We start from the raw sequence: 230,686 nt of genomic DNA on the forward strand, positions 1-230,686 counted from the left end.
CAAATAGCGCTAAATATTTACAGTGTATACGTCATGTGTTTCTTACCTTTGCTTATTTTCATACATACGTTTATCTGCTAAATGAATTGTTGCTTCGACATTTGAGCCTTCAGAGCTGTCAGCAAAACCAATACTGGTAGGTATAGTTATATTGTGGCCATCCCATACTATGGGTTCGGCTTCGATAGCGTGTTCTATTTTATTCACTACATCAGGGATTTCACTTTTCAGTGTCACTCGAGTCAACAGAATTAAAAACTCGTCTCCTCCATAACGAATGGCAATATCGGACGAACGAATGCAATTTTTGATGCGCCAAGCGACCTCTTTTAAAATAGCGTCTCCGCACGCATGCCCATAGCTATCATTAGCTTCTTTAAATTTGTCTAAATCAATACAGACTACGGCATAACTAGGAGGTAATTGAGTTGAGTCAAGCTGGGCTGAATATTCATGAAGGAATCTACGGTTTGGAAGGTTGGTTAGTGGGTCGTGTAGCGCTGCGCTTCGTGCCTTCATATAGTTTATAAGTAGCAGAAGTAATATTACGAAAACCAAAGTGGATATAATGGCACCCGAAACGACTGCCACATAAAACATAGAATTAAAAGCACCAGCTGGTTTAGCATATACCTGTAATTGCCAACTATTATGTGGAATGGAAATTTCGAGTACGGAAGCGGGAGTTGATGCTTTTAAGTGAGCGTGACCAAATGAAAAAAGTTCCGATTGGTTGGGGCTTGAAACGAGTATGAATGTATCCTGTAAGTGAGCTATCTTACTATCCATTAACAGCCTTTGATGATCCAATACGATACTTAACACTCCCCAGTACCGATTGTTATCAGGATAGTCTAGGTAAATAGGGAAGTGCACTAATATGCCTTGGCCGCCTTGGACCAAATTCACAGGTTCAGTGATATGGATAAACCCGTCTTCTTTAGCGGCTAGGACACCAGCATACTGCTTTGGTTTTGTCCTGTAGTCTAAGCCAATTGCCTTATTGTTAGCCTCTAACGGAAACACTCGAGTAACCACATCGTTAGGCGCTAAAGCGAGATTTCGCACGTAAAATGTTTTTTTCAAAACGTTTGTGGCGACCGGACCCCAATTCTCTAATGCTTTATCAGGGTCAGAAGATACAATATTGGCTAGCCGGTCAATTGCATGGAGTTCTTTGTAGAGCTTCGACTCGATTGTGGCCTTAATGAGCATGACCTTATTTCTCAACTCATTTTGAGTCGCTTGTTCACCCTTATCGTAAAATACCATTGAAACGTGATACACAATGAAAGCTGCAGTGGCTATATAAGCGACTGCTGCGGTGACTAGCAAGAGTGTGCTTTTATTGGATATCATTTAATCGCGCTTGGACTTCAAACTAATTTAATTACAATAAGTGTAGTAGGGTACAATGACAATAAAAAGTGTCGCTCAAACATTGACTTACTTAAATGGTGAGTAATTGTGGCTTAGAGAAGTGATATTCTTTTTCGTTTGCACTAGCGCTTATATCAAGAGTACCTTTGGAGCTAGCGGAAACAAATTTAATTTAGCTAATAAGCTATCGAATAACGAGTACTTTTGGTTCATTCATAACAGTGAACGATAGCTTTTTTGATTAGGTTTTATTTTATATGTTTGTTTTTATTTAGGAATTTATTGATGTGTGAGTTGCTTGGCATGTCTGCCAACGTACCAACAGATATTTGTTTTAGTTTTACCGGCTTGTTAGAGCGTGGCGGAAATACGGGCCCGCACAAAGATGGTTGGGGGATCACGTTTTATGAGGGTAAAGGGTGTCGCTCATTTAAAGACCCATTGCCGAGTAGCGAGTCGGAAATAGCCAAACTGGTGCGCGCGTATCCCATAAAAAGTAAGTCGGTGATCAGTCATATTCGTCAAGCGAATCGTGGACGAACTTGCTTGGAGAACACCCATCCGTTTACTCGCGAGTTATGGGGTAAGGAGATAACCTACGCGCACAATGGTCAGCTCTCAGACTACAGTGATTTAAAGCCCTCTTACTATCGTCCTGTCGGTAATACCGACAGTGAGCTGGCGTTTTGCTGGTTGCTCGACAAAATTCGTGAAAAGTACCCCACAAAACCCAGCAATATGGCGAGTGTTTTTCGTTACGCAGCCAAACTGGCGCACCAACTAAGAGAAAAAGGCGTATTTAATATGCTGCTAACCGATGGTGTGTTTGTACTGGCGTATTGTACTAACAATTTGCACTGGATCACTCGCCGCGCACCTTTTGGTAAAGCCACGCTAATCGATGCTGATATGGTGGTTAACTTTCAACAGGAAACCACTCCTGATGACATAGTGACGGTCATCGCAACGCGGCCATTAACCAATGATGAGCGTTGGCAAAAAATGCAACCTGGCGAGTTCGTCTTGTTTAAGTTGGGCGAGAAAATTTAACAACGTACTTGTTTAAATAATGTGAACAAATAAAAAGCCATCTATACTCGGTGCACGCGTTGCCCTAACTTTTGGGCCTAAAAGATTAAAACCAGCGAGTAGAGTAGGATGGCTTTACCTTATATTCATTACCCTTCAAACCCCATCGCCAAACCGCCGTGTGGCATGAAAGATGCGCGCATGTTCGGCTTTTTCTTAGTAGGCTGTGAGCAAAAAATGCAGCACTTTGTTGATACCACGTTGAATTCAATCGACTCCTCACCTTACTTTTTTAAAGTACTGGGCTCATCGCCGTTACTAAGCTTTACTGATATCACCCGCATCGCTTCGTTGCAGGCGCCCTTTAGTGAATATGGCTGGATGCAAGAGACTGATATCATCATCTGGTTGCCTGTCGTCAAACAAGAAAAGGGTGATGACCGCGCTTTGCATCTATATTGGTTTCCTGCCTTTATTTGTGTAAATAACATAAATGCTTTAATTAATGGCCGCGAGATTTGGGGTTATAACAAATATTTATGTCGCTACAGCATGCCCGAGAATAAGCGGGCAAACAGTGACTTTTCGCTGCAACTAGAAACCTTTCAACCTTACCACCCAAACACGCAAATGGCCTGGCATGAGCTCTTACGGGTTCGTAGAGTGGATGATAATGATAATTGGCTAAGCGAAGCGTATGAGACGACTAAAGAAATAGCCGAGTTATTGTCGCAAGGAGCGCAAGGGGCGCACCTGAGCAAAGAGCTCATCAAACAGTTGTTAGGCGGGGTTACACACCCTTATTTAGACCAAATTTTGTTTAAACAATGCCCGGATGGAATGGCCCAAAACAGTCTTTACAGCGCCGTGCTGCACTCGCCCTCAACCATCAATGCTATTCATGAGGTGGGGTTATTAGAAGGGGAGTATGAGGTTGATATTCGCCATCTTGATGCGTTTCCACTGCAGCAACTCTTTGGTATCGCTACAGGTAAGCAATGGGCGCGGCTGCCTTATTACGTCAATATGGACTTTGAGCAGGCTGGGGCAAGGGTAATTGTGGAGCAAGGTTATGTCTGAGCAGCAAAAAATCGCGATTCTTGGTGGTGGCGTCAGTGCTATGACCGCTGCTGTGTATTTAACGGAAAAAGCCAATTGGCAACAACAGTTTGATATAACCGTGTATCAGCAAGGCTGGCGTTTGGGTGGCAAAGGCGCCAGTGGTCGCAACGCAAATATGGGCCAACGTATTGAGGAGCATGGCTTACATGTTTGGTTTGGCGCCTATGTAAATTCGTTCCGCACCATAGAGCGAGTTTATCAAGCACTGGATAGACCTGCGACTCACCCTATGGCAACGTGGCAACAGGCATTTAAACCTCATGATGTTATCGCCTTACAAGAGCATATTAACGGCCAATGGCAGCCTTGGGCCATTGAATTTCCACGAATCGAGGGGAACCCTAGTGCGGGCACTTTGGATTTACACTTTTGGCAAATTGCTCGGCTTTTGGTCGCCTGGCTAAAGAAGTTTGTCGACGATATAGAGCATGAGCTGGCACATAAACCTGTACTCACCACTCGGAAGCGGCGTGATCAGCATCTTTTAGCCAGCATTATGGAGCAAGTGCAAAGTACCTTCAGCAGTATCACTCTGGAGGTAAGTCAGTTTTACACCGAGCTACGTCAAGATGCGCAGCAGGTTATTTCTAACCCTAGGTTATTATTAGAGCAGCTTAGTGCTTTACTCAATTTGCGTGTTAACGACGAAAGTTTTAGTCACAAGTCGGATCGTTTGGGAACTTGGTATATTGTCCGTAAGCTTAAGCGCTGGCTGCGTGAAGAAGTTCGTGAGTTACTCGATGACAATGCGAAGCTGCGTCAAGCCTATATTTGTGCCGATTTAGCGATTGCCATGTTGGTTGGTTTAATACGCGACAAAATTCATGAGCGTGGCTTTGCCAGTATTAATGACCGTGATTTACGCCAGTGGCTTAGCGATAATGGTGCAGACCCGCACTTTAGCGTTGATAGCGCTCCAGTAAGAGGGTTTTACGACTTAGTGTTTGGCTACCAAGATGGCGATTTTAGCAAACCGAATGTGGAGGCGGGGGTCGCAGCCTTGGCTATCCTACGAATTCTGCTGTGTTACCGTGGCGGCGTAATGTGGAAGATGCAAGCGGGAATGGGCGATGTTATTTTTGCGCCCATCTACGAGCTATTAAAGCAGCGCGGCGTGAAATTTGCCTTTTTTCATCAGGTGCAGCAATTGTATCCCGACAGTAGCGGGCGCTTTGTGCAAAAGATTGAGCTGTGCAAGCAAGTTGATCTTAAGCACCCAGATTATCATCCTTTAGTGGATATCCACGGCTTACCTTGCTGGCCAAGTGAGCCGTTATATACACAAATTAACGCAGACCAAGCGCAACTATTAAAGACCCACAACATAAACCTTGAGTCACATTGGAGTGACTGGGAGGCGGTGTATGAGCATCATTTTTCTGCACCGCTTGAACGTATTACCCTAGAGCGCGCAGTGGACTTTGATCATGTGATATGTGGTGTATCAGTGGCAAGCATGGAGCATATAGCGCCAGCGCTTTTAGCAACAGACACTCAGCTAGCGACGAGTGTTAAGGAGCTTGGCACCGTGGCTACCCAAGCAATGCAGCTGTGGCTAAATAAAGACGATCGGCAGCTAGGTTGGCAAGCATCGACAAAACCGCCTATCCTCAGCGCGTTTTCCAAGCCCTTCGATACCTGGGCCGCGATGGCACACCTACTACCTTGGGAACAGTGGCCAGAGGATAATCAACCAGTTAATGTCGCGTATTTTTGCAGCGCCTATACGTGCGCTGATTTCCCTCCCGCGAGCGACACGGGCTTTGCGCAGCAGCAATTGCAAAACGTGAAAAACAATTGCCTCAACAAACTTAAGCACAGCATGCATTATTTGTGGCCAGAAGCTGGCGATAGTGAAGGCTTCCAATGGCATACTTTGTATGCTCCTGCGAGCGCACAGGGTGAGCAACGTTTTGATTATCAGTATTGGCGCGTAAACCTCGACCCCAGCGAGCGTTATGTGTTGTCATTAACTGGCACGAGTCAGTACCGTTTGCATACGCAAGAAACCGACTTTAGCAACCTCTACATTACTGGAGATTGGATTAGCACCGGCGTTAATGCCGGTTGTGTAGAGGCGGCGGTGATGGCTGGCATGCAAACAGCACGGGCGCTATCCGGCGTGCCAACCCATATTAGTGGTGAGCGCGGCTTTTTACCTTGGTAACACGCTACTGTTATGACGAGGTTTCTTCTATACTAAGATCAATAATTAAATTAATGCGTTATAAAAAAATGACTTGGCAACTTAAGCGGACTCTGCTGTGTATACCTTTTGCTTGTACGACGGTCGCACAGGCTCAACAAACTTCAGCTGATGAGCAGATGGAAGTGATCGAAGTGTACGCGCAAAAACGGGCTCAGCAAGCCAGTGAAGTCGGTGTATCGATTACCTATATCGGCGAGCAACAGCTCACGGATGCGGCTATCAAAGATACCACCGAGTTGGGACGGTTCTCGGCAAATGTGAAAATATCGCAAAATGCCGCCGAAGGTACACCGCCGGCCATTAATATTCGTGGTGTTGGGCTGATTGATTACAATACCGCTAATACTTCCCCGGTCGGTTTGTATGTTGATGGGGTAAACAGCGGCTCTGCCAGCCATCAAATTGCTAACCTATACGATATACAGCAAGTGGAGGTTCTGAAAGGGCCACAAGGTACGCTTTTTGGCCGTAACACCACCGGGGGCGCAATTTTAGTGCGCACTGCACGCCCTGAGTTCGATAACTACGGCTACGTCAAAGGCGCTATTGGCAGTGATGATTGGCGTCAAGCGCAGCTGGTGGGGAATATGCAGCTGTCCGAACAGCAAGCTTTGAGAGTAGCGTTAAATCACCAGAAATATGATTACACCAGTTACAACCTAGCCCAAGCCTACCCCGAAGCCGGCCTTGAGCAAAATGACGCCCGGGTTAGTTATTTAGGGCAGTGGCAACAGCTCAATTGGTTCACTAAAGTTGAGTACAGTCGCTGGCAGGGACTGATACAGCCTGTCGGAAACATTGGAATTATATCTCCCAGCGATGGCTCACCTTGTACATTGGCTCAAATTAACCAAGGTGAGTGTGTTGACGCATTTGGTTTTAATGATGGCAGCGATGACTTCTGGGCGGTGAAGGTAAACAACAACAATGCTCATGAAACTACCCGTTGGGGACTCACTAATGAGTTAGGTTGGCAAGTGAACACTCACTGGCAAGCGCTCTGGTTACTGGGAGTGAGCGACCTTGAGCGCGACCATGGTTTTAATTGCGATGGCTCGCTCGCACGGTTGTGCGAAGGAAACCTCGGGTTGCAGACACGCAGCTTGAGCAACGAACTAAGACTGCAAGGACACTATCAGCAGCATCATATTACCTTGGGTGCATATCAGTTATCCGAGCAAATAGAGCAGTTAAATAACAATGATTTGCTGCGTGACTTTCGCGGCATCTTAGACCCGAGCCTGACGGCTAATTTTTTATACGATAACGAGATAGACACTCGCTCTTGGGCACTGTTTGCTCATGCTCAATGGCAGTTATCGCCGCGTTGGGCATTGATAACTGGGGTACGCTACAGCGATGAAACTGTCGAGTATGATTCTCTCTCCACACTCAATGTGCCGATTGCCGCAGACCCTCAAGGCGGCATCACCATTGATTACTACCAAGTCAGTGGACAGCAAGATGATGACGGCGTTTCTACGGAGCTGGCGCTGCACTACACTGATAGCCGTGATAACCTTTATTATTATCGTTATTCAGACGGCCATAAGAGCGGTGGCTACAATGGCGGTTTCTTATCTACGCCAGAGCAGGCGCAACAGGCTAACTACGGACCAGAGCAGCTTAGCGCCCATGAGATAGGGTTTAAAACGCCATTAATGCGCTCAGGCTTTGGTTTTGATGGGGCTATTTTTTATTATCAGTACGACGACCAACAAGTCTTCATGAATCAAGCTTCAGCTAACCCACAGCAACCGCCTTTGCAATTGTTGGAAAATGTCGCTAGTTCGCGTATTAGCGGAGCGGAGTTGACAATGTATTATCGCCCTAAAGGGCCCTGGCGTGCACACTTAGCACTTGGTTATATCCCTAATGCAGAGTTTGAGCAATATACAGATCCCCTAGGCAACACCTTGACGGACCATAGGTTGCCATTTACCTCTAAGTGGAATATCAATGGCGCACTGGCTTACTCGTGGGCATGGACCAACGTCGATATGAGGGCGGGGGTGTCATTTGATTTCCAATCAGATTATTATTTTGATCAAAACGAAAACCCTATTGCGTCTCAAGGCGATTATACACTGTGGGATGCGCATATTGTGGCCGATTACCAGCAATGGCAAGCAAGGTTATGGGCAAAAAATGTGTTTGATACACACTACAGCCATTTAAAGTTCGATCTCAGCGAGTTTTTAGGAATGTATGAAGACTTCAAGGGCGAAGGCAGGCGTGTAGGTTTGGATGTAACCTTCCATTTTTAAGATAGATCCTTGAGGTTGTTGTGACGAGGCACTTAATACAGGTATTGATGGGGTTACTGTTGCTGATAAGTGCCCAGACACATTCGGCGAGTTTGCAGCACGTGGTGGTAACACAGAATTCCATGGATTTTGACGCGCCACCCCATTACTACCGCATCAGCGAAACAGCTCAATTACCGACATCAAAAAAACAGTTACTTAGCTGGCTGGAACAGCAGCCTAAAGTAGAGCGTCCGCAGTTATTTGGTGGGCGTTACGTCAGCGTCTACAAGGTCACGAATCAGTCTTCGCAGCAGCAGTGGGTGTATGCCCCCTACAATAGCGTGGTATCTGTCATTAATACGCAGGTATTTACGCAATCAGGAAGCACGCTTTATCAAAGCGGTGAGCGCGGTCAGTATGAGTTTGCTTTTCACTATGGGAAAACACTCACCCTGCCGTTAGATGAGTCGGTAATTATCGTGACCGAGTTTCATAGCGCGGCATTTTATACCCCGCCAAAAATAAAGCTATCTACGCCGGGTGATTATCAGCAGCAAGCGATTTGGGAAAACCTCATCATGATGCTGTGTTTCAGTGTGGGTATTGTGCTGGGGCTCTACAACTTATTGATTTACCTAGGCTCGAAAGACAAAACTCATCTTTACTATGCATTTTTTACTGCTGCCTGGGTGTTTGCATGGAGTCACTTCTTTCATATTCCGAGCCAGCTTTTTGCCATCGACTTGACCGCTCTGCACTGGTTTGGCTTTATTCTAACACCTTTGGCTAACACCCTATTTTACATCCACCTGCTCAAGCTTAATGAGACCCACCCACGATTTGCCCGAGGAGCGTTAATCTTCTCATGGGTGTCGTTAATTGGTTTGCCAATAAGTGTAATCTCCCCCGGAGCTGGGTTTATTTGGGCCACATTCGCGACCGCGATAGCGCTGTGTTTAGGGCTTTACATTGGTATTAGACGAATAATGCAAGGCTACAAACCAGCCCGTTATTTTGTGTTGGCTTACATGTGTATGGCGCTACCAAATATGGTGGGCAACTTAACTAACCTTGGGCTATTGCCTTCGGTCAATATTAATTTGTATCACCTTGGTTTAATCGGTACAGCGTTGGATGCGTTGTTACTCGCTTTTGCCGTGGCCGACAAGTTTAGACTGATTAATGATGCCAATGTTGAATTAACTAAAAATCTTGAAGCAAAAGTGCAAGAGCGTACGGGTGAGTTGCAGGCGTTAACGGTTGAGCTACGGGATGCCAGCGAAGCAAAAACTCGCTTTTTGGCGAACATGAGCCATGAGATCCGCACTCCTATGACATCTATCATTGGTTACGCTGAAGGGCTGTTATTAGGGGATGTAAAAGCGAATGAGCAAAGCCAAGCGACCCATGTGATTGCACAAAACGCCCGCCATGTGCTTGGGTTACTCAATGATATTCTCGACATGTCGAAAATAGAAGCCAACCGTCTTGAGGTCGAAAGCGCGAAAACGCACTTATTTAGCGCCATAGGCCAAGTGGAGTCTATTCTTGGTAAGCAAATTCGCGATAAAGGTTTGGGATTTTCGTTGCATTACCACTTTCCATTGCCGGACTATATCTACACTGACGCCACTCGGTTGCGACAAATATTGTTAAATTTAACCGCCAACGCCTTAAAATTTACCAGTGTTGGCAGCATTAATATTGATGTTGCAGCAAAGGATGAGCGCCTTATTATCACCGTAAAAGACACCGGTATTGGCATGAGCGAGCAAGAACAGTTTCAGCTATTTGAAGCCTTCTATCAGGCGGACTCTTCCACTTCACGTAAATACGGTGGCACTGGGTTGGGCCTAAATATATCAAAGAGCTTGGCGCGCAAACTCGGTGGCGACATTGACGTGCAGAGTATTCAGGGGCAGGGCACCGCTTTTACTGTCGATTTGGCGCTTAAAACAACCGAGCAAACGCAGTGGTTAGAGAGCTACAGCAAAGCGCTCAATGCGGATGAGCATAGTGAGGATTGTATCGCTCAAAGTGAGCTGCATGGTCATGTACTGTTGGCAGAGGACAACCGTGATAATGCCAAATTGCTGCAGCGTATATTGGAGCGCATGGGATTGCAGGTGACTTGGGTCGAAAACGGGCAGTTAGCTGTCACTCAGGCGTTGGAAAGAGACTTCGACCTAGTGTTGATGGATATCCAAATGCCCATTATGGATGGCGAGCAAGCACTGTCGTTTTTGCAAGCGACGGGGTGCACTACGCCGGTGATAGCACTCACGGCGAATACCATGAGCCATGAAATTGAGCGATATTTAAAGCTTGGATTTGCGGATCACCTTGGCAAACCCATCGACAGAGAGCAGTTTGCTAAAAAGATTGCCCACTATCTCGCACTGCCGGAGCAATTTGTTGATATTGATTTACCTGAGTCGGATATGCAGGCTCTTCGCGATGACTATGTATCAGGATTGGCTGAGCAGCGGGTGCAGCTAGAAAACCAATCCAGATATGGGGACTTGATCGGGCTTGGTAAGTCGGTTCATGCCCTTAAAGGAAGCGCTGCAATGTTTGGTTTCGAGCAGCTTCAAGCGTTAGCGGAGCAAGCGGATAAGATATTAAAAAGTGAGCACCCAGAACAGGCTATGGGATTAATTGATGGCCTCATCGCAGAGCTAGCTAAGCTTGAGCACGATGCGCTTAAGCGCGACCCGAACTTATGTTAATGGGTCGCTTTTTCAAGGTAAAGCATGCGAGGACAGGTGACGCGGTTTAGATTAGACGACTCAGTCTGATTGTAATCGCCTTTGCATATCTTGGCGCACAATTTCCAGTGCCGCGAGCGCGGTACTTGGTTCAATGTCGTTTTGTTCCAACAGCATGATTAGGTCTACGGCTAATTTTACTTCTTCTGGTGCGTTATCGAGATTGTTCTCGGGTTTGGGCATGACTTCCTCGCTTTGCGATTAGGCTTAAGGCTACTTTTATGGCGGCCTCAACCTTCTCCTGCATTTGCTCAGCTTCAGCTGTGGATAGGTAAAATGCCATGTCAACATCAAAGCGAATATAGCGGGGTGGAAGTTGATTGAGCACCGTACAACATAGGTCCGCTAGTGTATCGCTGTCATACATATGCTGCAATTGTTGGCGATCGATTTCCTCTAATACCAACTTTTCGTAATAATTGTGGACGTCGTCATGTAGTTTCATAACTCACTGTTTTCCCGTAACTATACCATCTTAATTAGCATAGCTCAGGTTACCTAACTGTCCAATATAAAGCACTGATGAAATTGCTTTAAAAGTTGCCAATGCACTTTGACAAGCTGCTCTACATTGCGTTGATATCCGCCGCCAAGCATAGTGCAAATTGGGATTTGATGGTGTTTTGCATGAGTAAGCACCTGAGCATCACGAGCGCCGACACCGTCCAAGCTTAGGCTCAGGGTTCCTAACTCGTCATCGCTGTGTACATCGGCCCCGGCATTATAGAAAATAATATCCGGGCGATGCAGACGCTGCGTTAACTTTAGCGCTTGTGTGAGTGTCTCCAAGTAAACACGGTCGTTGCAATGCAAAGGCAGAGCAAAGTCGTAGTCTGAGCTTTGCTTGATTCGTGGAAAGTTGCGCTCACCATGCAATGACAAGGTTGTAATGGCGTCGTCACTTCCAGCGATGGCGGCGCTGCCATCACCTTGGTGAACATCTAAATCAATAATAAGGGCGTTATCAATGAGCCCCACTTGATACAAATATCGAGCTGCGGTGATAGCATCATTAAAAATACAAAAGCCACTGCCATAGTTGCCAAAGGCATGGTGGTAACCGCCCGCTAAATTCATCGCGGCCCCGTCTTTAAGTGCCGCTTGGGCTGCGCCCAAAGTGTTGCCAACTGATTGTAGGGTGCGCTCTACCAATGCGTCGCTGTGGCAAAAGCCGATGCGTTTTTGCGCTTTATCCGCCAACGTGCCAGTGATGAACTGATGAACGTAGTCAGCATCATGAGCAAGCTCTAACGTGCTCACCGAGATAGGTTCGGCGCAACTAATAGTAAAACCTGATTTGAGTTCTGGGTGTGCGCACAGCATGTCGAAGAGTTGTTGATATTTACTGATTGGAAAACGATGGTGAGCAGGTAGGTCGAGCTGAGAGTAGATAGGGTGATAAAATAATTTCATCGTATCGCTTGTTTCTCTGCTAATTGTATTTTTTCTTCACAGGCGCTAATGGCCTTACGACAGCGTCCTAAGCGTGCGTGCAGCGCTAAGACTTCCTGATTTAACTTAGCAACGGTGGTGGCATCAGCGCCATGCATCTGTTGTTTGCGGTCGTCAATCATTTGCCCCAAGCGACGTTCAAATTCGTGATTTTTAGCCAGCTCTTGATAAAGCTCATTGGTTGGCTGAATAATTTTTTTCACCGCTTTTTGGTACTTTTTTGCCCTCGCCGTAGGTGTATTTTCTTTCGCCCACACAGAGGTTGCTTTAAGCACTTTGACGATGGCTTCTATTTGCTCGGTAATATGCGTGAGAGCGAAACCATATTGATGACGACCTTGATGCTCAAGGCTTCTCGTGAGTCTTTCAAGTTGCGTTTGCACTTCATCAACGTAATCAACGAGCAGCATACTTTTGCTATTAAACACACTGCGATCGAACAATGCATGTTTGGATTGCATAAAACGATTTTTAGCAAACCAATTGGCTTTATCAAATTGTTCAGCATCATTGCGCAGACGCTCCAGTTGTTGCTGTAATCGCGCTAATGCATGGCCAGAGCTCATTACAAATAAGCCTCATAGACGAGTTTCAGTGCTAACACAATAACAACGGTGTTAAATACCGGGCGGATCATTTTTGAGCCGAAGCGAATAGCTGAATGAGCCCCCAGCCAGGCCCCTAACATCAAGAATAACCCCATGGTGGCGCCGAGTAAGAAGTTAACATGACCGAGTGCTACAAAGGTGATCAGTGAAATAAAGTTACTGACAAAATTCATCGAGCGGGCTAAACCGCAATTGATCAACAGGCTCATTTTATAAAGGAGGCTATTTGACGCGGTCCAGAATGTGCCCGTGCCCGGGCCAGCCATGCCATCGAAAAAGCCTAAGGCTAAGCCTTGTAGCCACTGTTTTATGCGTATAGCGCCAGAGAGCAGCGGTAAATCGTTACTTTGCTGTGGACTGAGCTTGCCAAATAAGGAGTAGATAGCGACGGCGATGATCACCACAGGAATGAGTTTGTTGAGAAACTCGGTGCTCATACTATCGACCAATAAGGTGCCTAGGGTAGCGCCGATAGCGGTGGCCAGAATTGACGCAGCCCAGAACTTAGGGTCGAACAAACGTTTACGGTAATAGGTGACACTGGCTGTCAGTGAGCCAAAACTGGCCGCTAACTTGTTAGTCCCCAGAGTTAAATGCGGGGGTAATCCGGCAGTAAGTAGGGCAGGTACGGTTAACATACCGCCGCCGCCGGCGATAGCATCTATAAAGCCTGCAGCAAGGGCTACGGCGCATAAAATGGCCCAAGTCGATGGGTCGAGAGCTAGTTCAAACATCTAATAATCTATTTTTCGTTTAAAGGGCGGCAAGGTATCGAGCATGGCTTTACCATAACGCTTGGTGATTAAGCGGCGGTCGAAAATGGTAATCACACCACTGTCTCTTTCTTTGCGCAGCAGTCTACCACAGCTTTGTACTAATTTCTTGGCGGCGTCCGGTACGGTAATGGATAAAAACGGGTTGCCCCCTTTTTGCTCTACAAACTCTGCTTGCGCTTCTTCAATCGGTGAGGTGGGCACCGCAAACGGGATTTTTGTGATCACTAGATTAGTCAGGTAATCGCCCGGCAAATCGAGGCCTTCAGACAAACTTTGGGTGCCAAACAGCACACTGCCTTGGGCATCATCAATACGGCGCTTATGGCGTCGGATCAATGTATCCCGAGATAGCTCGCCTTGCATTAAAATGTCCCACCCTTGTTTACGCAAACGCTCGGCGACATGGTGCATTTGCCAATAAGAAGCAAACAACACCAGATTGGCTTTGGATTTATCTAGGGTATTGGGCAGTGCTTTGGCAAGGTAATCGCTAAACGCTTTGTCGGTTGGCTCACACTCGGTTTTGGGAATATGCAGCTGCGCTTGATTGGGGTAATCAAACGGTGAGGGCACCTTGATAAACTTAACTCCTTGCTCTGAGCGTAGCCCGCTTTCATGGGCAAAATGTTCAAAGGAGCCCAAGGCGCTGAGCGTGGCCGAACACAATACCGCTCCTGCACACTCGCGCCATAATTTATCTTTGAGGTAAAACCCCACTTCAATAGGGCAGTCACTCAGGAGGTAGTCATGATGGTTTTTATACTCCATGCGCTTTATCCACCTGGCATGGGGAACGCTTTCGCTTTCTTTAGCATAACTTTGCCACAGCTTTTGTAGCGTTTCTAAACGGGCTATATATTGCCCACTTTCAGCTAAAATAGGGTCAGCAATAAACGGCTTTACATCGCCATCATTTACGTCGCTACTGAGCGCTTCGTGCATCTTGTTGAGGGTGCGTAGCGCCGTTTTACTGGCTTCACTGATATCTTTGGCTTGCACTGTGAGCTGTTGCGGCAGCACTCCGTGAGAGAAACGATAGGTGTCGTCTTCGGTGTATTGAAAGTCTGCACTATCAAGCATACTCAGCACGGCTTTCATGCCTCTGGCCACATCATCAAGGGCATCATTGAGTTTAAATTGGCTGCCTGATGCGCTGGCGCTAAAAATGGTTTGCGCCATTTTGCCGCTGAATTTGAATAGTTTCTCGAGCCAATCCTGAGTCCCTTTTAAGGTTGCTGCGGCAGATGAAAAGTCGCGAGTGATATGCGGTAAGTGGTGTGCTTCATCAATCACATAAATACAGTTTTCTGGCTCCGGCAAAATCACGCCACCGCCGAGTTCCAAATCGGCCAATAATAGGCTGTGGTTGGCCACTAACACATCCATTTGCGCTATTTTTTGCCGCGCAAGATGGAAAGGGCAGGTTTGGTGTGCTTTCATCTGCCGTTGGCAGGCATGCTTATCACAGGCAATAAGGTGCCATACGCGATCTGGGATCACGTCGGCCCATGAGTCTCGGTCACCTTGCCACTGTTTGTTTTGGTAAGCATCATGCAGCTGATGCAGACATTTTTGCTCCATGTCACTCAAAGGAGAGCTTAAAGTGGGCGTCAACGCGAGTTGCTCTTGTTCGCCATTGACGGCGTTATGGAGCTTATGGGCGCAGATATAGCGCCCCCGGCCTTTGACCAAATCATAACTAAAAGTAAGACCGCTGTGCTGGGCAAAAAAGGGTAACTCTTTATAGAGCAGCTGCTCTTGCAAGGCTACTGTAGCGGTTGCAATCACCAGCTTTTTATTACGTTTGAGTGCCAGTGGTAAGGCACCTAAGCAATATGCCAAAGATTTGCCGGTTCCGGTTCCGGCTTCGACCACGCAAATGCGCTGCTTTTTGTCGTATTCACCAGCGAGTGTTTTTGCTATTTCTGCGACCAAGTAGTTTTGGCTAGCACGAGGGCGATAATCGTCCATGCTTGAAGCTATCCGCTGATGAGCGTTTCGGATTGTTTTTTTCAGCGGATCGGATAGCATGGTGTATCAACTTATGTATATATTTACAGTGCGACCATTTTAGAGTGTGGCTGCATATGACTCAAGTGACAATTCACTTATGTTGTGATGCTTGGGCAAGACATAGAAAACAACGCGCTGTATTTACTCACTTCTATAGGTATTCGGTTGGCTCCAATAGCAGGGTTTATCCTTTCCGCGCAAACACGGCAACTGAGCGATGGTATCAGTCATGTCTTTTGGCTGGCCACAGACAACGGCCCAGTTAAAGCACAATCTGTCGCTGAGTCTGCGGTATTTTTCGTTGCCCAATCGCAGCAGCAGCGAGTGATAAAATTACTCCAAGCCGCTAACTTACCTTGTGATATACGCACAGTAACGCTGCACTCTTTTGCCGGTAAACCCATGGCAGGGTGTTATTTCACGCACTTGAATCAGTTTTATGCGGCGCGAGAACAGCTTAAAGAGCAAGGAATTACGTTATACGAGGATGATATCCGCGCGCACGAGCGCTTCTTAATGGAGCGATTTATTCGCGGCGGCGTTTGGGTAGACGGCACCTCCAGTGCTAATGGCTCCTTAGTCCAAGCGCGGTTTAAAAGCCATCCCCACTACCGGCCCACTTTGCGGGTTTTATCGCTGGATATTGAATGCAGTGGCGATGGGGTGCTTTACAGTGTTGGCTTGGTAAGTGAACGGTTTAAAAAGGTGCTGATGGTTGGGCGTAGCACCGAAGAGCGCTCGTGGCTTGAGTATGTTGAGGATGAGGCCGCTTTGCTCGTGCGGTTACAAGAGCACATACACCATATAGACCCTGATGTGATCGTTGGTTGGAATGTGGTCGACTTTGACTTTCAGCTGCTGTGCTATCGCGCTCAACAATTGGGTATTCGTCTTAATTTAGGACGCAATAACGAGGCGGTTGTGTGGCGCGGAGGAAAAGTCGCTAAGCTTATAGTTCCCGGGCGCGCTGTACTTGATGGCATTGATATGCTTAAAAACGCCACATATTACTACCCCAGCTTTGCCCTTGATAATGTTGCCCACGAAATCCTTGGCGAGCGAAAGCTTATCGAAAACAAAGACAAAGTTTCCGAGATTTCCCGGCTTTTCAACGAAGATAAACTGCAACTTGCTGAATATAACTTAAAAGACTGTGAGCTTGTATTAGCCATCTTTGCTCGTCTTGAATTGGTCGACTTTGCTATTGTGCGGACCCAGCTTACAGGGCTGCCATTAGAACGGCTAGGAGGGTCGGTGGCGGCGTTCACCAACCTTTATTTGCCATTGTTACATCGCAGTGGTTATGTGGCTCCTAATTTAGGCGATCATGGATTAACCTTCGACAGCCCAGGCGGTTATGTGATGGACTCGGTGCCCGGTCTTTATCAAAATGTTGCAGTTCTTGACTTTAAAAGCCTTTATCCGAGTATTATTCGTACCTTTTGTATCGATCCCATGGGCTTAATAGAGGGGCTCAATGCTCCTGATGACGCAATTGTTGGGTATCATGAGGCATTTTTTTCTCGCAGCAAACATCATCTTCCTGATTTGGTTGCCAGCCTCGCACAGGCCCGTCAAGAGGCCAAAAAGCGCCGCGACCCTCATCTTCAGCAGGCTATCAAAATTATCATGAGCAGCCTATACGGCGTGCTTGGCTCAAAAGGCTGTCGCTTTTATGACCCAAGACTAGCCAGCTCGATTACCCTGCGCGGGCACGATATTATGCAAACAACGCGACAGTGGCTGATTGAATATGGCGTAGATGTGATCTACGGCGATACCGACTCTACCTTTATCGCACTACCCGAAGAGCTTAGTGACGAACAAAGCCATACGTTAGCCAAAGAGTTAGTGACAAAAATTAACAACCGTTGGCGACAAACACTTGAACAAAGCTATGGAATACCTAGTTATTTGGAGCTTGAATACGAAAGCCTATATCGACCTTTTTTTATGCCCAAGGCAAGGCATAAAGACGTGGGAACGAAGAAACGTTACACCGGTTTATTGGTCCAGAAGCGCCGCGAGCTCGTTTTTAAAGGCATGGAGTCGGTGCGTAGCGATTGGACGCCACTGGCGAGAAAGTTTCAAGGTGAACTGTTTCAAGGATTATTCACTGGTGCAAATCTGCAACATATCATTGATAATTATGTTAACACTTTACAGAAAGGGGATAACGCTCAGCTCTTAACTTATGCCAAACGCTTAGGCAAAAACCCTGATGAATACACCAAAGCAACTCCCCCTCATGTGAAAGCTGCACGAAATAGTACTCAAAGTTACGCTAAAGGTGATTGGGTTGAGTACGTTATAACAGTTGATGGTCCTCGCTGCACCCCTAGCTGTAGGCCACTGGACTTGGCACATTACCTCGAAAAACAGCTAAAACCCATCATCGATGACATTGCTGATGTGTGCGATGTATCGCTTCACTGCCCCCTAGATAGTCAATTCACATTAATTTAATCTAAAAACCCCTTTATTTACAAAGGAGTCTATATTGTCCTTCTTTTTTACCTAAGTGCTGAGCTTTTAAGTTTGTTTAGTGATCAATTGTTATAGATATAGTTGTTTTGTTAATTTGGTGTTGACCGGTAATTCCATAATTGTTTATTATCACAATCAAAGTGCATTAATTAGTGCATTTAATTACAAGCGGTTAACAGCCGCGATAAAAACAATCACGTCTACAAGTGATCCAGGGAGAATCTAATGTTAAATAGCAAAATCGCAAAATCAGTGCGTTTAGCACTTGCTTTTGGTGCTGCTTCAACAGCAGGCATTTCGGCAAATGCCATCGCTGCTGAAGAGGGTGCTGATGATGTTGAGCGTATCGAAGTAACCGGTTCGCGTATCAAGCGTACTGATCTTGAAACAGCTACTCCAGTACAAGTAACCTCTGCAGAAGATATCGCTATGTCGGGCTTTACCCGCGTCGAAGATATCATGAATAACCTACCGCAAATCGAGGCGTCACAAACTGCATTCCAATCAAATGGTGCAACCGGTACGGCAACACTTGACCTTCGCGGTATGGGTGCTCAGCGTACGCTAGTACTTATCAACGGTCGTCGTGCACAGGCTGGTGGTATTTACACGCAATCGGCTGATATTAACCAAATTCCAGCTGCGCTAATTAAACGCGTTGAAGTAATGACCGGTGGTGGTTCAACAACTTATGGTGCCGATGCGGTAGCGGGTGTTGTTAACTTCGTAATGAATGATGACTTCGAAGGCTTCCAAGTTGATATTGGTGGCTCTGCGTACCAACACGATAATGACAATGAGTACATCCAAGGCTTGATGGATGAGCGTGACTTCGAATATCCAAGCGGTAGCGACGGTTTTGATGGCGCGGCGTTTGACTTCAGTGCAACACTTGGCGGCACCTTTGATGGTGGTAAAGGTCATGCAGTTGGTTACGTAACCTACACCAAGCAAAACGAGTTACGTCAAGGTGCGCGTGACTACTCATCATGTGCATTGAACGCTGCAGGTACTGCATGTGGTGGTTCTGGTAACGCGGTTATTCCTAACTTCTACGTATCACTTCCAACCGAAACCGGTGGTGTAGACTTCGGCGAAGATATGTATGAGTACTGGACACTTACTCCAGACAGTGGCTTCACCGATTCAGTAGGCAATGTGTATAACTATGCACCAATTAACCACTTTATGCGTCCAGATGAGCGTCATACATTTGGTTTATTTGCTAACTATGAAATTAATGAACACTTCAACCCTTATGTTGAAACTATGTTCATGCGTGACCGCACTACAGCGCAAATCGCGGAATCAGGCACCTTCTTCGATACCAGTTATGTAATGGATTTCGATAGCCCACTTATCTCTGATGCACAACGTGAAGCGCTAGCAGAACGTTTCGGTATCGGCTCTGGTGATCAGTTTGCAACCTACATTGGTAAGCGTAACGTTGAAGGCGGTCCTCGTTCAGATAAGCTTGAGCACAACTCATTCCGTATGGTATTAGGTACGCGTGGTGAGCTGAGCGACCTTTGGACGTATGATGTGACTGCTCAATACGGCTCAACGTCGTCGTCGTCAGCATATATTAACGACTTCTTTGGTCCACGTATTACCACAGCGCTTTCAGCGAATGGTGAAAGCTGTGCCGACAGCGATGGTTGTATTCCGTACGAAGTATTCACCTACGAGGGTGTAACTTCAGAAGCGGCAGGAGCGCTTACGGGTACGGCTATCTTGAACGGTGTTACAGAGCAAATCATCCTAGGTGGTTTCGTCTCAGGTGAATTCGATTACACGCTACCGAGCTCTGATTACCCAATCGCAGCGGTATTTGGTGCAGAGTATCGTGAAGAAAACTTTGAACGTACAGCGGATGAAGTATACGCGCAAGGCCTTCTTTTAGGTCAAGGTGGTACAACTAAGAGCTTGGAAGGTAGTTACGATGTAACTGAATTCTACACAGAGGTAAGCCTACCGATTGTAGAGGGTAAAACAGGCTTCGAAAACTTCACCCTTGATTTAGCCTATCGTTGGTCAGATTACAGCACCTCAGGTTCAGAGCCTACTTATAAAGCAGCCATTAACTGGGATGTAACGTCTGATTGGAAAATCCGTGCAAGCTATAACCGTGCGGTACGTGCTGCAAACAACGGCGAGCTATTCGCACAGCAAAGCTCTGGCTTATGGCCAGGTGTAGATCCATGTGCCGGTGCAAACCCTGAGCTCACTGCAGCACAGTGTGCGAACACAGGCGTATCTGCTTCTCAATATGGTAGCGTAGGTAAGAGCCCTGCTGATCAGTATAATGGTTTCTTCGGTGGTAACCCTGACTTGAAACCTGAAATCGCTGATACCATTACCTTAGGTCTAGTGGCTGAGCCAATTGAAGGGCTTAACTTCTCACTCGACTACTGGGATATTGAACTTGAAGACGCGATCGGCAATATCGATCCTGAAATCATTGTTCGTCAGTGTGGTATCACTGGAGACCCAGTATTATGTGATGACGTTCAACGTACACCAGGAAGCGGTAGCCTGTGGATTGGTGACGGTCAAGTAGTAGCGACAGATATCAACTTGGGTCAATTGCATTGGGAAGGTATCGACCTTTCTGCAAACTATGACTTTGAGGTTGCAGGTGGTACGCTTTCAACTAACTTAATTGGCTCATATTTCATGACCAAAGAGTTCGATAACCTTCCGGGTATTACTGAGTCTTATGACTGTGTGGGCACGCTTAACAATGGTTGTTTCGCGCAGCCTGAGTGGCGTCATGTGTTCACTATGAACTATGACACTGGTAGCTTCTGGCGTGCCACATTGAAATGGCGTTACTACGGTGAAGTCAGTGACTACACCGGCGATGATACGCTTGTTCAAGATGGCATCAGCTCACAAAGTTACTTAGACCTTAAAGGTAGCTTCACTATCAATGATTACACCAACGTATTAGTGGGTGTTAACAACATCATGGATAAAGAACCACCATTGGTAGGCGGTTCGCTTTCTACCAACGGTAACGCGATTGCTGGTTTCTACGACACATTAGGTCGTTATTTCCACGCAAACGTAACATTCAAGTTCTAAACTTGTTTAATCCCTGAAAAAGCGAGCCTCGGCTCGCTTTTTTTGTTGCTAAATTTTAATATTAATAATCCTATCTTATGGTTTTTGGAGGCCGCTTGACTAGCTTGCAACATGCCGCAGCGCTATTAAAAGAAGACAATAAAGAGCAAGCCATTACTCTGCTCCAAGAGTTAGCTAAGAAAACCGATACAAAAGAGCCTGCGCTTCGCCAATTACTGCGCTTAGCCTTAGCAGAGCAGCGCTGGGAGGAAGCCAAAAACTATGTAGTGTGTTTACAGCAATTAAACCCGAGTAGTCGCGAGTATCGTCAAGTTATTACTGATATCGGTGAGCATTTAGAAGACTTTACTTTTATTTGCGCTGGATATGAGCGTTATTTGCAGTGTCATGACACCGACGACACAGCACATTTCAATTGCGGGTATTATGCCCGCAAAGCAACGCGCCCAGAAATAGCGATAACGCACTTTGAGCGAGCCTTAGAGCTCGGCATTGAAGACCCTCATGAGGTGCACCTCAATTTGGCATTGGTGTACTCTGAGCTGTTACTCGACCCAGAAACCGCGCAACAGTGGCTAGGTAAAGCTCTGGAGCTAAAACCAGATTATGTTGATGCTCTCTTTAACCTCGCTGCGATTAAAGAGTTTGCCGGAGACAAATGCGCTGCAAAGCAATTGTTTGAGCAGGTACTGACCATTGACGCGCAGCACCCATTGGCACTGTCGCGCCTTGCTGACCTTGAGCAGTTCAATACTGAGTCGGCGCACAATTATGTGACTCGATGCCAAGATGTGATGACTAAAATGCCCGCGCAACTAAGGTGTGATTTACATTATAGTTGTGGCAAAGCGCTCGATGATGCGAAGCTATATAAACAGGCGTGGAGGCATTACTCTCAAGCTAACTCTCTCAATAAGCAATCTCTTGCACCATTCAATGTTGCTTCACTAGAGCGCATTGAACAAAGTATTTTCGCCCGCGCCGAACATGTATCTCAGCTAGCCGCGCAAGACTCGCCATCAGTCCAGCCAATCATCATTTGTGGTATGTTCCGCTCGGGTTCGACCTTATTAGAACAAATATTAGGTGCTAGCAGCTATATTCAGGCTGGTGGTGAGTTGAAGTTTGTACATCGCCAGCTTTTTGAGCTCACCAACAAACCAATCCAATTGCTAAATAAAGCAGGGACGCCGGGTTTCGCTCATGCGTATGATGACTTGTTAGTGAGTGTGGCGAAAGGGCACGATTGGGTTACTGATAAGCGGCCCGAAAATTACCTCTATATAGACATATTAAAGCAGCTCTACCCCGGCTTAAAAGTGATATGGACGCAACGTGATATAAGAGATAACGCGCTTTCGGCTTATTTTCAGCGCTTGGGGCCGAGCCTTAACTATGCAACTGACCTTGATAACATTCGCCATATGTATGAACATCAACAGCGCCTCAAAGCGCACTGGCATCAGCAGTACGGCAATGACATTATGACTGTCGAGTATGAACAACTAGTAGCGCAGCCGGAGCAAGTGCTCACGACATTGTTTTCGCAGCTAGGTATCCAGTATGACGGTGAGGCAGAGCGCTTTCATAATCAGCGCTCACATGTCAGAACTGCAAGCGTATGGCAAGTTAGAAAGCCTTTGTATAGCTCATCCGTCGGCCGTTTTAAGCACTATAAAGAGGCGATTTTAGCGCAGCGCGCGTTCCCTTATTTCAGTGAACTGCTGTGAGCCGGTTCAAGCGGTTGGCATAATGTCCGTGGGCAAGGTGATACGCGGTTGTTCGCTGGTGATAGGGTAGGTGCCATGCCACAGATAGCTTGGGAAAATAATAATTTGCCCCGGCTGAGGGCAAATGAGTTTATCTATCTGCTCTCGCTCACCTAAATCCAAACAGGTTTCTCCAAGGCGCAGCCACCCACTTCGTGTGGGATCATCCTTATGCATTGACTGCGGTACTTGAATATAAGCAGGGGCTGAAATCCATCCAGAGGGATGGATATGGTTGCGATGATAACCGCCTTTTCCAAGCTGTACCGACCAACTGCCATTGACTTTAAACTGGCCATAGTTGCGTCTATAAAGGGGGTGTGAACGATCGGTTGGTAGAGATGCTAAATATTCGGTAATGGCTAGGTTCAATGCCCATTTGTATTCTTTTATGAGCACATGATTAGAAAACAGCAAGTTACCTGAAGTTTGTGTGCCTAATTCAACGCTTTGATCTAATGGTTGCTTGGTCACTTTACGGTGCTTGGCTGTTAACAGCGCTGAGAGTTCAGATAAGAAGTCCGACAATTGAGAAAAGCGAGCAGGCGTAGGTAAAGACTTAACCTTAACCGTGTGCTCGTAGTCGCACAGCCACTGCCATCGCTCATCGCCCTTCAAGCGCCATACTGTGCTTAAATAAGCCCATAGCTCTTGATTGTCTGGGGCGTAATCTAGCGCTTGTTTTATGAGTGTTTCGGCAGCGTGATAATGACTCAGCTCAAGTTCGCAGTTCGCCAAGTCAATTTGGTAACGTGTGACGCTGGGGCATAAATTGGCCGCTTCTCGGAACAAGGAGTAGGCCTGCTCAGCATTACCCTGTTTATCTAAAATTAGAGCTTGTGCATGCACAAACCGAGGGTCGCCATTGAATTTTACGAGGCCTTGGGCACATAGCTGCTGAGCTTCATCTATATGGCCTATGCGTATTAGTTGTTCGATGGCGGACAACACTAAATCTGGGTGCCAGTCATAATGATGCAGTGTCTGTTTATAACTGCTCATATAGTGTTGTGCTTGCTCGGTGTGCCAGTAAAGCTTATTTAAACTTTCGTGTGCGGGAATATAATTCGGAGCCAAGCTAAGGGTGTGAAGTAATGCTTGCTGCGCGCTACGATAATCACCGAGTTCGTAAGCGCAACATCCAACCACATAGCTCAACTCGGGCAATTTTGGCTGCTGTTTTTGTAAGTCGATAAACAGCGCTTTGGCTTTTTCAGTTTCACCTACATCACGGTATAGGCAAGCTAATTTATATTGCAAATGAAAGTTATTGTGGTGTTGGTTTAGTAGCTGATGAAGCAACTCACTGGCCTCCAGGTAATGCCCAGAGGCAAGCTCATAGTCCACATCCAGCAAGTGCCAATGTATCGCCTGCTCCGCAGAGCGTTTACTCTGTAGTAGTAAGGATTTGGCTTCGCGTAGCCGTAAGGTTCGTATTAGCGCGTCGATATAGAGTAAATTCGCGGCTTCATTGCGTTTTGAATTAGCCAATGTGGCAATACATTCACAAAAGCTTTGTCGTTTAAATTGCAACTTAGCGAGCTCAAATTGGGCCCCTAAATTTGCAGGTTCAATACGCAAAAGTTCTTGGAGGACGCGTTCAGCATCAGCACATTGATTCAAGCAAATCAAATTAGCTGCTTTGAGCAATAAATCCTGTGAGCTAAGTTCAGCGGCCTTCTCTAAGGCATTTAGTGAATGAGAAAACTGACCTTTTTGATAAAGTGCGAACGCGATTTGATAATGTTTCATTACAGCATTGAAAAGTTAGCTTTACTTTATAGTAACATTTCAATGCTGCATTTGAATGTTAGTTTTCCGACTTTTCCTTTTTCTCTTTATCGATGTCTTTGATTTCCACAGAGCCGGCTGCTATTTCCTGCTTTTCTCTTATCTTACGCAGAATTTCTGCCTGCTCAGGAGTAAAGCGACCAAAGTCTGCTGTGCGCGTTTGCATAGTTTGTGACACCACGCCTACGTTTTGCGCACCTAAACCACCATCCGCGCCCGCCATACCCGCAGCTTGTCCACCAGAACCATTGACAACAGCATCAAGCATACCAGCTTGATTGCTTGCGACGCCGCCGCCAATCTGGCGGCCCGAACCGGTTAAGTCGGCGAGTGTGTAATCTTCAATTTCAATCTCAACTTTTTCAACGTTACGTAGGTCATATTCGAATTGGCCTTTAGCATAAATAGCAATATGGCGTTTCAAGTCATCTTGAAGCTGAGGGAAATAAAATGTGGCTTGTCGGTAATACTGCGACACTTCAAGTATTTCATCATCAACTTGAGCGCCGCGATTTGAATTAATGAACTCTTCTGCGCGTTTTTCTAGTTGCTTATATACAGTGGCTCCTTTAAACGCTGCGGGATGAAGGCTGGGGCTGCCAATGTAACCTTGATAGAAGCCATAGATGACATTCGGCTTTTCTGAGAAATTGGGATACACAATACGTTGCTGGATGTCATTGAGTGAAAGTGGGTGGCCCGCAACGGTAATGAGTTTAGCGTCAAGGAGCCCTTCATCTTCAATTTCATCATCTAATGAGTGTAGCGGATAACGCTTAACCAGCTGCTCTAACAGAGTCATGTTATAAAGATTGAGCCAATAGGCGAGCTGCTCTTTCTTATTAAGCTCACTTAGGGGCATTTCTTGCGGTAAGTTTTCCAGGCTTTCTCTTATTTTAGTGAGTGCGAGCTTTAGATCAGACTTTTTGACTCCTTCGAAATAAAAGCGATTAGCTTCGAGCGCTGTTGCTTTATTACGACCCGATGTCATACGCGTGCCGATAGTTTGCTCGCTTTTCAAGCGCGAGCGATCCGACATTCCCGTGTTAACAACGGTCATCGCTAACAGTTGGTCAATATCATCGTATGCGACTTCAAATTGGGAATTCCATTTGAAACCACCGAAGGCCTGCGCCAATGTTTGCTCCTGATCTTGCTGTGCCAAGCTTGGAGCACTGCATACAAATATAAGCACGGTGGTGAGCACAGTGGTGAATCTAAACATAAAAGGTCCTTGTTGTTTCTTGTTATATAGTTGCCTTATGTTGATTGCGAGCAACACAGAGTAACTAACCTTAACCTACCAAGTAGGTGTGAGACTACTTATAAAAGGTACAAATGGCCGATATAGACTGACTTAGTAAGCAACTTACCGCTAATACCTCACTTACTGTAAAAAAAAGAAATTTAACTTTTCATTTCCAAATTATGTCAATGCCCAGTATAGCGGCTTATAAGTAGAATTGATTTGTTAAAAATATGTTTAAACCAAAAAAGTAAGACGAAATCAAGGAAAATTGCGATAAACATCAAGTTGACAGCACTGGAACCTTTTAGCATTATTGGCAAGTTGGTATCAGTAGAAAGATACCTAGGTTGGTTTGTCACAAGGCAAGCTAATTAAAATTCAAAAAGTAACATTACTTAATTGGTTGGGAACTATGTCTGTTAAAATCAGAAAGAGTCTTGTAGCTTCTGCGTTGGTTGGCGCAGCTGCACTTGCAAGCAACAATGTGATGGCAGATCCGTTGAATGACATCCACAAAGCGGGTGCAACTATCCAAACGGCTGCTAAAAAGTCTCAAACTAAAATCGATAACATCTATGGTCAAACGCAAGAGCTAATCGCTGATTACCGCGCGACTGTTGATGAAACTGAAATCATGAAGGTCTATAACGACCACGTTCAGCGTCTAGTTGATGATCAAAATTCACAAATTGAATCACTAGAGCGTCAGATTGCAGGTATCGACAAAACTAAACAAAACGTTGTGCCTTTGATGTATCGCATGATCGATACGCTTGAGCAATTCATCAAAGCGGACGTTCCGTTTAATACCGAAGATCGCCTAGCTCGCGTTGAAAAACTACGTGAAATCATGAGCAGTGCTTCTGTAACGACTTCAGAGAAGTTCCGTCAGGTACTTGAAGCATACATGGTTGAGAAAGACTACAGCACGACAATGGTTGCTGACCAAGGTAGCCTAAATATCGATGGTCGTGACATCTCTGTAGACTTCGCACGTCTAGGTCGTATTGCCTATGTTGCGCAATCATTCGACCAGAAGAATGCTTGGGTGTGGAACAACAGCACTAAGCAGTGGGAAGCTTTGGGTGAAGAATTCCTAAAGCCTGTTAAAGAGACAATCCGTATGGCCCGTAAACAGGCTGCACCGGATCTTGTTAAACTTCCAATCTTCGGCGCGGAGTAATAGAGAATGAAGAAACTATTTAAAGGTTTTGCTGTTGCAGCAGTACTATCAGTTTCTGCCGGTGCTGCGCTTAACGCTCATGCAAACACAGAAGTACTTGACCAGATCCTTGATCAAGTTAAAAAAGAGCGTATCTCTGAAGGCAAACTAAACAAACAGCGTGAACAAGAGTTCTTGTCTGCACGCGCTGACAAGCAAGCGTTGCTTAACCAAGCAAAACGTGAACTTGCAGCAGAAAAAGCACGTGGCGAGCGTCTACAAAAAGAGTATGCTCAAAACGAAGTAACCCTAGCGGAAAAAGAGCAAGCGCTTGAAAACGCAAAAGGTACACTAGGTGAGATGTTCGGTGTTGTACGTCGTGCAGCGCAAGAAACCATTGGTTCAATCGAAGCGTCACTAGTTAGTGCTGAAAAGCCTGGCCGTGCTGAAATTCTTCGTTCACTAGCGGCAGCGAAAGAGCTACCAACTACACGTGAACTAGAAGAGCTTTGGATTGCCCTACAAACTGAAATGACTGAGTCTGCGAAAGTTTCTTCTTTCGAAGCTGAAGTTTCAGAACTAGACGGTTCAACATCAACCAAGCAAGTAACTCGTATCGGTAACTTTAACCTTATTACTGATGACGGTTATTTAGTTTATTCTGCTGAAAACCAAGCGATTCAACCGCTAGGTCGTCAGCCAGACGGTTTCGTACTTGATTCAGCGAAAGACCTAATCGGTACTTCAGCAGACCAGTACACAGGCTTTTACATTGACCCAACTCGTGGCTCAATCCTGCGTCTGAACACGCAAAAAGCTACACCTGAAGAGCGCTTCCACCAAGGTGAAGAAGTAGGTTACATCATCGCTGTACTACTAGTGATTGGTCTACTTATCGCTGTTGTGCGCCTAATCGACCTAACTATCGTTTCAGGTAAAATCAAGAGTCAGCTTAAGAACACCAGCTCACCTTCAGAAGGTAACCCGCTGGGCCGTATTCTTAAAGTTTACCACGACAACAAAAACCAAGACGTTGAAAACCTTGAGCTTAAACTAGACGAAGCGATTCTACGTGAAACGCCACGTATCGAAGCGGGTATCAACATCATCAAGATCTTAGCTGCTATCGCGCCGCTACTAGGTCTACTTGGTACCGTTGTTGGTATGATCAACACCTTCCAACAAATTACCTTGTTCGGTACAGGTGATCCGAAGATCATGGCTGGTTCAATCTCAATGGCTCTAGTAACTACAGCTCTAGGTCTAATTGCGGCACTACCGCTAATCCTAGTTCACGCTATTGTTGCTGGTCGCAGTAAATCAATCATCCACGTTCTTGATGAGCAAAGCGCCGGTATTATCGCTGCTCACGCGGAGAAGGAGAAAGCCTAATGCTAGTCCTGATGGAGATTTGGGAATCTATCAGGGATTTTGTTGGCACAGGCGGCCAGGTATTATACGTGGTCGCGATAGCACTCTTCCTCATGTGGGTTTTAATGATTGAGCGCTATTGGTTCCTACTCTCTGAGTTCCCGAAAATGAAAAAGGGGATTGTAGCGAAGTGGGACGCCCGCCAGGACACTACGTCTTGGTACGCACACAGAATCCGCGATGCATGGATTTCTGAAGCGTCTGAAAAATTAGATGAGCGCATGTTGTTGATTAAGACATTGGTAGCTGTATGTCCACTTATTGGTCTATTAGGTACTGTAACTGGGATGATCGCGGTTTTCGAAACCATGGCAACTCAGGGCACAGGTAACCCTCGACTAATGGCATCAGGTATTTCAATGGCAACAATCCCAACAATGGCTGGAATGGTTGCGGCACTATCGGGTGTATTCTTTAGTACACGTCTTGAAGCACGTGCAAAAATGGCTAAAGAAAAGCTCGTCGATAGCTTGCCTCATCACTAGAGAGAGATTTGAATATGGCACGTAAACAACGTTTTCGTGAAGAAGAAGAAGCAGCCGTCGATATGACGCCGATGCTGGACATCGTATTCATCATGCTTATCTTCTTTATCGTAACTACTTCGTTCGTTAAAGAAGCGGGTATTGATGTAAATAAACCGGAAGCAGCGCAAGCGACTAAGAAGAAGAATGCAAATATCTTCATCGCTGTTCGCTCTAACGGTGAAATTTGGATGGATAAGCGTCAGGTCGATGTCGAGCGTGTTGCTGCAAACATTGAACGTCTATTGGCTGAGCAGCCTACCGAAATCGTAATTATCCAAGCGGATAAAGATGCGAAGCACGGTGTGGTTGTAAAGGTCATGGACCAGATTAAAGCTGCAGGTATCGATAAGATATCAATCGCTGGAGATAAGTAATGATTCGTTTTCTGTTTTCACTGATTGCAGGTGGGGCAGTTACTTTCGGCTTATTCTTTTTCATGGCTTACCTAATCTCCGGTGGAGATAACAGGGCAGCCAACGAGAAAGAGAAGATCGTTGTCGAAATTATGACGAATCCACCTGAATCCAAGGTGCAGGAGCGTAAGCGTGTACCGCCGCCGCCTCCACCACCGCCTAAGCAGCCGCCTAAACCGCAGCCGCCACAGCCTGAGAATAGTAACCCTAATCCAGGTTCACTCGGTTTCAATATGCCAAGTGTTAATGTAGGTAGCTCAGCGGGTGGTTTAAGTGGCCCAGGTGCATTTGGTCGAGATGGTGATGCAACACCTCTTGTTCGAATTGAACCTAAATACCCGGTGCAAGCCGCGCGTGATGGTAAAGAAGGCTGGGTACAGCTTTCATTCACCATTAACGAAGTGGGCGGTGTAGAAGATGTAGAGGTAATCGATGCAGAACCTCGTCGTATCTTCGACCGTGAAGCTAAGCGTGCCTTGCGTAAGTGGAAGTACAAGCCAAAAGTAGTTGATGGCAAGCCGGTTAAACAGCCTGGCATCACTGTTCAGCTTGACTTCAAACTTAACCAAGACCAGTAAGGAGAGTGTAGTATGAAAAATCTATCTAAAGTGACTGCACTCGCTCTGCTTATCTCGTTGTCTGGTAGTGTAGTGAGTACTTCGGTATTCGCTGCGCCTAACTACGAAGAGATAGAAAAGCGCAAAAATGCTAAGACCAAGGTCATGAGTGAGCGCACTGGTAAGAAGGTCATGAAAGCGTTTGAGTTTGTTGATGCAGAAGACTTCAACGGCGCAATCGCAGTTCTTAAAGAACTCGACCCGTCTGATGAGTTTGACCGTGCGACTATTGATCGCTACCTAGGTCAGCTGTATGCCCAAGTAGACAACTATCAGTTGGCTATTAAGTATACACAAGACGCAATCAAGCCAGATGAGCTTAACTTTAACGACCAAGAGCAGGCGATGAAGCTGCTTGGTGACTTGTTGGCTAACATCAAGAAGTACAAAGAAGCAAAGCAAGCGTATATCGACTGGATGGACTTCACTGGTGAAGAAGATCCCACTGTATACACGCGTATCGCTCAAGCGAGTTATGAGCTTGGTCAGTTTAAAGATGTGGTAGAGCCTGCTGAGCGTGCTATTGAGCTCAATGCTAAAAAAGAGCCAAAGAAAGCACCGTTTCAGTTATTGATGGCAGCTCACTATGAAGCAAAAGAATTTGATAAAGCAGTTAAAATTCTTGAGCGTATGGTGAAAACCTGGCCAACAGACGGCAAAGCCTGGGTTAACCTTGGTAAGTTCTATATGCAAGTAGAAGACTATGAAAAAGGTCTCACTACGATGGATATTGCTTACGACAGTGGTTTCTTTGAATCAGAAACTGACTATAAAGTGTTAGCACAGCTCTACTCATTTGTAGGCGTTCCTTACAAAGCCGGTTTCCACATGGAGAAGGCCATCACTGATGGTAAGGTTAAGCGCATTAAGCAAAATGTCACGGCAATGGCTAGCTACTTTCATAATGCTAAAAACATTAAGACAGCAGCGAAGTATTACGAGGAAGCTGCAGAGTTTGATAACGATGCAGAGCTATTCCGTAAAGCCGGTGCCTTGCGCTTACAAGAGGAACAATTCGATAAAGCAGTGGTTTTATTGAAGCGTGCTCTTGATGAAGGCTCTGATAAGAAAGGGACTATTTACTCTGACTTAGCAGAAGCTTACCTACAGCAAGAAAAGTATAAGCAAGCCTACGCTGCGATTACTAAAGCAGCAGAAGATCCAAGCACGCGTAAATTCGCGCGTAGTTGGAAAACCTTCATTAAAGATAAAGCACAACGTAATGGTGTGAGTCTTTAAGCTCCTTATGCAATAATAAAAGGCCCCTCATTGGGGCCTTTTTTATTTCCACGCAATGCTTATTTAAGGAGCCATACGCGGTGCGCATACACAGCTTAATCTTGCTTGCTTTATTAACAACAGGGTGCTCTGAGCCTCAATCTATTTCAGTAACTACTTCGCAGCAGGCCTTAGTACAATTGAACGCCAAACTTACAGGCGATTTAACCAGCCCCTTAACGCCTTGGCCTTATTCTGATGCGTATCTCAAGCAGCGCCATGACCTATATCAGCAGTTTGATAGAGCGGCGCTCAGCAAGGCACAGCGCGCAACCTTGGACTATTTAATTACCGAGCAAAGGTATGTACGTCGCTATCAACCCTGGCCGCTAAGCAGCGCTATTTTCCGCTCTGAGCAGGCATTGCGCGATAGTCAAACGCAAGAACAAGCAGCGCAGTGGCTTGAGTTAGTGAAAAGCCGCTTGCAACAAGGTGAACAAAGCCAAATTTTTGTTAATCGCTATGAATTAGCAATGATGCAAGGTGAAGTAGAGCGATTAATCGAGCTCGCTGATAACAGTAAACTCAAAAGTGCAGCGACCCAACTACAACAGTATTTAGCTAACTATCGCCCTCGCAACCAGCTGGGGCTAAGTCAGCTGCCAAATGGCACTCAGTGGTATCAAGCAAAACTAAATTACTACACTGACCAGGTGCAGGCGCCGATTAAATGGCTTATGCAAATTCAAAGCAAGCTGGCCACACTCTCTGAATATGGCATCGCGCCTTTGCGCCAACCAGACAATGACCAGCGCGATGTAGGGCTAGATTGGCGACAAGGCTATGTGAATAAGCGCCAGTGGGCTCAGCAACAGAGTTTGAGTGTGGAACAAACGCGGTTAGCGCTTTTGTATATGGAGCTTGATATAGGTATTCACAGCCAACTTTGGACTGAGCAAATGGCGCTAACGTCGCTAGCCAAACAGGGGATCAGCGAGCGACGAGCAAAGCAAATGGTGTATGAGGTGGTCGCTTATCCAGCAATGAGCTTTATTTATGGCCATTTAATTGCGCGCGACTGATACTGTCGCAGCGCGCGCAGCGCTGCGTCGTCACATCTTTTTCTAGACGGTGTGGCTCTATGGGCTCTTCACAGTCAGAGCAAAAGCCAAATAATCCTAAATCAAACTGGCACTGAGTCGCTTCTAAGCGCTCTAGCCGGATAATGAGGTCTTTGTATTCTGGGCCTAAATGTTCGCTCAGTAATGCCACCCAGTCGCTTTCCGGCTCGTTGGTAAGCTTAGCATGCAGTCTTCTTTCATGGACTTGTGAAGCTTGTTGTAGCTTTGCCAAGAGTTGTCTGCGCGCATCCGCAAGCGCCTGAGAAACCTGTTGCTCGAAGTCATGGGTGAGGATACTCATAAATCGCCCCGTGTTTGCCTTGAATTGACTTTTATTGTGGCCAATATTCAAACTTGGGAACATGACAAGGATCAACCTTGGCGAATTTAGCAGATATTTTTTATCATCGTTGAGCGTGGTGCTGTAATTGTGCGAGCACTTCGTCCTTATCATGTAGTCGACGAATATCATCAAATAGCTGATCTGCTTGATGGTAAGTTCGTCGTAGATACCCTAACCACTGTTTAGTTCTGTTGGCAAAATAACGCTTCGCTTTGGTGTCGTCATCGTGCATAGATGAGTGAATAATATGGTAAAGCACATCGTGCCAAGTCATTTTCTCATGTATTTTGTTTTGGTCTGCGGCTTTGATCCAAGCCGCTAAGTCTGGCATTGCAAGCGCGCCGCGACCGAGCATCAGGTGTTGGCATAAGCTTTGATTTCTCGCACTATGAGCATCGTCGAGGCTCCAAATCTCTCCGTTTGCAACAATTTCAATATCAGCGTTACGCTGCACCAGCGGTGCCAGCAAGTGCCAATAAGCGGGAGGGCGATAGCCGTCGCGTTTAGTGCGGGCATGGATAGCAATACTGTCTGCGCCTGCTTGCACAACAGCATCAAAAATTTCACTACTACGTGAGGTATCGTCAAAGCCCAAGCGTACCTTAGCGGTTACCTTGTGTTCCTGTGCTACTGCTTCACGTACTGTTTTAACGATTTGATAAAGCTGTTCGGGCTCTTTGAGTAGTACGGCGCCGCCTTTACTTTTATTGACCGTTTTTGCTGGGCAGCCAAAGTTAAGGTCAATGCCATGAGAGCCGAGCTCTATAGCCTTAATCGCATTTTCTGCCAGGCACTGTGGATGCTGTCCAAGTAGTTGAATCCTCACGGGCGTTCCTGCACGCGTATAACCGCCGTTGAGTAGCTCAGGGCAATAGCGTAAGAAAACACGGCGCGGTAATCGCTGATTGACTACCCGCACAAACTCGGTCACACAGAGGTCAAAGCCGCCAATATCGGTAAGTAGTTGGCGCATTTTAAAATCAACAACGCCTTCCATGGGGGCTAAAATTAGTTTCATATATGACCTTCACTGCTAGCTGGGCGCGTATTCTAACCCGTTCGTCGCTATTGATAAAATACCTATATCGCGCCATAGTTATTCTGGTAATCGATATACCACATAAAAATTTAAAAATAATTTGAAAGGATCCAGGATGCATTCGGGTCTGATCTGTTGAATGCTACCAACCGAGAGAGAGCTAAAGCATGAATAATTTAAAAAAGAACTCCATCGCCTTAACCTTAGGTGCTGTTGTTGCATCGGGTGCGGCTGTGACTGCAACTGATGCACAGGCCAACCCATTTGAAATGCAAGAGATGGTTGCAGGATACCAGCTTGACGCAGCAGAGGGTAAATGTGGTGAAGGTAAGTGCGGCGGCGAAGCCAAAGGCAAAGAAGGCAAGTGCGGCGAAGGTAAATGCGGCGGTGAAGCCAAAGGCCAAGAAGGCAAGTGCGGCGAAGGTAAATGCGGCGGTGAAGCCAAAGGCAAAGAAGGCAAGTGCGGTGAAGGCAAATGTGGCGGTCACGGTCATGCCAAAGGTAAAGAAGGCAAGTGCGGCGAAGGTAAATGCGGCGGTGAAGCCAAAAGCAAAGAAGGCAAGTGCGGTGAAGGCAAATGTGGCGGTCACGGTCATGCCAAAGGCAAAGAAGGCAAGTGCGGCGAAGGTAAATGCGGCGGTGAAGCCAAAGGCAAAGAGGGCAAGTGCGGCGAAGGTAAATGTGGCGGTGAAGCCAAAGGTAAAGAAGGTAAGTGTGGTGAAGGCAAATGCGGTGGTCACAGCTAATCAGCCTTGAACTATCGTTAATTACCCGTAGTACCTAACAAGCCGCCGTAGAGCGGCTTGTACACTTTAAGGAGTGCAATATGTTGCAGCAGTCAGCGCCATTAGCTAATGTGGGCCTGGGTCTACGTCGTGAAATGCTGAGCGATATGCTTAATCATATTCCTAAGCAAATTGGCTTTATGGAGGTCGCCCCTGAGAACTGGTTGCGTCTAGGTGGTAAGCTTGGCAAGCAGTTTCGTGCGCTCACAGAACGTCATCCGTTCATTTGCCATGGTTTATCTTTATCATTGGGCTCGCCCGATCCTTTGGATGTGGCGTTTTTAAAAGATCTGAAGCAGTTTTTTGATGTGCACGATATTCGCCTTTACAGCGAGCACCTCAGTTATTGCTCCGCCGATGGTCATATGTATGATTTGATGCCCATTCCTTTCACAGAGGAGTCGATAAGCTATGTCGCTGCGCGGATCCGCCAGGTGCAAGATGTATTAGAGCGTCCTTTAGTCATTGAAAATGTGTCTTACTATGGTGCGCCAGGGCAGCAGCTTACAGAACTTGAATTTACTCAGCGTATATTGGCAGAAGCCGATTGCCAGTTGCTGCTTGATGTTAATAATATTTATGTGAACTCAGTAAATCATGGCTATGATGCCGAGCAGTTCTTGGCCGGTCTCCCCAGCGAGCGGATCGCCTACATGCATGTGGCTGGGCACTACAACGAGGCTGAAGATTTAATTGTCGACACCCATGGCGCTGATGTGATCGACCCCGTCTGGCAGCTGCTCAGGCGAGCTTATGAGTTGCACGGTGTACAGCCAACGTTATTAGAGCGGGATTTTAATATTCCACCGCTTAGCCAACTACTTAAAGAAATCGATACCATCGCTGATATCCAACAGCCTTTTTTAGCCCAACAGCAAAGAGCCTGATCATGCAGTTTCAACAACTACAGAAGCAATTTAGCGCCCATATTCGCGACCCCGAAGCTAATCCGCGCCCCGCAGATGTTGAAGACCGGCGAATGAAAATTTATCGTGAGTTGTTTTTCAATAACGTCAACGGCTTTTTAGAAAGTGGCTTTCCTGTGCTGCGAAGCTTGTACGATGATCAGCGGTGGCAGCAGTTAGTACGTCGATTTTTTGCTAGCCATCACGCCACATCCCCCTATTTTTTGGATATTTCTAAAGAATTTGTACTGTTTTTGGCACAGCAGTATGAGTTACAACACAGCGATCCGCCTTTTTTACAAGAGTTAGCCCATTACGAGTGGGTGGAGTTGGCAGTGTCTAGTGCACAAGACAGTGGCCAGTTAAAGCCGCTTTTTAATGTGCAAGAGCAACCTTTGTATATGAGTGAAACCGCGCAAGTAGTGTGTTATCACTTCCCTGTACAAACCATCTCGGTGGATAATCAGCCGCAGCAAGCGGATGAACAGCCCAGCTATATTTGTGTTTATCGCGACCAACAAGATGAGGTGCAGTTTCTCGCCTTAAACATGATGACCGCGTTATTGCTTGATACCCTTTCACAGCAACCAGGTATGACCTTAACGCAAGTATGTGAAGCGTTACAGCGCCAGGCGCCGCAATTTAATTATCAGCAGCTTTATCAGGGAGCCCTACAAATTGCAGAGCAACTGGCGCAGCGTCAAGTACTGCAAACGCTGGATTGTTAACCTCGATTCGATTATTATATGCGCCGTTTTATCGTGCTTAAAGAGGTAATGAAGATGGCGCAAAAAGGTGATTTCAAAGACCCTTTCAACTTTAAATATTTCGTCGCGTTTATCGCTGTATTTGCTGGCATTGGTTGCTTAAATGCCATTCTAGGTTGGGCCACATCTTTGGCCGCCTAATCACAGTACATACATAGAAATTGAAGCCCCGTGTTATTCGGGGCTTTTTAGTTTAACTAAACACCTCTTCTAAAACACGGATACTGCCTTGGTCCGCGTCAAGCTTAACTTGGGCACCTACAGGTAAAATAAATTGGCGATCAATATGGCCGATCATGGCTCCGTGATAAGCTGGAATGTTCAGCGGTGCAATGTAATCAGCCCAGATTTGTTCCAGCGTTAACGACCCATACCCACTGCCAGGCTGGCATTGGTTGCAATCACCAAACACGAAGCCGTTAATCTTATCCAATGCGCCCATGAGCTTGAGTGTACTCATCATTCGGTCAATGCGATAAGGCGCTTCATCAATATCCTCTAAAAATAAAATCGCGCCCTCAAAATTGGGTAAATAGTCACTGCCCGCAAGCGCCGACAGTACGGATAAATTACCGCCGATAAGGTGTCCTTGCGATTGTCCTGAGGTAATGGTTTGGGTGAGGTAGTGACGATTAACAAGCTCATCATCAGCTTTGTCTAAATTTTGGTAGAGCACTCGCTCGCGATGAACAAATAACTGTTTAAATTGGTGTACATTAAAGGGATTCCACTGGCTTGTGGCGTTGGGACCGTGGAAGCTGATCAACCCAGTTTTAGCAAGCAGGGCGTTATGCAGTGCAGTGATATCAGAGTAGCCCAGTAAGGGCTTAGGGTTAGCCTTGATAATTTGGTAGTCGAGCAGTGGCAAAATGCGTGCAGCGCCAGAGCCGCCGCGCAAGCATACGATGGCATCAACATTGGGGTCGGCAAAAAAGCCGTTAAGGTCGTCAGCGCGCTGTTGATCTAGACCCGCTAAATGCCCACGCCGCGCCATGATATGGGGACTGAGCTTGACGCGATAACCCAGTGCTTTGATTAACTGCTGCGCTAATATGATGTCTTTATGTTCAGCTGTGGCTGCTGAGGGGCTAGCTATACCTATGGTTGCATCAGTAGGCAAGGCTTTAGGTTTCAGTGTCGCTAAGGTGCTTTGCTGTGGCACACCAATCGCTTGGACCGCAGGAGCGAGCAGCGCACCGGCACCGAGCACAGTACAGCTTTTCAGGAAGTGACGTTTATTCATGGTATTGCCTCATCGTTTACCCTATAGGTAACGTAATGAAGCAATTATTTCAAATAAAAAAGTTGGCAGGAATAAAATAGTTTTAAGGCAGCCCTCAAAGTGATCTGAAGGCCGCTTTACAGTTACTCTACACCACGAAGTAAGGCGTTGACGCCAACTTTCTCGCGTGTCTGTTGGTCCACCTTCTTGACAATAACGGCGGCATACAGGCTATGGCTGCCATCTTTGCTAGGAATGGACCCAGGCACTACAACGGCTCCGGCTGGAACGCGACCATAATGAATTTGCCCGGTTTCACGGTCAAAGATACGCGTGCTTTGCGAGATGTACACACCCATAGAAATGACCGCGCCTTGCTCGACAATAACGCCCTCAACAATTTCAGAACGCGCACCGATAAAGCAGTCATCTTCAATGATAGTCGGGTTAGCCTGCAGTGGTTCCAGCACGCCGCCGATACCGACGCCCCCCGAAAGGTGTACGTTTTTACCAATTTGCGCGCATGAGCCCACTGTGGCCCATGTATCGACCATGGTACCGTCATCGACATAAGCACCAATATTAGTGTAAGAAGGCATCAGAACGACGTTCTTACCAATATAGCTGCCTTTGCGTGCAACGGCGTTGGGCACTACACGCATGCCTTCACGTTGAAATTGCTCGCTGCTGTAGTCGCTAAATTTAAGTGGCACCTTATCGTAGAACTGATTAACGCCATCGCTAATAGGCTGGTTGTCACGGATCCGAAAAGACAACAGCACCGCTTTTTTAAGCCATTGGTGCACCACCCACTCACCCGAGAGCTTTTCAGCCACCCGAGCATCACCTTTATCCAAACGCTCCAATACCGTATCTATCGCGTTTTTTACATCAGCATCAACCGTACTTGGGCTAATCGCGTCACGGTTTTCCCACGCGTTTTCAATAAGGGTTTTTAAATCTGCCATGGTGTCCTCATTAGTGAGCCGATTAAGCGGTGGTCGCTTCATTATCGGCATTTAGTTTTTTCCGAAGTGCCTGATGGATTTTAACTTGTTCTTCATCCGTCAGAGCTTGGTAATCATTATTTGAGACGACAAAAAAGTCCTCTGCGCGCTCACCCACAGTGGTAATGCGGGCGGCGTGTATGTGTAAGCGATGGCGCTGAAAAACTTGCGCTATTTTTGTTAACAGGCCAGGAATATCCACCGCTTGTATTTCAATTAAACTACGGTCTTTGCGTGCGTGCGGCCGCAATACAATTTTTGGTTTAATATTAAAGTCTTTAAAACGCTGCGAGCGATTTTTCTTGATCCGGATCTTCTTCTTCGGATCCTGCATTATTTGCTCAAGGGCACGGCGCATGCCGTTGCCGCGACTTTTACTCAACGGCTCGCCATTCACCTCAAGAACAACAAAACTGAAAATGACATAGCCATCTTTGGTGGTCATTACTTGAGCGTGCTGAATCTGTGCTTTTTTAGAGCCAATGACGCTAACTAAACGTGCGAATAAGCCGCCGGTATAAGGGCTATAGGCAAAAACCTGCGTGCCGCCATGCATTGCACAATCGGAAACGGTGACACTTGGTGCGGATAAGTCCTGTGCATTGAGTAAGTGTTCACAGTGCCAAGAGATTTGCTGTTCACTAAAGGCGGTGAAATAATTGGCTTTAAAGCGGCTCCAAAGCAAGTCGATGTGACTCTCATCATACCCTAGATTGATTAACCGCTGCTTAGCTTGTTGCTTCTTATCACGAATTTGGTCGCGCATATCCATGGGGTTTTCTAGCCCTAAGCGCAATGCCCGCTGAGTATGCAAATACAGCTCGCGCAGCAGGGTGTTTTTCCAATCATTCCACAGGTTATCGTTGGTGGCACGAATATCGGCCACAGTTAGGCAATAAAGGTAGTCCAGCTGGCGCTCATTTTTTACTTTAGAAGCGAACTCATTGATCACATCTGGGTCGTTAATATCCTTGCGCTGCGCCGTGACCGACATTAATAAGTGGTTTTCCACCAACCAAGCAATCAATTTACCGTCTGATGTAGGTAGGCGGTGCAGCTTGGCGAATGCAAGCGCATCGACTGCTCCGAGTTCGGAGTGATCGCCGCCGCGACCTTTGGCTATATCGTGAAAAATAGCCGCAAGATATAACAGTTCCGGCTTATCCATGCGGGTGACAATCTCACTGCACAGGGGAAAGTCGCTGACCTTGGATTTATCACTGTACTGATAGATGTTGTTAATCAGCTTATGAGTATGTTCATCGACGGTGTAAGCGTGAAATAAGTCGAACTGCATTTGTCCAAAAATATTACGCCACTGGGGTAGATACGCAGCAATGATGCCGTGTTTGTGCATTAAGGTGAACGCGCGGCCCATGCCGTTGGGGTGTTTTATTAGGCGTAAAAATGCATCGCGACAGGCGGCATAATCTTGCAAGTCACCAAGTAGACGCCGACGGACTTGGCGCATAGTGCGAATGGTGCTGGGGTAAATATGAGTGATTTGCGGGTTACTGGCGATGTGCTCGAACAGCACTAACAGCTGATCGCGGCGGAAAAACACGGAAGGGTTTTTAACGCGAATTTGATGACCAATGCGCTCAAAGCTGCGGTCCAATTCAACCACTGGTAAATCCCGATGGTCCGGTAAAATGGATTGCTCAAAATACGACAGTAGCATTTGGTTGAGTTCACGGACCCGACTCATAATCCGAAATAAGCGCTTCATCATACGCTCGACCGAGGCCTTACCATCGCTACCAAAGCCAAGTATTTCTGCGGCATGGGGCTGGTAGTCGAACAACAAACGGTTCTCGCTGCGCTCGGCGGCCAAATGCAGAGCAAAACGAATATTCCACAAGTTTTCTAAGCACTCGAGCAGCTCTTGGTACTCCTCGTGGGTGAGGTAACCATGGTTGATGAGCTCTTCTAAGGTTTCGGCATGAAAGTGTTTTTTCGCCACCCAAATGATGGTTTGTAAATCACGCAGACCGCCCGGGTTCTCTTTGATGTTTGGCTCGAGATTGTAGGCGGTGCCATGGCACTTTCGGTGTCGCAGGTCTTGCTCTTGACGCTTTGCAATAAAAAACTCGTCAGAGCGCCACACCGGGGTTTGTAAAATATGCTGTTTGAGCTTTTCAAACTCGATGTGGTTGCCAAAAATAAGGCGGCTTTCCAGTAAGCTTGTGGAAAAACTGACATCTTCACGCTTTTGCTCAATCACTTGCTCTATGGTGCGCACACTGTGGCCAATTTCCAAGTTCAGATCCCACAGCAGGGTCACAAACTGGCCTATTTTTTCACGCAACTCGGCGTTGGGCTCTTCGCTAACCAGCAACAGAAAGTCGATATCGGAGTAGGGATGTAGTTCTCCTCGGCCGTAGCCGCCTACGGCAACCAAAGCCAGTTCAGGCTCATGGGCAAGGTTGCAGCAGTGAAACAGCTTGATCAATAAGCGGTCGATATACTCCGCACGCGCACGGATGAGTGACCCTACCGGTTGTTTATCAAATTGGTTGCCCAGCCACTTATAAAAGTATTGGCTACAGGCCTTATATTCTTCCAACTCGTCAGCCTGCTCAAGCAGGTCTTTTAATTTATTCGGTAAGGCCACAGGTTTGCCCCTTTTTAATTAGCTGTGTTCAATCACGCGAGGAAGCTCTTCATCGCTGCGTAGGGTTAATACTTCTACGCCATTGTCGGTCACCAACAAAGTGTGTTCCCATTGTGCTGATAGGCTACGGTCTTTAGTGATCACCGTCCACTCGTCTTTGAGCAGCTTACATTGGCGCTTGCCAGCATTGACCATGGGCTCAATGGTTAAACACATACCGGCTTTGAGAGTCTCTCCAGTGCCTGGGCGACCATAGTGCATGACTTGCGGCTCTTCGTGGAACTCTTTACCTATACCGTGGCCACAGTATTCGCGCACAATCGAGTAGCTAAAGCCTTCTGCGTATTTTTGAATGGCGGCACCGATATCGCCTAAACGCACGCCAGGCTTCACCATTTTTATGGCCAGATACAAGCTCTGTTGGGTAATCTCACACAGGCGCTTACCTTGAATAGTTGGCTGGCCTACATGAAACATTTTTGAGGTATCGCCGTGGTAACCATCTTTAATCACGGTGACATCGATATTAATGATATCGCCTTCTTTTAATGGTTTGTCATTGGGGATGCCATGACAAATAACATGGTTAACCGAAGTACAAATTGATTTTGGGAAACCATGATAATTTAACGGCGCCGGAATAGCCCCTTGCTCGTCAACAATGTAGTTATGGCATAGGGTGTTGAGCTCATCAGTGGTCACCCCAGGCTTGACATGTGGGCCTATCATTTCCAATACGTCTGCGGCCAAACGGCCGGCTACGCGCATTTTTTCGATTTCTTCCGGGGTTTTGATCACTGCAGTCATTGATGCTCCAATTGTGTTCTTTAAATAAGTTAAGTGCGCACAAATAGTGCACAAAAGATTGAGTCTTCACGGCCAATATGGTATAAAGCGCGCCGTCTTTTTACAAATTAAAATCACTTGCTTGTTGTTGGTGTTCACCTATAACAGTGAAGTGTTTTATCTGTAACGAAGACACATAACCATTTAATATTAACACACACACATATCGACACATACACTTGGGTGCATCGCGGAATAACTTCCAAGGTGTTGGTGCTATGGGATATGTGGAGGCCTAACCCTAAACATTAGAGGAAAAAATACCATGGCAAACGTTTCAATGCGCGATATGCTTAAGGCGGGTGTACACTTCGGTCACCAAGCTCGTTACTGGAATCCAAAGATGAAGCCGTTCATCTTCGGTGCTCGCAACAAAGTTCATATCATCAACCTTGAGCAAACTGTACCTATGTTTAACGACGCGTTGACTTACCTGTCAAACGTAGCGTCTAACAAAGGCAAAATCCTTTTCGTTGGTACTAAGCGCGCTGCAAGCGAAGCAGTAAAAGAAGCGGCAGTTAAATGTGACCAGTTCTACGTAAATCACCGTTGGTTAGGTGGTATGTTGACTAACTGGAAAACTGTTCGCCAGTCAATCAAGCGTCTTAAAGATCTTGAGACTCAAAGCCAAGACGGCACGTTTGAGAAGCTAACTAAGAAAGAAGCGTTAATGCTTACTCGTGAAATGGCTAAGCTTGAAAAAGGCCTTGGCGGTATCAAAAATATGGGCGGTCTTCCTGATGCGCTTTTCATTATTGATGCAGACCACGAACACATCGCGATTAAAGAAGCAAACAACCTGGGCATCCCAGTAGTATCTATCGTTGATACTAACTCTAACCCAGACGGTGTTGACTACGTTGTTCCTGGTAACGACGATGCAATCCGTGCGATCCAGCTTTACACTAATGCAGTTGCTGATGCAGTTGTTGAAGGTCGTGAAAGCAACATCGCAGTGCAAGCTGAAAAAGACGATTTCGTTGCAGCTGAGTAATTGCAACTCGCTTGTCATCAAGTCTTCATCCTAGTGCGATGAAGACTTGATATTCTTATTTCAAAGTGACCTTGGTCACTTGCTCTAACACATTGATTTGAGGAAATTCCCATGGCTGTAACTGCTGCCCTAGTAAAAGAATTACGCGAGCGCACTGGCGCTGGCATGATGGATTGTAAAAAAGCATTGACTGAAACCAACGGTGACATCGATGCAGCAATCGAAAACATGCGTAAAAACGGTCAAGCGAAAGCTGCTAAAAAAGCAGGTAACATCGCTGCCGAAGGTACTATCATCATCAAAGAAGCTGATGGTGTTGCTGCGCTTGTTGAAGTTAACTGTCAAACAGACTTCGTTGCTAAAGACGACAGCTTCCTAGGTTTCGCTAACACAGTAGCGGACGCTGCAATTGCTGAAAAGCTAAGCATTGAAGAGCTTCAAGCTAAGTTCGAAGAAGACCGCGTAGCGCTAGTTGCTAAAATCGGTGAAAACATGAACATCCGTCGTGTTGAGTACATCGAAGGTGCAAACCTGGCTTCTTACCGTCACGGTGAGCGCATCGGTGTTGTTGTTGCCGGTGACGCAGACGCAGAAACGCTTAAGCACGTTGCTATGCACGTTGCTGCTTCTAAGCCTGACTACGTTAACCCTGAAGATGTACCAGCAGACGTAGTTGAAAAAGAAAAAGCAGTACAAGTTGAGATCGCGATGAACGAAGGCAAGCCTGCTGAAATCGCTGAAAAAATGGTTACTGGCCGTATGAAGAAATTCACCGGTGAGATCTCACTAACTGGTCAAGCTTTCATCATGGAACCAAAGCAAACTGTTGGTGAAATGCTTAAAGAGCGTGGCGGTTCTGTTGCAACCTTCAAGCGCCTAGAAGTGGGTGAAGGTATCGAGAAGAAAGAAGAAGACTTCGCTGCAGAAGTTGCGGCTCAAGTAGCTGCTGCAAAAGGCGAGTAATCGCTTAGGTTGGAATTTAACCATGTTGTGTTGGCATTATAAGCAACTTGTTCAAGGCTTCGCGGGTAGCGGGTTTATCCCTCTATTTACGGGGTTGAAGCGATGATTTGCTTTTGCGTCAGACAGCAAAATTAATTAGAATAACCGCGCTCTTATGTACTCACATAGGCGCGGTTATTTTTTATCTCAATTCGTTATTGGCCAGGAAAATATGAATATTAATCGCAAACCTATTTTTAGACGTGTTCTTCTCAAGCTCAGTGGTGAAGCACTGATGGGAGATGAAGGCTTTGGTATAGACCCGAAAGTCTTAGATCGTATGGCTCAAGAAATTAAAGAGCTGGTAGAACTCGACGTAGAAGTGGGTTTGGTGATCGGTGGTGGTAACTTTTTACGCGGTGGCTCGTTAGCAGAGGCGGGTATGAACCGTGTTGTTGGTGACCACATGGGAATGCTGGCCACAGTGATGAATGGCTTAGCGATGCGTGATGCACTTCACCGTGCATTTGTAAATGCTCGCCTCATGTCGGCGATTCCTTTAAACGGTGTATGTGACGCGTATAACTGGGCAGAAGCTATCAGCCTGTTGAAGTCTGGCCGTGTCGTTATCTTCTCGGCGGGCACAGGTAATCCTTTCTTTACCACAGACTCAGCAGCCTGTTTACGTGGCATTGAAATTGAAGCAGATACCGTGATTAAAGCCACTAAAGTGGACGGGGTATTCAGTGATGATCCAGTGAAAAACCCAGATGCCACGCTTTATCGCCATCTTGCCTATAATGAAATTATTGAAAAAGAGTTGAAGGTGATGGACTTAGCGGCCTTTACTTTGGCCCGCGACCACAAAATGCCTATCAGCGTCTTTAATATGAATAAACCTGGCGCGCTTAAGCGCGTGATCATGGGTGAAGAAGAGGGAACTTTAATTTCCTCAGAAGCCTCAAGCGAGACAAAATAAGTAGGATACTAGCGTGATAAACGATATTAAAAAAAGTGCGCAAGAGCGCATGCAAAAAAGTGTCGCTGCTCTAGGCAGCCAACTATCTAAAATCCGTACCGGTCGTGCTCACCCAGCATTACTTGACGGCATTACTGTCTCTTATTACGGCGCCGATACTCCGCTTAACCAAGTGGCTAACGTAACAGTTGAAGATTCACGTACATTGGCTATCAGCGTATTTGACAAATCGTTAGCGCAGGCAGTAGAAAAGGCGATCATGACTTCTGATTTGGGTCTTAACCCAGCTGCAGCTGGCACGGTTATTCGGGTACCACTTCCTCCGCTTACGGAAGAGCGTCGTAAAGGCCTTATCAAGGTCGTGCGTGGTGAAGTAGAGAGCGGCCGCGTAGCTGTGCGTAATATCCGTCGTGACGCGAACAGTGAAATTAAAGCCTTGCTAAAAGACAAAGATATTTCTGAAGATGAAGCGCACCAAAGCGAAGATGAAATTCAGAAACTCACAGATAAGTACATCAAAGAAATGGACGCGCAACTAAGCGCTAAAGAAGAAGAATTGATGGAAATCTAACGCCCAATTTATGGGCATATTGCTCATAAATTGCCATTAGGCTTGTAACGCCGTCTAGGGTATACTAGGCGGCGTTTTTTTGTGGATAATGTGAGTTTTATGGCTTTAGACGCACAGCAAATAGCACAACAATCGCTACCTAAACATGTCGCGATTATCATGGATGGCAATGGCCGCTGGGCACAGGCGCAAGGGCGTCCTCGTGTGTACGGACATAAGAAGGGTGTTGATGCGGTTAAAGATGCAGTGAAATTTTGCTCTAAGCTAGGTATCGAGTCGTTGACTCTGTTTGCCTTTAGCAGCGAGAACTGGCGTCGTCCTGAGGAAGAGGTCAGCACGCTCATGGAGCTATTCATGATGGTACTGGGCCGCGAAGTTAAAAAACTCCATAAAAATAACGTTAAATTATCCATAATTGGCGACATGAGTCGCTTTTCTAACAAGTTACAAGAAAAAATAGCTGCAGCTGAGTCACTAACTGCTGAAAACACCGGGTTACGCTTAAATATCGCCGCCAATTACGGGGGCCGATGGGATATAGGGTACGCCGCACAACAGTTAGCGAAGCAAGTACAAGCAGGCGAATTATCAGCGGATGACATTGACGAGCATTCGTTGGCAAAGCATATTAGTCTTAATGAACAAAGTGAGCTGGATTTATTGATCCGCACTGGTGGTGATTTACGCATCAGCAATTTTTTACTTTGGCAGGCGGCCTATGCTGAGCTTTATTTTACGCCGACGTTGTGGCCAGACTTTAACGAGTCGGCTTTTGCTGACGCGATCGCTTGCTACGTATCGCGAGAGCGCCGGTTTGGATGTACTGGTGAACAAATAAAACAACTACTCTGTACAGCTCAGCCCTAAGTTGAAGGTATAACATTTGCTAAAACAACGAATTTTAACGTCTTTGGTGTTAGCGCCACTGGCCTTGGTGCTGGTATTTTTAACACCGTTAGACTGGTTTAGTTATTGTGCAGGCGCAATTGTCTTACTAGGCGCCTATGAATGGTCTGCACTAATGGGTATTTGTAAGCGTGTACAGCGCCTAGGCTATGTTGCCTTGGTCGGCGTAGTAGTCGCATTGATGCAGTGGCATTGGCCAGTCGATAGTTTATGGCAGCAAGGCCAATTGCTGGCAGATGCCAATTATGTGTTCACCTTATCCTTCGCCTGGTGGTTAGTGGCCACCATCTTGGTCATTCGTTATCCTAGATTCAGCGATGCCTGGTCACAAGGTCTGGTAATGCGCGGTGTGGCCGGGCTGTTGACTTTGGCCCCATTGTGGCTGGCATTAAACGTATTGCGCAGTGCCAATTACACCGACTCCAGCCAATTTGGCTCATTTCTTATTCTTGCCGTACTCGGCATCGTATGGAGCGCCGACATTGGCGCCTATTTTTGCGGTAAAAACTTTGGTAAACACAAGCTGATGCCTAAAGTGAGCCCAAACAAAACAATTGAAGGCTTCGTCGGTGGTCTCGCAAGTGCTGCTCTTTTTGTCGTGGGATTTTGCTATTTCAATGGCATCGACCCCAGCTTATGGCTTATCTACGGCGCTATGGCGGTGATTGTGGCGGCGTTTTCAGCCATTGGCGACTTACTTGAGAGTATGTTTAAACGCGAAGCAGGTATGAAAGACAGCGGTAAATGCCTCCCTGGCCATGGCGGCATTCTTGACCGTATAGACAGCCTAACGGCAGCCGCGCCTATTTTTGTGGTGTTCTACGCATGGACCATGACACTATGAGCAAAAAGTGGGTCACTGTATTAGGCTCCACCGGCTCAATTGGGCAAAGTACACTGGATGTTGTCAGCCGTAACAGCGAGCGTTATGGCGTCTTCGCCCTTGTCGCTGGCAGCAATGTGACGCAAATGGTTGCGGATTGCCAGCGCGTTAATCCAAAGTTTGCTTGCCTCAGTGACGATGTCGCCAATCAGGCGCTCGCAGCAGAGCTCAATCGCTTGAAGCTGCCCACTAAGGTGATTGATTACCGAACAGACCTCGCTATGGCCTGCCAAGACAGCGAGGTCGATATGGTGATGTCCGCTATTGTCGGAGCTGCTGGGCTATTACCAACACTGTATGCTGTGGAAGCTGGCAAAATTGTGTTGTTAGCGAATAAAGAGTCCTTGGTGATGTCGGGGCAGCTGTTTATCGACAAAGTAAAAGCGCATGGGGCGACGCTATTGCCGATTGATAGCGAGCACAATGCTATTTTCCAAAGCATGCCCTCTGGGATTCAAGGGCACAGCGATCAATGCTTGCACCACCATGGGGTGAGCAAAATTTTATTAACCGGCTCGGGTGGCCCTTTTCGTGAACGGCCATTATCGACCTTTGACGATATTACTGTTGCCGAAGCCGTTGCCCACCCAAATTGGTCTATGGGGCAAAAGATTTCTGTAGATTCCGCCACCATGATGAATAAAGGGCTTGAATTTATTGAGGCAAAATGGCTCTTCAACGCAGAGGTCGACGATATTGAGGTGGTTATCCACCCGCAAAGTATGATTCACTCCATGGTGCAGTATGTCGATGGCTCAGTGCTTGCGCAAATGGGACAACCCGATATGCGTACACCTATCGCTCATGCCATGGCTTATCCCGAGCGCATTGATGCCGGCGTAGCACCGCTAAACTTTAGCCAAATGAAAGACTTTAGCTTTCACGCTCCTGACTTTATCCGCTACCCCAACTTAAAACTGGCGATGGATGCATGTCGTGTGGGGCAAAATGCCACCACCACCATTAATGCTGCCAATGAAGAGGCCGTGGCGGCGTTTTTACGCGGTCAGATCCGTTTTCCTGATATCTACAGTATTAATGCTGACACTTTATCAGCGCTGACGCTTACGTATGATGCCAGTCTCGAGGGCGTGTTGGCTTGTGATGCGGATGCACGAACAACGGCGCAGCAATTAATTACAAAGAGGGCGGTTGATGTTTGAATTTGTATGGCACCTAGGCTCGTTTATTCTCGCTCTGGGCATTTTGGTTACCGTTCATGAATATGGCCACTTTTGGGTGGCGCGCAAAGCGGGCGTTAAAGTGCTCCGCTTTTCTATTGGCTTTGGCAAGCCACTGGTACGCTGGCATGATAAATATGGCACCGAATATGTGCTGGCAATGATCCCCCTGGGCGGTTACGTGAAAATGCTCGATGAACGAGTGGATGACGTACCGCAGGAACAAAAGCATTTATCCTTCAACAGCAAATCAGTGTATTGGCGTATTGCTATTGTCAGTGCCGGCCCATTGGCCAACTTCCTATTTGCAATCTTTGCGTTGTCGTTGATGTATGTCATCGGCGTGCAGTCAGTCAAGCCCATCGTCGGTGATGTGACAGAGCAAAGCCGTGCTGAAGCGGCGGGTCTGCAGGCGGGCGAACAATTGCTGACTATTGATGGTAAACAAACTCAAGATTGGCAAGAAGTCACATTGGCATTGATGCAGCACCTAGGGGACGACGAGGTGAATGTCAAAGTGCAAGCTGAGTCTGGTTCTCAGGCAGTGCGCACCTTAAATTTACAAGGCTGGACGCTGCAGCAGCGCGATGAGTCGCCACTGACGTCGATAGGTATTAAGCCTTACCGACCCGATGCAACGCTGACGCTTGCGATGGTTGCTCCGGACTCGCCAGCACACAGTGCAGGACTCAAAGAGGGCGATGTGTTGGTCAGTGTTGATGGTGAGCTTATCAAAAGTTGGCAGGCCCTCGTCAATCGTATTGAGCGCTCAGCAGGGCAAGCATTGAACTTTTATGTTATGCGCGGTGCCCAAGGCCTTGATGTGACCATTACCCCAGCTAACAAGCCTACTGAAGATGGCTTCTCTCGAGGTTACTTGGGAGTGGTGCCGGTAGTTGAGCCTTGGCCAGAAGAGGCCATTTCAACACGCAGCTACAACGTGATTGATGCAGCTGGCCTGGGCGTGGCAAAAACATGGCAAATGATTAGCCTGAGCTTTGAGATGATAGCTAATTTAGTCACCGGGCAAGTGTCAATCAAAAATATCAGTGGCCCGGTGGGCATTGCAGTCGGGGCTGGAACTAGCGTAAGCTACGGCTTCGTTGCTTTTTTGAGCTTTTTAGCGTTAATCAGCGTCAGCCTAGGGGTGTTTAATTTGCTCCCCTTGCCGGTGTTAGATGGCGGGCATTTAATGTATTACGTAATTGAACTAATTCGTAAAAAGCCAGTCTCTGAAAAGACACAAGAAATTGGCTTTCGCATCGGTGCCATGTTGTTGTTAGCGCTTACCGCGTTTGCATTACTGAACGACATAGCAAGATTGTAAACAGGTACACCATCCGCTTAACGCGTCAACTGCGTGTTTTTTGAGCGTGATGTATAAAGAAACAGCTGTGTAAGCCAAACAGCAATGATAAGATGGCAGCCAATGATGCAGCCAACGGCCTACTCACCCAGCCAGCCGTGCGCAAAACGGGAATGAGGGTGAGCTGGGTGAAGACACTGTAGTAAAGGACAAAGATAATAAAATGGCTATAAAAAAACATTTGGCAGTTACGAGTTTATTAGGGGCAAGCTTTGCAGCCCTAGGCCAAGAATCCTTTATCGTAGAAGATTTAAAAGTAGAAGGGTTGCAGCGTGTTGCACTCGGTGCAGCGCTGACACATATTCCAATTAACGTTGGCGATCAGGTAGACACCTACACTGTGTCAAAAACCATCAAGTCGCTTTACAAGTCTGGTCACTTCGATGATATCGAAGCGTATCGTGATGGTGAACGCATCGTGTTCAAAGTGACCGAGCGACCCACGATCAGCTCTATCGAATTCGATGGCAACAAAGATATTAAAGACGAGCAGCTCAGTGAGAGCTTGAATCAACAAAATATCCGCCAAGGCGAGCCACTCGACAGAACCGTGCTTGATAGTGTTGAGAAGGGGCTAATCGACTTCTTCCACAGTATTGGTAAGTACAATGCCAAAATCGACCTTGAAATCACTCGCCTTCCACGTAACCGGGTTCGCTTAAAGTTAAACTTCGATGAAGGTGATGCCGCTTCAATTCGCCAGATTAATATCGTCGGTAACGAGTTATTCCCTGATGAAGAACTACTGAACCTCGCAGAGTCTAAGCAAGATTTGCCTTGGTACATGTTCATGTCATCGGATCGCTACCAAAAGCAAACCATTGAAGGGGACTTAGAGAAAATCCGCAGTTATTACCTCGACCGTGGTTACCTGCGCTTTAATATTGACTCAACCCAAGTATCAGTGAGCCCCGAGCGTGAATCAGTCTATGTCACTGCGAACGTCACCGAGGGTGAGCAGTACATGGTCAAAGGCTTTGATTTCATCGGCGACTTGTTAGGCCGTGAAGAGTTAATTAAAAGCGTTATCCCGCTCAAAACAGGTGAGTTGTATAATGGCTCGGTGGTGACGTCTTCAGAAGAATTCATTAAGAGCTTTTTAGCCCGTTTTGGATATGCCAATGCTGAAGTGCGTACCATCCCTGAAATCGACGATGAAAATAAAGAGGTGCAATTAACCTTGTCAGTTGACCCTGGCAAACGTGTTTATGTGCGCCGTATCGATATTTCTGGTAACCAAAACACCGCTGACGAAGTATTGCGCCGGGAAATGACGCAGCTTGAAGGTGCGTGGTTATCAAACCAAAACCTAGAGCGCTCAAAGCTGCAAATTCAGCGTCTTCCTTACATGGAAAGTGTTGAATTTGATGTTACCCCGGTGCCCGGTATTGATGATGAAGTTGATGTTGATTTCACCGTAAAAGAGCAGTCAGCAGGTAGCTTCACCGCCGGTCTGGCTTATGGTTCTTATTACGGTCTGCAATTTAACATTGGTGTCAGTGAGTCAAATTTCCTAGGGTCAGGTAACCAGGTGTCGTTTAATATCAACACCTCGCGCGGCTCCGAAAGTGTGAGCTTGTCCTACACCGACCCATATTTCACACCAGATGGGGTATCTCAGGGTTCAAGCATTTTCTATCGTAACTACGATGCCAGTGAGTTCAGCTTGATTGACTATAAGTCAAAGAGTTATGGCCTTGGTACCAACATTGGCTTCCCAATTAATGCCAATAACCGAGTTAATTTCGGTATTCGTTGGATTGAAGAAGAGCTTTCAGACTTAGCCGAATACGAGCAAACTCGAGTATTGCGTGAGACCTTCTTAGATCCTGAAAATCCGGATGCGGGCTTTGAGTTCACTAAATTTGAGCTCTCAACCGGTTGGTCACGGGTGACCGTGAACCGAGGGTTGTTCCCAACGGCGGGTTCACGTCAGTCGCTTAACTTAACGGCAACCACGCCGAACTCTGACCTTAACTACTACAAAGTGAACTATAACTCGCGTTTTTACTGGCCTATCAGTAATGACCATCGCTGGGTATTCTCAACCCGTGCAGCGTTAGGCTATGGTAATGGTTATGGCTCTACCAACGGCTTTGACCAAGTATTACCAGTACAAGAATTCTTCCGAATCACGGAACAAGAGCTTCGTGGATTCGATAGAAACACCATCTTACCGCGCGCAGTGGTAAGAGCACCTCAGAACATTCCTGGCACCACCTTGCCAGATGGCACGCCAGCTGGCAGTATCGGTGGGGCAGAAGAGTTCGACACCTTGCGCCTTGCTGGGCGTATTGGTGGTAACGCCAAGGCCGTGGCTGGTATGGAAATGATTGTGCCAACGCCATTCTTGGACGAGGAAAATACCAGTTCCGTACGTACCAGCTTCTTTGTTGACGCAGCTAACGTATGGGATACTGAGTTTAACGTAGATCGTTATCAAAATTTACAACCTGATGAACGTGCTCGCTTAGATGACTATTCAGATCCGTCACGCTTTAGGGTGTCGACAGGTCTATCCATTCAGTGGATTTCACCTATGGGGCCGATGTTGATTAGTTTTGCGTATCCGTTGAAAGAACAAGAAGATGATGATACCAAGACCATTAGCTTTAACATCAGTAATACTTTCTAATTCTTAAGGAGTTTTTTGTGAAAAAATTATTTAAAAGTACGGCTATGGCGGTACTCGCTGCACTAACAATGGGTACTTCAATGAGCGCTTTGGCGCACAAAGTGGGCATTGTTGATATGCAAACAATCTATGCGCAAGTGCCGCAAACAGCAGCCATTGAGAAGACCTTGCAAAGCGAATTTGCTGAGCGCCGTCAGGAGCTAGAAAAGCTACAAGGTGACATCCGCTTTGAAACTGAGAAGTTCCAGCGTGAAGGCACGGTGATGAGCGATGAGCAGAAGCAAGAGCTGCGCGCGAAGATCCAAGGTATGCAAAAGCAACTAATGGAGAAAGGCCGTCCGCTTGAGCAAGAGATCAAGCGTCGCCAAAACCAAGAGCTAGGCAAATTGCAGCAAACTATCGTTGCAGCGATTCAAGAAGTAGCCAAAGAAGGCGACTTTGACGAAGTTAAAGTGAAAGATGGCACTATCTACTTCAACCCAAGTGAAGTGACCGACCTATCTGAAGACGTTATCGACGCTGTTAGTAAGAAGTAATAATGACAACAACACTAGCGAACATTGCTCAGCACTTAGGTGCTGAGCTAGTTGGTGACCAGGGCCTGCAGATTGACGGTATTCAAACACTGGAAAAAGCAGGCCCTAAACATATCAGTTTCCTCGCCAATAAAAAGTACCGTAGTGCGCTGAACACCACCCAAGCTGGTGCGGTGATCCTCAGTGCGGATGATGCCGAGCATTATGATGGCAACAAGGTTATCTGTGCCGATCCTTATGTCGCCTATGCCAAGTTAGCACAGCTATTAGACACTACGCCGGCAGCAGCACAGGGGGTGCACCCCAGTGCGGTGATAAGCAGTGAAGCAACAGTCAGTGAGAGCGCCAACATTGGCCCTTTCGTGGTTGTTGAAGCCGGTGCTCACATTGGCGAACATGCTCAAATAGGCAGTCATTGCTTTATAGGTGCGAATGCGCGTATTGGCGCAGGTACTAAGCTATGGAATAACGTCACTGTTTACCACGAGGTGAATATAGGCGCGCAGTGCTTGATTCAAGCAAATACCGTGGTGGGTGCCGATGGTTTTGGCTATGCCAACGAACAAGGGCAATGGGTTAAGATCCCGCAGCTTGGATCTGTTATAATCGGCGACCGTGTTGAGATTGGTGCCAGCACCACCATCGACCGAGGTGCCATTGACGACACCCTTATCCACGACAATGTGATTATCGACAACCAATGCCAGATAGCACATAACGTTGAGATTTGTGAAGGGACCGCTATCGCTGGTTGTACCGTCGTTGCAGGCAGTACTAAAATTGGCCGTTATTGCCAAATTGGTGGCCTAAGCGCCATTACCGGTCATGTGGAAATTTGCGACAAAGTGGTGCTAACCGGCATGAATATGGTTACCAGTGGCATTAATGAGCCTGGTATTTATTCATCTGGTGTTCCGCACAGCAAAAACAAAGAGTGGCGCCGCACCATCGCGCACTTACGAAATATTGGTGACATGCACAAGCGTATCAAGTCCATTGAAGCGCAGCTGAAGTCGCAAGAGTAAATTAGTTTTAAGGAAAATAAGTTGGCTAATCAGTTAAATAGCTTTGATATTCAAGAAATATTAAGCCTGCTACCCCATCGTTACCCTATGCTGCTCGTTGATCGTGTTATTGATTACACGCCCGGTGAGCGTTTGCATGCGATTAAGAATGTGACCGTGAATGAACCGATTTTTACCGGCCACTTTCCCGATCAGCCCATATTCCCCGGGGTGATGATTCTCGAGGCCCTAGCCCAAGCAACTGGTTTACTCGGCTTTAAAACCACGGAAAATCGCGGTGACAATGAGCTATACTTGTTTGCAGCTATTGATAATGCACGCTTTAAGCACCCAGTAGGGCCAGGTGATACCATGCATTTGCATGTTGAGTTTTTAAAAGAGCGTCGTAATTTATGGAAGTTTTATGGCGAAGCACGCGTCGACGATAAAGTCGTGTGCAGCGCCGAATTGATGTGTGCTAGAAGAGAGTTTTAATCGTGATTCATCCGACCGCAATTATCGAACCGGGCGCAAAGCTTGCCGACGATGTGCAAGTAGGTCCATACAGCTACATCGGCAATGATGTAGAAATCGGTGCAGGGACAATTATTGAGTCGCATGTGGTAGTTAAAGGGCCATCTACTTTAGGTCAAAACAACCACATCTATCAATTCGCATCGGTTGGCGAGACCTGCCAAGATAAAAAGTACAAGGATGAACCAACGCAGCTGATTATTGGTGACAACAATGTGATCCGCGAATGTGCCACTATCCACCGTGGTACCATTCAGGACCAGGGTATTACCAAAATTGGTAGCAACAACTTATTTATGGCTTATACCCATGTTGCTCACGATGCCGTGATTGGTGATAACGTTATTTTTGCCAACAATGCCAGTGTGGCGGGGCATGTACACATCGGCAATTGGGTTATTTTGGCTGGCAACTCGGGTGTACACCAGTTTTGTAAAGTAGGCGATCATGCCTTTATCGGTATGTACTCTGGGGTGAACCAAGATGTACCGCCGTATGTTACCACCATTGGCACGCCGGCACGCCCTGTGGCAATTAATACTGAAGGACTCAAGCGTCGTGGTTTTGAGTCTGATGAGATTATGGCCCTTCGCCGTGCGTACAAAACCTTGTTCCGTAAAGGTTTAAAAGCCGATGAAGCCGTGGCCCAATTAACTGAAGATGCGCAGCAATTTCCAGCCATTCAGCCAATGATTGACCTCGTTCAACAGTCTGAACGCGGTATCATTCGCTAGACTCGATATTTTGAGTGAATAATAAAAAGCGCCTTGAGGGCGCTTTTTTTGTGGCTTAGTTAATCACACTGGTTAGGCGGACATAATCACGGTGCTTTTGCAGTTGCTGATGTGTGCCCGTGGCCCTAACACGGCCCTGCTCGAGCCAAACCACCTGGTCCATACGGTTTAACAGCGTGCTTTCATGGGTCACGGTGATCACGGTACGAGTGTTAAACAGTGCCATTAAGGCGTCAATAACCAGCTCTTGGTTGCGGTTATCCAGTCCGCGTGTGGGCTCGTCGAGTAACAGCACGCGTGGGTCGCGTAATAATTGCTGGGCAATGTGCAAACGTCGTGCTTCGCCTCCAGATAGAGTCCGCCCGCCAGTGCCCACAAGTGTATCGAGCTGATGCTCGGTTGTCGCGACAAAATCCTTCAGCTGCGCTTGAGCAAGCGCCTGCCAAAGTTGCTGCTCGTTGGCATCGTCTTTCGCCAACAGCAAATTGTTCTTAATACTACTACTGAACACATGGCATTGTTGCGACAACATACCCAAGTGCTGGTAAAGCCAATGAGTGTTAAGACTCGAAAGCGGGCGAGAAAAACACTCTAGGCTGCCGGAGCTCGGCTGCAGCTGGGCACTGAGTAATGCCAGCAGGGTAGACTTGCCAGCACCGCTGGCACCAACAATAGCCACTTTTTCGCCTTGCTTAATGGTGAAGCTGATATCCGTTATGCCGTTACTGCTATCGGGGTAGGTGTAATTCAGTGCGTCCAGGGAGTACACCTCTTGGCTAGTGAGCTCGCCTATTTCCTTAGCTTGACTGTGCTTGGGCTGCGCCACCAATTGGCGCAGGCGCTCGCTGCTTGCCAATGTCAGTTCGAGTTTAAGCATAGCATCAGGGAGTGTTAGCACAATTTCAAATCCCCCGAGTACCAGTAACATCAACATCGCCAGATTGACGTTAACCATAGCGCCACTGGTGACCATGGGGATCATGACGATAAGCACGAAAATAATGGTCAGTTGACTAACAAATAATGACAACCCCTGATGACGCGCATACCAATTTTGTGAGCGTTGTTGCTCGTTAGCTAAAGCGTGTTGGGCACGATCGATGTGCTCCCAGTAGCGCTCACAGGCGCCAGCCAGTTGTAGCTCTTTTAACCCCCGGGTCGCTTCCACCAAGCGCTCATTAAGTTGTGTGTGAGCCGCTTGGGTGTGAGTGCCAATGCTCTTTAAGTTGCGGCTTAACCACCAGGGTAACAGTACGCCGCACAGCAGCAGTGCACTGACGCTGACCACCATCAACATTATGCTATACAGGCTTAATACCCAAGCGAACAAAGGCAGCGCAACAAGGGCAAGTAAAATCGGTAAAAGCACACCAATGTAAAACTCATCAAGGCGCTCAACATCGTCTTGCAATTGCGATAGCTGTTGGCCAATACTGGTGAATTGTTGCAAGGGCACTTTGGTGAGTGCTGCAAACACGCTCACTCGCAAGGTTTTGAGCACCAAAAACGTGGTGTTGTGATTGACCAAGCGTTGACCGTAACCACTGGCGGTGCGCACCACCGCCAAAAAACGAATAATGCCCGCTGGGGTAAAATAGTTCATGGTGATCCCTTGCAGCCCGGCACTGGCCATGGCTGCAAGAAACCAACCGGAGATCGCCAGCAAAGTAACATTCGCTATTAAGGCGCACAGCGCCAGTGCCAAGCCAATGACTGCCCACTTTAGGTGGGGGCGTAATAACGATAACAAAAACTGCCAATTAGCCATGATCGACCGCCGCTCCTTGGAGTAAGTGGTTGAGTGCTGAGTGGGGTTGCTGTATCAACTGTGAGTAATTACCTTGCGCAGCGATACGGCCATGCTCCATGACCACCACCTGTTGTGCATCGCTGATGGTATGCAAACGATGGGCAATAACGATAATTAAGCAGTGTTTGCTGAGCTGCTCTAAACACCGCTGCACATGCGCCTCACTGTGCTTATCAAGGGCCGCTGTGGGCTCATCTAAAAACAGCACTTCGGGTTTGCCTAACAGTGCACGGGCCAAAGCTAGGCGCTGTATTTGCCCTCCGGATAACCCTTTACCGAGCTCGCCTATGGGCGTGTCGTAGCCTTGCGCGAGGGTCATAATGTAATCATCCAGGGCTACGTCTTTACAGACCGCGCGAATGGCACCCAGTGGTGCGTCTGGTTGCGCCAAGGCGACATTTTCGGCGATGCTGCCACTAAAGAGTGTCGGCGATTGGGCAACCCAAGCGATGCGCTGTTGATATTGCTGGATGTCTAAAGTGCTTAAGGCGTGGTCGTTTATTTTAATGGCTCCGGCGACACTGGGTTTTAGGCCCATCAAGCAATCCAGTAATGTGGACTTGCCGCTGCCGCTTGCGCCGACAATGGCATGCATGCCGGGGCCGCAGAACTTAAGCGATAGCTGTTGTAAGGTGTCGTGCTGGGCGTCGTCAAAGCGCCAGCACAGATTCTCGGTGCTCACTGTATGAATAGGGGTATGGTTCGCTAATTGCTCACCTTTAATAGTGTCGGTGTCTGCTTTTTGTAGCAGCGACAGCATTGAGCTGGCACTGGCTAAGCCTTTGAGCTTGGCATGGTAGTGCTGACCTAACTGGCGCAGCGGCAGATAAAACTCCGGCGCCAACAACAGCACCACAAAACCCGTGGCAAAATCTAACGAGCCAAAGTAAAGGCGAAAGCCAATAATCACAGCTACTAAGGCGATACTGATGGTCGCCAAAAATTCCAGTGCTAAGGTGGATATAAAGGCAATACGCAGTACAGAGAGGGTGGTGATGCGAAATTTATCGGCCATCAGCGCGACATTTTCAATTTGCTGGCGCTCGTTATTGAATAGCTTCAGCTGCACTAAGCCTTGTAGGCGGTCCATAAAATAATGACCAAGACGCTGGAGCTGCTGCCAGTTTTGCTCATTGAGCGCCTCGGCCTTATAACCGATTAAAATCATGAAAAAAGGAATGAGTGGCGCCGTAACAAGAAAGATTAACCCAGATTGCCAGTCGATAGGAAAGACTACGGCGATAATAGCGAGAGGGATAAAGCCCGCGTAAGCGACAGCAGGAATGTATTTGGCGAAGTAATCGTGCAGTGATTCCACGCCTTGGTTAAGGATATTGACCAACTGCGCTGGGCTGTGTTCAAGCTGACCTTGGCGCTGTTTTGCGACCATGGCTTGCCAAAGTGCATGGCGCATTTGCTGTTTTAGAGCAATGGCGCAGCGCTCACTGACATAGCGACTAACGCCACTGCACAGCGCTCGCAGTACCACTATGCCAGCCAGTATGGCTAACTGGGTGTGCTGTTGCGCTAAGTGCTCATCTGCAAACATCACTGCATGGCAAATGTGTGCTAATAAATAACAGCTCACTATCATCAGTAAGGCATTGACGATACCTAAGGAAATGCTTATCAGCATCGCGCCATTTTGTGAACGTGAAAAGTTTTTTAAAAAAACGCGCAGCTGGTTTTGCTGCGCGCGGTTGGGGCGGGGGGTCATGTATTAATCATGCTCCTTGTGATCGTCGGCCACACAATCATTGTGCTGGCCCATTTCATACCACATGACGTTGATCACGCCGAAGGCAACAGCGAATAATACTCCTAAAATCCACGTAAAATACCACATAATGCCTCCTTAATAGCTGCCATGGGTGTTGTTTTCAATCTCTTCACTGCTTACTCGGCGCCACATCTTCACATAACACCAAGTGGTGTAAGACAGTACTATGGGGAGCAGTATAGCGACCACAATAAACATGATATTCAAAGTCATGTGGCTGGAAACGGCGTCCCAAATGGTTAAGCTCATATTGGCGTCATGGCTGGAAGGCATAATGAACGGGAACAGGGATGCGCCAAAGGTCATAATAATGCCTAACAACATGATGCTCGAACAGATGAAGCCAAAACCAGGTCTACTCTTAAGTGAGCACAACAAGGCCAACAGACCTCCGGCAAACGCCAAGATTGGGAACGCCAAGGTCCAACTACGTTCGCTGTAATTGTTCAACCATAGACCGGTCGCAGTGGTCACTGTTTTTGCTAATGGGTCGGCATGGGCATTGGTATCGGCCATAGTGACAATCTGCATGCCGTCGATTTGCGTCAGCCACGCCCCGGCCAAGGCAAAGCCAGCGAGGGCGACAACCAGCGCGATGCGACCGAAACGGGCGCTACGTGAAGCGACGGGCTCAGCGGTGCGCATTTGTAACCATACGCCACCGTGGCCAACCAGCATGGCCACACTGATCACACCGCATAGCAGTGCAAAAGGATTCAACAGCCCAAAGAAGGAGCCGTGATAGCTCACCCGCATGAGATTATCGATATGAATAGGTACCCCTTGCAACAAGTTACCAAAGGCCACCCCGAAAATCAGTGCTGGAATGAAACTGCCGCAGAAAAGCGCCCAATCCCAGCGGTTACGCCATGTTGGGTTATCCAGTTTAGAGCGATAGTCAAAGGCCAAGGGGCGGAAAAACAGCGCAAACAACACCAGCATCATGGCAAAGTAGAAGCCTGAAAAGGCAGCGGCATACACCATTGGCCAAGCGGCAAAGAGTGCACCGCCTGCGGTAATAAGCCAGACTTGGTTACCGTCCCAGTGTGCACCTACGGTGTTGATCACTACTCGGCGCTCGACATCCTGTTTGGCAACGAAAGGTAACAAGGTAGCAGCGCCCATATCCATGCCGTCAGTAATGGCAAAGCCAATGAGCAATGCGCCAATAAGCACCCACCAGATAAGTTTTAGCGTTTCATAATCAAATATCATGATTTGCTCTCCTGTAGTTGCTGTTGACGCTCGAAGTAATACTTACCTGTATGCAGTGAGCTTGGCCCCTGCTTAATAAAGTGCAACATTAACCAGATTTCGATAATGGCCAATATGGTGTAAAAGGTAATAAAGCCAATTAAGGAGATAAGCACATCATTAAAGGTCAGACTCGAGGTGGCCATAAAGGTCGGTAATACCTCGGAAATAGCCCAAGGCTGGCGGCCATACTCAGCCACAAACCACCCTGTTTCAATGGCAATCCAGGGCAGTGGTATCGCAAATAACGCCGCTTTGAGTAGCCAACGTTTTTGCTCGATTTGACGTTTAGCATTGTAATAAAACGCGGCGGCAAAGATCAGCAGCATCACCATGCCACAGGCAACCATAATACGAAATGCCCAAAACAGTGGCCCAACTTGTGGGATAGAGTCTTGCACCGCTTTTTGGATTTGCGCTTCATCGGCGTTATACACGTCATCCAAATAACGCTTTAATAGTAAGCCGTAGCCTAAATCGTCTTTGTACTGATTGAATTGACGAATATTTTCTGGTGTTTCCTCGCCATTACGCAGCTTTTCCAAGTAGCGATAAGCCACCATACCACTGCGGATACGTTGTTCATGGTTTTGTTGCAACTCTTTAATGCCGGTGACTTCCTCATCCAGCGAGCGGGTAGCAATAATGCCCATAACATAGGGGATTTTCACCGCCGCATGGGTTTGTTGTGTTTCAGAGTCTGGAAAACCAAATAACGTGAAAGCGGCTGGGGCAGGCTCAGTTTCCCACTCCGCTTCAATCGCCGCGAGTTTCACTTTTTGCACCTCGCCGACCTCGTAGCCGGACTCATCACCGAGCAGAATCACGCACAATACCGAGGCTAAGCCAAAACTACAGGCAACCGAAAACGAGCGTTTAGCAAAAGCAACATCACGGCCGCGAAGAATATAAAAGGCACTGATCCCAAGCACAAACATAGAGGCGGCAACATAGCCGGCAGAGACGGTATGAATAAACTTAACCTGTGCCACCGGGTTAAACACCAATTCGGCAAAGCTTTGCATTTCCATACGCATGGTCAGGTAGTTAAACTCTGAACCCACAGGGTTTTGCATCCAGCCATTGGCGACTAGAATCCACAGCGCGGAGAGGTTGGTGCCCACCGCCATAAAGAAGGTCACCCCCAAGTGCTGCACTTTACTGAGCCGATCCCAGCCTAGAAAGAACATGCCGACCAAGGTGGACTCTAAGAAAAATGCCATTAGCCCTTCAATGGCAAGGGGCGCACCGAAGATATCACCAACGTAATGAGAATAATAAGACCAGTTGGTACCAAACTCGAACTCCATAGTCAGTCCGGTGGCCACCCCTAAGGCGAAGTTAATACCAAATAACTTCCCCCAGAATTTCGTCATATCACGGTAAATTTCGCGCCCTGTCATTACATAGACAGACTCCATTATCACCAAAATCCATGTCATCCCTAACGTGAGCGGCACGAACAAAAAGTGATAGAAGGCAGTGATTGCAAATTGTAGACGGGAGATGTCTACAAAGGATTCATCTATCATGGAACACCCCTTAATGTAAGCTTGTTTAAAGTTTCAGTAATTACTGAAACTTTCGTTAGTATCCAGACTACTGCTTACGAAGTCAACACAATATTAGCAACATCTAATTTAAAAGAAAGGCACACTGGAAAAATATCAACCAGCTCATCAAGCTAGGCCGTAGAAGGATTGTGCATTTAATAGCAACGAGGTTTTAAGCGCATCGCAAACAGGGTAGACTAGGCGGTTAATAACAACAGCCCAAAGTGGAACCTGTCCCCAATATGAGCGCCACTCAACCTCTTCGCATCGGCATCGTTGCCGGTGAAATGTCCGGTGACATTCTTGGTGAAGGCCTAATAAAAGCCATTAAACAACGCCACCCTGATGCCCAGTTCGTCGGTATTGGCGGTCCCCGCATGAATGCCCTCGGGTGTGAAAGCTTGTTTGATATGGAAGAGCTCTCGGTAATGGGACTCGTTGAGGTGCTCTCGCGCTTGCCTAGGCTGTTAAATATTCGCAAAGGATTGGTGCAGCACTTTATCGACAATCCCCCTGATGTATTTATTGGTATTGATGCGCCCGATTTTAATTTGCGCGTTGAGCTGCCGTTGAAGCAAGCGGGGATCACCACTGTGCATTATGTCAGTCCTTCGGTGTGGGCGTGGCGACAAAAGCGTATTCATAACATCGCCAAAGCCACCAATTTAGTACTGTCGCTGTTGCCTTTTGAGAAGGCCTTTTATGACAAGCACCAAGTGCCATGCACCTTTGTCGGCCATACCTTGGCCGATGATATCGCTGTAGAGCAAAGCAACCAGCATGCGCGGGCGCAACTAGGGCTCAGTAGCGACGATAAAGTGCTGGCGCTGTTACCGGGTAGTCGTGGCTCGGAAGTGGGGCTACTGACACCCACCTATGCGCAAACGGCCGAGCGTCTGCAGCAAGCCAATCCAGACTTAAAAGTTGTGGTGCCTTTGGTGAACGAAGCGCGCAAAGCGCAGTTCTTAGCATTGCAACAACAACATGCACCAAAGTTAAACGCGCTATTACTTGATGGTCAATCGAGCTTAGCGATGCAAGCCAGTGACGCTATTCTACTGGCGTCGGGAACCGCCTCACTAGAGGGAATGTTATATAAAAAGCCTATGGTGGTGGGTTACAAGCTCAAAGCCATGACCTATTGGATGGTGCAGCATGTGTTTACTTTCACCATCAAATACTTCTCGTTGCCTAATTTATTGGCTGACGAGGAGCTGGTCCCTGAGTTTTTACAGCACCAGTGCAATGTTGATAACTTATGCGCCGCGCTTGAGCCAAAGTTATACGGGGATAATCAAGCCTTGATTGCGCGTTTTACGCAAATCCATAAAGACATTCGCTGCGATGCCAGTGCTCAAGCAGCCAAAGCCGTATTGGAGCTTATTGATGCAAATTAATCGTCCCGATGTTCAGTATATTGCCGGTGTAGATGAAGTGGGGCGTGGCCCGCTGGTGGGGGATGTGGTGACCGCAGCGGTGATCCTTGACCCCAATAAACCGATAGCCGGACTGAGTGATTCAAAAAAGCTGAGTGATAAAAAGCGCACCGCCTTAAGTGCTGAGATAAAAGAAAAGGCATTGAGTTACTGTATCGCCCGTGCCAGTGTCAGCGAGATAGATGAGCTCAATATCTTGCACGCCACTATGCTGGCCATGTCGCGAGCTGTGGCGGGGCTTGATATTACTCCTGACTTTGTCTTTGTTGATGGTAATCGCCTACCGCAACTCGATGTGGCTGCACAAGCCGTGGTCAAAGGCGACGCGCTGGTGGCTGAAATCAGCGCCGCTTCGATTTTAGCTAAGGTGGCGCGGGATGAGGAAATGATAGCCTTGGATGCGCAATTCCCCGAATATGGCTTTGCGGGCCATAAAGGCTACCCAACTAAAGCTCATTTTGCAGCATTGGCCGAACATGGAGCCACCGAGTTTCACCGCAAGAGCTTTAAACCGGTGCAGCGCGTACTCGCCGAGCGGGGGCAATAATGGCCGCACCTGAATTTGTCCATCTGCGCGTTCACAGCGACTTTTCCATGGTTGATGGCTTGGCTAAAACCAAGCCTATTGTCAGTGCGGCGCAAGCACAGCAGCTCAGCGCCTTAGCTATTACCGACCAAATGAACCTGTGTGGTCTGGTGCGTTTTTATGGTGCCGCCCATGGCGCTGGGATAAAACCCATTGTCGGCGCCGATATTTGGCTCAATAGCCCGGAGTTTCCCGATGAGCCTTGTCGTTTGGTGGTATTGGCTAAGAATAACGAAGGCTATAACAACCTCACCTTACTGATTTCTAAAGCCTATTTGCGTGGTCATGTGATGCACCGCGCTATGGTTGACCGTCAGTGGTTGGCGGAGCACAGTGAGGGGCTAATTTTACTCAGTGGCGGCAAAGACGGTGACTTGGGCAAGGCACTGCTTAAGGGCAATGCTGGAGTGATTGAAGAGATCAGCCAGTTCTACCGCCAACATTTTGCCGGCAATTTCTACCTTGAATTAATGCGCACCGGGCGTGCTGATGAAGAAAGCTACTTACATTTGGCCGTTGAGCACGCGACAGCGCATCAACTGCCTGTGGTGGCAACCAATGAAGTGGTGTTTCTTGAGCAGCAAGATTTCGAGCCCCATGAAATTCGTGTCGCCATCCACGACGGCTACACCTTAGAGGATAAGCGCCGACCGAAGCGCTTCTCCAGCGAACAGTATTTAAAAACCCCAGCGCAAATGGCCGAGCTATTCAGTGATATCCCTGAGGCGCTCGCCAATACCGTTGAAATCGCCAAGCGCTGTAACGTGACCGTTCAGCTAGGCACTTACTTTTTGCCAGATTATCCCACCGGTTCGCTGAAAATAGACGACTTCTTGGTTAAAGTCTCTCGTGAAGGTCTAGAAGAGCGGTTGCAATTCCTGTTTCCCGATGAGCAGGTACGCGCTGAGCGTCGTGGCGAATATGACGAGCGCCTGCAAATCGAGCTCGATGTTATTAACCAGATGGGCTTCCCCGGTTACTTCTTAATCGTTATGGAATTCATCCAATGGTCCAAGGATAACAATATCCCAGTGGGCCCAGGACGTGGTTCCGGTGCCGGTTCACTGGTGGCGTATGCCCTGAAAATTACCGACTTAGACCCACTGCAATTCGATTTGCTATTCGAGCGCTTTTTGAACCCCGAGCGGGTCTCAATGCCGGATTTCGATGTCGACTTTTGTATGGACCGACGGGATGAGGTGATTGATCACGTTTCCAAATTATATGGTCGTGATGCAGTATCACAGATCATTACCTTTGGTACTATGGCCGCAAAGGCGGTGATCCGCGATGTAGGGCGGGTATTGGGCCATCCCTACGGGTTTGTTGACCGTATTTCCAAGTTGGTGCCTGGCGACCCGGGTATGACCTTGGAAAAAGCCTTTGAGGTTGAGCCGCGACTGCCAGAGGCCTACGACGGCGATGAGGAAGTGCGCGATCTCATTGATATGTGCCGTATTCTTGAAGGCTGTACGCGAAACGCCGGTAAGCACGCCGGCGGCGTGGTGATATCGCCGACTACCATCACTGATTTTGCGGCGCTGTATTGTGATGAAGAAGGCAAGTTCCCGGTCACGCAATTCGATAAAAATGACGTGGAAACCGCCGGCTTAGTGAAGTTTGACTTCCTCGGTCTGCGTACCTTGACCATCTTGCAATGGGCACTGGATATGACCAACGAGCGCCTAGCCCGTGAAGGCAAGGAGCCGGTGGACATCAATGCCATTCCCCTTAACGACCGCGCCAGTATCGACCTGCTGTTACGGGCCGAAACCACAGCGGTCTTCCAGCTCGAATCGCGCGGGATGAAGGACCTTATCCGCCGCCTGAAACCGGACTGCTTTGAGGATATGATAGCCCTAGTGGCCTTATTCCGACCCGGTCCATTGCAATCGGGCATGGTTGATAACTTTATCGACCGTAAGCACGGACGTGAAGAAATCTCCTACCCAGATTCGCAGTATCAGCATGACAGCTTGAAACCGATTTTGGAGCCCACTTACGGGGTTATCCTTTATCAAGAGCAGGTCATGCAGATTGCTCAGGTACTCGCCGGTTACTCACTCGGTGGCGCAGATTTGCTACGTCGAGCCATGGGTAAGAAAAAGCCAGAAGAGATGGCAAAGCAGCGTTCAACCTTTGCTGAAGGGGCGCAAAGTCAGGGAATTGACAGCGAATTGGCGATGAAAATCTTTGACTTGGTGGAAAAATTCGCTGGGTACGGATTTAACAAATCGCACTCTGCGGCCTACGCCTTGGTGTCTTACCAAACACTGTGGATGAAAACTCATTACCCTGCCGAATTTATGGCGGCGGTAATGTCGGCGGATATGGATAACACCGATAAAATCGTGACCTTGGTTGATGAGTGCGAGAATATGAAGCTCGCCTTGTTGCCACCGGATGTTAATGCCGGTCTCTACAAGTTTACGGTGAATCGCCAAGGTGAGATTGTGTACGGCATCGGCGCCATCAAAGGCGTGGGTGAAGGACCGGTTGAAGCCATTCTCAGTGCTCGCGAGCAGGATGGTCCGTTTAAAGATCTCTTTGATTTTTGTGCACGGGTGGATTTAAAACGCCTAAATAAACGGGTGATTGAAAAGCTCATTATGTCGGGGGCCATGGATAAGCTTGGCCCAGACCAAGTACAAGGTGGACGTGCTATTTTAATGGCCTCCCTGCCTGAAGCGATTAAATCAGCCGAGCAGCACAACAAGGCCGAGCAATTAGGCCAAGGCGATATGTTTGGGCTCTTGGCTACCGAACCCGAGGAAGTCAAACAAGCCTTTAAGCGAGTGCCTTATTTTACCGATAACCAATGGTTGGATGGCGAGCGCGAAACGCTCGGGCTGTTTTTAACTGGCCATCCCATTAACCAATATCGCAGTGAGCTTAAACATTACACCAGCGGCAAGTTGGTGGATTTAGTGCCCACAGAGCGTGATGTGCAAACCACAGCGGCCGGGCTGGTGATAAATGCACGTACCTTGGTTAATAAAAAGAATAAACGTTGGGGATTGCTGACCTTAGATGACAAGAGTGCGCGAATTGATGTACGCTTATTCCCAGAACAGTTCGAAACTTTCCAAGAATTGCTACAAATCAACAATATCTTGGTTATAACCGGACAGGTCAGCTTTGATAACTTCTCTGGCGGCATTACAATGACCGCCAGAGACGTCTGTACACTCGCTGAGGCCCGTGAAAAGCGCATTAAAGCGATGAAAATGACGGTAGATATGGCGCAAATTGATGCTAACTTCTTCGAAAAGTTAGAGAAAGTGCTGGAACCATATAAGTTCGGTACGTGTCCGATAAAAGTCGTTTATCGCCGGCCGGACGCCTTAGCCGAGCTAGAACTAGGAACACAATGGTGTGTGACGCCAGCGGATGATTTGATTCATAAGTTATCCTTACTGACGGCGCAAGATATCGAATTAGAATTTAATTAAGTGGGTTAATTAGAGCATGAGTCTCAATTATTTGGATTTCGAACTGCCAATTGCCGAATTGGAAGCGAAGATTGAAGAGTTACGCACAGTGAGTCGTGCTGGCGAACTAGATTTAGGGCTGGAAGAAGAAGTCAGCCGTTTAAAAGAGAAAAATGTCGAACTAACTGAAAAGATTTTCTCTGAGTTAGGCGCATGGCAAGTTTCGCAGTTAGCGCGTCACCCTTTGCGTCCTTATACGCGCGACTACATTGAACGTATTTTTACCGAATTTGATGAACTAGCGGGCGATCGTGCCTTCGCTAACGATCCTGCTATTCTCGGTGGTGTAGCCCGTTTAGACGGCGAACCAGTGATGGTGATCGGTCAGCAGAAGGGCCGTGATACGGCAGAGAAGATCAAACGCAATTTTGGTATGCCTAAACCGGAAGGGTATCGCAAAGCGCTGCGCCTAATGGAAATGGCCGAACGTTTCAAAATGCCTATATTCACCTTTATCGACACCCCTGGAGCCTATCCTGGTGTGGGTGCCGAGGAGCGCGGCCAAAGTGAAGCAATTGCTCGTAATTTGAAGGTCATGGCGGCATTGAAAGTGCCAACGGTATGCACCGTGATAGGTGAAGGTGGCTCGGGTGGTGCATTAGCCATTGGTGTTGGCGACCGAGTGAACATGTTGCAATACAGCACCTACTCAGTGATCTCCCCTGAAGGCTGTGCATCGATTCTATGGAAAAGTGCAGAAAAAGCGCCCTTGGCAGCCGAGGCGATGGGTGTGACCGCGCAGCGAGTGAAAGAGCTTGATCTCATCAATACCGTAATTGAAGAGCCTTTAGGCGGCGCTCATCGTAACTACGATGCCATGGCGAAAAGCCTTAAAGCACAGCTTAAGCGCGATTTAGCCGAGCTGCGTGAACATAGCGTTGACGAGATGCTTGATGCTCGCTATCAGCGCTTAATGAGCTTTGGTTACTGTTAAGCCATCGCTAGTAAGGCCGATATTTGTCGGCCTTTTTATTGCCTACCTATGCAAGATACCTTTTCCTCAGAGCTTGATGCTTTACTAAAATGTGCGCCAGACACAAAAGGGTTGGCGGTGGCCTTAAGCGGTGGCCTCGATTCTATGGTGCTTTTAGAGTTGGCTTGGCGCTATGCTCAGCGTGAAAACCTAGCGCTGTGTGCTATTCACGTTCATCATAACTTGAGCGCTGATGCCGATCAGTGGTTAGACTTCTGTGCACAGCAGTGTGAGCAGCGTGAGATAGCGTTTTTCAGCGAGCGTGTCCGCATTGGCACACAAACACGTCGTGGTATTGAAGATAAAGCTCGGCAAGAGCGATATCAAGCACTTGATAGCTGTGCGCCAGCGGGTTATGTGTTGCTACTTGGTCAACACCGCGACGACCAAGTGGAAACCTTCTTTTTACGCCTTAAACGTGGTGCTGGGTTGAAAGGGCTTGGTGGCATGCAGGCGTTGAGCTATTGGCATCAACGGCCGCTACTACGGCCCCTGCTTGGTTTTTCTCGCGCCGAGCTTAACGAGTATGCAGAGCGTCAGGGCCTGCTTCATATTCATGATGAATCAAACGATGATAACGGCTTTGATCGTAATTTCTTACGCAATCAAGCATTACCGCTACTCAGTGCGCGTTTTAACGGTTTTTATAAAAAAGTCGCGCAGAGTATGGCAATCATACAACGCCAGCAGCGTTTGTTGGATGAAATTGCGCACGATGATATTGCCAACGCCCACGGCCAGAGCTCACTTAATCTAACATCACTACGTAAGCTCAGCGGCGCACGCTACCACAATGCGTTACGTTATTGGCTACACAGCCATGATGTGGTGATGCCCAGTGAAAAGCAACTACAGGACTTAGCTCAGCAGTTATCTTGCGCTCGCGCTGACAGCCAGATGCAAGTGGTATTGAAGCGTTTGCACGGCTCGCCAAGTGTATTACGCCGGTATCAAGACCATGCTTATTTGTGCACGGAGCAACCGAGCTTGGAAGCGCTGCGTTTAAGCACTGATTGTACGAGTGTGAAGTTGATTGATGGCACCGTACTGAGCGCTCAAGCAGGCGAAGGAGTGCGCCCTCTAGAGGGAGCAGAGCAATTGAGTGTGCGCTTTGGGCAGCTAAGTAGCGTGATTCGTCCTCATAATAAAGCGCACTCTAAGAAGTTGTCACAGTGGTTCAAAGCCCTGCAAGTGCCTCCGTGGCAGCGTCAACGCGTGCCGCTTATTTACTACGATGATGTCTTGGTGGCCGTGGTCGGCTATTTCTATAATTATGATTATTTCAGCAAAAACGGAGTGCAATGGCAGTGCAGCGAACGCCCCAAGTAGGTTTATCTTTAGTCAACAAAGCCCCTGCGGCACTAGCCGTTACCTTCACGTTATTAGTGATGGCACTGCTGCTGAGCACATTACATGTCAATGTATTGGCATATGCAGGGTTCAGTGGCGTTTTATGCGGTGCTTTGTTACTCGCTTACTGGCTAGGCAAGGGCGGTATGTTTTTCGTGCTCGGGATACTGGCACCGCTGGTGAGTGTTATTGCCATTGATATACCCAGCTTTACATCCTTGTTTCAGCTGATTTTGGCATTCTTCTCTGGGTTTTGGCTGCTATTGTGTGTGTTTAAGTTAGTGCGCTCTAAAGTGTGACTGTTAGCCTCACCATAATGGGTATCGCGGCCTAAGTTCTTCGCTTGATATAAGGCTTTGTCGGCGCGGGCAAATAAACTCATACTAGAGTCTTTGGCCTCAGCCAAGGCATAACCAATACTGCTTGTCACACCATGACGAGACATCAACGCATTGGCATGCACCGCCTTTTGCACTCGCTCGGCGACAACTTGGTTGGTATCAAAATCGTCGTCGTCAATCAGCACTGCGAACTCATCGCCGCCAAAACGAAAGACCGAGTCGGTACCACGTACTGAACTTTTTAGGATCATGGCAAACTCTTGTAGAGTTTCATCGCCTACTTGGTGGCCCTATTGGTCGTTAACCTGCTTAAAGTTATCTAAATCCAATAACATCAAGCTGAAAGGACGGTTCTGACGGCGGCAAACCTCGAGCTTCTTTTCCATGCCAATATTGAAGTCGCTGCGATTATTCAGCCCCGTTAATGGGTCGCGCGTGGCTAGGCGTAACACCCGATTGTAGGTGAGGGCGTTGCGCAGTGGATAGCTGAGTATTTGGTGCCATTGTTTAAGCTGCGTACAAAGCTGATCGCTAAACGGGCTGTGGCTGTAGTACACCAGTTGCCCGAGATGCTCTTGTTCAACGTCAATATCGAAGCGATTGGCGACACTGGTGTTGCGGCTGTTGCTCATTTCACTGACGCCCAAACTACTGTGTAATTGCAGGCCATCAAAACTGGCATAAGGCGCCACAAATTGCGCGAACGTATCAAGCAACACCACCACCTCCAGACTACGCTGAAGTTGCTGGGTTAACGCCACGACATTGACCGCAGATTGCGGGCGGCAAAACGATGCCGCTTGCTGCTGATCATGGCTTGATTGTGTATTGGCATAAGTCAAAATGTGGACATTATCCATCTATTGCACTCCCAGACTAAATTCGTAGTGTTTATAAGCGAAAAACATGCCAAATTTTTAAACTGGATATAAAACAAGCCCTTGCTATAGTTAATGGTAAAGTATTAGCCCAGAGTCAGGTCTTTGACGCCAAAGGAGTGCCATGCAACAGCTGTTTATTGAATTGATGGGTCTATTACTCAGTGCGGTGATCTTAGTGTGGATGTTTAAACGCCTTGGATTGCCGCCCATCTTAGCGTACTTAGCCACAGGATTGTTGGCCGGACCGCATGGATTTGCCTGGCTTGCCAATGGCCATGAAATGCATGGTATCGCTGAGCTTGGCATTGTCTTTTTACTATTCAGTTTGGGCCTCGAATTCTCCCTGCCACGCTTGATTGCCATGCGTAATATCGTGTTTGGTGTTGGCTTACTGCAAGTGGTGCTCACTTCTGCGGTGTTTTTCTTGTTGTTGTGGGGTTTTGCGTTTGACGCGTTGAGCGCGTTTGCCATCGCAACGCTAATGGCGCTGTCCTCTACGGCGGTAGTGGTTAAATGCTTGAAGGACACCGGGCAGCTGCAGAAACGGCGCGGTCAACTCGCTGTTGGGGTGTTGCTGTTCCAAGATTTAGCCGTGGTACCGCTGCTTATTACCATCCCGTTACTGGCCAGTGATACTGAGCAATCATTAACCTATAGTTTGGCAATGGCTTTGGCTAAAGGGGCCGTTGTGTGCACCTTGCTGTGGGCCATCGGTAAATGGTGTTTGCCACGGATCTTCAATGAAGTGGCGCGAATGCGTAATGAAGAGCTGTTTGTATTGACCACTTTATTGGTGACGTTATTTGCCGGTGGGCTAACTTACTGGTTCGGGTTATCCATGGCTTTAGGGGCTTTTTTAGCGGGAATGATGTTGGGTGAAAGCCAGTATCGGCACCAACTTGAAAGTGATATTCGGCCGTTCCGGGACATCCTTATGGGGCTCTTTTTTGTCACCGTGGGGATGCAGTTAGACCTGGCCTATGTATTAACGCATGCCCATATTATTTTTGCCGCGTTAGCGGTCTTGATGCTCAGTAAACTGGTGTTACTGGCTGGTATTGCGCAACTGATGGGAGAGCGCAAAAGCGATGCTTTAAGTGCAGGCTTGATGCTCTGTCAAATGGGGGAGTTTGGCTTTGTATTGGTGGCTTTAGCTGGGAACCAGGGAATTTTTGCCGGTGAGTTGGCGTCGTTTCTCATCGCCTTAGGGGTGTTTTCCATGGCCATTACTCCGTATTTAATAGAGCACTCGCCTAAGTGGGTACATCATCTTTTTCGCGCCAGTACAGAAGCCCCCGAACGCATTGAGTGTGTTGATGAAAGCCTCAGTGAGCATGTGATAATTTGTGGCTACGGGCGAGTTGGACAAAATATTGGGCGCTTTCTTTCCAGTGAGGCGTTGCCTTTTGTTGCCATTGAACTGGACCCTTACCTCGTGCAACAAGGAAGAAACTCCGGTTACCATGCCATGTTTGGCGATGTCACGCAAAAAAGCATTCTTGAGCGCGCAGGAACAGCACAGGCGCGTTTGGTGGTGATTACCTTCACTGATCTTAGCAAGGTACAAATGGTCGCCGAGGTAGTGAAACAAGTCGCGCCGCAGGTGAATATCCTCGCGCGCATGCCCGATGATGCCCATCTTGATGAGTTAAAAGAAAGTGGCGTGTCAGAGGTCGTGCCTGAGTCGTTAGAAGCGAGCCTGATGTTGTCGTCTCATGTACTATTTATGAGCGGGGTGCCGATGAAACGCATTATTCGCCGGGTTAGCCAAGAGCGAGAAAACCGTTACTCCTTATTGCACAGTTATTATATTAGTGATGAGGCGCCACATCGCGATGAAAACACCGAGCGTTTAGAGTACTTGCATGTGTTTGCTTTGGCAGATAACGCCTATGCCGTGGGTAAAACCATCGCCGAGCTCAACTTGCAAGCGCGGCGTGTAAGTATTGCCGCGTTGCGCCGTCAAGGACGTGAGATAGAAGCGCCCAGTATTGAAACCAGTCTACAGGGGCATGACGTGCTGGTATTAAAGGGTAAACCACGGCGAGTAGAGCGTTGCGAGCGCTTTTTACTCAATGGCGGCAGTTAATCGAGACACAAAAACGCGCGTAGTTGCCCCAATTGCGCCAGCCCGTCCTGATAACCTAGCTCCATCAAGTGTTGGGTATAACGGCGTTCAAACAACAAGTAGCTCGGTAAGCTCGACTCACTGTAGCGTTTTACGCCGATACCACGTAGTAGGGTGCGAATGGCCAGCGGCATATCATCGTAATACTCGCTACTAATGGCATTAAAGTTATGTGATGGGTTGATCACCATCGTATCGATATGCTTGAGCTCACGATGTTTATCTTTCGCGCTCAACAACCCCACCGTACGGTTAATGCGCTCAAGACGCTCTAAATCACCATGCAGTGTGTCAGCAAACACACTGTCCAACAGATGCCCCGCGATATGCGAAATGCCCGGGTAGTGCGGCGCATATTTACGATGTTCCTCTTTGGGCTGTTCAACACCGATAACAAAGATACGCTCGGCACCAAGGTGAATGGCGCTGGACAGGGGAGACATCTGGTGAATGGAACCATCACCATAGTATTGGTGTCGAATCTTTACGCTGGGAAAGACCACGGGAATAGCACTGGAGGCCATCAGGTGTTCTAAATGGATGCGAGCTTTGACACCCTGACGTTTGGCCCGCCGCCAGGGTTTGGCCTCATTGCTTTGGTAGAAAGTAACGGAGTCACCGGTACTGTAGTTAGACGCAGTGACTGCTAACGCATCGAGCACACCACGGTGAATGTTACGGTCGATACGCTCCATAGGCAGCACTTCGGCTAATAACTGCCGCAGAGGGGCATTGTTGAATAAGCTCGCTGGGGCATGGTTGGCGTGCCCAGAGCGAAAGCTCGATAAAATATTTTTTATAAGGTGGCCGAATACATGCGCAAAATCACTGCGATAAACATCGCTGGTGTGAAACTGTCCCCAGACTTGCTCAAGCTTGCGGCTCGCCAAATGAGCACACGAAGCCCAACATCCAAGCGCCACAGAGTTAATTGCTCCGGCAGAGGTGCCTGTGATCACTTTAAATGGCAGTGGCGCCGTTCTTGGAAGGCTTTGTGTTAGCGCTTTGAGGACACCTACTTGATAAGCGGCCCGCGCGCCGCCGCCGCTCAGTAGCAACGCTGTTCCAGCGCGACCGCAATTAGTTTGCTTTCGCATTGTATTTGCACTTAAATGGACACATAGTGTTAATGTAAAAGATTCTAAAATAAAAAGATATGCTCAACGGCGAGTATACTCGCAGCAATTAGGGCAGATTACTTTTTGAAGATTGGCGATTTTGACTTTTTCATAACGGAGCCTTTATGAGTGAACAACCTACCGAACATGAGAGTAAACGCGGACCCAGCCGTAACAACATCATCCTAGCATTGGTGGTATTAGTGGTGTTGGCTGTGGTGGTAATTTTTATCGTCAGCAAACAATCTCAACAGCCTTTGCCACTTGAGGCCCCCCCCTGAGCCTGCGCAGTTGCCAGTGGAAGATAAACCTCAGCCTGTTGCAGAGCCCGAACCTGAAAATAAACCCCAAGCCGCGCCGACAACCACAGACGTGAGCAACCCCGATGAGCAGCAACAGCGTCCACAGTCTCGTGAAGACGAACAGCCCGAGCCGCAACCCGAGTTGCCGGCCTTGGACGATAGCGATGAGATGGTCAGCGCCAGCTTGCAACAATCACTGGCTCAATCCAGCGCTAATTTGCTGGTCAATGATGACTTGATCCGCCGCACTGTGGTGTTTGTCGTTAATCTCGCCGAGGGGCGTGTGGCCACAAACCACTCACCAGTGGAAAAACTCGAGCAGCCTTTCACCGTGGAAGAGGGCGATGTGCTGACGATGGATCCGCAGAGCTTTGAGCGCTATGACCCGTATGTTGGTATTTTGACCTCAATGAATACCGATCAGTTGGTGGCACTGTATGAACAATATGAACCGCTGATTGAACAGGCTTATGGTGAAGTTGGCGATCCTAACAGTAGTTTTGAGGCGCGCTTAAAGCAGTCGATTGACTTGCTTTTAGAGACACCCGAAATGACTACTCAGGTCCCCTTATTACGGGATTCAGTCACCTACAAGTATGCTTATTCCGAATGGGAGAATTTACCACCCGCTCAGAAGCAGCTATTACGCATGGGGCCAGAGAATGTAGAGAAGGTAAAAGCGGTGTTGAAGAAACTGCGCACAGAATTGGATTAATTCAACGTTCGTGAAAAAAGGGGCCAACGGGCCCCTTTGTTATTACTAATTGGCGGTGATCGATAAATTTACACCCGTGGCGCTATTATAGCCGTACAAATCAATGTACCAAGTTCCACTTTGCGGGTTGCTAATGGTACAGGTTTCATTGTTACCATTTTTGTATGGACGGCATTGCCATTGCGACTGACTCGACGGTGAGCCAAGGTTTAAATACAGATCGGCATCGCCGCTACCGCCGGATATACTCACCTGTAATTGTGAATAGCCGCTAGTAAGAGGCTGCTCAAAGCGTTGCCATTGAGAAGACGCGACAGAAATAGGCCCTTCGCTACGATTAATGGGAGTTGGACCGGTTGAATCTGTTTGATACTCACCGACCAGATTGACACCGGAAATGGCATTCCAGGCCTCAACCATCACGTAGTAAGTCCCTGTTTGTGGCGCGCTAAAGCTACAGCTTTCGGTGCTTGATGCCGTGGTGCTTTTGCAATCATAGCTATTGAGTGTCGGTGGCGTGCCAAATTGCACGTATAAATCAGCATCACCGCTGCCGCCATAGGTATTAAAGTTAAGATCAGTGGCATCGCTGGGTACATCCATGGTGTAAAGTAGCTGTTCCTTAGCGCCAGCGCTAAGGCCAGACTCAACCACACTGTTAGTGAGCTCGTTATCACTCGGTGGTGGCGGCGCAGAGCCAGCACTTTTCGCAAGCTCAGCGAGATAAACACTGGCCAAGCGTGCAAAATTGATGGCATGACTGGCATCAAACAGGTCATCACCACTGGTGTGAATTCGGTAGTTGATATCACTCATTTTTGATTCAAACGGCATTGAGGCGGCAAAGCCTTGGTTATGCCAAGAGGCATGATCCGAGCATCCGTAACCACATTGATCATAGCCAATAACCAGGTCACTAAGATAAGTGCTGGCAAGGTTTGCCATAAATTGATTCTGGCCGCTATTGGTATAGTCGGTCATCAATACAATATCTTCAGCTGAGCCGTTATTACCGGTCATATCAAACTGCGCCATGCCCACCACATTGATGCCTTGGCTTTTGTAATCGCTAGCTATAGCGCCGGAGCCTCTGAGTCCCACTTCTTCAGCCGCAAAGCCCATAATTTTGATGGTGCGTTTAGGCTTAAAGTCACTGTCGACGACTGCTCGCAGCGTTTCGGTTAATACTGCAATGCCGCTGGCATTATCATCAGCTCCTGGTGCACGACCTTGGCTGGGTGATGATTGGTTAATCGAGTCTAAGTGACCACCAATGATCACCACTTCATCACTTAACTCTTGTCCGGCGATTGTCACCACCACCGAATCTTGAGCCCAACTATGGTTGTAACTTTGCACGGTGATGTCACTGCGACTACTGGCGATTTGTTGCCAGTGGGTGCGTAACCAATCTGCTGCATCAACACCGCTTTGTTGTGAATAATAACGGTTATGAAATGCTGCTAGGGTACTTACGGTGTTATCTAGACGAGTGGTGCTCAGCTCAGCCAGCAGCGCCTGGGCTGCAGCGGGGTTATCGATGCTGTAATTAACAGTGGTAACTGTTTGCGTGTTATTGACTTGAGCCTGTTGCAAGTAGGCTTTCGCCGCTTGCTCAGATTCATGATAAATAAAGCCGCCACAGCGTTTGTATTCATGGTGCATAAAATCGCTTAGCCGATGTATATGCTTAGGATCTATAGCGATAACATCAACTGCTGTGCCAGCGATTGATTGCGTTGCAGCGCTTTGCCACTGTGTTTTTTGCTGTTTTTGATAGTGCGCCATGGCATGGGCCTCGACCGTGATCCATGCCTTTTCCGGTGCCGCTAAGGCGCTGTTCGTAGCGCAAGTAAGCGCCGCACCGATGGCGAGGTAAGAATATTTCATAAGCTGGGTCCTTAAATGAAAAAGGGGCCAGTAGCTGGCCCCTACTCAGGGAGAATGATTTAGTCTGCTTGGATGGTTAGGGTGACACCACTTGCTGCGCGGTAGCCACGTAAATCCATATGCCATGTACCTGCTTGCGGATTGCTAAAGGTACAGGTTTCTGAGTTGCCATTGCGATATGGACGACAATCCCAGTCGCTGGTGGTTGATTGCGAACCAAAGTTGACATACAGATCCGCATCGCCGCTACCACCGCTAATGGTTACCGTGAGGTTACTGTAGCCACTGCCAATGTCTTGGCTAAAACGAGCCCAGCCGCCTTGGTTAACACTGATGTTGCTCTCGGTGCGATCGATCGGCGTTGGCCCTGTGCTACCATCGTCATAGTTACCTTCTAAGGTCACATTACTGATTTGGTTCCACGCTTCGACCATGACATAGTACTCACCGCCTTGAACGGGGCTAATTGCACATGACTCAGTACTGGTTGATGACGTGCTGTTACAATCGTAATCGTTAAGCGTTGGACGTGAACCATATTTCACGTATAAATCAGCATCACCCGAACCACCTGAGGTGTTAAAGGTAAGGTTCGTTGCACCTGCGGGTACATTCATAACGAAGAACATTTGTTCTTTCGCCGCACCGGAAATACCTGTACGTGGCACGCCGTTGGTGATTTCTTCATCAGGTGTTGGCGGAGTTGAACCACAGTCACTACCCGCGCTTAGGCTTGATGTTACCCCTACGGCTGCGAGGGCTGCTTTGACATCGTTAGGCTCATAACCAAGATCGCACGCGGCATCCATCACACCGTTACCTGCTAAGTCCCAGTTAGTGCTCGCTGTCCAATAAAGCTGGTTAGCACGTGCCATGGTCTTAAAGGCCTTTTGTGTATCCCAGCCGCTGGTGGTTGCCAACAAATAGAAGGCCTTGTTGTACACCCCAGAACTGTGATGCACATCCATGCCTGAGTAGTAATCTGATTGATTACCAATGGAGCTGCCGTCTTGTGGCGGGTTAGCCATGTAACGTAACGCACCATTACCTTTGAAGATTTGCTCACCGACGAGCCAATCATTACTACCCAGCATGTAAGCTTCCGCAGCTTCACCGGCCATATCGGAGAACGCTTCATTTAAGCCGCCTGATTTACCAGAATAAACCAATCCGGAGTTTTGTTCGGTAAAGCCGTGGCTGACTTCGTGTGCAGACACATCGAGGCTGACTAATGGGTAAAAGGTTGTGGCGCCGTCACCGAAGGTCATCGCTTGGCCATCCCAAAACGCATTTTCATAGTTATTGCCATAGTGCACGCGCATACGTAACTGGAATGACAATGGCGCAGTACCAACCCAGTCGTTGTACATATTAAACACTACGTTGCCAAAGTAATGGGCATCATTAAGAGGTGAATAAGCGCCATTCACTTGCTGGTAGGTATTTTCTGGGCAGGTAAAGCTGTACGCTGTTGAGCCGCTAGTACCATTATTGAGGTTAATGGTGCGCACATTGGCGTTTTCCATGGTACAAGTGCTGCCAGATTGGCTCACATCCAAATAGCCGTAGTCGGTTCCGTAATTGTATTGTCCGGTTTTCTGGTTGCCGCCTGGGCCGGTGGCATCAGCATGCTGTAAATTGTCGAACTGATGCAATACATTACCGCTTTTGGCGTCGATAATCATGTAGGGACGCGACGGGGTATCACCATAACTATTGTAGGTCACCTCATAAGCAAGGTGCGCTTTGTTCGCATCGTCTAACCAAATGACTAAGCGAGATTGCTCATTCTCGATGGCAGGCGCTGCTTTGCCTTGATGCATTTTACGATGCATGGCGCGCACTAGTTTGCCTACTTGCTTCTTACTTACCTTGGCGTTTACCGAGGGGACGTCGGCAGCGATGTTATTGACCACGGCGCCATGGGCACGAATAAGCTGATCATCTTTGTTGTATGTTAGAATGGCATGATCACCGATAACAGGAATGCCTTTGTGCATTTGCTGATAGCGAAACGTTTTATCGCCGTTTTGACTGTTGTACTGCTTTACAACACTGATACCATCCTGAGTATCAAGGCCGAGTACCGTTGCAGCGGGGGAGGCTGAAACGGCAGTCGACTTTGCCATCATAATATCTTTAATTTGATTTTGTTCACTTAGGTAGGTTTTTTGCGCCGCAATACTCGTTGCGGGCAAAATTGCTGCCAGTGAAACGGCTATTGATAAGGTTGATAGCATAAATCCTTGAGGTTTATTCATTGTTTGCTCCCGATTAGTTTTCCCGAATGGGTGGTGCTGAGCACCGCTAATGCTCGTTTGATCCTACAAACTTCTTCAAAGCGAGCGAGCCTAATTTAGTCAAAATGGGTACTAATGTAAAATAAAAGTAAAAATTATTAATTTAAAACTAAACAAATATTAAATTTATCTAGATTTCTCAATGCCTTGACGAGTAATTTAATGTGTTAAAACGTAATTAAGGTTAAAATGTGTACACTTTTGTTTCCAAAATGTGTAAGCGAAAGGTTATTGCTTCGCGTTGGGTTAGCGAGTTACAAAAGTGGAGCAGAGCTAAAGTGATGCGTATTACTGCGAAATGGTCAGTTACTAGGCAGTTAGTAGTAAATAGTAGGATTTTCCTTGAATCCCAGTAGTAAAGTCGCGATAATCCCTCCTGCGCCCAACGAAGGCCCTCGATGGTAGCCTTATTGGTCCTCTCGCAACACTAGCAGGTGAATCTGGTCAGGCCCGGAAGGGAGCAGCCACAGCGTGTGACGTGTGTGCCGAGATGTGGCTGGTAAGGCTGCCACCCAAATTTCCCCCTTGTTGTTTGAAGTTAAAGTTGACATAAATTTGAACAATAAGTTGTCATAGCCAAATTTTAGTCAGTGCGCTAGAAAGCAGCTATTATCGACGCAAAACCAAGTACTCTAGAGTTAAAACCCTTTTTAAATTCGCCAGTCAAAAGATCAAGGCGACCTGTCTCTTAGAGTCGGCATTAGAGTTCGGTGCTTGTTTCCACTTCGAATATTCCCCAGCGATTGTCGCATTCGAGGCTTAGCCTCTAGGCTTTAAATAAGACTATGTGAACTGCCGCGTAGGCAGCTGAAATTAGGCTAGGAAGTAATCAATCACAACATGTTATTTTTAACTGCTGAAAAGGCAGGGCTAGACATCTTACACCCCAGCAAATACTGGGGTCTTTTCTGTTATTCAAAACGGTAATCTGAGGTATATCTAACCGTATTGAGTTAGGTTAGGAGCTTTCCTATAAATAGTGTTCGAATATTTAGATTGGCAATGTTATCACTAACAGCCGTTACCTGCCCCAAAACAAGCTAGAAAATTTTGCTCAAAGGACTAACAACACCGTTTGCGCCTTGCTGTAAAACATGCGTATATATTTGCGTTGTCTTCACATCGGAATGACCCAGTTGAGCTTGCACGGTTCTAATATCTGCACCACTTTGTAGTAAATGAGTAGCAAATGAATGTCTAAAAGTGTGAGGCGTTATAGGTTTTATTATTTGTGCTTTTTCGGCGGCCTCTTTAACCGCTTTACGTACACCTGTTTGATGAAAATGATGTCGGCGAATCTCGCCAGTTTCAGGATCAGCATTTAACTTATATGAGGGAAATAGATACTGCCAAGCAATTGACTTATTGGCGCTAGGATATTTTCTTGCTAGTGCCTTTAGCATCCATACACCAGCATATTGTTCATTCTGGGAATCTAATTTTAAGTATTCATCAGCCTGAGCTATTTGATTTCTTAGCAAAGGTATAAGTTCTGTGGCGAGTGTAACCACCCGATGTTTATTCCCTTTACCATTCCAGATCCGAATGCACTTGTAGTCAAAGTCAATATCCTGAACTCGTAGTTGAACAGCTTCCATTACACGTAAGCCGCTACCATACATTAAACCTGAAATTAAATAATATCGTTTACTTAAAAACGACATGAGGAGTTTAACCTCCTCGGGGGTCATAACAATTGGTAACTTAGATTGGCGCTTGCTTCTAACAAACGTTAGATTCGGACACAATTCCTGTTTAATTATTTGCTTATACAAAAAAGATAACGCATTTAACGCTGTCGCTTGTGTTTTAGATGACACATTCCGTTTAAGTACAAGGTAGTCGAGATATTCGACAACCTCGTTATTGCCCATTGAAGCTGGGTGACGTTTATCATGATAATGAATATAGGAAGAAATCAACTTAAGATATGTATCAACGGTTCTGAGTGAATATTGCTTAGTCAACATTAACTCGGCGATGTGATTTAAAAATGGTGAACTAGTTCTCATTGAGCTAGCTCCAATAAGTACTTGTATATATGTACAGTATTGTTGTGTTTCTCCTATAGTCAAGAAAACGACCCATTGGGTCGTTTTTTTCTTATAGCAATGTAACGTAACTTCAATGCTGGCAAGTACTTCCTAAATTTGCTATCAATGGTCTAAGGACTAAAACGAGACAGGTTGCGGCAGAAAAACGACCCAATCGCTCGATATTAAATTGTTAGATTCCCTATAGAGATCTCATATGGAACCAAAAGATTTACACGGATTTGCTTCTGATAGGCCGATCACAAAAGTAGAAGAGGACCTGTTGGGACGGTCAGGCTTTTCCACGGACTTGGCTAATGCAATGGCAAGTTGGCATGGAAATGATAGCTTAGTAGTAGCTCTGCATGGTGACTGGGGATCAGGGAAGTCTTCTATTAAAAACATGGCCCTATCTCGACTAGCGGAAATAACAGAGAAAAAACCTGATGTAATTGAATTTTCCCCATGGGAATGGGCAGCTCAAGAAAAAATAACGGCCTCCTTTTTTCAAGAAGTATCAAAGTCAATAGGTCACACAGATAAAAGCAAGTCTGGGAAAAAGTTAGCGGCAACTCTTAAAAAATATGGTCGGTATCTTAATACGGGTGAAACAGTAGTATCAGGTTTTTCAGCGGCTCTCCCTACACTGTTTGTATTCGCAACCCTTATAGGGGTTGGCGGTAATTTTTCAAACGAGGCTTGGGTAAGCAACGTTAGCACTACTATTCTACTGGTTTTGGGTGGATGGGCTGCAATATTAAAGTGGGGCAAAGGCTTCCTTGACAATTTGAGTGGAAATGTTGAGGCGACTGCCAAGGAAAAAGAGCAGAGTTTGAGTGATATAAGACAGGAATTGACAGGATTATTACTCGAAAGGAAATCTCCATTGATCGTTGTAATGGATGATTTGGATAGGCTGACATCATCCCAATTAAGGATGGTTTTTCAGCTTATAAAAGCAAACTTGGAATTTCCGAATGTGGTCTTCCTTCTTCTATTTCAGCGGGATCTGGTAGAAGATAAAATGAATGACGGGGCGCAACAGGGTCGAGACTATTTAGAAAAAATAATTCAGGTGCCTTTTGACATACCTCAAATAGAAACTACACGACTGCATAACTTATTGTTCAATCAGTTAGATAAAATTATCGAGCAAGACAAATCAGCTGCAAATATGTTTGATTCGGGACGGTGGGGGAACCTATTTCACGGGGCTCTAAGCGCATATTTTGACAATCTGCGAAGCGTTTATAGATACACCTCCACTCTATCATTCCATTTTACACTACTTAAAGGCAAAAGTGCTTTTGAGGTCAACCCAGTGGATTTAATGGCAATTGAGTGCCTAAGAGTTTTTGAACCTGATGTTTACAAGGAAATCGCACGCGCGAAAGAGATATTCACTAAAAATGGTTCCGATAGATATGGAAGAAGCCAGGAATCTGCTGCTGCCCTAATTAATAGCATATTGGATAAGGCTTCTGAGAATAAGCGAGATGCTGTAAAGGAAATGGTAGAGCAACTATTTCCAACAATAGAATGGGCTTTGGGAGGCTCACACTATTCTGGAGATTATTCTAGTACATGGTTAAGAGAGATGCGTGTTTGTCACCCCTCTAACTTTGATAAATACTTTCAATTTTCAATTCCAAGTGGGGAACTCTCAAACTCAGACCTGCAGGAAATGCTTAGTCTAACTGCTGATTCTGACAGGCTTTCTTCATTTATCTTGTCCCTCAAAGAACGTGGCATTCTAAAAAATGCTCTTTCACAGTTTGAATCATTCACAGATGAAGTGCCTCTTGAAAATGGCAGTGCGTATATTAAGGGAGTTTTAGATATTGGTGACCAAATTGATCATGAATCAATTGGGTTTACGATGTTTAGCTCGAATACACATGCTGTAAGGCTTGTTGTTTGGTTTCTACGGCGCATTGACGATCTGGAGGAGCGAGGCAAGCTGCTTTTAGAATGCTTCAAAGCGTCAAAAGGTCTCTCTATTGTCGAACACATATTACAAGGCGATGAAAATCGCAGAGAGAAAGCTGATGCTGACCAGATACTACGAGATGAGGAGTTTGAGCTGCTTAAAGCCGAGTTTGTAAAAAAGCTGGATGAAATGTCTGAAAATGCGCCTAGCGAACTACTTTCTAATGAACACTTGGTTTCTTTTTTGTATAGATGGAAGCGCTGGGGAGATGAGAATAAAGTTATAAACTGGTTAAAGTTGCAGACTCAGACTGCCGAAGGGTGTTTGACCTTGTTAAAAAGGTTTGCAAGTAAATCTTCATCTCAGGCAATGGGAGATTACTTAGTTAAAATTACTACGTACATAAAGCTTGAGAGCATTGAAAACTTTCTAGAGATAGCACGAATTCAAGAAAAAGTAAGGGATATTGATGAAGACAAGGTCGATTCCCAAGCGAAAGTAGCATTGAAGGCTTTTCATGATGCACTTGAAAAGAGAGAAAAAGGAATCGAAGACGATTGGTAATGAATCTAACAAAGCGCTGCTGTCGGACAACTTTTCCGCTGCGCTCCAAAGTTGCCGCAGAGCTCGGCGTTAGTTGCAGGACTTACCCAAAAAAAGTAGACACCTTCTATAGTTAGAAAAGAGGTGTCTCATGACTAGAAAGAAAAGAACCCTGGCCTATACCGAAGATTTTCGTCGCGAAGCGGTTCGAAGGGCGGAGCAACCCGGAAATACCAACAAATCCGTCGCCGAAGAGCTGGGGATCAGCGCCCAGCAAATTTATAACTGGCGTAGGCAATTCAACCGTCTTTCCGACAAGCAATTTAATACCGTTCAAGGCGTTGATTACTCGAAACATGAAAGTGAGGAACTGCGCCGCCTCAAGCGCGAGCTACACGACCTGAAAGAGGAAAATGAATTCTTAAAAAAGGCAGCCGCGTACTTTGCGAAAAGCCAGGAGTAAAGTACGCGCTGATTGCGCAGTATGTAGGCCAGTTCCGGATCACCTTGATGTGCAGAGCATTGAAAGTCTCACGCTCGGGTTTTTATCGTTACCTGAGCCTGTCCACTTCCCATAAACTGAGACAGACATAATTAGAGTTTTCTGTAATGATTAATGCAGGAGACGACTATGAAAAAATCACGCTATACAGAATCTCAGATCATCGCAGTATTAAAAGAAGTCGATGCGGGTAGGAAGGTTGAGGAAGTGTGCCGTCAGCACGGTATCAGTAGTGCAACCTATTACAACTGGAAGTCCAAATACGGTGGGATGGAAGCCTCTGACGTCAAACGGTTGAAGGAGCTTGAAGAGGAAAATGCCAAGCTTAAAAAGATGTTTGCAGATGTTAGTTTGGAAAATCATGCGATTAAGGAGCTTTTCGCAAAAAAGGGTTGGTGACAGCGGATAAACGAGAATGCGTCAGCGTAATGGTTGGTGCGGGGCTAAGTATCGTAAGGGCTTGTCTGTTTGTTGGCATTGGCCGTTCGACCTTTTATCGCCCTGAACGAGACTGGCGTAAAGCAGATGCTGCTGTCATTGATGCTATCAATGCCGAGCTTGAGAAGTCGCCACGAGCAGGCTTCTGGAAGTGTTTTGGCCGAATGCGCTTCAAAGGCTTTCCCTTCAACCATAAGCGCGTTTATCGCGTGTATTGCCAGATGGGGCTGAACCTAAAACGAAGAACGAAACGTGTGCTACCCAAGCGAATTGTTCAGCCCTTAGAAGTGCAGGAGCAAGCCAATCACCAATGGGCGCTCGATTTTATGCATGACACATTGTATTGCGGTAAACGATTCAGAACGTTAAATGTGGTGGACGAAGGAACGCGAGAGTGCCTTGCAATTGAAGTGGATACCTCGTTGCCCGCTAGCCGTGTCGTACGCGTGTTAGAGCAGCTTAAGGCTGAGCGCGGATTACCGAATCAGCTGCGCGTAGATAATGGCCCAGAGTTAATATCGGCCACCCTGACTGATTGGTGCGAGGCCAATCACATTGAGCTGATGTATATCCAGCCTGGCAAGCCGCAGCAAAATGGCTTTGTTGAACGCTTTAACGGTTCATTCCGCAGAGAGTTTCTTGATGCCTACTTGTTTGAGAATCTCAGCCAAGTGCGAGATATGGCTTGGTTCTGGCGATTGGATTATAACGAAGAAAGAACCCATGAAAGTCTCGGAAACCTGCCACCGGCTGCTTACCGAGCAAAACTGGAAGATTCTAATTTAGAACTGTGTCATTAACGGGGAAGTGGACAAGCCGAAAGCCGAGCGATAAAGCACAGAAACATGCTGAGTTGGCCCATCATGTGAAAGAGGCTTATGAGGTCTTTAAGGCACGCTACGGCGCGCCCAGACTCACCTATGAACTCAATGCCAGCGGTGTTCGATGTAGCCTCAATACGGTCGCTAAAATTATGCAAGAGCTGGCTCTCAAGGCAAGAAATGGCAAGGCGTTTCGTTACAGTCGCAGCTGCTATTCAAACTCGAATGTAGAAGGGAATGTGCTTGCCCAGCAGTTCATCACAGAGCGTGCCAACAGGAAATGGGTATCAGATATCACTTATATCCGTGTTCGCGGCCAGTGGCTTTACCTGGCCGCTGTGATGGACCTGTTCTCAAGGGCGATTGTCGGTTGGGCATTAGACACGTCGATGACGGTCAAGCTGATTTCAGATGCTTTCAACATGGCACTGGCCCGCAGGGAGGTTAAACCAGGTTTGATGCTTCACTCAGATAGAGGCGTGCAGTACCGCGCGGTGGCCTATCAGGATTTAGTGCGTTCATCAGGTGCGATAATCAGCATGAGCCGAAAGAGCAATTGCTGGGATAATGCGGTGATGGAATCCTTCTTCAGTCGTCTCAAAGTTGAGCTGATTTATGCCGAGATATTCCACTCGATACAACATGTTAAATCCTGTATGTTTGAATACATTGAAATATTTTATAACCGCAAACGACGTCACTCAGCGTTAGGCTATCTCAGCCCGCTGGAGTATGAACAACGGTTTGCGTAATAACCTGTCTACTTTTGATGGGGAAGACCATTGCCTCAAGGATGGTTCATGTTTCAAACTCTGGTTATTTGCCTCTTTATTTTGTCTATCTTGGCATTCATAAAAAGTGTAAGTGTTTTCGTAGAAACATGGAAAGCTGAAGCACCAATGCATTGGCGAGAGTGGAACGAGCCAGAATTCATAGATCTTTACAGACAAATGTTCACATATCTGTGGCCTGTAATTTTCGGTAAAGCGTGTGAAGATGCAAATTCCGACTTACTTGTTAAAAAGCGAAATGATATTAGGTTCACTTTAATTCTCGTTGTTTTATTGTTTATCGCTGGTACTGCTTTTAATGGTTTTTCCTTTGAAGTGTCACCTCGTTGGGTAAACTAAACGGCAACTAACAAGTTACTCAAAAGGACGCAAAACGCTTGGCTTGCGCTCCTTCGTCGCTAATTTTAGCCAAGCATTAATGCGCCCATTAGTAAGGCGTTATGCGGTGTCAGAGTATTGCACATGGATTATGTGAATTATCATTTTGAAGAAACGTTGAAGCTTTTGGTGATTCTGTCATTACCTGCAGAAAAGCAGATTGAAGCTTTTGGCTTTGGTAATACAGAAGAAGAAATTGCTATAGATTATGAGCAGCATTATAAAGAAAATGAGCTTAAATTTATTGAGCATGGCCTCATAACAAATGAGCAGGCGTCACTTCTAAGTAAGATTGATTCATTCTTTGAGGTCAGGAGTAACACAGATAATGACGCGTTTTGGAGTGGTATTGAAAATCACTCGGACTGGGAAATTCTTCGAACAATGGCGTCTAATTCTTTGGGTGCTCTTGGCAAAAGTAATCTAGGTGTTTCAGTTAAAATCACCAATGAATACAGTAAAATTACAGGCGGTTTGGTAATTCAAAAAATAGTGGTTGATCTGGTTGAAAACAGCGCATAACAAACGGCTGCATTTGACCGTCAACATTCCGTTAGTTTTTTATTGACGCTACGCTAACAAAAAACCAACTCCATATTTCCGGCAAATGAGCCGGGCGTTAGGTAAAAGAGGTTTAAATGGAATTAAGTTTTCAAACAGAATCCGTGGCTTTATTTTTTTTAGTACTTTTCTTATTAACGGTTTTGCCGGTAAAAATAGGTGCTACACTCTTTGGTGCTGAAAATAATGAATTTAAATATTGCGCTATTTCGGTGTTTATAGGCACTCTACTAGCTGTTGTTTGTTCAAAGTTAATTGGTGGGCTATCAGGTTTGCTTGCAAGCTACATAGCCGTTTCTTTTGTTTATTCAAGAGTTCTCGGCTTATCTTTATTGTGGTCTTTTCTTTTTACTTTCGGTGTTTTCCTTATTCAAGTAGCTATAGCCCAAGCCCTTACAAGGTTTGGTATTTTTACCTAACAATGTTGTAAACGCGGACAAATAACAGTTGGCTTTGTTCGTGCGTCACAAATTTTAGCCAACTATTATCAGCCGGTTACAACGGCGTTGTTATACGTTTCTCAAAATTGGTACCGAGGAAGTTAAAATATGAATTTGAAGCAATTTTTAGCTCTACCAGAAGAGCACTTTATAGATGCTGAGTCTGCAACTAAGTTAAATTTAGATCTATCAACTAAAACTATAGGCGATATTCCAACTGAAAAACGCGCATTAGTTAGCGAATATCTCTTAAATGCTCTAAATATGAATTCTGTTGAAAGCAATATAAAACCAGCTCTTGATAATCTGTTAACTGAGTTACAAAATGTATAACAAAGCCATTATGGCAGGGACGCAAAACGCTTGGCTTGCGCTCATTCTTCGCTAATTTTAGCCAAGCATTTTTGCTCCCAATAGCGGCGTTATGTTTAAAGAGGCATGGATGAGAATACTGTTGATAATTTTGACTATGTTCTACACATGTTTGAGCTGGTCTCAGAATCTCCCAGAGAATGCATCAAAAAATCCATTTGGAGGCGGTTGGAAGTGTGATCGGGGGTATTACAAATCTGGGCAGAAATGCTTGAAGGTTCAAGTCCCTGAAAATGCGAGTATTGATGTATATGGCAGTGGCTGGAAGTGCAATAGAGGCTTCAAAAGAGCGGGTAGCTCATGCAAGGCCATGACTGAGCAAGAATTCCAGAGACAAATGGAGCTTGAAAAAGCGGCTATTGCCGAAATGCAACGCCGAAGAGCCCAAGGGGTGAGCGGTGATGACTGCGATACAGAGTACAAAACAAACGCTGAAGTTTGTGTTGAAATTACTGGGGGCGATATAGATTGTAACGAAAGCTATTCTGGTAATTATTATAATGATTGTGACGTTTCGCTTAACTATGAAGTAAGCACCGATTACAGCGGCGGTGCATATCTGGACGTTGAAGTCGAATGCACGGTTGAGATTGAATATAAGGGCAGAAACACTTATTCAACTCAATCAGACTCAAGTTATGAAGATGAGTCTCATGATTTATATGCTCACGATAGTGGTAGGGAAACTCTTACTTTCAACTTCTCATTTGGGTCTTATCAAGAGATCACGAGCGCAAAAATAAGTAGTGCGGTGTGTGAAATTGATAGCGTGGATATGTACTAAACATAACAAGGCGCTGCTGTCGGAAAAATTTTTCGCTGCGCTCCAAATTTGCCGCAGAGCGCAGCGTTACCGAATAAATACTCTAACGTGTTTCTGTCCAAAAATGGGGGGGGTTGAAAGTCAGATTATTTAATTGGTTGTATGATGCACTAGCCGAACGACTGAAAATGCACAAAAGGGGCACGCGAGGGTCAATATCTGGAAAATAAGGAACTTTTTGTCAGCTTTTACTTCAAACTTATGTCAACTTATAATTCCATAAAATCCAGATACAGCCCGGAACAAGGGCTCGTACTATGTCAACTTATACTTCAAACAAGCTCACTGAAAAAGCACAGCTGGCTCTGTCTTCTAGCCAGCTGTTTCAATTTCAATAGCCCATCATGTAACCAAATCAGTTAAAGCTCAGCGTGTGGGCCAAACACTTCGTAGTGTATACGATGATCACTCACCCCCAGGGCGATTAAGTGGGTTTTTACAAACTTCATAAAGGCCAGCGGTCCACATACGTAAAAATCACCATCGTCGATGGACAGAGTGATAGCTGAGAAGTTCATGAAGCCGTTAAATGTATTTACCATGTCGCCTGACTCGTGGTTATACCAGGTCGCATGTTGCCAGTGGTGGTGCGCGCATAGCTTTTCAGTGTGCTGAGCGAACGAGTGTTGAGCACGGGTTTCGCAAGCATGGAGATAGGTCACTGGGAAGGGGTAATTACGCTCGGCAAGGGTTTCTAACATGGCTTGCATGGGCGTTACGCCTACGCCTGCAGAAATTAATACCACAGGGGCTTGTCGGTCTTGCCAGAAAAAATCTCCCGTTGGTGCATGTAAGTCAACGATGTCGCCAAGTTTAAGATGATCATGTAGGAAGTTCGACATGACTCCTGTATGTTCCCCCACCTCACGCTTGACCGAAATGCGGTAACTTTTGCCGTTTGCTGTGCTCGATAGCGAGTATTGGCGGATTTCGGTGTGAGCCGAAGTAGAGGGCTTAAGCTCGATAGCAATGTATTGCCCGGGTTTGAAGTCCATAACTGCTTGCTGATCAACGGGCTCGAACGTAAAGCTGGTGACCAGCTGTGATTCCTTTACCTTGTGAGTCAAGCTAAAGGCGCGCTTGCCGCGCCAGCCACCGCTTGCTTGCTCGCGAGCTGTATACAGTGCCTGCTCACGCTGAGTAAACAGTTGTGCCAACACCGCATAGGCAGCGCGCCAAGCCTGCTCAACCTCACAACTAAAGCGGTCACCTAGCAGCTCGCGCATGGTTTCAATTAAGTGATGGCCAACGATGTGGTAATCATCAGGCTGTATGTTAAAGCTCACATGCTTGTTAGCAATACGCTCCACGGCGTGCTTGAGTACAGCGACATTATCAAGGTTGTTAGCATAGGCCATTATAGCTTCAAATAGTGCCACTTTCTGGCGCCCTGAATGTTGATTACTTAAGTTAAATACGTCTTTTAATTCAGGGTTATGGGTAAACATCCGTTGATAAAAATGATCGGTCACTGTCGGCCCTGCTGCACTTATTAAGGGCAGCGTTGATTTAACTGTATTGATGTGGTGTGAAGATAACATGCATACTCCGCAAGGTTATTGGCGCGGTGCACTGAGCACCGGCCAGTAGATGAAAAAGAAAATCGTGAATGAAGCAACCCAAAGCGCCGCGCTCAAGGCCCAGCCTACAAATGCATGGCCAGTCAACGTCAGAGTAAAGCGCAGCAATGTAGCCCCAACCAAGCATATAAAAGCGGCTGTGATCTGGGGTTTAACGTTGAGTTTGCGCCCTGTGTGCCCTAACGAGACGCGACTTATCATCGCGAGAATCATCAAACCAATGGCGCCGAGGGTGATTAGGTGCAGGGCGTTGCTAAAGAGTAATGTGTCGATGTAGTAACTCAGACCCAGCGCAATAAGCCCGAGCCCCATAAAGGCGTATGCGCTATGCAGCGACCACAGCAAAGGAATGGTGAAGGTACTTAAGCTAGACCACGGTTTCATACGAATAAGGTGCACGCATCCTGTGCCTATCAACAATATGGCTGGAGAAAAGGGCAATAATTCGAAGTGACTGGTGATAAACACAACCAGGCAAGTGACCGTGAGTGGCAGCTGTATTTTCTCTGCCCATATCATCGGTGTTTGGGCATCAATATTTGCACCGCGAGCCGTAAAAAATGGGATCACCCGGCCGCCAACGACCCCAATGAGAAGCGTAAACAGCAATACAGCTGAGCGGATAAGGTGCAACGCGATTAAATGCTCACCCATGAGCGCGAGCACCAAGGTGGCTGCGTTTAGTGTCGCCAGTGCCAAGAGCATGGGCACGAAAAGGTAGTTGCGTACATTGCGCGCGCTGAAAACGAGACGCGTAAAGGTGAACACTATGGCGGCCCACCATAAAAGCGACATAATTAACGCGGCGATAATAGTGGTGTGCGTGTTAGTAAATACCAGTATACGAATACACACCCAAAGTAACAGTAAAGCTGCCACGGGGAGGCCCGTTATACTGGGCAACCCTGTCCATGTTTGCACCGCCGTCATTATAAAACCAACGGCGATGAGCGCTGCAAAACCAAAGATCATTTCATGACTGTGCCACAGCACGGCTGGCAATATTGGTTGCGGTAAAGTGATGAACCCGGCCAGCATCGCTGCCCATAAGGCAATGGCTGTCGCCGCAAATAGCGCGCCAGTTAAGAAAAATGAGCGAAACGCTAATTGCCAAAACGGATGGTGAAAGCCAATTTGTTTATTGTCGGGTGTGTTGGGTTCTTGTATTTGCATTTAAAACACCCTGTAGCCCAAGCCATAAACGCCGACACAACGCACCACATACGCCAACTTAAAGATTGCCGCGAACACTATGGTGCCGATATGGGCAGTTATCTGCATGGAGATGGGTAAATATGAGTCGAAATAAAAGCTCATTAATAGGCTGCAAATAACGAGGCCAAGTGACAACACCATGCTCCAGTTAGCAGCAATAATGCATTTTTGAAAGCTTAACTGTGCCCCCTCAAGTGCATGATTAGTGGGAAGAACAAACTGCGAGTACATAGGCGCTCCTACAAATGAATCTATTGGAGCTATATCAAAACTAGTGCCATCTTTTTAAGTTGTTGATAAATATAAGGTATCTAATGAATCAGATTGTTTTTGTGTCATTAAGACATACTTGTTATGCGTGTCTTAATGACTACAATAAAGTTAAAATGATTTCGGGCCACGTATATGAACCGCCTTACCGACAACCAACTTTTGGAATTATCCATCACCCTCGCGCAGAGCGTCGCCAGTCAACAGCGCTTTGATGAATTGCTCAGTGCCATTCGTAAAGTGATCACCTGCGATGCCATCATGTTACTGGCTCACAAAGGCGACTATTTACAGCCTTTGGCTCATCAAGGGCTGAGCCATGAAATACTTGGGCGTCGCTTTGTTATTGCTGAGCACCCTCGGTTTGTTGCGATTTGTCAGTCATTAACAGCCACGCGTTTCCCCGCAGAGTGTGAACTGGCTGACCCATATGATGGCTTACTCACGGCTATGGAGGGCGACTTACCTGTGCATGCGTGTATGGGGATCCCGCTGTATTTCCAAAATCAGCTACTTGGTGTATTAACCTTGGATAGTCTATCTCCTGGGGTGTTTGATTCACTTTCAGAACGCTCATTGGCGCTAATTGCATCCATGGCTTCGGTGAGCTTACATACGGCACTGACTGTTGATTTGTTAGAGGCCAATGTCAGCCATTCACAAGAAGTATTGCGCGCTCTGAGCGAACCCAGTGCCTCAGGCTGTCCGGCGGAAATCATTGGTCAAAGTCCCTGTATTGATAAACTTAAAAATGAAATTTCCTTGGTGGCCCCATCCAATTACTCGGTACTTATTGAAGGCGAAAGCGGCACAGGTAAGGAGCTGGTGGCGCACAGAGTGCATCAGCAATCAAGTCGTGGTGATCAAGCGCTTATTTATGTCAATTGCGCGGCGCTGCCAGAGAACTTGGTAGAGAGCGAATTATTTGGTCATGTTAAAGGTGCGTTTACCGGGGCTGAGCGCAAGCGAGCGGGTAAGTTTGTCATTGCCAGCGGTGGCACCTTGTTTTTAGATGAGGTGGGGGAGTTACCCTTAGCTGCGCAAAGTAAGCTTTTACGGGCGTTACAAAGTAATGAGATTCAACCTGTTGGCCAAGATGAAGTGATAAAGGTGGATGTGCGTGTTATTGCCGCCACCAATCGTGATTTAAAAGCTGAGGTGGAAAGCGGGCGCTTTCGCAGCGACTTGTATCACCGTCTCAACGTATACCCATTAAAAGTGCCGCCTTTACGTGAGCGTATGGCAGACATCCCACTATTGGCTGGTTTCTTTATCGAGCGTGCAAGGCGAAAACTCGGTGTAAACCAGCTGAAAATTTCCCCAGCGCTTTTAGACAGACTCGCCCAGTATACTTGGCCGGGCAATGTTCGCGAGTTTGAGCACTTATTGAATCGCGCAGCATTAAAGGCCTGTGCCAAAGTACCAATACACAGCCGCCATGATAGCCTGGTGACTGTGACGCTCGGCGACTGCGATGAACTGCATAAGACAACGCAAAGAAAGTCAGACCCGCTAAACACCGAGGAGAACACGCAAACGCCACTTCTATCAGATATAACACCTAACTCCATGGCGACAGAGGAACCGATTAATTTGCGCCAGGCTGTGGATGATTACCAACGCCAGATAGTCAAACGTGCCTTACAGGCTCATCAAGGCAACTGGAGCCGAACAGCCAAGCATTTAGGTGTTGATCGCGCTAACTTAATTCGTCTGGCTAAGCGTTTGCAAATACACGTTGAGAAAGTCGTGTTTTGAAAAAGGCGATGATTGACTTCGGGGTTCCCAGCTAAAGGTCGGTCACCACTTAAATGCTCATTAAAGAAAACGCTGTTTCGAAGAGGTTTGCTTAGTGTGACAGTATAGTTAAGCAATAAAGTAGACGTTGCGCCCATGACTAAACTCGTTTTGTGGTGTCGCTTTTCAAAATGTTTAACGCTATCTTTATTGAGCGTCTTGTTTGTTGTGAGAGTGTAAATGACCGAACTAAGTAAAGTTCTCGTGATTGATGATGAGCCCATTAATACCCTTCAGCTGGAACATGCGTTGGCGGGGATAGGTGAGGTTCAATCATGTAATGAGAGCAGCGAAGCGATGGCGCTTATTGCCGATTTTAAGCCAGATATTTTGTTGCTTGATTTAGAAATGCCTACCATCAGCGGTTTTGACTTACTGGCTCAAATTCAATGCCAGCCCTCACTTAGTGCGCTGCGCATTATTGTTATCACTGCACACAACGACCCGGAAATCGAAGAGCGCGCACTCGCGCTGGGTGCCATCGACTTTATCTCCAAGCCTTTGAATCTTACGTTGTGCCGTATGCGAGTAGAGAACCATGCCAAAGTGCGTGCACAAGAGCGAGCATTGGAAAAGACACAAAGGCTACTGGCGGCAGAAAAAGAGCATCTGCGCATTACCCTAGACTCTATCGCGGATGGCGTAATTTCGACCGATGAGCATGCCTGTATCACCTACCTGAACCCGGTCGCACAACGTTTGACTGGTTGGTCGCAAACCGCTGCTAAGGGACGACATATTGAAGAGGTGATGAAGCTAAGGGATGCCTCAACGAAAGAAGCGTATATTAATCCTTTGACCGTGGCATTAAAAGAAAACAGGCCTGTGGCCATGGCAATAAATACTCAACTGGTCAGTAAACAAGGGCTGGAGTACCGCGTGGAGGACAGTGCTGCGCCAATCCTTGACGAGCAACGCCAACAGCGTGGTGCCGTGATGGTGTTTCAGGACGTGAGTGAAACCCTCGCTATGTCAGTGCAAATGACCTACCTCGCTCATCATGATCAGCTCACCGCACTGCCTAATCGAGTACTGTTGCATGACCGGCTTACACAAGGCATTGCCAGAGCTTCAGCTGGCAACCGTAAAGTAAGTTTAATGCTGCTAGATTTAGATAACTTTAAGTATATAAACGACGCCATGGGCCATCACATTGGCGATGAAATTATCGCGCATGTTGGCCACAGCCTTGACCGCTTTGCCTGTAGTGATATTACTGTTGCCCGTGTCGGCGGCGATGAGTTTGCATTGGTAGTGCCGCAAGAGCAAAACTCGTTCGGGTTGGAGGCGTTAATTAGCCAGTTGCTAGATGTCATCGCTAAGCCTTTTCGGCTGGGGGGCGAGCAACACAACTTGAGTGCCAGTGTGGGTATCAGCGTCTATCCAGACGATGCTTCCAGTGTTGAAGAAATGCTTCGTCATGCCGACTCAGCTATGTATAAGGCGAAACAAGCAGGGGCGAATAGTTATTGTTATTTCAGCGATGATTTACAACACGAAATGAATCAACGTTTAGCTGTCGGCTATACGCTTCGCGAAGCACTGGAGCAAAACGCGTTAGAAGTTCACTATCAGCCTAAATTTGACCTAAATACCAATGACATTATTGGAGCAGAGGGGTTAGTGCGATTAAGAGGCGCAGATGGCAAGTTAATATCACCAGCTCAGTTTATTGAATATGCTGAAGATTCAGGCTTGATTTATCGTCTTGGTGAACAGGTTCTAGAGCAATGCTGCCGTGACGCCAAAGCATGGCTCGATGCTGGGCATGCACAGAAGGTAGCGGTTAATATATCGGCAAAGCAGTTTTCTGACTCTGCGCTGGTCGATACCGTTGCCGCTATACTTGAGAAAACTCAGCTGCCGAGTCGATATTTAGAGCTCGAGGTTACTGAATCTGCCCTTATAGACAGTTACGAGCAAACGGTCACTCAACTACAATCTATTGCCGATATGGGCGTAAGCATTGCTCTTGATGACTTTGGTACCGGCTACTCAAGCCTTTCTTATCTCAGGCTTTTCCCCCTGAATGTATTGAAAATAGACCAATCTTTTGTACGAGATATGCTGGCAGAGCCCCAAGCGTTAGATATTGTGACGGCTATCATAGACCTAGCAAATTCGCTAGGCTTGGAAATTGTCGCAGAGGGCATTGAAACCGAACCGCAAGCCAAAAAGTTACGTTCTTTGGGGTGCGGCATTGGCCAAGGGTATTTACTGGCTAAACCCATGGTATCTGTGTCATTGTCACAGTTATTAGAGCAACAAGCAGCAGGAACGCTATGCACCTAGATATAAAACCGCTTTCCCAGTGTAAAGTACTGGTGGTCGACGATGATGATATTGCACGGCTAACCTTAGAGGCAATGTTAGAAGAGTACTTTGATGTCACCACATTGAGTGATAGCTCCCAAGTTTTAGCGTACTGCGCTGCTGAGGTACCCGATTTAATTCTACTCGACGTCAATATGCCCCATATTAGTGGCTTAGAGGTCTGCAAAGAACTAAAACAAAGCGCTTTGCTTGAACAAGTGCCCGTGGTCTTTGTGACTGGCACCTATGACACCCAATCGCAAAATGCATGCTGGGAGGCGGGAGCCAGTGATTTTATCGGAAAACCCGTTGCGGCCTCAACGCTAATTCACCGAACGCAAAATCACCTTGAAAATAAACTGAGACTGGAAGCTCTCATTAAGCTCACTTATAAAGACTCTTTGACAGGACTTTACAATCGCCACTACTTAGATGAGGAAGTCGTGAACTCATTGCGTCAATCTATACGTGAGTGTAAACCTTTTAGTGTACTGATGGTCGATATTGACCACTTTAAGCAATACAACGACCACTATGGTCACCCTCAAGGCGATGAATGCCTTAAGCAAGTTGCGCAGGTGTTGCAACAGAGCTTGCGTAGACCCCATGATGTGGCGGTACGCTTTGGCGGTGAGGAGTTCCTAGTGATCATGCCCTATACGGATGCAAGTGGTTGCGAATTTATTTGCAAGCAAATAATGAATAATTTAAGCGCAGCTAATCTTAAACATGACTATTCGCCGTTTGCGCAGGTGACCGTTAGTATTGGTGCTACAACCAGTAATCAGAGCGCTGAAGTAGCCCTTGAAACACTGATAGCAGATGCAGATCAAGCCCTTTACGAGGCTAAACGAGCGGGTCGAAATCGGTATCAGTGTCTCGATTAATTACTGCTAAGCAAGAAGAAAATTTTTTCTAATTTAAGGGCTTAGTCTACACTTTGTAGCAAACTTAACGACAGGAGTCTGGTTAATGAGCTACTCTCCCACACGTCGGCGATTTTTACGTACCCTAGGTCAGGGAGCAGCGGTATCAACGCTTGCTCTCAAAGCGCCCTATGTCTTCGCAAAGAAAAAAGTCACCCTCAGGGTCATGGGCACACATGTGACCTTACAAGAAGAGCTACGCCAACGGGCGATGCGCGAGTTGGGTATTCACTTAATGTTTGCCCCTATGGGCAGTGCGGCACTGTTACAAAAAGCAGCGGCAGACCCAAGCTCGTTTGATGTATACGAGCAATGGTCAGACTCTATTAATATTTTATGGCAAGCAGGCGCGATACAACCCATTGACGTTGATAGGTTAACTTACTGGGATGAAATTAATAACCTAACAAAAACGGGGCAACTGACTAAAAACGCGCGAGTGGGGGCGGGGGATGCGCCCAATAAAATCTTGTATGTGCAGGATGATGGCAAGTTAGGGCCGCAGGCCACAGACAAAGTTAGCTTTATGCCTTACGTGCACAATGTTGACTCCTTTGGCTATAACACTCAGCACATTGCTAAAGGCCGGGCTTATGAAACTGAGTCTTGGTCATGGCTTTTGGATGAGCAAAACAAAGGTAAAGTGGCGCTTGTGAATGCACCAACCATCGGTATTTTCGATGCTGCTTTGGCAGTACAGGGTCAGGGGCTCATGACATTTAAAGACATGGGTAATATGTCCATTGCTGAAATTGATAAGCTTTTCAGTATTTTGCTTGCTAAAAAGCGCCAAGGTCATTTCTCTGGCTTCTGGACCTCTGTACCCCAGTCGGTCGATTTTATGAAAACGAATCGAGTGCACATACAAAGCATGTTTTCACCGGGGGTGAGCGCCTGCCGAGGGCAAGGAATCCCTGTGGTCTATGCAGCGCCTAAGGAAGGCTACCGGGCCTGGCATGGGGTCATGTGTTTATCAGCACACACCACTGGAGCTGTCAAAGACGCAGCGTATGAGTATATGAATTGGTGGTTATCAGGTTACCCAGGGGCCTTTATTGCACGCCAAGGCTACTATATTTCTAACCCCCAACGTAGCCAGCCATTGATGTCTAAAGCAGAGTGGCAATATTGGTATGAGGGGAATGAAGCCAGTATGGATTTGCGTGGCACTGATGGCAAGGTATCGGTCCAGGCTGGGCAAATACGTAACGGTGGCAGTTACACAAAACGTTTTTCTAATGTTGCGGTGTGGAACACGGTGATGCCTAATTACGACTATAGCCTTGATAAATGGTATGAATTACTGAATGCGTAAGGATAGGTGGTGATTGAATTCATATCTCGCTCCGTTGCCGCGAAAATGACACTGGCACTGGCCCTAGTAGTTGCTACGCTCGTTGCCAGTTACTTTGTAATGGACCGCAGGCTACAGAGTATAGAGCGCTCTGTTGATGATATTACCGACATCAGCAATCATGCCATCGGTATTTTGCGAATTAACAAAGACATCGTTGAAATGCAACGTGATATTTCGGTATATGGGGCCTCGGGGAGTATTGCCGTATTTGAAAAAATAGAGCAAAACTACCGCAGTATTCGGCAGCGCCTTGATACACTCAACGACGTCAGTGTAGCGCCTAGCGAGCAAACCTATATTGATGCAATGAACGATTTGGTTGAACGCTATGGTAACAACCTCAAGGTGTTGACTAAACGCTATACCATCCGCAGTTCACTGATTGATGACGATTTACCAAGAATTTATCAAGGTGCCATTGACCGTCTAGAAGGTCTCAAAAAATTATCCACAAATACCGACGAGCGTTTACGCATCACGGAAACGATTAATTCATGGCACCGCTTGCACTATAACGCTCGACTGTTTTTAATAAAAAAGGACTATGCTAAGCGTCAAGAGGTCAGACAAATTATTACCTCCCTTTTAGTGTTCGAGCGCAATCTCAGTGCACCCTTAGTGAACAAGTATCCTGAATTGGTAGGGTCAGTTGTGCCGTTGGTAAAAGAGTACCAGAGCGTATTTAATAAAAGCGTGCAGGCCAACCGCAACTACTTTACTTTAGTTAATGTAGTGATGGCAGGGGATGCCATTGAATTTAGCGCCCTAGCAGATACGTTAAGAGAGCAATCACTAGAAAGGTTGCAGCAAATCAAGCATACGGCAGAGTCCATTGTTTCGAATACGACTCATATTCTTAACTTTTTAGGGGGAGCGGCAGCACTCTATGTCGTCGTTCTAGCGCTGTTTTTCCACTTTCATATTGCCAAAGCCGTACGCCGACTGACCAATAGCTTTCGTTGCTTTTTACAAGGAGATTTATCTGCACCGATTACTGACACTGAACGCAAGGATGAAATTGGCGTGTTGGCTGGCGCTGCCAACCGTTTTCGCGAACTCAGCAAGGAGTTTATTGTTGCTAAGCAGGCAGCCGAGCGCACGAGCAAGGTGAAATCAGAGTTTTTAGCCAATATGAGCCATGAAATTCGCACGCCTATGAATGGTATTCTCGGTATGGCAAGGCAGCTTACTAACACGGCATTAAGCCCAGAACAAAAACGTATGCTGGGTATGATTCGCTCTTCTGGCACTAGTTTGCTGGTGATCATTAACGACATCCTCGACTTGAGCAAAATTGAGGCCGGAAAAATTGAACTCGATTGCCAACCTGTCGCACTTACCTCCCTTCTTGAGGAGCTTCGCCATCTTTTTACTGAACAAACTGAGGCCAAAGGTGTTCAGTTATTTATTAGCGCAACACAGAGCGACAATGATCTTATTTTTGACGCAGATGAGACCCGCTTAAAGCAAGTACTCATGAATTTGTTGGGCAATGCCGTGAAATTCACCGAAAAAGGCAGTGTGGCTTTGAACGTGACCATGAGCCAGCAAAAAGGCGATGAGCTAACATTGCTGTTTAGTATCTCAGATACAGGGATTGGCATAGCACCAGAGCATATCTCCTCGCTTTTTGAAGCTTTTTCTCAAGCTGATACATCCATTACTCGGCGCTTTGGCGGCACGGGCTTGGGGCTGACTATTACCAGCAAACTATTGGCACTAATGGGAAGCGCTTTAAAGGTAGAAAGTGAGCTTGGTCAAGGGTCCCATTTTTACTTCGAGCTCAGCACTCAAGTGAGTGCGTACAAGCAACAGACCGACGTAAGCTTGCAAGAACAGAATACCCACACGCAAGACTTCTCAACACTGAGCGTGCTGGTTGTCGAGGATAATGAAGTTAATCAAGTGGTGGCAGAGGCGCTACTTAATGAATTCGGGATATCGGCTATTAGTATAGCAAGCGACGGGGAGCAAGCGATTGCCATGTGTGAGACTGGAGCCTATGACATTATCTTTATGGATATGCAAATGCCCGTGCTTGATGGCCCGCAGGCGACGCGAGTGATTAAATCGCTGCCCAATTACGGTTCGGTCCCCGTGATTGCGCTAACGGCCAATGTGCTATCGGCAGACCGACAACGCTGCTTTGATGCAGGGATGGATGCCTTTCTTACTAAACCTATTGAGTATGAACAATTGGCTGCGGTCTTGCGCAAGTGGTGCACTGACAGTGAACCGCTCTGTGGTATAAAAAATTAGCAGGGAAGTAAACATGAGCAAAGCAAAGCACAGCAGTTCAAGAAAACTAAAATCCAGTGCCTTTATATGGGCAGCGACCTTATTATTTGTACTTATTACCACTGCTACAGTGTTCATATTTGAAGGGAATGTAAAACAAAATACATTAAAGCAGATACGTGTAGACCTGAAGGAAACAGCGGAGCGACTCAAAGAAGTGGTGACTAAATCCGTTGCTAACTATAAGGCCGACCTGCGTTTTCTACATTCTACGCCGCCAATCTCTGGGCTGCCCCGAGCACATTTTAATAACGGCATCGATGCTTATGATGGCACCACGTACACACAATGGAAAGAACGGCTCGAAACCATTTTTATCGGTTTTATGGAGAACAACCTTGCTGTAGAGCAACTGCGGATCATCGCCATAAATGCCGAAGGCAATGAATTGGTGCGTGTGCAGCGTCGTGGCGCTGCAGTGGAAGCCGTGCCGGATTATTCCTTACAGAATAAAGCGGGTGAAGGATATTTTTTACCCAGCTCACAGCTGGGGTTAAACCAAATTTACATGTCGCCGTTATCGTTAAATCGTGAATTTGGTGATATATCCTTCCCTTATAAACCTATGTTGCGTTTTGCAATACCTATTTACAGTGAGCAAGGCAAGCGGTTCGCATTTTTGATTATGAATGTCAATGCCAACCAGCTTATCTCACAACTAGTAGACACCACATTTGATTATTCACATTTAGTGATCACCAGCTCTGAGGGGGATGTTATTTACCACCCCATCGAGCAGTATCAATTCACTCGTGACTTAGCCCCAGATATAACTTGGTCGTCGCTTTATAGCAGGCCTATCGAGTATGAAAATACTTACTTTGCAGAGCAGCGCTTTTCAGAGCAACAGGGCGTGTATATCTATTCTGAAAAAGTACAAACTCGGCCCAACAATAAGTATGGGTTTGTTAACTTTAATGTACTCACTCCTGAAACCTACATTAATGGGATTATAAATGAGAAGCGGCTTTTAACTTATTCATTTTTAACTGTGGTTGTGCTGCTCTCTTCAGTTTTAATTGTTACTTTTCATCGCAGTGCCATTCGCAGTCAACTGCTTGCGGACGCGCGTCGTGAGTCCTCAGCGATTGTGGAGGGCTCGATTGATGCCATAGTCGGTATTGATTTAAAGGGGCAAATAACGAGTATAAATCATGCTGCTGAGCAGTTGTTGGTTGTCACTAGCCAAGCTGGAATTGGTAAATATTACGAGCAACTATCGCTGTTACAAAAACTACCGGTGGAAAAGTACATTACTGATTTGCAAACATCGGAAACACAGATAAAAGATCAGTGTGAAGTGGCTATTGACGAGCGTGCTTTATATTTGGCCGTTTCTGTTAGCCCCGTCGTATCTGAATCTCAAGATTTAATAGGTATTGCGCTCATTATTCGCGATATCAGTAAAGAAAAAGCGGCAGAGCTGAAAGTTAAACGCCTAAATTCTGAATTAGAGGCTAAGGTTCGACAGCGTACCCAAGCTCTCGCGCAAGCTAAAGATGAAGCCCTAAAGAATAGTGATATCAAAAGCGCATTTGTTTCTAATATCAGTCACGAACTACGTACCCCTCTTAACGGTGTGATTGGCACGCTCAATATTTTAAAGCGCGAGCCATTATCTGAAAAAGCACGGCAACTTACCGATATGATGGAGCTAAGTGCGTCTAACTTAAGGCTGCTAATAAACGATATTTTAGATTTATCAAAAATAGAAGCAGGTAAACTTGATTTAAATGCCAAACCTTTTAACCCCGCTTCGTTACTGGAAAGCTTAGTCGGGTCTTGTGCCGTTCGCGCTTATGATAAAGGGCTGGAAGTGTTTATTGATACCCAGCAGCTTTGCTGCACGCAGGTAGCGGCTGATCCTCTTCGCTTTACGCAAATAGTGAATAACCTTATCAGTAACGCCATTAAATTCACGGAACAAGGGTATATTCGTATCATTGCTTCGGGTGATGTTGTCGATGGCCAATCATATCGCTTACAGGTAAGTGTGGAAGACAGTGGTATGGGTATTAATGAGCAGGCGCAACTACGGTTATTCAAGGCATTCAGCCAAGCCGATGGCAACATTGCCGCGCACTACGGGGGAACCGGCCTCGGATTATCTATTTGTAAGCAGTTATGCCAATTAATGGCCGGAGATATTAGTGTAAGCAGCCAAGAAGGTGAAGGCAGCACGTTTAGCTTTTATATCTCCATGCCCTTAGAAAGTGTCGCGATAGCGCAAAAAACAGCCTATTTCGCTGACAAATTCTGTGCGGTGATCTGTACCTATGAGTATGCACGCGCCCATGTACAACGCTTGATTGAAGGCGAAGGAGGGCGTGTTCACACTGATATAGAACAGGTATCCAATGGATCACTAGGGTGCGACTTTATCTTTATCGATGGTGTTTCTTACAGTGTAGAAGAGCTAAGTAAGCTGGTCACCAAGTGGCAGCAAGACTGCCCACAAGCCCAACTTGTATTGCTACAGCAACCGGGTACGGGAGCGCCAAAAAGCCTCAGTGTTGATGTTGTTACAATTAGTAAGCCATTGACTCACAGCGACTTGTTAAGGCTCATAGGCGCAAAAGAGGTCGTACCGTTAATATCGGGGCACAATGACGCTAATGAGCGCGCTGATGATATCTCTGAGGAGTTAATCCAGCGCATTAGTGGTTGTCGAGTGTTGATAGTTGATGATAATGAAATTAATGTTGAAGTGGCGTGTGGCGTATTAAATACTTTGCCAGTAGAGCTTGAAAAAGCGTATAACGGCAAACAAGCCATTGATATGTTGCAAAACAGTGCGCGCGAGGGCAAAGCCATTAACTGTGTGTTGATGGATTGTCAGATGCCTGTTCTCGACGGTTACCAAACTAGCGAGCAAATTCGTGCGGGTGTCGCCGGTTCTGAGTTTACCGATATTCCCATCATTGCGATGACGGCAAATGCCATGATGGGTGAGCGAGAGAAGTGCTTAACAGCGGGCATGAGCGATTATATTAGTAAGCCTATCAACCCTGATGAGGCACTGGAAAAAGTCCTGCACTGGGGGTTATCAAATTATGACAATCATTCTCAGCCCCAGGCAGGTGAGCAACTTAGTCATACGCAAGACTCTGAACAGCCTCTCTGGGATAGAAACGCGGCGCTCTCTCGGCTATTAAATAAAGAGGTGTTGCTAAATAAAATATGCCGACTGTTTATCAAAACCGCACCACAAAAACTGGCTCAACTGCACCAAAGCCTTAACGATGAAAATCATGAACAGGTGCGTCAAGTGGCGCATTCTCTAAAAGGCTTATGTGGCGAAATTAGTGCAACAAGATTACATCAACTACTTGCTGAGGTGGAGCACTTGGCTGGCAGTGGAACCTTAGAGGTGCAGGTCGAATTGCAAGAAATCGACACTAGCCTGCCTGAGCTTATTGCAGATATTGAGCATTATTTAGAAGGGTCTGACTAGATATTGCTGTGAAGGGCGCAAGCCCATGCATCGGCAAATGCACCTGCTATAAATAGAAGGCCGCAATGGCCTGCATATAGTTCGGTGTTAGTATCTCTTTTTTAGGTGTTTTGCGCTGTTTCTAGGGTCTGTTGACCTTTCAAGTTCGTTTTTGCAGCAGTTTGATTGGGTTTTATACAAGGCAGAGGCTGCGTGGCATAGTTATTCTATGTGAGCCAGCCGTTAACACAGTAGAAAAGCCAATCAAGCGCTGCCGAACGGTTCTTTTGAGCGCACTTTTCTCATTGTTGCTCGATATTCGCTTAGATTACTAGGCCACACATCGAGCGCCGCGATAAAAGCACGCTCAAACAGAACAAAAATAGAACAGCAAAGATCAACAGACCCTAGCTCTTTAATCTTTTTATAGATTTCATCGGCCTCGTAGGTTAGTTGTGAATAACCGCGAATGTTGCCGTTGCGCTGGGCATGCATAGCTTGTTCGAGTTTCTGCGCGTGTTGGCGTTCAAGTTTTTTGGTGGGATTCGATTTAAACCATGAGAACATCGGCTCACTCCTTTTTATTGTCCACACTTTTACGAGGTCTAAACCCAAAGAGTTTAAAAATCATCTATATTTTTCATCAGAGGCAATATTTTTCACACCATTAAGGAGAACGGATGCCCGGAAGTTATCCAGATAAAATACGTGAACTGGCGCTCTATGATGGCCGTTTTGATGCCTATCAATTAAAAGCGCAGGGCTGCGACGTGTTATTTGCTTCATACCCCGCAGGTACCAGCATTGCAGCGCACACCCACGATACAGACAACCATGGGGTGATCATAAAAGGAGAATTAATACTGACGATGAATGGTAAAACGCAGCGCGTTGGTGCAGGGCAGTGGTATTGCGTACCGGCTCATGTTGAGCATGAGGCGCACTTCGAAGTGCAGACCGATGAGATTGAGTTTTGGTTTAACGCAGAAAAAGAAAAATAAATTCACCCCTTTTTGTTTCCCCCGGCGTTTTGTTGCTAAGCCCGTTTAAATGGGTGTGTTTTCAAAAGGGGATTACTATGCAACAAACGCAAACTTTTCATAATCAGCTCTTCGCTCCCAGCGCAAAAATATTGGCGTGTGTATTTCTTGGTAGCGCGGTGACCTTCGCTATTTTCTTATTTATGGTGTCTTTACTCGATGGCCCTGCCAGGGTGCCTGATGCACCGAAGGAGTATCCCATCGTCGAGATCCTCCAGCCCAAAGAGCCAACCAAGGTCATTGAGAAAGCGAAACCGGTGCCGCCCAAAGTACCACCGCGACCGAAGCAGCGTCCACAAGTAGCGGCTGAGCCTGCCTTTGAGGGTCCGGGGACAATAGCGGTTACCCCTGATGTACCCGCACCTTCGACTCAACTTGATGCTTTTCCAAGTGCGGCACAAGGCGCGGCAAGACCTTTGGTAAGAGTACCACCTCAATATCCACCGCAGGCGGCGCGCGAGGGTATCGAAGGGTTTGTGGTATTAAGATATGATATCTCCGCAACGGGGGCGGTAATGAACGCCGAGGTTATAGACAGCGAACCCAAACGTATTTTCGACCGTTATGCCTTAAAAGCACTGCGCAAGTGGAAGTTTAACCCCATGCTTGATAACGGTGGTGCGCAAGTACAGCGCAATCAACAAGTAAGGTTAGACTTTAATTTGCAGCAATAAAGGGAGAGCGGCAACTGCGGTTGCCGCACCAAGGAGTCGTTATGATAAAAGCCGCAGCGGCTTGGCTTTTAAAGCCAAAGTTACAACAAAATGAGCCGTTGAGCGATGAGCAGTTAGTGCACCAAGCACTCAAGGGGGATGCTCAGAGTAAAGCGGCGAAGCACGCGTTAATATCGCGCTTGAGCGACGATTTACTTTACTTTGTGCAAGCGCAACTAGGCAGTGTGATTGACGATACGCACACCCGTCGGCAACTGGCATTAGATATGCTGCAGGAAATATGGTTAATGTGGCTCTCGCATCCGCAGCGTTATCAAGACCAAGGTCACGGCAGTTTTAAAGCGTGGTTGTTTCGTGTTGCTCGAAATCGCGTAATTGATTATGCCCGGCGGGTCAAAGTGACGTTAGATATCGATACTGATGAAATAGCTATCACCTTGAATATAGATCATCAGCAGGTTGATAGACTTATTGCTGATGCCGAACTAGCCCAGTTATCAGCGGCCATGCAGCAGCTGCCCTTTGGTCAAAAAGAGGCGCTGATGCTCCAACTCGAGGGATTCAGCTTGGGTGAGATCGCGACCATTACTCACACCGCCAAAGAGAGTGTCAAAACCCGTTTACGCTATGCCAGAGACAAGTTGGCGATAGTACTGCAAGCAGGAGCAAAGAATGACTAAGTTAAGTGACGAGCGTTTACACCAAGCGCATCAGCGGCAAAAGCGAGAGCTGCGATTAACTGATACTGAAAAGAAGCAGTTGCACCACACCTTGTTTAAATCAAGGCACATCAAGCAAGCATGGTGGATGCGAACACAGTGGCTCATGGCTTGTGCCGCTGTGTTTGTGCTCGGCGCGATAAGTTGGCAGCAGTATCATGGGCCGGCACCGAGTACTTACACCTTGGCGTCTTATCAGCGTATTGAAATCTATGACTTGCAAGGCAGTGAGCAGCGCGTGCGTGTGAGTGCGGTGGTGCCCAGAAAAATTCGCAACATTGAAGATGCTGAGCGTCAATTAAGCGCGCAGTTACAGCGCCAACAACTTGCTTATGGTGCGGCAATTGAGGGTGAGTACCAGCGTATAGCGCGTGTTGTGCACCTTGATGATGATTGGCTACTTGCTGATTGCCAAGAGCAAGTACTGCTTGCGTTGAGTGCCCCATTATTGGCGCGTTTAAAAACGCCGGCGAGGATGCCTGAAAAGGATATGCTTATGCAGTTAGAGTTTAATACTCAAGGCCAACTCGTTGCCGTGCGTGGCGCACCGAGTCAATCATGTGGGTAGAGAGCGAGGCAAGCAGCGATGCTACTTGCCGACATTTTTATAGTGGGGTGTAGGGAACATATTTGGCCAGTTCAACCTGGAATTGTTCGACACCATCTTTGCCTTTGTACATACGCACCATCATGTAATTCATTTTTGGTGCAAACCAAGCGATTGCTTGGCGCTTATCGTTATCGTAAAGGCGCTTTACCTTAACTGTTTCTACATTGCCAATAGGCAAGGTGATGGTTTCAGTGCCGACAACCTCAAAAGCATATTCGCGACTATTACCTTTTTTATCCACTATGGGGTAGGCAAATCGCTCTTGTCCTTCGGCTAATGCTTTGCGCAGGGCTATTTGGTAAGACAGTACATCTTGATAATCTGCTTTCCAAGGGCAATCGAGCGCGTATTTAGACTCGTTACTGAATACTTGTTGATTGCTGTGATCGAAACTGATCTTGTACTCTTTATCAGGGCCCGTACCGGTGCGCTCCATGGTGTAGTAAATAGGCGTTACTTCGCCATCGGTAAACTGAAAGCGATTGGTTTCTTCACGTTCGTCGGAAAAAATCATCCACTCTATATCGCTGCGGTAACTCAGTTGGTAGTGGCTATCGTCAATACGCGTGAGGGCGCGCCTGGCTTTACCGTGGCGTTCACCTTGGCGAGTGACATGGTACTCCGCGCTGTATTCAGTAAGGGCAGAGGTTGCGTCGCTGGCTTGAGATTGCGGCTGTGCATCAGCGGCGAAAGAGCCGCAGCTTAACGCTGCGACCAATAAAATATTAGCTGTCCAAGTACGCGTTAAGGTCGGCACCTTGGCTAGGAAGGGTGTTGTTATCGAGCACTGCATAGTTATCTTCCATCGTCAGTCGTTGTTCGCTGAACCACTTTACTACCAACGGATAGATTATATGTTCTTGTGCATGGACTTTTTGTGCCAGCGTTTGTGCTGTGTCACCATTTTCAATGGGCACTTGGGCTTGGACAATCACAGGTCCGCCATCGAGCTCCTCGGTAACAAAGTGAACGCTAACGCCATGCACTTTATCGTTTGCATCTAGTGCGCGCTGGTGGGTGTTCAGCCCTTGATACTTAGGCAACAATGAAGGATGAATGTTCAACATTTTTCCTTTAAATTTTTGCACTAAGCTAGGGGTTAGAATACGCATAAATCCAGCTAATACAACACAGTCTGGTGAAAAACTATCAATAAGCTCACCTAGAGCCACATCGTATTCATCGCGAGAGGCAAAAGCTTTATGGTCTAGTACTTCAGCGCGGATCCCGCTATTGCGAGCGCGCTCTAGGCCATAGGCGTCGGCTTTGTTGCTGATCACCGCGCATACTTCAGCGGGAACATTTCCCGCTGCACAGGCGTCAATAATCGCTTGCAAGTTTGAGCCGCTGCCCGAAATCAATACTACGAGTCGGGCATGGGCCATTACTTACTTCCACCTAGAATTTCTACTTGCTCTTCATCGGCGCCGGCATCTTGAATTTCACCGATGTGCCATGCGTCTTCACCTGCGTCTTTCAGGATGCTTAAGCTTTGCTCTAATTTATCGGCTGGCACGGCAATAACCATACCGACACCACAGTTAAAGGTGCGGTACATTTCGTGTGTTTCGATATTGCCGTTTTCTTGTAGCCAGTTAAATACCGCAGGCCACTGCCAGCTATCGCCTTTAATCACGGCTTTAGCTGATTGTGGTAATACACGTGGGATATTTTCCCAGAAGCCGCCACCTGTGATGTGTGAAAGCGCATGCACATCAACTTGTTTAAGTAGCTCCAGTACCGGCTTAACATAGATGCGGGTAGGTTCCAGTAGATGCTCGGCAAGAGGTTTGCCCGCAAATTCGCTGCTGGTATCTGCGCCCGACACTTCAAGTACCTTGCGGATCAGTGAATAGCCATTGGAATGAGGACCACTTGAGGCTAACGCAATGAGTTGATCGCCAGCTGCGACTTTGGTGCCATCGATAATGCCTTGTTTTTCCACCACACCAACGCAAAAGCCAGCCATGTCGTAGTCATCACCTTCGTACATCCCTGGCATTTCTGCAGTTTCACCACCTATAAGGGCACAACCTGAAAGCTCACAGCCTGCGCCAATACCGGTGACCACATCGGCGGCGGTATCAACATCTAACTTTCCAGTGGCGTAGTAATCTAGGAAAAATAATGGCTCCGCACCTTGGACAATCAAGTCGTTGACACACATTGCAACAAGGTCAATCCCTACCGTATCGTGCTTCTTTAGGTCGATAGCGAGGCGTAGCTTAGTGCCAACGCCATCAGTACCAGCAACAAGAACAGGCTCTTTGTAGCCAGTGGGAAGCTGGCAGAGCGCGCCAAAGCCACCAATTCCGCCCATCACTTCAGGGCGTTTGGTCTTTTTAACAACGCCTTTAATGCGCTCAACGAGGGCGTTACCAGCATCAATATCGACGCCAGCGTCTTTGTAGCTAAGAGACTGTTTTTGTTCGCTCACAGGTTTTCCTCAAATAAATTTAGGGGTTGCTTAGAAACGCCGGGCATTTTACAGCAAATGCCCCTTGGAGGCTAGAAAAAGGAGGACGAATGTCCTTGTTAGGCTGTGGCAACCAGCACGGCGCGAAGTGGCGCTGGATACCCTTCGATGGTTTTGTTTACATCATTCGGGTCAAGGAAGTCGGCCAGCGACTCATTTTCCATCCACGACGTGCGCCGTTGCTCTGCCAATGACGTCTGATCGGTGTCAACAACGCGGATATCTTTAAAGCCGACGCGTCGCAACCACAGCTGCAATGCGTCGGTGCTTGGGATGTACCACACGTTGCGCATCTTTGCGTAGCGATCTTCCGGCATCAGTACCGTGTGAATATCGCCTTCGACGACCAAGGTCTCTAACACCAGTTCACCTCCCGGGCGCAATTGCGCTCGTAGCTGTGCTAAGAAATCGATAGGGGAGCGCCGATGATAAAGCACCCCCATGGAAAATACCGTATCGAAGGCTTTTAAGGCTGGCAGTTGTTCAACGCCCAAAGGCAGCAAATGCACAGCAGGATCTGGGTGATACTGTTTAATGGCTTGGAATTGGCACAAAAACAAGTCACTGGGGTCGATGCCCACCACCAGTTCGGCGCCTTCACCACGCATACGCCACAGGTGGTAGCCTGAACCGCAGCCAATATCTAGGACCTTACGATGTGATAAATCGCTGATATGGGGTAACACGCGCTCCCATTTCCAGTCGCTGCGCCATTCGGTGTCAATGTCGATACCAAACAGTGAAAACGGGCCTTTACGCCACGGCATAAAGCGCTTTAGTAGATGCGTTAACTGTTTGCGCTCGCCGTCACTAATGTCTTCGGCTTGGCCTATTGCGACCTGAGTACGAACATCAATGTTTGATGGCGTTAACTCAGGCAGGTTGTTCAGCACTTTTTGCCATTTTGGCATATCACCATGGCGAGCTTGGTCCTGCCAGTGTTGCAACTGCCCAGGTAAGGTATTTAGCCAGTGGCTCAAATCGGTGCAGGCAATGTGTTGATAAAACTGATTAAACCATTGATTCATAACTGTTCCGTTTATTTAATTGCGACCATAGAGCAAAAGTTAAAGCACTGATACCACACTTGGGTTTGGCTAAAGCCGACGTCTTGCAAGCGTTCAATATGGGTGCTCAAGGTGTCGGTGCGCATGACATTTTCAATGGCGGTGCGCTTTTGGCTTATCTCTAACTCTGAGTAGCCATTGGCGCGCTTGAAATCATGATGGAGGTCAACCAATAACTCGTCGACATCGGCATTTTCGCCCTTGAGTTTTTCACTTAGCAGCAATACACCTCCGTGCTTTAGGGCGTTAAAAATGCGCGTTAGCAGGGCATGGCGTTGCTCAGGTGGAATAAATTGCATGGTGAAGTTCATCGCCACGACAGAGGCGTTTTCAAGTTTAGCGTCAAGAATGTCACCAAGCTGCACGTCAACGGGCACAGCAGAGCGAAAGCCTTGTAAATGCATGCGACAACGTTCAACCATGGCTTGAGAATTATCAATGGCGACTATTTCACAGCCACTTTGGGTGAGGTTACGGCGCATACTAAGGGTTACGGCGCCTAGCGAGCAGCCTAAATCATACAGCCGCGTATGTGGCTGTGCGTATTTGCCGGCCAATTTACCAAGGGTGCTAACGATGGTGGCATACCCTGGTACCGAGCGTTCAATCATATCTGGGAACACCTCGACGACGTTGGCATCGAAGGTGAAATCTTTTACTTGCTGTTCAGCAGCATAAATACTGTCTTTCACTGACACTTTGCTAAGCTCTAGATAGAAACAATGACAATATTTTATCAAATTTGTTGGCGCTGTGGTGAGCTTTAGCAGCACAAATCGGCCGCATTAGGCTGCATTCGCTTTCGCTGGGTCACAAAAGGTGCCAAAAAATGTAAACAGTACTGGCTAGTTTTTCGGTTATTCAGTAAGTTAACCGCTGTAGTATGGTTTTATGCCAGTAAATAAAGATGTGAGACAGTGCATGAAAAAAAGCAAAGTAATTAGTACCGAGGATATTCTTTCCACGTTATGTCATTCGGTGACCGAGGTGTTGTCTTCTGCCAGCGGCAATAATATTAGCTATTCGGCCATGGTGCAAAAAATAACCCGCACCTGTATGCGCCCAGATATTGGCTGCTTCGTGTTATTCGATGGTGGCTTTACAGGGTTGGTGGTGACGAATTTTACCGCGCAAGCGGCGATGGAAGTCTATTCGGACTACTTGCGTAACATGGGCATGCCCGAGGAAGAGTTAGCGAAGAGCCACCTTTCTGATGATGTTTCCAATGTGCTAGGGGAGCTCATGAACCAAATCGTCGGTGACTTTACTAATAAAGTCAGGGAGCAACTGCACACGTCGATCACCCAAAATCAGCCGAAAATGATGGCCATCAACAAGCAAGTGCAAATCTCTGTGGATACCACTATGGACAGGCCTCAGGCGCGCCGTGTGACGTTTACCACACAGAACCAAAATATTTTTTACCTTGAATTGGCGATGGATAAAACGGAGTTTATCAAGCTCCATGATTTTGACATCACCGATGCGGTAGACCCTGATGACATCATTGAGAGTGCCCATGCCGATAAGCAACAAGCTGAAGAAAAAGCAAAAAAGCAGCAGGCTGAGCAGGATATCGATGACGATTTTATGGAAAACCTAGGTCTTTAATAGCCCCATACACGGCGTGAGGCTAACAATATTTGCGACCCTCTGTGACTGGTGTGATGCCAGTACATAGGGCAGCGCAGCTGTGCTAAAAGAGCTGTTCCTGTTGGTGCTTTTCACCCGGGAATGGCTCAACGGCACGGTGATAATAGCCACAAAAGCGCTGCAAATCCTGCGCAAACTGGCGTGCCAGTAAAGGCGCTCCGTCGTTATCAGCGGTGTGTAAAAACACATAAGGTGACTTGCCTTCATCTAACCACTGTTTAATCTTTGCCAACCAAGGCTGGTAATAGTGCTGATACTCATCACTTAGCGCAGCAATCACAAAACGCACCACTGGGCGCTCGCCCAAGGCCACCGCATGCACTGGTAAATGAGGTTTCTTCTGCTGTGCGTCAATAATGGCGTCACTATAGGGAGAGACGGCAAACAGCGCCCGGGTGTCCATACAAACACGATCAATATTATGTTGATGTAAAAATCGGTTCAGTGCGCGCTCGCTGTCACCTTTGGTAAAAAAATCGCGGTGGCGCACTTCCACGCTGTAGTGCAAGTCTTTGGGTAGTTGGGCAATAAAGTGTTGCAGTCGGGGTAGGTGCGTTGGTGTAAAGCTTGCTGGCAATTGCAACATCAAGCTGCCTACTTTGCTGAATAAGGGCGCCATTAGTTTAAGCCAGTGCGTGAGTTCTTGCTTTGGAGCTTGCAAGGCACTGTCGTGGCTAAAACGCTTAGGAAATTTAAAGGTAAAGCGGAAGTGCTCATCACTGCTGTGCAGCCAGCGCTTTACCACATCGGGGCTGGGGTCGGCATAGAAAGTGGTATTTCCCTCCACAGCATTGAATACTTCGCTGTAACGGGCGAGCATCTGTGATTGTTGGCAGTGTTGGGCAAATAATTGTCCTTTCCACGCGGTATTAGACCACTGTGGACAACCTAGATAAAGCATGGTTAGGGCACGGTTCATAGTGATTGGCAGCTATGCTAGCACAGCTTTATGGCTTTGGATGTTCAATAAGTGTGCAACTCGGAGTTTGCTTCGTGACATTGACTGCCGTTTTTATATAATTGACGCAATTAATTTGGCCACTGCGTGCTTAAACCAATGCGCGCTTACAATTAAAACAGGAATATTATGCGCTCTATATATTGCGGACACTTAAATAAAAGTCATGTCGACCAAGAAGTTACTCTGTGTGGGTGGATCAACAAACGCCGCGATTTAGGTGGCTTGATCTTCGTCGATGTGCGTGACCGCGAAGGTTTGGTGCAGGTGGTGTTCGACCCGGAAGTCGAAGGGCTTATGGATGTGGCGAATAAACTTCGTCAAGAATTCTGTGTACAAGTCAAAGGGGTAGTCCGCGCTCGCCCTGACAGCCAAGTCAACAAAGACATGAGCACAGGTGAAGTGGAAATTCTAGGTACTGGCCTTGAGATCATTAACCGCAGCGACGCTCTACCACTGGATTTTAACCAGCAAAACTCCGAAGAGCGCCGTCTAAAATACCGTTATTTGGATCTTCGCCGCTTAGAGATGAGCGACCGTATTAAGTTGCGTGCCAAAGCCACAAGTTTTGTTCGCCGCTTCCTTGATAGCAATGACTTCCTCGATATTGAAACGCCGGTACTGACGAAAGCGACCCCTGAAGGAGCACGTGACTACCTTGTGCCAAGCCGTGTGCATCATGGCAGCTTCTATGCATTGCCGCAGTCGCCACAGTTGTTTAAACAATTGTTGATGATGTCTGGCTTTGACCGTTACTACCAAATCGTTAAATGTTTCCGTGATGAAGATTTACGTGCCGACCGCCAGCCAGAGTTCACGCAAATCGATATCGAAACCTCATTTATGAGTTCAGACCAAGTTCGCGGTGTCACTGAAAAACTGATCCGTGATATGTGGCAAGAGTTGCTGAATGTTGATTTGGGCGAGTTCCCGGTGATGGCCTACAGCGAAGCCATGCGCCGCTTTGGCTCTGACAAGCCTGACCTACGTAACCCGATGGAGCTTATTGACGTTGCTGATTTGGTTAAAGACGTTGAGTTCAAAGTGTTCTCTGGCCCTGCCAATGATGAGAAAGGCCGCGTAGCTGTGCTTAGCGTGCCAGGCGGAGCGTCGTTGTCACGCAAGCAAATTGACGAGTACACCAAGTTTATCGGCATCTATGGCGCTAAAGGTTTAGCCTGGATGAAGGTCAATGACCGCGACGCAGGTGTGGAAGGCGTGCAATCACCGATTGCTAAATTCTTGAACGAAGAGGTGATCACCGCCTTACTTGAACGCACCAATGCGCAAACTGGCGATATCATTTTATTCGGTGCCGACTCACGCAATGTGGTCAATGAAGCCATGGGTGCGCTGCGCTTGAAGATTGGTTTAGACCTTGAGCTAACTGATTTAACCAAATGGGCACCATTGTGGGTCGTAGACTTCCCGATGTTTGAAGAAGACGATGAAGGTAATCTACACGCGGTTCACCACCCATTTACTGCGCCAAAAGATGTCAGCCCAGAGGAGCTGGAAGCCAACCCTGCCGGCACGCTTTCTGATGCCTACGACATGGTTCTTAATGGTTACGAAGTGGGTGGTGGTTCGGTGCGTATCCACAACAATGCGATGCAACAAGCGGCGTTCCGAGTATTGGGGATCAATGAGCAAGAGCAACAAGATAAGTTCGGTTTCCTACTCGATGCGTTGAAGTATGGTACACCGCCGCACGCTGGCTTGGCGTTCGGCCTTGACCGTCTAGTGATGTTGCTTTGTGGTACAGACAATATTCGTGATGTCATTGCCTTCCCGAAAACGACGCAAGCATCTTGTTTGATGACCGATGCTCCGAGTGTGGCAAATCCCGACGCTCTGCAAGAGCTGGGTATCGGAGTGACTGCCTCTGAGAGTGAACAAAGCGAATAAGCGATAGCGATAAAAGAAGCGGCTCAGGCCGCTTTTTTTATGCTTCAGCTTTACACTGGTCATACATACAGTTACCATTTCCATAAGCGAGAATAATAATAAGGTCAGTGGGTGAGTATAATTTTGGGAATTGACCCCGGCTCGCGCTTTACCGGCTATGGTGTCGTGCAGCAGCAAGGGCATAAGTTCCATTACTTGGGCAGTGGCTGTATTAAGTTAGGTGATAACGCCTTCCCGTTGCGTTTAAAAATGATTTTCCAAGGCGTCAGCCAACTCATTGAGCAATTTAATCCTACCGCGTTTGCCATAGAACAAGTGTTTATGGCCCACAATCCTGATTCGGCATTAAAGCTAGGGCAAGCCCGGGGCGCAGCCATTGTCGCCGCCACCTTGGCCGATATTGACGTGTCAGAATACTCCGCGCGGCAAGTGAAACAAGCTGTGGTTGGGCGGGGCTCTGCGGAAAAGGCACAGGTACAACACATGGTGAAGCATATCTTGAAGCTGCCAGCGACGCCGCAAGCAGATGCCGCCGACGCCTTGGCTATTGCCATGTGCCATGGTCACTCACAACAAAACTTAATAAAACTGTCCGGTCAAGCACGTAAAACCGTGCGCGGACGCTTGAGGTAACAATGATAGGACGAATTAGAGGATTGTTGGTTGAGAAGCAGCCCCCTGAAGTGTTAGTGGAAGCAGCAGGCATTGGCTATGAAATCAACCTCCCCATGAGTTGCTTTTATGCACTTCCCGAGTGTGGTGAACAGGTCACCTTGTATACCCACTTTGTGGTGCGAGAGGATGCGCAGCTGTTATTTGGGTTTAACACCAAAAACGAACGTGCCCTGTTTCGTGAATTATTAAAAGCCAATGGGGTAGGGCCTAAACTAGGCCTAGGTATTTTATCGGGAATGTCGGCAGAGCAATTTATCCATTGCGTTCATCATGGCGATGCAAGCACCTTAGTAAAGCTTCCTGGCGTTGGCAAAAAAACCGCAGAGCGGTTAGTGTTAGAAATGAAAGACAGGCTTAAAGATTGGGGTCCTGACTTATTTACCCCTCACACTGACGCGGCACCAATAGATGCGCCCAATGGCGATACTTTGGTCGCGAGTCATGCCCAAGACGATGCGGTGGCCGCACTTGAAGCTCTGGGCTATAAAAATGCTCAGGCAGTGAAGTCGGTAAAAGCAGTCGCGAAGCCAGGCATGGCCTCCGAAGAAATGATTAAGCAAGCGCTCAAAGCGATGCTATAACAGAGATACCATCATGATAGAAGCGGATCGGCTGATTGAGCCAGAGGTACAGGGTAATGAGGATGTGGTCGATAGAGCCATTCGGCCTAAGTTATTGGCCGACTATCACGGCCAACCTCATGTTAAACAGCAGATGGATATTTTTATCGAGGCCGCACGCTCACGTAGCGAGGCCTTAGATCATCTCCTTATATTTGGTCCCCCTGGGTTAGGTAAAACCACGTTAGCCAATATTGTTGCTAATGAACTCGATGTGAGTATTAAAACGACTTCCGGTCCAGTGTTGGAGAAAGCCGGCGATCTCGCCGCCTTACTGACTAATTTAGAAGCTCATGATGTGCTGTTTATCGACGAAATTCATCGCATGAGTCCGCATGTTGAGGAAATACTCTATCCAGCCATGGAAGACTATCAACTCGATATCATGATTGGTGAAGGCCCCGCAGCGCGCTCGATTAAACTTGATTTACCGCCATTTACTTTAATTGGTGCAACGACCCGTGCAGGTTCATTGACCTCTCCACTGCGCGATCGTTTCGGTATTGTGCAACGTTTGGAGTTTTATTCCGTTGCCGACCTTGCCGCCATTGTCAAACGCTCCGCCGATCATTTAGGTTTAGCAGTTGACGAGCAGGGCGCTTTAGAAGTCGCCAAGCGCTCGCGAGGGACTCCCCGCATAGCTAATCGACTACTGCGTAGAGTGCGAGATTTTGCTGAAGTTAAAGGTGATGGTCGTGTATGCATTGATATTGCCGCACAAGCGCTCGATATGGTCGATGTAGACAAAAGCGGTTTTGATTATATGGACCGTAAATACTTGTTAGCGATTATAGAAAAGTTTATGGGCGGGCCGGTGGGGCTGGATAATCTCGCAGCAGCCATCGGCGAGGAAAAAGAAACCATAGAAGATGTGATTGAACCCTATCTAATACAGCAAGGCTTTATCCAGCGTACGCCGCGAGGACGGATTGTATCAGATCATGCCTATGCGCATTTTGGTCTCAGTAAAACAACAGACTAACCCTGGCACACCATGCCGAGCGTTTTGGCTCGGCCCAACCTGCCTCATTCTCTTCCCAATACACCCAAGTCTAGGTCGACGCTATCAAGCTGCTCGCCTCATAAAGCTTATTAAAAGCAGAGTAATTCACAACAGATTAAGCTGTGCTTGGTATCTTATTGCAGGCAAAAAAAAGCCCGCTAACAAAGCGGGCAAAACAACAAGTTGAAGGAAGTAAATCCAAATAAGCCAAGTGAATGAGCAACGCTAAAGTTAATCAATCAATGGCCGAGGTGGGGAATCAGAAACCACCTCTTGAACTGTGCATAAGAGCTCAATTGGTTGCGCTAGCTCAGTACAGGGTGAATATTACGGACTAAATGGGCCCTAATCAAACTAGAAAAATTATATTTTTCGGATAAGAAAATCTAATATTGAATAGTTTTTTAAGATGGTAATTTTCATCGTAAAGTATGGGGTTATGTTTTCTTAATATTGATATTAAAGGGAAATATTATTTTTGTGCTTTTTTTGTTCTATTAGATTTACTAGTTTCTAACGTGTAGATATTTTGGCAAATGAAAGCTTATGCGCACAAAGTGCATAAAACGCAATTAATTTGAACTTTTGTTAGGGTTTTAAAGCCCAATAATGGCGTGTACTTTTTTACATCGCATCATTATTTAGGTGTTTAACTTGGGTTTGTAGCAATTCGTGGCAAGGCCATTGTCAGCGCTACAACGACTGGTTACACTAGTGCCCATTGTGTCGTGCTCAAAGACACGTGGAAGTTGTAAACTGCGCCTCAGGAGAAAAGACGTGGATTCAGGATTAAATTTTATTGATCTTATTTTAAAAGCCAGCTTTTTAGTACAGCTGGTGATGCTTACCTTAGTAGCTCTGTCGGTAATATCGTGGGCCATCATCATTCAGCGTCGTAAAACCTTGGGCCATGCGCTTAGTAGCGCCAAGAAGTTCGAATCGCGTTTTTGGTCAGGTGTTGATTTGTCGAAGCTCTACAGTGAGATTTCGGCGCGTGGCAATAAAAGTGAAGGACTAGAAGCGTTATTTACCTCAGGCTTCAAAGAATTTGCACGACACAAAAAGAATAATGTTCATTCTGCGGGTATGGTCACCGAAGGCGCACATCGTGCGATGCGTGTGGCACTTTCTCGTGAGATTGAAAAACTTGAAACAAGCTTGTCCTTCCTTGCAACCATAGGTTCAATCAGCCCCTACATTGGCTTGTTTGGTACCGTGTGGGGGATCATGACTGCCTTTATCGCCCTCGGTGAAGTAAAGCAAGCAACACTGCAAATGGTCGCCCCGGGTATCGCCGAGGCCTTGATTGCTACTGCAATGGGCTTGTTTGCAGCCATCCCTGCGGTTATTGCGTACAACCGCTTTGCCAATAAAGTTGAGAAAATAGAGTCGCATTACGCCAACTTTATGGAAGAGTTTTCCAATATTCTTCATCGCCAAGCGATCACCCAAGAGGTAAAGTCGAATGTATCAGCGTAAGAAACGTCGTCCGGTCGCAGAGATCAACGTTGTTCCTTACATCGACGTGATGTTGGTGCTGCTGATAATTTTTATGGCCACAGCACCACTTATCACCCACGGAGTCAAAGTTGATTTGCCAAAGATGGAAAAATCCGAGCTGGTGGAAACTAAAGATGCACCGCCGATTATTGCCTCTATCGACGCCGATGGTAAGTACTATGTGAGTGTTGGTACTGACCCCGAAGCACCGATGGAAGCGGTGGATGTCGCCGCTGTCATCAAGCTCAAGTTAGAGCAAAACCCCGATACTCCAGTGATGATTAAAGGATCAGGCCGCGTCAGTTATCAAGAAGTACTGCTATTAATGGACTTTTTGAAAAACGCCGGGGTACCCGAGGTAGGCTTAATGACGGAGTCGTTTGAGGATTAGCATGCAGCAGTATAAAACGCCACTTCTCATTTCCCTCGCTTTACACCTTGCGCTTATTGGTGTTTTGGTGGGCGTGGGTTTATTTCGTGATTCAGCACCTGAAATCTTGAAAGTGACTCTTAATACACCGAGTAATGAAGATACGCCAGAGCAAGCAGTTAGCGCCGTGTCTGTTGATCAAAAACAAGTGGAGCAACGCCTCGCTGATCTTAGGCAGAAAGAGGAAGCCAAAAAGCGTGCCGAGCAACAGCGTATTAAAGAGTTGGAAGAACGCGCCGCCGCCGCCCGCAAACAGCGTGAGGCCGAAGCCGAGCAGATCAAAAAGTTAGAGCGGCAGCGTCAAGCCAAAGAGCGTGAACGTAAACAGGCTGAGGCCGAAGCTAAACGTGCTCGAGAGCAAGAGCGTAAAGAGCGCGAAAAAGCACGTAAAGCCCAGCAGGAAAAAGAAAAGGCAGAGCAAGCGGCTAAAGCGGCTGCTGAAAAACGTCGCAAGGAAGAAGAAGCAGCGCGCAAGGCCGAAGCTGAACGTAAACGCAAAGAGCAAGAAGCTGCCCGCAAGGCTGAAGAAGCAAGACAAAAAGCGCTGGCTGAGCAACTGCTGCAAGAGCAATTGGCTGCCGAGCAAGCGGCACGCTCGAAAGCGCGTCGACAGCAAGTGATGTCGGAAGTGGACAAATACCGCGCTCTTATCGCCCAACGCATTCAGCAAAACTTGCTGTTAGATCAGAGCTACCGTGGTAAAGAGTGTCGATTAAACATTAAATTGGCATTCAACGGCTTGGTCACCAGTGTCAGTTCACTCGGTGGCGACCAGCAAGTCTGTGAAGCTGCGGTTCGTGCAGTGCGCCGTGCCGATACCTTACCGGTCTCCAAAGATCGTGATGTATTTGAAAAATTAAAAGATATTAACTTAACGGTTAAACCAGAGTTTTAGGGGAACACCATGGTAAAGATGTGCCGATACCTGTTTATTTCCATGTTAGCTAGCGTCAGTCTATGGGCTAATGCAGCGTTGGAAATTGTTATTACTGAAGGGGTCGACAGTGCCCGACCTATCGCTGTGGTGCCGTTTGCCTACGAAGGCACCGGTGAAATGCCGATGCGCATTAGTGAAGTGGTCGCCGCTGACTTGCGTCGCAGTGGTAAGTTTAAGCCTATCGCCAGCATTAACATGCCACAGCGCCCAAGTACTGATGCTGATGTGGACTACAGTGCCTGGGTTCAAGAAGGGGTGGAAGCCATTGTTGTTGGTCGTGTACAGCAACAAAATGGCGGCCGATACCTGGTCAGTTACGAGCTAATCGACGTGCTCCGTGGGCAAATAACCGGTGGCGAGACACGCATTCTCAACAACGGTAAGTTAATCAAAAGCCAAGACCATGTACTTGACGCTCGGGAAACGGTCATCACGGCGCAAAACTTCCGCCGTTACGGTCACCGCATTAGCGATGTCGTATACGAGGCGTTAACGGGCGAGCGCGGCGCATTTTTAACTAAAATCGCTTACGTGATTGTACGTGACCAAGATGATAAGCCTTATCAGCTTGTTGTGGCGGATTACGATGGCTATAACGAGCAGGTACTACTGCGTTCTAAAGAGCCACTGATGTCACCCTCATGGTCACCTGATGGCAATAAACTGGCTTATGTCACCTTTGAAAATCGTCAAAGTCAGATTTATATCCAAGATATTTATACAGGCCAGCGACAGTTAGTCACCAGCCACCCAGGTATCAACGGTGCCCCGCAATTTTCGCCTGATGGCACGAAACTAGCTATGGTGCTATCAAAAGACCGCACCGGTGCTACTGAGCTTTATTTGTACGACTTACAAACAAAGCAAGAGCGTCGTTTAACTCGCCACCGTAGTATCGATACCGAACCAACTTGGCATCCAAACGGCAAAGAGCTCCTGTTTACCTCGGAAAGGGGTGGTAATGCCCAGATTTATAAGTTAAATTTAGATTCAGGCCGAGTGAAACGCATGACGTTCGACGGTGATATGAATTTAAATGGCTCAGTTACGCCCGATGGCAAGCACTTAGTGATGGTAAATCGGACGCTGGGCCGTTATCACATTGCTAAGAAGGATCTTGAATCAGGCAACTTCCAGGTACTTACACGTACACGTCTGGATGAGTCGCCGAGCGTGGCGCCCAACGGCTCCATGATTATTTACAGCACGATGCATAACAACAAAAATGTATTGGCTTTGGTTTCAATGGATGGTCGGTTTAAAGCGCGTTTACCCGTACTTGATGGACAAGTAAAAGCACCAGCTTGGTCACCGTTTTTATAATTCGCTCAGGGTATAGTCAGCTTTGGACGCATAAACTTGAATTTTATGTAAATTGCTTACTATATTAAGACAAATTGAAAATCAGGTGCTGGTTTCACTTTTTGATAATAGGAATCTACTCAATGCAACTTAAAAAAATAGTTAAAGGTCTGCTTATTGCAGTGCCAGTTATGACGCTAGCGGCATGTAGTTCTTCATCTAGCCAAGATGAAGGCCAAGCCAACGAGACAAATCAAGTTGAAACCCAAACAACTGATACAGTTGAAGTGGAAACAGTAAAACGCGAGAAAACAGCAGAAGAGAAGCTGCGCGAAAAGTATGAAGCGCTTCGTCAACAGCAAATCATTTACTTTGATTTTGACAAGGCAACCATTCAGAGCAAGTATGCTGAATTGCTACAAGCTCACGCTCAGTTCCTAACGCAGAACCCTTCTGTAAAAGTACTTATCGAAGGTCACGCAGATGAGCGTGGTACGCCAGAGTACAACATTGCACTAGGTGAAAGCCGTGGTCAGTCTGTAGAAAAATACCTACAGAGTTTAGGTGTTAACCCTAACCAAATGTCTGTTGTTAGCTACGGTGAAGAGAAGTCGATGGTTAAAGCGCGTAACGAAGAAGCGTTCGCCAAAAACCGCCGTGCAGTCTTGGTATACTAAAATTTAAAAGAGTAACAATGAAGCCGAAAATTATTTTGGCAGCCTTACTCATGAGCGGGAGCACCCAAGTTTGGGCTGCTCCCGCTCCTGTTTCAGAGGCCTCTGCCAGTGAATCAAGTGTCGAAAAACGTTTAAGCCGCTTAGAGCAAATGATGCAAACTCGCAATTTGCTTCAAGCCGACCTACAACAGCAACTGGATCTGTTGCAAGATGAAGTGAGTCAGTTGCGTGGCGTCACCGAAGAGCACAGCTACAAGCTAGAAAAGGTGCTGCAACGTCAACGCGAGCTATATCAAGAAATAGAAAACCGTGTTAGCGCCGCTTATTCGCAGCAGCAACAGCCAAGCTATGATGATGGTTACAGTACGTCCAGTGCCGCGACCACCAGTGATAGCGCTGCCAACAGTGCCGCGCCGATGAGTAGCAACCTGTCGGAAAATGAAGCGTATGACAAAGCGGTCAAGCTGATCATGCAGGACAAGCGCTACGATGCAGCTATTCCTGAGTTTCAAGCATTTCTGCAAACCTATCCAGAGTCAGTATATGTGCCGAACGCACATTATTGGTTAGGTCAACTTTTGACGATTAAAGGTGATACGAGCGGCGCCAAGGGCCACTTCGAAACCGTGGTGAATCAATATACTGATTCTAATAAGCGTGCCGATGCGATGCTTAAGTTGGGTACCTTGGAACAACAGCAAGGTCAACTCGCCAAAGCGAAGCAATTGTTTAATAAAGTGATTGCTGAGTACCCTAACACCACAGCCGCTAAATTAGCGACCGAGCGTGTTAGTAAGTTGTAGCAGATTTTGCTAAGTGTTTGCTTTTAGACCGCAGGCTGTTTAAAGCGGTCTAAAATTAGGCAACTAAGCGGAAAAACTAAAAAAAACCGAGCATTTGTATTGCACTTGGTTTTTAAATAAGTATTATAAGCGCCCGCAGCAGACGATAACCCCTCGGGGATAACGCTGCGCAAATAACGACAAAATGGGTCATTAGCTCAGTTGGTAGAGCAGTGGACTTTTAATCCATTGGTCGATGGTTCGAATCCATCATGACCCACCACTTTACATCATCAGCTACATGCGTAGCGCACTTTCAAATATTGAAAGACACCAGTTATGGGTCATTAGCTCAGTTGGTTGGACAGTCAACATCGAAATATTGTTTCGATGGTCCGTGAAAGCGAGTCAGGACGACGAGCCGGAACACCGCTTCAGGATGAATTAATGGCATTAAAACTCGGTATGGGTCATTAGCTCAGTTGGTAGAGCAGTGGACTTTTAATCCATTGGTCGATGGTTCGAATCCATCATGACCCACCATCCCCTTTTCTCATTATTACCCAACTTCTTATAATTAAGCGCACAAGAATCTAGTCGTAGCGCAGATCTTTGCTTCTTTTTAGCGTCATAGTTTCGTATAATTACGGCAATACTTTTGCAATGTAGATGTAGTTTGACCAGTATGGGTATCAGCGAGAATATCATGCCGGAGGATTATATTTTTCCTCCTAAGCCAGCTCCTCTTTCTGATGAGCAGAAACAGCAGCACAAGGCGCGCATTAAACAATTACTGCAAGAAAAAAATGCAGTGTTAGTGGCGCATTATTATACCGATCCAGAGATCCAGGCCCTAGCAGAGGAGACCGGCGGCTGCGTAGCAGACTCGTTGGAGATGGCTCGCTTCGGCGCGCGCCAAGAGAGCGCTGATATGATCATCGTAGCGGGTGTGCGTTTTATGGGTGAGACAGCGAAGATCTTAACTCCAGAAAAAACCGTGGTCATGCCCACCCTAGAGGCAACTTGCTCATTGGATGTGGGTTGCCCAATCGATGAATTTAGCCGCTTTTGCGATCAGCACCCTGACCGTAAAGTAGTCGTGTATGCGAATACTTTAACGGCTGTAAAAGCGCGCGCTGATTGGATCGTTACGTCATCTTGTGCGTTAGAAATCGTTGAGCATCTAGACAGCGAAGGCGAGAAGATTATTTGGGGCCCAGATAAGCACCTAGGTAGCTACATTCAAAATCAGACCGGCGCTGATATGATCATGTGGAATGGTGCATGTATTGTTCATGATGAGTTTAAGACTAAAGCGCTCAAAGATATGAAAGCGCTGCACCCTGATGCAGCGGTTTTGGTGCACCCTGAGTCACCTGCTGAGATAGTAGAACTTGCTGATGCTGTAGGTTCCACGAGTCAGCTTATCAAAGCGGCACAAACTATGGATAACAAGAAGTTTATTGTTGCCACCGATCGCGGTATTTTCTATAAAATGCAGCAGCTGTGTCCAGAGAAAGAGTTTTTTGAAGCACCGACTGCAGGTGAAGGCGCAACGTGTAAAAGTTGTGCCCACTGCCCGTGGATGGCCATGAACGGCCTCAAAGCCATTGAGGAAGCGCTTATCGATCCGCAAGGCAAAGAGGTGTTTGTGGACATGGAACTGCGCCAAGGCGCACTGCGCTCGCTTAATCGCATGCTAGACTTCACCGCTGCCATGGCACGCTAACGGTGTTTTACTAACCAGTTGATTTGGTTTTCTTAAAAACACCTTGCAACCCCGGCAGTGATTGCATAGTATATGCGGCGCTGCCAAGGCAGCGAAAAGTGCGGAGAGGTGGCTGAGTGGCTGAAGGCGCACGACTGGAACTCGTGTATACGTTAATAGCGTATCGAGGGTTCGAATCCCTCCCTCTCCGCCATTAATTTAATACAAAAAAGCCCAGCGTTATGCTGGGCGTTTTTGTTTCAGTGTCCGGTCGCAAGCTTCTTTCCATCTATCAATCTTCACTTTGTAGGCAAGGCATAGGCTTGCATTTGTCAGGCTAAAGCCCAAACCACAGGGGATTGTGTTGTAGGCAAGGCATTGGCCTTGCGGTTGTCAGGCTCAAGCCCGACCCACAGGGTGTGTGTTGCAGGCAAGGCAATGGCCTTGCGATTGTCAGGCTCAAGCCTGACCCACAACAGGGGATTGTTTGTAGGCAAGGCATAGGCTTGCATTTGTCAGACTCAAGCCCGACCTACAGGAGTTTGTTGTAGGCATGACATTAGCCTTGCGATTGTCAGGCTAAAGCCCGACCCACAGGGGGGATGTTTGTAGGCAAGGCATTGGCCTTGCGGTTGTCAGGCTCAAGCCAAACCTACAGGAATGTGTTGTAGGCAAGGCATTGGCCTTGCGGTTGTCAGGCTAAAGCCCGACCCACAGGGTGTGTGTTGCAGGCAAGGCAATGGCCTTGCGATTGTCCGACTCAAGCCCGACCCACAGGGGGAATGTGTTGTAGGCAAGGCATTGGCCTTGCGGTTGTCAGGCTAAAGCCCAAACCACAGGGGGATTGTGTTGTAGGCAAGGCATGGGTCTTGCGGTTGTCAGGCTAAAGCCCAAACCAAAGGGGATTGTGTTGTAGGCAAGGCGTTGGCCTTGCGGTTGTCAGGCTAAAGCCCCAACCGACAGAGATGCTTGCGCATTGCTGCTCACATTACTACTCCCTACTCACACTTTATCTGCTGCTCACCGAGGTGATATACGTTATTAACGGCGACATAGCCACCAGAGAAAATGGCGGTGGCGGGCAGAAGTATCGGCGTGAGTAATATCCCAGAGAGGGAATAATAAGTGTTCGTCTCTTCAGCTACGTTAACAATGCGCAAAGTCTTCTTGTCTGACGAGAGCTCACACTTACGCTCTACATAAGGGGTGTCGCTGGGCACCACTACGCAGGCGCTAGAGATGATACACAGCGTGGCTACAACGACTGATTTAAGGTATTGCATCGTAGTCTCTTCGATTAAGCTAGTTCATCAGCGACTTCAGCTATTTTTTGCCGTAACCATACGTGGCTAACGTCGCGATGTAATAGCGGCGACCAAATCATATCCAACTCAAAAGGCGCAATGGGGAAAGGCGGCTCTAAAATGGTGAGCCCGGGATCGTCTTTATAAATCTTTGCGGCTTTGGAGGGCAAGGTGGCAATGAGATTTTGCTCCTTGGCCAAATGAATAGCCACGTGGTAATTACGGGTAAAGGTGGCGATATTCCGATGCTTACCAAAATGTGCTAAGGCTTCGTCCACCCACCCGAGTTTTTGTACATCCTCTGGGTCCATACCCACGCCCACACCAAAACCGGTTTTGCTGACCCAAATATGGCGGGCATGAAGATAACTGTCGAGGTTAAAGTTATTTAAAATCGGGTTGTCTGATTTGACCAAACACGAGAAGCTGTCTTTCCAGATACGTTTATGATGAAACGACTGAGGCAGTTTTTCAAAACGGTTAAGCGCCATATCAACCTTGCCATTTTCAACATCATGAAAGGTCACATCACTGGGCGTAAGAATATCCAAAGTGGTATCCGGGGCTTCCTCATGTAGCTTACTCAGTAATCGTGGAGCCAAAGTACTGGCTGCATAGTCACTGGCCATCATGCGGAACACACGCTTACTGCTTTGCGGCTCAAAGTCGCGATTCGGCGCTAGCGTTTCCTCTAACGTCATGAGCACGCCACGGATCACGGGTTGCAGCTCCAGTGCGCGCTCAGTGGGGACCATGCCCTCACTGGTGCGCACCAGCAGCGGGTCATTAAGCAGATTTCGTAAGCGTTTTAAACCATTACTCATTGCCGGCTGAGTAATACTCAACTGGTTCGCGGCCTTTGTGACATTGCATTCGCGAAGCAAAGTATCAAGATAGACGAGTAGATTTAAATCAATCTTATTTATATTCATTACTTGCTGCCATTTTTATTATTTATGCCTAGTGTAGCTTAAAGGTGGCTAAGAAAACACACTACCAATGATGTATAAAGCGTTGGCACTGTGGGTAGGGATAAACCTGTTTATACTCACCTTGAGTGATTTTAGCTTGTGCTTGGCGCCAGTAAGCGGGGTCGAGAAGCTCAGGGTGAGTTGCCAGTAGTGCTTGTTTGTGCACCGGGTTGGGTAATACAAAGGTGCTTAGCTGCTCGGGGAACACATCGTTAGGTGCGACCGACAAAGTGCTTTCTTCGCCGCAGGCATCGTCATGGCCAAGCTCGCGAAACTGCATATCAGTGAGGTACTGCACTTCGTCATAGTCATAAAATACCACGCGGCGATGTTTCGTCACGCCAAAGTTTTTTAATAACATATCACCGGGAAAGATATTGGCGGCAATCATATCTTTGAGTGCTTGGCCGTATTCATCAATGGCTTGTGCGGCTTTAGTACTATCCACTTCCTGTAAGTATAAGTTCAACGGCGTCATACGGCGCTCAATATACAAATGCTTGATGATGAGCATGTCGCCTTCAATACGAATAGAGTTGGCAATACTCGCCTTAAACACCTCAAGTAGTGGCGCGCTAAAGCAGCTCAAAGGTAAAGCAACATCTGAATATTCCAAGGTGTCTGCCATGCGACCAACACGATCATGACGCTTAACCAACTGGTAGCGCTCGAGCACTGTTTTACGGCCAAAGGGCTTGCTTGAGCCAAAGCGATCACGGATCACTTTAAACACATAGGGAAACGAGGGCAGGGTAAATACCATCATCACCATGCCGGGGGTGCCGGCGGCCAATTCAAACTGCTCATGAGCGTGACCCATATGCTCGAGTAACTCGCGGTAGAATTCTGTCTTACCTTGCTTATGAAAGCCAATGGCATTGTAGAGCTCAGCTTTGGTTTTACCGGGCATCAACTGATTGAGAAAGTGCACCAGCGCCGAAGGAGCATGGGTTTGCACCATAAAATAAGCACGGGCAAAGCCAAAAATGACCCGCATTTGCGACGACCGAGTCAGCAAGGCATCAATATACAGGCCCTTGTTACCATCATGAAGCACGGCGATGACAAAGGGTTGCGTGCCTGTTTGCGAAACCACTCGACCGACAATATAGGCGGCCTGGCCGCGATAAAAGGGCGCTTGTAAAATATCAAAGCGCATTTGATAACTTTGCACATGGGTCTCGGGCGCTTGTTTGATAAAGGCTTTCACTAATAAACGAATGTCTCTATCGAGATTGGCAAACGCACAGCCAAATTCAAATTGCGTAATGATTTTGCGAATAGTCGGCTTAAGCCCCTCGGTGACCGGAAAATAACTACGATATTCGGCTTCCACTGGGAGCGCGGGAGCATCGGCAAGCGTGGCTTGCACAAAGATAAAGTTATTATGGTAATACTTGCGATGGAACAAGCGACAAAATACCGAGTTATAAAAGGTTTCGGCCAGCTCTGCTTGAGGGTGAAAAGTGAGAAAAGCGCGGTAACATTCTTTGGTTTGGGTCCACAAACTGGCCTGCTCAGCCGGGTCACCGACGCAATCGCGAAGCTGCGCTACAGTCTCATTCACGCGTTTATCGTAGTAACTAATACGCTTACTGGCGATGGCGCGCATTTGGCTCCAATCGCGCTCAGCAAAAGCCGCAGGAGCCTGAGCTGTTATTGATTGAAACAACTGATAGTGATGGTGAAAGCCATCAAGAATGCGTTGCGCTACGGCCTGTGCTTGCACTGGGATCCCTCTTAGAGTAGAAGCTCTAAACTAGACTATGCCAAGGGCAAGCTATGGTGCAAGCCTTATTGATATTTTTTTAACGACTTTTCTAATTGCGCCAAACGCTTTTCCGTTTGCTTAATGCGTTCATTGTAGCGCTGCTCAATCCCCTTGATGTTAGCATTAACTTCTTTTTTCAGGGCTTTGCGCTCATCATCAGACATTAAGCGCTCTAAACGCTGTTCTTCGGCGAGTGTTTTAGCGCTACGTTCACGTTTTAAAATAACCAGTCGGTGTTTAGTTGAACGTAACTGCAGTTCGATATTGTCTCGGCGCTGCTCTAACTGTAGCTCGGTAAGTTGCTTCGAAAAGTTGTTATCAAGCGGCTTAATTTCGACATTAGAGTGACGTACTTCATGCTCTTGTGCCTGCTCATCACAGGGAAACTGGCTAAACGTCGTGCCATTTTTTGTCTCGCATTTATAGTAAACGGTATTAGCCGTAGCCTGTGTAGCGGCGGCCGCACACATTGCCAAGGCAGTGGCAATAACTCTTTTCTTTGTCACTTTGATACCTCTGATCATACCTCATTCATTTTTTAATATAGATGAACTAAAAATGAATGTCACTAAAGCAATACTAAGGTATGAAAAAGGTTCAATCAGTCACGCTCAGCAGTACCTACTGAGCGTTGAATTTCTTCAGCTGTTTTAAGCCTTGAATAAGGAAGGGAATATCAAGCTGTTGATCAACGCCAAAGCCCTCGGTGGCAGAAATATGTTTATAACTACCGTCGCTGTTGAGCAGCGTAATGCGGTCTTTACGCATGGCAATAAATACGCCCTGTGAGTAATTGATATTCGCCATGGCGTCAGCGTGAGTCAGGCTGTTAGCGATAAGGGCGGCGCGAGCTAACTCATCGCAGCCCCAATATTCGCTCAGCACTGTGGCGATAATATCTTGTGGCTGGGCAATGAGCGTACTCTGTTGTAGCTGAGGGTCATTGCTCCATAGCTGTGAAATAGCGGTGATACGAGAAGGGTGCTCAGCCTCCAGAGCAAAGGCAAACACCTTACGTTGGCCATCAAGTGGTGCGGTATTATCCTGATCGATGCGCACTCGAGGCGACGGATCGCTGTGGATAAAACGGTAGGCATCGATATTGGTATCGAAGGTGATAGGCGTGCGACGCCACAGAGGGTCAATACTGTCTTTAGTGAGACTCTGACGGTAGTAGCTAGGCAGCCCATACACTAAATTGAACAATGCATCTTGCTTGGCAACCGGGTGTAGTAGCTTTGCTGCAGGTTGCAGTGCAGGGTTTGCAGCGACAAACTCGGCTAGTTGCTGGGTGGACGAGAACACCCGAATATCGACTTGCGGCGCATCGGCATCAAGTTCACAGCTCGGTAAGGTTGCGGGCATGACAAAACTAACAGTGGGGCCGTTAACATTAACCTGGCGTGCTTGCTCATATTGCTCAAGATCTAATAAATCGTTTTTTGCCAGTAGCGACTTGGCTGTTGTCGGATAAGACAGGGGTAACATATTGTCTTGTTTAGTAATATCAAACTCGAGTGCAGCGTCCGCCCAAATATGAATACTGTGGCTTAGTGCAAAACACAGCACCAACGAAGCGGAGATATATCGGCCAAAACGAAGTCGTTTTAACTGCGCTAGGTGATGCCAAGCATAATTACTTATCAGCAACTGATAGGCGAGTATCATCAAAATTAGGGCGCTCACCAGCAAGGTCGACAACGCGGGCGTGTTGGTTACGTTGCGCCAAAATAACGATAAGATCTCCCCCAGTGCACTGTAATTTAGATGATACCCGAGGTTGTAATACACAAACGCATCGACCGCCAGTAGCGTCATACCTGCCGTGGCAAGTACCGAGGCCATACCGCGAATATGTCTGGGATAGGGGAAGATAAGTGACAGTGGGAAAATAGTCAGCACAAAGGCTAAAAAGGTAATAAAGGCGGTGTGGCTGAGCCACGTAACCACCATATAAACACTGCCAATAGCTGTTGTTGGGGCGGCATCAGCAAAGAGATAGGCAAGGCTAATAACCAGCGCAAGACCAATATTCGCCAAGGTAAACCAATGGCCCCAAGCAAGAAGCTGACTCGCTTTTGAGGCGAATTGATTTTGCGCAGATAAGTTCATTACCTTACTTTACCGAGTCGGCAAGGGCGTTGGCAAAGTTTTGTGCAACTGAGGCCCTTTTTGCTTCGGGCACATGCTCTTTAATAATATGCGTGATAGTATTGCCCAAACACATCAGGCTTAAATCTACCGGCGCCTTCTTTTCGGCAAGGACAGCAACTAGCTGGTCGACAAGTTGTTCTACTTCTTCATTAGTATATTTAGATAACGCTGGCATCGGTGGATTTCATACTGATTATATATTCTTGTATTTTAACACCGCAGGAGTGAAAAACAAAGATGAGCACTGAGGTTAAAAAGCTGGTTGTGCACTACGTCGACAAACAAGACGACAGTACCCAAATTCATTTGCGCAACGACGAAATGCCAATTAATGATCGTGTAAACGTGTTTATTGAACAGCTCCACCATGCTTATAACGGTAAACCTGGAAAAGGCTTTTGCGCCTTCAGCGCTGAGAAAAGCAGTGTGGTTGCCAGCAGTATGCAAAGTTATCGAAACAACGAGTTGGGATTTTGGCAGGTTACCGAGCAAGCGGCGAGTGTGCTAAAAGAAGAGCTCGATAAATACGCTTTCAATGAAAGTGGTTATTTAGTTTTTTGCCATTATCAATATGTCGCCAGTGACTATATTTTAATCGCGCTTATTAATATTAAAGAGCATTATACTATTACCTCCGAGCTTGATTTGGCGGCGTCTCGCCATTTAGATATTACCCGTATGCAATTGGCAGCGCGTATTGACCTTGCCGCGTGGGATACACAGCCCGAGGATAATCGCTATATCTCCTTTATTAAAGGTCGCGCTGGGCGCAAAGTGGCCGACTTCTTTTTAGACTTTTTAGGTTGCGAAGAGGGCATTGATCCGAAGCAGCAAAGTCGCTCTATGCTTAGCGCCGTAGAAGATTACTTAAGCGAGCAAGAGCTAGATAAAGAAGAAAAAGATGAGCGTCGTCGCGAGGTGTTTGACTACTGTAGCGACAGAATCAGTAGTGGTGAAGATGCCAACATTGAAGATATAGGGCGCGCCATCAGCAAAGATGATGAGCAAAGCTTTAACAGCTTTTACGAGCAGCAAAGCTATGATTTGGCTGAATCTTTCCCGGTGGATAAAAAGACCGTGACCGGCATGGTTAAACTCTCGGGCATGGGTGGCGGCGTGAGCGTGGGGTTTGAGCGCAAGCACCTAGGTGAGCGAGTGATTTATGACCCAGTCAACGACACATTGACTATCAAGGGCGTGCCGCCGAATTTAAAAGACCAACTCGATCAGCTCGGTGATGAGTCTTAGTATTATGCAGTGGGGTTAACGTCCACTGGTAACTGAGCGTTATAGAGATACAAAAAAGCCGCTGTGAAAACAGCGGCTTTTTTTATGATGGTACAAGCGCCTTAGTCGTTGACCGTCTGTGCTTGATGCTCATCTTGGTGTGCAGCGTGTGCCACCTTGGTGTCAGTCGACACTGTCTTCGGCGTTGCTGCATCGGCATAAGCATGGCCTACCGGTGCAACCGAACCAGGCTTCAATGTGCTACTTTGAAGCGTCATACGTGCTTCGCTTGGCATGGCCTTCGGCACTTCAGAAGCAGCCACCAATGCGACCGCTTGTGGTTGTGTCGCAGGCGCACTGGCATGACCTAAAGCTTTGCTTACAGCGGGTGTTTCCGCTTGCTGTGGCTCAGCTGAAGGCTCAGCCGCTTCTTGCTTAACAACGGCTGCGGGTGCAGGTTCAACTGACGGCTTATCTTCTGGCTCTAATGACGCTTGCGGTTCGCTCTCAGGCTGTTTCGCTTCGCTAGATGCGGATGCTTCAGCGACTTCAGTCTCAGGCTGCTGCGCAGGTTCTCCAGATTCTACCTCAGCAACGCTTTGCTCAGGCTGTCCCTCGGCTGCTGGCTCATCAGTATCGATGATTTGCTCAGCGGCAGGAGCGGTCTCTTCTTGCACGGCCGCAACCGGAGCTGCTTCAGCTTCTATAGCCGGGGCCTGCTCAGCGGTCTCTTGCGTACTGTTAGTTGGCGCTGTCTCTGCTGCTGCGTTGTCAGTGGCTGCAGTCGTTTTTGTATCGTCTTTCACTTGCTTTGGCGTGTCATCACTTGGTTGTTGCGACTGCTCAGCCATGGCTTGATCTGCGACGGGTACAAATGCCGGTGAATCACTGTCACCTTCTTGCTTATCACGACGGCGGCGTTGACCCGCAGCGCGTAAGTGACGTGGTGAGCGGCGAGTACGGGTACGACCCTCTTTTTCACCTTCACCTTGCTCATTGCTCTGCGCTTGCTCGTCAATGGTTTGCGGTGCTTCGTCAAGCGATGCTTTCTTTGCAGCCACATCATTGTGCTTGTTCGCAGTCTCTTGCTGCTTTTGCTCTTTACCTTGCGTTGGCTTGGTTGGCTTATCCGCCTTCTCAAGTGCCTTTTCTGGCTGAGCCACAGCTGCTTGCTGCTCAGGGTTTTCAACAGCAGCTACTGGCTTCTCTTCGCTAGCAGTGTTGTTCTGAGTGTTTTCTACACGTACTTTCTTACGCAGGTTGCGGCGTTGGCGACGCTGCTTTGGCTTCGCTTGCTGTTGCTCGTCGCTTTGCGTGTCCTTGCCAGTGTTCGCAACATCTTTATTTTCTTGCTCATTGGTGGTGTTGTTGTCGTTACGGTTATCGCGACGACGATTTTGACCGCCACGACGACGCTTATTGCGATTACCACCGCGTTCGCCACCGCGCTCGTTTCGATTATTGCTTTCTTCAGACTTGTCTTTGTCTTGCTCAGTAACCTCGGCGTTTTGCGTGCGCGGACCTTTTGGCTTATTGCGCGATTGGTTATTACGACGACGCTGGTTATTGCGGCGACGATCACCACCGCCACGACGCTCGTTATTGCTCTGTTGTTTACGTTGCTTATCTTGCTCTGGCTGCTCTTGCTCATCACTAAACAAGCTCTTCAACCATTGCCCGATACGGCTTAGTAAACCTGGCTCTTCTGTGGCTTTGGGTTGCGCTTTAGGGGCGCTCACTGGCGCCGGATCCTTCGGCATAACCACACCCTTAAGCACCGGTTCTTCGCGCTTCGGTGCGACAGGTGCGCGTGAGTACTCGACTGCTTCCGCCTCAGGCTCAGCAATCTGCTCGTAGCTAGCCGCTTCTAAGGTTTCATCTTTACGTAAACGCACTACTTCATAGTGAGGTGTTTCCATGTGTTGGTTTGGAATGATCACTACATCACAGTTATGACGTTTTTCGATTCGTTGTACGCTGCGGCGTTTTTCATTTAACAGGTAAGCACCGACGGCAACAGGGACCTGGGCATTTACTTGCGAGGTGTTGTCTTTGATTGCTTCTTCTTCAATCAAGCGCAAAATTGAAAGCGCAATGGATTCGTTTGAGCGGATAGTGCCTTGGCCACTACAGCGTGGGCAGGTGCCTTGGCTCGCTTCACCAAGAGAAGGGCGCAAACGTTGACGCGACATTTCCAACAGACCAAAACGTGAAATTTTACCGATTTGCACGCGGGCACGGTCTTGGCGTGCAGCGTCTTTTAAGCGGTTTTCTACTTCACGTTGGTGACGTGGAGGAGTCATATCGATAAAGTCGATTACGATCAGACCACCAAGATCACGCAGGCGCAGTTGGCGGGCGATTTCATCGGCTGCTTCTAAGTTGGTGTTCAAGGCCGTTTCTTCGATATCACTGCCTTTGGTTGCCTTTGACGAGTTGATATCAATAGACGTCAGGGCTTCAGTTGGGTCAATAACGATTGAACCACCTGATGGTAAGCGTACTTCACGCTGGAACGCTGACTCAATTTGGCTTTCGATTTGGTAATGAGTGAACAAAGGCACATCGTTTTGATACAACTTTACACGGCTCATGAAGTCAGGGCGGAAGCGCTCAATATGTGCTTTGGCTTCTTCGAATACCTTTGGCTTATCAATTAGGATTTCACCAATATCACGGCGTAAGTAATCACGAATAGCGCGGAAAATCACGTTGCTTTCTTGGTGAATCAAGAAAGGGGCTTTATCGCTATCGGCTGCTTCTTTGATTGCTTGCCAGTGAACCAGCAGGGCCTTAAGGTCATAGTCAAGCTCTTCGAATGATTTACCAACACCAGCGGTGCGGACAATCAACCCCATGCCTTTAGGCAAATCTAAGCGGCTAAGTGCGTCTTTTAATTCGGCACGCTCTTCACCTTCAATGCGACGAGAAATACCGCCGGCGCGAGGGTTATTCGGCATCAGTACAAGGTAGCTACCAGCAACACTAATAAAGGTAGTCAGAGCCGCGCCTTTTTGACCACGTTCTTCCTTATCAACCTGAACAATGACTTCTTGACCTTCTTTGATCACGTCTTTGATGTTTGGGCGACCGTTGAAGGTATAACCGCTAGGGAAGTAAGTACGAGCGATTTCTTTTAGAGGTAAGAAACCGTGGCGTTCGGCGCCATAATCAACAAAAGCGGCTTCAAGTGAAGGTTCGATACGGGTAATTTTACCCTTGTAAATATTGGCTTTTTTTTGTTCGTGTCCAGGGCTTTCGATATCTAAATCATACAGGCGCTGGCCATCAACCAGTGCAACGCGCATTTCTTCTTGCTGCGTCGCATTGATTAGCATACGTTTCATATTGTTACTCTTAAATTCTGTGCATAGTGCCCGACCACTTAGGTCTTTCGGCGCTCTTATTTTTGTCTTCGGTGCAGTCTCACGACTGGGCTTTTAACGCAAAAGCTTAACGTTCTAGTTTCACCTTGTGTTGCAACTGGCGATAAAAATAGCGGCCAATAGGGCCTTATTTGCCACGCTCAATGCGTGGACTTTACGCAGTGCAGTTTATCTTCAACAAGATGACTGTGTCGTTTTTACCGATACACCTTCACGGTGGTCGATAGCATTATGTTCATTGTCTACATTAGTGGTATTTGCCCTAAGCATGTGCTTAATCAAAGCAAAAACCCATCGTTTTATTGTTCGTTTCCGCTTGCCCTTTTGGGCGCTTGCCACTTGCGGTCGCAGCCAGCGAAGCAATCTATTACGCGCATTGCTTGCTACTGCCGTCACGTGGGTTCTGGGTGATAAAAGCTGTGGAAATACGAGCTCGAATCTGTATGATCGCTTTCCCAGAATGTGTTTCACGCAAGTTTGGCCTAAGCCAATGGCAACGTAAACAACTACCGCTTAACGGTGGTTTTACGTGCTTGGATTATCCCATTAAAACCGCTGCGTTAGCAACTAAATTATGACTCAAATCAGTGATTAGGCAATGAAAGACTCCATAGGCACTCAGGTAAGCTTTGTAACAGTCGATGAAGACTACAGCGGACAGCGCATCGACAACTTTTTGATTACCAAACTAAAAGGGGTGCCCAAAAGCGCGGTATACCGTATTTTGCGCAAAGGCGAAGTGCGGGTGAACAAAAAGCGGGTGAAGCCGGTGTATAAGCTGCAAAGCGGCGACACGGTGCGCATTCCGCCGATAAAAATTGCCGAGCGTCCAGAGCAGCAGGTACCTACTAATCTTGATAAAGTGAGCAAGCTCGAAGACGCTATTTTATTCGAAGATAAGTATCTTATTGTCATCAATAAACCCGCAGGTATGGCGGTGCATGGTGGTAGTGGCTTAAGTTTTGGCTTGATTGAGGCGTTACGAGCGCTGCGACCGCAGGAGAAGAGCCTGGAATTGGTGCACCGCTTAGACCGTGACACCTCCGGGTGTTTATTGATTGCTAAAAAACGCGCGGTGTTAAAAGGCTTGCATGAGCAACTGCGAGAAAAAACCATGGAGAAAAACTATTGGGCGCTGGTTGCCGGACAATGGGATGCTAAGGTGCGCAATGTGACTGAGCCGCTCAATAAAAACACTCTGCAATCCGGTGAGCGAGTGGTGCGGGTTGACCATGAACGGGGTAAAGCGTCCCATACTCGTTTTCGCGTGCTCGAACGTTTTGAACAGTGCTCCTTGGTACAGGCATCGCCAGTGACCGGGCGGACCCACCAAATCCGCGTGCACACCCAGTGCAAAGGCCATCCGATTGCCTGTGATGATAAATATGGCGAGCAAGTATTTGATACCGCGATGCGCGAATCGGGCCTGAACCGCTTATTCTTGCACGCTCGCGAGCTGCGTTTTATTCATCCTAAAACGGAAACCACTTTGGCACTTGAAGCACCGTTAGACAAGGCATTAACGCATTGCTTGGAGAAGTTACGTCGTGCTTAACAGCAAAGAGCTTATTATTTTTGATTGGGACGGCACGGTGATGGACTCGGTAGGCAAAATTGTTGCCACCCTGCAAGGCGCTGCGCGTCATTTTAGCGTGCCAGAACCCACCGATGAGGTGGCCAAGAATATTATCGGGTTGAGCTTAGAAACCGCGATTGCCACATTATTTCCCGAGCACAGTCAACTCCACACCGACCTGGTGGCGCGCTACAAACATCATTATGTGTATGAAGATAATACGCCAACGCCGCTTTTTGCTGAGGTTGAAACGACCCTTGCAGCGCTTAAAAGCCAGGGTTATCGGCTGGCAGTGGCAACGGGTAAAAGCCGCAAGGGTTTAGACCGCTTACTCGCTGAGTCTCAGTTGACTGATTACTTTGAGTATACGCGCACCAGTTGTGAGGCTCATTCAAAACCACACCCCGATATGCTCGAGCAAATTTTAACAATGTGTGATGTCAGTGCCGATAAAGCACTGATGATTGGGGATACGCAAATTGATATGCAGCTGGCGGCTAATGCTAAGGTCGATGCCGTGGGAGTCACCTTCGGGGTGCATAATGCCGCGCAGTTGCAACAGTTTTCCCCCGTTGCAACCGTCGATCATTTCAGCGAGTTGCGTACGTTATTACAGCGCTAGCGGGTCAATTTGCCAATTCAGTAGCATGGTGTTGAGTTGCAACAGCGGCAGCCCTATTAGGCTATTAGCGTCATTCCCTTGCATGCGGGCAAATAAACAAACTCCTAAGCCTTCGCTTTTAAAGCTGCCTGCGCAATTAAGCGGTTGCTCTTTAGCAATGTAATTGGCAATTTGCTGCTCGCTTAGGGTGCGAAACTGCACCGTAAAAGGTTCGACAACCACCTGGGTCTTATCCGTTTCTAAATCAAGCAATGCCAGCGAAGTTAAAAAGGTGACTTCATCGCCACTAAAGCGCGCCAGTTGTTGCTGAGCTCGAGCAACCGTATGCGGTTTTCCTAAAATGTCACCTTGATGCACAGCGACCTGATCAGAGCCTATTACGATGCCTTTGTTATAGTGTTGTTGCGCGGCATTGGCTTTGGCGAGGGCGAGGCGACGTACTAATACTTCAGGGGCTTCATTGTGTTCAGGTGTTTCATCAATATCTGGGGAAAAATGAGTGAATTCAGGGATAATTTTTTTTAATAATTGCTGCCGAAATGGCGAACTAGAGGCTAAGATAAAAGCTAATTTCATGGCCCGATCATCGATTTGTTAAACATCGGCCTTAGAATACGGCGCAATCGGGCGAAAAACAAAAGGAAAGTCGAATTTTATTTTGACTCTACTAGTAACTATCTATATGATGCAGCCCCTATGCAAAAGGTGAAGATTCCCGTCACCCTTGACCCGGGCAGGGCCGCAACACGCAAGTTAGAATATGACGGCGTGATTCGGCTTGAAGAACTTTCTCGATTCGAGCAAGTTGTGCTGGACTCAAGTGGTGAGATAGCGGTACATGTTCATTGCAAACATGACGAGCAAGGTTTAACGGTGCTGTCGGGGTCGATTAAGACCACGGTGACACTAACCTGTCAGCGTTGCAATGAAGAGTTTAGGTTGGATTTGGATCAACACTTTGCTTATACGCCAGTTGGCATAGGTGCAGAGTCTGGTGATCTTCCGGATTACTATGATGTCGTGGAGCTAGATGAGAACGGCGAAGTCAACCTTCGGAAATTAGTGGAAGATGAGTTGATATTGGCTATTCCTATCGTGCCTATGCATGACGAAGCATCTTGTCGATACTCTGAAGAAGCGAAAAGCTTTGGAGAGATCGAGGCAGAAGATGAAAAACCAAATCCATTTGAAATTTTGAAACAACTTAAGAAAGATTCTTAGGAGAAGGCTAATGGCGGTACAAAAAAGCAAAAAGTCTCGTGCAAGACGTGGTATGCGTCGTTCACACGATGCGATCAGTGGTCCAGCTCTAACAGTTGATAAAGTGACTGGTGAAACTCACCGTCGTCACCACGTCACTGCAGACGGCTACTACAAAGGCGTTAAAGTAGTTTCTAAGTAAGAGATTGCTTTATGCAACGCAGTCTAACCATTGCGTTAGATATGATGGGGGGCGATTACGGCCCCCGTTCATCTATCCCCGCCGCAGTTGAAGCGGTTCATCTACATCCAACACTTACCCTGATCCTCTGCGGTAATGAGCAGTTATTACAAGAGCAACTTTCTCAGCTCGATGCTCTGCAACATCCACGATTAAAAATTCAGCACTGCACGCAAATTGTCACCAATGCTGACGAGCCAGCTTCTGCGCTGCGTAATAAAAAAGACGCATCGATGCGTATTGCCCTAGATTTAGTCAAGCAAGGCAAAGCACAGGCTTGTGTTAGTTCTGGGAATACCGGCGCATTATTTGCTATGGCCCATTATGTGCTGAAAATGCTGCCTGGTATTAAACGCCCAGCGCTGATCTCATCGGTGCCCACTGAGACCAAAAAACCGGTTTATTTACTTGATTTAGGCGCTAACGTTCACTGTGATGCCCATACTTTGTATCAATTTGGCATTATGGGATCGGTGGTTGCTCGCGAGTCACAAGATATCGAGCACCCCCGTGTGAGCTTGCTTAATATCGGTTCGGAAGACATTAAAGGTCATGAAGGCATTAAAGAAGCGGCGCAGATGATGCAAAAGAACCCCGCGCTTAATTACACTGGTTACAGCGAGGGCAGTGATATTTTTAGCGGCAAGTCAGATGTGATCGTGTGTGAGGGCTTTGTCGGTAACGTGGCGCTCAAAACCTGTGAAGGCATTGCTAAATTGATTATGCACAAGATGACACGTGCATTGAAAAAGCATTTGCTTTATCGCGGTTTGGCGCTAATTCTTATGCCTGTCATAAAAAAGATATATAAAAAGGTGAACCCCGACCAGTATAACGGTGCATCTTTGGTAGGATTGCGCGGTATAGTGGTTAAAAGTCACGGAAATGCCTCAGCGAGTGCATTTCTTGCGGCAATTAATGAGGCTGTAAGGGAAGTGCAACGACAGTTGCCAGAGAAGATACAAACGGCCTTTGCAGAGCATGAACCCATGCAAGACGCGAGTTAAGCGCTGCGCCAACCTCCCTCCTCATTAACTGCCTGCCAATATTCGCGAACATCGCTAAAACAAACGAAAAGAGCAGCATATGTCTGAAAAAATCGCAATTTTATTTCCAGGTCAAGGCTCCCAGAGCGTTGGTATGTTAACTGAGCTATTGGCTGAGTCGAGCACTGTGCAAGAGACCTTCCGTGAAGCGTCTGATGCCCTTGGCTATGATTTGGCTGACTTGGTACTTAATGGTCCACAAGACAAGCTAAACGAAACCCATCGTACGCAACCAGCACTACTGTGTGCATCAGTCGCTATTTTCCGCCATTGGCAACAGCAAACAGATCAAGGGCACGAGTTGGTGCTTGCTGGGCACAGTCTAGGCGAGTATTCAGCGCTGGTGTGTGCTGGGGTATTAAGCCTGGCCGATGGCGTGAAACTCGTAGAAAAACGCGGCCAATATATGCAGCAGGCGGTTCCTGCTGGCGTCGGCTCAATGGCTGCGATTATTGGTTTAGATGATGATGCAATTGCCAAAGCGTGTGCCCAGAGCGCACAAGGTCAAGTGGTTGCACCGGTGAATTATAACTCACCAGGCCAAGTGGTGATTGCCGGTAACAAAGAGGCGGTAGAGCGCGCCAGTGAAGCCTGTAAGGAGGCCGGAGCGAAACGTGCATTGCCACTTGCTGTGAGTGTGCCGTCGCATTGTGAGTTGATGAAGCCAGCGGCAGAGCAATTAAAGGCTGATTTAGATGCGTTGGCATTGCAAGCACCCAAATACAGTGTCATTAACAATGTTGATGTCAGTGCCGAGCAAGACATTGAAGCAATCAAAGATGCCTTGGTCCGCCAACTGTATTCGCCTGTACGTTGGACTGAAACCATGCAAGCTATTGCAAAGCAGGGTGTGACACAAGCGTATGAATTTGGCCCAGGTAAAGTACTTACAGGGCTGGTGAAACGAATTGATAAATCAGTTGCATGCAGTGCAGTGAATGACATCGCCAGCATTGATGCAGCGAAATAAAAGAGAACAATGATGGCAAATTTATTTTCCTTAGAAGGCAAAGTTGTATTAGTAACGGGCGCCAGCCGAGGTATCGGTAAAGCGGTCGCTGAACTACTAGTAGAGCAGGGCGCAACGGTTGCCGGCACCGCGACCAGCGACAACGGTGCAGAGAAAATTTCTGCATACTTAGGTGAAAACGGTAAAGGCTACAAGCTAAATGTCACGGACAGTGATTCTATTGCTGACACGTTAGCGGCCATTAAAGCTGATTTCGGCGATCTTGATGTGCTTGTTAATAATGCCGGTATCACCCGCGATAATCTCTTAATGCGCATGAAAGACGATGAGTGGCAGGACATTATCGACACCAACTTGTCGGCTATTTATCGTTTATCGAAAGCGGTGTTGCGGCCAATGATGAAGAAAAAGTCAGGGCGTATTATTAACATCGGCTCGGTTGTTGGCACCATGGGTAATGCTGGGCAAGCAAACTATGCCGCTGCCAAAGCGGGTGTTATCGGTTTTTCAAAGTCTTTAGCCCGCGAAGTGGCTTCGCGTGGTATCACCGTGAACGTCGTTGCCCCCGGTTTTATTCAAACAGATATGACTGATGAGCTGACTGATGAGCAAAAAGCGGCTACGCTTGCCAATGTACCGGCAGGACGTTTGGGACACCCGTCTGAGATTGCCGCTGCGGTTTGTTATTTAGCCTCTGATGCCGGAGCCTACGTTTCTGGTGAAACTTTGCATGTAAATGGCGCAATGTACATGGTGTAAAGGCTAAAACAGCCGTAAAAAGGTCGCAAAAACTCGGCTCAAAACGTTGAAGTTTTTGTGATCTTGCTTTAAACATACTTGAAATCGCTGTGAAAATGGGCGATAAAAGGGCAACTTTTGAATCTTAGAGGTTTGACCAGCCAAAAAACTCTGGGCAAATCCTTGAATCAGACAAATATGCTGCGTAAACTACGCCGCAATCTGAAAAATAACGCAATAGCGTTTAAATAAAGGAAAGAAGAATGAGCGACATCCAAGAACGCGTAAAGAAAATCATCGTTGAGCAGCTAGGTGTTAAAGAAGAAGAAGTAAAGCTTGAAGCGTCTTTCGTTGACGATCTAGGTGCGGACTCTCTTGATACTGTTGAGCTAGTAATGGCGCTAGAAGAAGAATTCGATACTGAGATCCCAGACGAAGAAGCTGAGAAGATCACTACAGTTCAAGCAGCTATCGATTACGTTACAGCTCACGCTGAGTAATCAACGCATTTCTATTTAAGGGCAGCATTCAGCTGCCCTTAGTCTATCTGAGACTCCCATCACATATTCCCTTTTGGAGGACACCGTGGCTAAACGTCGAGTCGTAGTGACTGGCTTAGGTATGCTAACGCCGCTGGGTAACGATGTAGCGTCTACCTGGCAAGGCTTATTAAATGGACAAAGTGGCATAGGCCCTATCACCCATTTTGATACAACAGATTTTGGCACCAAGTTCGCCGGTTTAATTAAAGATTTTGATGCCACTGATTACATGGCAAAAAAAGATACCAAGAAAATGGATTTATTTATCCAATATGGTATCGCTGCAGGCCTTCAGGCGTTGGACGATTCTGGCTTAGAAATCACCGAACAAAATGCTGAACGCGTTGGTGTAGCTGTAGGTTCTGGTATTGGTGGCTTGTCTCTGATTGAAGAAAACCACGAAAAGCTGCTAAATGTAGGCCCACGTAAACTGTCGCCTTTTTATGTGCCATCGACCATTATTAATATGATCTCTGGCCATCTTTCAATTATGAAAGGTCTGCGTGGACCGAATATCTCCATTGTTACTGCCTGTACGACCGGTTTGCACAATATTGGTCATGCAGCGCGTATGATTGCCTATGGCGATGCCGATGCCATGCTTGCCGGTGGTGCTGAAAAAGCATCTACGCCAATGGGTATGGGCGGCTTTAGCGCCGCACGAGCGCTCTCCACTCGCAACGACGACCCGCAAGCGGCGTCACGTCCGTGGGATAAAGACCGCGATGGTTTTGTACTCTCTGATGGTGCAGGTGTGATTGTGCTTGAAGAGTATGAGCATGCTAAAGCGCGAGGCGCTAATATTTATGCTGAGCTCGTCGGTTTTGGTATGAGCGGCGACGCTTTCCATATGACTTCGCCGCCAGCGGATGGTGCTGGCGCCGGTTTATCAATGGCCAATGCTATAAAAGATGCAGCCGTGAACCCAGAACAAGTGGGTTATATCAATGCGCACGGAACGTCGACTCCTGCAGGTGATAAGGCAGAGACCCAAGCCGTGAAAAATGTCTTTGGTGATGCCGCCAATAAAGTCATGGTCGGCTCTTCGAAATCGATGATGGGCCACCTTCTAGGTGCGGCGGGTTCTGTTGAATCAATCATTACTATCCTATCGCTGCGCGACCAGCAGGTGTCACCGACCATTAATTTGGATAACCCGGACGAGGGCTGTGATCTTGATTATATTGCCCATACTGCGCGAGATGCAAAACTTGATTATGCGCTGTGTAACTCGTTTGGCTTTGGTGGTACTAACGGTTCATTGTTATTCAAAAAAGTATAAAGTGAATCCCTAGTTACGGCATAGACCGCACTAGGGCGATACTGGTACTATAAGCTCGGTTATGACCGAGCTTTTTTATATGGATAAAACAATAATAAACGGCCAAGTGGCTACTTCTTTAAGTATCAATGATCGTGGGTTGAATTATGGTGATGGTTTTTTTACCACCGCTAAGGTCAGCCAGCGTGAGGTTGAACTGTGGCCTTTGCATATTGCTCGGTTGCAACAGTGTGCAACTCGCTTAGGTTTCCCTGAATTAGACATAGCTGCGCTCGAAGTAGACGTAGATGCTTTAATAGCAATGGCTCCAAGCGATGACTATGTTCTTAAAATAGTGTACACACGCGGCAGTGGCGGGCGTGGTTATGCTCCTCCAACAGATGCCCACATCCAGCGTATTGTGCGATTAATGCCGTACCCCACTCAGTATCAAACATTGGCAGAGACCGGCTTGAGCTTGTCGATTGCGCAGACCCGTTTAGCACAGCAACCGCTGTTAGCAGGGTTGAAAACGCTTAATCGTTTGGAGCAAGTATTGGTGAAGCAAGAAGCCGCAAAAGCACCCAGTGATGATATGCTAGTACTTGATACAACCGATAATGTTATTGAGACTTCCAGCGCTAATTTGTTGCTGTATCAACAAGGCCAGTGGTTTACCCCAAAACTTGACCAAGCGGGAGTAAAAGGGGTGTATTTAACGTATTTAAGCCAACATTTAGCTGTGCGCGAGCAACGTGTAAACTTGGCCACACTCTTCAGTGTGGATGCCTTGTATTGTTGTAACAGTTTGATGGGAGTGATCCCTATAAAGCGCTTGGCGCATCACGACTACAATGTAGATATTAGTAAAAGCGTGCTCACCAAAGCACTGAATAATAAGGGATTGGGTTAATGTTACGGGTAGTCATATCGGTGTTGTTGTTAGCCATTGTTGCGACGGCAACGGGTTACTATCAAATTAAACAAGCTATGGTGGCACCACTGCATTTACCTGAATCTCAGTTGGTGGAGGTACACAGTGGCACCGGGTTCAATCAACTGTGCCACCAGTGGCAGCAAAAGCAATGGCTTGATAGCTGCTGGCGATTCCAAGTATTAGCCAAGCTTGACCCCACGTTGACTGATCTTAAAGCCGGACTTTATCAGCTCAATCCGGGCACTGCACTTGCCGCATTTAGACAAATTAGCCAAGGCAAAGAGCACCAGTTTAGCTTCACCATTATCGAAGGCGATAACTTGCGCCAGGTGCTAAGTCGACTTCAGCGCGCTCCCTATATAGAAAAGCCGTTGCATTGGGGCGACGAATTTCTTGGAAAGCCGCTGGATGAGCAGCTGGAAGGGCGTTTTTTTCCCGATACGTATCATTATCATGGCGGAGACCATGCCGTGCAGGTGCTGACTCGCGCCTATCGTAAAATGGAAAGTGAATTAGACCAAGCGTGGCAGCAACGTAGTAGCAGTTCGCCACTCAATAGTGCTGATGAGGCATTAATTTTAGCCTCAATTATAGAGAAAGAAACCGGTGTTGCTGGGGAGCGGGCGTTAATTGCATCGGTGTTTGTTAACCGTCTTAACAAAGGCATGCGCTTGCAGACTGATCCTACGGTTATCTATGGTATTGGCCCTGAATTCGATGGCAATATTACCCGCGCCCATCTACGTGAAAAAACGCCATATAATACCTATCGTATTGATGGCTTGCCGCCTACGCCCATTGCTATGCCGTCAAAAGCGGCCTTAGTGGCTGCGGTGCAACCGCAACAATCAGACTATTATTATTTTGTCGCCAAGGGCGATGGCAGTCATCAGTTTTCAAAACGGCTTGAAGATCATAACCGAGCCGTACGTCAGTATCAGTTAAAGAGTCGAAATGACAGCTAAGTTTATTGTAATTGAAGGCCTTGAGGGGTCGGGAAAGTCGACGGCAATGAAAATTTGCGCCGACACGTTGGCGCGTGCCAACATTGACTATATTACTACCCGCGAGCCCGGTGGCACGCCCGTGGCTGAGCAGCTGCGCACTATTGTTAAACATACAGAGAAAGAATCCATTAGTACGCAAACCGAGTTACTATTGATGTACGCTGCACGCTCGCAGCTATTGGAAAATGTGATTCGCCCGGCGCTTGCCAGTGGCCAATGGGTGCTTGGCGATCGTCACGATTTATCATCACAGGCTTATCAAGGTGGCGGTCGACAAATTTCTTGTGAAGTAATGAACTTCCTTAGCCAGTATGTACTGGCCGGTACTCGCCCTGATCTTACTGTGTATTTAGATATCGAACCTGCTTTAGGTTTGGCTCGTGCTCGAGGCCGAGGTGAGTTAGATCGCATCGAGCGTGAAGACTTAAGTTTTTTTGAGCGCACACGCGCGCGCTATCTTGAACTTGCTGAACAGGATGAACGTATTGTTGTTATTGATGCCTCTCAAGCAATTGAAAAAGTGCATCAGGATATTGAGCAAACGCTCTGTGAGTTTATAGCGAGACGATAATGTACCCATGGTTAAGTGCTATTGGGCAACAGTATGCCCGCCAGTTTGCGCAAGGGCGTTTGCACCACGCACATTTACTCTACGGTCCACAGGGCGTTGGTAAAAGGGCACTTGCTGAGTATTTAAGTGAGGCGCTGTTATGCCACCATAATGAGGGTATGCACCCCTGTGGACAATGCAAAAGCTGTCAGCTCAACCAAGCAGGCACACACCCAGATAGCTTAGTGTTGAGCGATGAGGGGGCCTCTATCGGGGTCGACAGTGTCCGTGCCATTAGTGATTTCGTGCATCACAGTGCGCAGCAAGCTGGGGCTAAATGTATCATTGTCCCTGAGGCTCAACGCATGACGGTGGCGGCCAGTAATGCTTTGTTAAAAACCTTGGAAGAGCCTAACGCGCACTGTTACCTGTGGCTATTAAGTTCAGACAGTGCCACGTTGCCGGCAACGATTCTAAGCCGCTGTGCTAAGCAACACGTATATGTTGATGATGAGCATGCAGTGCAGCAGTGGCTAACTCACCATGCGGCGATGGCAATGGCAAGCGCCTTTGCAAAGCACTTTATCTCGCAACCTTTGTTACTAAAGCACTGGCAAGATAATGATGAGCTAGAGCAAATTCAAACCTTGTATCAGGCAGTTAGCCAGCTACAAAATGGCACAGATGGGCACAAGTTAGTTGATATTTTGACGCAAAACTCACAATATATTGCTATCTTTAGGCTGTTTGTCAGCCAATTTTTATTGCAACAGTCTCAAAAAGGGGCCAGTTTTGCATCGCTGCAACGTTGTGAACAGCAATTGCAACGCTTTAGTGAAACGTTAACACAGACCTCAGGACTAAATATTACTTTGGCGGTGTCGCAGTTGCTGCGCACCCTAAGACGAGAATTCCAATAATAAAGGAGCCAATGTGCAAGAGCTACTTGTAGAATTAGACGATTTGGATGAGTTGTATCGTTGTTATATGCCTTATATAAAAAGTGGCGGCTTGTTCGTGCGTACCAACATGAATTACGAAATGGGCCAATCGCTGGCGCTACGCGTTACCTTGCCAGACTCGCTCGAAGACGATGTGGTCACCGGGAAAGTCGTATGGGTGACGCCGATTGGCGCGCAGAGCTCTAACCCCCCGGGTATCGGCATCGGTTTTATCGACGACAAAACGCATGTGCGCGACAAGATCGAAAAAATGCTCGGCACTATGTTAAACTCCGGCAATCCAACGTACACCATGTAAGGCCCAAGGCCTTACATCAACCAAGCAGTATTCCATGATTGTAGATTCGCATTGCCACCTCGATAAACTTGACTTTGATAAGCTAGACACCGACTTAGACGGTGTTTTACAACAGGCGCGAGAGCGTGATGTTGAACACTTTTTGTGTGTTAACGTGACCTTGGATAAATTTCCACAAATGCTTGAGACGATTGCTCCTTACAGCGATGTATCGGCATCTTGTGGGGTGCATCCATTGGACCAAAAAGACGCGCTCAATATTGACCAGCTCCGACAATTGGCTGCCAGTGATAAGGTCGTTGCCGTTGGTGAAACCGGTCTTGATTACTACTACAGTGCTGAAACCAAGCCAGTACAACTAGAGAGTTTTGTCGGCCACATTGATGTCGCCAACGAGTTGGATAAACCGCTTATTATTCACACCCGAGATGCGCGCGAGGATACCATCAACCTCATGCGCGAACACCACGCTGAACGCTGTGGTGGCGTGTTGCATTGCTTTACTGAAGATTACGACATGGCAAAAAAAGCCATGGATTTGGGCTTTTATATCTCTATCTCCGGAATTGTGACATTTCGCAATGCTGAGCAGTTACGTGATGTCGTTAAGCAAATTCCGCTCGACAGGTTACTGATTGAGACCGACTCGCCTTATTTGGCACCGGTGCCGCATCGTGGGAAAACCAATCAGCCTGCGTATGTGCAGGATGTAGCTTACTTTATTGCTGAGCTTAAAGGCATCAGTTATAAAGAGCTGGCAACGGCCACTACCGACAACTTTTATCGCTTGTTCAACCGTATTCCTCGGCGTTAATTAGGGTAGGGCCGGCGCAATGACATCGTTACCTGTGTTGCTTTTAGGCCCTGTGGTGCGCCGCGCTGAGAAACAGCAAATCCGCATCCAGCTGGCGACTTCCCAGGCGTTAGAGCCAGTGTTTAAGCTTCATCAGCACCGCAGTGAGCAACACACCGAAACACTGCGCCTGGGAGAGCATTTATACCTCCATAACTGTACCCTTACGCCAGTGAATGGCGCATTTAGTACCGATATCCACCTCGCTTACAGCCTGTATTTTGGCTCCGAAGCCCATGACTTGGGTGACTATTGCTACGCTGATGCGACGCTGCCAAGCCTATTGATCCCGGAGCAACTGCGCTCTGTGCTTCATGGCTCGTGCCGCAACCCTCATCACTACAGTGAAGATGCCCTCGTGCAGGGCGATAAGTTAATGCAGCAAAGTCATAGTAATGCCGAGAAAAGACCCCAGCTGTTGCTCCTTAGCGGCGATCAAATTTATGCTGACGACGTGGCTGGGCCGATGCTGCTGGCTATCCACCAGCTGATTGAGCGTCTCGGCATTTATCGCGAGGGTGAGCAGCTGATAGCGCTCAGCCAACAAGTACAAGATGACTTGTATAACCGTGCTTGTAAATTGCCCCATACGCCATGGCAAAAGCGCTCGAAGTGGCAATTAGGCTATTGGTTGCGCCGCGACGAGCCGCACTTTAGTAGTGTCAAAAGTGCCAACCACTTAGTGCATTTTGAAGAATTCATAGCGCTTTACCTATTGAGTTTGGGAGCACCGTGTTGGCAACTAATCGACACCGAGCAACTCCAACTCAGTGACAGTCACCCCCATTACCAAACCTTCCAACAAGAGCGCACCCACGTGCTTGAATTCGCTGCCTCGCAGCCTTATGCGGCGCGGCTATTTGCTCATGTGTCGAGTTTGATGATTTTTGACGACCATGATGTGACTGATGATTGGAACCTTACCGCAAATTGGGAGCAAGCGGTGTATACCCACCCGGCTAGCCGAGCGATTATCGGCAACGCCATGCTCAGCTATGCGTTGTTTCAGGGTTGGGGGAACTGCGCCAGTGACACACCATGGCCGTTCTTTGAGGCATTGAAAAAAGCCCGAGGGGATGGCTTTTGGCATTTAGCACCACTGTATAAGCCATTATTAAACTACGACTATTGGCACTATGAACTGCCAACTAGCCCTAAGGTTGTGGTACTTGACACGCGTACCCATCGCTGGCGTAACGAACAAGATTTTAACGAACCTTCAGGGCTACTAGATTGGCAGCGACTACTGGAGTTGGAGAACAGTCTTCAGGGCTCAGAGCAAGTATTACTGGTATCGCCTGCGCCGGTATTTGGGGTTAAGTCCATTGAAGCTATTCAAGCTGTGTTTACTCTGTGTAATCAGCCGCTGGTGGTGGATTGTGAAAACTGGATGGCACATGAGGGATCAGCTAAAAAACTGCTGAATATTTTCCGCCGTTTGGATACGCCCCAGGAAACCATTATTCTTTCTGGCGACGTTCATTATTCGTTTTGTTTTTCAGTGCGGGCGCGTTTCTCTGAACGAGAAAACCGCATTTGGCAACTAACCGCCAGCGGCATTAAAAACGAATTTCCACGAAAGCTGATTAACGTGCTCGACAAGCTTGATTCGATTTTATACTCACCACGAAGCCCACTGAATTTATTCACTAAACGCTGGCAAATGAAAGTTGATAAACACGACACCACCTCGGGACCACAAAAGCATTTGGTCAGTCATGCAGCGATTAGTCTTGTGGAGCTAGAGCACGGCAAATTGTGTCGTTATCGACTGTTACACAGTGACAACAGTGTCACCGAATATGAGCTTGATTAGCCCTTAGCTACGCTGTAGGCACTGAATGATGCTTTGCGCCAAAACTAAGCTGGTTTGCGGTAAAGTGCTGAGAGAGTTTGCTAGCGGTTGATAGTTTTCGTCGCTGTTATTACAGGTATCTAGAAGAGTGAGCTTGGGCGCTGCAGCAGAATAGCTGCGCTGCTGTAAAAATGCGTAACTGTCTGAGTCTTTGCTGTATTTGGGCGCCACTTGCGCGTGCATCTGTGCATCAATACTGCGCTCAACCAAAATTGGAGGGATCACACCGATAAGACCAAATAGACCAAATGCGTACACTGTGTTTATTATTTTATCCTTCATCGCTGTTTTCCTCTGTGTTTGTAAAGTTTTCGCGGACATTGAAATTTTTATCAATAAATGTCGCTAAATAGCGACATTTTTCGCCTTTGCACGGTTAAGTATCAAAAACAGTGCCAACTTAGTTCAACGTGTTCTATTCGCGCTGATAATGGTGTGAAAGCTCCTGTGGGCGACCTGGATAAAGTGGCAAAAGCCCGGTCTTCGAATGTGCTGGTGAAAAGGCCAGCAAAGTGCAAACATAGATTGGTGATGTACGCATTCCATTCGCTGAAGATGATCAACCAGAGACTAAAGCACAAGTGATGCGCTTTTAAAATGGTGAAACAGTGATGGAGGGAGATATGACTATTGTGTTCAATAATGCCATGGCGTTAGCAGATAAAGTAACTAACATAGCGTCAAATAGTGGTTTGATTGCAAAAGCAGATAAAGTGGCGGTTAACTTTAAGTGATTGGCAACGCCTTGACTAAGGTGTACGCATGCTCGCAGCATTAGTGCGAGCGATAAAGCAATATAATTATCTGAACTAGCTGAGGATATGGTCATAACTGACTAAGTTCAGGTTGGACGCCTTGTTAACCTGAAGTCCAACCGAAGTTATGGAGCCGTACGATTACTGCGTACATAGTCGGCGACCTCGCTAACAGTGCCTACCCAAAAGCCATTGTCGGGGTCGTTAATATACGCGAGCAGTTGCTCCAACGCTTGTGTGTCGACGGTATAAGGGCCCCGTTTGCCAATATCGTGGCCTGCTAAGATAATCCAGCTGTTATTTTCGCGATAGCGCTCCAGTAACTTTTTGATTTGCGCAAAACGCAGACCATCAATACGTATACCAGTGAGCTGGGCGAAGTCGGTAAAGTTGGGATTGTTAGCCGTCTCATCATTCCAAGTGCGGCCGGTGTCAAACAGGGTCGCTACCAAGGGCACATAGCTTTGTGTGTCTTTACCCCGGCCAACAAAGGTATGACCACAGGGATAGGCAAACGCGCGAGGGGTCACACCTAAATGTTTCTTAAAATAGTGGTTAGCCTCTTTAATGTCGTTTTCTAACCAGGCTAGGGTGGTCTGCTCTAGAGACAGGCCTTTTTTACGCAGCCATTCAAAGTTACCAGAGCATAAATGGTGGCTTGTGTGATTGCCTAATTCATGGCCATTGTTAATCGCCGCTTGCCACTGCGCTAAGCGCTCAGCAATGGGCTCAGGCTGGGCATAGAAAGTCGCTTTTACTTGGTATTTGTCTAAAATGGCCATGCCTACATCAACTTGAGAGTGGCGACCATCATCAAAACTTAGACTGATGGCATTGGGCTTCCCATTGGGGTAGCTAAATCCGCTATAAAGACCGCTTTGTTGATCTTGGGCCTTTGCTTTTGCGTCACTCATTCCCAGTGCAGCACTCAGCATAGCAATTACCAACAAAGCTCCTCGCACAACCATAATAACTCACTCCCTATCAGAACGTTATGCCACTATATTAAGGGATTGTGGGCGCGGCTAGAGAAAAAGGGTAAAAGCAAAAAATTTCATGTTCGTAGTGCCTTATTTGGGGAGACGGGCGCACTGTGTTATTACTCACGTAAGGAGTAGACAGTCATGGGCGGCTAGACGTGCCCAAGCAACCGAAGGTTGAGTAAAGTTGCTTTAACTTTCAATACTTTAAAATATTAGAGTCGGCTTTTAAAGAAGCATGAGGCGAAAAAATGCCCAGGACGAATCCGCATTGTCCTGGGCCCAGGGGAATGGCTCATGATGAGCCGTGCGCTAACTAATAAACTTTACACATTCATACGGGAGAAGCGAAAGTTCTTATAATTGTAGTTAACGCCGGGCGAAAATGGAAATAAAAACCTAGTATTAAATTACTATAAAAAACAACTTATTAACTAAACTCTGTAAATAATTGTAAAAAACTGGCCAGTGTTTCTTAACCGTTTATTACCAAGTTATACCCAAGTTATTAACTGCCCATCCATCACTAAATCGCGGGCCAGCGCATTCTTAATTTTCTGCCCTTGCCATTTCCCTAAGCCTACGGGCGCGCCGTTAAGCGTGAGGATCACTTCACCTTTGTGCTTGCTCGGCTCATCTAAACGGATATCCTGACCGTGAAAGTACTGCTGAGCTTGCTGTGGGTTTAGCGCCATGGTATTGCGCGTTGCATACTGGCCTAAACAGGTTGCGAACTCATGCTCTAGCCGCACCCCATTTCTGTGAGTGGTGCCTATTTGAATACCAATGCGCGAGTATTTAATGGCTGTAAATAATTGCTCATCGTCGATGTCGGGGAACAACCATACTTCCTTATCGCGCTGCATCAGTCGGCCAGCTAATTTACCCATGGCAAACTGTTGCTGCACATGTTGCTGCAGTTGCTGTTGGGCTTTTTTCTCCATTGCCGTAAAAGGGAAGCGACCTTTTTTGGTTTTCGGCGTACTGCTACTTTGGCTACTCAACTTTTTAAAGCGGGCGATAAAGAAGCCTTCACTATCGAAAAGCTGTGGCCACACATGTAAATAGCCATGCTCAGTGCAGGCTTTGTCGGCATCAGGGAACAGCCCATGCAAGGGGTCAATCTCGATAAGCCCTGGAAATTGGGCGAGCAAATACGCGCATACCGCATGATTTTCTACCGGGGTCAGTGTACAGGTAGAATAAACTAGTGTACCGCCGGGTTTTAAAGCATGAAATGCGCTTTTGATCAGCGTTTTTTGCACGTCGCTGATATCAATATTGGATTGTAGTGACCAGTTCTTTAATGCGTCTGGGTCTTTGCGCACGGTGCCTTCACCGGAGCATGGTGCATCGAGCAAAATGGCATCAAAGCTTTCCTGCATATAATCGCCGAAAACGGCACCATCAAAGTGCGATAAGCCAACATTGCGAGCGCCCACTCGTTTGAGTGTGGCACTGAGTGCTTTTAGCCGTGATGATGACAGTTCGTTGGCCACCAGCAATCCTTGGTTATCTAATAGCGCCACTAGCTGCGAGGTTTTACTGCCTGGTGCCGCCGCCATATCGAGCACCGTTTCAGCGCCTTCAAGGGCATCGGCTAGGGCCATCGGCGGCAACATGGAGCTGGCCTCTTGCACATAAATACAGCCACTTAAGTGAATGTCGGTGCGGCCAATGGGCAACGCCTGTTCTTCCTCTTGCGGGCGAGTGAGCCAAAATCCCTCAGGGCACCATGGAATAGCAGTAATGTGCCACTGTTTGTCGGCGCAATAATCGCGAAATGCTGCCACCGACATTTTTAATGTATTCACCCGTACCGCACGTTTCAGCGGGCGCTGGCAGGCAGCAACGAAGTCTTGTAATTGCAAGTGTTCGGGGAGGTAGGACGCAACGTCGTCCAAAAAGGCATCGGGAATATAAGTATGCTTATCCATCGCGATTTTAACTACAGCGGCTGTGACGGTGAGCTATAGTTTATCGCACCCGCTTTGGCATTGCTTTGCTTTTTAAGCTGTCGACACTTTTATGTAATAAAGCGAGTTTACAGTGTGTATAACGCTATAAACTGTGTTTATGTCGACAATTAAAGGTAGAGGTTATTGACAATTACCGGCATCGATCCCATAGTACAGGCCTAGATTGTCGACAATTTCGAGAAAAGCCGTGAGCGAACAGCTGCATTCACATCAACCTATTACCACTGCTGCCGATCAAGTGTTTGTTGATCTGCGCCGCGCTATTGTCGAGGGCGATATTGAGCAGGGCTCAAAAATATCCGAGCCCGAGCTGGCCAAACGCTTTGGGGTGTCACGTGCCACCCTGCGCGATGCCCTTAATCGCCTAGAGGCCTGTAATCTGGTCGAGCGCAAAGCCAACGTCGGTTGTCGTGTGGTGGCGCTTACGCCGGAGCGGTTAATTGAAGTCTATCAGGTACGCGCCGCACTCGAGGGGCTAGCCTGTCGCCTCGCCGCCGAGAACATGGCTGATGAAGAAATTGCCTCGCTGAAAGGCTTATTGAATAAACACCTTAACGAGCAACGTGTTAAAGAAGGCGAATCCTATTACCAAGAAGCGGGTGACTTGGATTTCCATTATCGCATTATTAAAGGCTCTAAAAACGAGCATTTATTCAACTTGTTATACAACGACCTATATCAGTTGATCCGCATGTATCGGGTGCAAATGGGAATGACAGGGCCAAGGGTATCCAAAGCCTTCGACGAACACCTTGCCATTATTAATGCCATTGACAATCGCGATGGCGAGCTTGCGGAGTTGCTGATGAAACGTCATATCAGCTACTCCATGAATAATATTGAAAATAAGTTTAACGCGGCCCACTCAGGGTAACCGCGCATCTAACAGGAGAACCCCATGTCCGCAGGAAAGAAATTTAGACAAGCATTGGCGGCAAACAAGCCGTTGCAAGTAGTGGGCACCATCAATGCTTACTGCGCCATTATGGCCAAACAACTGGGTCATCAGGCAATTTACCTCTCAGGTGGTGGCGTAGCCAACGCTTCTTATGGGTTGCCCGATTTGGGCATGACCTCATTGAACGACGTAATTGCCGATGTGCAACGTATTACTTCGGCCTGTGACTTACCTCTGTTGGTTGATATCGATACCGGTTGGGGCGGCGCATTCAATATCGCTAAAACCATTCGCGATATGGAAAAAGCCGGGGCCGCAGCGGTGCATATGGAAGATCAGGTGGCGCAAAAGCGCTGTGGTCACCGCCCGAATAAAGAAATCGTCTCAGTTGACGAGATGGTTGATCGCATTAAAGCCGCCGTTGATGCGCGCACTGACCCTGACTTTTTCATTATGGCGCGCACCGACTCGTTTGCTCAAGAAGGTCTAGAGGCCGCCATTGAACGCGCAAAAGCCTACGTGGCCGCCGGTGCCGATGGCATATTCGCAGAAGCGGTGCAAACCGAGGAGCACTATCGCGCCTTTGCTGAGGCCCTTGATGTGCCGATTCTCGCCAATATTACCGAGTTTGGTAAAACCGAGCTTTGGAATCGCAAAGAGCTGGGCGAGTGGGGCGTGGATATGGTGCTTTACCCGCTGTCGGCGTTCCGTGCCATGAATAAAGCGGCGGAGAATGTGTATAAATCAATTCTTGAAAATGGCGACCAAAAAGCGGTACTAGATGAGATGCAAACACGCATGGATCTGTACGATTATTTGGGCTATCACGAATACGAGAAAAAGCTCGACGCCTTGTTTGCCGAAGGCAAAAACAAGTAACGCATTGACAGTTTCAACAGGAAAAAACTCAGGAGCAAGAAAATGGTAGATAAAGCATTAGGTGGCGCAGGCTTGCGCGGACAAGTGGCCGGCGAAACGGCGTTGTGTACAGTAGGCAAAAGTGGCTCAGGGCTGACCTATCGTGGTTACGATATCAGTGAGCTGGCTGATAAGGTGCAATTTGAAGAGGTGGCGTATTTATTATCGCGCGGCGAGTTGCCAAACCAAGGCCAGCTGGTTGAATACAAAGCCAAACTAAAGTCGCTACGGGGCCTACCGCAAGCGCTGAAAAGCGTGTTAGAGACCATCCCTAAAGATGCACACCCGATGGACGTGATGCGTACCGGCTGTTCTATGCTTGGTAACCTAGAAACCGAAACTGATTTTGCCAATGCCGATGATGCTATCGACCGCATGGTGGCTATTTTCCCAAGCATTATCTGTTATTGGTATCGCTTTACCCATGACGGTGTGCGTATTGACGTAGAAACCGATGATGACACTGTGGGGGCGCATTTCTTACATCTGTTACATGACAAAGCGCCATCACAACTGTTTGCTGACGTAATGAATGTGTCGTTGATCCTGTATGCTGAGCATGAATTTAACGCCTCAACCTTTACCGCTCGTGTGTGTGCCTCAACCTTGTCAGACATTCATTCATGCGTAACCGGTGCCATTGGCTCATTGCGTGGTCCACTGCATGGCGGTGCCAATGAAGCGGCGATGGATATGATTGAAGGCTTTAAAGACGCCGAACACGCCGAGCAAGAGTTGATGAGCATGCTGGCACGAAAAGACAAAATCATGGGCTTTGGCCACGCCATTTATCGTGAGAGTGACCCACGCAATGTGATCATTAAGAAATACTCAGAGCGCTTGGCGAAAGAGGTGGGCGATGATGTGCTTTACCCCGTGTCGGTGCGCTGTGAAGAAGTAATGTGGCGCGAGAAAAAGCTGTTCTGTAATGCCGATTTCTTCCATGCCTCGGCGTATCACTTTATGGGCATCCCCACGAAGCTATTCACGCCTATTTTCGTGATGAGTCGCGTTACTGGCTGGACTGCTCATGTTAAAGAGCAACGTGCCAATAACCGTATTATCCGTCCAAGCGCCGAATACACTGGCCCGGATTCTCGTCCCGTGCCCGCGATGAGCGAGCGCTAAACACCGTTTCTTTATGGCAGCCTTTGGGCTGCCTTTTTCTGCAATGTAGAGCGAATTATGAATTCTTTATACCGTAAGCCGCTGCCCAACTCGGATCTGATTTACTACGATACCCAAGAGGCGGTGGATGCCATTGAGCCGGGGGCTTATGCCAAGCTCCCTTACACCTCAAAAGTTCTGGCTGAGAACCTTGTGCGTCGCTGCGAACCAGCGCAGTTAACCGCGAGCTTAGAGCAACTTATTTACCGTAAACGCGATTTGGATTTTCCTTGGTACCCAGCTCGGGTGGTGTGTCACGATATTTTGGGGCAAACCGCGCTGGTGGATTTAGCCGGTTTGCGTGACGCTATCGCCGCGAAAGGCGGCGATCCGGCCAAGGTTAACCCTGTGGTGCCAACCCAGCTGATCGTTGACCATTCACTGGCGGTGGAACATGCAGGGTTTGAAGAGGATGCCTTTGAGAAAAACCGCGCCATTGAAGACCGCCGCAACGAAGATCGCTTCCACTTTATTAACTGGACCAAAACAGCGTTCAAGAATGTCGATGTGATCCCACCGGGCAACGGCATTATGCACCAGATTAACCTGGAGAAGATGTCGCCGGTGATCCAAGCCCGTGATGGGGTTGCCTTTCCAGATACCCTAGTGGGCACCGATAGCCATACCCCGCATGTGGACGCGTTAGGCGTTATTGCCGTGGGCGTTGGCGGCCTAGAAGCCGAAAGCGTGATGCTCGGGCGAGCTTCTTATATGCGCTTGCCTGATATTGTTGGTGTGGAGCTAACCGGTAAGCCCCAACCGGGCATTACCGCAACCGACATTGTCCTGGCGCTAACCGAGTTTTTACGTCAGCAGCGTGTTGTTTCAAGCTACTTAGAGTTTTTCGGCGAGGGCGCAAGCCACCTTACTTTGGGCGATCGCGCCACCATTTCCAATATGACACCTGAATATGGTGCCACAGCGGCAATGTTCTATATCGATGAACAAACCATTGATTATCTTAAACTCACCGGTCGTGATGACGAGCAGGTACAGTTAGTTGAGCAGTACGCGAAACACACAGGCCTGTGGGCAGATGCGATGACCCAAGCTCAGTATGAGCGGGTATTGCGTTTTGATTTAAGTGCCGTGGGTCGCAACTTAGCTGGGCCATCAAACCCTCATGCTCGCCTCGCGACCGCCGATTTGCAAGCACGAGGCATAGCCAAAGAAGTTGAGCAACAGCCTGGGTTAATGCCCGATGGAGCGGTGATCATTGCCGCCATCACCAGCTGTACCAATACCTCAAACCCACGTAATGTGATAGCTGCCGGGTTGTTAGCGCGTAACGCCAATAAACACGGTTTAATGCGTAAGCCTTGGGTGAAAACCTCACTGGCGTCGGGCTCAAAAGCGGTAAAACTCTATCTTGAAGAAGCCAATCTGCTGCCCGAGTTGGAGCAGTTAGGTTTTGGTGTGGTCGGTTTTGCCTGTACATCCTGTAACGGTATGAGTGGCGCACTCGACCCGCAAATTCAAAAAGAAGTGGTGGAGCGAGATCTTTACGCCACAGCGGTGCTCTCAGGGAATCGTAACTTTGATGGTCGTATCCATCCCTACGCTAAGCAAGCGTTTTTAGCATCACCGCCTTTGGTGGTTGCCTACGCCATTGCCGGTACCATTCGCTTTGATATTGAAAAGGATATTCTAGGTCATGATAGCGATGGCAATGCCATTACCTTAAAAGACCTATGGCCAAGCGATGAAGAAATCGATGCGGTGATTGCCAAGAGCGTTAAGCCGGAGCATTTCCGTCAGGTCTATGAGCCGATGTTCGATTTAAGTGTCGACTATGGCGAGAAAAACGACCCGCTCTATCAGTGGCGAGAAAAAAGCACCTACATTCGTCGTCCGCCTTACTGGGAAGGCGCGTTGGCAGCAGAGCGTACACTCACGGATCTGCGCCCTTTAGCGGTATTAGGGGATAATATCACCACCGATCACCTGTCGCCATCAAACGCCATCCTCGCCAGCAGTGCGGCGGGGGAATATTTAGCGTCGATGGGGGTGCCGGAGGAAGACTTTAACTCTTATGCCACGCACCGTGGTGACCATCTAACTGCTCAACGGGCGACCTTTGCTAACCCAAGACTACGCAACGAAATGGCCGTAGTTGACGGGGAAGTGCAAGAGGGCTCGTTGACGCGTTTAGAGCCGCAAGGCGAAGTCATGCGTATGTGGGAAGCAATAGAAACCTACATGCAGCGCAAACAGCCGCTGATTATCGTCGCTGGTGCTGATTATGGTCAGGGCTCATCACGGGACTGGGCCGCCAAAGGCGTACGCTTAGCGGGTGTGGAAGTGATCTTAGCCGAAGGCTTTGAGCGCATTCACCGTACCAACCTGATTGGTATGGGTGTGTTGCCGCTGGAGTTCAGCGCCGGTGAAAATCGCAAGACCTTGGCCCTCGATGGCAGTGAAACCTACAGTGTGGTGGGTGAGCCAGCACCGGGAGCCAGTCTTGAAGTGCGCATTACCCGTGCCAATGGCGACGAGCTCACAATTACTAGCAAATGCCGTCTCGATACCCAGGAAGAGCTGTCGATTTACAGCGCCGGCGGGGTATTGCAGCGTTTTGCGAAGGACTTCCTCGAGGCCACCACCTAGCAACAACAGGTGGGCTGCGGCCCACCTTGACTGAGGTAGATAAATGTTACAACAAATAAAAATACCGGCCACATACATGCGCGGCGGCACCAGCAAAGGGGTGTTTTTCGCACTCGATGACTTACCTGAGCCAGCGCAACAACCCGGACCTTATCGTGATGCCTTGTTGCTCCGTGTTATCGGCAGTCCCGACCCCTATGGTAAACACACCGATGGCATGGGTGGGGCGACATCCAGCACCAGTAAAACGGTGATCCTCTCAAAAAGTACGCAAGCCGAGCACGATGTTGACTATTTGTTTGGTCAAGTGGCCATAGATAAAGCATTCATCGATTGGAGCGGTAACTGTGGCAATTTAACCGCAGCGGTGGGCGCGTTTGCCATCAATAATGGCCTAGTCGATAACCACCGAATTCCTGAAAACGGCATCGCCGAGGTGCGTATTTGGCAGGCCAATATTGAGAAAACCATTATTGCCCATGTACCCATGCAAGATGGGTTAGTACAAGAGCTGGGTGATTTTGAGCTCGATGGTGTTACTTTTCCTGCCGCAGAGGTCAAAATTGATTTTATCTCGCCGGTGGGTGAGGGCGCAGTGCTGCCAACGGGTAACGCAGTGGATAGCCTAGCGGTGCCGGGCGAAGGGGAGCTTAAAGCCAGCTTTATCAATGCTGGGATCCCCACTATTTTCGTTAATGCCGAGGCATTGGGGTATCGTGGTAATGAATTGCAAGAACACATTAATGGCGACCCTGAGGCGCTGGCTCGTTTTGAGCGTATCCGTGCCTATGGCGCCTTAAAAATGGGGCTCATCAAGGATATCGACGAGGCGCAAGCGCGTCAGCATACACCGAAAATTGCTATGGTGGCACCGCCGAGCGATTATACTGCCTCCAGCGGTAAAGCAATCAATGGCGATGACATTGATGTGCAAGTACGCGCTTTATCAATGGGCAAATTACACCATGCGATGATGGGCACCGCCGCCGTAGCCATTGCTACTGCCGCTGCGATACCCGGCACCTTAGTGAATATTGCCGCCGGTGGGCAAACGCGCAACGGCGTGACCTTCGGACACCCCTCAGGGACTTTGCAGGTGGGAGCGAAGGTGACGATGCAATCCCAAGATTGTGACGTGCACAGCGTCAGCATGAGCCGCAGCGCGCGACGACTGATGGCAGGCTGGGTTTACGTTCCTGAACCGCAATCGTGACACTCAAAAAAACCGAGCACCTTGAGGGTTGCTCGGTTTTTTTGTACCCAGAGCTGATCTCTGCTACCGTAACTGCCGTACTGAAAAACAGTCAATAAAGCTTTGCTATCAAGCGATTATGGCTAATTCTGTTGCTTTTTTGGGTTTTATTTAATAATCTTAATGATAGCTATTAACATTACGGAGAAAGGTATGTTTAAATCTCTCACTGCCATTGCGGCTTTGTTCTTTTCGTCAATGACCTTTGCCAATTGCGAATTTACCATCGAAGGTAACGACGCAATGCAATTTAATAAAAAATCAATGGAAGTCCCTAAAAGCTGTGAAACAGTTAAAGTCACGCTTAAGCACACAGGTAAGATCCCTAAGAAATCAATGGGTCATAACTGGGTGCTAACCACTAAAGGTGACATGCAGGCTGTAGCCAGTGCCGGTATGGGCGCGGGCTTAGATAACAACTACCTGCCTGCAGGTGATGAGCGCATTATTGCTGCTACCGACATCATTGGCGGCGGTGAGCAAACCACGGTGGAATTTTCTACCAAAGATATGAGTGCTGACGGCGAGTATATGTTTTTCTGCTCGTTCCCTGGCCACTCAGCGTTAATGAAAGGCACTTTCAAGCTTATCTAACGCCAAACAAGCCGAGCGTCCGCTCGGCTTTGCTCTCTTTCCCGCCTTTACCTTTCGCTCTTGTTATTTTGTGCAATATAAGCGCTCGGCGCTTGCCCGTAGTACTGCTTAAAGCTGCGGCTAAAATGACTAATACTATTGAACCCACAGGCAAAGCAAGTTTCGGTGACGGCTTTAGAGCGCTCTAGCATTAAACCTGCATGTTCTAAACGGCGCTTAAGAATGTAAGCATGGGGAGTCATGCCCAAATGGCGGCGAAACTCACTAAAGAATTTGCTGCGGCTCATACAGGCGAGGCGAGCAAGGGTATCCACATCGAGTGGGGCGGCAATATGCTGCTCAATGTGGCTTAAGACTTGATGAAGAGCGGTTGCCTGCGGGTCGTGTAAAGCGCAGCGCAATAACGCGTGATGATCTTGTTCGCGTAGTAGCCGCACAATCAGCTCGGTGGTTGCCAGCTCAATCAGTAAGGCTCTGTCGCTTTTATTTTCCGTAAATGCCCCGGCCAAGCGCTGGTAGATGGCCTCGGTGGTGGTGCTATGGGTAAGCTGCAGAGTCGCAGGTTGCTGATCCTGATAGCTGCACTGGGCGCTTAATGACATTTGCTCGGCTACATTGGCGATGCGCTCGGCGTCGACTTCAAGGGTCAGGCAACGGGTTGGACGCTCTAGGGTCGCTAATGGAAAGTCGATGTGCACCTGCTCATCGGCGGCGATAACAAAGCTTTGCCCTGGGGTGAAATCCCGCGCCTGCTGTAAGCTTTGGTGATGCATTACCTTTTTACCCTCGACCATGGCACAAAACATCAGCTCATCGGTGCGAAAGGGGACTTGTTCACAGCGCTCAAAGGTTTCATACATGCACAATTGAATGCCAGGCGCATTCACGACACTGCGATGGTCAATAAGAGTGTGGACGCTGTCGAAAGCGCTGGGGTTGCCATATAACATGTTTAATTCCTTTGCTTTGTGCTTGCTCTAGCATGGCTAAAAAATGGACATTTAGTCAAGCGCTTTGGATGTAAAGACAACCGCTTCACGGGCAAAGTTGTGTAGTTTTGCAGTGATGCAACAACAAGGACAATAACGATGATATACGCAAATCCTAATACTCCCGGTGCGGTGGTTGATTTTAAGCCGCAATATGAGAATTACATTGGTGGTCAATGGGTAAGCCCGGTGCAAGGTCGGTATTTTGATAACACCACACCGGTGACTGGGGAGGTTATTTGTAAAATCCCGCAATCGTGTGCAAAAGACATTGAACTGGCCTTGGATGCGGCGCACCAAGCACAGCAATCATGGGGCAAAACATCGGTGACAGAGCGCAGCAACTTATTGCTGGCGATTGCTCAGCGGGTGCAAGAGCACAGCGAGCAGCTGGCCGTTGCTGAAACCTGGGATAACGGTAAAGCAGTGCGCGAGACGCTGAATGCCGATATTCCCCTGGTGGCCGATCACTTTCGTTATTTTGCCGGCTGTATTCGCGCTCAAGAGGGCAGTATTGGTGATTTAGATGAGCATACCGTGGCCTATCATTTTTACGAGCCTTTAGGGGTGGTTGGGCAAATTATTCCCTGGAATTTTCCGTTGTTGATGGCGGCGTGGAAACTAGCACCGGCACTGGCGGCAGGGAACAGTGTGGTGCTCAAACCGGCGGAGCAAACCCCAGTATCCATTTTGAAATTTATCGAACTCATTGGCGATATTTTGCCTGCGGGGGTGCTTAATGTGGTCAATGGCTATGGCGCCGAAGCGGGTCAGGCATTGGCCAGCAGCACGCGCATTGCAAAAATTGCCTTTACCGGCTCGACCCCGGTGGGAGCGCATATTCTTAAGTGTGCCGCCGAGAATATCATTCCCTCCACGGTGGAATTAGGCGGTAAATCTCCCAATGTCTATTTTGCCGATGTATTGAATCAAAGTGATGAATTTATTGATAAGTGCGTTGAAGGCGCCGTGCTGGCCTTTTTCAATCAAGGGGAAGTGTGTACTTGTCCATCGCGGTTATTAGTACAAGAGAGTATGTACGACGAATTTATCGCCCGGGTAATTGCCCGCACCAAGCAAATTAAACGCGGTAATCCGCTCGATACCGACACCATGGTTGGCGCTCAAGCCTCCCAGCAGCAATTCGATAAAATCATGAGTTACTTTAGCATCGGCAAGGAAGAAGGTGCCGAAGTGCTTATCGGCGGTGATGCCGAACGCTTCGACAATGAGCTTAATAATGGTTTTTATATTCAGCCGACCTTACTCAAAGGGCACAATCAAATGCGGGTGTTCCGCGAGGAAATCTTTGGTCCTGTGGTCAGTGTCACTACCTTTAAGGACGAACAAGAAGCGATTGCCATTGCCAACGATACCGAGTTTGGGTTGGGCGCAGGGCTTTGGACGCGGGATATGAATCGTGCCTATCGGGTTGGTCGAGCTATTGAGGCGGGTCGGGTGTGGACCAATTGTTATCATCATTATCCTGCCCATGCCGCGTTTGGCGGTTATAAAAAATCGGGTGTTGGCCGCGAAACGCATAAGATGATGCTTGAGCACTATCAGCAAACCAAAAACCTACTGGTTAGCTACAGTGATAACGCCTTAGGGTTTTTCTAACTCACCATCCCCCATAACGTCTTGATATATTTCCTTGGCAAGACAACAAAAAAGGGCAGGTAACCCCTGCCCATAACTGACTCATAGTGCGCTATCAGTGAACCTTATTTGGTTTTGAGTAACCATTCGCTTAGTAGCCTGACCCCGTAGCCGGTGCCGCCTATATTCACTTCACCGTCAGCCTTGCTCGCTAACGCATTACCGGCAATATCGAGGTGAACCCAGCGAGTGTCTCCAGCAAAGTGTTGTAAGAATGAAGCCGCCGTGGTTGCTCCCGGGCCTCCTGAGCCGATGTTTTGAATATCAGCAATGTCTGACTTTAACTTGTCTTTATAGCCTAAAGGTAAGCGCCATACTTGCTCATTCACCGCTTTGCCTGCTGCCGTTAATTCGCTGACTAATTGCTCGTCATCAGAGAAAATTGCGCTATAGCGATTGCCTACGGCGCGTACTTTTGAGCCAGTGAGTGTGGCTACATCCACCATAATCTGCGGCTTAAACTGGCTGCGCGCATACCACATGGCATCGCTGAGCACTAACCGGCCTTCGGCGTCGGTATTGAGTACCTCGACACTTAAGCCTTCAGCGGTGCGCAGGATGTCTCCCGGCGCTATGGCGGTTTCAGACACCATGTTGGCGGCCATGCCCATTACGGCAACGACATTAACGTCGGCTTTGCTCAGTGCCATGGCTTTTACGGTACCTAGCACCGCCGCAGCACCGGCCATGTCGGATTTCATCCGTGCGATTGAAGCGCCGGTTTTAATACTATAGCCGCCCGAATCAAAGGTAATGCCTTTACCAACCAAAGCAATGGGTGCGTCATCGCTGCCTTGATAATGTGCGACAACCAGTCGAGCACCGTCCTTGCTGCCTCGGCCAACGCCTTCCAACGCCCCCATGCCGAGGGCTTTAATCTGCTCAGGCCCCAATACCTCGACTTTAACACCAAGTTCGCCTAGTTGCTGCGCTGCTTGTGCAAACTCTACAGGGGTTAAGGCGCTCGGCACCTCGGAGGTGAGGTCGCGGGCTAAAAATACACCTTGCTCGATATGACTTAAGGCTTGATATGCCTGCTCGGCGCGCGCTTGATCAGCAACATCAAAGTGATAGCTTAGCGTCGTCTTTGCTGCATCGCTTTGTTTATAGGTGTCGAAGCTGTGGTCGCGCAGGTTAACGCCATGGGCAAATTGAGCCGCTAATTCGGTATTAGATAGCTGCCCATTGATAGTGGCAAAATCGATGTTTGCCGTCGTCACCTTCATGCCCTCAAGCAGGCCATGCACGTTGCCACCGAGTTTGGCGATACGCGCTGCATCAAGCTCATCCTGAGCGCCAAGGCCGACGACAACGACGCGTTCATAGTTTGAGTCTACAGGGGCTAGAAGCTGTACATGCTTATTATACTCGCCGTTAAACTGGGCGGTGTTAAGTGCTTTTTGTAATTGTTGTTGCGCTTGTGGTGATAACACTGAGGTATTGAGCGTTTGGTCTTGCTCTTGCAGCAACACCAAAGTGCCGTTACTTGCTAATTCGCTATGGAATTGGATATCGGCCCCATGGCTGCTGGCTGCAACCATGGCTAACGACAATGCACTGAGTTTAAGGTACGACATAGACTTTCCCTTTAATACGTTAAATCGCTGCCTTTTTACCTTATTTCAGTGCATTTGATAACAGTTTGTCGTTCAATCGCGGGTTTTTGCCGACTAACGCCCTGATTGTGAGCGACGCTCATGCTTCTTGCGCTGCAACCAGCGTCGGCGCGCGAAACGGCGCATGTTAGCAATTTGGTCGGTTTCATCCAAAATAGCTTGGCCAATAATGGTTTCTATGATGTCTTCTAAGGTGATTAAACCTTGCCATGAGCCGTATTCATCATACACCAAGCACATGTGTTGCTGCTCTTCAATTAACTGGCTTAACAAGTGTTCCACGCTGATGTTATTGGCAACCACTTTAGCCTTACGCGCCAGCTCAATAGCGTATTCTTTGTCGCCGGTGGCAATTAAATCACTTTTAAATAACACCCCATGTGGGGCTTCATCGTCATCAAGCAGTGGGAAGCGAGAAAATTGGCTCTCGATTACTTTTTCACGCACCTCACTAAGATGGGCATCGGGTTTGAGCGTTTCACATACAATGCGCGGCGTCATAATATCGCGCACCTTGATGGTATGAAGGTCAAGAATGTTGGCGATAGCGCGGTGCTCACTGTCATCAATACTGTTTATTTCTGCTCCCAGTGATGCCAAGGCTTTTAACTCGACGCGCAAATCTTCCTCAGTGGCGCTGCCGCCAAGCAGTCGAGTAATTCTGTCTGATATCCAAATAAATGGCTTGAGTACCCATATTAAAAAGTTGAGCAGTGGAGGCATGGCCACCGCAATTTGCGGCCAGAACCGCGCACCTAGGGTTTTCGGGATGATCTCCGAGAGCAATAAAATAAGAATGGTCATCACCGCTGAGGCAATGCCTAAGTAACCATTCCCAAACACCACGGTGACTTGCGCACCGACACCCGCAGCGCCGACGGTGTGGGCTACCGTGTTTAAGGTAAGAATGGCAGCCAAAGGTTGGTCGATGCGATCTTTTAAGCGCTTGAGTTGGGTGTAACGCTGTGGGTGTTCAAGCTTTTGCTTGGCGATAAAGCTGGGGGTAATGGATAGCAATGCTGCTTCAAGAACAGAACAAATAAACGACACGGCGATAGATAGCACCGCGAAAGCGATAAGTAATATCATGGTTGCTCTGGGCAATCCTTCTTAGTTAGTTGAAAAATGCTATACGCAAAGCATGTATATTGAGGTCAAAAACAATAGATCAAGCGCGACCTTATGACAATATGGCAATCAAAATAACGCGGGCTAAAACTTATGTTCAGCCCGCGTTTGGGACTAGCCTGCCAGCTTGGCTTGGGTGCTGTGAATAACCCAATATGCCCCGGTTATTACTGCAAGTGTGGGCAGCGCTAATTTGGCAAAATGAACCATCAGCGGCTGCTCAAGGTGTGTGAATACGCTTAGCAAACCATACAGTGTGATGAGCATTGCCAAGGCCAGGGCATTGCGTAAACCTTGGCTTTTAGTCATGTAGGTCACCAACATCCCCGTCAATATGCATGCGCTAGCGCCAATGGCTAAGATCAGTACAGTTAAGCTCATATCTTGGCTCGCTAAGCTTTGCGCCTGAGCTATATCCACTCCTTCGGGCAGCCAAACTTGGATTGCTACGGCACTGGCGATTGTGGCAACCAGCAGATAAGCTAAAAAAGCCAGTATTACAGATTTTATTACTAATTTATCGTTGAACATGGTGCTCTCCTTTTTGTTAATTGAATCAGTTAGCAAGGAGTGCAGGGCATGAACTTATAAGTCGAATTTAAAAACCTGTTTACGCCAACCGCGATAACAAATAACCGCGATAGACAATAACAGCGTGATGGCAACGGTATCTTTAAGTAGGGTCATGGTCTGTTGGTCAATGCTGCCACTTTGAAAAGCGGAGTATATCCCCCAAAAACCAAAACAGTTTGCGACAATCACCGCCAGCAGCCCAATGAAGTATTTTACTCGCAGGTGTTGCGATGCAGGTAAAGGTCGAGAAGGTATAGGCTGTGATGGTGGCACAGGTGCCTGGGTATTGTTCGTTGTCGATTGCGCAGCCAGTAATTGCTGGCAATCTAAATCAAGGGCGGCAGCAATGCTTTTAATGGACTCGCCGGAGGCCACGCCTTTGGCTTCTATTCTTTGCACCGTGCGTAAGCTCAATCCGGCTATCTCGGCAAGCTGCTCTTGTGATAGGCAACGTTTATCTCGTTGGTTTTTAATTTCTGTAGTATTGACGTTCATTTTCATTGTTGTGGTCTCCTTGCTAACTGAGCCTTTAAATTAGCAAGTGACCCGCTCCTACTGTACGTTAGCGATGTGTTATCTAGCCGACACTTTTACGACACTCAAGCGCCAGCGCCTGTTATTAGTGGCTTACACAAGCCTTGCATGCAATTTAAACAAATGCAACTTGGCGGTAAACATACGGGTTGCTCGATCGTTTTTTCGGCTTTTTTCGTACTAAGTCATAGTTTTAAGATCACAACCAACACGCAAATGAGTAAAGATAAAGCAGTGCCCACTTCCAAGTTCTCCCGGGCCTTACGATTTGGTTCATTGGCGGGGCGAGTAGCCAGCAATGTTGCCTATGGCGGCTTAAAATCCATGGTCACAGGGCAAAATAAAAGCACCAAAGAGTTAGTGTTAAACAGCAAAAATATTGAGCAATTGGCGCAGCAATTGGCGCATTTGCGTGGTGCGGCGATGAAACTCGGTCAGTTATTGTCGATGGACGCCGGCGAGCTATTAAGCCCAGAACTCAGTGCACTGTTGTCGCGGTTGCGTAATAAAGCCACACCCATGCCACATAAGCAGCTGACCCAAACCCTAAAGCAGCAATGGGGAGCTCATTGGCTAGACGGTTTGGCTAATTTTGAGCTGCGTCCTTTCGCTGCGGCATCCATCGGCCAGGTACACCGTGCATACACTGATAGCGGCACAAAGCTAGCCGTGAAAGTGCAATACCCTGGGGTCGCCAAAAGCATTGAAAGCGATGTGGATAATGTCGTGAGGCTGCTTAAGCTCACTGGTTTACTGCCAAAAGGATTGGACATTGACGAGCTAATTGCCGAGGCGAAAGCTCAGCTGCTTAATGAAGCGGACTACACCCTAGAGGCGCATTACATGAACCAGTACCAAGAAAAGCTGGGGCCAAGTTCACACTTTGTGGTGCCAAAAGCGCAGAGCGAGCTGTGCACTACGCAGATTTTAGCCATGGAATTCGTTGAGGGCGAGGCTATTGAGCAGGCGCTTAGCTGTACGCAAGAAGAGCGCAATCGTTTAGTGATACATCTACTCACCCTGTTTATGCATGAGCTCTTTGACTTTCGCTTAATGCAAACCGACCCCAATTTTGCTAATTACCTGTATCAGCGCGACACCGGTCGTATTGTACTGCTCGATTTTGGTGCGACCCGCGCCATTAGTGAGCCCATTAGTCGGGGGTATTGGCAGCTTATTCAGGGCGCCATAACAGGCGATCGCGGTGTCATGGCGCAAGCGGCCCGTGATATCGGTTATTTTAGTGATGATGTGGATAAAGCCTATGAGCATAACGTGCTCGATATTTTTGCTTTGGCCTGTGAACCGCTAACGGCAGACGGTGAGTACGACTTTGCCAGCAGTGATTTGGCTGCGAGAATCAAGCAAAAAGGCTTGGCAATGAGCAGTCGCGAACAGCAATGGCACAGCCCCCCTGTGGATGCACTGTTTATTCATCGCAAACTCGCTGGGCTATTCTTAATTGCAGCTAAGCTGCAGGCGAAGGTTAATGTTAGCGATATTTTTAATGAGCAAAGAAAAAGTAGTGGTGTGAGCTAACTCACACCTAATTAGGGACAAAAACGGGAGGGGTTAAGAGATTAGTAGTTTATTTCGATTTGACCTACAGAGACTGAACCTGTCTGCCATGTAGTACGGCACTGTAAGTTCAAGATTGCGTCTGGCTCAAAGTTATTATCAATTGTGGTGACATAATTCACGAATTGCTTAGACGAGATAGTATCATCTGATATATCTGTCCAATCAAACCCTTTACCAGTACCAAAACGAAGCCATTTGTCTTTGCCACCATCAGGCGTTTTACGAATTCGAGAGATTAGACAGCCTCCGGCTGATACATTAAGACCTTGAGTAATACCATGGACGGTAAGGGTCACATTCCCCATGTTTTCGTTCAGCGGCACACTACAGTGGAAGAAGCGCTCTGTGCGCGAAAATTTCGGATCAAAGATGAAATAACCATTGGCAGAAGCACCGACTTCTTCCAAGGCCACTTGGGTTAGCGCATTTAATTCACCTGATGAAGCAATAAGGTTGTTTATAGCCTCTGCTTTTAGCGCTGAGTCTTCAAAACAATGTGCTGCTCCGGGGAAAACAGCAGTTTGAGCGAATGCAGTACCTGAAGCTAGGGTAATAGCCGCTGCGATTAGTTTTGTTTTTAACATAGAAATTCCTTGTCAAATTGGTTGTCCCTAATACGTGTAACTTACCATGTATTTATGTTATAAGAATAAGAAATTATTATTATTTTTATTGCGTTTAGCTGTACGAGCTAAGAATTAACTAGCTCGAAGTACTGAGATGTAACTATATGACTAATATATAAATTAGGGATGATATGGGCTTTAAAGTAAATCATTACGCCGCAAGAACGATCAATCGTACCTTTAGTACCGATTGGGAAACACTCATCATTGAGTTGATCATTGGCGGCATCTGCGCCGTGTTGGCGGTCGTTGGCTATCAAGCAAATTTACTACTGGTGTTTGGCCCTGCAGGGCTCATTAGCGCCATTTGCTTTTTGGGCATTACCTATAACCTATACCAGTATTGGCAGGATAAGCGCCACTCGGCGACAGGTGATTAGAGAGGCTCTAGGCTCAAGGTAATTCGACGTTAGACTATCCAATGATGAGCGAGTAGGTTTTCCAGAGCATAAGTAACCATGAGCGATACGCCTAGCAAAAGAGCATTTGTCGTTGCTCGAACCAACCAAGGGGCGGCTGTATAGGAGAGCCTCTTGGGGGTTGATATTAATGCCAGTGCACCCATCAAGCCAAACCATGGAGTGAAAAACACAATTAGCTGCCATTTGATCAGGGAGACCGCTAAATCATGCAGCGCACCACTGAACAAAAACGTAATCCACACAGCTAACGCCTTAGGTAAGTAGATATTAAGAGGGCGCATAATATAACGCGACAAGTAATAGCCCCAGATGGGGTTCCAGTAATGCCAAAAGGTTGCGAACGAGCCTGCTCCAAAGGCGCGATAAAGCATATTCCTCAATGAGTGCGTTGCCCCCATGGGCACGCCATTTGTTCTTTTTACATATTGACCAAGTGACAGCATAAAGGCCTTTATCATAGAGATGATGAACATAGCCACGTACAAAGCGGGCTTGTGTGAACTAACTTCAGCTCACAACCGACTAGAGTAAACTTACCATCAGTGCTGCTATGTGCCAATTTTAACTATTGTTTTATAAAGTTTTACGAGTTCGGCTATACACCTGCTATCTCCAGCTCAACACACATACCCAACAAATAGTCTGTTAGTTCTCAGACTAAGTGAAAACTGGTGAACACGTACTGGTATCAAGCGCTTTATATTGTTTCTGGGCCCAGTATCCCATAAGGAATTTAGAATAACTGGCTGGTGGATGGTGTACTGTGAGGAAGCGAATTAGTGGCTAGATTGTGATAGCAAAGTGCGTTTAAAAAAAATCAAAGCAGTGTTTAACTACTGAATTAATAGAGAAATTTCGAGATGAGTTATGCAGGATATACTAACGAATTGATTCTAGGGGGAGAAGAATGGTCGGCATAGCAGGATTTGAACCTGCGACCCCTGACACCCCATGACAGTGCGCTACCAGGCTGCGCTATATGCCGACTTGGATTGCAATAGTACGGAAATATTTTGTAAATGCAAGTGTCGGCGGGTGCGTTTGCTTATAAAACATTCATATTCGCCGATTTAATTACAAAAAAGAAAAAAGCGCTAATTTTCAGCGCTTTTGTTGAGTTATTTTGGTGTATCAGAGGCTATTTTTTCAGCCAGTTACTGATTTGTGTTTTCATAATATCCCGTAGGACCGGCTGCGCTTCAGCATTAGGGTGAATGTTATCGTTTTGCATTAATTCACCGTTGGTCGCCACTTGCTCTACAAAGAAGGGCATCAAGGTCACTTGCTTTTCCTTGGCCACATCAACAAAGCTTTGCTCAAATAACTCGGTATAACGGCGGCCATAATTGGGTGGAATACGAATTTGCATTAACGCCACCTCAGCACCGGCCTCTCGGCTTTTATCTATTAGTGCATGCAGGTTGGCTTTCATTTTGGTGACGGGAAAACCACGCAAGCCGTCGTTCCCGCCAAGCTCAATGAGCACATGGGTAGGGGTGTGCTCTTTAAGAATCGCATCGAGGCGGCGCAGTGCTCCCCCTGTGGTTTCACCGCTTATACTGGCATTAATCAGGGTAGTGGGCGTATTTTGTTGTTCGTACGTATCTTGTAACAATTGCACCCAGCCTTGGTGTTGTTTTAACCCATAGGCTGCGCTTAAGCTGTCACCTAGGACAAGTATCTGATTGTCAGCCCAAGCGAATAATGGTTTAGTGACAAGCAGTAAGACGATAAAAACACGTAGGATTGAAGCACTCATATGTCAGCGTTATCTCAATTAAATATTATTCAAGTCAAAGAATTAACTAAGTCCGTTAATACGCTTGACGGCGATTTAACGATCCTCAGCGACATTACCTTTAATGTCAAGCCAGGCGAGTCGGTGGCCATTGTTGGCGCCTCGGGTTCGGGTAAATCCACATTGTTGAGCTTGTTAGCAGGGCTTGATGTAGCAAGCTCGGGAAGCATTACCTTAGATGGTGATGCCTTGGAGCAACTTGACGAAGAAGGGCGCGCGGCCTTGCGTGCGCAAAAAGTCGGATTTGTATTCCAATCCTTTATGTTGGTGCAAAGCCTCAGTGCACTTGAGAATGTGATGTTGCCAGCTGAGCTTGCCAACCAAAATGATGCCAAAGAGCAGGCGCTGGCGCTGTTGGAGAAGGTCGGTTTGAGTCATCGTGTTGAGCATTACCCTTCGCAGCTTTCGGGTGGTGAGCAGCAGCGAGTTGCTATCGCTCGTGCCTTTATTGGTACGCCGCAAATTCTGTTTGCTGATGAGCCTTCGGCAAACTTAGACAGTAAAAACGGTAAAATGATTGAAGAGCTGTTGTTTGAGCTTAACCAACAACAAGGCACCACGCTGGTACTGGTTACACACGATGAAGCACTGGCACAGCGATGCGACCGTATTTTGCACATCGAAGGCGGCAGTCTAACCGAGTTGAGTGAGCCGAAGGAGCAGGTCAATGTGGGCTAAACTGGCATTTAGACTGTTTTTGAGAGAGCTGCGCCGAGGCGAGCTCACGGTGATATGTGCAGCCATTGCGTTAGCAGTGATGACGGTGTTGACCTTGTCCTCGGTAACTGACCGTATTGGTCAGGCCATTTTGCAAAAATCCAACGCTTTTATCGCCGCCGATAGAGCGCTGGCCAGTAACCATGCGTTGCCAGATGAATACCGCCAGCAAGCACAGAAAATGGGCTTGAAAACGGCGCAGCTCACGTTTTTCGATACCATGCTCTTTGCCAATGACCGCATGCAACTGGCGGCAATAAAAGCAGCGTCATCGGCCTATCCTCTTAAAGGTGAGCTACTCATTAAAAGCGATTTTGATGCCCAAGAGCAAGTGGCCGAGGGCGGCCCTAAAGAGGGCAACGTTTGGCTCAATGAAACAGTGATGTATTCATTGGACCTGCAAGTGGGCGATGAGGTTGAGTTAGGTGCTGCCACCTTCACCGTTAGCCATATTTTGAGCGAAGAGCCGGATGCGCCGTTCAATATTTTCTCTGGCAGTCGCCGGGTGTTGCTTAATGAAGCTGATATCGCCAAAACTGAGGTGATCCAACCGGGGAGTCGGGTGTTTTACCGTCAACTCTATGCTGGCGATGGTGACGATGTCGAAGCATTTTATCAATGGCTAAAACCTCAACTGGCCGAAAACCAACGTTGGTATGGGGTGAAAGACAGGCAGTCGCCCATAGCTAATTCGCTAGAGCGATCGGAGCGCTTTTTACTGTTGGCAGGTTTGTTGGGCATTATTCTCGCGGCAGTGGCTATTGCGGTATCAGCAAAGCGTTATTGCGAGCGCCAATACGACCCAGTGGCAATGATGAAAACCCTAGGCGGGGCTCGTGCACAAATACGCGCCATTTATTTGCTGCACTTGTCACTGGTGTGTGGTTTTTCACTACTTATTGGCCTTGCTGTAGGGTATTCGCTACAGCACGTGGCCGCCGACTACATGGCTAAAAGTATGGATATTAGCCTTCCACCTGCGTCGCTGCGCCCATGGTTAAGTGCGGTATTCATCGGGGTTGTGTGCGCGGTGATGTTTTCTATTAAGCCGCTGCTCGATTTATTTGATATTCCGCCGTTACGGGTATTGCGTCGAAACCTCGGTGACAGGTTGGTGGTGAGCAAAATCCACCTCGCGCTCTCGGCGTTAACGGTTTTTGGGTTAATGTGGTTATTCAGCGGTAAAATCAAAATTACCCTAATCTTATTCGCCTCATCGGCCCTTGTTGTAGTGGTGCTGTTTGTCGCCTCAAAAGTGATTTTTGGCACAGGGCGAAAGCTCGGCCTCAGCCCCGGTAACAGTTGGTCTTTAGCGCTGGCTTCAATTCAAAAGCGGGCTAATGCCAATGCCGTGCAATTAATCAGCTTTGCGCTGGCGATTAAGCTGTTACTGTTTCTCATTGTGCTTAAAAATGACATGATCAATGACTGGCAATCGCAATTACCAGCGGATGCGCCTAACGCGTTTCTTGTTAATATTAGCGAGCAAGAAAAACAGCCCGTTGCCGATTATCTCGCGGCTAATAACATTGAGGTGTCGCGCTTTTACCCGACCATTCGTGGGCGCGTCAATGCCGTCAATGGCGAGAAAGTCGCGCGAGAAGTGTCATTAGAGGATAACGAGAAAAAAGATGAAGAAGCACGCTCTGGCGTGGGTCGTGAGCTGAACTTGACGTGGGTTCGCGATATGCCAAGCCATAACACCCTAACCAAAGGGCAGTGGTTTACAGAGCAAAGCCAAGGAGAAGTCTCTATTGAGCAGTCAATGGCTGAGCGGTTGGAGATTCAACTGGGCGATACCATTACCTTTTTAATCGGTTCGCAAAGCTTTGATGCCGAGGTTACCAGCTTTCGCGAGGTGAATTGGTCCACCCTAAAACCAAACTTCTTTATGATCCTAAGCCCAGACTTGCTCGCTGAATTTCCGGCAACCTATATTGCGGCAGCACGTATTGATGACGGTGAAAATAAAGCCTTTACTCAGCTATTGCGGCAGTATCCCACCATTACGGCTATCGATGTCGACAACTTTGTCGAACAAATTCGCTCAACCATCGAGCAGGTGTCGTTAGCCATAGGGTTTGTGCTGGCAATCGTGGTGGTCTGTGGTGCCTTGGTACTAATTTCGCAAGTCCAGGCGAGCTTGGGTGAGCGGATGCAAGAGGTCGTTATTCTACGCACCTTGGGAGCTCGCGGAAAGTTGATCCGAGGAGCCACCTTGTATGAATTCTTACTACTGGGGTTGATAGCTGGCGTAGTTGCCGCCTTAGTGAGCGATGTGGCGCTTTTCATTGTGCAGCGACAGTTATTTGAGCTACCTGGAAAGTTCCACCCTGATATATGGTTCATCGGGCCCGTAGCGGGGGCTTTGTTTGTGGCACTGTTGGGATACACTATGATAGCGCGAACACTCAACAAGAACACCAGTGGTTTGCTACGCAAACTGATGTAGACGAAAAGGCCGCTTTAACAAGCGGCTTTTTTAATTGCGGTTAAGGAGTTGAGCCAGGGCAGGTTTGAGTTCGGGATGGCGAAAGCGAAAGCCCTCGTCTATTAGCCGCTGGGGTTGAACATTTTGCCCATAGAGCAATAAATCGGCCATTTCTCCCATCATCAGCCGTAATGCAAAGGCCGGCATGCGCACGATGGCGGGGCGGCGCAGTACTTCAGCGAGCGTTTTAGAGAATTCCTCATTATTGACGGGCTTAGGCGCGGTGGCGTTGATGGCGCCGCTAATATGATCGTATTTTATTAGGTACATAATTAGCTGCACCATGTCATCAAGGTGGATCCAAGACATGTATTGTTGGCCATCTCCTATGGGCCCACCGAGGCCAAAGCGAAATGCGGGGAGCATTTTTCCTAAGGCACCGCCTTGGGCACTTAGCACAATACCGGTACGCAGCAAGCACACACGGGTTTGTGCTTTGTTTGCGGCTGCCTCCCAGTCGCGACAAAGCTGATGGCTAAATTCATCATAGCAGTGGCTGAAGTCTTCGGTGATCTCCACATCTCCTTGGCGGCCGTAATAGCCAATGGCGCTGCCCGATATTAACGCCTTCGGTTTGTTGTCTGCGGCATTTATCTTCGCCACGATAGCGTCGGTGGTATTGAGTCGGGAGTCGTAGATACGCTTTTTTTGTTGCTCGCTCCAACGCTTATTAACGATGGGCTCACCGGCGAGATTGATCACGATATCGACATTATTAAAATCAACCTCATCCAAGCTTTGGATGGCTTCAATACGATGACCCAACTTTATGTACGCCCGTGAGGGGGAGCGAGTGAGTACCGTAACCCTATGGTGGTTAAGTAAATGCTTGTAAAGTTCGCTACCTATGAGCCCTGTGGCTCCGGTGATCAATATATGCATGGGTGCCATCGTGTTGCTAATTCACTTTGTTTCTAGTTTAGTTCAAATACTACGAAACTGGCGAATTTAAGATCATTTCCTATGGCCAATCAATGGTTTATTTTCAATCGTATCTCACCTAAACTAGCATCACTTGTCTGCTTTAAGGAAACGAACTGTGCCCAGCTTCACTGGAGCGAGTAAAAGCCTCCTAGTTATGGCCGCCTTGGTGGTGGTTTTGGCAGGGGTGAAAACCGCAAGCGCCTTGGTGGTGCCTTTTATTCTATCGGTATTCATTGCCATCATCTGCAACCCTTTGATTGATACTTTAGGTCGCTACCGAATTCCCAAAGGCGTGGCAGTGAGCATTGTTATATTGCTGGTGGTCGCCGTCCTTTTGAGTATTGGCGGCTTAGTAGGGCAGTCGGTGAATGATTTCTCGCAAAACCTGCCGCAGTATAAAGAGCAATTAAAGAAAGAGTTTGTGTGGGCGGTAAACACGTTAGCGCAATACAATATTTTCCTAAATAAAGAGCAACTGATCTCAATGTTTGACCCTGGGAAAATGATTGATGTAGCCACCAACATGTTAACTGGGCTAGGCGGGGTGATGGCTAACCTGTTTTTAATCATCATTACCGTGGTGTTTATGTTATTTGAAGGCCCCAGTATTAGTCGCAAAATTCACTTAGCGTTAGATGACCCAGATATGAAAATGGCGCAAATAGACCGTTTTCTTGAGTCCATTAACTCGTATTTGGCGATTAAAACCTTAGTTAGCTTAGCGACAGGCTTTTTAGCGACCATGTTATTGTGGGCGCTGGACGTCGACTACTTTATTTTGTGGGGCGTGGTTGCCTTTATGTTTAACTACATTCCCAATATCGGCTCTATTATCGCCGCTGTGCCGCCGGTATTATTGGCTTTGATCACGCAAAACCCATTGACTGCGGCTTTTGTGGGCATGGGATACTTAGTCATCAATGCGGTGATGGGCAACGTGGTCGAGCCTAAATTTATGGGTCGGGGATTAGGCTTATCGACCTTAGTCGTGTTTTTATCGTTAATCTTTTGGGGTTGGTTATTGGGCACGGTGGGTATGCTGCTGTCTGTGCCTTTGACTATGGTGGTGAAAATAGCCCTAGAAGAGAGCGAAGAAGGGCGCTGGCTTGCCACCTTACTTGGCGCCGACGTAGATGACGCTAAGCAAAGTGACCAAGGTTAATCCAGTGGCACGCGATAACTGTCGATACGCTGCTCAATAAGCCGTAACTCACAATGCTTATACGCCATCGCCGCAGCCGCAGCGTCGGGCATGACACGCAGATAACGCCACCGACAGCTATCTTCAAGATAGCTGTCAAAGCTCTGTTGCGAGCGCAAATAAATATCCAATGGCTGAGTGATCCCCGATTGCTTAGCGAAGTTCTCGAGCTGCAGCTGACGCTTATTCTGCCACGCAGTCAAATCTCGGCGCAAAAGCTCTAACTGGCGGTCAAGACATTGGATATAGTCACGACGACTATCGGGTGTTTCGCCTACCGGCGCGCATTGAGCAATTTCATTGGCATCAACAGTATTGAACAAGCAGGCGCCGAGGCCAATGGTTAACACAAAAAAGTGACGTTTCATAATGACGTTAGGTTATCTCTTGGTAATCAAACTCAAGCATAAAGCGAGCGCCGCCCAAGGGGCTGTCGTCAATGCTTAAAATACCATGATAGCCGTTTACGAGATCAGCGACAATGGCCATACCCACACCGTGCCCGCTTTCATAGCTATCAAGGCGGGTACCACGTTGCAACAGCAACTCACGCTTCTCCTCAGGCACGCCAGGACCATCGTCTTCAATCATCAGTTTAAGACGCTTCTTACGTTGCTCGACCTTTAAACTCACCTGCGAGACACAGGCTTTACAGGCGTTATCAATGAGGTTGCCAAGCAGTTCCATTAAATCGGTTTTATCGCCCAAGAAAAAGTGTTTGTCGCTCACATCGACACTGAATTCGATGTCTTTATCACGATACACTTTACTCATGGCATTGAAGATAGAATCCGCTACCGGCTTAATATGTGTTTGTTTTTTCCATGTATCGGACGCACCCGTGGCTGCGCGCTTTAATTGGTGTTCGATCATCACATTGATGCGGTCCAACTGCTCTTGGGCATCGTCATCGCTGGCCATAGGGCTTGACTTAAGTACAGCCAAGGGGGTTTTCAGGGCGTGGGCAAGGTCACTTAAAGACGCGCGATAACGCTCTTTTTGCCGCTGTTGCGATTCCAACAGTAGGTTCAAATCGGCTTTTATATTTTGCAGCTCAACAGGGTAGTTGCCTTTGATACGCGTGCCTTCGCCCGATTCAATGGCTTTTATCTCTTTATCTAAGCGGTGTAATGGACGAGAGTTCCAGATAAAGCCGATGATCATCAACACGGTGATCACTACACCCATAATTAACATCCAGTTTATTGATGTCTCCTTAAACCCTTCCATCAGCCTTAATAAACCATCGTTACTTTTAACCACAATGAAGCGGGCTTCAATGGTTTGGTCGAGATTCGCGAGGATCCCAGTGAGTGACAGTTGCCAGTATTTGCGACCATTGACGGTCACGAGGCGAAAATCCGCTTTACCGGTTTCGGTGATCACTAAGTCCGGCTTGTAATCAATATTTAAGGCGGACTCACTTTGCCAGACTCGCTCGTTGCCATTATAAATCATGGCATAGGTGTCTGATGTGACGCGGTTCAGCTCGGGGGCAAGAATACTGCGCGGCATTTCTACACCACGCTCACTGTATTCAACTTCAGATATTAACGAGTATAAATGCGCTTCGAGGGTTTTCTCAGTGGCCTCCACTAATGAGGCACGATACGCGTTGCCAATCGAAGCAAATAAAATAGGCATGGCTACGATCAACAAAAAGACAAGGATAAATCCTTGTCTTATTTTCAGTGAAACTTGATTTCCTACCACTGGGTGCGCAGCCTGTATCCTCGCCCACGTAGGGTCTCAACGGGGTTCAGGGTGCCTTCTGGGTCCAGTTTCTTGCGCAGACGCAGAACAAATACTTCTATCACGTTAGAGTCGAGATCAAAGTCTTGGTCGTAAATGTGCTCGGTCAATTCCGATTTAGAAATCACTTTTTGTGGATTCACCATCAGATATTCCAACACTTTATATTCGTAAGCGGTCAGGTTGAGCTCGCGCTCTTCTACCCATACCTGCTGCGAGCGTGTATGAATACGGATTGGGCCGTTTTCAATTTCAGGGTTAGCCTGACCCGCACTGCGACGAATTAATGCGTTACAACGAGCAATTAACTCTTCCACATGAAATGGCTTGGTAAGGTAGTCGTCGGCACCGGCATCGAGGCCTTCGACCTTATCTTGCCAGCGATCGCGCGCAGTCAAAATTAAGATAGGGATGTCGACGCCATTTTTACGGGCTTGTCTGATAAGCTCAATACCATCAATTTTTGGTAAGCCTAAATCAACCACCGCCATATCCAGTGGGTATTCACAAATATGGAAAAGGCCCGCTTCTCCATCATTGCACAAATCAACGCTGTAGCGCTCCTTTTCTAGGGCACTACGCAGGTTATCTGCCAAATGTAAGTCGTCTTCAATTACTAGTATGCGCATTAATTATTTTCCTTCTCTACCTGCCCGGTGCGTTTTGAGACGCTGACGTCAACCACACGGCCCTTGGGCTTTAATATACGAACAATAAACTTTTCCCTTTGTTCAGATATCTTTAACACTTTACCGTTTTCGGCTTCTTTGGCAATTGCCACTGCCTGCTTTTTATCAATGTCTTTGGGGGGCGTTGAGCCAGCCTGGGCCACTGACGTGGCTAAAACAAAAGCAGTAAATATAGCGGCTATATATTTAAGCATGGTTCAAAGAACTCCCAATTGATCTTTCGTTGCGCAACATACACTGCACTTGCAGCGGCAATGTCGCAAGCATACAAAAAATCAATTAACCTTTACTGAATTACGCTGGAAGCACCTTTTTGAAGGGCTTGACTACTGAGTTTTCATATACACCAGCGGCGATGTAGGGGTCATCAGCGGCCCATTCCCGTGCATCTTCTAAAGATGCAAATTCAGCCACCACTAATGAGCCGGTAAAGCCAGCTCCACCCGGGTCGTTACTGTCCGTCGCTGGAAGTGGTCCGGCAAGGTGTAAGCGCCCTTGGTGCTGTAACTCATGCAAGCGTGCAAGATGCGCTGGACGCGCTTTAAGACGCTGCTCGAGCGAATTTTCCACATCGGTGGAATAAATCATGTACAACATAATAATAACCAAGTGCTTGGTATCGATTACATTTATGATAGCCAGCAATGATAGGCGTTGTAAATTAATATCGTTGTTTAAATGGGACCGCGCTCACCAGCAGTCGTTAAAGCTTGAAAAGCTTTGTTTAACACTGGTAGAGTCGGGTTAAAACAATAACAAGGTTTTTCTATGAGCGAAAAACGTGAACATTTTAGCTCTCGCTTGGGCTTTATTCTTGCTGCTGCAGGCTCTGCGGTAGGTATTGGCAACCTCGTTGGGTTTCCTGTTTCCGCCACCAAAAACGGCGGTGGTGCCTTTCTTTTAGTTTATGCACTGTTTGTGGCGTTTATTTGTTTGCCGGTCATGATGGCGGAAATGGCCATGGGCCGAAAAGCGCAAAAAGACCCTTATGGCGCATACAAAACACTGTCGGATAATTCACCGCGCTGGCGCGGTGCAGGGGTTCTTGCGGTACTGACGCCGTTTATGATTGCGGTGTTTTACATGGTTATTACGGTGTGGATTTTTGGTTATCTGGCACAAACAGCCATGGGCAATCTCGATGCGCTTGCCGACCCCGGTAACTTTGGCCGCTTCATTAATGAATACAGTATTTTTGGCTACATGGTGGTGGTCGCCATTGTGGTTAACTTAATCCTCGTCGGTGGCGTCAAAGAGGGCATTGAAAAGGCTGCGAAGTTTTTAATGCCAGCCCTTTTTGTGCTGCTCATCGGTTTGGTTGCCTATGTGTTGACTTTGGATAATGCCATGGCGGGTGTGCGCTATTATGTGGTCCCGGATTTCTCAAAAATGAATGCCAGCGTACTCAATGGTGCCTTATCACAAGCGTTTTTCTCGCTGTCGTTAGGGATGGGGATTTTGATGACCTACGCGTCCTACATCTCAAAGAAGGATGATATTGTTGGTGGCGCAAAGATGGTCGCCATCACCGATTCGCTGGTGGCTTTTACCGCCGGCTTAATGGTGTTGCCAGCCATTTTTAGCTTTAATCCGGATACTGACCCAAGCCAGCTCTCAGAGTCGTCGGTGTCGATGATATTTGTTTATTTACCGAAGATTCTTTTGGCACTGCAAACCGATATTGGTTATATGGGCGCGTCTATGGTGGCGTTTGTATTTTTCTTGTTGGTGTTTTTTGCTGCCATTACGTCGTTGGTGTCGATTGTCGAGGTGCCCACAGCAACGCTTATTGAGGAAAAGGGCTACAGCCGCAAAAAAGCACTGTTAGTTTTAGCAGGCGCTATCGGCTTACTCACCATTGGCTGTACCGTATCATTTGGCATGGTCGATTGGTTGACTCAGTTCACCCACTACGGTGATGCTGATAAGAGCTTCTTTGATGTGGTTTATGACGTGTTTTATGACACCATTTTACCTCTTAACGGCTTGATGGTGTGTTTGTTTGTTATGTATCGTTGGAAGAAGGCGCGTTTGAATGATGAGCTTTCGCAAGGCTGCGCTAGTTACGAAGGCAGCTTTATGCAAAAGTACGTGAATTTCTCACTATCAACCTTTATCCCAGCGATTTTGCTGTTGATTTTCATCAATACTGTGGCAACCAAGTTTTTCGCCATCAGTATTTTCGGCTTTTAATTTGCCGGTCGGGGGCTAGCCTAAATAGCCCCCGAATCTAAATAACTGCCAAGTCCCAGAGTAAACATCCACAACCCCCACAAACTATGTTCCAGTACACACACAAGTGTGGAGCGTGAGTGCGCATAGGTATAAGAAAACAGTAGCCCACCGCAAAACGATAATACTATCGCAACCCAATTCCCATAAACCATGTGTGCCAAGGAAAATACGCTTGCACTTAACCAAATACGCCAAGTTTTGCTAGGAATGATGGGTTTATAGCGGTGAAAGAAATAGGTGCGAAAAATCAGCTCTTGTGGCAACACAGAGAGCAGCGGGTATAACACCAGTAGCATCAACCAGCTCAATGGTGATTGCAGCGGGTAGCTAAACCAGTTTTCCTGATTGAGAATGCCATAGAGTACACCCGAGAATAATGCTCCGGTGAGAAAAAACGTGGCAATGCGCTTACGCACCGCTGAGAACTGCCCCATGGATGTGATGCGAAAGCGTTTAAAGTGGGGATCGGTAAGCAGAACAAAACAACACACCGCAGTGAGGGTAATTAACGCTGGGATCAGCCAATTATGCAAATACTCGCGCATCAGCAAGCCGGCAACCGGCAATAGGATAAAGATACAGAACAGCTCTAGCCAGCGATACTGCGCGTTATTCAATGTTTCAGCCCATTGCTACACTCAATATGTACTCAGTGTAGCAGGGCTGTACGACAGCTTTATGACTCTTCTTCAGGAAAGTAAGGGTAAAGACGCATAATCGTGGCAATAATAGCCATAAAGGTGATGCCGATAAGGCCGAACACTTTGAAGTTTACCCAAAAGTCGAGCGAGAAATTGTAGGCAACATAAATGTTGAGCACTGCAATAACGGCAAATAAAATAACCCAGAAAATGTTTAACTGCTCCCAAATCCGCTCTGGTACCGTAATCTCTTGGCCTTGCTCACCGCCTTGTTTCTCTTCTACCGACTTGAGCAACCCAGTGAGAGCCTTTTGCACTAGGTTCTTTTTGAAAAACAGCCGTGCGGCTAATAACACCAGCGCTAACAGCGCATAAATGAAGGTGGCCTTCCATTGGATAAAATGCTCATCTCGAAACAGAATGGTCATGGTTCCTAACACCAGGGCGATAGCGAAAAACACCCAATGACGCTTAGCAATATGGCCCTCTTTGAGATAGCCATAAGCAAGCTGTAGGGCACTGGTGCCGATTAATACGCCTGTCGCCCAGTAGATATCAACGAGTTTATAAACAGCGAAAAATAAAATTAGCGGAATGTATTCAATTAAAGTACTCATTCACGACGTCCATTACATTAGGTAGCAGCCGTTTTACCAGTATCTGAGAGCAAGCTCAAGCATCAGTGCGACATTGACATTTTCATTGTCGCCTTTTAGGCTGCGCGGCTTTGAGTTTTCAGTAGGTAGCACCGTGAACAAAAAGCAACTAATTGATGCCATGCATGGGCGCAGTGGATTAACTAAGCAACAATCTGCGGCAGCGTTAACATCGCTCGTTGAGGCGATAACGCGGTCTTTACACGAAGGGGATGCGGTATTTATACCTAAGTTTGGTAACTTTTCGCTTAGCTATCATCCGGCGAAACGCGGTCGTAACCCGCAAACAGGGGAGGAAATAGAAATAGCAGGGCAAAATAAAGTGGCCTTTAAATGCGCCAAGGCATTAAAAGACCACATACAACCAGGCTAACCCTTGGTCGCCTCTTTCATAGCGATAGTAAACACTTTCAGCTCTTCACACATGGCCTCTGGGTGGTCCAAGTTGGCGGCAATAATTTTTACCACGGCGGAGCCACTGATAGCCCCCGCAGCACCACTGCTAAGGGCTTGGCTCACATCATCCGGAGTGCTGATACCAAAGCCAAGCAACGCGGGTGCGGCATGATATTCTTTTAGCTTGGCAATCATCGAATCCGCCGGCATTTGCGCTTTGGTTTCGGTGCCCGTGACGCCAGCTCGGGAGAGCAAGTAGGTGTAACCGCGCCCGTAAGAGGCGCATTGTCGAAGGGTGTCATCATCGGCATTGGGGGTGGCGATAAAAATCGGCTCGATGGCGGTTTCAGTCGCCGCTTGACGGAACATTTTCGACTCATGTAAGGGCACATCAGCGACCAAGATTGAGTCTACCCCGGCGTCTTTGGCTTGTTGGTAAAACTGCTGCGGTCCACGGGCTAGTACCAAGTTAGAATACAGTAGTAAACCAATTGGAATATCTGCGTTATAGGCGCGAATTTCGCGAATGATGTCAAAGCAATCACCGGTGCTAATGTTCGCCTCTAAGGCACGAATATTGGCGGCCTGAATCACCGGGCCATCGGCAATTGGGTCGGAGTAGGGGATGCCCAACTCTAATGCGTCGGCACCGCCATCAATCAGGCTTTTAATAATGGCAATACTTTGTGCTTTACCCGGATCGCCCAGGGTCACAAATGGCACAAACGCGCCTTCATTGTGCTCGGCGAGGTTGGCGAAGGTGGTGGCATAACGACTCATGATATATCTCCTTTAGCAGCAAGCACTTGATGCACATGGGCCAAGTCTTTGTCACCTCGGCCGCTGAGGTTTACAACAATAATACACTCTTCACTTTGTTGCTCCGCATACTGGAGGGCATAGGCCAGTGCGTGGCTCGACTCAAGTGCCGGTATAATGCCCTCATGGCGTGCCAGCGCCTTAAATGCATCGAGCGCCTCATCATCGGTGATACCTACATATTGGGCGCGGCCGCTTTCATGCAGATGCGCGTGCTGAGGCCCCACTGCAGGGTAGTCTAAGCCTGCCGATACTGAGTAAGACTCTTCAATTTGGCCTTGCTCAGTTTGCATGATGTAGGTGTAAGCGCCATGCAAAATTCCTTTGCTACCACGACATAAGGTCGCGCCATGTTCACCGCTATCAAGGCCCTTACCTGCGGGTTCAACGCCGATCAGCTTAACGCTCGGCTCATCAATGAAATCGGTAAACATGCCAATGGCGTTAGAGCCGCCGCCGACACAAGCAATGACCGCATCGGGTAAACGCCCTTCGGTTGCCAGAACCTGTTGTTTGGCTTCTTCACCAATCATTTTTTGGAACTCGCGCACCACCGTTGGGAAAGGGTGTGGTCCGGCAGCGGTGCCGAGCAGGTAGTGCGCCGTTTTATAATTCGCTGACCAGTCACGCAGCGCTTCGTTCACGGCATCTTTCAAGGTACCAGAGCCGGCGGTAACAGGTATCACTTCAGCGCCCATCAAGCGCATACGAAATACATTAGGCTGCTGGCGCTCGACGTCTTTAGCGCCCATATAAATGCGGCACTTTAAACCCAACAGCGCACAGGCTAAAGCCGTAGCCACACCGTGCTGACCAGCGCCGGTCTCGGCGATGACTTCCTCTTTGCCCATACGTTTGGTGAGCAAGGCCTGGCCCAACACTTGGTTGGTTTTATGGGCGCCACCGTGAAGTAAATCCTCACGCTTAAGGTACAGTTTGACCTTGGGGTTTTTCACTAAGTTACGGGTTAACGTTAAGGGTGTCGGACGGCCGGCATATTCATTGAGCAAAGAGTGAAACTCTTTTTCAAAAAGCGGGTCGTGTTGTGATTTATTAAACTCGGCTTCTAGCTGTTTAAGCGCCGGCACCAAAAGCTCCGGCACAAACATGCCGCCAAAATCGCCAAAATAGGCTGAATTACTCATAACCACCTCAATAATTCCGAATTGCCGCAAAGGCAGCATTAATTTTCTGTGTACATTTTTTACCGGGTGCGGTTTCTACGCCGGAATTAATATCCAGCCCGGTTGCGTTGTGTGCTAAAGCGTCAGCAATATTGCCAGGGGTCAAGCCGCCTGCCAGCATGAAAGGGGACTCAGCCTGCGCCAGCAGTTGCCAGTTAAATTGCTCACCGGTGCCACCTTTCGCTTGTTTGCTATACGTGTCATAGAGAATACGGTCGACGCCCGCGAGCGCTTTAGGCAGCTGCGCAGCCACCGCTTGTGCTTTCCAAATTTGGCACGATAACGGCAGCGCTTGGCGTAACGACTGAATATAATGCTCATCCTCCACACCATGCAGCTGCACGGCGGCCAGTTTTAATCGCGTGGCATAGTCGCTGACTTGCGCAACCGGTGCGTCAACGAAAACCCCCACATAATGCAGCGGCGCACTATCGACAATGGCCTTGGCGCAATCAATGTCAACATAGCGGGGTGAGCCTGGATAGAAAATCAGGCCACCATAATAGGCACCAGCTTGGTATACCGCTTGTGCATCCTGTGAGCGCGTAAGACCACAGACTTTATGCTCGCCAAAAATTAAGGCGCGACAAGCGCTTTCAATATCAGCCTGGGCCATAATAGAACTGCCAACCAGAAACCCGTCACACAAGGGGCTTAAGCGCTGCACGTCTTTATGGCTGTAAATGCCCGACTCAGAAATCACCACTTTATCACTGGGGATCAATTGGCGAAGCCGTTCAGTGGTCGCCAAATCGGTCGATAAGTCGCGTAAGTCACGGTTATTGATACCGATGATCTCGGCGTTCAACGCCAGCGCCCGAGTTACTTCCTGTTCATTGCTTACCTCAGTTAATACATCCATATTCAGTGACTTAGCCAGTTTACTGAGCGCCGTATAGGTGTCGTCATCAAGCACTGAAAGCATCAACAAAATAGCATCACCGCCGTGTAAACGAGCCAAATAAACTTGATAAGGGTCGATAAAGAAATCTTTGCAAATCAGTGGCTGGCTGACTTTCTGTCGTACCTGGGTTAAGTAGTCAAAATGGCCTTGAAAGTACTTTTCGTCGGTCAGCACACTAATACAGCTGGCGTACTTTTTATAGACGGCAGTGATTTCATCCAGGTTAAAGACATCACGAATAAGCCCTTTTGAGGGCGATGCCTTTTTACACTCCAAAATAAAGCTCGTTGGGCCCTGTTTCAGGGCACGATAAAAATCACGGTCGCTCGCAGTGATGTCGTCAATAAAGCTCGCTAACGGTTGCGTGCGTTGACGCTGCGCTACCTCGTGGCGTTTATCGGCAACAATTTTTTCTAATACATTAGCCATGACTGACCTCAATGATGGTATCAAGCGTGCGTTGTGCTTGCTGGGATTGTAAAACGTCTTGAACCTGCGCGCTGGCCTCTTTGAAATTAGCCGCTTTACCGGTCAATACTAATAACGCTGCGACATTGATCACCACCGCACTGGTGTGCGCCGGCTCTCCTTGGCCGCTTAAAATCGCCCGCGTGGCATTGGCGTTGTAGTCTGGCCCTTGACCACTGAGTTGCGCAAGTGAATAGTTTGCAAGTCCGAAGTCACTGGGGTTTAAGGTGTACTCATGCAGTTGCCCTTGGTTGAGTTCAACCACTTGAGTCTCACCGTGTAAGGCGATTTCATCGGTGCCGGCACCATGGACAACCATCGCCCGTTTGCACCCTAAGGTCTGCAGGGTCTTTGCCATCGGTAAGCATAAGGCAGGGTCGTACACCCCGAGTAATTGATAATCCGGTGCTGCCGGGTTAGCAAGCGGCCCGAGAATATTAAATAGGGTTCGTGTTTTAAGGGTGGTACGCACCGCCATCGCGTGCTTGACCCCTTGGTGGTAAAGCGGAGCGAACAAAAACGCAAAGCCGGTTTGCTCTAGCATCGCGGCGGCTTGCTCTGGGCTCATATCGATATTGATACCCAGGCTTTGTAACAAATCAGACGACCCTGAGTTACTCGATACACTGCGGTTACCATGTTTAACCATATTAATTCCACAGGCGGCGGCTACAAGCGCTGCCGTGGTGCTGATATTAATAGTGTTGGCACCATCACCACCGGTGCCACAGGCATCGACCAAGTGTTGCGCCGAGGTGTTAAAGGGCAGGGCATTGGCGCGCATAGCGGCGGCGGCCCCGGCAATCTCGTCGGCGCATTCACCCTTAATTTTCAGCGCGGTAAGCATGGCCGACAGGGTGATATCATCAATATCGCCGCGCATTACGCTATCGAACAGCTGCTGTGACTCTGCAAAGGTTAAGTCCTGCTGCTGATACAGCTTATTCATTACATCCATGAGTTACCCCTGTGCTGTTAAATATTCAAGGCTTTGCTGCAATAGTTGCGCGCCATGAGGAGTTAGAATCGACTCTGGGTGAAACTGATAGCCAAGCACCTTATCTTGATGCTGACACACAGCCATCGGCATGCCCTGATAATGCGCGATAATCGCTAATTGCTCGCTTACCTTGGTTGCCACTAAGGAATGGTAACGGGCCACCACGAGGTGCTCGCCAAAACCATTAAAAGCGGGGTGAGGCGTTAAGCTAATGGTGGATGATTTACCATGCACCGTTTGCTGGGCATGGCCAATTTCACCCCCATACGCCTGCGTTAATGCTTGTTGCCCGAGACAAATCCCAAGCATCGGGAAACGTCCCCGACACAGGTCAATGAGCGCCATTAAACATCCCGCGCTATCGGGTGCGCCGGGCCCGGGGGACAGCACGAGCACCACCGGCTGGGTTTCTGCGCACATGCGCTCGAATATGACTTCCGCCGCCACGGTATTGCGATACACCACCAACTCTTGGCGCAACTGCGCAAATTCATCCACCAAGTTATAACTGAAAGAGTCTTCGTTATCTAAGAAGTAAATCTTATAATTCATGCGTTTGTTGCTCCTTGGCTGGTGGCGATAGCGCGCAGTACGGCGCCGGCTTTTGCGCGAGTCTCATCGGCTTCACTTTGCGGGTCTGAGTCATAAACCACCCCAGCGCCGGCTTGCACATGGGCCAGACCATCTTTGACAAAAGCACTGCGGATAACAATGCAAGAGTCCATGGCTCCCTCACCCGTGAGATAGCCGACGGCACCGCCATAGCTGCCTCGGCGTTTCTTTTCTACCTCACGAATTAAGCGTGCAGCGCTGACCTTGGGGGCGCCAACCAAAGTGCCCATATTCATACAGGCCGAGTAAGCGTGCAGTGCATCAAGGTCTTCTTTTAACTGTCCTACCACCCGCGAAACAAGGTGCATGACATGGGAGTATCTATCGACTTTGAGTAGCTCTTTAACGTGACGCGTGCCGGCCTGGCTGATACGAGCGACGTCATTACGCGCTAAATCGACGAGCATAATGTGCTCGGCGCGCTCTTTGCCATCATTGCGCAAATCAAGCTCGATGCGCGAATCGAGGTCTAAATTTAAACGTCCATCGGCATGCTTCCCACGCGGGCGCGTGCCCGCTATCGGATACACCTCAACTTGATTGCTCTGGGCACAGTATTTCAAGGCCGATTCAGGAGAAGCGCCGAATAGCGTAAAATCTTGGTCGCGCAAATAGAACATATAGGGGCTGGGGTTTTGTGTTTTCAGCTGTGCATAGGCCGCTAATGGCTGTTGGCAAGGCAGAGTAAAGGTTCGTGAAGGCACCACCTGAAAAATATCACCGTCGATAATATGTTGCTTTAGTTGGCTAACCTGCGCCTTGAAGTCTTCGTCACTGATATCGACACTGGCTTCTACAGGCTGCGCCGTTGCCTGTGGCGCCGGTAGTACCTCCACGTCATCACAGAGGGTGTTTAAGCGTTCGACTTTTTGTCCTACCTCAAAGCAATTGGCATGCACTTGCGGGCCATTGAACACGTTACCGATAATTTCAGTGCTCTGTGCTTGGTGATCAACCACCACTAGGGTTTCAGCAAGGTAAAAAACATAGTCTGGGCAGCTGTTATCTTTTGCCTCGACGGCGGGAAGTTGCTCAACATTCGCGACCATGTCGTAGCCCATTACGCCGCCTAAGAAAATGGCAAACGGATTGTCAGAGTTGTCGCTGATGCGATTAATGCACTGACGTAGGGTATCGAAGGCGTTGGCCGCTTTGAGCTTAGCATGCTCATCTAAATCGCTGGCCACGGGCGGGTAGCTGATTTGCAAGGTGGTGTTATCGAGTGTGGTGGTGCCGGCATCGATGTGGCGCTGCAAATAAGGCAGCAGTTGCGCACCGTTGTTTGATAGCGCGACGACACTGACCTCGCTGCCGTTACACTCTATGCGCAATGCGCTATCAACTAATACGATACTTTTTAAATTGGCTTTGGAGTCTATTTCTGCGGACTCCAGTAACAGGCTATTATCGGTATCGAGCTTGGCGAATAGGCTCAGCGCAGAGGGGATATAGTCTCGCCGCTGGCTAATGCTGGTCACCTGACCGGGCTCGGTCGAGATGTGGCTAAAAATCATAAAAAGTCCTCATTCCCAAAATGTATTGCCATCGCTTTTATTGCTGCTAGCAATGATGATGGCCTAAAAACAAAAAACCCGCATACTTCGAAAAGCTGCGGGTTGCAATTATGCTCAGCCGTAACAAGGCCCACCCGCTATCTCGAGTGCCACCACCAAATTACTGTTACGAACTGCGTTAAAATCATGTTACTTACCTTTGTTTAGATACAAAAAAAACCCGCTTGCTGCGGGTTTTGTTAATCAGGCAGTACTCACTGCGCACGACTAATTCCACCCGCGATTACGAGTGCCACCACCATGTCATATGTGTGTTGTTAGCCTGTGACTGCATGAGCTTGATAATCCTAATTAATTGATGGCTGTTAGTTAAACCTAGCTGAGCATCAGTGTCAACCATTTTATAAATAAAAAGTTATTGCCGCGCTGCGGGGTGAAAAATGATAAGCTAATGGCATTATTGATAGCTGTTAAGAGGGCTGTGTGCTTAAGTACGATTTACATTGCCACAGTAATTTTTCCGACGGGACCTTAAGTGTTGATGAGTTGGTTTCAAGAGCCGCCGACAAGGGAGTTGATGTGCTCGCGCTCACCGATCACGATACCATTGCCGGTATCGCTGCAGCGCGCGCCGCGATAGCTGCGCAGGCGCTCGACCTAGAATTAGTCGCCGGAGTAGAAATATCCACGCGCTGGCACAGCTTTGAAATTCATATTGTTGGCTTGCAGGTTGACACTCAGGCTCCGGAACTGACAGCGTTATTGGCTGAACAACAGCAAAAGCGCAGTGAACGAGCGGTAAAAATAGGCGAACGTCTGCAGAAGGCAGGGTTTGAAAACACCTATGAACAAGCCTGTGAGCTGGCCGCTGAGGCGCAAGTAACGCGTGCCCATTTTGCCCGGGTGTTAATGGCGCAAGGCGCAGCGAAGACCTTTCAAGGCATCTTCAAAAAATACCTCAGTCGCGGCAACACCGGGTATGTACCAAGTACATGGTGTGACATGCACACCGCCATTAAGGCCATTGCCGCAGCGGGTGGGCAAAGTGTGCTCGCGCATCCGGCTCGATACAAAATGTCGAATAAGTGGCTGCGTAAGTTAGTAAACGAATTCGCCACGCTCGGTGGCGATGCAATGGAAGTGGCCCAAACCCAACAAGCGCCCTGTGAAAGGCAGTTTTTAGGGCAGCTTGCGCGTGAGCATGGGCTGCTGTGCTCGCAAGGTTCTGATTTCCATTTTCCTTTACCTTACATAGAATTAGGAAAGAACCTATACTTACCTAAAGACTGTGAAGGCGTATGGCAGCGTTGGCAGTAGTCGTTATCACAAAGCAAGGATAAACATGAGTCAATTTTTTCACATTCACCCGCAAAACCCGCAGCCAAGGCTGATCCAACAAGCGGTGGATATTGTGCGCAAAGGCGGCGTAATGGTCTATCCCACCGATTCAGGGTATGCCATAGGATGCCAACTAGGGGAAAAGGCCGCGCAAGAGCGGATCACCCGAATTCGGGGTATCGAAAAGCACCATAATTTTACTTTGATGTGTCGCGATTTATCAGAGCTTGCGACCTATGCACGCGTTGATAACCAGATGTTTCGGTTGATCAAGAATAATACGCCAGGCCCTTATACCTTTATTTTCAAAGGCACTAAGGAAGTACCACGACGAGTATTAAATGATAAAAAGAAAACCATTGGTATTCGCGTCACCGATCATCCTATTAGTAAGGCGTTACTTGAAGAGCTTGGCGCACCCTTAATGTCGTGTTCATTGATTTTGCCTGGCGCTGAATTCACCGAGTCTGACCCCGATGAAATTCGCGATCGTTTAGAGAAGCACGTCGATGTGATCATCCATGGTGGTTTTTTGAGTGAACAGGCGACTACTGTGGTGGATTTGTCCGATGACGCAGTGGAGATTTTGCGTGTCGGTTGTGGTGATCCCAGTCCCTTCAAATAATGACCCAAGATACTTTGGTAGAGCAGCAAAAGCTGCCGCTGGCGTTTATTCGCGGCGAGGCCGTGGTTGAAAAGCCAGAAGATTTATATATTCCACCGGATGCCCTAGAAGTCGTACTCGAGACTTTTGAAGGGCCTTTGGACTTGCTGCTTTATCTTATCAAAAAGCACAAACTCGATGTCCTTGAGCTGTCTATTTTTAGCATCACCGAGCAATATATGCGCTATGTGGAAATGATGCGTGAGTTTCAATTGGAGCTCGCCGGTGAGTATTTGGTAATGGCGGCGCTATTGGCGCAGATAAAATCACGTTTATTGTTACCTGTGCATGAAGAGCTGGGTGAGGAAGAGGAAGACCCTCGCGCCGAGCTGGTCAGACGGTTGCAAGAATATGAGCAATTTAAAAAGGCGGCGGAGCAGCTCGATGAATTGCCGCGCATGGAGCGCGATATTTTTACCGCTCACGCGTTAGTTGAAGAAGCGGCTATGCCTGAACCTTTATTTCCCGAAGTAGCGCTAGAAGAATTAATGCTGGCACTCAGTGATGTCATGGCCCGAGCCAAAACCTTTGAGCATCATCATATCACTCCTGAGCAGCTATCGACCCGAGCACGCATGAGCGCTATTTTAGCGCAATTACAAAACCACTCTGGTTATGTCGATTTTGCCTTGCTATTTACCCCACAAGAAGGGCGCGCCGGTGTGGTGGTGACCTTTATAGCCATATTAGAGCTCACCAAAGAAGGGCTTATTCACTGCCAACAAGCTAATAGCGAAAGTGCCATACATGTGCGTTTAAAAGAGCATGCTGCAGCGTGATTTGCATTGCCTTATGGTGTAGCTCTGCCATAATAGCGCCCGCGATGGAGGTCTGAGCATGAGCACGCGACGCATTAGTGACGAGCAGCTTATAGAGTTGCTAGAGGCGGCAATTTTCGTTGCCCCTCAACCGCTGACAAAAAAACAACTCAAAGAAACTGTACTCAGTGATATTAATGTGTCTTCTAAGCGCGTTAATGAAGCTTTAGAGGCCATCAGCGCGCATTATCAAACCCGAGGGATCCGCTTGGTGCACGTTGGCTCAGGCTATCGCTTTCAGGCGTGCAGCAGCTTAAGCCCTTGGCTCAGCAAGCTATTCCAAGAACGGGCACCGAAATATTCAAGGGCGTTAATGGAAACCCTGTCACTGATAGCCTATCGTCAACCTATAACCCGAGGCGAAATAGAGCAAGTGCGCGGTGTGACAGTTGCTAGCAATATTATGAAAACATTGCAGGAGCGCGGTTGGGTGAAGGTGATTGGCCATAAGGAAGTCCCTGGTCGCCCCGCGTTATATGCGACGACGAATGAATTTTTAGATTATTTTTCGCTATCTGGCTTAGAGCAATTACCGCCGCTCCCTGAGCAGCAGCAAAGCCAGATAGACAAGTTATTACACGATCCTTCTGTGAGAGAACCATCTGAATGAGTGAAAAGTTACAAAAAGTCCTAGCCAGAGCCGGCGTCGGCTCCCGTCGCGAGATGGAAAAGTACATCGAGGCCAACCGCGTGAGCGTTGATGGCAAAGTGGCGCGCTTAGGCGATCGCGTTGAGCCTAATCAAACCATTCGTGTTGATGGCCACATTGTCAAAGTTGAAGAGCCACAAGAGCGAGTGTGTCGGGTATTAATGTACCACAAACCCGAAGGTGAACTGTGCACTCGTAAAGATCCTGAAGGGCGTCGTACGGTATTTGACAGACTACCGCGAATTGAAGGTGACCGCTGGATTGCCATTGGTCGTTTAGATATTAACACCTCAGGGTTGCTGTTATTTACCAACGATGGAGAGCTCGCCAACAGGGTGATGCACCCGAGCTACGAAATTGAGCGTGAATACTCGGTGCGCGTATTTGGTGATGTAAGCAAAGAAGCAGTTCGCAACCTCACCAAAGGCGTGGAGCTCGATGATGGGCCGGCACGTTTTCATAGTGTTAAGCCTATGGGCGGTGAGGGCATCAATAAATGGTTTAACGTTACATTGAGCGAGGGCCGTAACCGTGAGGTACGTCGTATGTGGCAATCTCAAGGAGTGGAAGTATCGCGCCTGATCCGCGTACGTTATGGCGAGCTGGAGCTCAATAAGCGCTTACCACAAGGTGGCTGGGAAGAACTTGAACTCAGTAAAGTGAATTACCTGCGTAAGACCGTTAAGTTAAAGCCTGAAACACAAACTAAGTTATCGGTTGACCCTATCAAGCGAAAAGACAAACGCGCTAAAGTGAACCGCATTAGAAAGGCTGTTAAAAAGCATAATCAGCGCGTGCAACAACAAAAGAAACGCCGTTAATTCAGATGTAAAAAACGCCGCAATCAACGCGGCGTTTTTTACATCTATGATGTGCTAATTATTTCTTTTTAATTTGCGCATCCAACGACTGACCATTAACGTCACTAGAGTCATCACTCATTAAATAAAGGTACGTGGGCATCAAGTCCTCAGGCGTTGCTAGCTTGTCTTTGTCTTCTCCCGGGTAAGCACTGGCACGCATACTCGTGCGGGTGGCACCTGGGTTAATACAATTGATGCGAATATTGGTTTTATCGACTTCTTTCGACCACGTCTGCATCATGCCTTCGGTGGCAAATTTAGAAATAGCATAAGCTCCCCAAAATTCGCGGCCTTCGCGGCCAACGCCCGACGACGTAAACACAACCGATGCATTGTTTGATTTCTTTAACACAGGAAACAACGCTTTGGTCAGCATTGCTTGCGCAGTGACATTGACCTTCATGATGTTCTCGAAAGTGGATGTACAGAAATGTTCCATTGGGCCTAATGCACCCAGGATACCCGCATTGTTTAATAAGCCATCGAGCTTACCAAATTGCTGATCAATAGTGGCGGCCAGGTCACGGTAATTTTGCTGCGTGGCGCCTTTTAAATCTAATGGAACAATCGCTGGTTGTGGGCCACCTGCAGCGACGATTTCATCGTAAACTGCTTCGAGCTTTTTAGTTGTTTTACCTAATAAAATTACTGTAGCACCGTATTTGGCATAGGTTAACGCGGCAACCCGGCCGATGCCGTCGCCAGCCCCAGTAATTAATATGACTTTTTCATCTAATGCATTTGCACTTGCTTGGTAGTTTTGCATAAGCTGCACCTAGAGCATGATCTTTTTAAGAATTTTACCATACTCAAATAACAAGTAATCGATTTAATTACAAAATTAAGTGGCGAAAGGCATAGGTTTACGTTAAGTTAAACTGGTCTAATGTGTCATTAACATTTTGCTATCTTTAATACACACATAATAAGCAGATAACAATAAAAAAGGTTTGGAGCCAACAACATGAAAAAATTGCTACTTCCTCTCGCTGTAGCGTCTGCGCTCGCTGGCTGTGGTGGCGGAGAAACGCTCGAAGACGTTAAAAATGAAACACCTACGGTTGTTCCGCAATCCACAGTGGTGTTTGACCCCGGTGCCGGGGAAATCTCCGTACCCAATGATCTGCTTTTAAGCGGCACCACCGATGGCACCTTGAATATTCCTGGTGAAGGCGATGATTACACTAACCCCCAACTGGCGCTCGGTGCGTTAGATGGGTGGTCGACGCAAATGCCGTATGCCATTGATTTCGATTTTTCCCCTGGTGTAAGCCTTGATGCAACATCGGCTGCAACACCGGGTAATGTGCGTATTTTTGAAGTTGTGATGGGCGCCGACCAAAGCTCACAAACCTGCGCCCAAGTACCGGCAGGCATCGCCTGTGAATATGTTAAAGAACTTAACTTTGGCGTCGACTTTATCACCCAAGCCAGTGGTAATTCCGTGGCTGTTGTACCACTTAAGCCATTTACTCAAGGGCGCTCGTACATTACGGTATTGACTAACGGCCTGACCGACTCAGCCGGTAACGCCATTGCCCCGTCATCGACCTATGCTAGCGTTAGCAGTGAAGACCCACTTGTTACTGAGCAGCAACTGAGTTTGCAAGCGGTGATCAATAGTTACGAAGACGTTATTGTTGGCGGCAGTGACCTAAGCAAAGACGACATTATTTACTCAGCGGCGATGACCATGCAAAGTGCAGGTGAAGTGCTCGGCACGATTAAAAGCTTGCTTGCTGCGTCGCTCACTCAAGATAGCTTACCTAAGCCTGAGATGATGATCCCACAACAGCCTGCGCTCACAGTAGGGCAGGTTTTTGCGGCTCAAGGCATGCAAGACATTAATCCTGCATTTAACGCAGTGAGCTATGAAAAAGGCAGCATTGTTCTTCCTTACTACTTAAAAAGCCCACAAGGCAAAGAACTCAGTGATTTAAACGACACCTACTGGCAAGCAAACTGCGACAGCGCTGTAACCGTACTTGGTTACAAAGAGCAGGCTGGCGAAGCATTCCCTGAGCAACCAGTGAGTGAAAATGATGCGATATGTGCCGCTCTCAGCGGCGGTCAATTGCGTGATTTAAGCTTGGATGACAAACGTCACCTAACGAAATACAACACCATTCCGAAAGTGCAGAGCTATCGCAATATACCTGTACAGGTTACAAAACCGGCAGATTTAATGACCTTAAACGCTATCCGCAGTCAGCTTGGGCTTGATGCCATGAGCATGCCTGCTGCTGGCTGGCCAGTTGTTATCATGCAACATGGGATTACCAGTCGCAAAGAGGATATGCTGGCGTTGACTGCGGCGCTAAGTATTCAAGGTTTTGCCACTGTTGCTATTGACCACCCGGCTCACGGTGAGCGTGGAATCGATGTCGACAACGATGGCACTGACGATTTTAATGCGACCACAGGCTCTGTGCTTGCGTATATGAATTTGAATTCATTGCTGGTGGCGCGTGATAACTTACGCCAATCAGCTGCGGATTTATTGGGTTTGCGCCTAGGTCTTAATTTTGCCAACGACCCTATGCTCAACACGATGGATGTGGGCTTCGTCGGTCACTCCTTAGGTGCGGTTGTGGCCCCGGCTTTCTTATCCATGACGAATGCGGAGCTTGACCCTCAGGTTGATCCATTGTTTAAAGTGAACACTGTGGCACTTGGCAGTGGTGGTGGCGGTATCGCCAATTTCTTACTTGCTTCAGATTCATTTGGGCCATTTATCCAGGGTTCAGTATTAGCTGGCGCAGGAACCGATGAGTCAGCAGCGTTTGGCGCATTCCTACAAGAGGGCGCAGTCTCTAGCTGTGCACAATTTATTGATAACCAAGAGGCGTATGTTGGCTGTGGTTACCAAGCGTTTTTAGCGCAGTTAACAGCTCAAGGTGACACTGCCAGCTTGGCTAATATTCAAGGGTTGTTAACGCAGTTTACCTACGCTGCACAAACATTGCTTGATGCTGGAGACCCAACCAACTACGCAATGCGTGTAAACGCACAGCAAACCCCAGTTTACACCAGCGTGGTTGTGGGTGATGGCATGGAAAACAAGCCGGATACGGTGATCCCGCCTATGGTTGAGAGCAACCCCATTGCCGGCACTATTCCACTTGCAATGATGATGGGCGCTGACAATGCAGCACAAACGCAGTTAGCAGATAGCCCACAAAGCTACCTTGTACGCTTTAGTAAAGGCCACCATGGTACCCTTTTGACGCCAGCTGCGAACCCGCAAGCAGGAGCAAGTGCAGCAGATAGCGCCGCAGCGAATGCTGAAATGCAACAGCAAGTAGCGACCTATCTGAAATCCAAAGGTACGATATTGCCTATCACTAATGAAGATGTGATAGCCCAGTAAGCACACTGGTTTCGACTATCAGCCGCGCAATTGCGCGGCTTTTTTGTGGCTAATGGCTGTGCTACATTGCCGTGCATCAACAATGAAAGAGGGACTCTAGGTGGAGTATATTTATGAATACGGGTTATTTTTTGCAAAAACCCTGACTTTTTTAGTGGCAATCGTCATTATCATCGCAATGATTGCAGGAGCGGCAAATAAACCTAAAAGTAAAGAAGGATCACTTCAGGTTGACGATCTCTCAGCAAAGTTAAAACAGTTGAAAGATGACTTTTTAGCAAACACCCTGGATAAAAAAGCCTTAAAAGCGCTCAAGAAAGAACAGAAAAAGGCAGCTAAAAGTGACAGCGGTGACGCAGAGCAAGGGCGCCTATACGTGATTGATTTTGTTGGCTCCATGGATGCTCATGAAGTTGAGAGCCTACGTGAGGAAGTCACGGCGATTTTAACATTGGCCGATAAGCAAAAAGATAAGGTATTAGTGCGCTTGGAAAGCGGCGGAGGCGTTGTTCATGGGTATGGCTTAGCAGCGTCGCAACTGGCCCGTTTGAAAGCGGCACAGATACCACTGACCATCGCCATTGATAAAGTCGCCGCCAGTGGTGGATATATGATGGCATGTGTTGGCGATGAAATCATTGCTGCGCCTTTTGCTATTGTTGGCTCTATTGGTGTGGTTGCGCAAATACCAAACTTTAATAAGGTGCTGAAAAAGAACGATATTGATCTAGAGCTCATTACCGCAGGGCAATATAAGCGGACCCTCACTTTGTTTGGTGAAAACACCGATGAAGGGCGAGAAAAGTTCCGCCAAGAAATCGAGCAAACGCATCAATTGTTCAAACACTTTGTCAGCGAGCATCGCCCTGAATTAGACTTAGGCACCGTCGCTACCGGGGAGCACTGGTTTGCAATTGATGCCAAAGAAAAAGGGTTAGTGGATAGAATCACGACCAGTGATGATGAATTACTGGCACTGAGTAAAGAGCGACAAGCTTACAAAGTGAGCTATAAGAAAAAACAAGGCTTGGCGGATAAAGTCGCGCATAGCCTAAGCCTAGCGGTGGAAAAAGCAGGTTTAAAGATATGGTCTAAGGGTCAGCGCCTGAGACCTTAATTTAGATATAAAAAAACCTCGCCACAACGGCGAGGTTTTTTTATACAAGTAAGATTAGCTTCTTGCTTTGGGCTTATATTCTTCCAGTTCTTTAGCCGACTCGAGATCGTTAAAGACGGTCTCATCAAGCTGCCCTTCAGATTTGGCGACAACACAGGTAACCATACAATCACCGGTCACATTTACCGCTGTACGCGTCATATCTAACAATCTATCGACGCCGATAATAATCGCGATACCTTCGACGGGGAGCCCCACCTGATTCAGTACCATCGCCAGCATAATCAGGCCTACTCCTGGCACTCCAGCGGTTCCAACGGATGCCAATGTGGCGGTAAGAATAACCATTAGGTAATCTGAAATACTTAAATCGACACCAAACACTTGAGCGATAAACACGGTTGCACAGCCTTGCATGATGGCGGTGCCATCCATATTAATAGTGGCTCCCAGTGGCACAGTGAATGAGGCAACGGAGTTACTGGCACCGAGCTTTTTAGTCGCGGTCTCAAGTGTAATAGGCATGGTTGCACTGGAACTTGAGGTGCTAAACGCAAACAAACAAGTGTGCTTCATTTGCGATAAAAAGGTGACAGGATTTAAGCCAGTCAGCACTTTCAATAGGATAGAGTAGTTAATTAACCCATGGATCAGCAGCGCTGCGACCACCACACCGAAATACTTCATCAGGCTCCAAATAAGCCCCAGCTCAATGGTCGTAAACAGTTTTGCCATCAAACAAAAGACCCCGTAAGGGGCAATGTTCATAAGTAAGGTAACCAGTTTAAGAATGACGTTATTAAGGTCCTCAAAAACGGCGCTTAGGCGCTGGCCCGCTTCGCCACTGAGAGCCATTGCAATGCCGAATAGTAGCGCAAAAACAATGACTTGCAACATGTTACCACTGGCCATAGCATCAATAGGGTTCGTGGGGAACATATTGATGATGACCTGAGCCAGCGTCGGCGCTTCTTTAGCATCAAAGGTCGCATCATTTGGCAAGGTGACGCCATCGCCAGGGCTTACTAACAACGCTAAGGTAATGGCGACGGTGATGGCAATGGCGGTGGTACCCACATACATGGCGATAGACTTACCACCTAAACGACCTAAGGTTTTCGGGTCACTGAGGCTACAAGTACCACAAACGAGGGACACAAATACCAGTGGCACCACCAACATTTTTAAGCTGGCAATGAAGATTTGCCCGCCAATATTGAATAAACCGTCAACAAAAAAGCCTTTAACAGGAAAGGCAAACAAGCCTAAATCAAGTAATAATTCGTCTTCACCGGCCAAAATCAACTTGAACAAAAAGCCGACAACAACACCTAGCGCCATACCAATCATAATACGCGTGGTGAGAGACATTGAACCTTTTTCAGACATAGGTATGATTCATCTTCGTTATTGTAATTCGCTATAGCCTATCAGCGAAAATCACTCAATGCAGCGAAAAACGACAACTTTTTTCAAAAAAGGAATGCGTAATTCACTCATCCTGGGTTAATATTAAGTAAATAATTTAAACAATAAAACGTTAGGGAGAAGTCAATGCGTTTTGTGCGATTGCTCAGTGCCTCATTACTGAGTTTACTTCTAGTCGCCTGCGGTGGCGGCGGCAGTTTAGAAGAAGGTGGTGACACGGGGGGAGATGGTAGTTCTTCCGGTAGTTATTCCATTACCGTAACCGTGGTGGACAGTGAAGGCAACGAAATATCTGCCGAAAATCCTATTTCTAATGACAACCCGGCGCAAGCAGTAGCAACGCTCAGCGCAACTTCAGGCTCTGTGTCTGGTAAGGCCATTGAGTTTAGCCTGCAGCAAGTAAGTGGCAATACCCTAGGTGAGCTAAAACCTGCTTCTGCACAAACGAACGCAGATGGTGTCGCACAGGTCACTATTGGCCCAGGTCAAGTGAAAGGCGCGGGTCGTGTAACCGCAACTTACATTCCGGCGGCGGGTGAGCAGGTGGCAGCGCAAGCGGATTTTACCACCCAAGGTGATGACGTTGTTGTGACCGAGGAAACCGCCGATGTTGACGTGTTACTGCTCACTGGTTGTAACGCTGGCTGGGATAATGATCGTGATAACGTGATGCTTGACCCTCGTGACCCAAATACTGGTTGTAACATCGTAAATAGCATTTCTTCTAATGAAGTGGGCGAGATCTACGTTGAAGTAACCAGCATTCAAAGTGGCGATGGCGTAGGCTCGGCAATCGTTAATGCCGAGACATCCGTGGGTACAGTATTACCATCGTCTGGTACTGCATTAACCGACTCATTTGGCCGCGCACTGCTGCGTTTACAGCCAGGCAACCAAGGTGGCGCAGGCACGATTACCGCGGAAGCATTGGGCGTTACCGACACCACCAACTTTGCTGTAGGTGTGGTAGATTTAGAGCTGACAGTTGATAACGGCTTGGCAACGGATAACAACAATAACGTTATCCCACTTAAAGCCGGTGGCAGTACGGTTATCGAAGTGCAGCTTCGCGATGAGGAAGGCAGCCTATTCCAAACCCCAACCGATGTGGAATTTAGTTCTACTTGTGCGGCCAGTGGTCAGTCTACTTTGGATGACAAAGTAAAATCGCGTGCCGGTATTGCTACAGCAACGTACCGCGCGAACGGCTGTAACATTAGCGATAACGTCACTGTAACGGTAGAGACTGGCGGTAAAAACTACACCGCAACAACTATTATTCCGGTTGAGGCCTCACCCGTACAATCTATTCAATTTATGGATGTAAGCGAGGCGTTTATCGCTCTTCCTCCAGGTGAAGGCGGTGTTCCTACACAATCTGTAGTGCGCTTTAAGCTCCTTGATGAGGACGGCAACCCAGTCGCTCAAGACCGCATTGATTTTCGTTTGACGGACGGTACCGGTGAAGCTGGGCTGACTCAGGTAACAGGTAATACTGATAACAACGGTGTGGTGCAAACCACGGTCACATCAGGTGTGGTCCCTGGTGCCCTAGTTGTAAAAGCCTGCTACGTGCCAAAAGCAGACGTTGCGGCGCTGCCTGAAGGTGATGATTTGACCTGTTGGGTTGATGAATATGAAGCGTGTCAAGCAGCCGATGCCCCAAGCTCTTGTCCTGAAGGCGAACTTCGACTTATTCCACTAAGTGAGCAAATCAGCTCGGTGTCTAGCTTACTTACATTAAGCTCAGGCGTGACTGATCAAAATAGCTTTGATTTAAGCACCGACGTTATAAATTCCAACTCGCTTTATTACAACAATGTGGTATCCAATCTTACGGTATTTTTTGGCGACCAGTTTAATCAGCTAAGCGGCGATGGCGTTGAAGCAACCGTACTTGCCGAGGCAGGCGCTACTGGTTTGCTTGATGGCACGCAGTTTAACCCCACCTTTAAGTGTCAAACCACCGATGCGGCCTGTACCATTCAATGGCGCAGCCAAGGTGATAGACCATTTTGGGATTACAAATGGGGTAACCGTATCGGTGATATCGATGGCGACTCATCTACCACCGAGGGCATTAACCCAAAAACCGGTGTTCAAAACTGCGACCCTTATTTTGGTGCAGCGGCACCTTGTATCAACGGCATGATTCGGGCTAAAAATGACCCTAACGGTATTGTAATGGGTGGCCGCGTTACCGTGATGGCGGTAGCCAAAGGCCAAGAGAATTTCGTTGATGAAGAGTCGAGCGGTGGTATTACTCGCCGTAACGGCCTGTTCGATATTGGTGAATACTATCAAGAGTATGACTTAAGCGAAGCCTTTATCGATCACAACGAAAACGGCACCTTCGATAAAGCTAACTGTGACCCTGCACCTGGGCCTACTGACCCTTGTTCAGAGCTAATCTCACGAGGCGGTCATAACGAGACATGGCGTGACCTCGATAACGATGGCATCTTTGATGAAGCGGATGGCAAATACAATGGTCTATTGTGTTCACAAGAAGCTGAAGCAGCCGGTGAGTGTACTCGTGAGCTAATTGAGGTACGTAATAGTCTTGAGCTGGTGATGTCTGGTGATGAACCTTACGTAAGGTTTGTGATTGATTCAAATAGCTGCACCAGTGATGCTCAACGTGTGCTTGAGTCAACTAACGTTGCTGGTAAATGTGACATTGAGTCAGTTGATGTGAGTTCAGAGGAAAATGGTGGTTTGGCATCTCAGGTAGTCGATATTTACTACAGTGATGAATTTGGCAACCCTCTGCCAGTGGGTACGGAAGTGTCTATTACCACGGCTAACGGCGATATCGATATTTTAGAGCATAGCGGAACAATTGGAAACACGAACACCGATAAGCCAACTCGCTCTAGAGTGTTGATCTCTCGGGAGTCAGAAGGGAATCGAAAAAGTGTGGGCAGTTTAACGGTGATGTTTACTATTCCATCTGGACTTGAAGATGTGGATGACAAAGTTGTATCCAAAGCTATGCAGGTCATTGACGATCAATAATAGCGCGTCTTGTTAAACAAAATGCCAACCACTCGGTTGGCATTTTTGTTTTTATTCCTATATATTGCCCGGCGTTAGCCTGTGCATCGGTGATTAATCACCATAACGGACAAAATCACAGCAACAGCTGGTCAAAAAATCGCTGATTAGATAAAAGTTTAGCGTCAAAGCTTGTAACAATAGGTGTTTGTAGATATACCTATATTTATTCGTGCCCACGAACAAGGGCAATCATTATAAAAAGAGATAGGTCAACTTAGGCTATTATGGGCAAATCGCTAGTCATTGTAGAGTCTCCTGCAAAAGCAAAAACAATTAATAAATACCTAGGCAAGGACTATGTTGTTAAGTCCAGCGTAGGTCACGTACGCGACCTTCCCACCTCTGGGTCAGGTAAGGCGAAGGCGCCTGCGGCAAAATCCCCCGCCGAAGTGCGCAAAATGGCCCCTGAGGAAAAAGCCGCCTATAAAAAGAAGCGTGACTATCAAAACCTAGTTGCACGCATGGGTATAGACCCAGAAAAAGGCTGGGAGCCTCACTATGAGGTGCTACCCGGCAAAGAAAAAGTTGCTCAAGAATTAAAAAAACTCGCCGAAACGGCAGATGAAATTTATCTCGCAACGGATTTGGATAGAGAAGGGGAAGCCATTGCATGGCACCTTGAAGAGATTATCGGCGGTGATAAGTCGAAGTACAAACGGGTGGTTTTTAACGAAATCACCAAAAATGCCATTCAACAGGCCTTTTCTACCCCGGGCGAGCTCAATACCGATATGGTACAGGCTCAGCAAGCGCGACGCTTCCTAGACCGTGTTGTTGGCTTTATGGTCTCGCCTTTGTTGTGGCAAAAAGTGGCGCGCGGGTTATCTGCTGGGCGCGTGCAGTCCGTTGCCGTTCGTCTTCTCGTGGAACGCGAGCGCGAAATCAAGGCCTTTATCCCGCAAGAGTTTTGGGATATTCATGCTGATGTACAAGCCAAAGCCGATGCGTTACGTCTTCTGGTAACCAAAGAGCAAGGTAAAGCCTTTAAACCGGTTAATAATGACCAGGCAGAGGCCGCTGTGGCGCAGCTGCAATCGGCTCAGTACCAAGTTACCGACGTTGAAGAAAAACCGAGTAAAAGCCGCCCAAGTGCGCCTTTTATCACCTCCACCATGCAACAAGCGGCCAGTACGCGCTTAGGTTATGGCGTTAAAAAGACCATGATGCTAGCGCAGCGTCTTTACGAAGCCGGTTATATTACCTATATGCGTACCGACTCGACTAACTTGTCACAAGACGCTATCGCCATGTGTCGCGGTTATGTGGCCGATAATTTTGGCGACAATTACCTGCCGGAAAAAGCCAATATTTACAGCGCAAAAGGCAACGCACAAGAAGCGCACGAAGCAATCCGACCGTCAGATGTGAACGTTCTTTCAGGGCATGTTGAGGGTGTTGATGCTGACGCGAAGAAACTGTATGAGCTTATTTGGCGTCAATTTGTTGCCTGCCAGATGGTGCCAGCGCAATACGATTTAACCACAGTGACGGTCACAGCGGGTGAGTTTGAGCTTAAAGCCAAAGGCCGTGTATTACGTTTTGATGGTTGGACCCGAGTGCAACCTGCTGTGCGCAAGAAAAGCGATGAAGAGCAAGCGCTGCCAGCATTGAGTGTCGGTGATGAATTAAGCTTAGATAAGCTGGACCCACAACAGCACTTTACCAAGCCGCCAGCGCGATACAGTGAAGCAAGCTTGGTTAAAGAGCTTGAGAAGCGCGGTATCGGTCGACCCTCAACCTATGCTTCGATCATCGGCACTATTCAGGACAGAGGCTATGTGCGGGTGGAAAACCGTCGTTTCTTCGCTGAAAAAATGGGTGAAATCGTCACCGATCGCCTTGTTGAGAACTTTACCGAGCTGTTGAACTACGACTTTACCGCCAAAATGGAAGAGCGCCTGGATGATATTGCCGAGGGCGAACGCCAGTGGACTCAAGTGCTGGATAACTTTTATGCCGACTTCTCGGAAAAGTTAGCAATTGCCAGTGGCGATGAGGCGCAAGGCGGAATGCGTCAAAACCAAATGGTCGAGACTGACATTGATTGTCCTAGCTGTGGCAGAAAAATGGGGATCCGCACAGCATCAACCGGTGTGTTCTTAGGTTGTACTGGGTATAACTTGCCCCCTAAAGAGCGCTGCACCACCACCATGAACCTCACGCCTGGTGAGGAAGCGGTCAATGCCGATGAAGTTGAAGATGTTGAAACATCAACACTGATGCAAATGAAGCGTTGCCCTAAATGTGAAACCGCCATGGATTCATATTTAATTGATGAAACCCGAAAACTGCATGTCTGTGGTAATAATCCCGCGTGCAGTGGCTACCTCATTGAACAAGGGCAGTTTAAGCTCAAGGGCTATGATGGTCCGATTATTGAGTGCGATAAGTGTGGCGCCGATATGGAGCTGAAAAACGGTCGCTTCGGTAAGTATTTTGGCTGTACCAATGAAGACTGTAAAAATACTCGTAAACTGCTTAAAAATGGCGAGCCGGCACCACCTAAAGAGGACCCGGTGCACTTGCCAGAGCTTGAATGCGAGAAATCGGATGCCTATTTCGTGCTGCGTGATGGCGCTGCCGGTATATTCTTGGCTGCCTCTACTTTTCCTAAGTCACGGGAGACTCGGGCACCTAAGGTTTCTGAATTAAAGCGTTTTCGCGACCGTATATCACCTAAATTTTACTATTTAGCCGATGCGCCAGAGACTGACTCTGATGGTAACCCAGCGGTAGTACGTTTTAGCCGAAAGACTAAGTCGCAGTATGTAATGACAGAAGTCGATGGTAAAGCGACTGGCTGGAAGGCAACCTACGAAAGTGGTAAATGGGTTGAAGAAGAGAAAAAGAAAGCGAAAAAGAAAAAGTAACCCGCAGAAAAAAAGAAAAAGCCGCTCACATTGATTGAGCGGCTTTTTTATTCCCCTAGGCCCATATTAGGCAAGTGGCTATTTGATATTCACTTGTTGTACGTGCTGGTAACCATTGTCACTGAGCTCATCATTGACACAGTCGAGCACATACTGATACTGGCTTTGCGCATCAATGTCATCTTCCGTGGCCCAGTCTAGGCACATCTGCGTGTGCTCCTTGATTATCTCCTCGGGGGCGACTGGTAGGTCATCGCTGGCAAAAGCACTTTGTAAGCCAATAGCAAACAGCGCACTTAAAACAAGGTATTTCATTGCATAGTTCCTCTTTGGAAAGTGCTTTATTTTTAGCGTAATCCCCGGTTTTTAGAAAGTGAGTTATTTTTATCGTCAAGATAACCGACGTTGTCCTTGGGTGAGCAACATGACTTTTGAACAAGCACAAAAAAAGCACCCCGTAGGGTGCTAAAAAATGTCACGTTTTATGACACAAGGGAAGGGGATAAAGACGAGCAAACCAACAGCCAAATGCAGGTAAATGCAGTGTTTGGCCTTGCAATCGCCCAGTGTGATGGCGCAACGAATCTTGATATTGATGACTGGGCGCGTGCGTTACTTCGACACTCACGGGTTGCTCCGATAGGTTAAAATAACAACATATGGACTCATCACCGTGGTTGCGGATAAAGGCAAGAACGGGCTCATGAGTATCAATAAAGTGAATGTCACCTTCAACTAACGCACGATGCTGACGCCGCCAAGCCATAAATTCGCTGTAGGCATTGAGCGTTGAATGAGCATCCTGTTGTTGTTTGGCAACATGTTGTAGGCTGTGAGCATGACTTACTGGCAGCCATGGTTTTACCGTGCTAAACCCGGCGTGCTCACCGTCTTGCCAAGGCATCGGCGTGCGACAGCCATCACGGCCTTTAAAGTTGGGCCAAAAGGTAATGCCGTACGGGTCTTGCAAATCTTCGAATGCAACATCCGCTTCGCCTAATGCCAGTTCTTCGCCTTGATACATGCATACACTGCCACGTAGGGAGCCAAGCAGTGCGGTCAACATTTTGACTTGTTCAGGGTTAACTTCGCCGTTTTTTGCCCAACGGCTGGCAACACGCTCCACATCATGATTACTAAACGCCCAGCAAGGCCAGCCCTCGAGCATATTCGCCTCTAAGGTCTCAACCGTTTTACGAATATAGGCGCTGCTGTAATCATCGGTTAGTAGCTCGAAACTATATCCCATATGCAGCTTGTCGCCGCCGCTGGTGTATTCGGCCATGGTTGCAAGGGAATCCTCAGAGGAGATCTCCCCAAGTGCTACCGTGCCTGGATATTTGTCGAGTAAGGCACGAATATCGCGCATAAATTCGAGGTTTTCAGGTTGCGTGTTGTTGTAGTAGTGGTATTGAAAAGCGTACGGGTTATCTTCGCTAAAACCACGGCCTTGACGCTTTTCTTTTGGCTTTGCCGGGTTATCACGTAATTGAGCGTCGTGATAACAAAAGTTAATGGCATCTAAGCGGAAGCCATCAACCCCTTTTTTGAGCCAAAACTCCACGTTATCAAGCACCGCTTGACGCACTTGCGGGTTATGAAAATTAAGGTCTGGCTGCTCGGTAAGAAAGTTATGCAAATAATACTGTTCGCGACGAGGTTCCCATTGCCATGCCGGGCCGCCGAAAATGGATAGCCAATTGTTAGGCTGCGTGCCATCTTCTTTAGCGTCTGCCCACACGTACCAATCGGCATAGTCATTATTGTTTGATTCGCGGCTTTGCAAGAACCAGGGATGCTGATCAGAGGTGTGGCTCAATACCTGATCAATAATGATTTTAATATCGCGCTGATGTGCTTCGGCGATCAGTTCATCGAAGTCTGTAAGATCGCCAAAAATAGGGTCAATATCACGATAGTCGCTGATGTCATAACCGAAATCCTTCATTGGCGATTTGAAGAACGGTGAGATCCACACCGCATCCACACCCAAGCTTTTTATGTAATCAAGGCGGTTAATAATACCTCGGAGGTCGCCAATTCCATCGCCGTTTGTATCTTGAAAGCTGCGGGGGTAAATCTGATAAATTACCGCACCTTTCCACCAAAGAGGGTTCGCCATGTTTCGCTCCAGAACATCGGTTAATTTTTTTGCTTGGCAAAGAATACGGCAACCTCAGAACGCTTGTAAAAAATCTGCATACGTATGCATGATGTATTCGTATGCAAAAGCGCATCAGGTGGCTTTAGTGTTTGCTTGGCTTTGTCACCAAATTGATACCAAAAGGCTGTTTACCAATGGAAACAGTGCCATTGAGTTGGCTGGTTCCGGTAATCGGGTCTTGCACTTATTTAAGGCGATTCAGCCCACCAGTGCACTAAAGTAGTGCGAAAATGAATGGTAAGACCAATTACCACGTCACAGTATGGGCTCTTACTATCATGTTCTCAATAGCCCTACTAGTAAGGGATGTGGGCTTATTTATGGGTTCAGGGGGCTGGCGTAGGCTAGGGCAGCGTATTGTTGGGGGTGTTAAATTGTAACTGTGCTGTAAAGGCTAGCAAGCTCGCATATTTACTGGATTGTTGCTAATTTTGATGTAACTAAAATGTAAAATATTGCAGCTGCAATTACATTGAATACGTATGCATAAGTTTGTTAATAATTTAAGACGAGCGTTAGTATTTTTTGCGACAACAACACGAGCCAAATTGGTGCAGCGCTAACTATCACCAATTGGTCCTAATAAAATGGTTAATCGGGATAAAACACTATGTCTATGTTCAAACCAAGTATGCTAACGCTTGCACTGTTGAGTGCCGGTTTAGGTAGCCAAGTCGCGTATGCTCAAGGCAACGAAGCGCAGGCGCAAGCCGATGAGCAGCAAGATGTTGAAGTGATTGAAGTACGTGGCTTTCGCCGCAGTGTCGTCGAGTCAATCAATACTAAGCGTTTTGCAACAGAAGTGGTAGAGTCAGTGTCTGCGGAAGACATTGGTAAATTACCAGATTCGTCTATTGCTGAATCTATTGCTCGCTTACCTGGTTTGACTGCACAGCGCTTAGACGGTCGCGCATCACGTGTCAGCGTACGTGGTTTTAGCGAAAACGAGAGCGCCACCACCTTTAATGGTCGTGAACAAGTCTCTATCAGCGACAACCGTGGCGTAGAATTCGACCTTTACCCGTCAGAAATTATGAGCGGTGTAACGGTCTATAAAACACCGAGTGCATCACTTGATGCTGAAGGCATTGCCGGTGTTATCGATATGCAAACAGTCCGGCCGCTAAGCAAGGGCGAGCAGGTCATTCAGTTTAACGGCCAGCTTGAGCAAACGAGTTTCGATAAACTAAATCCAGACGGCGATGACAAAGGCTTCCGTGGTACGGTCTCTTACATTGATCAGTTCGCTGACGATACCTTTGGCGTTGCTTTTGCTTATACAACGATGAGTTCACCCAACCAGGAAAAGCGTTGGAACTCATGGGGCTACCCTGAATTTACCACAGACTCAGGGGATACTTATTCAATCTTGGGTGGGGCGAAACCTTTTGTGCGCTCATCAACGCTCGAGCGTGACTCTGCGATGTTAGTGCTTGAATACGCGCCTACCAGCGACTTGAGCATGACCTTTGACGCGCTTTATGTTGATTTTACTGACGAAAAAATCCTTCGTGGTATTGAAGTCCCCTTTGCTTGGGGTCAAGGCTCAATCTCTCCTGAGAGCGCAACGGTTGACTCCGACAGCGGCTTTATCACCAGCGCCTTAACAGAAGGTCAACGCGTTGTCGTTCGTAACGACTTTGAAGAGCGTAAAGCGGATCTGAGTCAGTTTGGCTTTAATGTAGAATACCTCCTTAGCAACGACTGGGAGTTGGAATTTGACGCCAGTCGCTCCGAAGTAGAGCGTCAAGTATGGAGTATCGAAAGCTACTCAGGTACAGGTCGTGGTGATAATAACGGTATTTCCGATAATATCGGTTATGCCTTTGATGATGGCAACACCGGCGCCCAATTCTCGCACCAGCTTGATTACAGCGACTTCAACCTTATTCAATTAGGTGGGCCTTTATCTTGGGGTTCTAGTGCGGCATTAAATAATCAATATGGCTTAACCGGCACGCCATATGAGAATACCGCGCAAGATGGCTTTATTAATGCCCCAGAAGTGGAAGACGAATTAACTACGTTGAAATTGGCCGCTAGCAAGGCAATGGATAACGCCTACATCAGCGGTGTGGAATTTGGCGTGTCTTATCGTGACCGTGAGAAAACCAAGGTCTCTGAAGGCTACTTTATGACTTTGGCTGATTTCTCTTACCCAGAGAACGTCGGCATGCTCGAAGTGCCTGAGCAGTATCGTCTAGGTAGTGCCGATTTAAGCTTTATTGGCATGGGCCCAATGGTCGCTTACGATACCCGTGCGCTCGTGGATGACGGTTACTATAATCTGCTGCGTGAAAGCCTAACCGACTCTAAGCACTTAACACGTTCATGGACAGTGCAAGAAGAAGTCACCGCCGCCTTTGTACAAGCCAATATTAATGCAGAGCTAGGTGATATCCCAGTAACGGGTAATGTCGGTGTGCGTTATGTGTATACCAAACAGTCGTCACAGGGTAATGCCTTTAATGTCGTTGATGGCCTCGTTGTGGCCGAACCCACCGATATTAGCCACGACTACAGCAATGTGCTGCCGAGCCTAAACCTTAACTTTGCTCTAGATGAGCAGCAAACGCTGCGTTTTGGTGCGGCGAAAACCATTTCTCGTGCGCGCTTAGATGAAATGAATGCCTCAATCAGCGCCTCGTACAATGCCCAGCAGCCAGATGAAAACGGCAATTATTGGTCGGTATCCGGCGGCAACCCGGAGCTTGAACCCAAAGAGGCGACGGGCTTCGACTTAAGCTATGAGAACTACTTTAGTGAAGAAGGTTACTTCTCGGCAGCGGTGTTCTATAAAGACCTGAACCAATGGATTTTTGACGGTAACTATGAGATTGATATGAGCGGCGTGGCGGACCCGGCTACTGGTGAAATTCCACCAAACAGCACCGGTACCGGCTCAGGTAAAATCAATGGCGGTGGCGGTGACCTATGGGGTTACGAGCTTTCCGTGGCATTACCGTTTAACTTATTTGCCGATGAGCTAGAAGGTTTTGGCCTACTGGCCAGCCATACCGGTGTTGAGCAGGATATGGAAGACCCCAATGGCAACGACTATGAATTGCCAGGTTTGTCTGACAGCATTCAAAGCTTAACCTTGTACTATGAGCGCTATGGCTTCACCGCACGTACGAGCATGCGTAAGCGTAGTGACTTTAAAGGCGATATCTACGGTGTGGGTTTCTCAACTGACCAAGTCGATATCCAAGGTGAAACCATCTGGGATGCACAGCTTGGGTATGACTTTGCTGATTCCGGTATTCAAGGCCTAGAGAGTCTAGAGATTACTTTCCAAGTGCAAAACATCACCGAAGAGCCGTTTATCTCGCTACAAGGTGACAATGCCCTGCAAGTACGTGATTACCAAGATTATGGTCGTACCTACTTGCTCGGTTTCAAGTATGAGCTATAACTCTTAACTGTCGTAACTTGTTTAAAAAGCCCTTGAATTTTCAAGGGCTTTTTTGAAGTTAACAGCTAATAGCGGGGCACGCAGAGATGGCAAATATTAATCGGGTGGTGATCTTAGGAGGCGGTACAGCAGGGTGGTTGAGTGCCGCGTTGCTGGCAAAAATGCTGGGTAAACAGCTGAGTATCACCTTAGTGGAGTCCACGGATATTGGTACTGTCGGTGTCGGCGAAGCGACCATACCGCCGATTGTCGCCTTTAACAACGCCTTGGGGATTGATGAAAAAACGCTGATAAAGCGCACTGGAGCGACGATCAAATTAGGGATCCAGTTTGAAAACTGGGGCCGCAAGGGCGACAGCTACATGCATGCGTTTGGTCGTTTAGGTAAAGCGCTGCCCTTTTGTGATTTTCATCACCTTTTTCACCATGCAAAAGAGCAAGGTCTTGGCCATTCGTTGTGGGATTACTCACTTAATTTCCAAGCAGCAAAAGCAGGGCGCTTTGCACCACTGCGGCATTTACCCAATACCCAGTTAGCCGGTACTGAGCATGCGTATCATTTTGACGCCAGCTTGTATGCGCAACTGTTGCGCGAGCGCGCCGAACACTTTGGCGTTCAGCGTATAGACGCTAAGGTTGATAAGGTTGAGCAAAGTGATAACGGCGATGTGCAGGCGTTGGTGTTACAATCAGGCGAGCGCGTAGAAGGGGACTTATTCATTGATTGCAGCGGTCAACGAGCACTGTTGATAGCGCAAACCTTAGGGGTCGGTTTTGAGGATTGGTCACACTGGTTACCGTGCGACCGCGCCATCGCTGTGCAATCGCATCACGGCGACGATAAAGACCCGCTACCTTATACCCGCTCCATCGCTCATGATAGCGGTTGGCAGTGGCAAATCCCGTTGCAGCATCGCGTTGGTAATGGCTTAGTTTACTGCTCTCGCTACCTCGATGACGACCAAGCCAAGGCGCAGTTACTGGCAAACCTTCCCGGTGAGGCATTGCATGAGCCCCGGGTGATCCCATTTCGCACTGGTGCTAGGCGCCAGCAATGGCACAAAAATGTGGTCGCCATCGGTTTAAGCAGTGGCTTCCTTGAGCCCCTTGAGTCCACCAGTATCCATTTGATTCAAACTGCGGTGATCCGCTTACTGAAACATTTTCCACACCAAGGCATTGCTCCCGCCTCGGTGCGTGCATTTAACCGCTTATTTAGCACCGAAATGGCACAAATTCGCGACTTTATTATTCTCCATTATGCCCTCAATCAGCGCCAAGATAGTCGTTTTTGGCGTTACTGCGCCGATATGGAACTGCCGCCATCTCTCAGCGAGCGTATCGCCCAGTTCCAACAAAGCGGGCAGGTGCACCGCTATCAAGATGAACTCTTTGCCGAAGTGGCCTGGCAGCAGGTATTGATCGGTCAAAACTGTTGGCCCCAACAGCACCATCCGCTGGCTGAGCAATTATCAAATGAGCAACTTGATGAATTACTGCAAAGTTTACGCACACTGATTAATCAGGCAGTGCAAAGCATGCCGAGCCACCAACAATTTATTCAAAGGAATCTAAGCTAATGCGTGTATTTATGGTGTTATTAGCCTTATTGGCATTACCTTGTCAGGGCCTCGAAGTGGCGCCAAAACATTGGTGGGTAGGAATGCAAAACCCCGATGTGCAATTACTGCTGCATGCACCAAATACTGCCCAGCGGCAGTGGCAGTTACGCCCATACGACGGCGTTAAGCTAACGCGTCAGCATCATCTTGACTCCGACAACTATCAGTTTCTCAGCGTGCATATCGGTGCCCAAGCGCGTCCAGGCACACTGCAGTTTGTCGCCGACGATGGCACTCAATTTGACTATCAACTCAAGGCGCGGGCGCACAATTCAAAGCAACGTCAGGGTTTTAGCAGTGATGATGTGATCTACCTTATTAATCCCGATCGCTTTGCTAACGGCAACGTTCATAACGATAACCACCCCAGCATGATAGAAAAAGTCGACCGTCAGGCGCGCGACGGCCGCCGTGGTGGTGATTTACAAGGAATAACCGAGCGTCTTGATTACCTAAAGCGCATGGGCTTTACGCAACTATGGCTCACTCCAGCGCGAGAAAATAATATGGCCACAGGGTCATACCATGGGTATGCGATGACCAACCTATATGCCATCGACCCGCGCATGGGCGGCAATGAGGCCTATTTTGATATGGTGGCGCAAGCCGCTGAGCGGGGTATCGGGGTGATCATGGATATGGTGCCCAATCACATTGGCGTCAATCACCCATGGGTAGCCGATAAACCGAGCCGAGATTGGATTAACAATGGCGGTGAGTTTTTGGCTAATAATCATCGCCGACAAACGGTGATGGACCCCCATAGCAGCGAATACGATCGCACTCGCTTTAACGATGCGTGGTTTGTACCAGCAATGCCCGACCTGAATCAGCGTGTAGACGAGCTGAGCACTTATTTGATTCAGCACAGTATATGGTGGATTGAGCAGGCCGGGCTTAGCGGTATTCGCGTCGATACCAATTCCTATTCCGATAAAGCCTTTATGGCCCGTTGGAGTCAGGCCATTATGGCCGAGTATCCCAACTTCAGCATTGTTGGTGAGGAGTGGACCACCAATCCAGGGATTATTGCTTATTGGCAGCGCGGCAAACACAACCAAGACGGTTTTAGCACCGCCATCAATTCAATGATGGACTTCCCGTTGCAAGCGGCTCTGGTCAAAGCCCTCAATGAAGAGCCCGGTTGGCACACCGGCTGGGTACGGGTGTATCAAAGTCTCGGTAATGATTTTATGTATGCCAACGCCGATGACTTGCTGGTGTTTGCCGATAACCATGATATGAGCCGCATATACACCCAGCTCGGGCAAAGCGTTAACAAAACCAAGTTGGCAATGACACTGATGCTTACTATTCGTGGCATTCCCCAAGTCTATTATGGTACCGAGGTGTTACTTGATAACACCCCTTCGGATGCCCATGGGGATATTCGTATTGAGTTCCCCGGCGGTTTCAGTGGCCATCAAGCCGATGCCATCACTGGGCAAGGCTTGAGCGCAGAGCAAACACAGATGCAAGGCTATCTGCGCACCTTATTGCAGTTGCGCAAACAACATAGCGCGCTGCGTCAAGGTCGGATGGTGCACTTTGCCCCCAAGGACAATGTCTACCTGTATGCCCGTATTGATAATGAGCAGCGCATTGTGGTGATATTGAATAAAGGCGGTAAACAGCACCTAGAACTGGCACCTTATGCCGAGATTTTACAAGGCGCAAAGCAGGCCAAAAACCTGCTAAGTGGTGAGATGTTACGGTTAAATCAGACGCTGGCAATCGGCGCTGAACAAGCCATGATTTTAGCACTGCAATAGAGTGAATACGTATGCACGGCATATCAAAGGGGCCGTGGAGAACGTAGTATTTTTGTCATAAAAGAAATAACAAAGTGTACCCATGAAAGACAACAAGTTAACAACCACGCTACTGGCTGGGTCATTGGCTGTAGCCCTGCTAGGCTGCTCTGAAAACACCAGTTCCTCGCACAGCAAAGACGCTGAAAAAGAGCTGCAACAAGATGCCGAGCAAGTACAAAAGCCGGTGGTCTACCAAGTGTTTACGCGCTTATTTGGTAACACCAAGCAAACTAATAAACCATGGGGCACGCTCAGCGAAAATGGCGTAGGCAAATTTGCCGATTTTGATGACAAAGCCCTCGCGGGGATTAAAGAGTTGGGGGTGACTCATATTTGGTATACCGGGGTGTTACACCACGCCACGGTCACCGACTACAGTGACTTCGGACTACTAGGTGATGATCCTGATGTGGTCAAGGGGCGGGCGGGCTCACCCTATGCCATTAAAGATTATTATAACGTTAACCCCGACCTAGCGGCGAAACCAAGCGATCGCTTACAAGAGTTCGAGGCCTTGATTGCTCGTACTCATGAGCAGGGCATGAAAGTGCTTATCGATATTGTGCCTAACCATGTCGCGCGTGATTATCACTCGGTATCTAAGCCCGAGGGAGTAGCGGATTTCGGCGCCAATGACGATACCAGCGTCAGCTATCGCCGCGATAACAACTTTTATTATGTGGTCGGTGAGTCATTTCAGGTACCGCAGTCGCCGCAGTATCAAGTACTCGGGGGGATGAGCCACCCCAAGGCCGATGGCCACTTTGCGGAAACCCCAGCGAAATGGACCGGCAATGGCGCGCGCAAGGCGCAGCCTGATATCAACGATTGGTACGAGACGGTAAAGATCAATTATGGTGTCAAACCCGATGGCAGCTATGACTTCCCGCGTTTGCCTGAGGACTATGCGAACAAAGATTACCGTGCTCACTACCAGTTTTGGCAAGATAAATCCCTACCGGATAGCTGGTATAAATTCCGCGATATTACTCAGTACTGGCTGGCCAAAGGCGTGGATGGCTTTCGCTATGATATGGCAGAAATGGTGCCGGTAGAGTTTTGGAGCTTCCTAAACTCCGCTATTAAAATGACCAACCCCGATGCCTTCTTACTTGCCGAAGTGTATAACCCAACCCTATATCGCCCTTATATTCACCAAGGGAAAATGGATTACCTGTACGACAAGGTGGGTTTTTATGACACCTTAAAAGCCATTATTCAGGGGCAACAAGGTGCGGATACTTTGCTTGCTAAGCACCAAGAGGTGGCGGATATTGAGCAGCACATGTTGCACTTTTTAGAAAACCACGACGAGCAGCGTATCGCCAGCAGCGATTTCGCCGGCGACATGAACTGGGGCAAGCCCGCGATGACGGTGTCGACCTTAATCGGACGCTCGCCAAGCATGCTCTATTTTGGCCAAACAGTGGGCGAGGATGGCTCCGAAGAGCCCGGGTTTGGCGACCCAACACGCACCAGTATTTTTGACTACATTGGGGTGCCTGCTCATCAACAGTGGATGAATAACGGCGCCTTTGACGGTGCACTGCTGAGCCCAGAGCAGCGCCAATTACGGCAGTTTTATGTCCAACTTATGGCCCTTAATTCGTTGCCTGCCATTGTCGGCGGTGAGCTGCAAAGCGTTGCCAACTCACAACCAAAGCAGGTGGTTAGCTTTGTGCGCCAACTCGCGCAGCAGCGCATTCTCGTGGTGGCTAACTTCGCGCAGCAGCCACAGTCTGTGCGTATTGATATCGTCAGTGGCGAGGGGGAAACCTTACTAGGCACAGAGCCACAATTCGATGCCCAAGGCATCAGCTTAACATTGCCATATCAGGGTGTCAGTGTGGTGCAATTAGGAAGTAAACAATAATGCAAAATGAAAGACCCAGCTTAAGCTTTTGGCAAATATGGAATATGTGCCTCGGATTCATGGGGATCCAGTTTGGCTTTGCGTTGCAAAACGCTAATGTCAGCCGCATTTTCCAAACGCTCGGAGCAAAAATCGATGACATCCCCATTTTATGGGTGGCGGCGCCGCTTACCGGGCTTATCGTGCAACCCATTATTGGTTATATGAGTGATAAAACGTGGGGGCGCTTAGGACGTCGCCGTCCGTATTTCTTTTACGGTGCGATCGTCACCACGGCGGCCTTAGTGGTAATGCCTAACTCACCAACACTGTGGGTTGCGGCGGGCATGTTATGGATTATGGATGCGTCAATTAACGTCACCATGGAACCCTTTCGTGCATTAGTCGGTGATAACTTGCCGAACAAGCAACGTGCGCTCGGCTACTCACTACAAAGCTTTTTCATTGGCGTGGGGGCGGTGGTCGCTTCCAGTTTACCGTGGATCTTAAGCAATTGGTTTGATGTCAGTAATACCGCTGCCGCCGGGGTGATTCCTCCTTCAGTGCAGTATGCCTTTTACGTCGGCGGTGCGTTCTTGTTGGGATGTGTTATGTGGACGGTGTTTACCACCAAGGAATACAGCCCAGAGCAGCTCGCGGCGTTTAATGACGACGCACAGGCCAATACCACTATCGATACCACGCAGGTCATTAACTTTGCTCGCACTTTAGTGGTCAGCGGCCTATCAGGGGCGGCGATTATCGCAGCCGTTGGGGTGATGGAGTTAGAGAAAGAGTTGTACTTGCTCGGGGGCTTACTGCTGGCCTTTGCCATGTTACAAGGCATCGCCGCTTGGCAACAGCGCCAAGGCTACACAGGCAACGGCTTCTTCACGGTGGTACACGATGTTTTCACTATGCCTAAGGCCATGCGTCAACTTGCCTGGGTGCAGTTTTTCAGTTGGTTTTCGCTCTTTGCGATGTGGATTTACACCACGGCTGCGGTGACCAGCCACCACTACGGCAGTGTTGATGTTACTTCTAAAGCTTACAATGATGGTGCTGACTGGGTTGGCGTGCTGTTTGCCGCTTATAACGGCTTTGCTGCGCTGGCCGCACTGGTGATCCCGGTGATGGTGAAGCGCGTCGGTATTCGCATCGCCCATGCCCTTAACTTGCTCTTAGGCGCACTGTCGCTGGCCAGCTTTTTGGTTATTAGTGACCCAGCCTGGCTGATGCTACCTATGGTGGGAATTGGCTTTGCGTGGGCGTCTATTCTTTCGTTGCCTTATGCCATGCTCTCGAGCGCGCTACCGAGCTCGAAAATGGGCGTGTACATGGGTATTTTCAATTTCTTTATCGTTATTCCGCAGTTGCTTGCAGCCAGTATTCTCGGGCTTATTTTAAAGCATGGCTTTGCCAATCAACCTATTTACGCGCTCATCATTGGTGGCGTGTCTTTTGTGTTGGCAGCGCTTGCACTTACGCGGGTGAAACTTAATCATTAATCTAAGGGTGATACAGTGAAAGTATTAAACGCAATTGCCAGTGCCATGGTACTGGCAACGGTGGCGGGATGTAACAGTGCCGCCCCCACAGCGAACAGCGATAGCGCGCCGGGGGCTCCTGGCGATAAACCGTTTTGGGCGTATTCGGGCAAAACCGGTATTGGTACCTCTTATGAGGCTTATCAACAAGGTCGTTACGATGACAACAGTGCCACAGGCACGGTATCAAAAGTGTGGTTTTCCTTGGCAAAAGGGATGATCACCGAAACCATGTTTGGGCTGATTCACCAAGCGCAAATTCGTGACATGCAATTTATTGTCAGTGGTGAGGACTTCGTTGTCGCTGAAAGCGATGGTCTTAGCAATAGCGTGGAATACCTTGATGTCGACCCCCAAGGGCGACCGACATCATTGGCATACCGGGTAACCAGTGAGGATAGCCAAGGGCGCTTTCGCATTATTAAAGATATCTTTACCGACCCGGATGCGCAGTCACTGATGGTGCGCGTACGTTTTCAGGCCAATGAGCCGGGGCTGCGAGCACATGTGCAGGTGAACCCTTATGTGAATAATGATGGCGTTGACGACCGGGCCAAAGTTGCCGACGATGCCCTTATTGCTTATTCCGGTGGCCATTACCTGAGCTTGCAAAGCGCCAAGGGTCTTAATGACGGCTCCGTTGGTTTTGTTGGTCAATCGGATCGCTACTCGCAGCTTAAAGCGCGCGGTGAGTTCACGCGCTATCAAAGCACTGGCGAGCAAGCGGGGAATGTCGCCATGAGTGCCACACTCGGCGAGATAAGCGAAAACAGCCAGTTTGATCTGGTGTTAAGTTATGGCAACAGTGAACAAGACGCGCTTGCTCAGGGTCAAAAAACGCTGAAGCGTGGCTATGATAAGGTGCTTGCGCACTATAATGGGGATGGCGATGCCATTGGCTGGCAGGATTATTTGCAGAGCTTGCAGCTTGAGCGTCTTTATGATGCCAGCACTGATGGCGGCAAATTACTCAATACCAGTGCCTTAGTGCTCAAAGCGCAGGAAGACAAAACCCATGCCGGGGCATTGATTGCCTCTTTATCAAACCCATGGGGTGATACCGTGGCCGCAGAGCAAGGCCATACTGGCTATAAGGCGGTATGGGTACGCGACTTCTATCAAGTTGCTATGGCTTTTCTAGCCATGGGGGATACGCAAACGGCAAAAGCGGCGTTTAACTATTTACCTAAGGTCCAAGTACGAGAGGATACCCCTGGCAACCAAGGTGATACCGGCTGGTTTTTACAAAAGACCCATGTTGACGGTGAATTAGAGTGGGTGGGGGTGCAACTGGATCAAACCGCAATGCCTATCATGCTCGCCTGGAAACTATACAAAGGCGGGGTGCTGTCGAAAAACGAACTCACTCAGTGGTATCGTACCATGCTGCAGCCGGCTGCAGACTTCTTGGTCGAAGGGGGACTGGCAAAAATCCTGTGGAATGACACCCAGATCACGCCGCCTTATACGCAGCAGGAGCGTTGGGAAGAGCAAGCAGGCTACTCGCCTTCTACTACCGCCGCCGTAGTGGCTGGATTGATCAGTGCCGGGGAAATTGCCAAGCTAAGCGATGATACCGACAGTGCCCAGCGTTATTTGGCAACGGCGAAGCAGTATGAGCAAGACATTGAAGCCTTGATGTTTACCAGTAAAGGCACATTAACGGGTGAAGCCAGCGATGGCCGCTATTTTGTGCGTATCGCCCAGGATGAAAATACCAATGGCGATACCCGGCTGGCCGCAAACAATGGTCGTGCCGGTATGGATAAAAAGCAGATTTTAGATGGCGGCTTTTTAGAACTGGTGCGCTATGGCGTGCGTGGTGCAGACAGCGAGTCGGTGACTGCGTCTCTGCCTGAGTACGACGACCAAAGTCTCGTCGATAATCTGCGAGTCAAATATACCTTTACCGATGAGCAGGGGCGCGCCTATCCCGGTTGGCGTCGCTATGGTAATGACGGTTACGGCGAAGATGAAAAGCGGGGTAGCAACTATGCCGAGGGCGGCAACAATACCGACGGTCAGCGCGGTCGGGTATGGCCCTTTTTCACCGGTGAGCGGGGTCACTATGAAATTGCCGCAGCCAATGCCGTACGTGGCGGGTTCACAGCGAAAGACTATCAGCGTATTCAGCACACCTATGTGTTCGGTATGGAAGCCTTTGCTAATAAGGGCATGATGCTGCCGGAGCAAGTGTGGGATGGTGTCGGTGTCAACCCGTTTGGCTATGAGCTTGGCGAGGGCACAAACTCGGCCACGCCACTGGCGTGGACCCACGCCGAATACGTGAAGCTACTGCGCTCATTGACTGATAAGACGGTATGGGACCATTACCCCATTGTTGAGCAAGCGTTGCAGTAAACGACCTTGAGAAATACAAGCCGCTGGCGTTATCGCAGCGGCTTTTTTATGATTAACCAATCGGCAACAGGCTGCGCGCAGCGTTACTACCGGCTCGATTGGCGCACGATAAGCTGCGGTGGCAAAATGCTATTCGCTAAGTCGACTTCTTGCTCACCGATCAGGCTGAGTAAGTTAGCCACCAACATCTGTCCGGCCAAAGTGGTATTTTGTTGGACAGTAGACAGCGGGGGCGTACAAAAGCGCGCCACTGCTAAGTCATCGAAACCAACGACTGACACATCATGGGGGACCCGAAGTCCCGCCTCTTGCAAAGCACGAATGGCGCCTATGGCGATTAAGTCGCTAGCACCGAATAGAGCGTTAAAGGTTATGTTGTTGGCCAGTAAGGATTTGGTCGCTTGATAACCGGATTCTTCGGTAGAAATAGCGGTGGCCATTTTACGCTCGCTTACATGTTTGCCGTTATCTTGTAAGCGCTGCTCGAAGCCCTTAAAGCGAGCGCTAAATTCTGGACTGTGGTGTGACGCATCTCCAATAAACGCACAATCAGTGCGACCCAATTCAATAAAGTGCTCTGCCACTAAGCGCCCCCCATACTGGTTATCACAGCTTACCGTCAGCTCTGGACGGCCATCCACATTAGCGCCCCAGCAAACGAACTTAGTATTGGTATCTAATAAGCGGGCAAATTTGGCTTGGTAGTCAATGTAATCGCCGTAGCCAAGCAAAATAATGCCATCGGCACGATGACTTTCAGCGTAATCGGCATGCCAGTCATTACTACTGGATTGAAAAGACACTAACAGGTCATAGCCTTCTTTGGCGCAAGCGCGGGTAATAGATCCCAGCATGGATAAAAAGAAAGGGTTAATTTGCGACTCGTCTGAAGTTGGGTCTTCAAACAAGAGTACCGCCAAAGTCGAGCTTTGTTGCGCCCGTAAATTGCTGGCGTTCTTATCCACCTTGTAATTTAGCTTGCGCGCGACTTCAACCACTTTACGCCGTGTCTCCTCATTTACCAATGGGCTCCCTCTTAGGGCACGGGAAACCGTGGACTGAGAAACCCCAGCATAGTGGGCAATGTCGAAAGAGGTGGCTTTACCTTTCATGTATTTCCTCATAGAGCGCTCGCAATAGTCCACGACAATACAGCCAAGTACCATTAAAGAGAAGCGAAGTGTCTGCAAAAAACGGGCATTTTGCTACATTTTTGCCGCAAACTGAAAATTTTTATTGATTCATAGCTGACACCGGTGTCATAATGTCGGCGTTTTATCATTTTGTTGTCACAAAACGGTTTGGCTGCCCGCTGCCCGGGCAGCACTTTTTTCAGTAGCGCGAAAAAAGTACAGCTAACATAAAGTTAATAAGTTTATACCAGTTAAGTCAATGGTGAAGAAAAGCGCGGCCTACACACCCACACCATGACGCTGGATAAATAACAAGAGAATACATTATGAGTCCAGCGAGTACACAGGCAGAGAACAAGGTGCCATTCGCACCCATTTTGGTCGCTGATATTGGCGGCACTAATGCGCGTTTTGCGCTGATCACCGACTACCTACCCAACGACAACGAGTTTGTCATTAGCCATCGCCATACCTTTCCTAGCAGCGATTTCAGCACCTTTGAAGATGCGATTAGTGAATACCTAGCGCAATTATCAGAAATCACCATAAGCCGTGCTTGCCTCGCCGTTGCAGGGCCAGTTAAGGGTGAAGAAGTGATGCTGACTAATCTCGGCTGGCACTTCAACGTCACCCAGCTAAAAGCGCGCTTCGACTTTAGTAATTTACAAGTTATCAATGACTTCGCAGCGTTTGCCTATGCCGCGCCTTATCTTAATGCCAGCGATAACATTGTTGTTAAACAAGGCCAAGCACAGGCACAGGCTAATATTGCTGTGTTTGGTCCCGGCACCGGTTTCGGCGCTGCGTGTTTAGTGCGCTCTCAAGGGAATCAAGCGGTGATGAGCTGTGAAGCAGGGCATATTAGTCTTGCCCCAGTGACAGAGCTGGACCGACAACTTCATAACGTGCTGCGCGATGAGTTGCAGCATGTTTCTGTTGAGAATGTGTTTGCCGGCCCCGGCATAGCAAGGCTGTATCAGGCCATGGCTAAGGTTGAGGGGGCGCAGGTCAATGAACTCGATGCAGCGCAAATTGCTGCGCTTGCACAAAGTGGCGAGTGTCATATTGCTACCAAAACACTGAATCACTTCTGTGACTGGATAGGCAGTGTGGCTGGTGATATCGCCTTGAGCTTTGGCGCTCTGGGCGGTGTGTATATTGGCGGTGGTATTTTGCCGCGCATGCACGAGCGCTTGCTTAATAGTCGCTTTAACGAGCGTTTTATCGCCAAAGGCATGATGTCACAGTACAATAGTCAAATTCCGGTGACCTTGGTGTGCCAAGAAAATATTCCTTTTATTGGCGCTGCGGCGTGTATCCACCAAGGGCAGAGTAAGGACTAAGTTGCGCGGATTATGAAAAAGATAACAATTAATAGTGTTGCCAGTTACGCCGGCGTATCCAAAAAAACTGTGTCGCGGGTATTAAATAACGAGCCTAATGTCAGTGATGCGACCCGAGAAAAGGTGCTTAAAGCCTTTAAAGAGCTGGATTATACGCCGAATCCCATTGCCCGGGGTCTAGCGCGCAATCGCAGCTTTATTATTGGTTGTCTTTACGATAATCCGTCAAAAAGTTATATCACGCGTTTGCAAAGCGGTGCACTGGCAGCGTGCCATGAGCATGGCTTTAATTTGTTGATCCATCCTTGTGAGTTGCGCGCAGAGGCGTTACTTGAAAATATAGAACAGCTGCTGCAAACCTCGCGTCTAGATGGTTTGGTATTGACTCCTCCATTTTCAGATCATGCCGAGTTGGTGGCGTTTTTGCGCAAAAAAGGCGTGCCATTCGCCCGTGTCGCCTCGGTGAAACTTGATGACGACTCTATTTCTGTGCGCAGTAATGACGAGCAGGGCGCTTTTGAGATCACCGAGCTATTGATTAATATGGGGCACAAAGATATCGCCTTTATCAAAGGTCACCCCGATCACAGTGCTACCGAGCAGCGCTTTAATGGTTATCGACGAGCGCTCAAGCAACACGGTATTGAATATCAAGAACGGTTAGTGGAAGAGGGTAACTTCTCCTACCATTCTGGTGCCGACAGTGCACGCACCATTTTACATTTAAACCCTCGACCTACGGCGGTTTTTGCCTCGAACGATTACATGGCCGCTGCGGCGCTCAAGTTAGCAACGCAAATGAACTTGAAAGTACCGGATGATATTTCCATTGCGGGTTTCGATAACGCGCCGATAGCCCGTCATATTTGGCCCGGTTTGACGACCATCGCACAACCGGTTGAGGAAATGACGCGTCTTGCGGTTGACCACCTGATAGAACAAATCAATCATGCCACCGATGAGCAGCAAGAAGGCGAGCAACGTCAACCTCTGCAGCTGACCCTCGAAGCAGAATTGATCACCCGTGAGTCTACGGCGGCACCAAAAGCCTAAACAGCACCCAAATCCCAATTGCAACTGGCCCATATTCAGCTCGCTGATATGGGCCTTTTTGTGATCTAACCGACTATACTTTGAGTCACATTACACCCTGACTAGCGCTGTTATTTTTTCGTTTTTATTTGGTAAATAACTCGCAACATAGAAATTTTAAACTAAATTTATAGACAGGGTTGACACCGGTGTCAAAGGTGTGAGTTAATAACCCTGACACCGGTGTCAGCTTGGTTGTGAGAGACGAGTTGGCAGCGTACCTTTGAACGGGTAAATCAAAGCTGCTCAGTACTTCATTGCCTTGGAGTCGGTATTGAAGTACTGAGCCTTTTATCCACCAACGGCAAGAAGAGCAGAATTATGTTGCATCCGCGTATTAAAGAAGTCACCGAACGAGTTATAGAGCGCAGCAAGGCGACACGCCAAGCGTATCTAGCTCGTATGAACGAAGCCAAATCTCAAGAGCGCGTTCGAGCCGGTATCGGGTGTGGCAATTTGGCCCACGTGATGGCGGCCTGTAGCAGCGACGATAAAGCCCGCTTAAGTGGCGACGAAAAACCAAACCTCGCTGTCATTAACGCCTACAATGACATGCTTTCCGCGCATGTACCTTATAAAGAATACCCTGACCTTATTAAACAAGTAGCGAAAAAGTTTGATGCCACTGCGCAAGTCGCTGGTGGCGTACCTGCGATGTGTGATGGTGTCACCCAAGGCCGTGATGGCATGGACCTTTCGTTATTCTCCCGTGATGTTATCGCTATGTCCACGGCAGTGGCATTGTCTCATGATGTATTTGATGGCGTGTTTTGCCTCGGGGTGTGCGACAAAATCGTCCCAGGCTTAGTGATTGGTGCCTTATCATTCGGCCATTTACCGGTTTACTTTTTACCTGCAGGGCCGATGCCTTCAGGCATTCCAAATAAAGAAAAAGCCCGTATTCGTCAAAAATTCGCGCAAGGATTAGTGAGTCGTGAAGAGCTCCTTAAGGCCGAGAGTGAGTCTTATCATAGTGCCGGTACATGTACCTTCTATGGCACCGCAAACTCCAACCAAATGCTAATGGAAATCATGGGCTTACATTTACCTGGAAGTTCTTTCATTAATCCTTATACAGAGTTACGCGATGGCCTCACTGCCAATGCAGTAGAAACCATGCTTAAGCAACTCGTAGAGAGTAAAGACGCAGTGCCCATGGCCGAGGTGATGAGCGAGAAAACCATCATTAATGGTCTAGTTGGTCTACTGGCGACGGGTGGTTCAACCAACCATGCCATTCACCTTGTGGCTATTGCCAAGGCTGCAGGGGTGGAATTGACGTGGAAAGACATGTCTGACCTATCTGAAATCGTGCCACTGTTGACGCGTATTTACCCCAACGGCCATGCCGATGTGAACCATTTCCAAGCCGCAGGCGGCATGGGCTTTTTAATGAAGCAACTACGTGATAAAGGCCTGTTGCATAACGATGTAAAAACCATTCTTGGAGAAGGGCTCGACCCTTACACCACTGAGCCTCGCTTAGATAAAGATAGTAACCTGATCGTTTCTGACGCCAGCGGCCCAAGCAAAGTGAAGTGGGTGCCATGCCCTGACAATTCACATGATGAGGACGTGTTACGTCCAGCGGATAATCCTTTCCATCGTAGCGGTGGTTTACAGTTATTAAGCGGTAATTTAGGTAAAGCAGTCATTAAAGTGTCTGCGGTCCAAGAGCAGCACCAAGTAGTGAGTGCGCCAGCCAAGGTGTTCTCAGATCAGGCCGAGCTTCAAGCCGCCTTTGGTCGTGGTGAACTGAACCAAGACTTTATCGCAGTTATCAAAGAGCAAGGTCCAAAAGCCAAAGGTATGCCGGAGCTACATAAGCTGACACCCGTTATGGCCAGCCTGCAAGACCAAGGTTATAAAGTGGCGATTGTCACTGACGGGCGCATGTCTGGTGCCTCAGGCAAAGTGCCTGCGGCGATTCACTTGGCGCCCGAGGCAGTTGAAGGTGGCCTAATCGCAAAAATTCGCGAAGGCGATTTAATTACCTTAGATGCGCCAAGCGGCGAGCTAAAAGTACACGTCAGCGATGAAGAGCTTGCCCAGCGTGAAGTGGAGCTGGTGCACACAGGGCCAACCTTTGGCACCGGTCGTGAGCTTTTCGCTGGTTTTAGAAATATTGTCAGCAGTGCAGATTTAGGCGCGAGCGCCTTTGCGCCAGCTTACGAACAACAATAATTGCGCTGGGAATGAGGACAAACTATGTCAATTGAACAGATTTTAACATCGGCACCGGTCGTGCCAGTGGTTGTTATCGACCGCTTAGAAGATGCCGAGCCGCTAGCGAAAGCTTTATATAACGGCGGTCTTAAAGCACTGGAGATCACCTTGCGTACTCCCGTTGCTGCAGAAGCAGTGAAGGTGATGAAACAAGCCGTTCCTGATGCGTATGTAGGCACCGGTACGGTGATTGATAAAGCCACATTTGATGCCTCTATTGCAGCCGGAGCTGACTTTATGGTTAGCCCCGGTGTTAACGACCAACTGCTAGAGCTTGCTAGCCAGTGCGATACCCCTTTCTTGCCCGGAGCGGCCACGCCAAGCGAAGTAATGAGGCTCGCTGAGCGTGGCTTCTCTTTTTTGAAGTTTTTCCCTGCCCAGGCAGCAGGAGGCCCAGCGATGCTTAAGTCTATTGGTGGGCCATTACCTGGAGTGAAGTTTTGCCCTACAGGTGGCATTAGTTTAGATACCGCACCCCAGTATTTGGCCCTTAACAACGTAGTCTGTGTGGGCGGAACTTGGATGCTAGATAAAACACTTATTGAAAAACAGGACTGGCACGCAATTGAGCAGCTCGCACGTCAAGCCAGCCAACTGAAATAGTCGAGGGGAGAGTAAGATGATTAAAGTTGCTATTAACGGATATGGCCGTATTGGTCGCAACACTTTGCGTGCACTGTACGAGTCTGGTTTAAATACTGATATTCAAATTGTTGCCATTAATGACTTGGCACCGGCGAACGTCAATGCGCACCTAACACAGTTCGATTCCGTGCACGGCCAATTTTCGCAAAAAGTAACCTTGCAAGATGATGTGATGGTGATTGGCAGTGATGAAATTAAGCTGGTACAAGAGCGTGACCCAGCGAACTTGCCGTGGGCAGAGCTGGGCGTCGATATTGTCCTTGAGTGCACAGGCTTATTTACCAAACGTGAAGGCGCCGCTAAGCACATTGAGGCGGGTGCCAAGAAGGTGATTGTCTCAGCACCAGGTACAGATATGGACGCCACCGTCGTTCATGGTGTTAACGATGATGTTCTCGATGCCAGCAGCACCATTATTTCTAATGCCTCTTGCACCACTAACTGTTTAGCACCCGTGGCCAAAGCACTCAATGACAGCATCGGTATAGAGCAAGGCAGCATGACGACGATTCATGCTTACACCAATGACCAAAATTTATCTGATGTATATCACCCCGACCTTTACCGTGCCCGTAGCGCCACGCAGTCGATGATCCCTACCAAAACTGGCGCTGCTAAGGCCGTTGGTTTGGTACTTCCAGAGCTGGCAGGCAAACTTGATGGCATGGCGGTACGAGTACCGACCATCAACGTGTCTTTGGTCGATTTGACCTTTGTTGCCAAACGCGACACCAGTGCGAGCGAAGTCAATGAAATCGTCAAAGCCGCAGCCCAAGGTGCGATGAGCCAAGTGCTTGATTATAACGAGCTACCGCTGGTTTCCATCGATTTTAATCATAATCCTGCATCATCAGTGTTTGATTCAACGCAAACCAAGGTCGATGGTAAATTGGTTAAAGTAATGGCTTGGTACGACAACGAATGGGGATTCTCAAATCGGATGTTAGACCAAGTGAAAAACTTAGCACAGTTTTTATAGTTCCATTGTTGTTAAGTGAAGCCGCCTAGAGCGGCTTTTTTTATGCTTGGCATTTTGACTTGTAGTTGAAGCCAACTATGCTCTTAACTACGCCAACTCTATAAATCAATACATTGAAATTACAACGTTTTGCAACCTGGCTTTTGGGCTCAGCTGTCCTCATTATTGGCTCCTTAATTGCCGCCACAACTTATGTCTACTTTAGTTTGCACACCTTAACTGACGTGCAGCGTCAGGTGCAGCAATATCAGTATTCTGTAGACCGATTAGTGATATTAAAAAACGAGCTGCTACTGAATCGCGACGAAGCCAGCGTGCAGGCACTGCATCGGCAAATAGACAGTCATATTGCCGCGCAATTAAGTAATCCTTTTAATGCCCAAACGCATGCCCAATCTGCACTTATCACTGAAACTCAGCAGGCCCTAGAGGAATACATAGCACACCTTAATACCTTGGTGAGTTTGTTAACGCGTATGGGACTCAATGAGGATAAAGGTCTACGCCAGCACTTTCGTGCCCAAGCACATAAACTGCAAGAGTTAGCCGAAGAGCAGAACAACCTCATTCTAAACAACGAAGTATTAGAGCTAAGAAGGCGTGAAAAGGATTACTTAATGCGCTTTGATGACCAGAACCTAGCGCAGCATCGCCAGCATTATGACGCTATACTCACCCTTATAGAGCGCCAGCAACTAGGCAATAGTGCGTCTCGTATACTTAAAAGTTATGGGCAAAACTTTGCAGAAGTGGTGGCGCTGTTTAACCGCATTGGTGTGCATGGTGATGAGGGAATAAGGCAGACGTTAAGGCAGCAGGAAAGCCGCATCGAGGACTTACTGCAGCGACTCGATATTCAATATACGCAAACACAAATCGATGATGCGTTGCTTGCGATTACGGCCACCTTGGTAGTTGTGGTTCTTGTTGCCGTGGTGCTGTTAGCGTTCTTGCAGCTTCTGAGTATGCGCGTCAATGATTCACTCACGCGCTTACACCGGCAAATCAGGCAAGTCATGGACGAAGAGGACTTCTCCTCACGCACTGGCCTAGATGGGCGTGATGAAATAGGGCGGTTGGGTCAGGATATCGATCAACTCTTTGCCTTTATTGAAGAACTTCTTGAACGCTTAGCGAACGCACAAAATAAGCTGGTAGAGGAGGCTAAGCTCGCCAGTTTAGGCAGTATGGTCAGTGGCTTTGCCCATGAACTTAATACGCCAATTGGCGTTGCCATTACTAGCCAGTCATTGTTGAAAGATCAATTTTCCTTACTGAAAACAGATTTTTCCACCGGAAAGTTGAAAAAACACACTCTCAGCGCACTTATTGATAACGCCGAGCAATCGTTAGCGCTGTTGGAAAATAACCTCAATCGCAGCGCCAGTTTGATTGATACATTTAAAATGATGGCGGCACAAAACCAGTATGACAAAGAAGGCCTATTTAACGTGCGCACAACTGTGAGTCATATCATGACTAGTTTGCAGTCTGAGTTTGATTCGGCTGTGGCTATCTACCACATTGATATTGATGAGCAGCTTGAGATAATTTCTTCACCCGCAGCGCTGACCCATATTATAACCTGCTGTGTGCGCAATTGCTTGATGCATGGTAAGACAAGCGGGCGCACGCTGGAAGTCGGTATCAGAGTGAAAGTGCAAAATAGCGCGTTGCACGTGTTTATAGAAGACAATGGGCCCGGCATTGAGGAGTCGTTATTGAGCAAAGCATTTGAGCCTTTCATTACCACCAAGCGTCATGAAGGTAGCACAGGGTTGGGTTTGGCGATTGTCTACAACCTAGTCCGTAGTAATTTAGATGGCC

At 47.8% G+C, this 230,686-nt stretch carries 195 protein-coding genes, 4 tRNA genes, 1 other RNA gene and 2 pseudogenes (1 of these 202 cut by a window edge); 128 read left to right on the top strand and 74 right to left on the bottom strand.

Annotated elements, in window-relative coordinates:
* Positions 1-42: 42 nt before the first annotated feature.
* On the bottom strand, positions 43-1,359 hold the full coding sequence (locus tag PRUTH_RS03375; RefSeq protein WP_045979774.1) for a diguanylate cyclase domain-containing protein: 1,317 nt from the start codon (positions 1,357-1,359) through the stop codon (positions 43-45).
* 306 nt (positions 1,360-1,665) lie between these two features.
* Between PRUTH_RS03375 and PRUTH_RS03380 the strand changes: the two genes are divergently transcribed.
* The 5 genes from PRUTH_RS03380 (at position 1,666) to PRUTH_RS03400 (ending at position 10,718) form a co-directional block, all read left to right on the top strand.
* The gene (locus PRUTH_RS03380) at positions 1,666-2,430 is read left to right on the top strand and encodes a class II glutamine amidotransferase (RefSeq protein WP_022946720.1); all 765 of its coding nucleotides are present in this window, start codon (positions 1,666-1,668) and stop codon (positions 2,428-2,430) included.
* Between the two features lie 108 nt (positions 2,431-2,538).
* A complete protein-coding gene (locus PRUTH_RS03385) occupies positions 2,539-3,489 on the top strand; it encodes an acetoacetate decarboxylase family protein (protein WP_045979773.1) in 951 nt (316 codons plus the stop codon).
* Entirely contained in the window at positions 3,482-5,698 is a 2,217-nt protein-coding gene (locus PRUTH_RS03390) for an FAD-dependent oxidoreductase (protein ID WP_151172520.1), read from the top strand. Before PRUTH_RS03385 ends, PRUTH_RS03390 begins: the two co-directional genes overlap by 8 nt.
* A gap of 53 nt (positions 5,699-5,751) precedes the next feature.
* Positions 5,752-8,007, top strand: a complete 2,256-nt coding sequence (locus tag PRUTH_RS03395; protein WP_257221011.1) for a TonB-dependent receptor — start codon at positions 5,752-5,754, stop codon at positions 8,005-8,007.
* Positions 8,008-8,027: 20 nt separating this feature from the next.
* On the top strand, positions 8,028-10,718 hold the full coding sequence (locus tag PRUTH_RS03400; protein WP_257221012.1) for a 7TM diverse intracellular signaling domain-containing protein: 2,691 nt from the start codon (positions 8,028-8,030) through the stop codon (positions 10,716-10,718).
* 60 nt (positions 10,719-10,778) lie between these two features.
* Here PRUTH_RS03400 and rsmS read toward each other — a convergent pair whose 3' ends face one another.
* The 6 genes from rsmS to dinG are packed head-to-tail and all read right to left on the bottom strand — an operon-like array spanning position 10,779 to position 15,624.
* Positions 10,779-10,940, bottom strand: a complete 162-nt coding sequence (gene rsmS / locus PRUTH_RS03405) for a pleiotropic regulatory protein RsmS (protein ID WP_053910977.1) — start codon at positions 10,938-10,940, stop codon at positions 10,779-10,781.
* Positions 10,912-11,202 (bottom strand): late competence development ComFB family protein, encoded by a 291-nt coding sequence (locus tag PRUTH_RS03410; protein WP_053910976.1) that lies wholly within the window; start codon positions 11,200-11,202, stop codon positions 10,912-10,914. Before PRUTH_RS03410 ends, rsmS begins: the two co-directional genes overlap by 29 nt.
* Positions 11,203-11,255: 53 nt before the next feature.
* Entirely contained in the window at positions 11,256-12,170 is a 915-nt protein-coding gene (locus PRUTH_RS03415; protein ID WP_151172522.1) for a histone deacetylase family protein, read from the bottom strand.
* Complete coding sequence (locus PRUTH_RS03420) at positions 12,167-12,775, bottom strand: primosomal replication protein (protein WP_138547882.1); 609 nt, start codon at positions 12,773-12,775, stop codon at positions 12,167-12,169. Before PRUTH_RS03420 ends, PRUTH_RS03415 begins: the two co-directional genes overlap by 4 nt.
* Entirely contained in the window at positions 12,775-13,551 is a 777-nt protein-coding gene (locus PRUTH_RS03425; RefSeq protein ID WP_151172523.1) for a TSUP family transporter, read from the bottom strand. Before PRUTH_RS03425 ends, PRUTH_RS03420 begins: the two co-directional genes overlap by 1 nt.
* Positions 13,552-15,624 (bottom strand): ATP-dependent DNA helicase DinG, encoded by a 2,073-nt coding sequence (gene dinG / locus PRUTH_RS03430; protein WP_151172524.1) that lies wholly within the window; start codon positions 15,622-15,624, stop codon positions 13,552-13,554. It lies immediately after the preceding gene.
* A 147-nt stretch (positions 15,625-15,771) separates the two neighbouring features.
* Between dinG and PRUTH_RS03435 the strand changes: the two genes are divergently transcribed.
* The 3 genes from PRUTH_RS03435 to PRUTH_RS03445 all read left to right on the top strand — a co-directional run bounded on the left by PRUTH_RS03435 (position 15,772) and on the right by PRUTH_RS03445 (position 22,910).
* Positions 15,772-18,072, top strand: coding sequence for a DNA polymerase II (locus PRUTH_RS03435; protein WP_257221014.1), 2,301 nt, complete (start codon positions 15,772-15,774; stop codon positions 18,070-18,072).
* 246 nt (positions 18,073-18,318) lie between these two features.
* Positions 18,319-21,180 carry a TonB-dependent receptor domain-containing protein gene (locus PRUTH_RS03440; protein WP_151172526.1) on the top strand — a complete coding sequence of 954 codons (2,862 nt, stop codon included), beginning with the start codon at positions 18,319-18,321 and terminating at the stop codon, positions 21,178-21,180.
* Between the two features lie 95 nt (positions 21,181-21,275).
* A complete protein-coding gene (locus PRUTH_RS03445; protein ID WP_170268873.1) occupies positions 21,276-22,910 on the top strand; it encodes a tetratricopeptide repeat-containing sulfotransferase family protein in 1,635 nt (544 codons plus the stop codon).
* Positions 22,911-22,916: 6 nt separating this feature from the next.
* On the opposite strand, the gene PRUTH_RS03450 is transcribed toward PRUTH_RS03445, so the two are convergent.
* Both PRUTH_RS03450 and PRUTH_RS03455 read right to left on the bottom strand, forming a co-directional pair.
* Positions 22,917-24,701: a putative 2OG-Fe(II) oxygenase gene (locus tag PRUTH_RS03450; protein ID WP_151172528.1), complete on the bottom strand. Its 1,785-nt coding sequence runs from the start codon at positions 24,699-24,701 to the stop codon at positions 22,917-22,919.
* A gap of 58 nt (positions 24,702-24,759) precedes the next feature.
* The gene (locus PRUTH_RS03455) at positions 24,760-25,965 is read right to left on the bottom strand and encodes a DUF547 domain-containing protein (protein ID WP_151172529.1); all 1,206 of its coding nucleotides are present in this window, start codon (positions 25,963-25,965) and stop codon (positions 24,760-24,762) included.
* Positions 25,966-26,401: 436 nt separating this feature from the next.
* On the opposite strand from PRUTH_RS03455, the gene PRUTH_RS03460 reads away from it, so the two are divergent.
* The 7 genes from PRUTH_RS03460 to PRUTH_RS03490 all read left to right on the top strand — a co-directional run bounded on the left by PRUTH_RS03460 (position 26,402) and on the right by PRUTH_RS03490 (position 32,439).
* On the top strand, positions 26,402-27,172 hold the full coding sequence (locus tag PRUTH_RS03460) for a DUF3450 domain-containing protein (protein WP_026111376.1): 771 nt from the start codon (positions 26,402-26,404) through the stop codon (positions 27,170-27,172).
* Between the two features lie 6 nt (positions 27,173-27,178).
* Complete coding sequence (locus PRUTH_RS03465) at positions 27,179-28,543, top strand: MotA/TolQ/ExbB proton channel family protein (RefSeq protein WP_022946737.1); 1,365 nt, start codon at positions 27,179-27,181, stop codon at positions 28,541-28,543.
* A complete protein-coding gene (locus tag PRUTH_RS03470) occupies positions 28,543-29,067 on the top strand; it encodes a MotA/TolQ/ExbB proton channel family protein (RefSeq protein WP_045979764.1) in 525 nt (174 codons plus the stop codon). The genes PRUTH_RS03465 and PRUTH_RS03470 overlap by 1 nt, the downstream gene beginning before the upstream one ends.
* Positions 29,068-29,081: 14 nt before the next feature.
* Positions 29,082-29,483, top strand: a complete 402-nt coding sequence (locus tag PRUTH_RS03475) for an ExbD/TolR family protein (RefSeq protein ID WP_022946739.1) — start codon at positions 29,082-29,084, stop codon at positions 29,481-29,483.
* Positions 29,483-30,100: an energy transducer TonB gene (locus tag PRUTH_RS03480; RefSeq protein ID WP_022946740.1), complete on the top strand. Its 618-nt coding sequence runs from the start codon at positions 29,483-29,485 to the stop codon at positions 30,098-30,100. Before PRUTH_RS03475 ends, PRUTH_RS03480 begins: the two co-directional genes overlap by 1 nt.
* Before the next feature lie 12 nt (positions 30,101-30,112).
* Positions 30,113-31,378 carry a tetratricopeptide repeat protein gene (locus PRUTH_RS03485; RefSeq protein ID WP_022946741.1) on the top strand — a complete coding sequence of 422 codons (1,266 nt, stop codon included), beginning with the start codon at positions 30,113-30,115 and terminating at the stop codon, positions 31,376-31,378.
* An 80-nt stretch (positions 31,379-31,458) separates the two neighbouring features.
* A complete protein-coding gene (locus tag PRUTH_RS03490; protein ID WP_151172530.1) occupies positions 31,459-32,439 on the top strand; it encodes a DUF885 domain-containing protein in 981 nt (326 codons plus the stop codon).
* Here PRUTH_RS03490 and PRUTH_RS03495 read toward each other — a convergent pair.
* Both PRUTH_RS03495 and PRUTH_RS03500 read right to left on the bottom strand, forming a co-directional pair.
* Positions 32,408-32,779, bottom strand: coding sequence for a TraR/DksA C4-type zinc finger protein (locus PRUTH_RS03495; RefSeq protein WP_138509042.1), 372 nt, complete (start codon positions 32,777-32,779; stop codon positions 32,408-32,410). The two genes, PRUTH_RS03490 and PRUTH_RS03495, sit on opposite strands and share 32 nt — an antisense overlap.
* A gap of 103 nt (positions 32,780-32,882) precedes the next feature.
* Positions 32,883-33,839, bottom strand: coding sequence for a tRNA-dihydrouridine synthase (locus PRUTH_RS03500; protein ID WP_022946744.1), 957 nt, complete (start codon positions 33,837-33,839; stop codon positions 32,883-32,885).
* A 188-nt stretch (positions 33,840-34,027) separates the two neighbouring features.
* Between PRUTH_RS03500 and PRUTH_RS19420 the strand changes: the two genes are divergently transcribed.
* The 4 genes from PRUTH_RS19420 (at position 34,028) to PRUTH_RS19105 (ending at position 36,458) form a co-directional block, all read left to right on the top strand.
* Positions 34,028-34,606, top strand: coding sequence for an HvfA family oxazolone/thioamide-modified RiPP metallophore (locus PRUTH_RS19420; RefSeq protein ID WP_151172531.1), 579 nt, complete (start codon positions 34,028-34,030; stop codon positions 34,604-34,606).
* Between the two features lie 80 nt (positions 34,607-34,686).
* The gene (locus tag PRUTH_RS03510; RefSeq protein ID WP_022946746.1) at positions 34,687-35,532 is read left to right on the top strand and encodes an HvfB family MNIO-type RiPP peptide maturase; all 846 of its coding nucleotides are present in this window, start codon (positions 34,687-34,689) and stop codon (positions 35,530-35,532) included.
* Positions 35,533-35,534: 2 nt separating this feature from the next.
* The gene (locus PRUTH_RS03515) at positions 35,535-36,278 is read left to right on the top strand and encodes an HvfC family RiPP maturation protein (protein ID WP_151172532.1); all 744 of its coding nucleotides are present in this window, start codon (positions 35,535-35,537) and stop codon (positions 36,276-36,278) included.
* Between the two features lie 18 nt (positions 36,279-36,296).
* Positions 36,297-36,458: a hypothetical protein gene (locus PRUTH_RS19105; protein ID WP_022946748.1), complete on the top strand. Its 162-nt coding sequence runs from the start codon at positions 36,297-36,299 to the stop codon at positions 36,456-36,458.
* Positions 36,459-36,510: 52 nt separating this feature from the next.
* Here PRUTH_RS19105 and PRUTH_RS03520 read toward each other — a convergent pair whose 3' ends face one another.
* The 4 genes from PRUTH_RS03520 to map form a co-directional block, all read right to left on the bottom strand.
* Entirely contained in the window at positions 36,511-37,560 is a 1,050-nt protein-coding gene (locus tag PRUTH_RS03520) for a S66 peptidase family protein (RefSeq protein ID WP_151172533.1), read from the bottom strand.
* Between the two features lie 122 nt (positions 37,561-37,682).
* A complete protein-coding gene (dapD, locus tag PRUTH_RS03525) occupies positions 37,683-38,507 on the bottom strand; it encodes a 2,3,4,5-tetrahydropyridine-2,6-dicarboxylate N-succinyltransferase (RefSeq protein WP_026111377.1) in 825 nt (274 codons plus the stop codon).
* A 22-nt stretch (positions 38,508-38,529) separates the two neighbouring features.
* Positions 38,530-41,160: a [protein-PII] uridylyltransferase gene (gene glnD / locus PRUTH_RS03530; protein WP_022946751.1), complete on the bottom strand. Its 2,631-nt coding sequence runs from the start codon at positions 41,158-41,160 to the stop codon at positions 38,530-38,532.
* An 18-nt stretch (positions 41,161-41,178) separates the two neighbouring features.
* Positions 41,179-41,967 (bottom strand): type I methionyl aminopeptidase, encoded by a 789-nt coding sequence (gene map, locus PRUTH_RS03535; protein ID WP_022946752.1) that lies wholly within the window; start codon positions 41,965-41,967, stop codon positions 41,179-41,181.
* Positions 41,968-42,271: 304 nt separating this feature from the next.
* Between map and rpsB the strand changes: the two genes are divergently transcribed.
* The 13 genes from rpsB to lpxA all read left to right on the top strand — a co-directional run bounded on the left by rpsB (position 42,272) and on the right by lpxA (position 55,271).
* Positions 42,272-43,000, top strand: a complete 729-nt coding sequence (rpsB, locus tag PRUTH_RS03540) for a 30S ribosomal protein S2 (RefSeq protein WP_022946753.1) — start codon at positions 42,272-42,274, stop codon at positions 42,998-43,000.
* A gap of 111 nt (positions 43,001-43,111) precedes the next feature.
* Positions 43,112-43,963, top strand: a complete 852-nt coding sequence (tsf, locus tag PRUTH_RS03545) for a translation elongation factor Ts (RefSeq protein WP_022946754.1) — start codon at positions 43,112-43,114, stop codon at positions 43,961-43,963.
* Between the two features lie 211 nt (positions 43,964-44,174).
* On the top strand, positions 44,175-44,921 hold the full coding sequence (gene pyrH, locus PRUTH_RS03550; RefSeq protein ID WP_026111378.1) for a UMP kinase: 747 nt from the start codon (positions 44,175-44,177) through the stop codon (positions 44,919-44,921).
* A 13-nt stretch (positions 44,922-44,934) separates the two neighbouring features.
* Positions 44,935-45,492 carry a ribosome recycling factor gene (gene frr, locus PRUTH_RS03555; protein ID WP_151172534.1) on the top strand — a complete coding sequence of 186 codons (558 nt, stop codon included), beginning with the start codon at positions 44,935-44,937 and terminating at the stop codon, positions 45,490-45,492.
* Between the two features lie 99 nt (positions 45,493-45,591).
* Positions 45,592-46,359 carry a polyprenyl diphosphate synthase gene (uppS, locus tag PRUTH_RS03560; protein WP_275441730.1) on the top strand — a complete coding sequence of 256 codons (768 nt, stop codon included), beginning with the start codon at positions 45,592-45,594 and terminating at the stop codon, positions 46,357-46,359.
* Positions 46,360-46,375: 16 nt separating this feature from the next.
* Positions 46,376-47,242, top strand: coding sequence for a phosphatidate cytidylyltransferase (locus PRUTH_RS03565; protein ID WP_138590905.1), 867 nt, complete (start codon positions 46,376-46,378; stop codon positions 47,240-47,242).
* Positions 47,239-48,444: a 1-deoxy-D-xylulose-5-phosphate reductoisomerase gene (ispC, locus tag PRUTH_RS03570; protein WP_151172535.1), complete on the top strand. Its 1,206-nt coding sequence runs from the start codon at positions 47,239-47,241 to the stop codon at positions 48,442-48,444. Before PRUTH_RS03565 ends, ispC begins: the two co-directional genes overlap by 4 nt.
* Positions 48,437-49,789, top strand: coding sequence for a sigma E protease regulator RseP (rseP, locus tag PRUTH_RS03575; protein WP_151172536.1), 1,353 nt, complete (start codon positions 48,437-48,439; stop codon positions 49,787-49,789). Before ispC ends, rseP begins: the two co-directional genes overlap by 8 nt.
* Positions 49,790-49,991: 202 nt before the next feature.
* A complete protein-coding gene (bamA, locus tag PRUTH_RS03580) occupies positions 49,992-52,463 on the top strand; it encodes an outer membrane protein assembly factor BamA (protein ID WP_022946762.1) in 2,472 nt (823 codons plus the stop codon).
* Positions 52,464-52,480: 17 nt separating this feature from the next.
* Entirely contained in the window at positions 52,481-52,999 is a 519-nt protein-coding gene (locus PRUTH_RS03585; RefSeq protein ID WP_022946763.1) for an OmpH/Skp family outer membrane protein, read from the top strand.
* Entirely contained in the window at positions 52,999-54,024 is a 1,026-nt protein-coding gene (gene lpxD, locus PRUTH_RS03590) for a UDP-3-O-(3-hydroxymyristoyl)glucosamine N-acyltransferase (protein ID WP_172972741.1), read from the top strand. Before PRUTH_RS03585 ends, lpxD begins: the two co-directional genes overlap by 1 nt.
* A gap of 21 nt (positions 54,025-54,045) precedes the next feature.
* Positions 54,046-54,498, top strand: coding sequence for a 3-hydroxyacyl-ACP dehydratase FabZ (gene fabZ, locus PRUTH_RS03595; protein WP_022946765.1), 453 nt, complete (start codon positions 54,046-54,048; stop codon positions 54,496-54,498).
* 2 nt (positions 54,499-54,500) lie between these two features.
* Complete coding sequence (gene lpxA, locus PRUTH_RS03600; RefSeq protein WP_151172538.1) at positions 54,501-55,271, top strand: acyl-ACP--UDP-N-acetylglucosamine O-acyltransferase; 771 nt, start codon at positions 54,501-54,503, stop codon at positions 55,269-55,271.
* A 55-nt stretch (positions 55,272-55,326) separates the two neighbouring features.
* Here the strand turns inward: lpxA and cydC are convergent, their stop codons facing one another.
* Genes cydC through PRUTH_RS03625 form a run of 5 tightly spaced genes read right to left on the bottom strand, consistent with a single transcriptional unit; the run spans position 55,327 to position 61,647 of the window.
* Complete coding sequence (gene cydC / locus PRUTH_RS03605; RefSeq protein WP_130149049.1) at positions 55,327-57,039, bottom strand: thiol reductant ABC exporter subunit CydC; 1,713 nt, start codon at positions 57,037-57,039, stop codon at positions 55,327-55,329.
* Positions 57,032-58,798: a thiol reductant ABC exporter subunit CydD gene (cydD, locus tag PRUTH_RS03610; RefSeq protein WP_151172539.1), complete on the bottom strand. Its 1,767-nt coding sequence runs from the start codon at positions 58,796-58,798 to the stop codon at positions 57,032-57,034. The genes cydC and cydD overlap by 8 nt, the downstream gene beginning before the upstream one ends.
* A gap of 3 nt (positions 58,799-58,801) precedes the next feature.
* The gene (gene cydX, locus PRUTH_RS03615) at positions 58,802-58,927 is read right to left on the bottom strand and encodes a cytochrome bd-I oxidase subunit CydX (RefSeq protein ID WP_022946769.1); all 126 of its coding nucleotides are present in this window, start codon (positions 58,925-58,927) and stop codon (positions 58,802-58,804) included.
* 9 nt (positions 58,928-58,936) lie between these two features.
* Positions 58,937-60,076, bottom strand: a complete 1,140-nt coding sequence (gene cydB / locus PRUTH_RS03620; RefSeq protein WP_053910954.1) for a cytochrome d ubiquinol oxidase subunit II — start codon at positions 60,074-60,076, stop codon at positions 58,937-58,939.
* Complete coding sequence (locus tag PRUTH_RS03625) at positions 60,073-61,647, bottom strand: cytochrome ubiquinol oxidase subunit I (protein ID WP_022946771.1); 1,575 nt, start codon at positions 61,645-61,647, stop codon at positions 60,073-60,075. The genes cydB and PRUTH_RS03625 overlap by 4 nt, the downstream gene beginning before the upstream one ends.
* Positions 61,648-61,910: 263 nt before the next feature.
* On the opposite strand from PRUTH_RS03625, the gene lpxB reads away from it, so the two are divergent.
* Genes lpxB through PRUTH_RS03655 form a run of 6 tightly spaced genes read left to right on the top strand, consistent with a single transcriptional unit; the run spans position 61,911 to position 69,803 of the window.
* Entirely contained in the window at positions 61,911-63,065 is a 1,155-nt protein-coding gene (gene lpxB / locus PRUTH_RS03630) for a lipid-A-disaccharide synthase (protein WP_151172540.1), read from the top strand.
* Positions 63,055-63,651 carry a ribonuclease HII gene (rnhB, locus tag PRUTH_RS03635; RefSeq protein WP_138588302.1) on the top strand — a complete coding sequence of 199 codons (597 nt, stop codon included), beginning with the start codon at positions 63,055-63,057 and terminating at the stop codon, positions 63,649-63,651. The genes lpxB and rnhB overlap by 11 nt, the downstream gene beginning before the upstream one ends.
* Positions 63,651-67,142 carry a DNA polymerase III subunit alpha gene (gene dnaE / locus PRUTH_RS03640; RefSeq protein WP_138547521.1) on the top strand — a complete coding sequence of 1,164 codons (3,492 nt, stop codon included), beginning with the start codon at positions 63,651-63,653 and terminating at the stop codon, positions 67,140-67,142. Before rnhB ends, dnaE begins: the two co-directional genes overlap by 1 nt.
* A 16-nt stretch (positions 67,143-67,158) precedes the next feature.
* The gene (accA, locus tag PRUTH_RS03645; protein WP_022946673.1) at positions 67,159-68,115 is read left to right on the top strand and encodes an acetyl-CoA carboxylase carboxyl transferase subunit alpha; all 957 of its coding nucleotides are present in this window, start codon (positions 67,159-67,161) and stop codon (positions 68,113-68,115) included.
* 48 nt (positions 68,116-68,163) lie between these two features.
* Positions 68,164-69,483, top strand: coding sequence for a tRNA lysidine(34) synthetase TilS (tilS, locus tag PRUTH_RS03650; protein WP_151172541.1), 1,320 nt, complete (start codon positions 68,164-68,166; stop codon positions 69,481-69,483).
* Positions 69,456-69,803 (top strand): hypothetical protein, encoded by a 348-nt coding sequence (locus tag PRUTH_RS03655; protein ID WP_257221019.1) that lies wholly within the window; start codon positions 69,456-69,458, stop codon positions 69,801-69,803. The genes tilS and PRUTH_RS03655 overlap by 28 nt, the downstream gene beginning before the upstream one ends.
* Here PRUTH_RS03655 and PRUTH_RS19265 read toward each other — a convergent pair.
* Positions 69,728-70,705 (bottom strand): annotated as a pseudogene (locus tag PRUTH_RS19265) (GGDEF domain-containing protein). The gene PRUTH_RS03655 and the pseudogene PRUTH_RS19265 sit on opposite strands and share 76 nt — an antisense overlap.
* A 142-nt stretch (positions 70,706-70,847) precedes the next feature.
* Between PRUTH_RS19265 and PRUTH_RS03670 the strand changes: the two are divergent.
* Positions 70,848-72,815: a monovalent cation:proton antiporter family protein gene (locus tag PRUTH_RS03670; protein WP_138547517.1), complete on the top strand. Its 1,968-nt coding sequence runs from the start codon at positions 70,848-70,850 to the stop codon at positions 72,813-72,815.
* Here the strand turns inward: PRUTH_RS03670 and PRUTH_RS03675 are convergent.
* Positions 72,812-73,951, bottom strand: a complete 1,140-nt coding sequence (locus PRUTH_RS03675; RefSeq protein WP_130149057.1) for a patatin-like phospholipase family protein — start codon at positions 73,949-73,951, stop codon at positions 72,812-72,814. The two genes, PRUTH_RS03670 and PRUTH_RS03675, sit on opposite strands and share 4 nt — an antisense overlap.
* Positions 73,952-74,097: 146 nt before the next feature.
* Here PRUTH_RS03675 and PRUTH_RS19270 point away from each other — a divergent pair, with 146 nt between their 5' ends.
* Together PRUTH_RS19270 and PRUTH_RS03680 are read left to right on the top strand one after the other, a co-directional pair.
* Positions 74,098-74,253: a hypothetical protein gene (locus PRUTH_RS19270; RefSeq protein WP_257221021.1), complete on the top strand. Its 156-nt coding sequence runs from the start codon at positions 74,098-74,100 to the stop codon at positions 74,251-74,253.
* Positions 74,254-74,269: 16 nt separating this feature from the next.
* On the top strand, positions 74,270-74,989 hold the full coding sequence (locus PRUTH_RS03680; protein WP_257221023.1) for a DUF3014 domain-containing protein: 720 nt from the start codon (positions 74,270-74,272) through the stop codon (positions 74,987-74,989).
* Between the two features lie 45 nt (positions 74,990-75,034).
* On the opposite strand, the gene PRUTH_RS03685 is transcribed toward PRUTH_RS03680, so the two are convergent.
* Complete coding sequence (locus tag PRUTH_RS03685) at positions 75,035-76,879, bottom strand: M20/M25/M40 family metallo-hydrolase (protein ID WP_151172544.1); 1,845 nt, start codon at positions 76,877-76,879, stop codon at positions 75,035-75,037.
* Positions 76,880-76,938: 59 nt separating this feature from the next.
* Positions 76,939-79,140: a M4 family metallopeptidase gene (locus tag PRUTH_RS03690; protein ID WP_371741516.1), complete on the bottom strand. Its 2,202-nt coding sequence runs from the start codon at positions 79,138-79,140 to the stop codon at positions 76,939-76,941.
* Between the two features lie 447 nt (positions 79,141-79,587).
* Between PRUTH_RS03690 and ffs the strand changes: the two genes are divergently transcribed.
* Positions 79,588-79,684: signal recognition particle sRNA small type (gene ffs, locus PRUTH_RS03695), an RNA gene on the top strand.
* A gap of 535 nt (positions 79,685-80,219) precedes the next feature.
* Here the strand turns inward: ffs and PRUTH_RS03705 are convergent.
* On the bottom strand, positions 80,220-81,191 hold the full coding sequence (locus PRUTH_RS03705; RefSeq protein WP_151172545.1) for an integron integrase: 972 nt from the start codon (positions 81,189-81,191) through the stop codon (positions 80,220-80,222).
* 238 nt (positions 81,192-81,429) lie between these two features.
* Between PRUTH_RS03705 and PRUTH_RS03710 the strand changes: the two genes are divergently transcribed.
* From PRUTH_RS03710 to PRUTH_RS03750, 9 genes are all read left to right on the top strand, one after another.
* The gene (locus PRUTH_RS03710; RefSeq protein ID WP_151172546.1) at positions 81,430-83,706 is read left to right on the top strand and encodes a KAP family P-loop NTPase fold protein; all 2,277 of its coding nucleotides are present in this window, start codon (positions 81,430-81,432) and stop codon (positions 83,704-83,706) included.
* Positions 83,707-83,836: 130 nt separating this feature from the next.
* Positions 83,837-84,148, top strand: coding sequence for a transposase (locus PRUTH_RS03715; RefSeq protein WP_218939688.1), 312 nt, complete (start codon positions 83,837-83,839; stop codon positions 84,146-84,148).
* 168 nt (positions 84,149-84,316) lie between these two features.
* Positions 84,317-85,425 (top strand): IS3 family transposase gene (locus PRUTH_RS03720; protein WP_151172498.1). Its coding sequence is split into 2 segments (ribosomal slippage): positions 84,317-84,566 and positions 84,566-85,425, totalling 1,110 coding nucleotides; the frame shifts between segments, so codons are not numbered across the junction.
* Complete coding sequence (locus tag PRUTH_RS03725) at positions 85,416-86,198, top strand: IS3 family transposase (RefSeq protein WP_151172547.1); 783 nt, start codon at positions 85,416-85,418, stop codon at positions 86,196-86,198. The genes PRUTH_RS03720 and PRUTH_RS03725 overlap by 10 nt, the downstream gene beginning before the upstream one ends.
* 48 nt (positions 86,199-86,246) lie before the next feature.
* Positions 86,247-86,576: a hypothetical protein gene (locus tag PRUTH_RS03730; protein ID WP_045978945.1), complete on the top strand. Its 330-nt coding sequence runs from the start codon at positions 86,247-86,249 to the stop codon at positions 86,574-86,576.
* Between the two features lie 123 nt (positions 86,577-86,699).
* A complete protein-coding gene (locus PRUTH_RS03735; protein ID WP_151172548.1) occupies positions 86,700-87,137 on the top strand; it encodes a hypothetical protein in 438 nt (145 codons plus the stop codon).
* 116 nt (positions 87,138-87,253) lie between these two features.
* Complete coding sequence (locus PRUTH_RS03740; protein ID WP_151172549.1) at positions 87,254-87,595, top strand: hypothetical protein; 342 nt, start codon at positions 87,254-87,256, stop codon at positions 87,593-87,595.
* Between the two features lie 129 nt (positions 87,596-87,724).
* Positions 87,725-87,949, top strand: coding sequence for a hypothetical protein (locus PRUTH_RS03745; RefSeq protein ID WP_151172550.1), 225 nt, complete (start codon positions 87,725-87,727; stop codon positions 87,947-87,949).
* Positions 87,950-88,040: 91 nt separating this feature from the next.
* Complete coding sequence (locus tag PRUTH_RS03750) at positions 88,041-88,772, top strand: hypothetical protein (RefSeq protein WP_151172551.1); 732 nt, start codon at positions 88,041-88,043, stop codon at positions 88,770-88,772.
* A 398-nt stretch (positions 88,773-89,170) separates the two neighbouring features.
* Here PRUTH_RS03750 and hmpA read toward each other — a convergent pair whose 3' ends face one another.
* The 3 genes from hmpA to PRUTH_RS03765 are packed head-to-tail and all read right to left on the bottom strand — an operon-like array spanning position 89,171 to position 91,837.
* Positions 89,171-90,352 (bottom strand): NO-inducible flavohemoprotein, encoded by a 1,182-nt coding sequence (gene hmpA, locus PRUTH_RS03755; RefSeq protein ID WP_151172552.1) that lies wholly within the window; start codon positions 90,350-90,352, stop codon positions 89,171-89,173.
* Positions 90,353-90,367: 15 nt separating this feature from the next.
* Positions 90,368-91,564, bottom strand: a complete 1,197-nt coding sequence (locus PRUTH_RS03760) for an NnrS family protein (RefSeq protein WP_151172553.1) — start codon at positions 91,562-91,564, stop codon at positions 90,368-90,370.
* Positions 91,565-91,837 carry a hypothetical protein gene (locus PRUTH_RS03765; RefSeq protein WP_022945157.1) on the bottom strand — a complete coding sequence of 91 codons (273 nt, stop codon included), beginning with the start codon at positions 91,835-91,837 and terminating at the stop codon, positions 91,565-91,567.
* A gap of 174 nt (positions 91,838-92,011) precedes the next feature.
* Here PRUTH_RS03765 and norR point away from each other — a divergent pair, with 174 nt between their 5' ends.
* The 6 genes from norR to PRUTH_RS03795 all read left to right on the top strand — a co-directional run bounded on the left by norR (position 92,012) and on the right by PRUTH_RS03795 (position 104,021).
* Entirely contained in the window at positions 92,012-93,634 is a 1,623-nt protein-coding gene (norR, locus tag PRUTH_RS03770; protein WP_151172554.1) for a nitric oxide reductase transcriptional regulator NorR, read from the top strand.
* 219 nt (positions 93,635-93,853) lie between these two features.
* On the top strand, positions 93,854-95,965 hold the full coding sequence (locus PRUTH_RS03775; RefSeq protein ID WP_151172555.1) for an EAL domain-containing response regulator: 2,112 nt from the start codon (positions 93,854-93,856) through the stop codon (positions 95,963-95,965).
* Positions 95,956-96,873 (top strand): GGDEF domain-containing response regulator, encoded by a 918-nt coding sequence (locus PRUTH_RS03780; protein ID WP_151172556.1) that lies wholly within the window; start codon positions 95,956-95,958, stop codon positions 96,871-96,873. The genes PRUTH_RS03775 and PRUTH_RS03780 overlap by 10 nt, the downstream gene beginning before the upstream one ends.
* Before the next feature lie 85 nt (positions 96,874-96,958).
* Complete coding sequence (locus PRUTH_RS03785) at positions 96,959-98,227, top strand: ABC transporter substrate-binding protein (protein ID WP_151172557.1); 1,269 nt, start codon at positions 96,959-96,961, stop codon at positions 98,225-98,227.
* A 9-nt stretch (positions 98,228-98,236) separates the two neighbouring features.
* Positions 98,237-100,528 (top strand): ATP-binding protein, encoded by a 2,292-nt coding sequence (locus PRUTH_RS03790; protein WP_151172558.1) that lies wholly within the window; start codon positions 98,237-98,239, stop codon positions 100,526-100,528.
* 13 nt (positions 100,529-100,541) lie between these two features.
* Positions 100,542-104,021 carry a PAS domain-containing hybrid sensor histidine kinase/response regulator family protein gene (locus PRUTH_RS03795; protein ID WP_151172559.1) on the top strand — a complete coding sequence of 1,160 codons (3,480 nt, stop codon included), beginning with the start codon at positions 100,542-100,544 and terminating at the stop codon, positions 104,019-104,021.
* Positions 104,022-104,408: 387 nt separating this feature from the next.
* On the opposite strand, the pseudogene PRUTH_RS19275 reads toward PRUTH_RS03795, so the two are convergent.
* Positions 104,409-104,567: pseudogene (locus PRUTH_RS19275) on the bottom strand (DUF6435 family protein); the annotation flags it as partial.
* A 113-nt stretch (positions 104,568-104,680) separates the two neighbouring features.
* Between PRUTH_RS19275 and PRUTH_RS03805 the strand changes: the two are divergent.
* The 4 genes from PRUTH_RS03805 (at position 104,681) to PRUTH_RS03820 (ending at position 107,001) form a co-directional block, all read left to right on the top strand.
* Positions 104,681-105,001, top strand: a complete 321-nt coding sequence (locus PRUTH_RS03805) for a cupin domain-containing protein (RefSeq protein ID WP_151172561.1) — start codon at positions 104,681-104,683, stop codon at positions 104,999-105,001.
* A 77-nt stretch (positions 105,002-105,078) separates the two neighbouring features.
* Positions 105,079-105,714: an energy transducer TonB gene (locus PRUTH_RS03810; RefSeq protein WP_151172562.1), complete on the top strand. Its 636-nt coding sequence runs from the start codon at positions 105,079-105,081 to the stop codon at positions 105,712-105,714.
* 41 nt (positions 105,715-105,755) lie between these two features.
* Positions 105,756-106,394 carry an RNA polymerase sigma factor gene (locus tag PRUTH_RS03815; protein WP_151172563.1) on the top strand — a complete coding sequence of 213 codons (639 nt, stop codon included), beginning with the start codon at positions 105,756-105,758 and terminating at the stop codon, positions 106,392-106,394.
* Complete coding sequence (locus PRUTH_RS03820) at positions 106,387-107,001, top strand: hypothetical protein (RefSeq protein WP_151172564.1); 615 nt, start codon at positions 106,387-106,389, stop codon at positions 106,999-107,001. Before PRUTH_RS03815 ends, PRUTH_RS03820 begins: the two co-directional genes overlap by 8 nt.
* Before the next feature lie 37 nt (positions 107,002-107,038).
* Here PRUTH_RS03820 and PRUTH_RS03825 read toward each other — a convergent pair whose 3' ends face one another.
* The 5 genes from PRUTH_RS03825 to cmoA form a co-directional block, all read right to left on the bottom strand.
* Positions 107,039-107,836, bottom strand: a complete 798-nt coding sequence (locus tag PRUTH_RS03825) for a DUF3108 domain-containing protein (RefSeq protein ID WP_151172565.1) — start codon at positions 107,834-107,836, stop codon at positions 107,039-107,041.
* Entirely contained in the window at positions 107,769-108,428 is a 660-nt protein-coding gene (gene purN, locus PRUTH_RS03830; RefSeq protein ID WP_022945149.1) for a phosphoribosylglycinamide formyltransferase, read from the bottom strand. The genes PRUTH_RS03825 and purN overlap by 68 nt, the downstream gene beginning before the upstream one ends.
* The gene (gene purM / locus PRUTH_RS03835) at positions 108,428-109,480 is read right to left on the bottom strand and encodes a phosphoribosylformylglycinamidine cyclo-ligase (RefSeq protein ID WP_022945148.1); all 1,053 of its coding nucleotides are present in this window, start codon (positions 109,478-109,480) and stop codon (positions 108,428-108,430) included. The genes purN and purM overlap by 1 nt, the downstream gene beginning before the upstream one ends.
* A 98-nt stretch (positions 109,481-109,578) precedes the next feature.
* Entirely contained in the window at positions 109,579-110,547 is a 969-nt protein-coding gene (gene cmoB, locus PRUTH_RS03840) for a tRNA 5-methoxyuridine(34)/uridine 5-oxyacetic acid(34) synthase CmoB (RefSeq protein WP_151172566.1), read from the bottom strand.
* An 11-nt stretch (positions 110,548-110,558) separates the two neighbouring features.
* Entirely contained in the window at positions 110,559-111,284 is a 726-nt protein-coding gene (gene cmoA / locus PRUTH_RS03845) for a carboxy-S-adenosyl-L-methionine synthase CmoA (protein ID WP_151172567.1), read from the bottom strand.
* Between the two features lie 223 nt (positions 111,285-111,507).
* On the opposite strand from cmoA, the gene PRUTH_RS03850 reads away from it, so the two are divergent.
* Complete coding sequence (locus PRUTH_RS03850; RefSeq protein ID WP_022945145.1) at positions 111,508-112,197, top strand: DUF3334 family protein; 690 nt, start codon at positions 111,508-111,510, stop codon at positions 112,195-112,197.
* A gap of 85 nt (positions 112,198-112,282) precedes the next feature.
* Here the strand turns inward: PRUTH_RS03850 and PRUTH_RS03855 are convergent, their stop codons facing one another.
* Positions 112,283-113,140, bottom strand: coding sequence for a DUF72 domain-containing protein (locus PRUTH_RS03855; protein WP_151173693.1), 858 nt, complete (start codon positions 113,138-113,140; stop codon positions 112,283-112,285).
* 186 nt (positions 113,141-113,326) lie between these two features.
* Here PRUTH_RS03855 and aspS point away from each other — a divergent pair, with 186 nt between their 5' ends.
* From aspS to PRUTH_RS03925, 14 genes are all read left to right on the top strand, one after another.
* Positions 113,327-115,105 carry an aspartate--tRNA ligase gene (aspS, locus tag PRUTH_RS03860; protein ID WP_045978441.1) on the top strand — a complete coding sequence of 593 codons (1,779 nt, stop codon included), beginning with the start codon at positions 113,327-113,329 and terminating at the stop codon, positions 115,103-115,105.
* Positions 115,106-115,216: 111 nt separating this feature from the next.
* Positions 115,217-115,738 carry a crossover junction endodeoxyribonuclease RuvC gene (ruvC, locus tag PRUTH_RS03865; RefSeq protein ID WP_022945142.1) on the top strand — a complete coding sequence of 174 codons (522 nt, stop codon included), beginning with the start codon at positions 115,217-115,219 and terminating at the stop codon, positions 115,736-115,738.
* Positions 115,739-115,740: 2 nt separating this feature from the next.
* Positions 115,741-116,361: a Holliday junction branch migration protein RuvA gene (ruvA, locus tag PRUTH_RS03870; RefSeq protein ID WP_138547490.1), complete on the top strand. Its 621-nt coding sequence runs from the start codon at positions 115,741-115,743 to the stop codon at positions 116,359-116,361.
* Between the two features lie 13 nt (positions 116,362-116,374).
* On the top strand, positions 116,375-117,382 hold the full coding sequence (gene ruvB, locus PRUTH_RS03875) for a Holliday junction branch migration DNA helicase RuvB (protein ID WP_022945140.1): 1,008 nt from the start codon (positions 116,375-116,377) through the stop codon (positions 117,380-117,382).
* A 798-nt stretch (positions 117,383-118,180) separates the two neighbouring features.
* Entirely contained in the window at positions 118,181-118,882 is a 702-nt protein-coding gene (gene tolQ, locus PRUTH_RS03880) for a protein TolQ (protein WP_022945138.1), read from the top strand.
* The gene (gene tolR, locus PRUTH_RS03885; RefSeq protein WP_022945137.1) at positions 118,869-119,294 is read left to right on the top strand and encodes a protein TolR; all 426 of its coding nucleotides are present in this window, start codon (positions 118,869-118,871) and stop codon (positions 119,292-119,294) included. The genes tolQ and tolR overlap by 14 nt, the downstream gene beginning before the upstream one ends.
* Before the next feature lies 1 nt (position 119,295).
* A complete protein-coding gene (tolA, locus tag PRUTH_RS03890) occupies positions 119,296-120,228 on the top strand; it encodes a cell envelope integrity protein TolA (protein ID WP_151172568.1) in 933 nt (310 codons plus the stop codon).
* Positions 120,229-120,246: 18 nt separating this feature from the next.
* Positions 120,247-121,593 (top strand): Tol-Pal system beta propeller repeat protein TolB, encoded by a 1,347-nt coding sequence (gene tolB / locus PRUTH_RS03895; RefSeq protein WP_371741523.1) that lies wholly within the window; start codon positions 120,247-120,249, stop codon positions 121,591-121,593.
* A gap of 122 nt (positions 121,594-121,715) precedes the next feature.
* Positions 121,716-122,249, top strand: coding sequence for a peptidoglycan-associated lipoprotein Pal (gene pal / locus PRUTH_RS03900; protein ID WP_151172569.1), 534 nt, complete (start codon positions 121,716-121,718; stop codon positions 122,247-122,249).
* Between the two features lie 17 nt (positions 122,250-122,266).
* Complete coding sequence (ybgF, locus tag PRUTH_RS03905; protein ID WP_045978437.1) at positions 122,267-123,052, top strand: tol-pal system protein YbgF; 786 nt, start codon at positions 122,267-122,269, stop codon at positions 123,050-123,052.
* Positions 123,053-123,238: 186 nt separating this feature from the next.
* Positions 123,239-123,314 (top strand) — tRNA-Lys (locus PRUTH_RS03910).
* A 184-nt stretch (positions 123,315-123,498) separates the two neighbouring features.
* A tRNA-Lys gene (locus PRUTH_RS03915) sits at positions 123,499-123,574 on the top strand.
* A 142-nt stretch (positions 123,575-123,716) separates the two neighbouring features.
* Complete coding sequence (gene nadA / locus PRUTH_RS03920) at positions 123,717-124,760, top strand: quinolinate synthase NadA (RefSeq protein WP_151173694.1); 1,044 nt, start codon at positions 123,717-123,719, stop codon at positions 124,758-124,760.
* Between the two features lie 102 nt (positions 124,761-124,862).
* Positions 124,863-124,953 (top strand) — tRNA-Ser (locus PRUTH_RS03925).
* 784 nt (positions 124,954-125,737) lie between these two features.
* Here the strand turns inward: PRUTH_RS03925 and PRUTH_RS03930 are convergent.
* The 6 genes from PRUTH_RS03930 to PRUTH_RS03955 form a co-directional block, all read right to left on the bottom strand.
* A complete protein-coding gene (locus tag PRUTH_RS03930; RefSeq protein ID WP_151172570.1) occupies positions 125,738-126,022 on the bottom strand; it encodes a hypothetical protein in 285 nt (94 codons plus the stop codon).
* A gap of 14 nt (positions 126,023-126,036) precedes the next feature.
* Positions 126,037-126,975: a LysR family transcriptional regulator gene (locus tag PRUTH_RS03935; protein ID WP_022945972.1), complete on the bottom strand. Its 939-nt coding sequence runs from the start codon at positions 126,973-126,975 to the stop codon at positions 126,037-126,039.
* A gap of 61 nt (positions 126,976-127,036) precedes the next feature.
* Positions 127,037-128,743, bottom strand: coding sequence for a bifunctional isocitrate dehydrogenase kinase/phosphatase (aceK, locus tag PRUTH_RS03940; RefSeq protein ID WP_022945971.1), 1,707 nt, complete (start codon positions 128,741-128,743; stop codon positions 127,037-127,039).
* A 65-nt stretch (positions 128,744-128,808) separates the two neighbouring features.
* Positions 128,809-129,309 carry a DUF4124 domain-containing protein gene (locus tag PRUTH_RS03945; RefSeq protein ID WP_151172571.1) on the bottom strand — a complete coding sequence of 167 codons (501 nt, stop codon included), beginning with the start codon at positions 129,307-129,309 and terminating at the stop codon, positions 128,809-128,811.
* A gap of 97 nt (positions 129,310-129,406) precedes the next feature.
* Complete coding sequence (locus tag PRUTH_RS03950; RefSeq protein ID WP_151172572.1) at positions 129,407-130,897, bottom strand: DUF3413 domain-containing protein; 1,491 nt, start codon at positions 130,895-130,897, stop codon at positions 129,407-129,409.
* A gap of 4 nt (positions 130,898-130,901) precedes the next feature.
* On the bottom strand, positions 130,902-131,114 hold the full coding sequence (locus PRUTH_RS03955) for a YejL family protein (RefSeq protein ID WP_022945968.1): 213 nt from the start codon (positions 131,112-131,114) through the stop codon (positions 130,902-130,904).
* A 62-nt stretch (positions 131,115-131,176) separates the two neighbouring features.
* Here PRUTH_RS03955 and yejK point away from each other — a divergent pair, with 62 nt between their 5' ends.
* Complete coding sequence (gene yejK / locus PRUTH_RS03960) at positions 131,177-132,187, top strand: nucleoid-associated protein YejK (protein WP_151172573.1); 1,011 nt, start codon at positions 131,177-131,179, stop codon at positions 132,185-132,187.
* 101 nt (positions 132,188-132,288) lie between these two features.
* Here yejK and rne read toward each other — a convergent pair whose 3' ends face one another.
* Positions 132,289-135,513, bottom strand: coding sequence for a ribonuclease E (rne, locus tag PRUTH_RS03965; RefSeq protein ID WP_151172574.1), 3,225 nt, complete (start codon positions 135,511-135,513; stop codon positions 132,289-132,291).
* A gap of 637 nt (positions 135,514-136,150) precedes the next feature.
* Here rne and rluC point away from each other — a divergent pair.
* Positions 136,151-137,107: a 23S rRNA pseudouridine(955/2504/2580) synthase RluC gene (rluC, locus tag PRUTH_RS03970; protein ID WP_045978430.1), complete on the top strand. Its 957-nt coding sequence runs from the start codon at positions 136,151-136,153 to the stop codon at positions 137,105-137,107.
* Positions 137,100-137,750, top strand: a complete 651-nt coding sequence (locus PRUTH_RS03975) for an HAD-IA family hydrolase (protein WP_257221028.1) — start codon at positions 137,100-137,102, stop codon at positions 137,748-137,750. Before rluC ends, PRUTH_RS03975 begins: the two co-directional genes overlap by 8 nt.
* On the opposite strand, the gene PRUTH_RS03980 is transcribed toward PRUTH_RS03975, so the two are convergent.
* Positions 137,739-138,326: a Maf family protein gene (locus tag PRUTH_RS03980; RefSeq protein ID WP_151172575.1), complete on the bottom strand. Its 588-nt coding sequence runs from the start codon at positions 138,324-138,326 to the stop codon at positions 137,739-137,741. The genes PRUTH_RS03975 and PRUTH_RS03980 overlap by 12 nt on opposite strands.
* A gap of 120 nt (positions 138,327-138,446) precedes the next feature.
* Here PRUTH_RS03980 and yceD point away from each other — a divergent pair, with 120 nt between their 5' ends.
* From yceD to PRUTH_RS04050, 14 genes are all read left to right on the top strand, one after another.
* Positions 138,447-138,971 (top strand): 23S rRNA accumulation protein YceD, encoded by a 525-nt coding sequence (gene yceD, locus PRUTH_RS03985; RefSeq protein WP_022945961.1) that lies wholly within the window; start codon positions 138,447-138,449, stop codon positions 138,969-138,971.
* Between the two features lie 10 nt (positions 138,972-138,981).
* Entirely contained in the window at positions 138,982-139,152 is a 171-nt protein-coding gene (rpmF, locus tag PRUTH_RS03990) for a 50S ribosomal protein L32 (RefSeq protein ID WP_045978428.1), read from the top strand.
* A gap of 11 nt (positions 139,153-139,163) precedes the next feature.
* Positions 139,164-140,198, top strand: coding sequence for a phosphate acyltransferase PlsX (plsX, locus tag PRUTH_RS03995; protein ID WP_022945959.1), 1,035 nt, complete (start codon positions 139,164-139,166; stop codon positions 140,196-140,198).
* A gap of 79 nt (positions 140,199-140,277) precedes the next feature.
* Positions 140,278-141,207 carry an ACP S-malonyltransferase gene (fabD, locus tag PRUTH_RS04000; RefSeq protein ID WP_151172576.1) on the top strand — a complete coding sequence of 310 codons (930 nt, stop codon included), beginning with the start codon at positions 140,278-140,280 and terminating at the stop codon, positions 141,205-141,207.
* 12 nt (positions 141,208-141,219) lie between these two features.
* Positions 141,220-141,966, top strand: a complete 747-nt coding sequence (fabG, locus tag PRUTH_RS04005; protein WP_022945957.1) for a 3-oxoacyl-ACP reductase FabG — start codon at positions 141,220-141,222, stop codon at positions 141,964-141,966.
* 242 nt (positions 141,967-142,208) lie between these two features.
* Positions 142,209-142,445, top strand: coding sequence for an acyl carrier protein (gene acpP, locus PRUTH_RS04010; RefSeq protein WP_022945956.1), 237 nt, complete (start codon positions 142,209-142,211; stop codon positions 142,443-142,445).
* 85 nt (positions 142,446-142,530) lie between these two features.
* On the top strand, positions 142,531-143,769 hold the full coding sequence (fabF, locus tag PRUTH_RS04015; protein ID WP_151172577.1) for a beta-ketoacyl-ACP synthase II: 1,239 nt from the start codon (positions 142,531-142,533) through the stop codon (positions 143,767-143,769).
* Positions 143,770-143,848: 79 nt separating this feature from the next.
* On the top strand, positions 143,849-144,661 hold the full coding sequence (pabC, locus tag PRUTH_RS04020) for an aminodeoxychorismate lyase (RefSeq protein ID WP_151172578.1): 813 nt from the start codon (positions 143,849-143,851) through the stop codon (positions 144,659-144,661).
* The gene (gene mltG / locus PRUTH_RS04025) at positions 144,661-145,650 is read left to right on the top strand and encodes an endolytic transglycosylase MltG (RefSeq protein WP_151172579.1); all 990 of its coding nucleotides are present in this window, start codon (positions 144,661-144,663) and stop codon (positions 145,648-145,650) included. Before pabC ends, mltG begins: the two co-directional genes overlap by 1 nt.
* Complete coding sequence (gene tmk / locus PRUTH_RS04030) at positions 145,640-146,263, top strand: dTMP kinase (RefSeq protein ID WP_151172580.1); 624 nt, start codon at positions 145,640-145,642, stop codon at positions 146,261-146,263. Before mltG ends, tmk begins: the two co-directional genes overlap by 11 nt.
* Positions 146,263-147,162 (top strand): DNA polymerase III subunit delta', encoded by a 900-nt coding sequence (holB, locus tag PRUTH_RS04035; protein WP_045978423.1) that lies wholly within the window; start codon positions 146,263-146,265, stop codon positions 147,160-147,162. Before tmk ends, holB begins: the two co-directional genes overlap by 1 nt.
* A gap of 13 nt (positions 147,163-147,175) precedes the next feature.
* Positions 147,176-147,502, top strand: a complete 327-nt coding sequence (locus PRUTH_RS04040; RefSeq protein WP_022945950.1) for a PilZ domain-containing protein — start codon at positions 147,176-147,178, stop codon at positions 147,500-147,502.
* A gap of 34 nt (positions 147,503-147,536) precedes the next feature.
* Positions 147,537-148,316, top strand: coding sequence for a TatD family hydrolase (locus PRUTH_RS04045; protein ID WP_045978422.1), 780 nt, complete (start codon positions 147,537-147,539; stop codon positions 148,314-148,316).
* A gap of 19 nt (positions 148,317-148,335) precedes the next feature.
* The gene (locus PRUTH_RS04050) at positions 148,336-150,171 is read left to right on the top strand and encodes a metallophosphoesterase family protein (RefSeq protein WP_151172581.1); all 1,836 of its coding nucleotides are present in this window, start codon (positions 148,336-148,338) and stop codon (positions 150,169-150,171) included.
* A 3-nt stretch (positions 150,172-150,174) separates the two neighbouring features.
* On the opposite strand, the gene PRUTH_RS04055 is transcribed toward PRUTH_RS04050, so the two are convergent.
* The 3 genes from PRUTH_RS04055 to rsmF form a co-directional block, all read right to left on the bottom strand.
* Complete coding sequence (locus PRUTH_RS04055; RefSeq protein WP_045978420.1) at positions 150,175-150,492, bottom strand: hypothetical protein; 318 nt, start codon at positions 150,490-150,492, stop codon at positions 150,175-150,177.
* Between the two features lie 598 nt (positions 150,493-151,090).
* A complete protein-coding gene (locus PRUTH_RS04060; protein WP_151172582.1) occupies positions 151,091-151,933 on the bottom strand; it encodes a polysaccharide deacetylase family protein in 843 nt (280 codons plus the stop codon).
* Between the two features lie 506 nt (positions 151,934-152,439).
* Positions 152,440-153,882: a 16S rRNA (cytosine(1407)-C(5))-methyltransferase RsmF gene (rsmF, locus tag PRUTH_RS04065; RefSeq protein WP_151172583.1), complete on the bottom strand. Its 1,443-nt coding sequence runs from the start codon at positions 153,880-153,882 to the stop codon at positions 152,440-152,442.
* A gap of 229 nt (positions 153,883-154,111) precedes the next feature.
* Here rsmF and PRUTH_RS04070 point away from each other — a divergent pair, with 229 nt between their 5' ends.
* The 6 genes from PRUTH_RS04070 (at position 154,112) to azu (ending at position 161,360) form a co-directional block, all read left to right on the top strand.
* Positions 154,112-154,798, top strand: a complete 687-nt coding sequence (locus PRUTH_RS04070) for a GntR family transcriptional regulator (protein WP_022945943.1) — start codon at positions 154,112-154,114, stop codon at positions 154,796-154,798.
* 24 nt (positions 154,799-154,822) lie between these two features.
* Positions 154,823-155,701 (top strand): methylisocitrate lyase, encoded by an 879-nt coding sequence (prpB, locus tag PRUTH_RS04075; RefSeq protein ID WP_053910898.1) that lies wholly within the window; start codon positions 154,823-154,825, stop codon positions 155,699-155,701.
* Positions 155,702-155,743: 42 nt separating this feature from the next.
* Positions 155,744-156,868, top strand: a complete 1,125-nt coding sequence (gene prpC / locus PRUTH_RS04080) for a bifunctional 2-methylcitrate synthase/citrate synthase (protein WP_151172584.1) — start codon at positions 155,744-155,746, stop codon at positions 156,866-156,868.
* A gap of 57 nt (positions 156,869-156,925) precedes the next feature.
* Positions 156,926-159,514, top strand: coding sequence for a Fe/S-dependent 2-methylisocitrate dehydratase AcnD (gene acnD / locus PRUTH_RS04085; protein WP_151172585.1), 2,589 nt, complete (start codon positions 156,926-156,928; stop codon positions 159,512-159,514).
* A 43-nt stretch (positions 159,515-159,557) separates the two neighbouring features.
* The gene (gene prpF / locus PRUTH_RS04090) at positions 159,558-160,727 is read left to right on the top strand and encodes a 2-methylaconitate cis-trans isomerase PrpF (RefSeq protein ID WP_151172586.1); all 1,170 of its coding nucleotides are present in this window, start codon (positions 159,558-159,560) and stop codon (positions 160,725-160,727) included.
* Positions 160,728-160,919: 192 nt separating this feature from the next.
* Positions 160,920-161,360 carry an azurin gene (azu, locus tag PRUTH_RS04095; protein WP_022943820.1) on the top strand — a complete coding sequence of 147 codons (441 nt, stop codon included), beginning with the start codon at positions 160,920-160,922 and terminating at the stop codon, positions 161,358-161,360.
* Between the two features lie 47 nt (positions 161,361-161,407).
* On the opposite strand, the gene PRUTH_RS04100 is transcribed toward azu, so the two are convergent.
* A complete protein-coding gene (locus PRUTH_RS04100) occupies positions 161,408-162,310 on the bottom strand; it encodes an AraC family transcriptional regulator (protein ID WP_151172587.1) in 903 nt (300 codons plus the stop codon).
* A gap of 138 nt (positions 162,311-162,448) precedes the next feature.
* On the opposite strand from PRUTH_RS04100, the gene exaC reads away from it, so the two are divergent.
* Entirely contained in the window at positions 162,449-163,969 is a 1,521-nt protein-coding gene (gene exaC, locus PRUTH_RS04105; RefSeq protein WP_045978412.1) for an acetaldehyde dehydrogenase ExaC, read from the top strand.
* A 104-nt stretch (positions 163,970-164,073) separates the two neighbouring features.
* Here the strand turns inward: exaC and PRUTH_RS04110 are convergent, their stop codons facing one another.
* The 4 genes from PRUTH_RS04110 to PRUTH_RS04125 form a co-directional block, all read right to left on the bottom strand.
* Positions 164,074-165,585, bottom strand: coding sequence for a leucyl aminopeptidase (locus PRUTH_RS04110; RefSeq protein WP_151172588.1), 1,512 nt, complete (start codon positions 165,583-165,585; stop codon positions 164,074-164,076).
* 93 nt (positions 165,586-165,678) lie between these two features.
* A complete protein-coding gene (locus PRUTH_RS04115; RefSeq protein WP_151172589.1) occupies positions 165,679-166,713 on the bottom strand; it encodes a CNNM domain-containing protein in 1,035 nt (344 codons plus the stop codon).
* Positions 166,714-166,866: 153 nt separating this feature from the next.
* Positions 166,867-167,283, bottom strand: a complete 417-nt coding sequence (locus tag PRUTH_RS04120) for a hypothetical protein (RefSeq protein WP_151172590.1) — start codon at positions 167,281-167,283, stop codon at positions 166,867-166,869.
* Between the two features lie 54 nt (positions 167,284-167,337).
* A complete protein-coding gene (locus tag PRUTH_RS04125) occupies positions 167,338-167,826 on the bottom strand; it encodes a helix-turn-helix domain-containing protein (protein WP_151172591.1) in 489 nt (162 codons plus the stop codon).
* 249 nt (positions 167,827-168,075) lie between these two features.
* Between PRUTH_RS04125 and PRUTH_RS04130 the strand changes: the two genes are divergently transcribed.
* Positions 168,076-169,398 carry an ABC1 kinase family protein gene (locus tag PRUTH_RS04130; protein ID WP_151172592.1) on the top strand — a complete coding sequence of 441 codons (1,323 nt, stop codon included), beginning with the start codon at positions 168,076-168,078 and terminating at the stop codon, positions 169,396-169,398.
* A gap of 41 nt (positions 169,399-169,439) precedes the next feature.
* On the opposite strand, the gene PRUTH_RS04135 is transcribed toward PRUTH_RS04130, so the two are convergent.
* Entirely contained in the window at positions 169,440-170,024 is a 585-nt protein-coding gene (locus tag PRUTH_RS04135; protein WP_151172593.1) for a hypothetical protein, read from the bottom strand.
* 173 nt (positions 170,025-170,197) lie between these two features.
* Here PRUTH_RS04135 and PRUTH_RS04140 point away from each other — a divergent pair, with 173 nt between their 5' ends.
* Positions 170,198-170,446, top strand: coding sequence for a hypothetical protein (locus PRUTH_RS04140; RefSeq protein WP_151172594.1), 249 nt, complete (start codon positions 170,198-170,200; stop codon positions 170,444-170,446).
* A gap of 29 nt (positions 170,447-170,475) precedes the next feature.
* Here PRUTH_RS04140 and PRUTH_RS04145 read toward each other — a convergent pair whose 3' ends face one another.
* From PRUTH_RS04145 to PRUTH_RS04155, 3 genes are all read right to left on the bottom strand, one after another.
* Positions 170,476-170,961: an acyltransferase gene (locus PRUTH_RS04145; RefSeq protein WP_306669447.1), complete on the bottom strand. Its 486-nt coding sequence runs from the start codon at positions 170,959-170,961 to the stop codon at positions 170,476-170,478.
* 435 nt (positions 170,962-171,396) lie between these two features.
* Positions 171,397-171,473: transfer RNA gene (locus PRUTH_RS04150), tRNA-Pro, on the bottom strand.
* A 153-nt stretch (positions 171,474-171,626) separates the two neighbouring features.
* On the bottom strand, positions 171,627-172,247 hold the full coding sequence (locus tag PRUTH_RS04155) for an arylesterase (protein ID WP_151172595.1): 621 nt from the start codon (positions 172,245-172,247) through the stop codon (positions 171,627-171,629).
* Here PRUTH_RS04155 and PRUTH_RS04160 point away from each other — a divergent pair, their 5' ends adjacent.
* Positions 172,248-172,964, top strand: coding sequence for an ABC transporter ATP-binding protein (locus PRUTH_RS04160; protein WP_138587619.1), 717 nt, complete (start codon positions 172,248-172,250; stop codon positions 172,962-172,964).
* Positions 172,954-175,455: an ABC transporter permease gene (locus PRUTH_RS04165; protein WP_022943808.1), complete on the top strand. Its 2,502-nt coding sequence runs from the start codon at positions 172,954-172,956 to the stop codon at positions 175,453-175,455. Before PRUTH_RS04160 ends, PRUTH_RS04165 begins: the two co-directional genes overlap by 11 nt.
* Positions 175,456-175,485: 30 nt before the next feature.
* Here the strand turns inward: PRUTH_RS04165 and PRUTH_RS04170 are convergent, their stop codons facing one another.
* Complete coding sequence (locus PRUTH_RS04170) at positions 175,486-176,376, bottom strand: TIGR01777 family oxidoreductase (protein ID WP_151172596.1); 891 nt, start codon at positions 176,374-176,376, stop codon at positions 175,486-175,488.
* A gap of 157 nt (positions 176,377-176,533) precedes the next feature.
* On the opposite strand from PRUTH_RS04170, the gene PRUTH_RS04175 reads away from it, so the two are divergent.
* The gene (locus PRUTH_RS04175) at positions 176,534-177,580 is read left to right on the top strand and encodes an AI-2E family transporter (protein WP_045978403.1); all 1,047 of its coding nucleotides are present in this window, start codon (positions 176,534-176,536) and stop codon (positions 177,578-177,580) included.
* On the opposite strand, the gene PRUTH_RS04180 is transcribed toward PRUTH_RS04175, so the two are convergent.
* From PRUTH_RS04180 to PRUTH_RS04200, 5 genes are all read right to left on the bottom strand, one after another.
* Complete coding sequence (locus tag PRUTH_RS04180) at positions 177,577-177,987, bottom strand: lysozyme inhibitor LprI family protein (protein WP_022943805.1); 411 nt, start codon at positions 177,985-177,987, stop codon at positions 177,577-177,579. The two genes, PRUTH_RS04175 and PRUTH_RS04180, sit on opposite strands and share 4 nt — an antisense overlap.
* A gap of 7 nt (positions 177,988-177,994) precedes the next feature.
* On the bottom strand, positions 177,995-179,263 hold the full coding sequence (locus tag PRUTH_RS04185; RefSeq protein WP_268837949.1) for an ATP-binding protein: 1,269 nt from the start codon (positions 179,261-179,263) through the stop codon (positions 177,995-177,997).
* Positions 179,264-179,325: 62 nt separating this feature from the next.
* Positions 179,326-180,000, bottom strand: a complete 675-nt coding sequence (locus PRUTH_RS04190) for a response regulator transcription factor (protein WP_022943803.1) — start codon at positions 179,998-180,000, stop codon at positions 179,326-179,328.
* Positions 180,000-180,254 carry a PepSY domain-containing protein gene (locus PRUTH_RS04195; protein ID WP_022943802.1) on the bottom strand — a complete coding sequence of 85 codons (255 nt, stop codon included), beginning with the start codon at positions 180,252-180,254 and terminating at the stop codon, positions 180,000-180,002. Before PRUTH_RS04195 ends, PRUTH_RS04190 begins: the two co-directional genes overlap by 1 nt.
* A gap of 100 nt (positions 180,255-180,354) precedes the next feature.
* On the bottom strand, positions 180,355-180,657 hold the full coding sequence (locus PRUTH_RS04200) for a YciI family protein (protein WP_151172597.1): 303 nt from the start codon (positions 180,655-180,657) through the stop codon (positions 180,355-180,357).
* A 171-nt stretch (positions 180,658-180,828) separates the two neighbouring features.
* On the opposite strand from PRUTH_RS04200, the gene PRUTH_RS04205 reads away from it, so the two are divergent.
* Entirely contained in the window at positions 180,829-182,253 is a 1,425-nt protein-coding gene (locus PRUTH_RS04205; protein ID WP_151172598.1) for a sodium-dependent transporter, read from the top strand.
* A gap of 20 nt (positions 182,254-182,273) precedes the next feature.
* Here the strand turns inward: PRUTH_RS04205 and PRUTH_RS04210 are convergent, their stop codons facing one another.
* On the bottom strand, positions 182,274-182,912 hold the full coding sequence (locus tag PRUTH_RS04210) for a CPBP family intramembrane glutamic endopeptidase (RefSeq protein WP_053910388.1): 639 nt from the start codon (positions 182,910-182,912) through the stop codon (positions 182,274-182,276).
* A 59-nt stretch (positions 182,913-182,971) separates the two neighbouring features.
* Positions 182,972-183,553 (bottom strand): inner membrane-spanning protein YciB, encoded by a 582-nt coding sequence (locus PRUTH_RS04215; protein WP_151172599.1) that lies wholly within the window; start codon positions 183,551-183,553, stop codon positions 182,972-182,974.
* Positions 183,554-183,686: 133 nt separating this feature from the next.
* On the opposite strand from PRUTH_RS04215, the gene PRUTH_RS04220 reads away from it, so the two are divergent.
* The gene (locus PRUTH_RS04220; RefSeq protein WP_151172600.1) at positions 183,687-183,965 is read left to right on the top strand and encodes an HU family DNA-binding protein; all 279 of its coding nucleotides are present in this window, start codon (positions 183,687-183,689) and stop codon (positions 183,963-183,965) included.
* Here PRUTH_RS04220 and trpA read toward each other — a convergent pair.
* From trpA to PRUTH_RS04250, 6 genes are read right to left on the bottom strand one after another with little or no spacing between them, the layout of a single operon-like run.
* On the bottom strand, positions 183,962-184,768 hold the full coding sequence (gene trpA / locus PRUTH_RS04225) for a tryptophan synthase subunit alpha (RefSeq protein ID WP_151172601.1): 807 nt from the start codon (positions 184,766-184,768) through the stop codon (positions 183,962-183,964). The genes PRUTH_RS04220 and trpA overlap by 4 nt on opposite strands.
* Positions 184,765-185,952 carry a tryptophan synthase subunit beta gene (gene trpB, locus PRUTH_RS04230; protein WP_151172602.1) on the bottom strand — a complete coding sequence of 396 codons (1,188 nt, stop codon included), beginning with the start codon at positions 185,950-185,952 and terminating at the stop codon, positions 184,765-184,767. Before trpB ends, trpA begins: the two co-directional genes overlap by 4 nt.
* A 7-nt stretch (positions 185,953-185,959) precedes the next feature.
* On the bottom strand, positions 185,960-187,324 hold the full coding sequence (trpCF, locus tag PRUTH_RS04235; protein WP_151172603.1) for a bifunctional indole-3-glycerol-phosphate synthase TrpC/phosphoribosylanthranilate isomerase TrpF: 1,365 nt from the start codon (positions 187,322-187,324) through the stop codon (positions 185,960-185,962).
* Positions 187,317-188,321 (bottom strand): anthranilate phosphoribosyltransferase, encoded by a 1,005-nt coding sequence (gene trpD, locus PRUTH_RS04240; RefSeq protein WP_053910392.1) that lies wholly within the window; start codon positions 188,319-188,321, stop codon positions 187,317-187,319. Before trpD ends, trpCF begins: the two co-directional genes overlap by 8 nt.
* Before the next feature lie 3 nt (positions 188,322-188,324).
* A complete protein-coding gene (locus PRUTH_RS04245) occupies positions 188,325-188,915 on the bottom strand; it encodes an aminodeoxychorismate/anthranilate synthase component II (protein ID WP_151172604.1) in 591 nt (196 codons plus the stop codon).
* The gene (locus tag PRUTH_RS04250) at positions 188,912-190,489 is read right to left on the bottom strand and encodes an anthranilate synthase component 1 (RefSeq protein WP_151172605.1); all 1,578 of its coding nucleotides are present in this window, start codon (positions 190,487-190,489) and stop codon (positions 188,912-188,914) included. The genes PRUTH_RS04245 and PRUTH_RS04250 overlap by 4 nt, the downstream gene beginning before the upstream one ends.
* A gap of 483 nt (positions 190,490-190,972) precedes the next feature.
* Here PRUTH_RS04250 and rnm point away from each other — a divergent pair, with 483 nt between their 5' ends.
* Genes rnm through rluB form a run of 5 tightly spaced genes read left to right on the top strand, consistent with a single transcriptional unit; the run spans position 190,973 to position 194,779 of the window.
* Positions 190,973-191,806 (top strand): RNase RNM, encoded by an 834-nt coding sequence (gene rnm, locus PRUTH_RS04255; RefSeq protein WP_151172606.1) that lies wholly within the window; start codon positions 190,973-190,975, stop codon positions 191,804-191,806.
* A 25-nt stretch (positions 191,807-191,831) separates the two neighbouring features.
* Positions 191,832-192,452 carry an L-threonylcarbamoyladenylate synthase gene (locus tag PRUTH_RS04260; protein WP_022943563.1) on the top strand — a complete coding sequence of 207 codons (621 nt, stop codon included), beginning with the start codon at positions 191,832-191,834 and terminating at the stop codon, positions 192,450-192,452.
* The gene (locus tag PRUTH_RS04265; protein ID WP_130147633.1) at positions 192,452-193,270 is read left to right on the top strand and encodes a segregation and condensation protein A; all 819 of its coding nucleotides are present in this window, start codon (positions 192,452-192,454) and stop codon (positions 193,268-193,270) included. Before PRUTH_RS04260 ends, PRUTH_RS04265 begins: the two co-directional genes overlap by 1 nt.
* A gap of 58 nt (positions 193,271-193,328) precedes the next feature.
* Positions 193,329-193,919: an SMC-Scp complex subunit ScpB gene (scpB, locus tag PRUTH_RS04270; RefSeq protein WP_151172607.1), complete on the top strand. Its 591-nt coding sequence runs from the start codon at positions 193,329-193,331 to the stop codon at positions 193,917-193,919.
* Positions 193,916-194,779 (top strand): 23S rRNA pseudouridine(2605) synthase RluB, encoded by an 864-nt coding sequence (gene rluB, locus PRUTH_RS04275; RefSeq protein ID WP_138507858.1) that lies wholly within the window; start codon positions 193,916-193,918, stop codon positions 194,777-194,779. Before scpB ends, rluB begins: the two co-directional genes overlap by 4 nt.
* 58 nt (positions 194,780-194,837) lie before the next feature.
* Here the strand turns inward: rluB and PRUTH_RS04280 are convergent, their stop codons facing one another.
* The gene (locus PRUTH_RS04280) at positions 194,838-195,587 is read right to left on the bottom strand and encodes a YciK family oxidoreductase (RefSeq protein ID WP_022943559.1); all 750 of its coding nucleotides are present in this window, start codon (positions 195,585-195,587) and stop codon (positions 194,838-194,840) included.
* A gap of 198 nt (positions 195,588-195,785) precedes the next feature.
* On the opposite strand from PRUTH_RS04280, the gene PRUTH_RS04285 reads away from it, so the two are divergent.
* Together PRUTH_RS04285 and sohB are read left to right on the top strand one after the other, a co-directional pair.
* Positions 195,786-198,191, top strand: coding sequence for a VolA/Pla-1 family phospholipase (locus PRUTH_RS04285; RefSeq protein ID WP_022943558.1), 2,406 nt, complete (start codon positions 195,786-195,788; stop codon positions 198,189-198,191).
* 100 nt (positions 198,192-198,291) lie between these two features.
* Positions 198,292-199,308, top strand: coding sequence for a protease SohB (gene sohB / locus PRUTH_RS04290; RefSeq protein ID WP_151172608.1), 1,017 nt, complete (start codon positions 198,292-198,294; stop codon positions 199,306-199,308).
* Between the two features lie 54 nt (positions 199,309-199,362).
* Here sohB and PRUTH_RS04295 read toward each other — a convergent pair whose 3' ends face one another.
* On the bottom strand, positions 199,363-200,697 hold the full coding sequence (locus PRUTH_RS04295; RefSeq protein WP_045978389.1) for a dicarboxylate/amino acid:cation symporter: 1,335 nt from the start codon (positions 200,695-200,697) through the stop codon (positions 199,363-199,365).
* A 165-nt stretch (positions 200,698-200,862) separates the two neighbouring features.
* Here PRUTH_RS04295 and PRUTH_RS04300 point away from each other — a divergent pair, with 165 nt between their 5' ends.
* Together PRUTH_RS04300 and topA are read left to right on the top strand one after the other, a co-directional pair.
* The gene (locus PRUTH_RS04300) at positions 200,863-203,754 is read left to right on the top strand and encodes an Ig-like domain-containing protein (protein ID WP_151172609.1); all 2,892 of its coding nucleotides are present in this window, start codon (positions 200,863-200,865) and stop codon (positions 203,752-203,754) included.
* 266 nt (positions 203,755-204,020) lie between these two features.
* Positions 204,021-206,666: a type I DNA topoisomerase gene (gene topA, locus PRUTH_RS04305; RefSeq protein WP_151172610.1), complete on the top strand. Its 2,646-nt coding sequence runs from the start codon at positions 204,021-204,023 to the stop codon at positions 206,664-206,666.
* Positions 206,667-206,744: 78 nt separating this feature from the next.
* Here topA and PRUTH_RS04310 read toward each other — a convergent pair whose 3' ends face one another.
* Positions 206,745-206,981 (bottom strand): hypothetical protein, encoded by a 237-nt coding sequence (locus PRUTH_RS04310; RefSeq protein ID WP_022945095.1) that lies wholly within the window; start codon positions 206,979-206,981, stop codon positions 206,745-206,747.
* A 160-nt stretch (positions 206,982-207,141) separates the two neighbouring features.
* Positions 207,142-208,788, bottom strand: coding sequence for an alpha-glucosidase family protein (locus tag PRUTH_RS04315; RefSeq protein ID WP_151172611.1), 1,647 nt, complete (start codon positions 208,786-208,788; stop codon positions 207,142-207,144).
* A 652-nt stretch (positions 208,789-209,440) separates the two neighbouring features.
* Here PRUTH_RS04315 and PRUTH_RS04320 point away from each other — a divergent pair.
* The 6 genes from PRUTH_RS04320 to PRUTH_RS04345 all read left to right on the top strand — a co-directional run bounded on the left by PRUTH_RS04320 (position 209,441) and on the right by PRUTH_RS04345 (position 221,441).
* Complete coding sequence (locus PRUTH_RS04320; protein WP_053910400.1) at positions 209,441-212,245, top strand: TonB-dependent receptor; 2,805 nt, start codon at positions 209,441-209,443, stop codon at positions 212,243-212,245.
* 86 nt (positions 212,246-212,331) lie between these two features.
* A complete protein-coding gene (locus tag PRUTH_RS04325) occupies positions 212,332-213,825 on the top strand; it encodes a tryptophan halogenase family protein (protein ID WP_151172612.1) in 1,494 nt (497 codons plus the stop codon).
* Positions 213,825-215,639 carry a glycoside hydrolase family 13 protein gene (locus PRUTH_RS04330; RefSeq protein WP_151172613.1) on the top strand — a complete coding sequence of 605 codons (1,815 nt, stop codon included), beginning with the start codon at positions 213,825-213,827 and terminating at the stop codon, positions 215,637-215,639. The genes PRUTH_RS04325 and PRUTH_RS04330 overlap by 1 nt, the downstream gene beginning before the upstream one ends.
* 82 nt (positions 215,640-215,721) lie before the next feature.
* Positions 215,722-217,554 (top strand): alpha-amylase family glycosyl hydrolase, encoded by a 1,833-nt coding sequence (locus PRUTH_RS04335; RefSeq protein WP_151172614.1) that lies wholly within the window; start codon positions 215,722-215,724, stop codon positions 217,552-217,554.
* The gene (locus PRUTH_RS04340; protein WP_151172615.1) at positions 217,554-219,041 is read left to right on the top strand and encodes an MFS transporter; all 1,488 of its coding nucleotides are present in this window, start codon (positions 217,554-217,556) and stop codon (positions 219,039-219,041) included. Before PRUTH_RS04335 ends, PRUTH_RS04340 begins: the two co-directional genes overlap by 1 nt.
* Before the next feature lie 15 nt (positions 219,042-219,056).
* Positions 219,057-221,441 (top strand): glycoside hydrolase family 15 protein, encoded by a 2,385-nt coding sequence (locus tag PRUTH_RS04345; protein ID WP_371741517.1) that lies wholly within the window; start codon positions 219,057-219,059, stop codon positions 221,439-221,441.
* Between the two features lie 86 nt (positions 221,442-221,527).
* Here the strand turns inward: PRUTH_RS04345 and PRUTH_RS04350 are convergent, their stop codons facing one another.
* Complete coding sequence (locus PRUTH_RS04350; RefSeq protein WP_022945103.1) at positions 221,528-222,553, bottom strand: LacI family DNA-binding transcriptional regulator; 1,026 nt, start codon at positions 222,551-222,553, stop codon at positions 221,528-221,530.
* Between the two features lie 347 nt (positions 222,554-222,900).
* Here PRUTH_RS04350 and glk point away from each other — a divergent pair, with 347 nt between their 5' ends.
* The 6 genes from glk to PRUTH_RS04380 all read left to right on the top strand — a co-directional run.
* On the top strand, positions 222,901-223,917 hold the full coding sequence (glk, locus tag PRUTH_RS04355) for a glucokinase (protein ID WP_151172616.1): 1,017 nt from the start codon (positions 222,901-222,903) through the stop codon (positions 223,915-223,917).
* Positions 223,918-223,929: 12 nt separating this feature from the next.
* Positions 223,930-224,970, top strand: coding sequence for a LacI family DNA-binding transcriptional regulator (locus tag PRUTH_RS04360; protein WP_022945105.1), 1,041 nt, complete (start codon positions 223,930-223,932; stop codon positions 224,968-224,970).
* Positions 224,971-225,330: 360 nt separating this feature from the next.
* Complete coding sequence (gene edd, locus PRUTH_RS04365; protein WP_045978380.1) at positions 225,331-227,193, top strand: phosphogluconate dehydratase; 1,863 nt, start codon at positions 225,331-225,333, stop codon at positions 227,191-227,193.
* Between the two features lie 24 nt (positions 227,194-227,217).
* Positions 227,218-227,838: a bifunctional 4-hydroxy-2-oxoglutarate aldolase/2-dehydro-3-deoxy-phosphogluconate aldolase gene (locus PRUTH_RS04370; protein WP_022945107.1), complete on the top strand. Its 621-nt coding sequence runs from the start codon at positions 227,218-227,220 to the stop codon at positions 227,836-227,838.
* 16 nt (positions 227,839-227,854) lie between these two features.
* Entirely contained in the window at positions 227,855-228,859 is a 1,005-nt protein-coding gene (gap, locus tag PRUTH_RS04375) for a type I glyceraldehyde-3-phosphate dehydrogenase (RefSeq protein WP_022945108.1), read from the top strand.
* Between the two features lie 113 nt (positions 228,860-228,972).
* Positions 228,973-230,686, top strand: the 5' portion of a protein-coding gene (locus PRUTH_RS04380) for a sensor histidine kinase (protein WP_151172617.1). It continues 80 nt past the right edge of the window; only the first 1,714 of its 1,794 coding nucleotides appear in the window; it begins with the start codon at positions 228,973-228,975; its stop codon lies beyond the right edge, outside the window.

Source organism: Pseudoalteromonas ruthenica (assembly GCF_008808095.1).
GTDB classification, from domain to species: Bacteria; Pseudomonadota; Gammaproteobacteria; order Enterobacterales; family Alteromonadaceae; genus Pseudoalteromonas; species Pseudoalteromonas ruthenica.

What these genes read in the sequence shown, in the direction of transcription:
- PRUTH_RS04295 (WP_045978389.1), bottom strand. Translation starts at nt 200,697, where the DNA reads ATGTCTGAAAAAGGTTCAATGTCTCTCACCACGCGTATTATGATTGGT.
- hmpA (WP_151172552.1), bottom strand. Translation starts at nt 90,352, where the DNA reads ATGTTATCTTCACACCACATCAATACAGTTAAATCAACGCTGCCCTTA.
- PRUTH_RS04135 (WP_151172593.1), bottom strand. Translation starts at nt 170,024, where the DNA reads ATGTTAAAAACAAAACTAATCGCAGCGGCTATTACCCTAGCTTCAGGT.
- rsmF (WP_151172583.1), bottom strand. Translation starts at nt 153,882, where the DNA reads ATGGATAAGCATACTTATATTCCCGATGCCTTTTTGGACGACGTTGCG.
- acnD (WP_151172585.1), top strand. Translation starts at nt 156,926, where the DNA reads ATGAATTCTTTATACCGTAAGCCGCTGCCCAACTCGGATCTGATTTAC.
- dapD (WP_026111377.1), bottom strand. Translation starts at nt 38,507, where the DNA reads ATGGCAGATTTAAAAACCCTTATTGAAAACGCGTGGGAAAACCGTGAC.
- PRUTH_RS04285 (WP_022943558.1), top strand. Translation starts at nt 195,786, where the DNA reads ATGAAAAAATTGCTACTTCCTCTCGCTGTAGCGTCTGCGCTCGCTGGC.
- PRUTH_RS03510 (WP_022946746.1), top strand. Translation starts at nt 34,687, where the DNA reads ATGTTGCAGCAGTCAGCGCCATTAGCTAATGTGGGCCTGGGTCTACGT.
- purN (WP_022945149.1), bottom strand. Translation starts at nt 108,428, where the DNA reads ATGGCCCATGCCCGACTCGTAGTATTGATTTCGGGCAGCGGCTCAAAC.
- PRUTH_RS04245 (WP_151172604.1), bottom strand. Translation starts at nt 188,915, where the DNA reads ATGAATTATAAGATTTACTTCTTAGATAACGAAGACTCTTTCAGTTAT.
- PRUTH_RS03675 (WP_130149057.1), bottom strand. Translation starts at nt 73,951, where the DNA reads ATGCGAAAGCAAACTAATTGCGGTCGCGCTGGAACAGCGTTGCTACTG.
- tolA (WP_151172568.1), top strand. Translation starts at nt 119,296, where the DNA reads ATGCAGCAGTATAAAACGCCACTTCTCATTTCCCTCGCTTTACACCTT.
- PRUTH_RS04340 (WP_151172615.1), top strand. Translation starts at nt 217,554, where the DNA reads ATGCAAAATGAAAGACCCAGCTTAAGCTTTTGGCAAATATGGAATATG.
- PRUTH_RS04055 (WP_045978420.1), bottom strand. Translation starts at nt 150,492, where the DNA reads ATGAAGGATAAAATAATAAACACAGTGTACGCATTTGGTCTATTTGGT.
- PRUTH_RS03950 (WP_151172572.1), bottom strand. Translation starts at nt 130,897, where the DNA reads ATGAACTTATCTGCGCAAAATCAATTCGCCTCAAAAGCGAGTCAGCTT.
- PRUTH_RS03670 (WP_138547517.1), top strand. Translation starts at nt 70,848, where the DNA reads ATGCAACAGCTGTTTATTGAATTGATGGGTCTATTACTCAGTGCGGTG.
- PRUTH_RS03710 (WP_151172546.1), top strand. Translation starts at nt 81,430, where the DNA reads ATGGAACCAAAAGATTTACACGGATTTGCTTCTGATAGGCCGATCACA.
- rnhB (WP_138588302.1), top strand. Translation starts at nt 63,055, where the DNA reads ATGCAAATTAATCGTCCCGATGTTCAGTATATTGCCGGTGTAGATGAA.
- PRUTH_RS03475 (WP_022946739.1), top strand. Translation starts at nt 29,082, where the DNA reads ATGGCACGTAAACAACGTTTTCGTGAAGAAGAAGAAGCAGCCGTCGAT.
- PRUTH_RS03390 (WP_151172520.1), top strand. Translation starts at nt 3,482, where the DNA reads ATGTCTGAGCAGCAAAAAATCGCGATTCTTGGTGGTGGCGTCAGTGCT.
- uppS (WP_275441730.1), top strand. Translation starts at nt 45,592, where the DNA reads ATGGCTTTAGACGCACAGCAAATAGCACAACAATCGCTACCTAAACAT.
- nadA (WP_151173694.1), top strand. Translation starts at nt 123,717, where the DNA reads ATGGGTATCAGCGAGAATATCATGCCGGAGGATTATATTTTTCCTCCT.
- PRUTH_RS03815 (WP_151172563.1), top strand. Translation starts at nt 105,756, where the DNA reads ATGATAAAAGCCGCAGCGGCTTGGCTTTTAAAGCCAAAGTTACAACAA.
- PRUTH_RS03420 (WP_138547882.1), bottom strand. Translation starts at nt 12,775, where the DNA reads ATGAGCTCTGGCCATGCATTAGCGCGATTACAGCAACAACTGGAGCGT.
- PRUTH_RS03705 (WP_151172545.1), bottom strand. Translation starts at nt 81,191, where the DNA reads ATGAGAACTAGTTCACCATTTTTAAATCACATCGCCGAGTTAATGTTG.
- PRUTH_RS03455 (WP_151172529.1), bottom strand. Translation starts at nt 25,965, where the DNA reads ATGTTTAGATTCACCACTGTGCTCACCACCGTGCTTATATTTGTATGC.
- PRUTH_RS03715 (WP_218939688.1), top strand. Translation starts at nt 83,837, where the DNA reads ATGACTAGAAAGAAAAGAACCCTGGCCTATACCGAAGATTTTCGTCGC.
- prpB (WP_053910898.1), top strand. Translation starts at nt 154,823, where the DNA reads ATGTCCGCAGGAAAGAAATTTAGACAAGCATTGGCGGCAAACAAGCCG.
- prpC (WP_151172584.1), top strand. Translation starts at nt 155,744, where the DNA reads ATGGTAGATAAAGCATTAGGTGGCGCAGGCTTGCGCGGACAAGTGGCC.
- topA (WP_151172610.1), top strand. Translation starts at nt 204,021, where the DNA reads ATGGGCAAATCGCTAGTCATTGTAGAGTCTCCTGCAAAAGCAAAAACA.
- PRUTH_RS04310 (WP_022945095.1), bottom strand. Translation starts at nt 206,981, where the DNA reads ATGAAATACCTTGTTTTAAGTGCGCTGTTTGCTATTGGCTTACAAAGT.
- PRUTH_RS04140 (WP_151172594.1), top strand. Translation starts at nt 170,198, where the DNA reads ATGGGCTTTAAAGTAAATCATTACGCCGCAAGAACGATCAATCGTACC.
- PRUTH_RS03395 (WP_257221011.1), top strand. Translation starts at nt 5,752, where the DNA reads ATGCGTTATAAAAAAATGACTTGGCAACTTAAGCGGACTCTGCTGTGT.
- PRUTH_RS04205 (WP_151172598.1), top strand. Translation starts at nt 180,829, where the DNA reads ATGAGCGAAAAACGTGAACATTTTAGCTCTCGCTTGGGCTTTATTCTT.
- PRUTH_RS03745 (WP_151172550.1), top strand. Translation starts at nt 87,725, where the DNA reads ATGAATTTGAAGCAATTTTTAGCTCTACCAGAAGAGCACTTTATAGAT.
- yejK (WP_151172573.1), top strand. Translation starts at nt 131,177, where the DNA reads ATGAGCACTGAGGTTAAAAAGCTGGTTGTGCACTACGTCGACAAACAA.
- PRUTH_RS03820 (WP_151172564.1), top strand. Translation starts at nt 106,387, where the DNA reads ATGACTAAGTTAAGTGACGAGCGTTTACACCAAGCGCATCAGCGGCAA.
- rsmS (WP_053910977.1), bottom strand. Translation starts at nt 10,940, where the DNA reads ATGCCCAAACCCGAGAACAATCTCGATAACGCACCAGAAGAAGTAAAA.
- gap (WP_022945108.1), top strand. Translation starts at nt 227,855, where the DNA reads ATGATTAAAGTTGCTATTAACGGATATGGCCGTATTGGTCGCAACACT.
- PRUTH_RS03625 (WP_022946771.1), bottom strand. Translation starts at nt 61,647, where the DNA reads ATGATAGATGAATCCTTTGTAGACATCTCCCGTCTACAATTTGCAATC.
- PRUTH_RS03850 (WP_022945145.1), top strand. Translation starts at nt 111,508, where the DNA reads ATGAAAAAAAGCAAAGTAATTAGTACCGAGGATATTCTTTCCACGTTA.
- PRUTH_RS03520 (WP_151172533.1), bottom strand. Translation starts at nt 37,560, where the DNA reads ATGAATAAACGTCACTTCCTGAAAAGCTGTACTGTGCTCGGTGCCGGT.
- ruvA (WP_138547490.1), top strand. Translation starts at nt 115,741, where the DNA reads ATGATAGGACGAATTAGAGGATTGTTGGTTGAGAAGCAGCCCCCTGAA.
- exaC (WP_045978412.1), top strand. Translation starts at nt 162,449, where the DNA reads ATGATATACGCAAATCCTAATACTCCCGGTGCGGTGGTTGATTTTAAG.
- PRUTH_RS04195 (WP_022943802.1), bottom strand. Translation starts at nt 180,254, where the DNA reads ATGCTTAAATATATAGCCGCTATATTTACTGCTTTTGTTTTAGCCACG.
- PRUTH_RS04250 (WP_151172605.1), bottom strand. Translation starts at nt 190,489, where the DNA reads ATGATTTTTAGCCACATCTCGACCGAGCCCGGTCAGGTGACCAGCATT.
- edd (WP_045978380.1), top strand. Translation starts at nt 225,331, where the DNA reads ATGTTGCATCCGCGTATTAAAGAAGTCACCGAACGAGTTATAGAGCGC.
- dinG (WP_151172524.1), bottom strand. Translation starts at nt 15,624, where the DNA reads ATGCTATCCGATCCGCTGAAAAAAACAATCCGAAACGCTCATCAGCGG.
- PRUTH_RS04335 (WP_151172614.1), top strand. Translation starts at nt 215,722, where the DNA reads ATGAAAGACAACAAGTTAACAACCACGCTACTGGCTGGGTCATTGGCT.
- trpCF (WP_151172603.1), bottom strand. Translation starts at nt 187,324, where the DNA reads ATGGCTAATGTATTAGAAAAAATTGTTGCCGATAAACGCCACGAGGTA.
- PRUTH_RS04190 (WP_022943803.1), bottom strand. Translation starts at nt 180,000, where the DNA reads ATGCGCATACTAGTAATTGAAGACGACTTACATTTGGCAGATAACCTG.
- PRUTH_RS04360 (WP_022945105.1), top strand. Translation starts at nt 223,930, where the DNA reads ATGAAAAAGATAACAATTAATAGTGTTGCCAGTTACGCCGGCGTATCC.
- PRUTH_RS03760 (WP_151172553.1), bottom strand. Translation starts at nt 91,564, where the DNA reads ATGCAAATACAAGAACCCAACACACCCGACAATAAACAAATTGGCTTT.
- cydX (WP_022946769.1), bottom strand. Translation starts at nt 58,927, where the DNA reads ATGTGGTATTTTACGTGGATTTTAGGAGTATTATTCGCTGTTGCCTTC.
- PRUTH_RS04120 (WP_151172590.1), bottom strand. Translation starts at nt 167,283, where the DNA reads ATGTTCAACGATAAATTAGTAATAAAATCTGTAATACTGGCTTTTTTA.
- rpmF (WP_045978428.1), top strand. Translation starts at nt 138,982, where the DNA reads ATGGCGGTACAAAAAAGCAAAAAGTCTCGTGCAAGACGTGGTATGCGT.
- PRUTH_RS04060 (WP_151172582.1), bottom strand. Translation starts at nt 151,933, where the DNA reads ATGGTTGTGCGAGGAGCTTTGTTGGTAATTGCTATGCTGAGTGCTGCA.
- PRUTH_RS03410 (WP_053910976.1), bottom strand. Translation starts at nt 11,202, where the DNA reads ATGAAACTACATGACGACGTCCACAATTATTACGAAAAGTTGGTATTA.
- PRUTH_RS19270 (WP_257221021.1), top strand. Translation starts at nt 74,098, where the DNA reads ATGAGTGAACAACCTACCGAACATGAGAGTAAACGCGGACCCAGCCGT.
- PRUTH_RS04265 (WP_130147633.1), top strand. Translation starts at nt 192,452, where the DNA reads ATGACCCAAGATACTTTGGTAGAGCAGCAAAAGCTGCCGCTGGCGTTT.
- PRUTH_RS04115 (WP_151172589.1), bottom strand. Translation starts at nt 166,713, where the DNA reads ATGATATTACTTATCGCTTTCGCGGTGCTATCTATCGCCGTGTCGTTT.
- pyrH (WP_026111378.1), top strand. Translation starts at nt 44,175, where the DNA reads ATGAATATTAATCGCAAACCTATTTTTAGACGTGTTCTTCTCAAGCTC.
- PRUTH_RS04050 (WP_151172581.1), top strand. Translation starts at nt 148,336, where the DNA reads ATGACATCGTTACCTGTGTTGCTTTTAGGCCCTGTGGTGCGCCGCGCT.
- tolB (WP_371741523.1), top strand. Translation starts at nt 120,247, where the DNA reads ATGTGCCGATACCTGTTTATTTCCATGTTAGCTAGCGTCAGTCTATGG.
- map (WP_022946752.1), bottom strand. Translation starts at nt 41,967, where the DNA reads ATGACTGCAGTGATCAAAACCCCGGAAGAAATCGAAAAAATGCGCGTA.
- ruvB (WP_022945140.1), top strand. Translation starts at nt 116,375, where the DNA reads ATGATAGAAGCGGATCGGCTGATTGAGCCAGAGGTACAGGGTAATGAG.
- plsX (WP_022945959.1), top strand. Translation starts at nt 139,164, where the DNA reads ATGCAACGCAGTCTAACCATTGCGTTAGATATGATGGGGGGCGATTAC.
- PRUTH_RS04130 (WP_151172592.1), top strand. Translation starts at nt 168,076, where the DNA reads ATGAGTAAAGATAAAGCAGTGCCCACTTCCAAGTTCTCCCGGGCCTTA.
- PRUTH_RS03930 (WP_151172570.1), bottom strand. Translation starts at nt 126,022, where the DNA reads ATGCAATACCTTAAATCAGTCGTTGTAGCCACGCTGTGTATCATCTCT.
- PRUTH_RS04185 (WP_268837949.1), bottom strand. Translation starts at nt 179,263, where the DNA reads ATGCCTATTTTATTTGCTTCGATTGGCAACGCGTATCGTGCCTCATTA.
- PRUTH_RS04350 (WP_022945103.1), bottom strand. Translation starts at nt 222,553, where the DNA reads ATGAAAGGTAAAGCCACCTCTTTCGACATTGCCCACTATGCTGGGGTT.
- PRUTH_RS03380 (WP_022946720.1), top strand. Translation starts at nt 1,666, where the DNA reads ATGTGTGAGTTGCTTGGCATGTCTGCCAACGTACCAACAGATATTTGT.
- PRUTH_RS04110 (WP_151172588.1), bottom strand. Translation starts at nt 165,585, where the DNA reads ATGTCGTACCTTAAACTCAGTGCATTGTCGTTAGCCATGGTTGCAGCC.
- PRUTH_RS03425 (WP_151172523.1), bottom strand. Translation starts at nt 13,551, where the DNA reads ATGTTTGAACTAGCTCTCGACCCATCGACTTGGGCCATTTTATGCGCC.
- tilS (WP_151172541.1), top strand. Translation starts at nt 68,164, where the DNA reads ATGCAAGATACCTTTTCCTCAGAGCTTGATGCTTTACTAAAATGTGCG.
- ispC (WP_151172535.1), top strand. Translation starts at nt 47,239, where the DNA reads ATGAGCAAAAAGTGGGTCACTGTATTAGGCTCCACCGGCTCAATTGGG.
- PRUTH_RS03460 (WP_026111376.1), top strand. Translation starts at nt 26,402, where the DNA reads ATGTCTGTTAAAATCAGAAAGAGTCTTGTAGCTTCTGCGTTGGTTGGC.
- PRUTH_RS04315 (WP_151172611.1), bottom strand. Translation starts at nt 208,788, where the DNA reads ATGGCGAACCCTCTTTGGTGGAAAGGTGCGGTAATTTATCAGATTTAC.
- PRUTH_RS03805 (WP_151172561.1), top strand. Translation starts at nt 104,681, where the DNA reads ATGCCCGGAAGTTATCCAGATAAAATACGTGAACTGGCGCTCTATGAT.
- PRUTH_RS03730 (WP_045978945.1), top strand. Translation starts at nt 86,247, where the DNA reads ATGTTTCAAACTCTGGTTATTTGCCTCTTTATTTTGTCTATCTTGGCA.
- aspS (WP_045978441.1), top strand. Translation starts at nt 113,327, where the DNA reads ATGCGCTCTATATATTGCGGACACTTAAATAAAAGTCATGTCGACCAA.
- PRUTH_RS03385 (WP_045979773.1), top strand. Translation starts at nt 2,539, where the DNA reads ATGGCTTTACCTTATATTCATTACCCTTCAAACCCCATCGCCAAACCG.
- PRUTH_RS19105 (WP_022946748.1), top strand. Translation starts at nt 36,297, where the DNA reads ATGCGCCGTTTTATCGTGCTTAAAGAGGTAATGAAGATGGCGCAAAAA.
- rluB (WP_138507858.1), top strand. Translation starts at nt 193,916, where the DNA reads ATGAGTGAAAAGTTACAAAAAGTCCTAGCCAGAGCCGGCGTCGGCTCC.
- PRUTH_RS04155 (WP_151172595.1), bottom strand. Translation starts at nt 172,247, where the DNA reads ATGAGTGCTTCAATCCTACGTGTTTTTATCGTCTTACTGCTTGTCACT.
- PRUTH_RS04260 (WP_022943563.1), top strand. Translation starts at nt 191,832, where the DNA reads ATGAGTCAATTTTTTCACATTCACCCGCAAAACCCGCAGCCAAGGCTG.
- PRUTH_RS03685 (WP_151172544.1), bottom strand. Translation starts at nt 76,879, where the DNA reads ATGAAATATTCTTACCTCGCCATCGGTGCGGCGCTTACTTGCGCTACG.
- PRUTH_RS03750 (WP_151172551.1), top strand. Translation starts at nt 88,041, where the DNA reads ATGTTTAAAGAGGCATGGATGAGAATACTGTTGATAATTTTGACTATG.
- PRUTH_RS04325 (WP_151172612.1), top strand. Translation starts at nt 212,332, where the DNA reads ATGGCAAATATTAATCGGGTGGTGATCTTAGGAGGCGGTACAGCAGGG.
- PRUTH_RS04145 (WP_306669447.1), bottom strand. Translation starts at nt 170,961, where the DNA reads ATGTTCATCATCTCTATGATAAAGGCCTTTATGCTGTCACTTGGTCAA.
- holB (WP_045978423.1), top strand. Translation starts at nt 146,263, where the DNA reads ATGTACCCATGGTTAAGTGCTATTGGGCAACAGTATGCCCGCCAGTTT.
- fabG (WP_022945957.1), top strand. Translation starts at nt 141,220, where the DNA reads ATGGCAAATTTATTTTCCTTAGAAGGCAAAGTTGTATTAGTAACGGGC.
- tmk (WP_151172580.1), top strand. Translation starts at nt 145,640, where the DNA reads ATGACAGCTAAGTTTATTGTAATTGAAGGCCTTGAGGGGTCGGGAAAG.
- PRUTH_RS03825 (WP_151172565.1), bottom strand. Translation starts at nt 107,836, where the DNA reads ATGCAGTGCTCGATAACAACACCCTTCCTAGCCAAGGTGCCGACCTTA.
- cydD (WP_151172539.1), bottom strand. Translation starts at nt 58,798, where the DNA reads ATGACCCCCCGCCCCAACCGCGCGCAGCAAAACCAGCTGCGCGTTTTT.
- PRUTH_RS03375 (WP_045979774.1), bottom strand. Translation starts at nt 1,359, where the DNA reads ATGATATCCAATAAAAGCACACTCTTGCTAGTCACCGCAGCAGTCGCT.
- PRUTH_RS03935 (WP_022945972.1), bottom strand. Translation starts at nt 126,975, where the DNA reads ATGAATATAAATAAGATTGATTTAAATCTACTCGTCTATCTTGATACT.
- PRUTH_RS04045 (WP_045978422.1), top strand. Translation starts at nt 147,537, where the DNA reads ATGATTGTAGATTCGCATTGCCACCTCGATAAACTTGACTTTGATAAG.
- PRUTH_RS03450 (WP_151172528.1), bottom strand. Translation starts at nt 24,701, where the DNA reads ATGAAACATTATCAAATCGCGTTCGCACTTTATCAAAAAGGTCAGTTT.
- PRUTH_RS03415 (WP_151172522.1), bottom strand. Translation starts at nt 12,170, where the DNA reads ATGAAATTATTTTATCACCCTATCTACTCTCAGCTCGACCTACCTGCT.
- PRUTH_RS03855 (WP_151173693.1), bottom strand. Translation starts at nt 113,140, where the DNA reads ATGCTTTATCTAGGTTGTCCACAGTGGTCTAATACCGCGTGGAAAGGA.
- PRUTH_RS03690 (WP_371741516.1), bottom strand. Translation starts at nt 79,140, where the DNA reads ATGAATAAACCTCAAGGATTTATGCTATCAACCTTATCAATAGCCGTT.
- PRUTH_RS03980 (WP_151172575.1), bottom strand. Translation starts at nt 138,326, where the DNA reads ATGAAATTAGCTTTTATCTTAGCCTCTAGTTCGCCATTTCGGCAGCAA.
- PRUTH_RS03515 (WP_151172532.1), top strand. Translation starts at nt 35,535, where the DNA reads ATGCAGTTTCAACAACTACAGAAGCAATTTAGCGCCCATATTCGCGAC.
- PRUTH_RS03495 (WP_138509042.1), bottom strand. Translation starts at nt 32,779, where the DNA reads ATGAGTATCCTCACCCATGACTTCGAGCAACAGGTTTCTCAGGCGCTT.
- PRUTH_RS03740 (WP_151172549.1), top strand. Translation starts at nt 87,254, where the DNA reads ATGGAATTAAGTTTTCAAACAGAATCCGTGGCTTTATTTTTTTTAGTA.
- tsf (WP_022946754.1), top strand. Translation starts at nt 43,112, where the DNA reads ATGGCTGTAACTGCTGCCCTAGTAAAAGAATTACGCGAGCGCACTGGC.
- PRUTH_RS03470 (WP_045979764.1), top strand. Translation starts at nt 28,543, where the DNA reads ATGCTAGTCCTGATGGAGATTTGGGAATCTATCAGGGATTTTGTTGGC.
- mltG (WP_151172579.1), top strand. Translation starts at nt 144,661, where the DNA reads ATGTTACGGGTAGTCATATCGGTGTTGTTGTTAGCCATTGTTGCGACG.
- cydB (WP_053910954.1), bottom strand. Translation starts at nt 60,076, where the DNA reads ATGATATTTGATTATGAAACGCTAAAACTTATCTGGTGGGTGCTTATT.
- PRUTH_RS03765 (WP_022945157.1), bottom strand. Translation starts at nt 91,837, where the DNA reads ATGTACTCGCAGTTTGTTCTTCCCACTAATCATGCACTTGAGGGGGCA.
- PRUTH_RS03945 (WP_151172571.1), bottom strand. Translation starts at nt 129,309, where the DNA reads ATGATCAGAGGTATCAAAGTGACAAAGAAAAGAGTTATTGCCACTGCC.
- pal (WP_151172569.1), top strand. Translation starts at nt 121,716, where the DNA reads ATGCAACTTAAAAAAATAGTTAAAGGTCTGCTTATTGCAGTGCCAGTT.
- PRUTH_RS03775 (WP_151172555.1), top strand. Translation starts at nt 93,854, where the DNA reads ATGACCGAACTAAGTAAAGTTCTCGTGATTGATGATGAGCCCATTAAT.
- PRUTH_RS03465 (WP_022946737.1), top strand. Translation starts at nt 27,179, where the DNA reads ATGAAGAAACTATTTAAAGGTTTTGCTGTTGCAGCAGTACTATCAGTT.
- PRUTH_RS04300 (WP_151172609.1), top strand. Translation starts at nt 200,863, where the DNA reads ATGCGTTTTGTGCGATTGCTCAGTGCCTCATTACTGAGTTTACTTCTA.
- PRUTH_RS03485 (WP_022946741.1), top strand. Translation starts at nt 30,113, where the DNA reads ATGAAAAATCTATCTAAAGTGACTGCACTCGCTCTGCTTATCTCGTTG.
- scpB (WP_151172607.1), top strand. Translation starts at nt 193,329, where the DNA reads ATGAGCACGCGACGCATTAGTGACGAGCAGCTTATAGAGTTGCTAGAG.
- glk (WP_151172616.1), top strand. Translation starts at nt 222,901, where the DNA reads ATGAGTCCAGCGAGTACACAGGCAGAGAACAAGGTGCCATTCGCACCC.
- PRUTH_RS04170 (WP_151172596.1), bottom strand. Translation starts at nt 176,376, where the DNA reads ATGCATATATTGATCACCGGAGCCACAGGGCTCATAGGTAGCGAACTT.
- PRUTH_RS19420 (WP_151172531.1), top strand. Translation starts at nt 34,028, where the DNA reads ATGAATAATTTAAAAAAGAACTCCATCGCCTTAACCTTAGGTGCTGTT.
- rpsB (WP_022946753.1), top strand. Translation starts at nt 42,272, where the DNA reads ATGGCAAACGTTTCAATGCGCGATATGCTTAAGGCGGGTGTACACTTC.
- trpA (WP_151172601.1), bottom strand. Translation starts at nt 184,768, where the DNA reads ATGAGTCGTTATGCCACCACCTTCGCCAACCTCGCCGAGCACAATGAA.
- tolR (WP_022945137.1), top strand. Translation starts at nt 118,869, where the DNA reads ATGTATCAGCGTAAGAAACGTCGTCCGGTCGCAGAGATCAACGTTGTT.
- PRUTH_RS04280 (WP_022943559.1), bottom strand. Translation starts at nt 195,587, where the DNA reads ATGCAAAACTACCAAGCAAGTGCAAATGCATTAGATGAAAAAGTCATA.
- PRUTH_RS04215 (WP_151172599.1), bottom strand. Translation starts at nt 183,553, where the DNA reads ATGAGTACTTTAATTGAATACATTCCGCTAATTTTATTTTTCGCTGTT.
- rseP (WP_151172536.1), top strand. Translation starts at nt 48,437, where the DNA reads ATGTTTGAATTTGTATGGCACCTAGGCTCGTTTATTCTCGCTCTGGGC.
- acpP (WP_022945956.1), top strand. Translation starts at nt 142,209, where the DNA reads ATGAGCGACATCCAAGAACGCGTAAAGAAAATCATCGTTGAGCAGCTA.
- PRUTH_RS03780 (WP_151172556.1), top strand. Translation starts at nt 95,956, where the DNA reads ATGCACCTAGATATAAAACCGCTTTCCCAGTGTAAAGTACTGGTGGTC.
- dnaE (WP_138547521.1), top strand. Translation starts at nt 63,651, where the DNA reads ATGGCCGCACCTGAATTTGTCCATCTGCGCGTTCACAGCGACTTTTCC.
- PRUTH_RS04200 (WP_151172597.1), bottom strand. Translation starts at nt 180,657, where the DNA reads ATGTTGTACATGATTTATTCCACCGATGTGGAAAATTCGCTCGAGCAG.
- PRUTH_RS04100 (WP_151172587.1), bottom strand. Translation starts at nt 162,310, where the DNA reads ATGTTATATGGCAACCCCAGCGCTTTCGACAGCGTCCACACTCTTATT.
- PRUTH_RS04330 (WP_151172613.1), top strand. Translation starts at nt 213,825, where the DNA reads ATGCGTGTATTTATGGTGTTATTAGCCTTATTGGCATTACCTTGTCAG.
- PRUTH_RS03440 (WP_151172526.1), top strand. Translation starts at nt 18,319, where the DNA reads ATGTTAAATAGCAAAATCGCAAAATCAGTGCGTTTAGCACTTGCTTTT.
- PRUTH_RS03735 (WP_151172548.1), top strand. Translation starts at nt 86,700, where the DNA reads ATGGATTATGTGAATTATCATTTTGAAGAAACGTTGAAGCTTTTGGTG.
- PRUTH_RS03955 (WP_022945968.1), bottom strand. Translation starts at nt 131,114, where the DNA reads ATGCCAGCGTTATCTAAATATACTAATGAAGAAGTAGAACAACTTGTC.
- accA (WP_022946673.1), top strand. Translation starts at nt 67,159, where the DNA reads ATGAGTCTCAATTATTTGGATTTCGAACTGCCAATTGCCGAATTGGAA.
- cydC (WP_130149049.1), bottom strand. Translation starts at nt 57,039, where the DNA reads ATGGCTAATTGGCAGTTTTTGTTATCGTTATTACGCCCCCACCTAAAG.
- PRUTH_RS03795 (WP_151172559.1), top strand. Translation starts at nt 100,542, where the DNA reads ATGAGCAAAGCAAAGCACAGCAGTTCAAGAAAACTAAAATCCAGTGCC.
- trpD (WP_053910392.1), bottom strand. Translation starts at nt 188,321, where the DNA reads ATGGATGTAATGAATAAGCTGTATCAGCAGCAGGACTTAACCTTTGCA.
- PRUTH_RS04320 (WP_053910400.1), top strand. Translation starts at nt 209,441, where the DNA reads ATGTCTATGTTCAAACCAAGTATGCTAACGCTTGCACTGTTGAGTGCC.
- PRUTH_RS04160 (WP_138587619.1), top strand. Translation starts at nt 172,248, where the DNA reads ATGTCAGCGTTATCTCAATTAAATATTATTCAAGTCAAAGAATTAACT.
- PRUTH_RS03500 (WP_022946744.1), bottom strand. Translation starts at nt 33,839, where the DNA reads ATGAAACTAATTTTAGCCCCCATGGAAGGCGTTGTTGATTTTAAAATG.
- rluC (WP_045978430.1), top strand. Translation starts at nt 136,151, where the DNA reads ATGAAAGACTCCATAGGCACTCAGGTAAGCTTTGTAACAGTCGATGAA.
- pabC (WP_151172578.1), top strand. Translation starts at nt 143,849, where the DNA reads ATGGATAAAACAATAATAAACGGCCAAGTGGCTACTTCTTTAAGTATC.
- cmoB (WP_151172566.1), bottom strand. Translation starts at nt 110,547, where the DNA reads ATGAATCAATGGTTTAATCAGTTTTATCAACACATTGCCTGCACCGAT.
- prpF (WP_151172586.1), top strand. Translation starts at nt 159,558, where the DNA reads ATGTTACAACAAATAAAAATACCGGCCACATACATGCGCGGCGGCACC.
- PRUTH_RS03655 (WP_257221019.1), top strand. Translation starts at nt 69,456, where the DNA reads ATGGCAGTGCAGCGAACGCCCCAAGTAGGTTTATCTTTAGTCAACAAA.
- rne (WP_151172574.1), bottom strand. Translation starts at nt 135,513, where the DNA reads ATGAAACGTATGCTAATCAATGCGACGCAGCAAGAAGAAATGCGCGTT.
- PRUTH_RS04125 (WP_151172591.1), bottom strand. Translation starts at nt 167,826, where the DNA reads ATGAAAATGAACGTCAATACTACAGAAATTAAAAACCAACGAGATAAA.
- ybgF (WP_045978437.1), top strand. Translation starts at nt 122,267, where the DNA reads ATGAAGCCGAAAATTATTTTGGCAGCCTTACTCATGAGCGGGAGCACC.
- fabD (WP_151172576.1), top strand. Translation starts at nt 140,278, where the DNA reads ATGTCTGAAAAAATCGCAATTTTATTTCCAGGTCAAGGCTCCCAGAGC.
- bamA (WP_022946762.1), top strand. Translation starts at nt 49,992, where the DNA reads ATGGCTATAAAAAAACATTTGGCAGTTACGAGTTTATTAGGGGCAAGC.
- lpxB (WP_151172540.1), top strand. Translation starts at nt 61,911, where the DNA reads ATGAGCGCCACTCAACCTCTTCGCATCGGCATCGTTGCCGGTGAAATG.
- trpB (WP_151172602.1), bottom strand. Translation starts at nt 185,952, where the DNA reads ATGAGTAATTCAGCCTATTTTGGCGATTTTGGCGGCATGTTTGTGCCG.
- PRUTH_RS03785 (WP_151172557.1), top strand. Translation starts at nt 96,959, where the DNA reads ATGAGCTACTCTCCCACACGTCGGCGATTTTTACGTACCCTAGGTCAG.
- PRUTH_RS04165 (WP_022943808.1), top strand. Translation starts at nt 172,954, where the DNA reads ATGTGGGCTAAACTGGCATTTAGACTGTTTTTGAGAGAGCTGCGCCGA.
- PRUTH_RS03810 (WP_151172562.1), top strand. Translation starts at nt 105,079, where the DNA reads ATGCAACAAACGCAAACTTTTCATAATCAGCTCTTCGCTCCCAGCGCA.
- PRUTH_RS04370 (WP_022945107.1), top strand. Translation starts at nt 227,218, where the DNA reads ATGTCAATTGAACAGATTTTAACATCGGCACCGGTCGTGCCAGTGGTT.
- yceD (WP_022945961.1), top strand. Translation starts at nt 138,447, where the DNA reads ATGCAAAAGGTGAAGATTCCCGTCACCCTTGACCCGGGCAGGGCCGCA.
- PRUTH_RS04180 (WP_022943805.1), bottom strand. Translation starts at nt 177,987, where the DNA reads ATGAAACGTCACTTTTTTGTGTTAACCATTGGCCTCGGCGCCTGCTTG.
- azu (WP_022943820.1), top strand. Translation starts at nt 160,920, where the DNA reads ATGTTTAAATCTCTCACTGCCATTGCGGCTTTGTTCTTTTCGTCAATG.
- PRUTH_RS03480 (WP_022946740.1), top strand. Translation starts at nt 29,483, where the DNA reads ATGATTCGTTTTCTGTTTTCACTGATTGCAGGTGGGGCAGTTACTTTC.
- norR (WP_151172554.1), top strand. Translation starts at nt 92,012, where the DNA reads ATGAACCGCCTTACCGACAACCAACTTTTGGAATTATCCATCACCCTC.